The organism is Streptomyces sp. TSRI0107 (assembly GCF_001905845.1).
GTDB lineage: Bacteria > Actinomycetota > Actinomycetes > Streptomycetales > Streptomycetaceae > Streptomyces.
Map to the genome: position 1 here is coordinate 542,476 of NZ_LIVZ01000007.1, position 188,232 is coordinate 730,707.

A 188,232-nucleotide genomic window follows, 5' to 3' on the forward strand; every position below is an offset into this window, starting at 1 on the left:
AAAGCGGCATACGTCCCGAGGTCATCTTCGCCGCGCTGGTCGGCGCGATCCTGTGGAACCTGCTGACCTGGCTCGTGGGACTGCCGTCCTCCTCCTCGCACGCCCTCATGGGCGGCCTGGTCGGCGCCACCATCGCCTCGGCGGGCGTCGGCGCCGTCCACGGCGACGTGCTGGTCACCAAGGTGCTCATCCCCGCGATCGCGGCCCCGCTGGTGGCGGGCATCGCCGCGATGATCGCGAGCCGGCTGACGTACACGATGGGCAAGAAGGCCGACGGCAAGGCGGCCGCCAAGGGCTACCGTGCCGGGCAGATCGCCTCCGCGGGCCTCGTCTCCCTCGCCCACGGCACCAACGACGCCCAGAAGACGATGGGCATCATCACCCTCGCCCTGGTCGCCGGCGGCTCGCTCGCCCCCGACTCCGACCCGCCCATGTGGGTCATCCTCTCCGCGGGCGTCGCCATCGCCCTCGGCACCTACCTCGGCGGCTGGCGCATCATCCGCACCATGGGCAAGGGCCTCACCGACCTCCAGCCGCAGCAGGGCTTCGCCGCCCAGACCAGCGCCGCGACGGTCATCCTGGCCTCCTCCCACCTCGGCTTCTCCCTCTCCACCACGCACTCGGTCTCCGGTGCGGTGATGGGCGCGGGCCTCGGCCGCAAGGGCGGTGTGGTCCGCTGGTCCACCGCCACCCGCATGTTCGTCGCCTGGGGTCTGACCCTGCCGGCCGCCGCGCTGGTCGCCGCGCTCGCCGAGTGGGTCTGCGGCTTCGGCGACTGGGGCACGGCGCTCGTCGCGGTCTTCCTGGTGGGCTCCAGCTTCGCCATCTGGAAGATCTCCCGCCGCGAGGTCGTCGACCACACCAACGTCAACGACAGCGACGACGCCGAGTCGCCCGGCGTGGTGACCACGGCCATGGCCGCCGTGACCCCGCCGCCGACCGCTGCCGCCGCCGAGGAGCTGGCGGCCACCATCCCGGCCCCGGCCAAGCCCGCCAGCACGGACCCGGCGCCCTCGCAGGCCGCGGTCTGAGCCCCGCGCACCCAGGTACGTAAGGAATCAACAGCATGAAGATCGACTGGGCGGCCCTCGGCTCCGTCTTCGGCGTCAGCCTCGTGGTCACCGTGGCCCTCGTGGCCCTCTTCACCCTCGGCATCGCCGGCCTGTCCCGCCGCGAGCGCGCGGCGGAGCAGGGCGACTCGGCGGCCCTCGCGGTCACCGGCGCGTACGCGTGCTTCGCGGCGTGCGCGGCGGCGGTGGCGTACGGGATCTACCTGATCGTCGCCTGACCCACCGGGTTCCTCGATCCGCCCTGTCGGGGCCGTCTCAGCGGCGGCCCGGGCAGGGCGGACTCATGTCCGGGGCCGGTCCCCGCCGAGGCTCCGGACGTCGTCGTCATCGCGAGCCGTCACCGTCACGCTGCCCCGGTACACCCGACGTGACGGGGTTCGTCCAGTGCATGGTCACGCTGAAGTGGGCCTCGCTCGATCCCTGGGCCACCACGACCCCCGCCTCGGCGCTGAGGGTGATGCCGAACTCCACGGTGACCGAGTCCGGTGGTCTGGGCAGTGCGCGGGCCCCGTCCACGACGGCGCCGAGTGCGGGCCGGACCCGGGCGAGTGCCTGCTGGAGCGTCTCGGCGGCCCCGGCGATCCGGCCGCCGCGCGCCACCCGCTGCACTCCGGCCGGGCCTTCCCCGGCCACCGCCAGCAGCACGACCTGCCCGTCGTCCAGCGGCATCTCGCCCACGTACGCCACGTGCGTCCCCTCCCGCCTGTGTCTCACGCCCTATGAGACACAGGGGAATTGCAGGCGTTCACCCTGCGTGATCACAAGCGGGTCCGGTGAATGCCGCCCGCAGGAGGGGATTTCGGGCGAGCCGGTTACGGCGGGCCGGGCGCCGTGCTAGCCATGTGGGCTTCTGCACACTCCCCCCTCGCAGGTCAACGGCAAGTTGACGGCCGTTCCGGCCCCGTGGTGGACTGCCCGAGCCATGTACGGCGGCAGGAGAGGAAGCCCGGTGTGAATCCGGCGCGGTCCCGCCACTGTGACCGGGGAAGAACAGCCCCGGGAGCCAGGAACTCTCACCGCCGGTCTCGTCGAACCAGGGCGTGGACACCCTGAGTGAGGACATAACGCGATGCTCGGCTGCCGCCGTTCGAGGTTGAGGTTCGGTACCAGGGCCCTGCCCGCCCCCACGGCCGGCTGAGCCCGATGCGTGCCGATCGCGTCTTCGCGTACGGCGCCGCCGCCGGCCTTCTCGGTGACCTGCTGTTCGGCGATCCGCGCCGTGGGCATCCGGTCGCCGCGTTCGGGCGGGCCGCGTCCGCCGTCGAACGCGTCCTGTACCGGGATCACCGGGGGCGGGGCGTGCTGCACACCGTCGTGTGCGCCGGTGGCGCCGTCGCGCTGGGAGCCGTGGCCTCGCGGGCCGTACGGTCCTCCCCCGCCGCTTCCGTCGCGCTGACCGGCGCCGCCACCTGGGCGGTGGTCGGCGGGACTTCGCTCGCGCGCGAGGCCGCGGCCATCGGGCGGGCTCTGGAAGCAGGCGACGTGGAAGCCGCACGGGCGCGGCTGCCGCATCTGTGCGGGCGTGATCCGCAGGCGCTCGACGCCGACGGCATCGCCCGGGCCGTGGTCGAGTCCGTCGCCGAGAACACCTCTGACGCCGTCGTGGGCGCCCTGGTCTGGGGGGCCGTCGGCGGGGTGCCGGGACTGCTCGGGTTCCGTGCCGTGAACACGCTGGACGCCATGGTCGGGCACAAGTCGCCCCGCTACCGGCGCTACGGGTGGGCCTCCGCGCGGCTGGACGACGTCGCCGGGTGGCCGGGGGCGCGGCTGACCGCCGTGCTCGCGGTCGTGGCGGGCGGGGATCCGCGGGGCGCGGTGCGGGCCTGGCGTGCCGACGCGCACCGGCATCCGAGCCCCAACGCCGGGCCCGTGGAGGCCTCGTTCGCGGGGGCGCTCGGGGTGCGGCTGGGCGGCACGCTCTCCTACGGCGGGCGGGTCGAGCACCGGCCCGTGCTCAACGGGGACGCCGGACGCGCCGTCCGGGTCACCGACATCCAACGGGCCGTACGGCTCTCGCGCCGCGTCGGGCTGCTCGCGCTCGGCGTGTGCGCGGCCGGCCGGCTCCTCGGGAAGGGGCGTACCTCATGAGTGGCGGTCTGCTGGTCGCCGGCACCACCTCCGACGCCGGGAAGAGCGTCGTCACCGCCGGGATCTGCCGCTGGCTGGTGCGGCAGGGCGTGAAGGTGGCGCCGTTCAAGGCGCAGAACATGTCCCTCAACTCGTTCGTGACGCGCGAGGGCGCGGAGATCGGGCGGGCGCAGGCCATGCAGGCGCAGGCCTGCCGCATCGAGCCGACCGCGCTGATGAACCCGGTGCTGCTCAAGCCCGGCGGTGAGCAGAGCAGCCAGGTGGTGCTGCTGGGCAAGCCGGTGGGCGAGATGAGCGCGCGCGGCTACCACGGCGGGCGGCAGCAGCGGCTGCTCGGCACGGTGCTGGACTGTCTCGCCGAACTGCGGGGCACGTATGACGCGGTGATCTGTGAGGGGGCGGGCAGTCCGGCCGAGATCAATCTGCGCCGGACGGACATCGTGAACATGGGCATCGCGCGGGGCGCCGGTCTGCCCGTGCTCGTCGTCGGCGACATCGACCGCGGGGGCGTCTTCGCCTCCTTCTTCGGCACGGTCGCGCTGCTGTCGCCGGAGGACCAGGCGCTGGTCGCCGGGTTCCTCGTCAACAAGTTCCGGGGGGACGTCGGCCTCCTCGAACCCGGCCTCGACATGCTCCGCGACCTCACCGGGCGGCCCGCCTACGGCGTCCTGCCGTTCCGGCACGGCCTCGGCATCGACGAGGAGGACGGGATGGGGGTCCCCCCGCGCGAGCGAAGCCGAGCGTGGGGGAGGGTGTCGCTGCGCGGCACGGTACGGGAGTCGGCGGTCGCCCCGCCGGTCGGCGAGGACGTGCTGCGGGTCGCCGTGTGCGCGGTGCCGCTGATGTCCAACTTCACCGACGTGGACGCGCTGGCCGCCGAACCCGGCGTCGTGGTGCGGTTCGTGGACCGGCCGGAGGAACTGGCCGACGCCGACCTCGTGGTGGTGCCGGGTACGCGCGGCACCGTGCGGGCGCTGGAGTGGCTGCGGGAGCGGGGGCTGGCGGACGCCATCGTCCGAAGGGCCGCCGAGCACAGGCCCGTTCTCGGCATCTGCGGCGGCTTCCAGATCCTCGGCGAGCACATCGAGGACGACGTCGAGAGCCGCCGGGGCCACGTCGACGGGCTCGGCGTGCTGCCCGTGCGGGTGCGGTTCGCCCGCGAGAAGACCCTCACCCGGCCGGTCGGGGAAGCCCTCGGCGAGCCGGTCGAGGGGTACGAGATCCACCACGGCGTCGCCGAAGTCCTCGGCGGGGAACCCTTCCTGGACGGCTGCCGGGTCGGACAGACCTGGGGCACCCACTGGCACGGCTCGCTGGAGTCCGACGGCTTCCGGCGCGCGTTCCTGCGCGAGGTGGCCGCCGCCGCGGGCCGCCGCTTCGTGCCGGCGCCGGACACCTCGTTCGCCGCGCTGCGCGAGGAGCAGCTCGACCGGCTCGGCGACCTGATCGAACAGCACGCGGACACGGACGCGCTGTGGCGGCTCATCGAGTCGGGCGCGCCGCAAGGACTGCCTTTCATTCCACCGGGAGCGCCCGCATGAGCACAGTGTTGTTGTTGTCGACCGCCGACACGGATCTGCTGGCGGCCCGCGCCTCCGGGGCCGCCTACCGGATCGGCAACCCGACCCGGGTGGACGTCCGGGAGGAGCTGCCGGGCCTGATCGAGGGCGCCGACATCGCCGTCGTACGGCTGCTGGGCGGCAAGCGCGCCTGGGAGGACGGGCTCGCCGCGCTGAAGGCGGCCGGGGTCCCGACCGTGCTGCTCGGCGGGGAGGCCGTGCCGGACGCGGAGCTGATGGCCGAGTCGTCGGTTCCCGCCGGCGTGGTGGCGGAGGCGCTGAAGTACCTCGTGGAGGGCGGGCCCGCCAACCTCACCGAACTCGCCCGGTTCCTGTCGGACACCGTGCTGCTCACCGGTGAGGGCTTCGAGGAGCCGCGGAAGATGCCGGAGTACGGCGTCCACGGGGACCGGACGCTCCGGCCGGGCCGCCCGACCGTCGGCGTGCTCTTCTACCGGGCCCACGAGCTGAGCGGCAACACCGCCTTCGTGGACACGCTGTGCGACGCGATCGAGGCGCACGGCGCCAACGCCCTGCCCGTGTACTGCGGTTCGCTGCGGGGCGCCGACGCCGGGCTGTACGAGCTGCTGGGGTCGGCCGACGCGCTGGTCGCCACCGTCCTCGCCGCGGGCGGCACCCACGCCTCGCAGGCCTCCGCCGGCGGCGACGAGGAGGCCTGGGACATCGGCGCGCTCGCCGACCTGAACGTCCCCGTGCTGCAGGGCCTGTGCCTCACCTCCTCGCGCGCCGCCTGGGACGAGTCGGACGCCGCCCTGTCCCCCATGGACGCGGCCATGCAGGTCGCGATCCCCGAGTTCGACGGCCGCCTGATCACCGTGCCGTTCTCCTTCAAGGAGCAGGGCCCGGACGACGTCCCCGTGTACGTGGCCGACCCGGAGCGGTCGGCGCGGGTCGCCGGGATCGCCGTACGGCACGCGCGGCTCAGGCACAAGCCCAACGCGGACAAGCGGATCGCGCTGGTCTTCACCGCCTACCCGACCAAGCACTCCCGCGTCGGCAACGCCGTCGGCCTGGACACGCCCGCGTCGGCGGTGCGGGTGCTGGACGCGCTGCGCGACGCCGGGTACGGACTCACCGAGTACCCCGCGGGCGGCGACGAGCTGATCCACCGGCTCATCGAGGCCGGCGGACACGACGTGGAGTGGCTGACCGAGGAGCAGCTGGCCGCCGCGCCCGCGCGGGTGCCGCTCGCCGACTACCGGGCCTGGTTCGAAAAGCTCGACCCCGAGCTGCGTGAGGCCATGCGGGAGGCCTGGGGCGAACCGCCGGGCAGCCTGTACGTCGACGGCGACGACATCGTCCTCGCCTCCCTGCGGTTCGGGAACGTCGTGGTGATGATCCAGCCGCCGCGCGGCTTCGGCGAGAACCCGATCGCGATCTACCACGACCCGGACATGCCGCCGTCCCACCACTACATGGCGGCCTACCGCTGGCTGGAGAACAGCTTCGGCGCCGACGCGATCGTCCACATGGGCAAGCACGGCACGATGGAGTGGCTGCCCGGCAAGGGCCTCGGGCTGTCCGGCGGGTGCGCGCCGGACGCCGTGCTCGGCGACCTCCCGTTGATCTACCCGTTCATCGTCAACGACCCCGGCGAGGGCACGCAGGCCAAGCGGCGCGGCCACGCCACCGTCGTCGACCACCTGGTGCCGCCGATGGCCCGCGCCGACACCTACGGCGACCTGGCCAAGCTGGAGCAGCTGCTCGACGAGTACGCGCTCGTCTCCGACCTGGACCCGGCGAAGGCGCCGGCCGTGCGGGCGCAGATCTGGACGCTGGTCAAGGCGGCCGAACTGCACCACGACCTGCATGTCGACGAGCAGCCGGACGACGACGAGTTCGACGAGTTCGTCATGCACATCGACGGCTACCTGTGCGAGATCAAGGACGTGCAGATCCGCGACGGGCTGCACGTCCTGGGCGGCGGGCCGGTCGGCGAACCGCGCGTCAACCTGGTGCTCGCCGTGCTGCGCGCCTCGCAGGTGTGGGGCGGGCAGGCGAACGCGCTGCCGGGTCTGCGGTCCGCGCTGGCCGCGCACTTCGGGCTGGCCGAGAAGGAACTGCTGGCCGAGCCGGGCGCGCCGGTGAAGGTGCCGGCGGAGCTGACGGACCTGGTGGACGGCCCGGCGCGGACCGCCTCCGACGCGATCGACCTGCTGGAGCAGCTGTGCCGGCGGATCGCGGAGGGCATGGAGGAGCGGGACTGGGAGGTCTCCGCGGTGCCCGGGCTGGTGCGGGAGGTCCTCGGCACGCGGCTGCCCGACGCCCTCGCCGTGCTGGAGTTCGCCTGCACCGAGGTCGTGCCGCGGCTGGCCCGGACGACGGACGAGATCGGTCACATCCTGAAGGCGCTGGACGGCGGTTACGTCCCGGCGGGCCCCTCGGGCTCCCCGACCCGCGGCCTGGTCAACGTCCTCCCCACCGGCCGGAACTTCTACTCGGTCGACCCCAAGGCGATCCCGTCCCGGCTGAGCTGGGAGGTCGGGCAGTCGCTCGCGGACTCCCTGGTGCAGCGGTACCTCGCCGACAACGGGGAGTACCCGAAGTCGGTCGGCCTCACCGTCTGGGGCACCTCGGCGATGCGCACCCAGGGTGACGACATCGCCGAGATCCTGGCGTTGCTGGGGTGTCGGCCCGTGTGGGACGAGGCGTCCCGGCGGGTCACCGGGTTCGAGGTCATCGGCCTGGAAGAGCTGGGCCGGCCCCGCATCGACGTCACCGTCCGCATCTCCGGCTTCTTCCGGGACGCGTTCCCGCATGTGGTCGGTCTGATCGACGACGCGGTGCGGGCGGTGGCCGAGCTGGACGAGCCGGCCGAGTCCAACTACGTGCGGGCGCACGTGGACGAGGACACCGCCGAGCACGGCGACCGCCGCCGGGCCACGGCCCGGGTCTTCGGTTCCAAGCCGGGGGCGTACGGCGCGGGCCTGCTGCCGCTGATCGACGCCCGCAACTGGCGCTCCGACGCGGACCTCGCCGAGGTGTACGCGGTGTGGGGCGGTTACGCCTACGGCCGCGGGCTCGACGGGCGGGCGGCACGCGGCGACATGGAGACGGCGTTCAGGCGGATCGCGGTCGCCGCGAAGAACGTGGACACGCGCGAGCACGACCTCGTCGACGCGGACGACTACTTCCAGTACCACGGCGGCATGGTCGCCATGGTCCGCCACCTCACCGGCGCCAACCCCGAGGCGTACGTGGGCGACTCGGCGACGCCCGACCAGGTGAAGACCCGCACCCTGGGCGAGGAGACCCACCGCGTCTTCCGCGCCCGCGTGGTCAACCCGCGCTGGATGGCGGCGATGCGGCGCCACGGCTACAAGGGCGCCTTCGAGATGGCGGCGACCGTCGACTACCTGTTCGGCTACGACGCCACCGCCGGCGTCGTCGACGACTGGATGTACGAGAAGCTCAGCGCCGAGTACGTCTTCGACCCGGAGAACCGGGACTTCATGAAGAAGTCCAACCCGTGGGCGCTGAGGGGCATCACCGAGCGGCTGCTGGAGGCGGCGGACCGGGGGCTGTGGGCCGAGCCGGACGCGGACACGCTGGAGCGGCTGCGTGCCACCTACCTGGAGCTGGAAGGCGACTTGGAGGACGACCAGTGAGCACCCCGTTCCCTTTCACGGCCGTCGTCGGCCAGGACGATCTGCGGCTCGCGCTGCTGCTGAACGCGGTCTCCCCGGCGGTCGGCGGTGTGCTGGTGCGCGGCGAGAAGGGGACCGCGAAGAGCACCGCGGTCCGTGCGCTCTCCGCGCTGCTGCCGGAGGTCGACGTCGTCCCCGGGTGCCGGTTCTCCTGTGACCCGGCCGCCCCGGACGCCGGCTGCCCGGACGGGCCGCACGAGCCGGGCGCGGGGGCCCTGCGGCCCGCGCGCATGGTGGAGCTGCCCGTCGGTGCGTCCGAGGACCGGCTGGTCGGCTCGCTGGACATCGAGCGGGCGCTCGCGGAGGGCGTGAAGGCGTTCGAGCCGGGCCTGCTCGCCGACGCGCACCGCGGAATCCTGTACGTCGACGAGGTCAACCTCCTCCACGACCACCTGGTCGACCTGCTCCTCGACGCCGCCGCGATGGGCGCCTCGTACGTCGAGCGGGAGGGCGTCTCCGTGCGGCACGCGGCCCGCTTCCTGCTCGTCGGGACCATGAACCCCGAGGAGGGCGAGCTGCGCCCGCAGCTGCTCGACCGGTTCGGGCTGACCGTGGAGGTCGCGGCCTCGCGGGAGCCGGAGCAGCGGGTGGAGGTCGTACGCCGGCGGCTCGCCCACGACGACGACCCCGCCGGGTTCGCGGCCCGCTGGGCCGAGGAGGAGGCCGCCGTACGGCAGCGGATCGTGGCGGCGCGGGAGCTGCTGCCGTCCGTACGGCTCGGGGACGGCGCGCTGCGGCAGATCGCGGCGACCTGTGCCGCCTTCGAGGTGGACGGGATGCGCGCCGACATCGTGATGGCGCGCACCGCGACCGCGCTGGCCGCGTGGGCGGGCCGGACCGACGTGCTCGCCGAGGACGTACGGCAGGCGGCGCTGCTGGCACTGCCGCACCGGCGGCGCCGTAACCCGTTCGACGCCCCCGGGCTCGACGAGGACAAGCTGGACCAGACCCTGGAGGAGTTCTCCGGGGAGAACGACGACCCGGACCCGGATTCGGACCCCGACGGTCCTGGCGGCGGGGGCGGCGGGCAGCCCTCCCCGGACGCGGGCCCGCAGGGCGGTGACACCGCCGCGCGTCCCGAGGCCGGCGAGGGCGGCGAGCCGCAGGCGTCCGGCGCCGGTGAGCAGTCGCCCGTACGGGCGGCCGAGCCGTTCCGTACGAAGGTGCTGAGCGTGCCGGGGATCGGTGAGGGTGCCGCCGGGCGGCGCTCGCGGGCGCGGACCGAGCACGGCCGGACGACCGGCGCCCGGCGGCCGCGGGGCACGCTGACCAAGCTGCACCTGGCGGCGACCGTGCAGGCGGCGGCGCCGCATCAGCGGGCGCGGGGGCGGTCGGGGCCCGGGCTGGTGGTCCGCCGGGACGATCTGCGGCAGGCGACCCGTGAGGGCCGCGAGGGAAACCTCGTGCTGTTCGTCGTCGACGCCTCCGGCTCCATGGCCGCCCGGCAGCGGATGACCGCGGTGAAGGGTGCCGTGCTGTCGCTGCTGCTCGACGCCTATCAGCGGCGGGACAAGGTGGGGCTGGTGACCTTCCGCGGATCGGCGGCCGATGTGGCGCTGCCGCCGACCTCGTCCGTCGACGCCGCCGCCGCGCGGCTGGAGTCGCTGCCGACCGGTGGCCGTACGCCGCTGGCGGCGGGGCTGCTGAAGGCGCACGACGTGCTGCGGGTGGAGCGGCTGCGGGACGCGGCGCGGCGTCCGCTGGTCGTGGTGGTGACGGACGGGCGGGCGACGGGCGGTCCGGAGCCGGTGGCGCTGGCCGCGCGGGCGGCCGGGCTGTTCGCGGCGGACGGGGTCGCGTCGGTGGTCGTGGACTGCGAGTCGGGGCCGGTGCGGCTGGGGCTCGCGGGGAAGCTCGCGGGTGAGCTGGGCGGTACCGCGGTGACGCTGGACGAGCTGCGGGCCGACAGCATCGCCGGGCTGGTGAAGGACGTACAGAGGAGGGCCGCGTAATGCCGCAGGGACAGCCGAGCGTCATCCCGGACGACGGGCTGACGACGCGTCAGCGCAGGAACCGTCCGCTGGTCGTGGTGCACACGGGGATCGGCAAGGGCAAGTCGACGGCCGCGTTCGGGCTGGCGCTGCGCGCCTGGAACCAGGGGTGGCCGATCGGGGTGTTCCAGTTCGTCAAGTCGGCGAAGTGGAAGGTCGGCGAGGAGAACGCGCTGCGGGTGCTGGGCGCCTCCGGCGAGGGCGGCACCGTCGACTGGCACAAGATGGGCGAGGGCTGGTCGTGGGTCCAGCGGGACGCCCAGATGGACAACGAGGAGAAGGCCCGCGAGGGCTGGGAGCAGGTCAAGCGGGACCTGGCGAACGAGACGTACCGGCTGTACGTGCTCGACGAGTTCGCGTACCCCATGCACTGGGGGTGGGTGGACACCGACGAGGTGGTGGCGGTGCTCCGTGACCGTCCCGGCACCCAGCACGTGGTGATCACCGGGCGGAACGCGCCGGGGAAGCTCGTCGACTTCGCCGACCTGGTGACCGACATGTCCAAGGTCAAGCACCCGATGGACGCCGGTCAGAAGGGCCAGAAGGGCATCGAGTGGTGACGTCCGTTCCCCGGCTGGTCGTCGCCGCCCCCGCGTCGGGGAGCGGCAAGACCACCGTCGCCACGGGGCTGATGGCCGCGTTCGCCGCGCGGGGGCTCGCCGTGTCCCCGCACAAGGTCGGGCCGGACTACATCGACCCGGGCTACCACGCGCTCGCGACCGGGCGCGCGGGGCGCAACCTCGACGCGTACCTGTGCGGTCCGGAGCTGATCGGTCCGCTGTTCGCGCACGGCGCGTCCGGCTGTGACATCGCCGTGGTCGAGGGCGTGATGGGGCTGTACGACGGGGCCGCCGGGGAGGGTGAGCTGGCGTCCACCGCGCAGGTGGCGAAGCTGCTGCGGGCGCCGGTGGTGCTCGTGGTGGACGCCTCCTCGCAGTCGCGGTCGGTGGCCGCGCTGGTGCACGGCTTCGCGTCCTGGGATCCGGAGGTGCGGATCGGGGGCGTGATCCTCAACAAGGTCGGTTCGGACCGGCACGAGGCGCTGCTGCGGGAGGCGCTGGACGCGTCCGGGGTGCCCGTGCTCGGGGTGCTGCGGCGGGTGAAGCAGGTGGACACGCCGTCGCGGCATCTGGGTCTGGTGCCGGTCGCCGAGCGGCGGGCGGCGGCGGTGGAGGCCGTGGCGGCGATGGCGGCGCAGGTCGAGGCGGGCTGCGATCTGGACGCGCTGGCGGGGCTGGCGCGGGGCGCGGGCGCGCTGTCGTGCGAGCCGTGGGAGCCGCCGGTGGTGCCCGTCGGCGAGCGGGCGGTGGTGGCCGTGGCCGGTGGTCCCGCGTTCACGTTCTCCTACGCCGAGCACGCCGAGCTGCTGACGGCGGCCGGTGCCGAGGTGGTGCCGTTCGATCCGCTGCGGGACGAGCGGCTGCCCGAGGGCACGGCGGGGCTGGTGATCGGTGGCGGCTTCCCCGAGGTGTACGCCGGTGAGCTGTCCGCCAACGAGCCGCTGCGCGCGGCGGTCGGCGCACTGGTGCGCTCCGGGGCCCCCGTGGCCGCCGAGTGCGCGGGGCTGCTGTATCTGTGCCGGGAGCTGGACGGGCAGCCGATGTGCGGGGTGCTGGACGCCTCGGCGCGGATGAGCGAGCGGCTGACGCTGGGCTACCGGGACGCGGTGGCCGTGGGCGACAGTGTGCTGGCGGCGGCCGGGACGCGGATGCGGGGGCACGAGTTCCACCGCACGGTCGTCGAGCCGGGCGCTGGGGCCGCCCCGGCGTGGGGGGTACGGGCGCCCGAGCGGCGCGTCGAAGGTTTCGTACAGCGTGGTGTGCACGCGAGTTATCTGCACACGCACTGGGCGTCCGAGCCCGGTGTCGCCCGTCGGTTCGTGGAGAGGTGCCGGACGTCATGAGCAGCAGGCTGATCGGGGTCGGGGTGGGTCCGGGTGACCCGGAACTGGTGACCGTGAAGGGCGTGAACGCGCTGCGGGCCGCCGATGTCGTCGTGGTGCCGGTGATGGCTGCGCCTGATGGGACGGATGGCGGTGAGCGGGGGCGGGCCGAGGCGACCGTGCTGCACTACGTGCCCGAGGAGAAGGTCGTCCGGGTGGTGTTCGCGCTGAACGAGCGGACGGACCGGGCGCGTCGGGAGGCCACCTGGGACGCGGCCGGGGAGCGGGTCGCCGGGCTGCTGCGGGCGCATGGCGCGGTGGCGTTCGCGACCATCGGGGACCCGAACGTGTACTCGACGTTCACGTATCTCGCGCAGACCGTCGCCGAGCTGGTGCCGGGCACGGTCGTGGAGACCGTGCCGGGGATCACCGCGATGCAGGATCTGGCGGCGCGTTCGGGTGCCGTGCTGACGGAGGGCACGGAGCCGCTGACGCTGGTGCCGGTGACGGCGGGCGCGGCCGTGCTGAAGGACGCGCTGAACGGGCCGGGGACGGTCGTGGCGTACAAGTTCGGGCGGCAGGCCGCCGAGGTCGCGGAGGCGCTGCGGGACAGCGGGCGGATCGACGGGGCCGTGTGGGGGTCGGCGCTGGGGCTGCCGGAGGAGTCGATCCGGCCGGCCGCCGAGCTGGACGGGGCGGCGCTGCCGTATCTGTCGACGCTGATCGCGCCCGCGCGGCGGGACGGCGGGCGGGGCGGCAAGCTGTGACCTGCCCCGAGGCTCGGTCACTCGGCGATGCCGACCACCAGCCAGATGAAGCCCGCGCCCGCGACCGTGCACAGCAGGGTCGAGCGGGCCGGGTGTTCGTGGTGGGCCTCGGGCAGGATCTCGGCGGCCGCCAGGTAGAGCAGCGCGCCGCCGAAGAAGGCGAGGTAGCCGCCGAGCACCGGTTCGGGGACGGTGAACAGCAGCGTGGACGCCGCGCCGACGACGGGGGCGACCGCGTCGGCGACGAGCATGGCGATCGCGCGGCGGCGGGCGTTGCCGTAGACGGTCGTGAGGGTGAAGGTGTTGAAGCCGTCCGCGAAGTCGTGGGCGATGACGGCCAGCGCGACGGCGAGGCCCATGCCGTGGCCGACCTGGAAGGCGGCGCCGATGGCGATGCCGTCCATGGCGCTGTGGCCGACCATCGCGGCGGCCGCGGTGAGGCCCACTTCGGGGGTCCGGCCGTCGCGCTCCGCTCCCCCGTGCGCGGCCATGGGGGTCCCCCCTGCTCGAGCGGAGTCGAGAGCTCGGGGGAGGGCCGCCAGCAGACGTTCCACCAGATGGGCCACGAGGAAACCGGCCACGAACAGCAGCAGGGCCGCCGGTACGCCGTGCACCTCGGTGCTCGCGGCCTCCAGCGCCTCCGGCAGCAGGTCGAGGCCGACGACGCCCAGCATCAGGCCGCCGGCCAGGCCCAGCACCAGATGGCGGCGGTCCGTCACGCGCTGCGCCGTCCAGCCGCCGGCCAGCGTCATCAGGAACGCGCCGAGCGCGACGAAGACCGCCATGTGCCCTTGCTATCCGATGCGCACCCGGTCGCGCACATCCGACGCCGCGCGCGTTGACCCGCGCCGCCCCCTGTGAACTTCCGTACGAGAGGAACCGATCCATGGCCGACACCCCCGCCGGCAAGGTGACCTTCGTCGGTGCCGGCCCCGGCGCCGCCGACCTGCTGACCTTCCGTGCCGCGCGCGCGATCGCCGAGGCCGACGTCGTGATCTGGGCCGCGAGCCTGGTCCAGGCGGAGGTCCTGGAGCACGCCCGGGAGGGCGCGCAAATCCTGGACTCGGCGACGATGTCGCTGGAGGACGTGGTCGCCGTCTACGAGCGGGCGCACGCCGAGGGGCTGAAGGTGGCCCGGATCCACTCCGGCGACCCGGCCCTGTGGGGCGGCACCCAGGAGCAGCTGGACCGCTGTCACGCGATCGGCATCGCCACCGAGGTGGTGCCCGGTGTGTCGTCGTTCTCGGCGGTCGCGGCGCTCGCGCAGCGGGAGCTGACGATCCCCGAGGTCGCGCAGTCCGTGGTGCTCACCCGGCTGGGCGGCGGCAAGACGCCGATGCCGCCGGGTGAGGAGGTGCGCGAGTTCGCCAGGCACGGCACCACCATGGCCGTCTTCCTGTCGGCGGCGCGCAGTGGGCAGCTGGTGCGGGAGCTGCTGGAGGGCGGCTACCCGACGACCACGCCGGTCGTCGTCGCCCATCAGGCGACCTGGCCCGAGGAGCTGGTCGTGAAGTGCACGATCGGCACGCTGGAGGAGACGGTCAAGGAGCACAAGCTGTGGAAGCACACGCTGTTCCTGGTCGGCCCGGCCCTCGACGCGCACGGCACCCGCTCGCACCTGTACCACCCGGGGCACTTCCACGGGTACCGCAAGGCCGACCCGGAGGCCCGCAGGGCGCTGCGCGCGCGGGGTGCCCAGACGTGATCACGGTGGTCGGCACTGGCACCGGGGCGCCCGTGCCGCGGGACGTGCTGTCGGCGGCCGAGCTGGTCGTCGGCGGGCAGCGGCACCTGGACGCCGTACGGCTGCCGGAGGGCGCCGAGCGGATCGTGCTCGGCCCGCTGGCGCCCGCGCTGGACGCGATCGAGGAGTACGCGGGGAAGGACCGGTCCGTGGTCGTGCTGGCCTCGGGCGACCCCGGGTTCCTCGGGATCGTGCGGGTGCTGGCCGAGCGGTTCGGGCCGGAGCGGCTGGACGTGCGGGCCGGGGTGTCCTCGGTGGCCGCCGCGTTCGCGCGGGCCGGGCTGCCCTGGGACGACGCGGTGGTGGTGAGCGCGCACGGGCGTGATCCGCGGACCGCGGTGAACGTGTGCCGGGCGCACCCCAAGGTGGCGGTGCTGACCGGGCCGGGCGCGGGACCGGCGGAGCTGGGTGCGGCGCTGCGGGACACCGGGCGGGTCCTGGTCGTGGCGTCGGCTCTCGGCGATCCGGAGCGGGAGCGCGTGGTGCGGGTGACGCCCGCGGAGGCGGCGGCCCGCGACTGGGGCACGGCGGTCAGCGTCGTGCTGTGCCTGGACCCGGAGCGGGCGCTGGGCGCGGTGCGCACGGTGGCCGGCCCGGCGCCGGGGCCCGCCGGCTGGGCCCTGGACGAGGCGGACTTCGCGCACCGCGACTCGATGATCACCAAGTTCGAGGTGCGGGCGCTGGCCCTGGCCCGGCTGGGCCCCCGGCTCGGCGACCTGGTGTGGGACGTCGGCGCGGGCTCCGGCTCGGTGGCCGTGGAGTGCGCGCGGCTCGGCGCTGCGGCCGTCGCCGTGGAGAAGGCGGCGGACGGTGTGGAGCGGATCCGCGCCAACGCCGCCGCGCACGGCGTGGACGTGCGGGTGGTGCACGGGGCGGCGCCGGACGCGCTGGCGGGCCTCGACGGCGACCCGGACGCGGTGTTCGTCGGCGGGGGCGGGCGGGAGCTGCCCGAGATCGTCACCGCCTGCGCGCGGCGCGCCCGGCGCACGGTGGTCGTCGCCATGGCCGCGCTCGACCGGGTGCCGGCCGCCCGCGAGGCCCTGACGGACGCCGGGTTCACCTGCGACGGGGTGCTGTTGCAGTCGTCCCGGCTCGCGCCGCTGCCGGGGGACGTGACCCGGCTCGCGGCGACCAATCCCGTTTTCCTGCTGTGGGGCGTGCGGCCTCACGCCTGTACTGAAGGAGTTGCCCAGTGATCGGCCTCATTTCCGCCACCGCGGCGGGCGCGGCTGCGCGGGACCGGCTGGCCGCGGCGTGGCCGGACCGCACGCGCGTGTACGACGGACCCGTGGGGGACGCCGTACGGCGGGCGTTCTCCGAGTGCGAGCGGCTGGTGTGCTTCCTGGCGACGGGGGCCGTCGTCCGGCTGGTCGCGCCGCTGCTGGACGGCAAGACGGCCGACCCGGGCGTGGTCTGCGTCGACGAGGGCGGGCGGTACGCCGTGTCGCTGCTCGGCGGGCACGCCGGCGGCGCCAACGACCTCGCGCGCGAGGTGGGCGCGGTGCTGGGCGCCGAGCCGGTGGTGACGACCGCGACGGACGCCGTCGGCATCGCCGGGCTGGACACGCTCGGGCTGCCGGTGGAGGGCGCGGTCGCCGCCGTGTCGCGGGCGCTGCTGGACGGGGAGCCGGTGGCGCTGCGGGCGGAGGTGGCGTGGCCGCTGCCGCCGCTGCCGGTCGCCGAGGACGGGCCGTACGCGATCCGGGTGACGGACCGCGCGGTCGAGCCCGCCGAGCGGGAGGTGCTGCTGCGTCCCCCGACGCTCGTCGTCGGTGTCGGCGCCTCGAAGGGCGCCCCCGCCGAGGAGGTGCTGGGGCTGATCGAGGAGGCGCTGCGGGAGGCGGGGCTGTCGCCCCGCAGCGTCGCCGAGCTGGCCACCGTGGACGCCAAGGCGGAGGAGCCCGGCATCGTCGGGGCGGCCGCCCGGCTGGGGGTGCCGCTGGTGACGTACGGCGCCGAGGAGCTGGCCCGGGTCGAGGTCCCCAACCCGTCCGACGCGCCGCTCGCCGCGGTCGGCACGCCGTCGGTCGCGGAGGCCGCGGCGCTGCTGGGCGGCGGTGAACTCCTCGTGCCGAAGCGCAAGTCCTCGGCCCGGCCGGCCATGGCGACCTGCGCGGTCGTACGGCGGCCCGGGCGCGGGCGGCTGGCGGTGGTCGGGCTCGGGCCGGGCGCCCGCGACCTGCTCACCCCGCGGGCCCGGGCGGAGCTGGAGCGGGCGTCGGTGCTGGTCGGGCTCGACCAGTACGTCGACCAGATCCGCGACCTGCTGCGGCCCGGCACCCGGATCCTGGAGTCCGGGCTGGGCGCCGAGGAGGAGCGGGCGCGGACGGCGGTCGCCGAGGCCCGCGAGGGCCGGGCGGTCGCGCTGATCGGCAGCGGGGACGCGGGCGTGTACGCGATGGCCTCCCCCGCGCTCGCCGAGGCGTCCGACGACATCGACGTCGTCGGCGTGCCGGGCGTCACGGCGGCGCTGGCGGCCGGGGCGATCCTCGGCGCGCCGCTCGGCCACGACCACGTCTCGATCAGCCTGTCCGACCTGCACACGCCGTGGGAGGTCATCGAACGGCGGGTGCGGGCCGCGGCCGAGGCGGACATCGTCGTGACCTTCTACAACCCGCGCAGCCGGGGCCGCGACTGGCAGCTGCCGAAGGCACTCGCGATCCTCGCCGGGCACCGGGATCCGGCGACGCCGGTCGGTGTCGTACGGAACGCCTCCCGGCCGGACGAGTCCAGCCGGCTGACCACGCTGGGCGCGCTGGATCCGGCGACCGTCGACATGATGACGGTGGTGACCGTGGGCAACACCGCGACCCGTGAGATCGCGGGCCGCATGGTGACGCCCCGCGGCTACCGCTGGCAGGAGGAACCCCGGTGAGCCGCGCGGCCCGCCGCACCGCCGCCACGCCCGCCACGCCCGCCGCACCGCTGTACCACCCCGTTTCGCACTCCGAGGAGAAACCGTGACCACCCCGCCGCCCGCCCTGCTCATCGCCGGCCATGGCACCCGCGACGACGCCGGAGCCGAGGCGTTCCGCGACTTCGTCCGGGAGCTGGGGCGCCGCCACCCCGAACTGCCCGTCGCGGGCGGCTTCATCGAGCTGTCCCCGCCGCCGCTCGGCGAGGCGGTGACCGAGCTGGTCGAGCGGGGCGTACGCCGGTTCGCGGCCGTCCCGCTGATGCTGGTGTCCGCCGGGCACGCCAAGGGGGACATCCCGGCGGCGCTGGCCCGCGAGAAGGAACGGCACCCCGGCATCTCGTACACCTACGGCCGTCCGCTCGGCCCGCACCCCTCGCTGCTGGCGGTGCTGGAGCGGCGGCTGGACGAGGCGCTGGGCGGCGCCGGGCGCACCCCCGAGGAGCGGGCGGACGTGACCGTGCTGCTGGTGGGGCGCGGGTCCACCGACCCCGACGCCAACGCCGAGGTGCACAAGGCGGCGCGGCTGCTGTGGGAGGGGCGCGGATACGCCGGGGTGGAGACGGCGTTCGTGTCGCTGGCGGCACCGGACGTGCCGGGCGGGCTGGACCGCTGCGCCCGGCTGGGCGCGAAGCGGATCGTCGTGCTCCCGTACTTCCTGTTCACCGGCATCCTGCCGGACCGGGTGCGGCAGCAGACCGAGAGCTGGGCGGCCGCGCACCCCGAGGTCGAGGTGCGGTCGGCGGACGTCATCGGGCCGGAGCCGGAGCTGCTGGACCTGGTAATGGAACGGTACGAGGAGGCCCTGAAGGGCGATCTGCGGATGAACTGCGACTCGTGCGTGTACCGCATCGCGCTGCCCGGCTTCGAGGACAAGGTGGGGATGCCGCAGCAGCCGCACTTCCACCCCGACGACGACGGTCACCACCACGGCCATGGCCACGGCCACGGTCACCACCACGGGGGACACACCCACAGCCATGCGCACTGACGACGGGCACGATCTGCGGCATCACGGGGACGCGGAGGTCCGCGACGACGGCTCCGCGCTGGTCGACCTGGCCGTGAACGTACGCGCCGGCACACCCCCGGCGTGGCTGCGGGAGACGATCGCCGGGTCGCTGGACGGGCTGGCCGCCTACCCCGACGGGCGGGCCGCGCGGGCGGCCGTGGCCGCGCGGCACGGGCTGCCGGCGTCGCGGGTGCTGCTGACGGCCGGGGCGGCGGAGGCGTTCGTGCTGCTGGCGCGGGCGCTGAAGGTGCGGCGGCCGGTCGTGGTGCACCCCCAGTTCACCGAGCCGGAGGCCGCGCTGCGGGACGCCGGGCACAGCGTCGACCGCGTGGTGCTGCGGGAGCAGGACGGGTTCCGGCTGGACCCCGCCGCGGTCCCGGAGGACGCCGACCTGGTGGTGATCGGCAATCCGACGAACCCGACGTCGGTCCTGCACACCGCCGGCACGATCGCCTCACTCGCCCGTTCCGGGCGGACGCTGGTCGTGGACGAGGCGTTCATGGACGCGGTGCCCGGTGAGCGGGAGGCGCTGGCCGGGCGGACGGATGTGCCGGGCCTGGTGGTGCTGCGGAGTCTGACGAAGACGTGGGGGCTGGCCGGGCTGCGGATCGGCTACGTCCTCGCCGCGCCGGAGACGATCGAGGAGCTGGAGCGGGCCCAGCCGCTGTGGCCGGTGTCCACGCCGGCGCTGGTGGCGGCTCAGGCGTGCGTCTCGCCGCGGGCCCTGGCGGAGGCCGCCCACGCGGCACATCGCGTCGCCGCGGACCGGGCCCACCTCGTGGCCGGGCTCGGGGAGTTCGCCTCGGCGGGACTGCGCGTGGTGACCCCCGCGGACGGCCCCTTCGTCCTCGTACGGCTGCCCCGCGCCGCCGCCGTGCGGCACCGCCTGCGCGACCTGGGCTTCGCCGTGCGGCGCGGGGACACGTTCCCCGGCCTGGGCGAGGAGTGGCTGCGCCTGGCGGTGCGCGACCGGGCGACGGTGGACCGCTTCCTCGCAGCCCTGGCACAGGCGTTGCCGGCCGGCTGAGGCCGGGGCTCCCCCGCCCCCGGCCTCAGCGCGGCTCAGCGCCCCGGGATCACCCCCGCCGGCGCGCCCGCGCCACCACCGCCCCGCCCGCCGCGAGGAGGGCGATCGCGCCTGCCGCGAGGTAGGGAGTCAGGGAGCTGCCGCCGGTTTCCGCCAGGTCGGCCCGGGTGGCGGGGGCGCCCTGGGGTTCGATGCCGGCGGCCGGGGCGGGAGTGGCGGACGCCGGGGATTCGGCGGCTGCGGGGGCCGGAGGCGTTTCGCAGGTGGCCGCGGCGAGGGTCACCGTGCCCTGCACCTCGGCCACGTTCAGCTTCAACGGGTTGACCGAGACCGTGAGTTCGAGGGCGGTCGCGGCGGCCGTTCGGGCGGTGGTCTCGCGCTTCGACAGGTCGAGCCGGACCTCGCCGACGCCCGGGACCCGCACGTCGGTCGGGCCGCCCGTGGTGAGGCTGACGCGCTTGCCGAGCACCGTGACGGAGCCCAGCAGGTCGGACTCGGCCACCGGCGTCCTCCCGGCCTCGCAGGTCGCCGTGGAGGTGACCTGTTCGACCTCGATGAGGGACAGCAGCGGCAGGCCGGGGACGTGCACCTTGGCGTGCGCGAGGCGCGTGCTGCCCTCCGCCTTCCCGTCCGCCACCGTCGCCTTCGCCTGGGCCACGTCCGCCTGCAGCACGCTGAACGGCTCGCCCCCGTCGACGCCGTCCAGCCGTGCGGTCAGCGCGGTCTTCTCCGCGCTCCGCGGCGCCTGGACGTCGTTGAGGGAGACCGCGAGGGGGACGTTCACGGTCTTGTTCAGGAGCGAGACGTCCAGCCCGGTGCGCAGGACCACCGCGGTGGCGCGGCCCTCGCCGCCGGTGGCGGGGGTGGCGTGGGCGAGGGCCGCGGGACCGGCGGCGAGGGCGGTGGCGGTCGCCACGGTGACGAGTCTGCGCGCGGGCATGCGGAATCGGGTGCCGTTCAAGGTCGGGACTCCCCTGAGGAAAAGTGCTGAGGACCCCGAAAGGATGAAACGCCTCAGGAGTGAACGGTCAGCACTCTCACCTCACTTCACCCCATCGAGCGGTTTGCGGCCGGACGTTCGATTGGCGCTCGTTCCTGACTCTCGGCGGCCGGTTCTCAAGCAGGGCAGGTATCCGGACCTGGCGGCCACCGCACTCGGCGCGCCGCTCATCTGCAGCAATCCGACCGCCGAGCGGTTGCGGGCCATCGCTGAGCGTCACGAGATGGATGTAATTCACTCCGCCCGGCGCGGGCCGGAGCGTGAACGGCCGCGCGCTTTCGACGCCTGAGGTGGCACATGCATCCGTTTCGGACAAGAGGCAGGCGGGGATCGAAACCTGCGGCGACAGGGCTGCTCGCGCTGCTGACCACTCTGGTGGCGCTGCTGGCAGCCGTACCCGCGTCAGCGAACGCCGGCCGTACCGGGGACGGGGCGAGGAGCTGCCGGTCAGGCATCGACCGGACATCGGCCGAACCCGCCGCCACGCCGGGTGCCAGGGTCCTGCACAACTACCGGATGTCGTTCGCGACCGAGATGGCCAACGCCGTTCGCGTCGACAAGGCCAAGCTGGTTCCGCTCCTTCCGGAGGGATACGAACCCGTGCCCGCCTCGGCTCTCGGACTGGGGAGCGAAAATGACGGTGTGTTCGTGTTCGTCAACGTCTGCAACGAGAACTTCGCCATCGACGGCAAGGTGTCACAGCGAACCTCTCTGGTGAACATCCCGAGCATCCTGGTGCGGGAACCGGCTGACGCCGCCGCGGCCGGTCTGGACATTCCAGGCGCGTTCCACATCTACCCGCTGGACATCTACATCGACGACCGCGCGTACGTCGACAGTCTCCGGTCAGCGGACATGCCGGTCCATTTCATCCCGGACATCACCCACGATCGTCGCATCGACGACGCAGGAGTGGGCGACCTGACGGTTCGGGTGCCCGCCAGGAAGAATCCCTTCTCCTCACTCAACGAAGGGCTCGGGTTCACCTCCACCGGAAGGGTCGACGTCATCGTGTGGTACGAAGGCGACAAAGGCACTGCGGCGCTCACCTTCCGGTTCGACGTCGCGCAGCAAGGCCCAGCACGGAGCCAGGTGTTCACCAAACCGGGGACCGAGCTGAATCGCATCCTCGGCGGAGGCGGACTCGGACCAGGCCCCACAGACCCCAAGACCGGGTTCGAAAGCATCAGGACTCCCTCGCTCAGCTTCCAGTACCCGCAGGGCGGCAGCGGGAGCCTCATCCTGATCAAGAAGCCGTGCGGCTACGGGTCAGGGTGTGCGGAGCAGTGAGGTAAATCCATGATCCCTGACGCGCCGTGAGACCGGATCTAGCCGACGACCCGCCCGTTCAGCACGACGCGGCGCGGTGCCGTCAGTACCCGTACGTCCGTGCGCGGGTCCGTCTCGTAGACCACCAGGTCGGCGGGGGCGCCCTCGTCGAGGCCGGGGCGGCCGAGCCAGGCGCGGGCCGCCCAGGTCCCGGCGGAGACGGCGTCCACCGCCGGGATGCCGGCCGTCACCAGTTCGGCGACCTCGGCGCCCGCCAGGCCGTGCGGGAGGGAACCCCCGGCATCGGTGCCGACGAACACCGGGATGCCGGCGTCGTAGGCCGCGCGCACGGTGTCGTAGCGGCGGGCGTGCAGGCGGCGCATGTGGTCGGCCCAGCGCGGGAACCTGGCCGCGCCGCCGTCGGCGAGCCGCGGGAAGGTGGCGATGTTCACGAGGGTGGGGACGATGGCGACGCCCCGCTCCGCGAACAGCGGGATCAGGTCCTCGGTCAGGCCCGTGGCGTGCTCGACGCAGTCGATGCCCGCCTCGACCAGGTCGCGCAGGGAGTCCTCCGCGAAGCAGTGCGCCGTGACCCGCGCGCCCAGCCGGTGCGCCTCGGCGATCGCCGCCTCGGCCGCCTCGCGCGGCCAGCAGGCGGACAGGTCGCCGAGCTCGCGGTCGATCCAGTCGCCGACGAGCTTCACCCAGCCGTCGCCGCGCCGGGCCTCCTGGGCGACGTACGCGACGAGTTCGTCGGGCTCGATCTCCCAGGCGTAGTTGCGGATGTAGCGGCGGGTGCGGGCGATGTGCCGGCCCGCCCGGATGATCTTCGGGAGGTCGTCGCGGTCGTCGACCCAGCGGGTGTCGGAGGGCGAGCCCGCGTCCCGGATCAGCAGGGTGCCCGCGTCCCGGTCGGTGAGGGCCTGCTTCTCGGCGACGTCCCGCGGGACCGCGCCGTGCGCGTCGAGGCCCACATGGCAGTGGGCGTCGACCAGTCCCGGCAGCGCCCAGCCGGAGACCGTGCGCACGTCACGGGCGCCGACGGGACGGTCGTAGGTGATCCGCCCGTCGACGACCCACAGTTCGTCCCGGATGTCGTCGGGGGAGACGAGCACCCGTCCCTTCACGTGCAGCACCGCGCGTTCGCTCATGCACCGCACCCTAGTAAGCCGCTACCCGGACTTGCCCACCTGGTCCGAGGTCTCCTCCTCGACCTGGGCCATCGCGGGGTCGAGGAGGCGGGAGAGGAAGTGGCGGGTGCGTTCGTGGGCGGGGCGGGTGATGACCTGCTCGGGCTCGCCGTCCTCGACGATCACTCCGCCGTCCATGAAGACGACCCGGTCGGCGACCTCGCGGGCGAAGGTCATCTCGTGGGTGACGACCATCATCGTCATGCCGTCCTGGGCGAGCATGCGCATCACCGCGAGGACGTCGCCGACCAGCTCCGGGTCGAGCGCGGAGGTCGGCTCGTCGAAGAGCATCACCTCGGGACCCATGGCGAGGGCCCGGGCGATGGCGACGCGCTGCTGCTGGCCGCCGGAGAGGGACGACGGGTAGGCGTCCGCCTTCTCCGACAGGCCGACCCGGGCGAGGTTCTCGGCGGCGACCCGGGCGGCCTCCGCCTTGCCGCGCCCCAGCACCCGGCGCTGCGGCAGCGTCAGGTTCTCGGTCACCGTGAGGTGCGGGAAGAGGTTGAACTGCTGGAAGACCATGCCGATCCGGCGGCGTACGGCGTCGATGTCGACGTCCGGGTCGGTGATCTCCGCGCCGCCGACGAACACCTGGCCCTTGGTCGGTTCCTCGAGCAGGTTCACGCACCGCAGCAAGGTGGACTTGCCGGAGCCGGACGGGCCGATGACGCAGACCACCTCGCCCTGCCGGATCTCCAGGTCGATGCCGCGCAGCACCTCGTTGCCGCCGAAGGACTTGTGCAGGTCGCGGATCTCGATCTCGGGTCGGCTCATTTCACGGCCTCCTGGGCCTTCGCCTCCATACGGCGTACGACGAAGCCGAGCGGGATCGTGACCAGCAGGTAGCACAGGCCTGCGACGAGGATCGGCGTGGAGTTGGCGGTCTGGCTGGCCAGGTCGCGGCCGAACTTGGACAGCTCCCGCTCCTCCAGGGTGACACCGAGGAACAGCACCAGCGAGGAGTCCTTGAACAGCAGGACCAGTTCGTTGGTGAGCGGGGGGAGGATGACCCGGAAGGACTGCGGGAGGATGATCGAGACCATCGCCCGCGCGTGGGAGAAGCCCAGCGAACGGGCGGCCTCCATCTGTCCCTTGGGGATGGCCTGGATGCCCGCGCGGAACGTCTCCGCCATGTAGGCGGCGGCGACCAGGCCGAGCGCGAGGGCGACCTTGCCGTAGGTGCCGCCGACGATCTCCGTGCCGGGGAAGGCCAGCGGGACGGCCACCCCGATGAAGATGAAGATCAGCAGGGCGGGCAGGCCGCGGAAGATCTCGATGTAGACGCCGGCGAGCCAGCGGTACGGACCCACGGACGACAGCCGCATCAGCGCGATGACCATGCCGAGCACCAGGCCGACGGCGAAGCCGGACACGGTGTAGAGCACGGTGTTCTTCAGCGCCAGCGTGATGACCTCGGGGAACATCTGCTCCGCGATGTCCCGCTGGGCGAACTGGTTGGCCAGCCGGCCCCAGTCGGCCGCGACCGCGAAGGCGATCACGGCCGCGACGAAGACGACGTACTGGACGCCGCGCGAGATGCTGCGCTTCTGGCGCCGGCTCAGGCCCTTCCGCTTCGGCAGGACCGCTGTGTCCGGGCTCGTCATGAGGCGGACGGGGAGGCCGCGGACTCGTCGTACGGGCCGATCCACTGCTCGTACAGCTTCTTGTACGTGCCGTCCGCCTTGGCGTCCGCGATCGCCTTGTTGATGGCCTCGCGCAGCTTGTCGTTGCCCTTCTTGACCGTGAAGCCGTACTGCTCGCCGGTGTTGATCTGCTCGGCGACCTCGAAGGCGTCGGCGTTGGCCTTGTCCTTCAGCCAGCCCTGGACGACCGGGTAGTCGATGACGACCGCGTCGACCTGGCCGGTGCGCAGGCCGTTGAGGACGGCGTCGGAGGACTCGAAGGAGACCGGGTCGAGGCCCTGGCTCTTGGCGTAGTCCTCACCCGTGGTCTGCGCCTGGGCGCCGACCTTCTCGCCCTTGAGGTCGGCGACGGAGGAGATGCCGCTGTCCTTGTCGGCGAGGACGGCCTGGGTGGCGTCGAAGTACGGGTCCGAGAAGTCGACGTTCTTCTTGCGCTCCTCGGTGATGGTCATGCCGGCGGCGGCGAGGTCGCACTCGCCGGAGTTGAGGAACGCGCCGGTCTTGAAGTTCTCGAACGGGGTGTCGACGATGTCCTGCTTCACGCCGAGGTCGTCGGCGACCAGGTCGATCAGGGCGACGTCGAAGCCCTGCACCTTGCCGTCGATCTCCGACTGGAACGGCGGGTACGGCAGGTGGGTGCAGGTGGTGAGCTGCCCGGCCTTGACGAGCTCGACGCCGCCGGCGGCCGTCTTGGTGCCGCCTTCGCCGTTGTCGCTGGACGTGCAGCCGGCCAGGAGGACGAGTCCGGCCGTCGCGGTGGTGGCGGCCAGGGCGCGGGCCCGGCGCCCGAGGACGGTGTTCACGGGGACCTCCTGTTAAGGGAACTGAGAGTTCCGATTATAAGGAAATGTTTGGGCCACTCAAATCAAACCGATGGTTGTGAGCGGGTTCGACCTAAGAAGTCGGCACCGGGGTGGGTCAGGGGCCGGGACAGGGGGCTGCCGGAGGGCGTGTCAGGGCTACCCTCGACTGCGTCCGCCCGTGGGCGAAGTCCGCGTCCACCCCGTGAGCGAAGAGAGCACCGCCGTGACCCACCCGTTCCTCGACCTGCCCCCGCTGACCGCCGCGCGGTTCGCCGCCATCGAGGACCGGGTCGCCCGGCTGCTCGGCACCCGGCAGGACGTCGTGATCATGCAGGGTGAGGCACTGCTGCCGCTGGAGGGGGCCATCCGGGCCACCGCGGGACCGGGCACCACCGCGCTGAACGTGATCACGGGCCCCTACGGGCAGACCTTCGGCGACTGGCTGCGGGACTGCGGGGCGACGGTCCACGACCTCTCCGTGCCGTTCCACACGGCGGTCAGCGCCGAGCAGATCCGCAAGGCGTTCGCCGAGCACCCCGGCATCGACTTCGTGTCGCTGGTGCACGCCGAGGCCGCGACCGGCAACACCAACCCGGTCGCCGAGATCGGCGAGGTCGTCCGGGAGCACGGCGCGCTGTTCTACCTGGACGCGGTCGCCTCCGTCGGCGCCGAGCCGGTGCTGCCGGACGCGTGGGGCGTGGACCTGTGCGTGATCGGGGCGCAGAAGGCGATGGGCGGCCCGGCGGGCGTGTCCGCGGTGTCGGTGAGCGAGCGGGCGTGGGCCCGGATGGCGGCGAACCCGCAGGCGCCGCGCCGGTCCTACCTCTCCCTCCTCGACTGGAAGGAGCGCTGGGTCGACGGCGGCCGCAAGGCGCTGCTGCACGCGCCGGCGCAGCTGGAGATGCTGGCGCTGGAGGCGTGCGTCGAGCGGATCGAGGCGGAGGGCCTGGAGACGGTGATGGCCCGGCACCGGTCCGCCGCGTCGGCGACCCGCGCGGGCGCGCTGGCCCTCGGCGGGGGCCTGGAGCCGTACGTCCACGACGCGGCGGAGGCGGCCCCGGTGGCGACGACGCTGCGCGCCCCGTCCGGCGTGGCGGCCTCCGACCTGGTCGCCCGTGCCCTGGCGACCGACCCCGCGCTGCCGCTGGCCGCGGGCGGCGGCGCGCTGGCCCGGGAGATGATCCGCGTCAACCACTACGGCCCCGACGCCGCCCCGGGCACCATCCAGGCGGCCCTCGCGGCCCTGGGCGCGGCACTGGCCGAACAGGGCCTCCCGGTGGACCCGGACGCGGCCCGCCGCGCGGCGGAACAGGCCTGGCACTGAGCGACCAGGGGTCCGGGAGCCCGCCCCCGGACCCCGGGCCATTTCATCGAGGAACGTATTGACGGGCTTATCGGGGCTTGAATTCATTCTCTTTTCGAAATCAAATCCGGGGTAGCTTCCCGTATTCTTCTGCCCCGTTTCCCCAACCCTAAACGCGAAGATTCTGCGAACACCGAACGGGTCGTTCCGGGCAGATCTCGCGAGGGTTACACGGGTGTGACGCGTTACACACCGCGCCCGTTTTGCGAAGTGAATCCCGCACAAATTCGGGCATCTCCCAGCGGTCTCGCGCGATCACCCGCGCCCGCGTGATAACACACGACCGCGCCACACCCAAGCCCTTTCCCCCATGCAATTTTGAATTTCGCTCGCTAAATTCAATCCGCATGACTGCCGCACAAGCAGACCTACACATCGACCGCCCGTCGGTGGCGGACGGAGCCGCTTTCTGGCGGCTCGCCAAGGAATCCGGAACCCTCGACCTGAACTCCTCCTACAGCTATCTGCTGTGGTGCCGGGACTTCGCCGCGACCTCCGCGGTGGCCCGTGACGGCGACGGAGAACCCATCGGGTTCGTCACCGGGTATCTGCGGCCGGACCGTCCGCGGACCCTGCTCGTCTGGCAGGTGGCCGTCGACGCCGCGCACCGCGGCCGCGGGATCGCGGCCCGGCTGCTCGACGGGCTGGCCGCCCGGGTGGCGGCCGAGCGCGAGGTCATCTGCGTGGAGACCACCATCACCCCGGGCAACACCGCCTCGCAGCGGCTGTTCACCTCCTTCGCGGAGCGCCACGGCGCCCGCGTGGAGCGCGAGGTCGTCTTCGACACGCCGCTGTTCCCGGACGGCCCGCACGACCCCGAAGTCCTGTACCGCATCGGCCCGTTGACCCCCCACCTCTCGCACTGAGGAGCGATTCGTCGTGACCATCACCCAGCCCGACCTGAGCGTCTTCGAGACCCTGGAGTCCGAGGTGCGCAGCTACTGCCGCGGCTGGCCCACCGTCTTCGACCGGGCGCACGGCAGCCGTATGTACGACGAGGACGGCCACGAGTACCTGGACTTCTTCGCCGGAGCCGGGTCGCTCAACTACGGCCACAACAACCCGGTCCTGAAACGGGCGCTGCTCGACTACCTGGAGCGGGACGGCGTCACCCACGGCCTGGACATGTCGACCACCGCCAAGCGGTCGTTCCTGCAGACCTTCCAGGACCTGGTGCTGCGCCCGCGGGACCTGCCGTACAAGGTGATGTTCCCGGGCCCGACCGGCACCAACGCGGTGGAGTCCGCGCTGAAGCTGGCCCGGAAGGTGAAGGGGCGCGAGGCGATCGTGTCCTTCACCAACGCCTTCCACGGGATGTCCCTGGGCTCCCTCGCCGTCACCGGCAACGCCTTCAAGCGGGCCGGCGCCGGCATCCCGCTGGTGCACGGCACGCCGATGCCGTTCGACAACTACTTCGACGGCCGGGTGCCGGACTTCCTGTGGTTCGAGCGGCTGCTGGAGGACCAGGGCTCCGGGCTGAACAAACCCGCCGCCGTGATCGTGGAGACCGTGCAGGGCGAGGGCGGCATCAACGTGGCCCGCCCGGAGTGGCTGCGCGCGCTCGCCGAGCTGTGCGAGCGGCAGGACATGCTGCTCATCGTCGACGACATCCAGATGGGGTGCGGCCGTACCGGCGCCTTCTTCTCCTTCGAGGAGGCCGGCATCACCCCGGACATCGTCACCGTCTCCAAGTCCATCAGCGGCTACGGCCTGCCGATGTCGCTGTGCCTGTTCAAGCCCGAGCTGGACGTGTGGGAGCCGGGCGAGCACAACGGCACCTTCCGCGGCAACAACCCGGCGTTCGTCACGGCCACCGCCGCCCTGGAGATGTACTGGACCGACGGCTCCGCCATGGAGAAGCAGACCCGGTCGCGCGGCGAGCAGGTCGAGCAGGCGCTGATCGCCGTCACCGAGGAGAACCTGGCCGACGTCAAGGAGTACCGCGGCCGGGGCCTGGTGTGGGGCCTGGAGTTCCACGACAAGGACCGGGCCGGCCGGGTGGCGCGCCGCGCCTTCGAGCTGGGGCTGCTGATCGAGACCTCCGGCCCGGAGAGCGAGGTCGTCAAGCTGCTGCCCGCGCTGACCATCACTCCCGACGAGCTGGACGAGGGGCTGACGACCCTCGCCCGTGCCGTCCGGGAAACCGCCTGACCACATCTCGAAACCCGCCGACCGCACTATCCAGGAGGCATCGCAACACCGTGATCGTCCGTTCGTTCAAGGACATCGAAGGCACCGACCGGCATGTGAAGGCCGCGTCCGGGACGTGGGAGAGCAAACGCATCGTCCTCGCCAAGGAGAGGGTCGGCTTCTCCCTGCACGAGACGATCCTCTACGCGGGCACGGAGACGTCCATGTGGTACGCCAACCACATCGAGGCCGTGGTCTGCGTCGAGGGCGAGGCCGAGCTGACCGACCACGAGACCGGGCGGACGTACACCATCACGCCCGGGACCATGTACCTCCTGGACGGCCACGAGCGGCACACGCTCAAGGTCAAGGAGGACTTCCGCTGCGTCTGCGTGTTCAACCCGCCCGTGACCGGCCGGGAGGACCACGACGAGAACGGCGTCTACCCGCTGCTCACCGAGCCCGAGGAGGTGTGACATCACCATGACCACGACCACGACCACGACCACCACCGCGACCGTCACCGATCTCTACCCGACCCGCGGCGCCAGTGAGGTGCTGGTCCCGCGCCAGGACCCGGTCGTCTGGGCTGCGCCGGACGCCCCCGGCCCGATCGGGCCGGACGGCCTGCAGGCCTTCGAGCGCGACGGCTTCCTCGCCATCGACCAGCTCATCACCGAGGACGAGGTCGCCGTCTACCGGCAGGAGCTGGAGCGGCTGGTCTCCGACCCGGCGATCCGCGCCGACGAGCGCTCCATCGTCGAGCCGAAGTCGCAGGAGATCCGCTCGGTCTTCGAGGTGCACCGGATCAGCGAGGTGTTCGCGAACCTGGTGCGGGACGAGCGGGTCGTCGGCCGGGCCCGGCAGATCCTCGGCTCGGACGTCTACGTCCACCAGTCGCGGATCAACGTCAAGCCCGGCTTCGGCGCCAGCGGCTTCTACTGGCACTCCGACTTCGAGACCTGGCACGCCGAGGACGGCCTGCCGAACATGCGGACGGTGTCCGTCTCGATCGCGCTGACCGAGAACTACGACACCAACGGCGGGCTCATGATCATGCCCGGCTCGCACAAGACATTCCTGGGCTGCGCGGGCGCCACGCCGAAGGACAACTACAAGAAGTCCCTGCAGATGCAGGACGCGGGCACGCCCTCCGACGAGGCGCTGACCAAGCTGGCCTCCGAGTACGGCATCCGGCTGTTCACCGGCAAGGCCGGCTCGGCGACCTGGTTCGACTGCAACGCCATGCACGGCTCCGGCGACAACATCACGCCGTTCCCGCGCAGCAACGTGTTCATCGTGTTCAACAGCGTGGAGAACACGGCGGTCGAGCCGTTCGCGGCCCCGGTACGCCGACCGGAGTTCATCGGGGCGCGGGACTTCACGCCGGTGCGGTGAACCCGGCCGGGGGTCCGGGGGTTGCCCCCGGGAGACACAGCATCGGGGCTCGGGACTTCACGCCGGTGCGGTGAACCCGGCGGCGCTGAGGTGACATACGGGAGCGGGCGGTGCCTTCACGGCACCGCCCGCTCCCGTGTGCGCGTTCAGTCCGACAGCACGTCCAGCAGGCGGTCCACGTCGGCGGCCGTGTTGTAGAGGTGGAAGGCGGCCCGCAGGTTGCCCGCGCGGTTCGACACCTCGATGCCCGCCTCGCTCAGTTCCGGCTGGCGGACGCCGAGGCCGGGCACCGAGACGATCGCCGATCCGGGGGCGGGCACGGGCTCGTGGCCGAGCATCGCGAGCCCGGCCCGGAACCGGTCGGCGAGCGCCACGTCATGGGCGTGCACCGCGGCCACGCCCAGCTCCTCGATCAGTTCGAGTGAGCGGCGCAGGCCGGCGAAGGTGAACAGCGCGTGGGTGAGGTCGAACCGCCGCGCGCTGCGGGCGTATTCGGCCACCGGCCCGTAGCAGCTGTCCCACGGCTTCTCCGCCGCGACCCAGCCGGCCAGCAGCGGGGTCAGCCCGCCGAAGTCCTCGGGAACGACGAGGAAGGCCGTGCCGTGCGGGCCGAGCAGCCACTTGAAGGAGACGGCCGCGGCGAAGTCGTAGGCGTCGGCGTCCATCGGCAGCCAGCCGGCGGCCTGGGAGAAGTCGACGTAGGTGCGCGCCCCGTGGGTGCGGGCCGCCTCGCGCAGGGCGGGCAGGTCGGCGATCCGTCCGTCGGCCGACTGGGCGGCGCTGACCGCGACCAGCGCGGTGCCGGGGCGGACGGACTCGGCGATCCGCTCCAGCGGGACCGTGCGGACCTTGAGGTCGCCGCGGACGTGGAACGCGTTCAGCACGGAGGTGAAGTCGTCCTCGGCGGTGAGGACCTCGGCGCCGGCGGGCAGGGAGGCGGCGATCACCCCGGTGTGCGCGGCGACCGACGCGCCGAGGGCGACCCGCGTCACCGGGACCCCGGCCAGCCGGGCGAAGGCGGCCCGGCAGACCTCGACGTCCTCGTACAGCGGGGTCAGCGGCCTGCCCTCGGCCCGCAGCAGGGCCGCCTCGTGCAGGGCGGTGACGCTGCGGGCGGGCAGCAGGCCGTTGCTCGCGGTGTTCAGGAAGGTGGACTTGGGGGTGAACTCGGCGCGGACCAGGCTGTCGAAGGTCTCCGTGGGCTCCATGGCTCCACTGTGCGGCCCGGTGACCTCGCCGTCCATTGCGAATTTCTGTTGACGACGTCCCAGTGTTGCTTATGCATCCGCGCCGACCTGCGGTTTTGCCGGCCCGGCTCAGTGCTGCGGCACCGCGCAGCCGTCCGGGCCGCACGCGTCGGCGTCCCCCTGGTCGATGAGGGTGAGCGGGGAGCGCTCGCCCCACGCCTGGGTGAGGGCCTGGGTGAAGACGTCGGCGGGCTGGGCGCCGGAGATGCCGTACTTCCGGTCGAGGACGAAGAACGGCACGCCGGTGGCGCCGAGCTGGGCGGCCTCCTGTTCGTCGGCGCGGACCTCGGCGGCGTAGGCGTCTGGGTCGGCGAGCACCGTGCGGGCCTCCGCGGCGTCCAGCCCGGCGGCGACGGCGATCTCCACGAGCCGTTCGGTGTCGTCGAAGACGGACTGCTCCTCGGCGAAGTTGGCCTCGTACAGCAGCTGGATCAGCTCGCCCTGCCGGCCGTACTGCTTGGCGTGGTGGAGCAGGCGGTGCATGTCGAAGGTGTTGCCGTGGTCGCGGCCGCGGGTGCGGTAGGCCAGGCCCTCGGCGGCGGCCTGCGCGCCCAGGTTGTCCTCGGCGGCCTGCGCCTGCTCCTCGGACATGCCGTACTTGCGCGCGAGCATCGGGATGACGGGGCCGGTGTCGCCCTTGGCGCGGCCCGGGTCCAGCTCGAAGGAGCGGTGCACCACCTCGACCTCGTCGCGGTGCGGGAAGGCCGCCAGCGCCTTCTCGAAGCGGGCCTTGCCCACGTAGCACCAGGGGCAGGCGATGTCGCTCCAGATCTCGACGCGCATGTTCTCCGCTCTCCAGCTCGGTTCACTGTGCGGAGACTCCCTCCGCGAAGGTATGTGAACCTTCAAACGGCTGGATTCATTCCCGCCGCGACTCACTTCCCGTCGACCGGGAAGCGCAGCCGGAGATGGTGACCGGGCTCCCCGTCCGGGTCGGGCTCCCAGCCCTGCCGGGCGTAGAAGGCCTGGGCACGGGTGTTGTCGGCATGCACGTCCAGGACGGCCGTGCGCCGCCGCTCGGCCCGCCACTGTTCGACGCAGGCGGCGTGCAGGGCCGTCCCGACCCCGGTGCGCCAGTGGCCGGGGTCGACGTGGAACTGGAACAGCTTGACCGTTTCCGCACCGGTGTCCTCCGGTGTCCGGAAGGAGGCGAGGCCGACCACCCGCCCGCCCTCGACGGCGCACAGCACATGGCCGTCCGGCCGCTCGACGGCGGCCCGCCAGGCGGCGGACCAGTCGGCGCCGTCGTCCGGGATCCCGTCGGGGTAGTAGGTCGCCCGGGCACGGGCGTGCAGCGCGACGAGGGTGCCGACCTCGGCGGGCACGGCGGTGCGGATCACCGGGCAGGCGCGGACACGATTGCTGACCATGCCACGGAAGACGGGATTCCGCCGGTCCCGGTTTCAGCTTCCGTCGCGCAGGTCCTCGGGCCAGTCCGGCCGGAACCCGATGTGGTCGTACGTCACCACACAGCCCTCCCCCATGGGCGACTGCGTCATGAAGCCGACGAGGGCCGCCCCGGTCTCCTTCTCCTCGCCGAGCGTGAACAGCCGGACGAAGGTCCACCGCTCGCCGTCCCGGGAGGCGTGGAAGGCGAAGGCGCGCCCGGTCCGGCTCACCCGCAGCCAGACCGAACTGCCTTCCACGGTGAAGGAGTTGGCGTCGTCGGAGTGTCCCCGGGTGACCACCGTGCAGACGGCGGGCACGTCCGGGGAGTACTCCAGGCAGAGCTTGGCCCACGCCCGTTCGCCGACGTGGACGTAGAGCACCCCGGCGTCGAAGGCCGCGCCGAACCCGACGGTGACCCGCGCGATCAGCTGGAAGTCCCCCTCGGGCGCCCCCAGCAGCCGCGGCGCGTCCCCGGCGGGCTCCAGCGCCTCCCCGGTGGGAGGCACGAACCGGTCCTGCCGGGGCCCGGCCCACCCGGTGAGCACGCCGTCCTCGTAGGACCAGTGCCCGTCGGGGCCGTATGTGCGAAGGGGGAAGGGGAGTTCGGGAAGCTCGACGTCCATGACTGCATTCTCCACGGGGCGGTGACCGTCCTCGGGGGAACCCCGCACCCCGGCGCTACCGCTCCAGCACCCCGTTGAACCGCCGGGGCAGCCCCAGCGGATTCTCGTCCCGCAGCTCCGCGGGGAGCAGCGCGGCCGGCGTCCCCTGGTACACGACCGGCCGCAGCCACCGCTCGATGGCGGTCCCGCCCACCGACGTGGAGGTCGAGGTCGTCGCGGGGTAGGGCCCGCCGTGATGCTGCGCCGGTGCCACGGCGACCCCCGTCGGCCACCCGTTGACCAGCACACGCCCGGCGAGCGGGGTCAGCTCGGCGAGGATCTCGGCGCCCCGCCCCTCACCGGCGGCCTCCCCGGAGGACAGGTGCACGGTCGCCGTGAGGTTCCCGGGCAGCCGCGACAGAACCGCCTTGGCCTCTCCCTCGTCCTGGTAGCGGGCGACGACGGTCACCGGCCCGAAGCACTCCTCGAGCAGCAGGTCGTGCTCGCCCTCCCGGGCCAGCTTCTCCGCCGGCACGGTCAGGAAGCCCGGGCTGACGGTGTGCTCCCCGCCCTCGCCCGGCGTCACCGGGGCCTCCACGTCCGGCAGTTCGGCCCGCTCGGCGACCCCGGCGACGAAGTTGTCCCGCATCCGGTGGTCGAGCAGCACCCCGGCGTCGACGGCGCTCACCGCGTCCGTGAGCGACTTGACGAGCTGGTCGCCCGCGTCACCGGCCGGGGCGAGGACCAGGCCCGGCTTCACACAGAACTGGCCGACGCCCAGGGTCATCGACCCGGCGAGCCCGGAGCCGATGGCGTCGGCGCGTTCGGCCGCCGCGGCCTCGGTGACGAGGACCGGGTTGAGGGAGCCCAGCTCGCCGTGGAACGGGATCGGCACCGGGCGTGCGGCCGCCGCGTCGAAGAGGGCGCGGCCGCCCCGTACGGATCCGGTGAAGCCGGCGGCGCTGACCAGCGGGTGCTCGATCAGCTCGATGCCCGCCTCGAAGCCGTGCACGAGGCCGAGCACGCCCGCCGGGATGCCGTGCTCGGCGGCGGCCTCCCGCAGCACCTCGGCGACCTGCTCGGACAGGCCCGGGTGGTCGGGGTGGGCCTTGACGACGACCGGGCAGCCCGCGGCGAGCGCGCTCGCGGTGTCGCCGCCGGGCACCGAGAAGGCGAAGGGGAAGTTGGAGGCGGAGTAGACGGCGACGACGCCCAGCGGCACCTTGTAGCGCCGCAGGTCCGGGACGGGCGGGGTGGCGGTGTCGTCGGGGTGGTTGATGACGACGTCGAGGAAGGCGCCCTCGTCGACGATGTCCGCGAAGGCGCGCAGCTGGTAACAGGTGCGGGCGAGTTCGCCGGTCAGCCGGACCGGGCCGAGCGCGGTCTCGGCGTCGGCGGTCTCGACGAGCCGGTCCTTGGCGGCGTCGAGCCGGTCGGCGGCGGTGCGCAGGAAGGCGGCGCGGACCGCGCGGTCGGTCAGGGCGCCGCGGGCGTCGTGCGCGGCGCGGACGGCGGCGTCCACGTCCTGGGCTGTGGCCTCCACCGCAACCTGTTCACGCTGCTTCCCGGTACGGGGATCGACACTCCAGACTGGTGCTGCTGCCACCGGGGGTCCCTCCACACATGTCTTGCCGCAGTTTTTGGGGCATCCACTGGGTCATTCACCAGGGTCGTTCGATATACTGAACGCTGTCTCTGATGATGAATACGCTGTCGGAGACTATTTCCCGTCGAACGAAGGGGTCAAGGGCGATGTCGGCAGGCGAGACGGGCGGCGGGGCGCAGGTCAAGTCGGCGGTGCGGACCGTCGAACTCCTCGAGTACTTCGCCGGGCGGCCCGGCATGCACTCCCTCGCGGCGGTCCAGGAGGCCGTCGGGTACCCCAAGTCCAGTCTGTACATGCTGCTGCGCACGCTCGTGGAACTGGGCTGGGTGGAGACCGACGCGACCGGCACCCGGTACGGGATAGGGGTGCGCGCCCTGCTGGTCGGCACCTCGTACATCGACGGCGACGAGGTCGTCGCGGTCGCCCGGCCGACGCTGGACCGGCTCTCCGACGACACCACCGAGACCATCCACCTGGCCCGCCTGGACGGCACCAACGTGGTATATCTGGCCACTCGTCAGTCCCAGCACTACCTGCGCCCGTTCACCCGGGTCGGCCGCCGCCTCCCCGCGCACTCGACCTCCCTCGGCAAGGCGCTGCTGAGCACCTACAGCGACGAACAGGTCCGCAAGATGCTCCCCGAGACGCTGCCCGCCCTCACCGAGAACACCATCACCGACCGGGAGAAGCTCATCGAGGAACTGCACCAGGTGCGTGAGCAGGGGTACGCCGTCGACCGCGAGGAGAACACGCTGGGGCTGCGCTGCTTCGGCGTGGCGATCCCCTACCGCACCCCGGCCCGCGACGCCATCAGCTGCTCCATCCCGGTGGCCCGGCTGACCCCCGCGCACGAGCAGATGGTGAAGGACGCCCTGTTCGACGCCCGGGACCGGCTGACCCTGGCGACACGGAGGCTCTGACGGTGCAGGTGGCGCTCCGCCCGGTCCACGACAGCGACCTGCCGGTGTTCTTCCGGCAGCTCAACGACCCCGAGTCCCTGCGGATGGCCGCGTTCACCCCGGTGGACCCGGCCGACCGGCAGTCCTTCGACGCCCACTGGCGCCGGCTGCGCGCCTCGGCCGACGTGCACGCCCGTACGGTGCTGCTCGACCCTGCACGCCCTGCTCTCCGAGGTTGCCGAACGCCCCCTGTACGCCCGCGCGGCGGCCGACAACGCGGGCTCGCTGCGCGTCCTGGACCACTGCGGCTTCCGGGAGACGGCACGGGTGAAGCAGTACGCGCCCGCGCGGGGCGAGGAGATCGAGGAAGTGGTGCTGCGACTGGAGGGGTGAGGGCCCTGGAGGGGTGAGGGGGGCCTCCCCCGCGCGGCGGAGCCGGATCGTCGCCGGGCAGGACGTACCCGCCCCCGGCCCCGCGGGAACGTGGACTCATGACGCAGCCACTCGTTCGTACGGCCCCGCCCGCCCCCGCCCATCCCGCCCGCCGCGCCCGCGCCCGCGCCCGCGCCCGCCGGCTGCTGCGCGGCGTCGCCGTCCTGTCCTGCGCCCCCTATCTGTGCCTCAAGGTCGCCTGGATCGCGGGGAGCCGGATCGGGATCCCGGAGGGCAGTTCGCTGCTGGAGCACCGGGGGACGGTCGCGGTGATGAACGCGGTGACCGTGCTGATGGACGCCGCGGTGATCGTGCTGGCGCTGCTGCTGACCCGTCCCTGGGGGCGCCGGGTGCCCGCCTGGCTGCTGGCCGTGCCCGTGTGGGTGGCTACCGGGCTGCTCGCGCCGATCGTGACCGGCTTCCCGATCCAGCTGCTCGTGGACGTGCTGGGCGGCGCCTCGACCGGGTCCGGGCCGGACGAGCCGTTCCTCGACGCCTGGGTGTTCGGGGTCGTGTACACGGGGTTCATCGTCCAAGGGCTGTCCCTGGGCGCGCTGTTCGTGCTCTACGCCCGGGACCGCTGGGGCGGGCTGTGGCGCGGCCTGGTGTGGGAGCTGCCCGTCGGGCTGGTCGGCGGCGCCCAGCGGCTCGCCGCGTGCGCGGCGGCCCTCGTCGCGGTGCCGCCCTTCGCCCTGCACCTGCTGTGGGCCTGCGGCGGCACGTCCTGGCTCAGCGCGGGGCTCGCCGACGACGCGAGCAGCGGGTTCCGGGTCGTCGAGGCCACGTCCACCGGTTTCCTCGCCGTGGCCGTGGCGGGCGGCGCGCTGCTCGCCTTCCGGCGCGGCCCGGTGCTGCCGGTCGCCGTGCCCCTCGCCCTCGCCTGGGTGGGCTCCGCCGCCACCGCCTGCTGGGGTGGCTGGATGACCCTGTCGTCGCTGACCGGGGTGGCGGACGCCGCCGACCGGCCCACGCCGGTGATGCACCTGACCTACTCTGCTCAGATGATCGTCGGCATCCTGGTGGCCTCCGTCTGCGCCTACTTCCTCGCCGAGCGTTCGGCGCTGCCCGCCAAGCGGCCCGCGTGAGCAGCCCGGGGGGTGTCCGCCTCGCCCGGTCGCTGTTCGGCCGGCGGGCGCGCCGCCGCTGGATCCATCTGATCCTCGGCGGCGCGCTCGCCATGCCGTACGTGTTCGTCGGGCAGCTCATCGTCGGACCCGCGACCGACTCCCGGTACGTCTTCCAGGACCTGTTCCTCCAGCTGGCCTCGTTCGCCGTGGGACTGCCGCTCGCCGCCGTCACCTCGCTGTTCCCGCTGACCCGGCCGCTGGAGTCCGGTGCGGTGCGCTCGCTGTGCGGTGTGGACCCGGACCGGCTGGCCCACGGCCCCGCCCGCACCCGCGCCGCGAAGGGCCGTACGGCGGCCTGGTTCACCCTGCATCTCGGGTTCGGCGGGATCATCTCCGGGATGTCGCTGGCGGTACCGCCGTTCGCCGCCTTCCTGATCCTGCTGCCCGCCCTCGCCAGGTTCCGCGCCGAACAGGTCGACCTCCCCGAATCCCTCGACCAGACCTGGGTGCTGGCGCTCGCGCCGGTCGCGGGCGTCGCGTCGCTGCTGGCGCTGGCGGCCTGCGCGGCCGGCAGCGGCGCGTTGCTGGCCCGCTGGGCGCCCGCGCTGCTCGGGCCGGACCCCGAGGACCGGCTGGCGGCGGCCGAGCGGCGCGCAGCCGACCTGGCGGTGCGCAACCGGCTCGCCCGCGAGCTGCACGACTCCGTCGGCCACGCGCTGAGCGCGGTCACCCTGCAGGCGAGCGCTGCCCGCCGGGTGCTGGACAGCGACCCGGAGTTCGTCCGTGAGGCGCTCGCCGCGATCGAGGACACCACCCGGCGCACGGTGGGAGAGCTGGACGCGGTGCTGGGCGTGCTGCGGGACGGCGACGCCCCCGGCACGGCCCCCGCGCCCACCCTGGACGCTGATCTCGACGGTCTGCTGCGCCGCACCCGCGCGGCCGGTCTGCGGGTGAGCTGCGACCTGGCCGTCGACCCCGCCGCGCTGCCGCCGGTGCTGTCCCGGGAGGCGTACCGGATCGTGCAGGAGGGGCTGAGCAACGCCCTGCGGCACGGCGGGGACGGCGGGCGGGTGGCGCTCGGGATGACGCGGGCGGAGGGCCGGCTGGAGATCAGCGTGGAGAACCCGCTGACCGGCCCCGCCCCCGGCCGGCCCGGCGGCGGTCACGGTCTGCGCGGGATAGCGGACCGGGCCCGGCTGCTGGGCGGCACCTCCGAGGCGGGCCCGGCCGGCGGGGTGTGGAGACTGCGCGTACGTCTGCCGATGAAGGGACCCGTATGACCGCCCCCACCCCCCTGCGTGTCGTCCTCGCCGACGACGAGCGGATGGTCCGTACCGCGCTGCGTGCCATCCTCTCCGCCGAACCGGATCTGGAGGTCGTCGGCGAGGCCGCGACCGGCGCCGAGGCGGTGTCGGTGGTCCGGGACCGCCGGCCCGACGTCGTCCTGATGGACGTGCGGATGCCGGAGATCGACGGCATACGGGCCACCGAGCAGATCCTCGCCACGGTGGACGTGCCGCCCCGGATCGTGGTGGTGACGACTTTCGAGAACGACTCGTACGTGTACGACGCCCTGCGCGCCGGTGCCGCCGGGTTCCTGCTGAAGCGGGCCGACGCGGAGGCGCTGGTGCAGGCGGTGCGGCTGGTGGCGCGTACCGACACCCTGCTGTTCCCGTCGGCCGTACGGTCGCTCGCGGTGCGGCACGCGCGGGCCCGCCCCGCTCCTCCGGCCTGGGTGGCGAGGCTCACGGGGCGGGAGCGCGAGGTGCTGCGGTTCATGGCGGAGGGGCTGACCAACGCGGAGATCGCCGTGCGGATGGCGGTCGGCGCGGCGACGGTGAAGACGCACGTGGCGGGCGTCCTGGCGAAGACCGGCGCCCGGGACCGCACGCAGGCGGTGATCGCGGCGTACGAGGCGGGGTTCCTGAGGGGCGAACCCTGAGCCGGCCCGGAGGGTGTCCCGGAGTTTTCTGAGGAGCCGATGAGAAAACGGACGGAAGGGAACGTTCCGGCCGGTCCCGCTCGTCTGTCCGAGCGGGATGAACAAGACGATCAGGCACGCGTCGGTCTTCGCGCTGCTCCTGGTGCTGGCCCTGCTGGTCAGGGCCACCTGGGTGCAGTTCTACCAAGGCCAGGCGCTCGCGGACGACAAGGACAACCGGCGGAACGCGATCGAGCTGTACAGCGAGCCGCTAGGCAACATCGTCGTGGCCGGGGAGTCGGTCACCGGCTCGGCGCGCACGAAGAGCGGCGACCTCAGATACAAGCGGACGTACAAGGACGGCGCGCTGTACGCGGCGGTGACCGGCTACAGCTCGCAGGTGTACGGCGCCACCCAGCTGGAGGGCGTCTACCAGGACCTGCTGGACGGCACGGACACCCGGCTGAAGACCGTGCTGGACACGGTCACCAACAAGCGAGCCGACCCGGGTGATGTGATCACGACGATCGACCCGGCCGTCCAGCGGGCGGCGTACGAGGCGCTGGGCGACAAGAAGGGCGCAGCCGTCGCGATCGACCCGGCGACCGGGAAGATCCTGGCCGTCGTCTCCACCCCGTCGTACGACCCGTCCAAGATCACCGCGGGCAACTCGGAGGTCTGGACGCAGCTCACCGAGGACGACGACAAGCCGATGACCAACCGGGCGCTGCGCCAGCCGCTGCCGCCGGGTTCCACCTTCAAGCTGGTGGTGGCGGCGGCCGCGCTGGAGGACGGGCTGGTCTCGTCGGTGGACGAGCGCACGGACAGCCCCGACCCGTACGACCTGCCGCTGTCCTCCGACGACCTCACCAACGAGAACCCGAACGCGCCCTGCGAGAACGCCTCGATCCGGGTGGCGCTCCAGTACTCCTGCAACAACGTCTTCGGCAAGATGGCCGTCGACCTCGGCCAGGACAAGGTCCGCGCGATGGCGGAGAAGTTCGGCTTCAACGACGACGAGCAGGACGTGCCGGTGCGCGCGTACGAGAGCGTGTACCCGAAGGACATGGACGAGCCGCAGACCGCGCTGTCCGGCATCGGCCAGTTCGACGTCACCGCGACCCCGCTCCAGATCGCCATGGTGTCGGCGGCCATCGCCAACGGCGGCAAGCTGGTCGAGCCGCACATGGTGTCGCAGATCACCGACCACGGCGGCGGTGTGCTGGAGGACTACGACGACAACGCCTCCGCCGAGGAGATCGTCAGCTCCGACACCGCCGAGCAGCTCCAGTCGGCGATGCAGACGGTGGTCGAGGAGGGCACGGGGTCGAACGCGCAGATCTCCGGCGCCACCGTCGGCGGCAAGACGGGCACGGCCCAGCACGGCGAGAACAACAGCAAGACGCCGTACGCCTGGTTCACCTCGTACGCCAAGTCCGACAGCTCGGACCGCGAGGTCGCCGTGGCGGTCGTGGTCGAGCAGTCGGACGCGGCGCGCTCCGAGGTCAGCGGCAACGGTCTGGCCGCGCCGGTGGCCAAGGCGGTGATGGAGGCGGCGCTGAAGGACTGAGGGACGACGGGCACCCCGGGGAGGCCCCGGGGCGCCCCGCGCCCTACTTCACGCCCAGCAGCTGCTCGATCGGATCGATCGCGAAGTACACCAGGAACAGCGCCGAGGTGCCCCACAGCAGCCAGTGGACCTCCTTCGCCCGGCCCAGCACCGCCTTGATCACGACGTAGGCGAGGAAGCCCGCGCCGATGCCGTTGGTGATGGAGTACGTGAACGGCATCACGGCGATGGTGAGGAACGCGGGGATCGCGATCTCGTACCTGTCCCAGTCGATCTGCTTGACCTGCGTCATCATCAGGAAGCCGACGGCGACCAGGGCCGGTGCCGCCGCCTGGAGCGGGACGATGGTGAGCAGCGGGGTGAAGAAGAGGGCGAGGGCGAACAGGCCGCCGGTGACGAGGTTGGCGAGGCCGGTGCGGGCGCCCTCGCCGACACCGGCGGCCGACTCGATGTAGGAGGTCGCCGAGGAGGCGGAGGCCGCGCCGCCCGCGACGGCCGCGGCGCCGTCGATGAGCAGCACCCGGCTGAGGCCGGGCACCTTGCCGTCCTCGTCGAGCAGTCCGGCCTCGGTGCTGATGCCGACGACGGTGCCCATGGTGTCGAAGAAGTCGGACAGGACCAGCGTGAAGATGAGCAGGATCACGGTGACGACACCGACCTCGGGCGCGCTGAACGCGCCGAACAGGCTGAAGTCGCCGACGAGTCCGAAGTCGGGGCTGTCCAGCACCTCTTCGGGCCACTCGGGCGTGGTCAGGCCCCAGCTCTCGACGTCGGCGAGCGCGTTGACGGCGATCGCGACGATCGTCATGGTGACGATGCTGATGAGTATCGCGCCCTTGACCTTGCGGGCGAGCAGTCCGATGGTCAGCAGCACACCGAGGCAGAAGACGAGGACCGGCCACCCGGCGAGGGTGCCGGTGCCGCCGAGCTGAACCGGCACGGTGGTGTTCGCGGCGTCGGGGATGCGGCTGACGAAGCCGGCGTCGACGAAGCCGATGAACGCGATGAACAGGCCGATGCCGACGCTGATGGCCTGCTTGAGCGGCTGCGGGATGGCGTGCATGACGGCCTCCCGCAGCCCGGTCAGCACCAGCACACAGATCAGCAGGCCTTCGAGGACGACCAGGCCCATCGCGTCGTCCCAGCTCATCAGCGGGGCGATCTGGAAGGCGACGACGGCGTTGAGGCCGAGTCCGGCGGCGAGCGCGAGCGGCAGGTTGCCGCCGATGCCCATGACGACGGTCATGACCGCGGCCACCAGGGCGGTGGCGGTGGTGAGTTGGACGGGGTCGAGCAGTTCGCCGTTCGCGTCCTTCGCCGTGCCCAGGATGATGGGGTTGAGGACGAGGATGTAGGCCATCGTGAAGAACGTGGCGAAGCCGCCGCGTATCTCCCGGCCGATGGTGGATCCCCTCTCGGAGACCCTGAAGAACCTTTCGAACATGGCGGACACTCCTCGACGGCTTCTTGATCGGGCGCGGATGCTGGCTGGATTGTTCCCGCGCTGAACCGTCTTCAGGTTTTCTCCGTGTTACGGAATCAAGTTCGGTCGGCCATACGGCATTCGAAACCTCGTACGTCTCGCTGGTACAGTTCCCGATCCCGTCCTGGCGTACGGCTGTTCGACGCTGGGGAATCGCTGCGAGGAGAGACCGCCCGTGGGCACAGTCGTCGACGACGCCGCCTCCGTGGAGTTCCATGCCTTCTTCGAGCGTCACTACGCCGAACTCTCGCGCCTCGCCCACCTGTTGACCGGCGAGTCGGACGCCGCCGACGACCTCGCGGCGGACGCGCTGCTGGCCCTGTGGCACCGCTGGGACCGGGTGCGCGCGGCCGACCATCCGGCGGCGTACGCGCGCGGCGTGGTCGCCAACCTGGCCCGCACCCGGATCCGGACCGCGGTGCGCGAGCGGCGCCGGATCTCCCTGTTCTGGTCGCAGCGCGAGGAGAAGACCGAGAACCCGGACGTGGCGGGCGTCGTCGACGTCCAGGAAGCGCTGCGCAGGCTGCCGTTCCGCAAACGGGCCTGTGTGGTGCTGCGGCACGCCTTCGACCTGTCGGAGAAGGACACCGCGCTCGCCCTCGGGGTGTCGGTGGGTACGGTGAAGAGCCAGACCTCCAAGGGAATGGCCGAGTTGCAAAGACTGCTCGGCACACAGCAGGCTCCGCAGAGGGTGCGTGCCGCGATGGCGCGCACCGGCCAGGCCGCGGGAAGGGACCGATGACGATGCAGCGGGACGTGCACGACGAGCTGCGCGCCCGGCTGCACGAGGCGGCCGAGGCGCACCGGCCGGACCGGGCCCGCATGCTGGCCCGGATCGAGCGCGGCATGGCCGAGGAGGCCCGGCCGTCCGGTCGTCGGGCCACGCTGCCGCCGGTGTTCGGCTGGCTGCGGGTGGCGGGGGCCACGGCCGCCGTCGCCGGGGTGCTCGCCGTCGGCGGGTACGCGGTGGCGTCCGCCGTGAAGTCGGACGACGCTCCCCCGCAGGGCACGGTCGCGGTCACCGCGACGCCCACGCCGTCGCCGGAGGCGACCGGCAGGCCGCCCGCCTTCCCGGTGGACCCGTCGCCGAGCGCCCCGCCCACCCGGCGGGAGTCGCCGAGCGCGCCGTCGTCGGCACCGCCCGCCACCCCGCCGGCCGCCACGCCCGCCCGGCCGCCCGCCGGCGCGGAGGTGGAGGACGGCCCGCTGTGGTCGGACGGCTCGGTCGACCCGCACAGCAACGAGTTCTGGGCGCAGAGCAACGTCACCCTGAAGACCACCGAGCAGCTGACGGCGCTCACCGTGGAGCTGACGGTGGCGCAGACCGGCGGGGTGTCCTCCACGGGTGCCTGGCGCTCGCTGCCCGAGGACGACTTCGAGCTGACCGTCGGCGAGCGGGACGGCTTCCTCGTCTACACCTGGCGGCTGAGGGAGGGCCGTACGGTCCCGGCGGGCACCTGGGTGTTCGCGGGGCAGTACGACCACGAGCGCGGCGGCCGCGACGCCAAGGACGACGGCTACGCGGCGACGGCCCGCACGGGGTCGGAGGACCTGGCGGTGGCGGGCGACTTCGCACCGCGCGACGAGGACTAGGCCCTGTCGTTTGGATCATCCCGGCGTCGCAGGGTCTGGCACGCACATCTGCCGCGTTGTCGTCAGTCGCCGACGCGCCGCGTCGACTCCCTCCTCCGCCTTGCAGCTGCACGCACCAGACCCCGCTCGACTCGGCCAGGACGCACCGTCCCTCACAGCCGGGCTGACCCAAACGACAGAGCCTAGGAGTCCGGCGACGGCGACTCCCGACGGGCGTCGGGAAAAAGATCCGAAGACGCGGCAACCCTTTCCTCACCGGTGGCGACCAGGAGACGCAAGGATCCCCTCCCACGCAAGGAATGGGCATGACAGCACGAGCCGAACAGCGCGTCCGCCACCGCCGCCGCGTCACCAGACGACGGGCGGTGATCGCCGGCGCCGCCGCTCTCGGCATCACCGGGACGGCGATCGTCACCACGACGATGCTGTCCTCCGCGGGCGCCGCCTCCTCCTGGCCGACGGCCAAGGGCACCAAGGCCGTCAGCAGCACGATCTCCGTCTCCGGCACCTACGACGGCGGCTACAAGCGCTTCCACGGCAGCGGTGAACTGGGCGGCACCGGCCAGGACGAGGGCCAGGACCCGATCTTCAAGCTCGCCGACGGCGCGGTCCTGAAGAACGTCATCCTGGGCTCCCCCGCCGCCGACGGCATCCACTGCCAGGGCAGCTGCACGCTGCAGAACGTCTGGTGGGAGGACGTCGGCGAGGACGCCGCCACGTTCAAGGGCAAGTCCTCCTCGGCCGTCTACACCGTGCACGGCGGCGGCGCGAGGAAGGCCGACGACAAGGTCTTCCAGTTCAACGGCGCGGGCAAGCTGGTCGTGACCAAGTTCCAGGTCTCGGACTTCGGCAAGCTGGTGCGCACCTGCGGCAACTGCTCGACGCAGTACAAGAACCGCCAGGTGATCATCAACGACGTCGACGTCACCGCGCCCGGCAAGTCGATCGTCGGGATCAACTCCAACTTCGGCGAGACGGCGGCCCTGCGCAACGTGCGCATCCACGGCGACAGCGGCAAGAAGATCAAGCCGTGCACCCGTTTCCAGGGCAACAGCACGGGCGCCGAGCCCAAGGAGCTGGGCACCGGCCCCGACGGCACCAACTGCCGTTACACGGCGTCCGACCTCACCTACGAGTAGGCCGCGCCCAGGCGCCCCCGAACGCCCCCGCCGGTGACGACCGGCGGGGGCGTTCCCGTCGCGTCCGAAACTTTCGCTCCCTACCCTCCCGTCCGCACCGATTGACCCGCTGTCCCCCACCGGTGACACTCCGAAGGCAACGCCTTCCAACAGAATCCCCCACACTCACACAGGGAGTGTCATGAGCCGCCCCCGCACGCTCCTGCTCCCCTTCCTGGCCCTCCTCCTCGCCCTGCTGACCGCCCCACCGGGCACCGCCCACTCAGGAGCACCCCCAGTGAAAGCCCCCAGGTACGCCGGCTACCTCTTCGCCTACTTCACCGGCGAGGGCACCGCCGACGGCGAGCAGATCCGCTACGCCCTCAGCCGCGGCAACGACCCCCTGCACTGGCGGGAGCTGAACGCCGGAAAACCGGTCCTGACCTCCACCATCGGCGAGAAGGGCCTGCGCGACCCGTTCGTGATCCGCTCCCCCGAGGGCGACCGGTTCTACATGATCGCCACCGACCTGCGGATGTACCGGGGTTCCAGCGGCAGCTGGGACCAGGTGCAGCGGCACGGCAGCAAGTCGATCGTGGTGTGGGAGTCGACGGACCTGGTCCACTGGACCGACCAGCGCCTGGTGAAGGTCTCCCCCGACACCGCGGGCAACACCTGGGCGCCGGAGGCCTACTGGGACGACACGCTCGGCGAGTACGTCGTCTTCTGGGCGTCGAAGCTGTACGCCGAGGACGACCCGGAGCACACCGGCTCTACGTACAACAAGATGCTGTACGCCACCACGAAGGACTTCCGCGCCTTCAGCGAGCCGAAGGTATGGAACGACCCCGGCTACTCGGTGATCGACTCCACGGTGGTCGAGCACGAGGGCACCTACCACCGCTTCACCAAGGACGAACGCGACCCGAGCAGTTCCAGTCCGTGCTCGAAGTTCATCACCGCGGAGAAGTCGACGAGCCTCACCGACACCTCGTACGACTTCGTGGCGGACTGCGTCGGCAGCGGTGCGATGGACCGCGGCGAGGGCCCGACCGTGTTCAAGTCGAACACCGAGGAGAAGTGGTACCTCTTCATCGACGAGTACGGCGGCCGCGGCTACCTCCCCTTCGAGACCACCGACCTCGACTCCGGCGAGTGGACCCCGTCGACCGGCTACCAGCTCCCGGCGAGCCCCCGGCACGGCACGGTCCTGCCGGTGACCCAGGAGGAGTACGACCGGCTGCTGGCCGCCTACCCGGTGGCCCCCGCCTCGGTCGTGGACGTGACGGCGAAGGGCCAGAAGGGGTACGCCGTCGTCACCGAGGCCGCCTCGAAGGTCGTCCTGCCGATGAAGCCGAACGCCGACCTGCGGCATCTCGCCCCGGAGTTCGCCGTCGGCGCGGGCGCCACGCTCACCCCGCCGTCCGGGACGCGCCGGGACTTCCGCACCCCGCGGACGTACACGGTGACGGCGGCCGACGGCACCACCCGCACCTGGACGGTCGAGGCGGTGCCCACCCGCAGCCCCGTCCTGCCCGGCCTGTACGCCGACCCCGACATCCGTCACATGGACGGCCGTTACTGGATCTACCCGACGACGGACGGCTTCCGCGGCTGGGGCGGCACGCGGTTCAAGGCGTTCTCCTCCGAGGACCTGGTCCACTGGGAGGACCACGGCGTGATCCTCGACCTGGGCCCGGACGTGAGCTGGGCCGACAAGAACGCCTGGGCACCGGCGACAGCCGAGAAGGACGGCAGGTACTACTTCTACTTCTGCGCCGAGCAGCAGATCGGCGTCGCCGTCGCCGACAACCCGGCGGGCCCCTTCAAGGACGCGCTCGGCAAGCCGCTGATCGGGAGGACCCAGTTCACCGGGCAGATGATCGACCCGGCCGTGTTCACGGACGACGACGGCACGTCGTATCTCTACTGGGGCAACGGCCGCGGCTATGCCGTCCCGCTGAACGACGACATGGTCTCCTTCGACGGCACGCGGGTGAAGGACATCACCCCCGCGGACTTCCGTGAGGGCTCGTTCGTGGTGAAACGGCAGGGCACGTACTACTTCATGTGGTCCGAGGACGACACCCGCAGCGAGAACTACCACGTGGCCTACGCGACCGGTCCGAGCCCGCTCGGCCCGTGGACGAAGCGGGGCACGATCCTCGCCAAGCGCCCGGAGTACGGCATCCTCGGCACCGGCCACCACTCGGTGGTGAACACGCCCGGCACGGACGACTGGTACGTCGTCTACCACCGCTTCGGCCTGAACGGCCCCGGCCGTCCGGGCGGGGACGGTACCCACCGGGAGACCACGATCGACCGTCTGGCCTTCGCGGCCGACGGGACGATCGAGCCGGTGGTGCCGACCCTGGAGTCGATCCGCCCGGTACGGCGGTAGGCCTCACACCCGGACACCCGCCTCACAGGACGGCGTCGAACCAGGCGAAGACCTCGTCCTGCATGCGGTCGACGAAGACATGGCCGAGGTCCGGCCATGTCCTCAGCACCAGCCGCTCCTCGGCGCGGCGCGAGCGCCAGACGGCGCGCAGCCTGTCCTGGGCCGCCCGTACGCCGTCGGCGGGGAAGAGGGTGTCCAGGGCGCCGTGGAAGAAGAGCATCGGCCTGGGCGCGGCGATGCTCGCCACGTCGGGGATGTCGAGGTGGCGGGCGAGCCCGGGGTGGAGCATGTAGTACGACGACTGCCCGCGCAGGGTGTTGTTGCCGGGGACCATCATCTCCCTCAGGCCGGTCATCCAGCACACGCTCGCCGCGGCGGCGACGTCGTCGCTGAGCGCGGCCGTCTGCCAGGCCCGGTAGGCGCCCATGGAGAAGCCGAGGGCGCCCACCCGGCGGGCGTCCACCCGGTCGAGCCCGGCGAGGAAGGCGGCGGCGCGGGCGTCCTCCCGGGCCGTCAGGCCGGCGAGGGAGGAGCCCAGGTTGTACAGGTTGGAGGCCAGGGCCTGCTGCTGTTCGTGGGCGAGCGGTCCGCGGTCGCCCCAGCCGAGCGCGTCCAGGCAGAGCACGACGTAGCCGCGCCGGGCCAGCTCGTCGCCGACGAACCGGCCGCTGAAGTACCGGTCCGCCCAGGCCTGCGCGGAGGCCGACCGGGTGTCGTCGTACCAGGGCCGGACCAGTTTCTCCTTGCCGATGTCGAACTTCGCCCCGTGGTCGTGCAGCAGCAGCACCGCCGGGAACGGGCCGGTGCCGTGCGGGATGAGCAGGGCGCCGCGCACGCGTTCGTAGCGGGTGAGGGAGAGGGTCACCGTCTCCCGGATGTAGCCGTCGGCCCGGACCCGCTCGCCGTACTCGGGGGCGTACGGCGTGCCTTCCTGCCGTCCGACGAGCAGGTGGTCCTCGACGACCGCGCGGGCCGCCCGCCGCCAGGTCCGGAAGTCGCGGACGGGTGACGTGCCCCAGGCGAGCGGGAAGGTCAGCTCGTCCTTGAGGGCCTGGTGGAAGTCGGGCAGGTTGCCGCCCACGAGGTCGGCGGCGCCGGCGGTGCCCGGGCCCCCCGCCGTGAGCGCCGCGGCGGCGGCTCCGGTGACGAAGGCCCGGCGGGCCGGCGGCTCAGGCATGGGGCCTCCCGGCGCCCGCGTGCCGCAGCACGTGGTGCTCGACGGCCGCCGGGGAGGTGAGGGACCGGTAGGGGTAGGCGCCGGCGGGGTGCCGGCCGACGCCGTCGGACAGGCCGAGGCCGCTCGCCACCTCGTCCAGGCGGGCCGGGCGGCCGTTGAACCAGGACCCGGTGTCGTGGAAGTGCGTGCCGCCGTAGGCCGCGACGGCAAGGCCGGTGAGGAGGGTGCGTCGCCGCATGCTCAGCACTCCGCCTCCTTTCAGGGCCGCCAGTCGCCGAGGTAGGCGGCGCGGGTCGCCGAACGGGCCTGCTCGGGGGTGAGCTGGGGCCGGTTCCCGGGGACGGTGACGCGGGAGCCGGGGCCCGTGTTGCGGTACTCGGCGAACCGCTGGTTCTGCCAGGGGAAGGCGTCCGACATGTTGGTGTACGGCGCGGCCGCGTCGATGCCGGGGCCGAGCCAGGTGTCCCGGACGACGAGGGAGGGCCGGGCGGTGGGGTCGGAGCTGGGCACCCAGGGGCGGGCCAGCTTGTAGTGGCCGTCCGGGGCCTCGCTGGTGATCCGGCTCCGGGTCACCAGGTAGCCGAGCGGGTTGGCGCCCGCCGTCGAGGGGGCGAGGACGAAGCCGTACGGGGCGGCGGCCAGGTCGGTGCGGTCGAGGGTGCGGAAGTGGCAGTGCTCGAAGACGGCGGTGGCCCGGCCGAAGACGAAGTCGACGTCGCCCTCGACGTAGCAGCGGTGGAAGTACTGGCGGGCGAAGACGGTGAGCGCGTTCGTGTCGGCGTACAGGGTGTCCTGGTGGCCGAGGAAGCGGCAGTGGTGGAAGGCGGAGCGGTCGCCCATCACCTTGATCGCGACGGCCTGGGTGCCGGTGATGTCCGGGTGGTCGGCACGCAGCCAGTCGTTGGCGAAGGTGATGCGGTGGGCGGTGAAGTCGTCGGCCCGTACGGTCGTGGTGGCCGATCCGGTGGTGCCGTACGTGCCTCCGCCGGGCTTGGGGGTGCCGGCCGCGTTGTCGAAGACGACGACCACGTCGCGCGGGTCGTCACCGGCGCCGATCCACGTCATCCCGGTGCGGGTGGCGTCGACGGAGACCGTCTCGCGGTAGGTGCCGGGCGCGAGGACGAGGGTGCGGCCGCTGCCGGTGGCGGCGGTCACGGCGGCCTGCACGGTGGTGAAGTCGCCCCGGCCCTGCGGGTCGACGTAGAGGGTGGCCGGGGTGAGCCGGGCGGCCGGGGAGCCGTACCGGCCGAACGGGCGGGGCCCGCCGGCGGCCCGCGCGGGCAGCGCGGTCAGGCCGAGCGCGGCGCCCGCGCCGGCGCCCGCCGTGAGGAATCCCCTTCTGGACAGGGGGGAGCGGAGGTGGGGCGAGGGCATGCGGGTGCTCCTTCGGGATACGGCCCGTTCGGGGGCCGGGGCGGCGGCGCGCCCCGGCCCCGTCGAGCGGGAGGTCGTCAGCGGAGGCGTCCGGCGCCCGCGCGGTGGTCGACGATGCCGGGGACGGCCCGGGGGTGGTCGACCCTGGTGCGCAGGGCCGGCGTCCAGCCGGCGCCGGACTGGAGGGTCTCGGCGGGGACCTCCGCGTTGTGCACGGCGATCAGGTCGGTGAGCCTGCCGTTGACGTAGTTGTTCTCGGCGGTGAGCGGCGCCTCGTTCCACTTCTTCAGCACCTTGCCGGTGCTGACGCCCTTGGCCAGGGTGAAGGCGTTGTGGGTGGCGTGCAGCCGGGAGCCCGCGCCGATGCCGAAGACGTAGCCGAACTTCTGGTCCTTGGTCACCACGAAGTGGTTGTTGTACGAGTCGACCTGGCCGAACCGGACGCGCGGCGCCCGCTCGACGATGCCCTCGAAGCGGTTGTGGTGCAGGGTGACCCGCAGCTTGCCGGTGTCGGTGGCGCCGGCCCCGTCGCTGTTGCCGATGAGCATGGTCTTGTCGTGGTCCTTGAAGGAGTTCCACGACACGGTGACGAGGTCGCCGCCGCGCACCACGTCGACCAGCCCGTCGTGCTGCTGGTAGACCTTGCCGAAGTAGGCCGGCAGGGAGCTGTCGGGGTGGCGGCCGTCGGTGAGCGTGTTGTGGTCGATCCACACATGGGTGGAGCCGTAGACCACGACGCCGTCGTACTCGGAGTTCCAGGCGCCGGTCTTGTTGTCGTCGGTCGGGTCCCACTGCGGGAAGCAGTCGACCGGGGCCTCGATGGTGAGGTTGCGGACGATGACGTTGTCGACGCCCTTGATCTGCAGGCTGCCGCCGAGGATCGCGGCGTCGCGGCCGACGCCGACGATGGTGGTGTTGGCGGGGATGTTCGCCTTGATGGCCTTGTCCTGCTCGGCGGCGGACGCGGCCCGCAGCTCCTCCTGCTCGCCGCTGACGGGGGTGTCGTGGCCCCAGACGGCGGGGTCGTAGTCGGCGAGGTACTGCTGGAAGTCGTAGCCGTCCGCCGCGAAGGCGTCGCAGCCCTCGGACACGGCGTCGATCGTTCCCACGACCTTGATGATCTTGGGCGCGCCGCCTCCGTCGGCGAGCGCCTGCTTGAACTCGGCCCAGGTGGTCACGGTGTAGACGTGCTCGGCGTCGGCGGCCGACCCGCCGGTCGTGCCCGCCCCCTCGGAGGCCCATCCGTCCCCGGCGGGCAGCACCTCGCGGCCGAGGTCCCGGGATCCGGCGTGGGCGGTGGCGGTCCCGGTGACACCGAGGACCAGGGCGGCACAGCCGGTCAGCGCGACCGCCTTCGCTGTGGCATGCCCATGCCATTTCTGTCCGTGCACTGTGCGGCTGTTCATCGTGCGGCTCTCTCTCCTGCGATCGGATGGATTACGCGGCGGCCGGCGGCCAGGTGATCCAGGACTCCGGGATCTCGTCCTCGACCCTGCGCACGTCCCGCGGGCCCAGCACCCGCGTCCGCAGCAGCTCCCGCACCACCAGCCGCGCCACGGCGATCGCGCCCGGCGGGTTGAAGTGCGTGTTGTCCTGCTCGGTCGCCGTCCAGTTGAAGTACTTCTTCGTCTCCTCGACGCCCAGCTCCTGCCACAGCGCGAGCGACAGCGCCTGCACGTCCAGCAGCGCCACGCCCTCCTCCCCGGCCAGGGCGCGCATCGCCGCCGGATAGTCGCCGTGGCTCGGCAGGGCGTTGCCCGCCGCGTCGAACCGCCGCCGCTCCACGGCGGTGGCCAGCACGGGCCGGGCACCCCGGGCCCGCGCCCCGTCGATGTACAGCCGCAGGTGGTCCTGGTACGTCGTCCAGGGCTCGGTGTACCTGGCGGGGTCGCCGCTCTTCTCGTCGTTGTGCGCGAACTGGACGATCAGGAAGTCGCCGGGCCGGATCTCCCCGAGGATCACGTCCAGCCGGCCCTCGTCGACGAAACTCTTCGAACTCCGCCCGTTCACCGCGTGATTGGCGACGGGCCGGTCCTTGTGCAGAAAGAAGGGAAGTGCCATCCCCCACCCGGTCTCCGGCGCCGCGTCCGCGTACTTCTGCGCGGCGGTGGAGTCCCCGGCGATGTAGATCGTGCGCTGACGCCGCCCGGCTGAGGCCTGAGCGGTACCGTTCGCCGCAAGGGCGAGGGGAACGGCGGCCAGCGCCGCCGATGCAACCTGTCTACGAGAAATCGACACGTCGGTGCCTTCCAGAACAGGGAGTTGGCAAATAGGGGCGCGGAGAACTGCGCGAACAACCACGGACGGCCCGCGGCCTGCGAACCACAGGCCGTCCCACGGCGAATCCCAGAACTATCCGTTCCGCTGCTTCCACTCGGCCTGCGCCTCGTTCAGCTGCTCGGCCAGCGTGTCCAGGAAGTCCTTCGCGGACATGTCCCCCAGCAGCACCTTCTGGAAGTTCGGCTCGTTGTCGGCCTTGGAGATCGTGTTCCAGTCCGGCAGGTAGTACGGCAGCTGGACGATGGTCGTGGACCCGTCACTCAGCGCGTCGGCGGCCAGCTTCGTCGGCTCCGCCTCGGAGATCCACGGGTCCTTCGCCGCGTCCAGGTTCGCCGGCACCTGCCCCGCCGACTCGTTGAACTTGGAGTTCTCCTCGTGGGAGAGCGCGAACTCGATGAACTTCCAGGCGGCTTCCTTGTTCTTGGAGCTCTTGAACAGACCCAGCCCGTCCACCGGGTTGGACACCTGCACCCGCTTGCCGCCGGGCCCGGTCGGCTGCGGGATGCCGCGGAACTTGTCGGCCCCGAGCGCCTTCACGTGGTCCTGGTACGAACCCAGGTTGTGGTTGAGCATTCCGATGGTGCCGGAATCCCACTGCGCGACCATCTTCGTGAAGTCGTTGTTGAGGTCGGCGGACGGCGTGACCTTCTTGTACAGGCCCGCGTACTTCTCCAGCGCCTCGACGTTCTTCGGGTCGTTGACGGTGGTCTTGTCGCCCTTCCAGAACGAGGTGATCCCGCTCTGCCCGTACATCGCGTCCAGGGCCTGCGCGATGGATCCGGCGCCGCCGCGGATGGTGTAGCCGAACTCGTTCTTCTTCGCGGCGGTCAGCTCGTCCGCCGCCTCGAAGAAGGCGTCCCAGGTGGTCGGGTCCTCCAGGCCCGCCTTCTTGAACAGGTCGGTGCGGTAGTACAGCACACCGTTGTTCGCGGAGGTCGGGATCGAGTACAGCGTGCCGTCGCCGCCGCCCGCGGCCTTCATGGACTCGACCATGTCCTCGTTGAGCTTGCCGTTCAGCTCGGACTTGGCGAGCCGGTCGTCCAGCGGCTCCAGGGCGTCCTGCGCGGAGAAGCCGGCGAGCATCGCCGCGCCGACACCGCCGACGTCCGGCAGGCCGCCGCCCTGGATGGCGGTGTCGACCTTGGACTGGTACTCGGTGGAGGAGATGCCGACGTACTCGACGTCGATGTCCGGGTTGGCCTTCTCGAAGTCGGCGATGACCTCCTTCCAGATGTCGGTGCGGACACCGCCGTTGTTGTCCCAGAAGACGATCTTGCCCTTGCCGCTGCCCTCGGAGCCCTGGCCGCCGCCCCCACCGCTGCCGTCGTCGCCGCAGGCGGTGGCGGTGAGCGCGAGAACGGAGCCCAGGGTGACGGCGATGGCGGCGCGCCGGCTTCTGCGGATGCTGATCTTCATTGGTCGGCTCTCTTCTTCGGATTGAGCGGAGATATGAAGTTGTGGGGGTCAGTGACGGGCGTACGGCGCCCAGCCGTCCGCGCCCTCGAGGTAGTCGGCGACGGTGTGCGTCCTCGCCTCCGCGTCGCTCATCTGCGGCCGGTCCGCGGTGACCGCGGCCCCCGGCCCGTGATTGCGGTACTCGGCGAACCGGGCGTCCTTCCACGAGAAGCCGCTCATGTCGGTCCACGGGGAGGCCTTGACCGCGGCGGGCAGCTCGGTGTCGCGGATCAGCACCTGGGCGACCGCGTCCGGCTCGCCGCCCGGGTGCCAGGGCCGGCCCAGGTGGTAGCTGCCGGCCGGCGCGTCGCTCACGATCCTCGACCCGGTGATCAGGAACCCGTACGGGTTGCCCTTCCAGGTCGAGGCGGCCGTGACGTACCCGTTGTTGGTCTCGGACCCACGGCTCAGCGCGCGGATCACCGACCGTTCGATCACCGTGGTCGCCCGCCCGTAGACGAAGTCGACGTCGCCCTCGATGTAGGAGTCGCGGATGTAGACCCGGCTGACGGTGGTCAGCTTGGGGCTGTCGGTCATCAGGGTGTCCTGGTTGCCCAGGAAGGCGGTGTCCTCGAAGACGATCCGGTCGCCGGTCGTCTTCACCGCCAGCGCCTGCTCGCCGTTCAGCTCGTGCGCGGCCTCGTCGAAGTCGTTGCTGAAGGTGAGGTTGCGCGCCGTGACGTCACTGGCCGCGATCCGTACGGTCGCGCTCCCGGTGGAGCCGCCGTACGCGGCGGGCGTGTCGTAGACGATGACGGTGTCGGAGCGGTCCTGTCCAGTCCCCTGCAGCACGATGTTCGGCTTGGTCGCGGGAATGTGGACCTTGGCACGGTAGGTGCCGGGCGCGACGGCGATCGTCACCGGGACGTCGTTGCCGTCCGGCACGGCGTCCACGGCGGCCTGCACGGTCGGATGGTCCGCGGGGACGTGCAGCACGGTGCCGATCTGCTTCTGCGGCCCGGAGAAACGCTTCACGAGGGCCGGCACGGCGGCCGCCGGATCCAGCCGGTAGGCGTAGAAGTCCCGCGGGTCGAAGGCCGTGCCCCATGTGTCGTGGCGCCCGGTGGTGTTCTTCAGGACGGACCCGCGCTGCACCAGTTCGGCCGTCGCGTCGGCCTGGTACGGGTGCTGGACGTCCTCGTAGTACGAGTTCTCGATGACCATTTTCGTCTTGCCGCGTGACCAGTTCCCGTACGTCCACACGGGATCGCCGGGGTCCGTCTGCGCCGTCAGGTAGTTGTTGTACAGGTGCGCGTAGGCGGCGTTGTCGACCGACGGGTTGCGCTGCTTGGTGTTCCGGAACCAGTTGTGGTCGATGGTGATCTGCGTCTTGACGTTGGTGGTCCAGCCCAGGCCGAACGTCTTGTTGTTGTTCTCGAACCGGTTGTAGGAGACGGTCACGTACTCGCTGTCCTTGCGGACGTCGAGCTGCCCGTCGCAGATGTTCGAGAAGCGGTTGTGGTCGACCCAGACGTGGTGGACGGTGTCCATCTGGATGCCGTCGAAGTCGGTGTCCTTGCAGTCCCAGTCGCCCTCGACGGCCGAGTCGCGGATCGTCAGATTGCGGATGATCACGTTGTGGGTGCCGGGGCCGAGATGGAACTCGCCCTGCACCAGCTCGCCGGTCGCCCCGACGCCGACGATGGTCTTGTCGGAGGCGACCTCGATGCTCGCGCCGAACGGCTGCGCGGTGATGCTGCCCTCGACCCGGATGACGTACGGCTCGGGTGCGGCGGCGTACTTCGCCAGCGCGGCCTGGTCGGTGACGGTGACGACCTTGCCCCCGGCGCCTCCGGAGGTGCCGCCGGCGAGGGAGGCGAACCCGTGCGGGCGGTCGGTCCAGCGGGACGGGGACGCGGTCCCCGCCTCAGTCGTGGGCGGGGCGGCGTGGGCCTCCCCGAGGGATCCGAGGCCCAGCGCGGTGACGAGGCCGACGACGGCGGCCACCACCTTGCCGTGCCCAGGTCTCGACAAGCGCTTGCCATGGGGGTACGTCATTGCGGCTCCCAACAGGCTTACGGATGAGGTGAGTCAGAGCGCTGAGATGCGGAACTGCGTGAACGTGGCCGCTCCGGCGTGCCCCTGCCGGTCACCGGGCGCCGCCGCGAACAGGCCGAGCAGGGCGCCGACCCAGCGCCACGGGGTGGCGGCGAAGACCTGGCCGGAGGGGCGGAAGCCGTCCCCGGTGTCGGCGAGGAAGCGGCAGCGCGCGCCCGCCCCGATCTCGATCCGCAGGGTGGCCCGCCCTTCGGGGGCGGGCCGGGCGTGCTCGGCGTCCCGTTCGTGTTCCGCGACCGCCTCGGCGAACCGGTGCACCAGGTGGACCGTCCCGTCGGTCCCCCGTTGCAGCCCGATCCAGCCGAAGGCGTCCCCGAGCACCGCGAGGCCCGCCCGCGCGCCCGTTTCCTCGCTGTCGAGGCGCAGCCCCACCTCGACGGCCGAGGGGATGCCGGGCAGCCGCTGGGTGAGGACGCTCGGCAGCTTGCGCAGGTCGTGCGCGTCGGCCGAGCGGACGCAGGTGAGCCGGAGCCCGTCGCCGGAGTGCTGGGTGGCCCAGCCGTCGCCCGGGTTGGCCGTCCACTGCCACTGCCGGCCGTGGCGTCCGCCGGGGAAGTCGTCGTCGGTGGCGGGCGCGGCGGGCGGCTGCGGCGGCAGGTCGGGCTTGCGGTGTACGGCCACCGGGGCGCCCTCGTCGCCGAGCACCGGCCAGCCGTCGGTGCCCCAGCGCATCGGCTGGAGGTGGACGACCCGGCCGTAGGCGCCGCGCTGCTGGAAGTGCAGGAACCAGTCCTCGCCGGACCGGGTGCGCACCCAGCCGCCCTGGTGGGGGCCGTTGACGTCGGTGTCCTTCTGTTCCAGGACGACCTTCTCCTCGTACGGCCCGAAGAACTCACGTGACCGGAAGGCGCCCTGCCAGCCGGTCTCCACTCCCCCGGCGGGGGCGAGGATCCAGAACCAGCCGTCGTGCTGGTAGAGCTTGGGGCCCTCCAGGGTGAACCAGCCGGGGATGCGGTCGGCGTCCACGATCAGCTTGCCCTCGTCGAGCAGGGAGGTGCCGTCGGGGTGCATGCGGTGGCCGGTGAGGCGGTTCTTGACGCCGGAGCGGGACTTGGCCCAGGCGTGCACCAGGTAGGCCTCGCCGGTCTCGTCGTCCCACAGGGGGCAGGCGTCGATCAGGCCCTTGCCCTCCTTCAGCAGGTGCGGCTTGGTCCAGGGGCCGCGGATCTCGGGGGCGTTGATCTGGAAGATGCCCTGGTCGGGGTCGCCCCAGAAGATCCAGAAGCGGTCGTCGTGGTGGCGCAGGGAGGGTGCCCAGACGCCGCAGTCGTGGCGGGGTTCGTCGAACACGGCCGCCGGTTCCAGGCGGTCCAGGGCGTGACCGACGAGCGTCCAGTTGACCAGGTCGCGGGAGTGCAGCAGCGGCAGTCCGGGGACGCGGCCGAAGCTGGAGGCGGTCAGGTAGTAGTCGTCGCCGACGCGGACGACGTCCGGGTCGGACCAGTCGGCGTTCAGGACCGGGTTGGTGTACGTCTCGGCCGTCTCGTGCGTCTCGTGTGTCACGCGGCGACCGCCTTCCGGATCAGGGCCGCGGCCTCGTCCCGGTCGAGGCGGCCGTCGGCGACGACGGTGACGATCCGCCGTACGACGGTCTCGCCGGGCGGCACCGGCAGTCGTTCACCGTGAGCCAGGGAGGAGCCGGCGCCCGGGTACTCGGCGGTGCGCACGAACCACGGGTCGCGGCGGGTGGCGTCGGTGGCGCCGGCGAAGACCAGCGTCCAGGAGGTGCCCGCGAGCGCCAGCCAGTCGGCGCGCTGTCCGTGCGCCGCCGCCTCGCCCTCGGTGCCGGCGGTGAAGACGTCCGGTGCGGTCGCCTCCTTGCGGGCCCGCCAGAAGAAGCCGCCGTAGGCCGCGCCGGGGCGTCCGTTGGTGGCGGGGCTGCCGATGGTGAGCGGTTCGGCGCCCGGGTTGGTGAGGGCGAAGGTGAAGTCCAGCGCCCAGGCGGTGCCGGTGAGTCCGGTGGCGGCGACGGTGCGGCGCTCGCGCAGCACCTCGGTGCCCCCGGCCACCCAGCGCAGTTCCTCGACGAAGCCGTCGGGGTCGCGCAGCTGGAAGCCCACGTGCCGCTGGGCGCCGTGGTTGTCCAGCTCGGTGGGGCCCTGGTCGCGGACGAAGGTGCGCCCGCCCCAGAAGTTGTGCCCCTCGACGTCGGGAACGGCGACACCGACGCCGAGGTGGTGCGGGTGGTCGGCAGGGCTCAGCTCGGTGACCGAGACGCCGGACAGGGTGGTGACGGGGTGCAGGTAGGGGCGCGGGGAGAGCCGGTCGGGCAGTGCGGGCCGGGTGACGTACCGGCCGACCGGTCTGCCCGCGACGCGCAGGACCGCGCTGTCTTCACTGGTCATCGGGTGCTCACCTCTCTCGGGGCGGCCCAGGGGGCCGCCAGCTCGGAGTACAGGGCGAGGGTGTCGGCGGCGGCCGCGACCAGGCCGTCGACGCCGGGCACGACCCGGCGCTCCTCCCCCGGCGGCCGGTGCCAGGCGGACTCCGGCAGCGGGGCGGGGTCGGGCGCCAGCCGGATCGCCTCCACGACCTTCATGAAGGCGCCGGTCTCCGCGGGCGGGACGAGCAGCGGGGCACCGTTCGCCAGGTGGTCGGCGAGGTTCTCCAGGAGGTCGGTGCGGCCGTACTCGATCTCCTCGGGGCCGTGGTCGGCGCGCTGGAGCAGCACGCGGTCCTGCTTGTACCAGAAGGTGATCCGGCCCCGGCTGCCGTGCACCAGGACGTACGGCTCGTCCGGGTGTTCGGCGCACAGGGTGGCGGCGACGGTGACCGGGCGGCCCTGGGCCGTGGTGACCCGGACGCAGGAGGTGTCGTCGGACTCGATGGCGTTGGCCCGCCACAGCTCGGTCTCGATCCCGGTGACGTCCTCGGCGCGGGTGCTGCCGCCGAGGGCGAGGGCGGTGGCGACGGCGTGCGCGAGCGGGTTGGTGAGCGCCCCGTCGATCACGTCGGCGCCGTTCAGCCGCCGCTTGCCCGCCCACGGGGCGCGGCGGAAGTACGCCTCGTCCCGGGCCCAGGCGCCGGCCCCGCCGATGCCGGTGACCGTGCCGATCGCGCCGTCGGCGATCAGCTCGCGGATCGCGGGCACGGCGTGCGAGCCCATCGACTGGAACCCGATCTGGCAGGCCACGCCCGCCTCGGCGATCCCGTCGGCCATCCGCCGGAACTCGGCGTAGGACGGTGCGGGCGGCTTCTCCAGCAGCAGGTGCACACCCCGGCTCGCGGCGGCCAGCGCCAGGTCGGTGTGGGTGGGGATCGGCGTGCAGATCACCGCGGCGCGGGCGCCGGTGCTGTCGAGCAGTCCGCCGAAGTCGGCGGACTGGGCGGGAAGTTCGCCGCCGAACTCGTCCTCGGTCAGCGGGGTCAGCTCGCAGATGCCCACCAGCCGTACGACGCCCAGCTCCTGGAGGCGGCGGATGTTCGCCACGTGCCAGCGGCCGTGGCCGCGGGCGCCGGCGAGGACCAGCGGCAGGGGTTCGGTCATGGGACCCTCCCCGCTCCCGCGCCGTGCGCGACCGCCCGGTCGGCCTTCGCGGCGCTGTCGATCGTGCCGTGCAGGGCGGGCGTCCAGCCGACGTCGGCGGTCAGGTCGCGCTCGCTGCCCGAGTTGTAGGCGTTGTAGATGGTGAGCAGGTCGACCGGGTAGCCGTTGAAAAGGCTGCCGCTGTCGTGCAGGGCGGTGCCGTTCCAGCTCTTGACCAGGTCGGCGGCCTCGATGTGGCTCGGCGTGTGGAAGGCGTTGTGCTCGGCGTACACCGCCGACTCGGTGCTGACGCCGATGGAGTAGCGGTAGTCGTGGGCGTCCTCCGGGACGACGTACCGGTTGTTGTAGACGTGCACCTGACCGAAGCGGACGCGCGGGGCGCGCTGGACGACCGACTCGAACTCGTTGTGGTGCAGGGTGACCCGCAGCTTGCCGCGGTCGCCGGTGGCGCTGTCGCCGTTGCCGATGAGCATCGCCTTGTCGTGGTCGGCGAACCGGCTCCAGGAGACGGTGACCAGGTCGGAGCCGTTCGTGATGTCCAGCAGGCCGTCGTGGCGCAGGTAGTTGCGGGCGAAGTAGGACGGCTCGTCCTCGTCGAGGTGGCCCTTGTCGCTCAGGGTGACGTGGTCGACCCAGACATGGCTCGCGCCGCGCAGCCAGATGGTGTCGTAGGCCGCCTTCCAGTCGCCGAGGCCGCCGGAGTTGGGCTGCCAGACGGGGAAGCAGTCGTAGGCATCGCGGACCTCCAGGTTGCGGACGATGACGTTGTCCGCGTCGCTGATCTGGAGGCTCGCGCCCTTGAGGACCGCGTCGTCGCCGAGGCCGACGATCGTGGTGTTGGAGCCGACGCGCAGCTCGACCCGCTCGGCCTGCTTCGCCGCGGACGCCTTGCGGGCCTCCTCCTGCGGGCCGCTCGGCTTGGCGGAGCCCCAGGTGCGGGGGTCGTAGGCGGCGAGGTACTTCTTCAGGCCGTAGCCGTCGGTGGCGTAGTCCTCGCAGTCGAGGCGGCGGCCCCGGTCGTCGGTGTTGGCGTCGATGGTCCCGGCGATCCGGATGATCTTCGGGGTGGCGCTGCCTCCGTCGAGGGCGCGGACCAGTCCGGCCCGGTCCGTGACGGTGAAGACGTGCGCGTCGTCGGCCGCCGCGCCGCCGGTGGTGCCGCCGTCGGCGGCGGCCCAGCCGTCGCCCGGGGCGAGGGTGTCGCGGCTGACGTCGCGGGCGTCGTCGGCGTGCGCGGGCACGCACAGCACACCCAGCAGGGCGGCCGCCAGGGTGGCGTGACGCAGTCTCATCCCTTCACCGCCCCCGCGCTGAAGCCGGTGATCAGCCACTTCTGGATGAAGGCGAAGACGACGACCACCGGGACGGCGGCGATGATGCCGCCCGCCGCGAGGGCGCCGAGGTCGACGCTGTCCGCGCTCATCAGGGTGTTCAGGCCGACCGGGATGGTCTGCTTGGCCTGGTTGTTGAGGAACATCAGGGCGAACAGGAAGTGGTTCCAGGAGTGCACGAAGGCGAAGGAACCGACCGCGATCAGCCCGGGGCGCAGCAGCGGCAGCACGATCACCCGGAAGGCGGTGAGCCGGTTGCAGCCGTCGACCCAGGCCGCCTCCTCCAGGGAGTACGGCACGTTCTTGATGAAGTTGCTGATCAGGATCATCGACAGCGGCAGCTGGAAGACCGTCTCGGCGATGATGACGCTGCCGAGCGAGTTGATCATCTGGAGCTCGGCGAAGATCTCGAACAGCGGGACCAGCAGCAGCGCGCCGGGCACGAACTGCGAGCACAGCAGGGCCAGCATGAAGCCCCGCTTGATCTTGAAGTCGAAACGGGCGAGGGCGTAGCCGCCGGCCAGGGCGACGACGGTGGTCAGCACCAGGGTGGCGAGACCGACGAGCACGCTGTTGCCGAAGTAGGTGCCGAACTGCCGCTCCGTCCACACCTTCTCGAAGTGGTCGAAGGTGATCGGCCAGGGCACCAGCGAGGTGGAGCCGGCCGGGCGCAGGGCGAAGAGCAGGATCCAGTAGAACGGGATCAGGGTGAAGACCAGGTAGATCGACAGCGGCAGGTAGATCTGCCAGCGGGGGACCTCGTCCCAGCCGCGGTGCTTCGTCTGCACCGGGCGCTCGGGCTCGGTCGGGGCCGGGCGCGGCGCGGGGACGACCGGGGCCTCCTTGATGGTGCTCACTTGGACTCGCCTCCGAACTTGCTCAGCCGCAGATAGACGATCGAGCAGAAGAGCAGGATCACGAACGCGACCGTGGTCAGGGCCGACGCGTAACCGAAGTCGTGGGCGTCGACGCTGGTGTTGGCGATGTACAGCGGCAGGGTCGTGGTCTCGCCGGCCGGTCCGCCGCCGGTCAGGGTGTAGAGCAGGTCGACGTTGTTGAACTCCCACACCGCGCGCAGCAGCGTGGACAGGACGATGGCGTCCTTCAGGTGGGGCAGGGTGATGTGCCAGAACTGCTTGATCCGGCTGGCGCCGTCGACCTCGGCGGCCTCGTACAGGTCCTTCGAGACGGACTGGAGGTCGGCGAGGATGAGGATGGCGAAGAAGGGCACGCCGCGCCACAGGTCGGCGACGACCACCGCCGGGAACACGGTGGAGGTGTCCGACAGCCAGCTGGTGCCGTAGGAGCCGATGCCCATGTCGGCGAGGTAGCGGGTGACGCCGGTCTGGGAGTTGTAGAGCAGCACCCAGATCGCCGAGGTCAGCACGCCTGAGACGGCCCACGGCGAGAAGACCAGGGCGCGTCCCAGTGCCCGGCCGACGAAGGTCTGGTTGACGATCAGGGCCAGCGCGAGACCGAACAGCAGCTGGAGTCCGACCTCGACGACGACCCACTTGGCGCTGAAGGTGAGGGTGTCCCAGAAGACCGGGTCCTCGGTGAAGGCGTGGACGAAGTTGTCGAAGCCCGCGAAACCGTTCCGCCACGGCTTGGTGGGGTTGTAGTCCTGCAGGCTGTAGTAGAAGACGCTGATCACCGGGTAGGCGATGAAGCCCAGCATCAGCAGGGCCGCCGGCGCGATCAGCAGGTACGGGAGCCTGCGCGGGGTGGCGGAGGCACGGCGCCGCCGGGGTGGCGCGGGCGGTTTCGCCACGGCTGCGGCTTGGGCCATGACTGTTCTCCGTTCTCGGTGAAGCGCTTTCCGAAGGATGTTCGACATTTCGGCCAAGAGAGACCCGGCCGAGTGCTGCTAGCCCGCGTACGGGTCCTGCACCTTGCCCGGCCGCGCGAGGAACTCGAAGTCGCAGCCGGTGTCCGCCTGGGTGATCTGCTCGTTGTAGAGCGCGCCGTAGCCACGCTCGTAGCGGGTGGGCGGCGGGGTCCACTCGGCGCGGCGCCGGTCCAGCTCCTCGTCGTCCACGTTCAGGTGCAGGGTGCGCGCCTCGACGTCCAGGGTGATCAGGTCGCCGGTGCGCACCAGCGCCAGCGGTCCGCCGACGTACGACTCCGGCGCCACGTGCAGCACGCACGCGCCGTAGCTCGTACCGCTCATCCGGGCGTCGGAGATCCGCACCATGTCCCGCACGCCCTGCTTCAGCAGGTGGTCGGGGATCGGCAGCATGCCGTACTCGGGCATGCCCGGACCGCCCTTGGGGCCGGCGTTGCGCAGCACCAGCACGCTGTCGGCGGTGATCCCCAGCGCCGGGTCGTTGATGGTGCGCTGCATGGTCCTGTAGTCGTCGAAGACGACCGCGGGACCGGTGTGCTTCAGCAGGTGCCGTTCGGCTGCGATGTGCTTGATGACCGCGCCGTCCGGGCAGAGGTTGCCGCGCAGCACCGCGACCCCGCCCTCCTTCGCCACCGGGTTCTCCCGGGGCCGGATGACGTCGTCGTCGTGGACCCGGGCGCTCTCGATCTGCTCCCGCATCGTGTCGTACGACACCGTCGGCCGGTCCAGGTGCAGCAGGTCCGGGATGCGGGAGAGGAAGCCGGGCAGGCCGCCGGCGAAGTGGAAGTCCTCCATGAGGTACTTCTGTCCGCCGGGCCGGACGTTGGCGAGGACCGGGACGGTGCGGGCGATGCGGTCGAAGTCGTCCAGGGTGAGCTTGACGCCCGCGCGGCCGGCCATGGCGATCAGGTGGATCACGGCGTTGGTGGAGCCGCCGAGACCGAGGACGGTGGTCACCGCGTCCTCGAAGGCGTCACGGGTGAGGATGCCGGAGAGCCTGCGGTCCCTGTGGACCAGTTCGACGATGCGCAGGCCCGCCGCGGCGGCCATCCGGTCGTGCCCGGAGTCGACGGCCGGGATGCTGGAGGCCCCCGGCACGGTCACGCCCAGCGCCTCGGCGGCGGCGGTCAGCGTGGACGCCGTGCCCATGGTCATGCAGTGGCCGGGCGAGCGGGCCAGGCCGCTCTCCAGTTCCTGCATCTCGCAGTCGCCGATGAGACCGGCGCGCTTGTCGTCCCAGTACTTCCACATGTCGGTGCCGGAGCCCAGCACCTCGTTGCGCCAGTGACCGGGCAGCATGGGACCGGCCGGGACGAAGACCGCCGGCAGGTCGACGCTCGCGGCACCCATCAGGAGGGCGGGCGTGGACTTGTCGCAGCCGCCCATCAGCACCGCGCCGTCGACCGGGTAGGAGCGCAGCAGCTCCTCGGTCTCCATGGCGAGCATGTTGCGGTAGAGCATGGGGGTCGGCTTCTGGAAGGTCTCGCTGAGGGTGGAGACCGGGAACTCCAGCGGGAAGCCGCCCGCCTGCCAGACGCCCCGCTTGACCGCCTGCGCGCGGTCGCGCAGGTGGACGTGGCAGGGGTTGATGTCCGACCAGGTGTTGAGGATCGCGATGACCGGCTTGCCCAGGTGCTCCTCGGGCAGATAGCCGAGCTGGCGGGTGCGGGCCCGGTGGCTGAACGAGCGCAGTCCGTCGGTGCCGTACCACTGGTGGCTGCGGAGTTCTTCGGGGCGACGGGTCATATGGACCACCCGGCGGCGATCACGGCGACCTCGGAGCGCTCCTGCTCCGGCAGCGGCTTGCTCGGCGGGCGCACCTCGCGACGGCACAGGCCGAGCGAGGCCAGGGCCTCCTTGACGACGGTGACGTTGTTGGCGGAGCCGTTGGCGGCGCGCAGCTCCTCGAAGCGGCGGATCTGCTCCCAGACCTTCATCGCGGCCGGGTAGTCGCCGGCCCGGAGGGCTTCGAGCATGTTCAGCGAGACGGCCGGGGCGACGTTCACCAGGCCCGAGGTGAAACCGGTGGCGCCCGCGGAGAAGTACGACGGGGCGTACGGCTCGGCGAGCCCGGCCACCCACACGAAGCGGTCCAGGCCCGCGTCCCGGGCGAAGGCGGCGAAGCGGGCGGCGTCCGGGACGGCGTACTTGACGCCGATCACGTTCGGGCAGGCGTCGGCCAGTTCGGCGAGCCGGTCGCCGTGCAGCTGCGGGTTGCGGATGTAGGGGACGACGCCCAGCTCGGGCACGGCCTCGGCGATCGCGCGGTGGTAGTCGACCCAGCCGCTCTGCGAGACGTACGGGTGGACGGGCTGGTGCACCATCACCATCTGCGCGCCGTGCTCGCGGGCGTGCCGGGCGCAGGCCACGGCGGTCGGCACGTCGTGGCCGACGCCGACCAGGATCACCGCGCGGTCGCCGGCCTCGTCGATGGTCAGCTCGGTGACGAGCTGCCGCTCCTGGGGCGTCAGGGCGTAGAACTCTCCGGTGTTGCCGTTGGGGGTGAGGGTCCCGACCCCACCGTCGAGCAGACGACGCAGCAGGGCCCGGTGGGTGTCCTGGTCGACGGAGCCGTCCTCGGCGAACGGTGTCACCGGGATCGCGACCACGTCGGCCAGGGCCGCCCGCTGGGTCTCGAACGTCGTTGTCATGCCTGACCGTCCTCTCCCTGGACCTCGCCCTGTACTTCGGGGAAGGCCCGCTCGACGAAGGACGCGATGTGGGCGTGGAGGGCGCGCGCCGCGCCGTCGGCGTCGCCGCCGAGGGCGAGCCGCAGGATCTCGCGGTGCTCACTGGCCTCCCGCTCCCACGAGGGGTCGGCGGCCCAGGCCACGGCCGAGACGAGGGCCGCCTGGTCGCGGACCTCGTCCAGCATCCGGCCGAGCAGCGGGTTGCCGCACGACACGTACAGGGCGCGGTGGAACTCCCGGTTGGCGAGCGACCGTTCGGCGGTGTCCGTGGCGTCGTCCGCCCTGGTCAGCGCGTCCCGGGCGGCGTCCAGGGAGGAGCCGCGGCGCACGGTGCGGCGCAGTGCCTCGGGCTCCAGGAGCAGCCGCACGTCGTAGACCTCGCGCGCCATGTCCGCGTCGACCATGCGCACGGTGACGCCCTTGTACTGGCTCATCACCACCAGCCCGGTCCCGGCCAGGGTCTTCAGCGCCTCGCGGACCGGGGTCTTGGAGACCCCGAACTGCGCGGCCAGCTCGGTCTCGACCAGGGCCTGGCCCGGCGTCAGCTGTCCGGTCAGGATGCGGTGTTTGATCCCTTCCAGCACGAACTGCGTGCGTGAGGGGATCGGCGTGGGCACAGAGGTCATGCGCGCCTCTCGGATATCGCGTATCGCGTCTCATATATGACGTACGAAGTACGACGCGTTGAAGGTAGGAGTGCCCCCGTGTTTCGTCAATGCTTCTGACAAAGGAAGTTGAGGTTGCCGGTTTCGCCGTCAGAGACGCTGGACCGCGCCCTCGCGTGCGGTGGCGGTGGTTCCGCCGAACGCGGCGGCGGCGCGGGCGGTCGCGGCCTCGGGGTGAGCGTGGGCCCGACATGGGTGACGAGCAGCCGTCGCGCGCCGGCCTCACCGGCGGCGGCGCCTGCGTCCTCCGGGGTGAGGTGCACCTGTTCGCCTTCGCGATGCGTGTCGATGTCCGCCTCGCACAGGAACAGGTCGGCGTCGCGGGCGAGTTCCGTGAGCGCGGCGCAGGGGCCGGTGTCCCCGGAGTAGGCGAGGGCGCGCCCGTCCGCCTCGGCGCGCAGCCCGTACGCGGGCACGTCGTGCACGACGGCGCGGGCGGTGAGGAACAGTTCGCCGTGGCGGGCGGTGTGGCCGTCGTACAGGGGGTGGAAGTCGAACACGCCGCTCAGCGAGGCGGGGTCGGGGCGCCCGAGGAACGCGGCGAGGCGGTGGGCACAGCCGGCGGGCGCGTACACCGGGATCGGTGCGGGCGGGGTGAGGCCGCCGTACGCGAGCGCGTAATAGGCGGCTGGGAGATCGGCGATGGGGGCACCGCCCGGTCGAGCGAAGCCGAGACTGGGGGAGGTCGGCGTGGAGGTGGGAGATCCAGATCGCGCTCAGCCGTGCCGGGTCCGTGTGCCGTTGCAACTCCGCGAAGCTGCCTGGGCCGGCGTCCACCCACACCCCGGCGCCCGGGGCGCTCAGCAGGTAGCCGGAGCAGGGGCGGCCGGGGCCGGGTGCGGGGAGGCGGTACCGAGGACGGTGAGCGTGAGAGACATGCGGGGAGGGTACGGTCCGGTGGCCGCAAGCGCTTGCGCTCAGGGGGGTGTTCCCTCGGTCTGTCCGGACCTTAAGGCGTCCAGCCCGGGTCCCGCCCGCTGAGGCCGATCGCCCGGTCGAGCAGCGGAGCCTCGTCCGGGACGGGCACCACCGGGCCGAAGATGCCGTCCCGGACTGGGTCCTCGGCGGCCTCCCCGAGGAAGGCGTGGCAGGCCCGGAGCGCGGCCGGGTCGGGGGTGTAGTCCTGGCCGGTGGCGCGGGCCAGGTCCCAGCCGTGGACGACCAGCTCGTCGACGGCGACCAGACCGGCGACCTCGCCGGGCAGGTCCACTCCCCCGGCGCGGGTCATGCCGGTCCAGGCGGACGGGTCGTCCCACGCGTCGGGCAGTTCGGCGAGCGCCGCGGCCAGCTCCTCGCGCCAGTCGGCTCCGATGTCCGGCAGGGCGCTGTCCGGGGGCGTGTCGGTGGTGGGCCCCAGCTTCTTGCGGCCGGCGTCGCGGAAGGCGACGGCGAGCCCGGTGATGTGGCCGAGCAGATGGCGGACCCGGTACTCGGGGCACGGGGTGGGGGCCGTCAGCAGATCGTCGGGGACGCCTGCGGCGAGGCGGGCCACGATCGCCGCCTGCGGTGCGAGGTCCAGGGTCGGGTTCATGCGCTGCTCCTCAGGGTTCGGTCTCTCGGAGTGTTGACCGGTCCCAGGCCCGGAACTCATCGCCCGGCCGCCCACCGGATACGGCGAATTCCCGATCCCCGCGCGGGGGCCTTAGCACCAGCCTGGCCTGCCATGACGACGAACTGGACAGTGAGCCGCGTCCTTCGTGACCGCGACGCGGCGCTCTCGCTCGCCGCGGTGGTGGTGTCCGGCTTCGGCACGTCGGCGCTGTGGCTGGCGTCCGGCGTGTGGGTGAAGGACCTCACCGGCTCGGACGGGCTGGCCGCGCTGTGCATGGCGGCCATGTGGGCGCCGACCCTGGCGGGGCCCCTGCTGGGCACGCTCGCCGACCGCGTGCCCCGCGCGCCGCTGCTGATCGGCGTCAGTGTGCTGATGGGCGCGCTGCTGCTCACCCTCCTCACCGTGGACGCGCCGGGCGATCTGTGGCTGCTGTTCGTGGTCCTGGCGGTGTACGGCGCGGCGGGCACCGTCCACGACGCGGCCGAGTCGGCGCTGGTCGCGGCCGCCGTCGACGGGCGGCTGCTCGGCGACTTCAACGGGCTGCGGACGACGGCCACGGAGGGCATGAAACTGCTGGCCCCGCCGGCGGGCGCGGGGCTGTACGCGGCGTACGGCGGCTCCGGCGTGGCCGTGCTTGACGCGGTGACGTTCGCCGTGGCGGCGGGGCTGTACGGGCTGCTGCGGGTGCGCGAGGAGCGGCCGGCGCCGCCCGTCGGTGGACGCCGGGCGCGGACGGCCGAGGGCGCGCGGTATCTGTGGTCGCACCCCGGGCTGCGCCCGCTGGTCCTGGCGGGCGGGGCGACGATGCTCGGCGCGGGCCTGAGCGGAGCGCTGCTCTACGCCGTCGTCGACGACCTCGGGCGCTCCCCCGAGTACGCGGGTGTGCTGTACGCCGCGCAGGGCGCGGGCTCGGTCGCCGTCGGGCTGCTCTCGGGGCCCGGGCTGCGCCGGCTGGGCGAGCGGCGTTTCGCGGCGTACGGCATCGCGCTGACGGCCGGGGCGGTGGCGCTGCGGGCGGTGCCGTCCGAGCCGGTGGCGCTGGTGAGCGGCGCGGCGGTCGGCGCGGGCCTGCCGGCGGTGCTGATCGCCACGCTGACCGCTGTGCAGCGCGGCACGCCGGGGCCGCTGCTGGGCCGGGTCACCGCCACCGCGAACACGCTGGTGTTCACACCGAACGTGCTGGGCCTGACGGCCGGAGCGGCCCTGGTCGAGCCCCTGGGACACCGGCCGCTGCTCATCACCGCGGGCGCGGCTCTGACTGCGACGGCGGCCGCACTGCTCCAGCGCGGGCCGGGCCCACTGCCCGCCGAACCGGAGTCACGGTCCGGGGCGGACCTGGCGTGACCGGAGCGGGGGCGGGGCCGCGGAAGACCCCTAGCGGGAATGCCACCGGCGAGCACCGCGCGAAGCGAGCCACCGTCCGAGGCGGACCCGGCGTGACCCGAGCGGGGTCGGCGCTGCGGAAGACCCGGAGCGGGAATGCCACCGGCGAGCACCGCGCGAAGCGAGCCACCGTCCGAGGCGGATCCGGCGTGACCCGAGCGGGGTCGGCGCTGCGGAAGACCCGGAGCGGGAATGCCACCGGCGAGCACCGCGCCGAAGCAAACCACCGTTCCAGGCGGACCCGGCGCGACAGGACCGCACCCCGTCCGCCCCAGCCCCCGAGCGGGCATGCCACCCGCGAGCACCGCGCCGAACCGAAACCCCCGCCGAAGCAGACCCGGCCTGACCCGACCGCAACCCCGTCCGCCGCAGCCCACGAGCAGGCATGCCACCCGCGAGCACCCCGCCGAACCGAAACCCCCGCCGAAGCAGACCCGGCCTGACCCCACCGCGATCGCCCCGGAAAACCCCGAGCAGGAACCCCAGCGGCGAGCACCCCGCCCAACCGAAACCACTACCCGAGACGGACCCGGCCTGACCCGACGCACCCCGTCCGCCCCAGGCCCCCGAGCCGAGAAGCCGCCGGTGCCGGACTGCCCGTGCCGGGACAGCACCGCACCCGGAGTCCTCAGAGCCCCGCCAGCGCCCCCCGCACAGCCTCCAGGTCGCCGTCCGACGCCAGCCCCGCGTGGTACAGGCGGAGTTCGGTCGCGCCGAGGTCGCGGGCGCGGGTGGCGTCCTCGGTGAGGGTGCCGGGGCTGCCGCCCATCCCCGAGACGACGGTGAGGTTCGCGGCGAGGACGGTTTCCTCGTGCGCGTGCTCCGCGAACGGGGCGAGAAGGCCCGCGCCGCCCGTGCAGGGGACGACCACGCCGTCGGCGACGGAGAGGACGTGCGCGGGGTCGACGCCCGCGTTGGCGCCGCAGTGGTAGGAGACCGGGTCGGCGTGCAGCAGGATCCGGAAGCCGGCGGGGGCCTCCGCGCGGACCGCCGCGACGGCCGCCTCCTGGAGGGTGCGGGCGGTACCGTCGCGCCACGCGCGCGTGGCGGCCGCGGTGGTGTCGCCGAGCATTTTCTCCACCGCCGCCCAGCCCCCGTCGGAGGGCGCCCCCCGCCACAGCGGCTCCAGCGCGGTGCGTACGGCGGCGGCCAGCTCGTCGGCGTCCAGGCCGTGCCCGGCGTATCCCGCGCGGCAGTCCGCGCAGAAGCACAGGGACATCAGGTACTGGCCGGCGTCGCCGAGGCCGACCCCGCCGGTCTTGTCGTGGGCGTGCAGATGGGCGAGGCCGTACCAGCCCAGGGACTCCAGCTCGGCGCCCCGCGCCCCGGGCCGTACCGCCGCCTCGGCGGCCAGGTCGACGAGGTACGCGCGCGTGGCGGGCTGCGCGATGCACGGCGCCCAGGGGTAGCGGTCGCCGTAGGCGTTGACGACGGAGGTGTCCGGGTGCTCGGCGCCGAGGCGGGAGTTGTGGGCGAGCACGACCCAGCTGTGCGTCTCCAGGCCGGCCTCGGCGAGCGCGGCGGCGGCCTCGCCGTACGCGTCGGCCTCGGGCGCCCAGGCGCCGGCCGGGTAGGGGCGCAGGGTGCGGTGCGCCCAGCGGGGGCCGAGCGGGTAGAGCACGGCGGCGTGTTCGGCGGTGACGATGCGGTGGCGGGGGTGGCGGGGGGTCAGCGCCCGCGTGGAGTGGTAGGCGGAGGCGAGCGTCACCTGGCGTATGCCGAGGCCCGCCAGCCGGGCCGGGGCCTGGGGGTCTCCGTTGACGTCCCAGGGGTAGACGAATGCCGACGCCTTCACTTGGTCTCCTCCAGCAGCGCGTACCCACGCTCGATCAGCTGAGCGAGCTGCTTGACATGATCGTCACTCGGCTCGTGCAGCGGGGGCCGGACCTCTCCCACGTCCAGCCCGCGCAGCCGTACGCCCGCCTTGACCAGGGCGACGGCGTACCCGCGGCCCTGGGCGCGCAGTTCGACGAAGGGCCGGTAGAAGCCGTCGAGCAGGCGGTGCGCGGTGGTGTCGTCGCCGGTGCGCAGCGCCCGGTGGAAGGCGAGGGCGATCTCGGGCACGAAGCAGAACACGGCGGAGGAGTACAGGGTGACGCCGATGGCCCGGTAGGCGAGCTGGGTCTGTTCGGCGGTCGGCAGGCCGTTGAAGTAGAGGAAGTCGCCGGGGGCCTCGGTGCGTACGGCGCTGACGATCCGCTGCATGAGGTCGAGGTCGCCGAGGCCGTCCTTGAGGCCGACGATGCCTTCGGTGCGGGCCAGGCCGACGACCGTCTCGGGGGTGAAGACCGCGTTGTCGCGCTGGTAGACGATGACGGGTAGCCCGGTCGCCGCCGCGATCTCCCGGTAGTGCCGCAGCAGTCCCTCCTGTCCGGCGACGACGAGGTAGGGCGGCATCGCGAGCAGCCCGTCGGCGCCGGCCTCCTCGGCGAGCCGCGCGTACCGCACGGCGAGCGCGGTGCCGTAGCCCGCTCCGGCGACGACGGGCACCCGCCCGGCGGTCTCCTCGACCGCCGCGCGTACGCACACCTCGAACTCCTCGGGGGTGAGCGCGTGGAACTCCCCGGTGCCGCAGCACGCGAAGACCGCCGCGGCGCCGGCCTCGACCCCGCGCCGCACATGGGCGCGGTAGGCGTCGAGGTCGACGGCGCCGTCCGGGCCGTAGGCGGTGACGGGGAAGAACAGCGGCCCGCTGGGGACGGTGAGGCGAGCGGCGAGAGGGGCTGTCGTCACGGGCTCTCCCGGGGATCCATGAGGTCCATATGCTTGATCTGCGTCTACATTTCTGAACTCGCCCACGCTAAGCCGCCCCCAGGAGGCGGGTCAAGCGTGCCAACCCCCGACACACCAGCGGATTTCACGGTTCCACGGGACACTTGACGGGCGGTGCGCACCCTCTTAGCGTGTCCACGAATATGAATGCCGTACGTGAATGTGCACGCAGCGCGTGGGTACGGCCGGCGATGCAAGGAGATCCGAGGATGCCCGCTCCCCGCACCGTTCTGCTCACCGGCGCCGCCGGCGGCCTCGGCACCCTGATGCGGGACCTGCTCCCGGACTACGGCTACCAGCTGCGCCTGCTCGACCTGCGCCCCGTCGAGGGCGCGCCGGACGCGATCGTCGCCGACCTCGCCGACAAGGACGCGGTCCGGGAGGCCGTACGGGGCGTCGACGCGATCATCCACCTCGCGGGCATCTCCCTGGAAGCCCCCTTCGAGAAGATCCTCAAGGCGAACATCGAGGGCACCTACAACCTGTACGAGGCCGCCCGCGAGGAGGGCGTCCGGCGGATCGTCTTCGCCTCCTCCAACCACGCGGTCGGCTACACCCCCCGCCCGCAGGGCGACGACCCGCTGATCCCGGTCGAGACCCCGCGCCGCCCGGACACCTTCTACGGCCTGTCCAAGTCCTTCGGCGAGGACCTCGCGCAGTTCTACTGGGACAAGCACGGCCTGGAGACCGTCTCGGTGCGCATCGGCTCCTGCTTCCCCGAGCCGACCAGCGTGCGGATGCTCTCGGTGTGGATGAGCCCGGCCGACGGCGCCCGCCTCCTGCACGCGGCACTGACCGCCGAGGAGGTCGGCCACACCGTCGTCTACGGCTCCTCCGCCAACACCCGGCTGTGGTGGGACCTGTCCACCGCGCGGGCCATCGGTTACGAGCCTCAGGACGACTCCGAGCCCTACGCCGAGAAGCTGATCGCCGAACAGGGCGAGCTGGACCCGGCCAACCCGGCGCACGCCTGCCTGGGCGGCCACTTCGTGACCGAGCCGCCGACCTGGCCGTACTGACCGGAAAACACCGGCGGAGCGGGCGGGCGGGCCGGAAACGGGCCCGCCCGCTCGGTCATTCGGGCACGGACCGGGCCCGGCCGGGCAACCCGCCCCAGAGCCCCGGGACCCGCGCGACCAGCCACGACGCTCCCGCACACAACTCTCACGGCGCCGCCCGGACCCAAGACCGAACGGGCACACACGGGCAGCATCACCCTCGTAACAGGCCTGGCCAGCGTCCCGCACCGGCTGTAGAACTTCCCCCATGGGCCACAGCGGGCCCGAACGGGCACTACGGCAGGAAGGGCGGGTGACGGCCATGCACAGAACCGCGGAGGAACGCCAGCGCGAGATCGTACGCGCGGCCCGCGCCGGCGGTTCCGTGGACGTCAACGCGCTCGCCGCCGAGCTGGGCGTGGCCAAGGAGACCGTCCGGCGGGACCTGCGGGTCCTGGAGGACCACGGCCTGGTGCGGCGCACGCACGGCGGGGCCTACCCCGTGGAGAGCGCCGGGTTCGAGACGACGCTCTCCTTCCGCGCCACCAGCCACGTCCCCGAGAAGCGCCGGATCGCGGCCGCCGCGGCCGAGCTGCTGGGGGACGCCGAGACGGTCTTCGTCGACGAGGGCTTCACCCCGCAGCTCATCGCCGAGGCGCTGCCCCGCGACCGGCCGCTGACCGTGGTCACCGCGTCCCTGCCGGTCGCGGGCGCGCTCGCCGGGGCGGACCACGTCTCGGTGCTGCTGCTCGGCGGCCGGGTCCGCCCGGGCACCCTCGCCACCGTCGACCACTGGACGACGAAGATGCTGGCCGGCTTCGTCGTCGACCTCGCCTACATCGGCGCCAACGGCATCTCGCGCGAGCACGGTCTGACCACCCCCGACCCCGCGGTCGGCGAGGTCAAGGCGCAGGCGGTGCGGGCCGCGCGGCGCACCGTCTTCGCCGGGGTGCACAGCAAGTTCGGCGCGGTGAGCTTCTGCCGGTTCGCCGAGGTCGGCTCGCTGGAGGCGATCGTGACGAGCACGCTGCTGCCGTCGGCGGAGGCCCACCGCTACTCGCTGCTGGGCCCCCAGGTCATCCGCGTCTGAAAATCCAACCCACTCCCCATACAGGGCACCCCCATGCCCAACAGCACCCCTTATCTCCCCATACGTCCAGGAGCGATCCATGCGAACCCAGAGCCGACGACGGCCTCCGCGAGCGACACTCGCCACGGCCGTCGCAGGGACGCTGCTCGCCCCGCTGCTCTCCGGCTGCTGGGTCGGAGCGGGCGGGGCCGGATCCGGCGGCGACGCCATCAACGTCCTGATGGTCAACAACCCGCAGATGGTGGAGCTGCAGAAGCTCACCGCCGCGCATTTCACCCGGGAGACCGGCATCGAGGTCAACTTCACCGTCCTGCCGGAGAACGACGTCCGCGACAAGATCAGCCAGGACTTCGCCAATCAGGCCGGCCAGTACGACGTCGCCACCCTCTCCAACTACGAGATACCGATCTACGCCCGCAACGGCTGGCTCAAGGAGATGGACTCCTACGTCGCGAAGGACCCCGCGTACGACGAGCAGGACGTCCTCAAGCCGATGCGCCAGTCCCTCACCGGCGACGACGGCAAGCTGTACGGCCAGCCCTTCTACGGCGAGTCGTCGTTCCTCATGTACCGCAAGGACGTGTTCGCCCGCGAGGGCCTGACCATGCCCGAGCGCCCCACCTGGCGGCAGGTGGCCGGCCTCGCCGCCCGCGTCGACGGCGCCGAGGACGGCATGAAGGGCATCTGCCTGCGCGGACTGCCCGGCTGGGGCGAGGTGATGGCCCCGCTGACGACGGTCGTCAACACCTTCGGCGGCACCTGGTTCGACCAGGACTGGAAGGCGCGCCTGGACTCTCCCGAGTTCGAGAAGGCGACGAAGTTCTATGTCGACCTGGTCCGTGAGCACGGCGAGTCCGGTGCGGCCCAGTCCGGCTTCGCCGAATGCCTGAACAACATGACCCAGGGCAACGTCGCCATGTGGTACGACGCCACCTCCGCGGCCGGCTTGCTGGAGGCGGCGGACTCCCCGGTCAAGGGCAAGGTCGGCTACGCCCCCGCCCCCGTCGAGAAGACGGACTCCTCCGGCTGGCTCTACACCTGGGCCTGGGGCATCCAGGACGCCTCCCGCAACCCCGACAAGGCGTGGAAGTTCGTCTCCTGGGCGTCGAGCAAGGAGTACGAGGAGCTGGTCGGCGAGGAGTCCGGCTGGTCGAACGTCCCGGCCGGCAAGCGGGCGTCGACGTACGACCACCCCGCCTACCGCGCGGAGGCCGCCGCCTTCCAGGAGATGACCCGCGCGGCCATCGAGGGCGCCCGCCCCGACGACCCCGGCGTCCAGCCGCGCCCCGCGCCCGGCATCCAGTTCGTCGGCATCCCCGAGTTCACCGATCTCGGCACGCAGGTCTCCCAGGAGATCAGCGCGGCCATCGCCGGACGCCAGTCCGTCGAGACGGCCCTGAGGAAGTCCCAGCAACTCGCCGAGCGCATCTCCGAGGAGTACGAGGGACGATGACCGCGACGACGACGGCCCCCGTGGCCACCAGCCCCGTACGCACCGCCGGCGCGCCGAAGGCCCGGCTGCGCGCCTGGGCGACCCGCGCCCCGCTGCTGCCCGCCCTGGTCTTCATGATCGTGGTGACCCAGCTGCCCTTCGTGGCGACGCTGGTCATCTCCTTCTTCGACTGGAACGCGCTCTATCCCGACGCCCGCCGCTTCACCGGCGTCGACAACTACCGCCAGGTGCTCACCGACGCCGACCTGCGCCACTCGGTGGGCACGACGATCCTGCTCACGGCCACGGTGGTGCTGGTCAGCCTGGTCCTGGGCCTGGTCCTCGCGCTGCTGCTCGACCGCCGCTTCAAGGGCCGGGGCGCGGTCCGCACCCTGCTGATCGCCCCGTTCCTCGTGGTCCCGGTCGCGGCCGCGCTGCTGTGGAAGCACGTCCTGTACAACCCCGAGTACGGCCTGCTGAACGGCCTGCTGAGCTACGTCGGCGGCCCCCAGCCGGACTGGGTCTCCAGCACCCCGCTGCTCGCCGTCGAGGCGTCCCTGGTCTGGCAGTGGACCCCGTTCATGATGCTCATCCTGCTGGCCGGGCTGCAGAGCCGCGACCCGCAGCAGATCGAGGCCGCGCGGGTGGACGGCGCGAGCGACTGGCAGATCTTCCGCCATCTGACCCTGCCCCATCTGCGCCGCTATCTGGAACTCGGCGCCCTGCTCGGCTCGATCTACATCGTCCAGAACTTCGACGCCGTCTTCACGATCACCTCCGGCGGCCTGGGCACCGCGAACCTGCCCTACACCGTCTACCAGAGCTTCTACCAGGCCCACGAGAACGGCCTCGCCTCGGCCGCGGGCGTGCTGGTGGTCATCGGTTCGATCGTCATCGCGACCTTCGCGCTGCGGGTCGTGTCGTCCCTCTTCCGCGAGGAGGTGTCCCGCGCGTGAACGCCGTGCGCCGCACCGGGCCCGGCCTGCTGGCCTGGCTCGCCGGGATCGTGTTCTTCCTGCCCATCGCCTGGATGGCGCTGACGTCCTTCCACTCGGAGGCGGACGCGGCGACCAACCCGCCCTCCTTCACCGCCGCCCTCACCCTGGACGGCTACCGCGAGTTCTTCGGCCTCTCCGGCGGGGCGAGCCCCTGGCCCGCGCTGATCAACTCGACGGTGGCCTCGGTGGCGTCCACCCTGCTCGTCCTGCTACTCGCCCTCCCGGCGGCGTACGCGCTGTCGGTCAACCGCGTCCGCAAGTGGACGGACGTCCTGTTCTTCTTCCTGTCCACCAAGATGCTGCCGGTGGTGGCGGGCCTGCTCCCGATCTACCTGTTCGCCAGGAACGCGGACCTGCTGGACAACATCTGGCTGCTGGTCGTCCTCTACACCTCGATGAACCTGCCGATCGCGGTCTGGATGATGCAGTCCTTCCTCGCCGAGGTACCGGTGGCCGTGATCGAGGCGGCCCGGGTGGACGGCGCGCGCCTGCCGGTGATCCTCGCGCGGGTGATCGGGCCGATCGCGCTGCCCGGCATCGCGGCGACCGCCCTGATCTGCTTCATCTTCAGCTGGAACGAGCTGCTGTTCGCCCGGGTGCTGACCGGCGTCGTCGCCGAGACCGCCCCCGTCTTCCTGACCGGCTTCATCACCAGCCAGGGCCTGTTCCTGGCGAAGGTGTGCGCCGCGTCGCTCGTCATCTCCCTGCCGGTGCTCGCCGCGGGGTTCGCCGCCCAGGACAAGCTGGTCCAGGGCCTGTCGTTGGGAGCCGTGAAATGAAGGCCGCCGTCATCGAGTCCGTGGGCCGGGCCGTCGTCACCGAGGTCCCGGACCCGACGCCGGGCCCGCGCGAGGTCGTCGTCGAGGTCGCCGCCTGCGGTCTGTGCGGCACCGACCTGCACATCCTGCAGGGCGAGTTCGCGCCCAAGCTGCCCATCGTGCCGGGCCACGAGTTCGCCGGCGAGGTGGTCGGGGTGGGCACCCAGGTCACCGAGGTGTCGGTCGGCGACCGGGTGGCGGTCGACCCGTCCCTGTACTGCCACGAGTGCCGCTACTGCCGTACCGGCCACAACAACCTGTGCGAACGCTGGGCGGCGATCGGCGTGACCACGGCGGGCGGGGCGGCGAAGTACGCCGTGGCCCCGGTGGCGAACTGCGTACGGCTCCCGGACCACATCCGCACCCAGGACGCCGCCCTGATCGAGCCCCTGTCCTGCGCGGTCCGCGGCTACGACGTGCTGCGCGCCCGCCTCGGCGCCCACGTCCTGATCTACGGCTCGGGCACGATGGGCCTGATGATGCTGGAGCTGGCCAAGCGGACCGGCGCGGCGAGCGTGGACATGGTGGACGTGAACCCGGCCCGGCTGGAGACGGCACGCCGGCTGGGCGTCTCGGCGTCCGCCGCGAACGCGGACGAACTGGACCGCCCGCAGGGCTGGGACGTGGTGGTGGACGCGACGGGCAACGCGGCCGCGATCCAGGACGGCCTGGACCGGGTGGCGAAGGCGGGCACGTTCCTGCAGTTCGGCGTGGCGGACTACGCGACCCGGGTCACGATCGACCCGTACCGCATCTACAACCAGGAGATCACCATCACCGGTTCGATGGCGGTCCTGCACAGCTTCGAGCGGGCGGCGGAACTGTTCGCGGGCGGCGTCCTGGACCCGGAGATCTTCATCAGCGACCGCGTCCCGCTGGACCGCTACCCGCAGGCGCTGGAGCAGTTCGCGTCGGGTGTGGGGCGCAAGATCGTGGTGGTGCCGTAGGACAGGCCGGACACCGGGGAACGCCGGGGCCGCGACCACCCCCGCAACCGGTGGTGACCCGATCGGCGGGCCGGTAAGGGAACGGTAAAACGGCCTCGGTCGTTCAACGAGGCATGACAGCTATGACCCCCGGCTCGAACATCGCTCTCTCCGCCGCCCGCGTGTCGGTGGAGGTCGCAGCCCCGGTGCGGCTCGACGTTTCGGGCCTGCTGCTCACCGCCGACGGCAAGGTGCGCTCCGACGACGACTTCATCTTCTACAACCAGCCCACGGGCCCGGGTGTGACCTACCGCTCCGGCGGCGGCACCGCCCCCGACTCGATCACGGTCGACACCGCGGCCGTCCCGCCCGGCATCGAGAAGATCGTCGTCACCGCCAGCCCGGACGCGGCCGGTCAGACCTTCCAGGGCATCGAGCCGACGGCGACCGTGCGCAACGCCGACGACGGCTCCGTCCTCGCCACGTTCACGCCCCCGCAGCTCGGCACCGAGACGGCCCTCGTGGTCGTGGAGGTCTACCTGCGCAACGGCCAGTGGAAGGCCCGCGCGGTCGGCCAGGGCTACGCCGACGGCCTGGCCGGCATCGCCACCGACTTCGGCGTCACGGTGGAGGAGCCCGCCCCGGCCCCCGCCGCCCCGGCCCAGCCGGTCACCCCGCCGCCGGCCCCCGCGCAGCCGCCGGTCGCCCCGCCGGCCCCGCAGGTGGACCCGCGTGTGGCCGCTCCCCCGGCGCCCGCCGCCCCGCCGGCCGCCCCCGCCCCGGGTGCCGGGAAGATCAATCTCGACAAGGGCCGCGTCAGCCTCCAGAAGAACCAGACGGTGTCCCTGGTCAAGGGCGGCCGCCCGCTGCTCTCCCAGGTCAAGATGGGCCTCGGCTGGGAGCCCGCCTACCGCGGCAGGGACATCGACCTGGACGCCTCGGTCATCGCCTACGGCCCCCAGCGCAACCACATCGACAGCTGCTACTTCGGCAAGCTCACCATCGTCGGCGGCTCGATCCGCCACTCCGGCGACAACCTCACCGGCGAGGGCGGCGGCGACGACGAGGTCATCACCGTCGACCTCGGCCGCCTCCCGCAGGACGTCACCGGCCTGGTCTTCACCGTCAACTCCTTCTCCGGCCAGAAGTTCACCGAGGTCGCCAAGGCGTACTGCCGCCTCATGGACGCCGCGACCGGCGAGGAGCTCGTCCGCTTCGACCTCACCAACGCCGAGGCACAGACCGGCGTGCTGATGGCGAAACTGATCCGGCAGTACTCCGGCGAGTGGGAGATGACCGCGCTGGGCGACTTCGTGAAGGCCCGCACGGTCCGCAACATGGTCAAGCCCGCGGCCCAGGCGCTGTAGCGGGGGCGGGAGCCCGGGGGCGCCCCCGTCCAGGGGCGCCCGGCGGCTCACACCACCCGCGGGCTCAGGCCGCCCAGGGCCAGTCCGCGTTCCGCCCCGCCTCCAGCAGCGGCACCATGCGGAACGCCGCGTCGGAGAGGCCGCCGAAGGTGTGCCGGTTCCCCGTCCCGGACGGGCCGTGGCCCGCGCGGTGACCCGCGAGGTTCCAGGTGTAGACCGGCACGTGGGCCGGGATCTGGTCGGTGGGGGCGCCGTGGCGGTTGTGGGTGTACTGCTCGTCGGTGACGATCAGGACCCGGTCGTGGCCGTCGTAGTGCCGGCGCACCGCCTCGGTGGTGTCGGTGCCGCCCAGGTCGCCGAAGCGTCCCAGGATCTTCAGCACCGACTCGCCCGCGCCGAACGGCACCGCGTTGCTGGACGTGCCGAACTCGACGAGGTCCGCGTGGGCCGCCCGCAGCGCGAGCGCCGTGCCGAAGACCGCCGCCGCGTCGGCCCGGTTCAGCTCGGAGCGGTCCGAGAGCCGGGACCAGAACATGGAGCCGGAGCGGTCGACGAGGACGAGCGTGCGGCCGGGCAGCGCGGGCACGTTGGCCAGCGAGTGACCGAGCGCCTGCTCCAGCGGGTACGCCCAGCGCAGCGACGGCGCGTGCTGGTACGCGGCCAGGTACCGGAAGGGGAACTGCCGCGAACGGCGCACCTCCTCCGGGTCGCCGATCCGCGCGGCGACCCGCGCCGCTACCTCGTCGGAGACACCGGCCTCGTCGAAGTTGCGCAGGTTGCGGACGAGCGCCATGGTGCCCATGGACGGGATCACGGCCTCCCAGGCCTCCTTGTCCATCGGCCCCTGGAGCCAGCCGGCCAGCGCCTCCCAGGTCATCCCGGCCGCCGCCAGCCGCTCGGCCCCGTCGGGCGCCGTCACGACCGCGCGCCGCTCCTCGACCGGCACCGCCATCAGCTCGCGGTGCGCGGTCAGCACGCTGTTCGACGCGGGCGGCACCGCAGTGTCCGGGTTGTGCCGCCGGTCGAGGGCGTACCGGAACAGCTCGCCCTGCCACGGCTTGTCCGGGTCGGGCGCGGCGTGCACCAGGTTGAGGATGTCGCCGAACCGGTAGCCCTTGGACGCGGTGTCGTACTTCAGCAGCGACTTGCCGGTGTAGAGGCGGCGTACCGCGTCGGCGACGCCGCGCTTGACCGGCTTGGGCACCGCGCGGCCGTACGCCGACATCCAGTACGCGAGCAGTTCGCCGGGCTCGTCGGGGCGCTGGAGTACGGAGTCCACCACCCGGCGGTTCGACGGGCCGTCGGTCGCGCCCGCGTCGAGCCGTGCCTTCACGTACTCGGCGGCGCCGACCAGGGCCGCCGTGCGGAGGTTGCCCTCGCCGCGCAGCCAGCCGAGCAGGCCGGCCGTCCAGGCGGGGTCGGTGACGGCGAGCTCGCGTACGAGCGCGGTGAAGCGGTCGTCGCGGGCGGCGCCGGACTCGTAGAAGGTCTGCTGCGAGACGAAGTTGGAGACGGCGAGCAGGAACAGCTCGGACCGCGCGTCGCGCTCATGGCCCCGGCCGCCCTGGTGGGTGTACAGCGTCCGCCCGGTCGACGTCACCGGCGAGGCCGGCTGCGCCTTCGCGCGCCGCACGTTGAATCGCGCCATGGCGAATTCCCCCGAATTCGTTGTCCTTCGGAGGGAGGCACAGCAACAGGAAGGGGCCCGAGATCGGAGTCGGCGACGGGCTTTTGTCAGATGCTCTATCCCTTAAGCTACGGCGCCTTGGAGGCGACGACGGGATTTGAACCCGCAACCTTCTGATCCGAATGAAGTATCCGCTGCCTGCGCACCGGGCACCCACCTGGAGCTGCGCCTCCCGAGATCAGATCGGCCGGCGGCATTGGATTCTGTTGCAAAGAAGTAGCCGCACTGCCAGCGCACCGGGAGGTGCGTGAGGATCACTCTAGAGGGGTGCTTTCGGCCGGGCGAGCGAATTAATCACCTCACCGGCGCGGGCGCTTCCCGGGCCTGGTGATGGCGAGCAGGTGACACCGGTGAACCCGCGTCCGCCGGACGGCGTCAGCCTCCGTGCTGCGAGCGGGCCTTGAACGCCGCCTTACGGGCCTCCTTGGCGATCTTCTTGTCCGGGTGGATGCGTCCCATCGCCTCCAGGACGTCCGCGGTGGCGGGATGGTCGACGCGCCAGACGGCGGCGAAGAAGCCGCTGTGCTGCTCGGCCAGGCCCTCGACCAGGGCGCGCAGTTCCTCGGAGTTGCCCTCGGCGGCGAGCTGCGCGGCGACCGTGTCGATGGTCAGCCAGAACACCATCGCCTCGGACGGCGGCGGCACGTCGGCGGCGCCGCGTTCGCTGAGCCAGACCCGGGCGAGCCCGCCCAGTTCCGCGTCGTCCAGCACCTCCCGCAGCGCGGGTTCGGCCTCGGCGCCGACCAGGGACAGCGCCTGCTGACAGCGCAGCCGGCGCAGCGGTGCCCCGGGGTCGGCGCCGCGGGCGGCGGCCAGCAGTTCCCGTGCCGCGGCGAGGGATTCACGCCGGGCGAGCCACTGCTCGGTCTCGGCCTGCGCGGCCCGCGGCCCGAACGCGGAGGTGCCGTCGAGGAGGGCGTCGGCGCCCTTGTCGGCGAGTTCGCCGACGGCGGGCACGGCGAATCCGGCCTCCAGCAGGCGGGCACGCAGCCCGTGCCGTCCGAGCGGGGTGAGCCGGACCATGCCGTACCGGGCGACGTCGGTCTCGTCGACGGGCCCGCCCGGCTCGTCGTCGGTGTCGGCCATGAGCGCCTCGTCGACCGGCCGGTACTCGACGAGCCCGATCGGCTCCAGCAGCCGGAACTGGTCGTCGAGCCGCATCATCGCGTCGGAGACCTGCTCCAGGACGTCGTTGGTGGGCTCGCCCATGTCGTCGGGGACGATGACGGAGGCGGCGAGCGCGGGCAGCGGCACGGGGCTGTCGCCGGGGCCGTCCTCGCTGACGGTGAGCAGGTAGAGGTTGGCGAGCACGCTGTCGAGGAACTCGGCCTCGCTCTCCGGGTCCCAGTCGAGGGCGGAGAAGTCGATCCGCCCGCCTTCGTCGAGGGCGTCGACGAGGTCGTCGAGGTCGGGCACGCTCGCGTCGGCGAGCACGGTCTCCAGTGCGGTCTGCCAGACGCCGAGGACGTCCTGCGGGGAGCCGCCGGTGAGCAGGGCGAGGTCCGCGCCGGCGGCCACCGTGCCCGTCTCCTCGTCGACGATCTCGACGAGCCCGGTGTCGACGGCCACCCGCCAGGCCTCGCTCGCGTACGCGGCGGCGTCCTCGCCGCTCAGCCCCAGCGCGCCGGCCGCGGCGGGCAGCTGTTCCTCGACCAGTCCGCCCCCGGCGTCGACCCGGGTGCCGGGTCCGGCCCAGCGGGCGAGCCGGGCGGCACGGGACAGCAGCGGGGTGGACAGCGCGTCACGCGCCAGCTCCGCTTCGGAGGTCAGCCGTACCGGCGGCAAGGGGGAGCTGTCTGACATCGGCTGGTTCTCCTAGGGCCGCCAGGGGCGGCGTACGACCAATGGTTCAGCCGCTCAGCCTAGACGGGTTTCGACCCATGCCGCCCGGTTCATCTCCTCGTCGACGGCCGTACATGGCCGAAACCTTGACAACTGGCCGGGACAGGCAGGAGATTGACGCGCGTAGAAGTCGGCGGACATCTGTTCACCGAGCGGGGGACCCGACCCTCCCCCACCTCGGGCACACGGCTCCCCGTTTTCTACGCGCGTCGCCACCGCCCCACCGGTCGCGGCTCCAGACCTCTCACGTTCCACCCTCGTCCCGGCGCCCACGTACGTCCCCGGAGGGATCCCGTTGCCGAGCAAGTCTTCCGCGCGCCTCGCCGCGCTCACCGTCGCCGCCGTCTGTTCCGCGGCGTCCACCGTCGTCCTCACCTCCCCGGCGCACGCGGACAGCGTGCGCGTCCGTGACATCCAGGGCACAACCCGGACCTCGCCGTACGCGGGCAAGCAGGTCACTGACGTGGCCGGAATCGTCACCGGGGTGCGGACCTACGGCCAGTCGAAGGGCTTCTGGATCCAGGACCCGGACCCGGACGCCGACCCGGCCACCAGCGAGGGCGTGTTCGTCTTCACCAGCTCCACGCCCAAGGGCGTGGCCGTCGGCGACGCGGTGACGGTGTCGGGCACGGTCTCCGAGTACGTCCCGGGCGGCACCTCCTCCGGCAACCAGGCCATCACCGAGATCACCCGGCCCACGGTGACGGTCGTCTCCAGCGGGAACGCCGTGCCCGCGCCGGTCGTCGTCGACGGCGACTCGGTGCCGGACGCGTACACCCCGCAGGGCGACCCGGCGGCCAACGGCTCGGTCAACGGCCTGCCGCTCCGGCCGTCCGAGTACGCCCTGGACTACTACGAGTCCCTGGAAGGCATGAACGTCCGGGTCTCCGACGTCCGCGTGGTCGGCGCCACCGACCCGTACACCGAGCTGTGGGTCACGGTGAAGGACGACGAGCGCGACAACCGGCGCGGCGGCACCGTCTACGGCTCCTACACCGCCCAGAACACCGGCCGGCTCCAGATCCAGTCCCTCGGCAAGCCGGCCGACTTCCCGGACGCGAACGTCGGCGACACCCTCACCGGCGCCACCGAAGGCCCGCTGGACTACAACCAGTTCGGCGGCTACACCCTCGTCGCCAACGAGATCGGCGCCCTTGAGAGCGGCGGTCTGGAGCGCGAGACCACCCGCAAGCAGCGGAACGGCGAGCTGGCGGTCGCGACGTACAACGTCGAGAACCTGGACCCGTCCGACGACACCTTCGCCGCGCACGCCGCCGCGATCGTGAACAACCTGCGCTCGCCCGACATCGTGTCGCTGGAGGAGATCCAGGACAACAACGGCGCGACGAACGACGGCACGGTCGCGGCCGACCGGACGGTGACCGAGCTGATCGACGCGATCGTCGCGGCGGGCGGCCCCCGCTACGACTGGCGCGGCATCGACCCGGCGAACAACACCGACGGCGGCGAGCCCGGCGGCAACATCCGCCAGGTGTTCCTGTTCAACCCCGAGCGGGTCTCCTTCACCGACCGCGCGGGCGGCGACGCGACCACCGCCGTCGGCGTGCAGCGGGAGCGCGGCAAGGCGGCGCTGACGGTCTCCCCGGGCCGGATCGACCCGGCGAACGAGGCCTGGAAGAGCAGCCGCAAGCCGCTGGCCGGCGAGTTCGTCTTCCGCGGCCGCACGGTGTTCGTGATCGCCAACCACTTCAACTCCAAGGGCGGCGACCAGGGCCTGACCGCGCAGTACCAGCCGCCGGCCCGCAGCTCGGAGACCCAGCGCCACCTCCAGGCGACCGCGGTGAACACGTTCGTCAAGGAGATCCTGGCCACCCAGAAGAACGCGGACGTCATCGCCCTCGGCGACATCAACGACTTCGAGTTCTCCGGCACCGCGGAAGCCCTCGAGGGCGACGGCGAGCTGTGGTCGGCCGTCAAGTCGCTGCCGCGCGGCGAGCGGTACTCGTACGTCTACCAGGGCAACAGCCAGGTGCTGGACCAGATCCTGGTCAGCCCGTCGATCCGGCGCGGCTGCGACTTCGAGTACGACAGCGTGCACATCAACGCCGAGTTCCACGACCAGATCAGCGACCACGACCCGCAGGTACTGCGGTTCCGCCCGTAGCCGGTCTGTTCGGACGGCCAGTCGGGCAGTCGGTCGGCCGGTCGGTCAGTCGGGCAGCAGGCCCACGGCGTGCCGGTACCGGGTGCCGGTGAACCCCTTCACCGCGGGGTGCGTCCGCACCCGGTCCCACTGCTCGGTGGGGGCGCCGATGCCCTCGCCGGGCGCGGCGAGGACGGCGTCGTAGGCCTGCTCGCTCTCCCACTCGGCGTAGTTGAGGACGTGGGTGCCGTCCGTGCTGAGGTGGAAGTGGGCGGCGATCAGACCGCGGTGGCCGACCGGGTCGTCGGCGAGGGCCTGGATCACCTGGTCGACCCAGCCGGCCCGCTGCCCGCTCGCGTCCGGGGCGAAGTCGATCCGCACGGTCACGATCAGCCCGGGCACCCGGGTGTCGCCGGCGGCCCGCTCACGGCTGCGGTGGCGCCGGTAGCGGTCGAGCCCGACGCGTTCGATGCCGGGAACGGCGGTGTCGATCTCGTCGACGCGCTCCTGCCGGTGGGTCTTCACGAACGCCTCGTACGCCGCCTCGCCCGCCCACTGCGAATGGTGCATCAGGGTGGAGCCGTCCAGGCCCGTGTAGACGTGGTAGCCGAGCAGTCCGCCGGCCGGCCACGGGCGGCGCTCCCAGGCCGTGGCGATCGCCTCGACGGTGGCCCGCTGCCGTTCCGGGGTGCCCACCCGCCAGGTGCTGAAGAACGGCGCCCCGGTCTCCGGGCGGGTGAGGTCGGGATGGGCGAGGGTACGGCTGGTCATGTCTGCCTCCGCGAAAGGCTGGTCGGTGCCTGTGCCGACCAGCCTCCAACCTCAACCAAGCTTCACGTCAAGCGCGTTGCGGAGTGCCGGGGAAGGTCCTCACCGCCCGCCGCCGCGCCGGCGCAGCATCCCGGCCGCGACCACCGCGGCGCCCGCCGCCCCGGCGACGAGCGCCGGACGCGGATGCCGCAGCGCGGCCTGGGCGATCAGGCGCACCGGCTGCGGCGCCCGGTGCTCCACGGCATGACCCGCCCGGGCGGCACCGCCCTGGACGGCCTGCCCCGCCTGGGCCGCGCTGCTGCGCAGCTGGACGGTCATCGCGCCCGCCTTGTCCATCAGGTCGGCGGCACGGACACGGGCGAGGTCTCGTATCTCCGCCGCGTCCTTGGCCCTGTGTGTCATCGGTCAGCCCTTTCCTGCGGTCTGCGGACCTTCCGGGTACCCTGACCGGCCGCCACTACCCCGCCCCCGGCACCTCGTTCGCCGCCGTCCTTACCGGTATCTCGTAGCAGAACTAAGTGGAGCTTCACCGCGGGCCTGCCGAGACTGCTCCCATGACGCACACCGCTGCCACCGCCCCGCCCTTCGGCCGTGCCCTCTGCGCGATGGTCACCCCCTTCACCGCCTCCGGCGCGCTGGACCTCGACGGTGCCCGGCGGCTGGCGGACCGGCTGGTGACCGACGGCTGCGACGGCCTGGTGCTGAACGGCACGACCGGCGAGTCGCCGACCACGAGCGACGAGGAGAAGGCGGCGCTGGTGCGGGCCGTCCGGGAGGCGGTCGGCGAGCGGGCCGCGATCGTCGCGGGCGTCGGCACCTCCGACACCCGGCACACGATCGAGCTGACCCGGCAGGCCGAGAAGGCGGGCGCCGACGGCGTGCTGGTGGTCACGCCGTACTACAGCAAGCCCCCGCAGGACGCCGTCGAGGCCCACTTCCGCGAGGTCGCGGACGCCTCCGGCCTGCCGGTCGCGCTGTACGACATCCCCGGCCGCACCGGCACCCGGATCGCCCCGGAGACCATGCTGCGGCTCGCGGACCACCCGAGGATCGTGGCGGTCAAGGACTGCTCGTACGACTTCCTGGGCGCCCAGAAGGTCATCGCCCGCACCGGCCTCGCCTACTACGCGGGCTGCGACGAGCACAACCTCGCCCTGTACGCGGTCGGCGGCACGGGCTGGGTCAGCACCGTCGCCAACGTGATCCCCCGTCAGGTGCGCGCGGTGCTGGACGCGTTCGACGCGGGCGAGACGGCTCGCGCGGCGCGCCTCCAGCAGCGGATCACGCCCCTCGTCGAGGCGATGATGGCGGCGGACCTGCCCGGCACGGTCACCGCCAAGGCCCTGCTCGGCCGGCTGGGCCTGCCCGGCGGCCCGGTCCGCGCACCGCTGCGGCCCGCCGGCCGGGAGGCGGTCGACGGGCTGCTGGCGGCGTACCGGGAGGCGGTCGCCGAGGCGTGAGCGGGGAGGGGCCGGCGGTCGGGCTCAGCGCTCGGCGAAGACCGGTTCCCACTCGGTGCGGGCCAGCGTCTCGTTCGGCTCGCGGACTCCGGTCAGCGGCACGACCTTCTCGCTGCCGATCGTGACCAGGACGATCCGGGGCCGGTAGGTGTCCGTGCCCGAACCGGGCAGGCGCTCCCAGGTGATCAGCCGCCGGTCGTCGGCCCAGGCCATCGCCCCGTTGCCGCGCACCTCGCCGACCTCCTTCCCGGTGCGCGGGTCGAGGAGCGACGTGTACGTCCTCTCGCCCTTCTCCCGGCCCAGTCCTCCCGCGGCGAGCCGGCCGTCGGGCGACAGCCCCGCCAACGCGTCCCAGACCAGGTGCCGTTCGGCGGCGGGCGCGGCGATCTTCTCGCCCCGGAGGTCGTGGTACTGCCGCACGGAGTTGCCCCGGACCACCCGTGACCACACGGTCGTGCCGTCGGCACCGAAGGCGAAGTCCTCCCGGAAGTTGAGGTGGTCACCGGGCTCGGTCGCGCTCCAGGTGGCCTTCCCCGAGGCCAGCTCCACGATGTGGAAGCCGGTGCGATTGTCCGTCCCGAACTCCGGCATCCAGTCCTTGAGCCCGCCGAACGTCTGGACCCGCAGGTCGGGGTTCTCCGCGTACCCGGTGGCGACCAGCCGGCTGCCGTCCGGCGAGAAGGCGAGCCCGCCGACGCCGTGGTCGACGGTGATCCAGGCCTCCACCTGCCGGGTGCGCAGATCGAGCAGCCCGATCCGCTTCGTCGGCAGCTGCCGCTCCAGCACGGCCGCCCTCTTCATCCCGGGCGCGACGGCGACGTACGACCACCGGTCGTCCTCCTCGTACCGGCCGGTGCCCGGGTTCAGCAGGTGGTACGTGCGTTCCGCGACGCCCTGCGTCTCCGACCGGGCGGCGACCTCCGTCGTGTAGTACGCGGCAAGCGCCATGTCCCCCGCGGCGATCATGTCCCGCGGCGGCGACTGGTCGGGATGGGCGTGGACGTCCTTCTGCTCGATCACCCCGGCGGGCCGCACGTCGTCCTTGCCGCCGGAGTCGAGCAGCGGCACCCCCACCGAGACGGTGACCACGGCGGCGGTGGCCATGGCGACGGCCGCGAGCCTCCGGACCCGCCGGCGCCGACGGGCGCCCAGCACCCGGTCGGCGAACCCCGGCTCGGCCGACGGCTGTTCGGCGGCCTGCTCACGCAGCGTGTCGCGCACCAGTTCCTCGACGTTCACGGACGTACCTCCACGGTCTCGACGGGCGCGAAGTCACGGGACGGCAGGGGCTCGGCGTCGCTCGGCCCGAGCGCGGCCAGTTCGGGGGCGAGTGCGCGCAGCCGGGCCAGGGAGCGGTGCGTGGTGGACCGCACGGTGCCCACGGAGCAGCCCAGGAGCCGGGCCACGTCGGCCTCGGGCAGGTCCTCGAAGTAGCGCAGCACCAGCACGGTGCGCTGCCGGGCGGTGAGCCGGGACAGCGCGTCCCGCATCACCAGCCGCAGCTCGGCGGCGGCCGAGGTGTCGCTCGCGGACACCGCCGGGTCGGGCGGCTCGGCGACGCTCAGCTCCCGCCGCGGCCACTTCAGCCGCCAGCGGCTCACCTGCTGCCGGTACAGCACCTGCCGGACGTACGCCTCCGGCTCGTCGATCCGGTGCCAGCGCCCGGCCGCCTTGACGAGCGCGTTCTGCAGCAGGTCCTCGGCGGCGTGCCGGTCGCCGCCGCTGAGCAGGACCGCCGTCCTCAGCAGCGCGGACGACCGGTTGGCCACGAAGTCCCGGAAGTCCTCCTGCGCCTCGGCATCCATCGTCACCTTCTCTTCCCCCGGAACGGACCCGGTGTCCGCCCCTCGCCCCCTTGGGACGCGCGCGGAGCCCGGCCACTATGCCTGCCGGCGGAGAGAAATCCGTACGGCGGCCGGAACGGCTCGGGGCCCGCACCGCGAGGGGAAGCGGTACGGGCCCCGAGGGGGGAGGGCGGGCGGTGCCCGCTACTCCGCGGCGGGTGCGCCGGCGGACTCGGCGGGCTCGGCGGGCTCGGCGGCGGCCCCGCCGCCCAGCCCGAGGAAGTGCTGGAGCACGTCCTCCATCGGATCGTCGATCTGGCCGGCGTTGACGAGGCCGACCCGGGGGCCGTTGTGCGACGCCGTGTTGGTCTCGTCGGCGTACGCGGCCCCGGCCGGAGCCCCGCACACCACCGCCGCCAGAACGCCCGCCCCGGCCAGCCGGCGCACCGCGCCCCTCGCCCGCTCGTTCCTCATCACTCAGCCCTCGTCTCACCATTCGGCATCTGATCGGACGGACCATGCGTCCACCCGTTCATCGGCCGCAACGGCCCCGAGGTCACGGCAGGTAACCCGTTCAAGTGATCATCACCGGCCCGACCACCCGTGAGGTGACGCCGGTGATCAGTTGTGGCTGTGCAGGATCTCGTTCAGGCCGCCCCACTCCGCGTTGTTCGGGCGGGCCTCGACCGTGCCCGTGACCGAGTTGCGGCGGAAGAGGATGTTGGAGGCGCCGGAGAGTTCGCGGGCCTTGACGACCTGGCCGTCGGGGAGGGTGACGCGGGTGCCGGCGGTGAGGTAGAGGCCCGCCTCGACGACGCAGTCGTCGCCGAGGGCGATGCCGATGCCGGCCTCGGCGCCGATGAGGGAGCGCTCGCCGATCGCGACGCGCTCCTTGCCGCCGCCGGACAGGGTGCCCATGGTGGAGGCGCCGCCGCCGATGTCCGAGCCGTCGCCGACGACGACGCCCTGGGAGATGCGGCCCTCGACCATGGAGGTGCCGAGGGTGCCGGCGTTGAAGTTGACGAAGCCCTCGTGCATGACGGTGGTGCCGGAGGCGAGGTGCGCGCCGAGGCGGACGCGGTCGGCGTCGGCGATGCGGACGCCCGCGGGGGCGACGTAGTCGGTCATGCGCGGGAACTTGTCCACGCCGAAGACGCTCAGGTGCAGGCCGCGGGCGCGGGCCGCGAGGCGGACCGTCTCCAGGGTGTCCACGGCGACCGGGCCGAGCGAGGTCCAGGCGACGTTGGCGAGCAGACCGAAGATGCCGTCGAGGCTCTGCTCGTTCGGCTTGACCAGGCGGTGCGAGAGCAGGTGCAGCCGCAGGTAGGCGTCGTGGGTGTCGAGCGGCTTGTCGTCCAGGGACGAGATGACCGTACGGACCGCGACGATCTCCACACCGCGTACGTCGTCCTTGCCGAGGGCGGCCACGCCGTGCTCACCGAGCAGTTCGGCGGTGCGGTCGGCGTCCAGGCGCTCGGTGCCGGCCGGGCCGGGCTCGGCGGTCAGCTCGGGCGCGGGGAACCAGGTGTCGAGGACGGTGCCGTCGGCGGCGATCGTGGCGAGGCCGGCGGCCACGGCGCCGGTGGTGCGGGGAGCAGTCGTGTCGGTCATGAGGGAAACCTAACGTGACGGGGGCCGCCCGGGCGAACCGGTCCGGCCCCCGTCTCACGTGCCGGGCGAGCCCCTTACGGGCGGCTAGGCCCTGTCGTTTGGATCATCCCGGCGTCGCAGGATCTGGCACGCACATCTGCCGCGTTGTCGTCAGTCGCCGACGCGCCGCGTCGACTCCCTCCTCCGCCTTGCAGCTGCACGCACCAGACCCCGCTCGACTCGGCCAGGACGCACCGTCCTCACAGCCGGGCTGACCCAAACGACAGAGCCTAGGGACGGTCGTCCTCGCCGTCCACGACCCGGGTGGTGAGGCGGGCGCCGCTGATCTCCACCTCGCCGTCCCGGCTGACACTGCGGAACCCTCGGTACAGGCGGGTGTCCGGGTCGAGGAGCGTTTCGTCCCGGAACCCGGCGCCTTCCCGGTACACGGCGATCGCGTCCCGTCCGGCCGCGTCCACGACGTCGGCGATCCGCACGCCGGGGACGGTGGCGAGGGCCCGGTAGACCTTGGCGAGGTCTTCGGGGTCGTAGACGTAGGACCGGCTGATGACGGCGGTCAGGGCCCGGTACTCGTGCTCCGTGCGGCTCTCCTGCGGGTCGGTGGCGTAGAAGAAGGCGCGGGCCTTCGCCCGGACCTGAGCCGGGTCGTCGGGGAGGCTCTTGAGGAAGGCGTAGTGCTCCCTCGGCGAGTGGTCGTCGCCCGCCTTGCCGTTCTCCATGGCCGGGTCGGCGTACCGGATCAGCCGCTCGTCGGTCTGCGGGTCGGGCGCGTCGTCCGTCGTGTTCGTCTCCACGGTCTCGGTGTGGATCCACTGGCCGTCGCGCGCGGTGACCGCGGGACCGGCGGCGACGATGTCCGCCGCGTCGTTCAGCCAGCCCTTGGCGCTGCCCAGCTCGACGGTGTAGCCGGGGCCGGCGCCCGGCAGGGCCCTCTCGCCGCGGCCGTCCGTCACCTGGGGCACGATCACCGCGGCCGCCGTGATCGCCGCCGCCGCGCCGATCGCCGCGAGCCGCCAGTCGGAGCGAAGCCGGCGGGTGCGCCCGCCGCGGGCGGCCCGCAGCAGCCGCTCCCGTCCGCCGACGAGCCGGTCCCGCCCCGGCCGGGGCACCTCGGCCCGCAGCTCCCGCACCCTCGTCATCTCGTCCATCGTCAGACCACCTCCGTGGCGTCGAGCGTGAATGCGGGATCGGCCCCGAGCGCGGTACGGACCTTGCGGCGGGCCCGGTTGAGCCGGGAACGGACGGTGCCGACGGGGATGCCGAGGGCCTCGGCGACCTCCGGGTACGTCAGGTCGGCCCAGGCCACCAGCAGCAGGACGTGCCGGTCGCCGGCGGACAGTGCGGCGAGGGCGCCGGCGAGCGGGGCGTGGGCGGTCTGCGCGGTCATCCGGTCGTCGGCGCGCTCGGACCAGGACTCGGCGACCGGGTCGTGCCCGGTGCGGGCCAGCGCGCGCAAGGCGCGCACCTCGGCGCGGCGCTGCTTGCCGATGAGGTTGGCGGCGATGCCGTAGAGCCAGGGGCGGGCGTGGGACCGGCCGGTGTCGTAGCGCGAGCGGGTCCGGAAGGCGATGAGGAACGTCTCGGCGGTGATGTCGTCCGCGGCGCCGGCGCCCAGCCGGCGCTGTACGTAGCGGTGGATGTCGGCCGCGTACCGGTCGTACAGCAGGGCGAACAGCTCCGGCTCCGCCAGGGACCGGCCGACGATCTCGGCGTCCTGGGGCAGCAATGGCGGTCCGGTCACGGGGCCTCCGTGGGCGTGGTCGGGGTGAGCATGTCACCCCGCTGTTCCCCGATGCCCCCCGAGGGGTTCACGCCGTCAGTGCGCCCCGCCCGTGTTGAGCACCACCACCCCGACGATGATCAGCGCGATCCCCGCCGCCTTGGCGGCCGTCATCCCCTCGCCCATGAACAGCACACCGATGGTGGCGATCGCCGCGGTGCCCACCCCGGACCAGACCGCGTACGCCGTGCCGACGGAGACCGTCTTCAGCGTCTGCGCCAGCAGTGAGAAGGAGACGACGTATCCGAGGACCGTCAGCAGGGAAGGCCACAGCCTGCTGAACCCGTCGCTGTACTTCATGGCGGTCGTGGCCGCCACCTCGGCGGCGATGGCGAGGCCGAGCAGCAGGAAACCCATGGGGGCGAGCCTAGTCAGGGCCCTGAACAGCACGGTGGCCCCCCGGCGCCGAGCACCGGGGGGCCACTGTCACAGCCGTACGGGTGACCTCAGACGTTGAACCCGAGCGCCCGAAGCTGCTCGCGGCCGTCGTCCGTGATCTTGTCCGGGCCCCACGGCGGCATCCAGACCCAGTTGATGCGCAGCTCGCTGACGAGGCCGTCCGTGGCGGACTTGGCCTGGTCCTCGATGACGTCGGTCAGCGGGCAGGCCGCCGAGGTCAGCGTCATGTCGACGGTCGCCACGTTGGAGTCGTCGATGTGGATGCCGTAGATGAGGCCGAGGTTGACGACGTCGATGCCCAGCTCGGGGTCGACGACGTCCATCAGGGCCTCGCGGAGTTCCTCCTCCGAGGCCGGCTTCATCTCCACGGTCTCGCTCATGCCGTCTTCCTTTCGGCGTCGGCGTCGGCGCCCAGCGCCTGGGCCGTCGCGTCCTTCCACGCCATCCAGCTCAGGAGGGCGCACTTGACCCGCGCGGGGTACTTGGAGACGCCGGCGAACGCGACCGCGTCCTCCAGCACCTCCTCCATCGCGTCGTCGGGCTCGATCCTGCCCTTGGACTGCATCAGCTCCAGGAAGGTCTCCTGGATCTTCTGCGCCTCGGCGAGATCCTTGCCGACCAGCAGTTCGTTCAGCACCGACGCGCTCGCCTGGCTGATGGAGCAGCCCTGGCCCTCGTACGAGACGTCGCTGATGGTCGTGCCGTCGTACTTCACGCGCAGCGTGATCTCGTCGCCGCACGTGGGGTTCACGTGGTGCACCTCGGCGTCGCCATCCCGCAAGCCCCGCCCGTGCGGGTTCTTGTAGTGGTCCAGGATGACGTCCTGGTACATGGAGTCCAGCTTCACCTTTTCAGCACGCCCCTCAGCCGAAGAAGTTCCGTACGTGCTCCAGGCCGTCGACCAGTGCGTCGATCTCGGCCGGCGTGGAGTACAGATAGAACGACGCTCGCGTGGTCGCAGGAATTCCGTAGCGGAGGCAGACCGGGCGCGCGCAGTGGTGGCCCACGCGGACCGCGATGCCCTGCTCGTCGAGGACCTGGCCCACGTCGTGCGGGTGGATGTCGCCGAGCGTGAAGGAGATCGCCGCGCCGCGGTCCTCGGCCGTGGTCGGGCCGATGATCCGCAGGTCGGGTACCTCCGCCAGGCGCTTCACCGCGTACTCGGTGAGCGCGTGCTCATGGGCGAGGATCTTGTCCATGCCGATCGAGTTCAGGTAGTCGATCGCCGCGCCCAGCCCGACCGCCTGCGCGATCGGCGGGGTGCCCGCCTCGAACTTGTGCGGGGCGGGAGCGTACGTCGACGAGTGCATCGACACCGTCTCGATCATCTCGCCGCCGCCGAGGAACGGAGGCAGGTCCTCCAGCAGCTCCTGGCGGCCCCACAGCACGCCGATGCCGGTCGGGCCGCACATCTTGTGGCCGGTGAAGGCCACGAAGTCGGCCTGGAGCGCCTGCACGTCGACCGGCATGTGCGGCGCGGCCTGCGAGGCGTCGACGCAGACCAGCGCGCCGACCTCCTGGGCGCGGCGGACTATCGCCTCGACCGGGTTGACCGTGCCGAGGATGTTCGACACCAGCACGAAGGAGACGATCTTCGTCTTCTCGGTGATGATCTCGTCGATGTTCGACAGGTCGAGACGGCCGTCGTCGGTCAGGCCGAACCACTTCAGCTTCGCGCCCGTGCGCTGCGCCAGCAGCTGCCACGGCACGATGTTGGAGTGGTGCTCCATCTCGGTGATGACGATCTCGGTCTCGGAGTCCACCCGGTAGGGCTCGTCGGCCCAGCCCAGCATGTTCGCCACGAGGTTCAGCGACTCCGAGGCGTTCTTGGTGAAGATCACCTCGTCGCGGCTGGGCGCGTTGATGAACTCCGCGACCTTGTCACGCGCGCCCTCGTACAGCGCCGTGGCCTCCTCGGCGAGCACATGCACACCGCGGTGGACATTGGCGTTGTAGCGCTCGTAGTACTCGCTGAGGGCGTCCAGCACCTGGCGCGGCTTCTGCGAGGTCGCCGCGTTGTCCAGGTACACGAGCTTCCTGCCGTCGTGGATCACTCGGTCCAGGACGGGGAAGTCCTTGCGGATCGCCTCGGTGTCGAGGAGGCCCGGCAGCTGTGTCACGCGGATGCGCCACCCTTCGTGTCGACTTCGTCGAGCTTCGCGTATGCCTCGTAGCCCTCGTTCTCCAGCTTGTCGGCGAGCTCGGCGCCGCCGGACTCGACGATGCGGCCGCCGGAGAACACGTGGACGAAGTCGGGCTTGATGTAGCGCAGGATGCGCGTGTAGTGCGTGATCAGCAGGGTGCCGACCTCGCCGGTCTCACGGACGCGGTTGACGCCCTCGGAGACGATGCGGAGCGCGTCGACGTCCAGACCCGAGTCGGTCTCGTCGAGGATCGCGACCTTCGGCTTCAGCAGCTCCAGCTGGAGGATCTCGTGGCGCTTCTTCTCACCGCCGGAGAAGCCCTCGTTGACGTTGCGCTCGGCGAAGGACGGGTCCATGTTGAGGCGCTCCATGGCCTCCTTGACCTCCTTCACCCAGGTGCGCAGCTTAGGGGCCTCGCCGCGGACGGCGGTGGCGGAGGTGCGCAGGAAGTTGGAGACCGAGACGCCGGGGACCTCGACCGGGTACTGCATCGCCAGGAACAGGCCCGCGCGGGCACGCTCGTCGACGGACATCTCCAGGACGTCCTCGCCGTCGAGCAGCACGGTGCCGCCGGTGATCGTGTACTTCGGGTGGCCCGCGAGGGAGTAGGCGAGGGTCGACTTGCCGGAGCCGTTGGGGCCCATGATGGCGTGCGTCTCGCCCTGCTTCACGGTGAGGTCGACGCCCTTGAGGATCTCCTTCGTGGCGTTGTCGGCCTCGACGGTGACGTGCAGGTCTCGGATTTCAAGCGTTGCCATGGGTGCCTCAGGACTCCTGGGTGAGGGAGACGAGAACGTCGTCCCCTTCGATCTTTACGGGGTAAACGGGGACGGGGCGCGTCGCGGGGAGGCCGGACGGCTTGCCGGTGCGCAGGTCGAACGCGGAGCCGTGCAGCCAGCACTCGATCTGGCAGTCCTCCACCTCGCCCTCGGAGAGCGAGACGTTCGCGTGGGAGCAGATGTCGTGGATCGCGAACACCTCCCCCTCGGTCTGCACGATGGACACGGGCGTGCCGTCGAGTTCCACCCGCTTCGGGGTGTCCTCCTCCAGCTCGCTCAGTCCACAGGCGCGTACGAAGGTGGTCATGCGACCGCCGCCTCCAGCTCCTCTTCGATCTTGGCGATCAGGCGCTCCTCGATGTCCGGGACACCGATCTGCTGGACCAGCTCGGCGAAGAAGCCCCGGACGACGAGGCGGCGCGCCTCGTGCTCCGGGATGCCGCGGGCCATCAGGTAGAACAGCTGCTCGTCGTCGAAGCGGCCGGTGGCGCTCGCGTGCCCGGCGCCGACGATCTCGCCGGTCTCGATCTCCAGGTTCGGCACCGAGTCGACCCGCGCGCCGTCCGTCAGGACGAGGTTGCGGTTCATCTCGTAGGTGTCGGTGCCCTCGGCGGCGGCCTCGATCAGCACGTCGCCGATCCACACCGCGTGCGCCGCGTCGCCCTGGAGGGCGCCCTTGTACACGACGTTGGACTTGCAGTGCGGCACGTTGTGCGTGACCAGCAGGCGGTGCTCCTGGTGCTGGCCGGCGTCGGTGAAGTACAGGCCGAACAGCTCGGCCTCGCCGCCGGGGCCGGCGTAGGTGACGCGCGGGTGGAGGCGGACGACGTCACCGCCGAAGGTGACGACGACCGACTTGAGGGAGGCGTCCCGGCCGATCAGCGCGTTGTGCTGGGCCACGTGCACGGCCTTGTCGTCCCAGTCCTGGACGGAGACGACGGTCAGCTTGGCGCCGTCGCCCAGGAGGTAGTCGACGTTGGCGGCGAGCACCGCGTCACCGGTGTGGTCGATGACGACGACGGCCTCGGCGAAGGCGCCCAGCTCGATCACCTGCTGGCCGAAGGCGGTGCCGCCCTCGCCGTGCACGGCGATCCGGATCGGCTCGGTGAGGACGGTCTCCTTGGGGACGCTCACGACCGAGGCCTTCTCGAAGGCGGAGTACGCCTGCGCGGCGACGCGGTCCACCGGGGTGCCCGCCTTGCCGAGCCGCGCGTCGTCCCGGCCGACGGTCTCGACGACGACGCCCTCGGGGGCCTCGACGGTGACCTTCACGCCCTCGCCGTCGGCGACGGCGGTGCCGTCGTGCAGCCCGCGCAGCCGCTCCAGCGGGGTGAACCGCCACTCCTCCTCACGGCCGTGCGGGACCGGGAAGTCCGCCACGTCGAAGGACGGGGGCGCGCTCATGCGCGAGACGACGGTCGACTCGGCGGCGACCGCGATCGAGCCGGCGGTGGTGGATCCCAGCGGTGGGGGTCCCCCCGCTCGAGCGGAGCCGAGAGTGGGGGAGTTCTGAGCCTCAGCCATGGCTGTCGTAATGCTCGCTTTCCGTTACGTAAGGGGCCTGACGGGGTTCGCGTGCCGGTGATTAACCGACCGCGCCCTCCATCTGCAGCTCGATCAGCCGGTTGAGCTCCAGCGCGTACTCCATGGGCAGCTCCTTGGCGATCGGCTCGACGAAGCCGCGCACGATCATCGCCATCGCCTCGTCCTCGGAGAGACCGCGGCTCATCAGGTAGAAGAGCTGGTCCTCGGAGACCTTGGAGACGGTCGCCTCGTGGCCCATGGACACGTCGTCCTCGCGGACGTCCACGTAGGGGTAGGTGTCCGAGCGGGAGATCGTGTCGACGAGCAGCGCGTCGCACAGCACGTTCGACTTGGCGCCCGGGGCGCCCTCGCCGATCTCGATGAGACCGCGGTAGGACGTACGGCCGCCGCCGCGCGCCACGGACTTCGAGACGATGTTGGACGACGTGTTCGGCGCCATGTGGACCATCTTGGCGCCCGCGTCCTGGTGCTGGCCCTCGCCGGCGAAGGCGATGGACAGGGTCTCGCCCTTGGCGTGCTCGCCCATCAGGTAGACGGCCGGGTACTTCATCGTCACCTTGGAGCCGATGTTGCCGTCGATCCACTCCATGGTCGCGCCCTCGTAGGCGACGGCACGCTTGGTGACCAGGTTGTAGACGTTGTTCGACCAGTTCTGGATGGTCGTGTAGCGGCAGCGGGCGTTCTTCTTGACGATGATCTCGACGACCGCGGAGTGCAGCGAGTCCGACTTGTAGATCGGGGCGGTGCAGCCCTCGACGTAGTGCACGTAGGCACCCTCGTCGACGATGATCAGGGTCCGCTCGAACTGGCCCATGTTCTCCGTGTTGATACGGAAGTAGGCCTGGAGCGGGATCTCCACGTGCACGCCCTTCGGCACGTAGATGAAGGAGCCGCCCGACCACACGGCGGTGTTCAGGGCCGCGAACTTGTTGTCACCGGCGGGGATGACCGTGCCGAAGTACTCCTTGAAGAGCTCCGGGTGCTCCTTGAGCGCGGTGTCGGTGTCGAGGAAGATGACGCCCTGCTCCTCCAGGTCCTCGCGGATCTGGTGGTAGACGACCTCCGACTCGTACTGGGCGGCGACACCGGCGACGAGGCGCTGCTTCTCGGCCTCCGGGATGCCCAGCTTGTCGTAGGTGTTCTTGATGTCCTCGGGCAGGTCCTCCCAGGACTCCGCCTGCTTCTCCGTGGAGCGCACGAAGTACTTGATGTTGTCGAAGTCGATGCCCGACAGGTCCGAGCCCCAGTTCGGCATGGGCTTCTTCTCGAAGAGCTTCAGGCCCTTGAGGCGCAGCTTGGTCATCCACTCCGGCTCGGACTTCTTGTCCGAGATGTCGCGGACGACGTCCTCGTTCAGGCCGCGCTTCGCAGCGGCACCGGCCTCGTCGGAGTCGGCCCAGCCGTATTCGTACTTGCCCAGACCCTCGAGCTCAGGGTGGGCAGTCTCCGTGGGGAGAGTCATGCGGGGTTCCTCCCGGCCGTGCTTGCAGATGCGTTCTGAGTGGTTTTGGAAGTCTTCGGGATAAACGTCGTGCAGATGCCGTCGCCGTGGGCGATGGTGGCCAGCCGCTGTACGTGAGTACCGAGCAGCTCGGCGAAAAATTCCGTCTCGGCCTCGCACAGCTGCGGGAACTGCTCGGCGACGTGGGCGACCGGGCAGTGGTGCTGGCACAGCTGCTCGCCGGTGGGCGCGCTGCGCGCGGTAGCAGCGTACCCGTCGACGCTCAGGGCCTTGGCCAGTGCTTCGGCGCGCTCCTCGGGGGCGGCCTGGTCGACCGCCTTCCGGTAGGCGGCGGCCTGTGCGGCGATCCGGGCCCGGGCGAAGGCGGCGACCGCCTCGCCGCCGCCCTCACGCTCGGCGATCCAGCGCAGCGCGTCCATGGCCAGCTTGTCGTACGACTGGTCGAAGGCGTCCCGGCCGCAGTCCGTCAGCGCGAAGACCTTGGCGGGGCGGCCGCGGGTGCGGGCGCCGTACACCCGCCGCTCGCGCGCCTCAACGACGCCGTCGGCGACGAGGGCGTCGAGGTGCCGGCGGACGGCCGCCTGGGTGAGGCCCAGCCGCTCGGCGAGTTCGGCGACGGTCGACTGGCCGTGGTCCAGGATGGACCGCGCGACCCGGTTGCGCGTCGAGCGCTCCCCGGTCGCGAGCTCCTCCTGGGGGGTCCCCGTGGGGGTCTCCCGAGCCTCGCCGACGTTTTTCACAACGCCATTGTTGCGTAATTCCTCAGAGCGTGACAAGCGGCGTCCGAATCGGCGGACGGTGCCCTGCGTCACTTAGGTGAACCTAAGGTGACCTGCGGAAACGATCTTTGATCGATCAAAGCAGATCACAAATCGATGGCGTCCACGGCCCCCTTCCGGGACACTCCCGGATCATGTCCACACCCCCTCCGACCGGCCCACTCGTCACCCGCGGCACCCTCGCCGGCGACCTCGCCGGGCTGGGCGTCCGCCCCGGTGAGACCCTCCTCGCGCACACCTCGCTCAGCTCCCTCGGCTGGGTGTGCGGCGGCGCCGTCGCCGTCGTGCAGGCGCTCCTCGACGTCCTCGGCCCGGACGGCACCCTGGTCGTCCCCACCCAGACCGCCGACCTGTCCGACCCGGCCGTCTGGGGGAACCCGCCGGTCCCCGAGGAGTGGTGGGACACCATCCGGGCCGCCATGCCGGCCTACGACCCCCTGATCACGCCCACCCGCGGCGTCGGCGTCGTCCCCGAGACCGTCCGCACCTGGCCCGGCGCCCGGCGCTCCGCCCACCCCCAGACCTCCTTCGCCGCGCTCGGCCCCCGGGCGGCGGAGATCACCGACGGTCACGCCACCGACTGCCGGCTCGGCGAGCGCAGCCCGCTCGCGGCGCTGGAACGGCTCGGCGCCCGGGTGCTGCTGCTCGGCGCCGGCTACGACGCCTGCACCGGCTTCCATCTCGCCGAGTACCGGATACCGGCGCCGCTGGTCGAGGTGGGCCGTCCCGGGCCGGACGGCTGGGAAGTGGTGACCGAGGTGTCCGTCTCGTCCGAGCGGTTCGACGAGCTCGGCCACGACTACGAGCGGGACCGCCCCGTCGTCCGCGGCAAGGTCGGCGCCGCCGGGGCACGGCTGTTCCCCATGGCCGACGCGGTGGCCTACGCGGAGCGCTGGCTGGCACAGCACCGGCCCCGGGCGCTCGAAACGGAGTGAGTGATCCGGCCGTCCTCGGGTGCACTTCCGCACCCGGCCGCCTGAGGCCCCCCGCGCCTACCTAGACTCTGGAGCCATGCGAAACGAGCCCGTGCTCCAGGTCCAGGCCCTGGTGAAGCGGTACGGCGACAAGACCGCGGTGGACGGCCTCGACCTGGTGGCCCGGGCGGGCGTGACCGCCGTCCTCGGCCCCAACGGGGCGGGCAAGACGACCACGGTCGAGACCTGCGAGGGGTACCGGAGGCCGGACTCCGGCACGGTGCGCGTCCTGGGCCTCGACCCGGTCCGCCAGTCCGGCGAGCTGCGCCCGCGGATCGGGGTGATGCTCCAGTCCGGCGGCGTCTACTCCGGCGCGCGGGCCGACGAGATGCTTCGCCACGTGGCGAAGCTGCACGCCCACCCGCTGGACGTGGACGCGCTGATCGAACGGCTCGGGCTCGGCTCGTGCGGCCGTACTGGCTACCGGCGGCTGTCCGGCGGGCAGCAGCAGCGGCTCGCGCTGGCGATGGCCGTCGTGGGCCGCCCCGAGCTGGTCTTCCTCGACGAGCCGACCGCCGGCCTCGACCCGCAGGCCCGCCGCGCCACCTGGGACCTGGTCCGCGACCTGCGCGCCGACGGGGTCTCCGTGATCCTCACGACCCACTACATGGACGAGGCCGAGCAGCTCGCCGACGACGTCGCGATCATCGACGCGGGCAAGGTCATCGCCCAGGGCTCCCCCGAGGAGCTGTGCCGCGGCGGCGCCGAGAACACCCTGCGCTTCAGCGGCCGCCCCGGCCTCGACGTGGGCTCCCTGCTGAAGGCGCTGCCCGCGGACTGCGCGGCGGCCGAGCTGACGCCGGGCTCCTACCGGGTGGTCGGCAAGGTCGACCCGCAACTGCTGGCGACGGTCACCTCCTGGTGCGCCCAGCACGGGGTGATGCCGGACCGGATCTCCGTCGAACGGCACACCCTCGAGGACGTCTTCTTGGAGCTGACGGGCAAGGAGTTGCGCTCGTGACCACCCCCACCGGCGTCTACACGCCCAAGCCCGGCGCGGCCCCGCTGCCCCGGATGATCGCCGCGCAGGCCGCGCTCGAGACGAGGATGCTGCTGCGCAACGGCGAGCAGCTGCTGCTGACGGTGATCATCCCGACGCTGCTGCTGGTCCTGTTCAGCACCGTGGACATCGTCGACACCGGCGAGGGCGAGGCCGTCGACTTCCTCGCCCCCGGCATCCTGGCGCTCGCCGTGATGTCGACCGCGTTCACCGGCCAGGCCATCGCCACCGGCTTCGAACGCCGCTACGGCGTGCTGAAGCGGCTGGCCGCCTCCCCGCTGCCCCGCTGGGGCCTGATGACCGCCAAGACCGCGTCCGTGCTGGTCACCGAGATCCTCCAGGTGATCCTGGTGACGGTGATCGCGTTCGCGCTCGGCTGGTCGCCGCACGGCAACCCGTTCGCCGTGCTGCTGCTCCTGGTCCTCGGCACGGCGGCCTTCTCCGGGCTCGGTCTGCTGATGGCGGGCACCCTCAAGGCGGAGGCGACGCTGGCCGCCGCCAACCTGGTCTTCCTGCTGCTGCTCGTCGGCGGCGGGGTGATCGTGCCGCTGGAGAAGTTCCCGCCCGCCGCCCAGGACGTCCTCGGGCTGCTGCCGATCTCCGCCCTGTCGGACGGGCTGCGGGACGTCCTCCAGCACGGCGCCGGCCTGCCGTGGGGCAACCTGGCGATCCTCGCGGTGTGGGCGGTCGCGGGGCTCGCGGCAGCGGGGCGGTTCTTCCGCTGGGAGTAGGCCGCGAGGTCTGTTCCGCACCCCTCGTGAACGCGTGCACAAGCAGCCCCCTACGATGGTGGGCGTGCCAAAGTTGACCCGCGCCGACGCCGAAGCGGCGTTGCGCAACCCGCTCGCCTTCATCGCCGCACGCTGGACCCCCGATCCCCGGACGGTCCAGCGGGCCGCGCTCGCCGCGCTCGTCATGTCGGTGGTCATCGTGGTCACCGGCGGCGCGGTCCGGCTCACCGGTTCCGGCCTCGGCTGCCCCACCTGGCCCAAGTGCACCGACGACTCGCTGACCGCGACGTCGGCGATGGGCCTGCACGGGGCCATCGAGTTCGGCAACCGCATGCTGACGTACGTGCTGTGCGCCGCCGTCGGCTGGGCGATCATCGCGGCGCGCTCGCAGAAGCCGGTGCGCCGCGGCCTCACCCGGCTGGGCTGGGCGCAGTTCTGGGTCGTCATGAGCAACGCGGTGCTCGGCGGCATCGTCGTGCTGGTCGGACTGAACCCGTACACGGTCGCGGCCCACTTCGTCGCCACGTCCGCGCTCATCGCGATCGCCGTGGTGATGTGGCAGCGCGCCCGCGAGGGCGACGCCGCGCCGCGGCCGCTGGTCGGCAAGTCGGTGCGGCAGCTGGTGTGGTGCATGGTCGCCGTCACCGTCCTGCTGATCCTGGTCGGCACGGTCGTCACCGGCGCGGGCCCGCACGCGGGCGACTCCAGTGACGTGCCGCGCATGCCGGTGGACTGGGAGATGATCAGCAAGCTGCACGCCGTGCTGGCGTGGATCGTGGTGACGCTGACCTTCGCCCTGTGGTTCGTGCTGAAGGCGGTCGACGCCCCGCGCGGGCCGCTGAACCGGACCCGGGAGCTGTTCGTGATCCTGCTTCTGCAGGGCGCCATCGGCTACGTCCAGTACTTCACGGACCTCCCCGAGATCCTGGTCGGCCTGCACATGCTCGGCTCGTCCGTGATGTGGATCTGGACCGTACGGGTGGTGCTGTCGCTGCGCGAACGGCCCGGCACCGACCCGGCGGACCTGCCGGGACAGCCGGAGCGGGCGGCGCTCACCAACGTCTGAGCGGCCCTGTCCGGGCCCTCAGTCCAGCCCGTACACCCGCCGCGCGTTCCCCGCGGCGATCAGGCCCGCCACCCGCTGGGCGTCGGTGAGGGACCACGCTCCCTCGGCGACCCAGCCGCCCAGCACCCGTGCCAGGGCCTCGCGGAACAGCCGGGCGCCGACGACGTGCAGCTCGGGCAGGCCCTGTGCCCCGCTGGAGAAGAGGATCTTGCCGAACGGGGCGAGTTCCAGGATCTCGGCGAGGACGGTGGCCGCCCGGGCGCCGGTGCGCACCAGGGCGGCGCCGGAGTCGGCGTAGACATGCGGGAAGACTCCGGCCAGGTGGGCCGCGTGCCGGTGGTAGGGGTAGCCGTGCAGCAGGACGAGGTCCGTGCCCAGGCCCGCCGTCGCCCGTACGAAGTCGGTGAGCAGCACCGGGTCCGTGCGGTCGATCCGCAGCCCCGGCTCGCCTAGCCCGGCGTGCAGCTGGAGGGGCCGCCCGGTGGCGACGGCGCTCCACAGCAGGTGCCGCAGCAGCACCGGGTCGCTCAGTTCCCCGCCGACGGGACGCGCCGCCAGCCAGCGTCCCGCCGCGCCCCGCACCTCCCCCGGGCCGGGCGGATCGGGGGCGAGCGCGAGACCGTGCCGTACGCCCGCCACGGAGGTGAAGGCCACCGCGCTCGCGCCGGCGCCGTGGACCGACTCGGCGAGGTTGGCGAGGAAGGACTCGACGGTGCCGGAGGTGTCGGCGACCTGTTCGGCCAGCAGCTCCAGGCGGACGATCTCCCGGGCCTCGGCCGCCGAGGCGGCGGCCAGCTCGCCGGGGCCGGTCAGGTCGCCGGGCAGGCCGGTGTCGACCAGGTACGTGGTGATGCCGCTGCCGCGCAGCAGCCGCCGGCCGGCCTCCAGGACGCCCAGTTCCCGGCGCCGGGCGAGATAGCGGGCGGGCGGGCAGTGGGGTTCCAGGCCGAGCAGGGGCGGGCACCAGCGCCGTACGGCGAACCCGGTCTGGGTGTCGAAGAGGGTGGTGCCCGGGGCGGGCGGTCCCTCGGTGCGGGCCAGCTGAGCCTCGAAGGTGCCGAGGCCCAGCTCCGTTCTGAGCACGCCGTGGCAGTACTGGTCCACGAGGGACGGCGTTTCGATCATCCGGGGCTCCCGTGACTGGACCGCGTACTCCTACGAGGCCTAACGGGTGAACCGGGTGTCAGGTACTGCGGTCGCGCACCCCGTGCGAACCGGCGGCCGGTGTCAGGGGTTGGCGGGGCCGCCGACCTGGATGCCCGCCATCCGGGACCACTCGTACGGGCCGGTCTTCACCTTGGCGGCGAACTCGCCGTCGAAGTCCTCGTGGACGGTGATGCCGGCCTTCGCCACGGCCTGCTCGGCCAGCTCGTAGGAGGGGGCCACCAGGTCGCCCCAGCCGCCGTCCTCGCCGACGAGGACGATCCGGGCGCCGCGCTGCCCGATGTACGCCACCTGGCCCTCGGCCCCGCCGTGTGCCTTGGAGAAGGCGCTGATGCGCTTGGCGAGCCGGGCGACCGTGCGCTCGGCCTTCGCGTCAACCTGCTGCGTGTCTGCCATGGCCAGGATGCTACCGACGGGTAGATCAAACGGCGACCGGCGGGGTGCGTGGCCTTGGCCACGCACCCCGCCGGTCGGCCGGTACGGATGTCCGTCAGCGCAGGAAGGGGTCCACCGCCACCGCGACGAACAGCAGTGACACATAGGTGATGGACCAGTGGAAGAGCCGCATCTCCTTCAGCTTCCCGCCCGTGACCTCGGCCTTCGCCCGGTTCTGCAGGGCGTGCGCCTCCCACAGCCACCAGCCGCCCGCGGCCAGCGCGACGGCCGTGTAGAACCAGCCGGTGTAGCCGAGCGGGGTCAGCAGCAGGGAGACGGCGACCATCACCCAGCTGTAGATCACGATCTGCTTGGCGACGACCTTGTTGGAGGCGATCACCGGCAGCATCGGGACGCCCACGCGCGCGTAGTCCTCCTTGACCTTCATGGACAGCGGCCAGTAGTGCGGCGGCGTCCAGAAGAAGATCACCATGAAGAGGACGACCGGGGCCCAGGAGAGCGAGTTGGTGACCGCGGTCCAGCCGATCAGCACCGGCATGCAGCCGGCGATGCCGCCCCAGACGATGTTCTGCGAGGTGCGGCGCTTGAGGATCATCGTGTAGACGACGACGTAGAAGAGGAGCGCGGCGAGGGAGAGCCAGGCCGACAGCCAGTTGACGGTGAGGCCGAACAGCAGGGTCGAGACCACCGCCAGGGTGATGCCGAAGGCCAGGCACTCGCGTGGGCTGACCATGCCGGTGACCAGCGGGCGCTGCGAGGTGCGGTCCATCAGCGCGTCGATGTCCCGGTCGATGTACATGTTCAGCGCGTTCGCGCCACCCGCGGAGAGGTACCCGCCGACGCAGGTGAGCAGCACCAGACCGAGGTCGGGCACGCCCTGCTCGGCGAGGAACATCACCGGCACCGTCGTGATGAGCAGCAGCTCGATGATCCGCGGCTTGGTCAGCGCCACGAACGCCTTCACACGGGCCCCGAACGGCCGGTGACTCGGGCTCTGGCTCGTCCCGATAACCCCCGCAGGACGGGATTCAACGGCCGTCACGCACACCCCTGACAGAGACATCCCAGCAAGCCTCCCCGTGTGAAGTGCGGGTAAAGGCTCGCGCGTACCACGCCACTGTAGACGTTGCCCATACCCCGATCTTCGCGGGGGTGGGGTCGTGTTGGGCGGCGCGGTCCGGCGCGCGTGCGGGGGTGCGCGGGAGGGTGCGTCGGGGGGTGCGTGGGAGGGCGCGTCCGGGAGCCCGGAACGATCATTCGGTCGAGCGATCGGGCGGCCGCTCGAATGGGCGCCGGATGACCCTTGTGTGACCGTCACATGTGCGGCCGATGCGCGTCGATTGAGCGGTCAGATGAGCACCTTCGTATTCACTTGGCGAAGCCGGTCCGGCCCGGTCAGGAGGCGGATCCCCGCGAGTCCCGGCAGTCTGTAATGACTCGAAAAAATGCGCGTTCTCGCGGGGGTAGGCTCGACAGCGGCCGGTGGGCGTGAAGTGCACCGGCGGTCGGTGTACGCCCACACCGGCATCCGACATGTGGAGAGGAGCCCTGACTCAGGGTGAGCACCAAGCCGACCACCACAGACCTCGAGTGGACCGAGCTGGACCAGCGGGCCGTGGACACCGCCCGAGTCCTCGCCGCCGATGCCGTACAGAAGGTTGGCAACGGCCATCCGGGTACGGCGATGAGCCTGGCGCCGGCCGCCTACACCCTCTTCCAGAAGGTGATGCGGCATGACCCGGCGGATGCCGACTGGGTCGGACGCGACCGGTTCGTGCTGTCCGCGGGCCACTCGTCCCTGACCCTCTACACCCAGCTGTACCTGGCCGGCTTCGGCCTCGAACTGGACGACCTGAAGGCCTTCCGCACCTGGGGCTCCAAGACCCCGGGCCACCCCGAGTACGGCCACACGGTGGGCGTGGAGACGACGACCGGCCCGCTCGGCCAGGGTGTCGCCAACGCCGTCGGCATGGCCATGGCCGCCCGCTACGAGCGCGGCCTGTTCGACCCGGAGGCCCCCGCCGGGGAGTCCCCCTTCGACCACTACGTCTACTGCATCGCCGGTGACGGCTGCCTCCAGGAGGGCATCTCCGCCGAGGCGTCCTCCCTCGCGGGCCACCAGAAGCTCGGCAACCTGATCCTGCTGTGGGACGACAACCACATCTCGATCGAGGGCGACACCGAGACGGCCGTCTCCGAGGACACCGTCAAGCGCTACGAGGCCTACGGCTGGCACGTCCAGCGCGTGGCGGCCCAGGCCAACGGCGACCTGGACCCGCAGGCCGTCTTCGACGCGATCCAGAAGGCCAAGGCCGTCACCGACCGGCCGTCCTTCATCGCCATGCGCTCGATCATCGCCTGGCCGGCCCCGAACGCGCAGAACACCGAGGCCGCCCACGGCTCGGCGCTGGGCGACGAGGAGGTCGCGGCCACCAAGCGCGTCCTCGGCTTCGACCCGGAGCAGACCTTCGAGGTCGCCGACGAGGTCATCGAGCACACCCGCAAGGCGCTCGAGCGCGGCCGTGAGGCCAGGGCCGAGTGGGAGAAGTCCTTCCAGGAGTGGCGCGACAGCAACCCGGAGCGCGCGGCCGAGTTCGACCGCGTCGCCAAGGGCGAGCTGCCGGCCGGCTGGGAGGAGAAGCTCCCGGTCTTCGAGCCCGGCAAGGCGGTCGCCACCCGTGCCGCGTCCGGCAAGGTGCTGCAGGCCCTCGGCGAGGTCATCCCGGAGCTGTGGGGCGGCTCGGCCGACCTGGCCGGCTCGAACAACACGACGATCGACAAGACGTCGTCGTTCCTCCCCGAGGGCAACCCGCTCCCGGAGGCGAACCCGTACGGCCGCACGATCCACTTCGGTATCCGCGAGCACGCGATGGCCGCGGAGATGAACGGCATCGCGCTGCACGGCAACACCCGTATCTACGGCGGCACCTTCCTGGTGTTCTCCGACTACATGCGCAACGCCGTGCGTCTGTCGGCCCTGATGCACCTGCCGGTGACGTACGTGTGGACGCACGACTCCATCGGCCTCGGCGAGGACGGCCCGACCCACCAGCCGGTCGAGCACCTGGCCTCGCTGCGCGCCATCCCGGGCCTGAACGTGGTCCGCCCGGCCGACGCCAACGAGACCGCGATCGCCTGGCGCGAGATCCTCAAGCGCCACACCAAGGAGTACGGCAAGGGCCGGCCGCACGGTCTGGCGCTGACCCGGCAGGGCGTGCCGACGTACGAGCCCAATGACGACGCGGCCAAGGGCGGCTACGTGCTGTTCGACGCCGACGGCGGCGAGGCCCAGGTGATCCTGATCGCCACCGGTTCCGAGGTGCACGTCGCCGTCGAGGCCCGCGAGCGGCTGCAGGCCGACGGCGTGCCGACCCGCGTGGTGTCCATGCCGTCCGTGGAGTGGTTCGAGGAGCAGGACCAGGGGTACCGGGACAGCGTCCTGCCGCCGCACGTGAAGGCGCGTGTCGCGGTCGAGGCCGGTATCGGTCTCACCTGGCACAAGTACGTCGGGGACGCGGGCCGGATCGTCTCCCTGGAGCACTTCGGTGCCTCCGCCGACGGCAAGGTCCTGTTCCGCGAGTACGGCTTCACCGCGGAGAACGTGGCCGCCGTGGCCCGGGAATCGCTCGCCGCCGCCCAGCGCTGACGCTCATATACGACACGTAGGAGATGCATTTTCCATGACAGACGCACTCAAGCGCCTCTCCGAGGAAGGCGTCGCGATCTGGCTGGACGACCTGTCGCGCAAGCGGATCACCTCCGGCAACCTCGCCGAGCTGATCGACCAGCAGCACGTCGTGGGCGTCACCACCAACCCGACCATCTTCCAGAAGGCGATCAGCAGCGGCGACGGCTACGACCAGCAGCTGTCGGACCTCGCCGCCCGCAAGGTGACGGTCGAAGAGGCCATCCGCATGATCACCACGGCGGACGTCCGGGACGCCGCCGACATCCTGCGCCCGGTCTTCGACGCCACCGACGGCCAGGACGGCCGGGTGTCGATCGAGGTCGACCCGCGCCTCGCGCACAACACCAGGGCGACCGTCGCCGAGGCCAAGCAGCTGGCCTGGCTGGTGGACCGCCCCAACACGCTGATCAAGATCCCGGCGACCAAGGCGGGCCTGCCCGCGATCACCGAGGTCATCGGCAACGGCATCAGCGTCAACGTCACGCTGATCTTCTCGCTGGAGCGCTACCGCGAGGTCATGGACGCCTACCTCTCCGGCCTGGAGAAGGCGAAGGAGAAGGGCCTGGACCTCTCCCTGATCCACTCGGTGGCGTCCTTCTTCGTGTCCCGCGTGGACACCGAGATCGACAAGCGGCTCGACGCGCTCGGCACCGACGAGGCCAAGGCGCTGCGCGGCAAGGCCGCCATCGCCAACGCCCGGCTCGCCTACCAGGCGTACGAGGAGGTCTTCTCCTCGGACCGCTGGAGCGCGCTGGAGCGGGCGGGCGCCAACAAGCAGCGTCCGCTGTGGGCGTCGACCGGTGTGAAGGACCCGGCGTACAAGGACACCATGTACGTGGACGAGCTGGTCGCGCCGAACACCGTGAACACGATGCCGGAGGCCACCCTGCAGGCCGCCGACGACCACGGCGAGATCACCGGCAACACCATCGCCGGCACGTACGAGCAGGCGCGGGCCGACCTGGACGCGGTCGAGAAGCTCGGCATCTCGTACGACGACGTGGTGCAGCTGCTGGAGGACGAGGGCGTCGACAAGTTCGAGGCGTCCTGGAACGACCTGCTGAAGTCGACCGAGGCCGAGCTGAAGCGCCTCGCCCCTTCGGAGGGCTGAGACCTTGAGCCCCGTCACCGGAGCGAACCCGCTTCGTGACCCCGCAGACCGACGGCTCCCGCGTATCGCGGGGCCGTCGGGCCTGGTGATCTTCGGCGTCACGGGCGATCTGTCGCGCAAGAAGCTGATGCCCGCCGTGTACGACCTCGCGAACCGTGGTCTGCTTCCGCCGGGCTTCTCCCTGGTGGGCTTCGCCCGCCGTGAGTGGCAGCACGAGGACTTCGCGCAGGAGGTCCACGACGCCGTCAAGGAGCACGCCCGCACCCCCTTCCGCGAGGAGGTCTGGCAGCAGCTCATCCAGGGCATGCGTTTCGTCCAGGGCACCTTCGACGACGACGAGGCCTTCGAGAAGCTGCGCGCCACCATCGAGGAACTCGACAAGGCGCAGGGCACCGGCGGCAACTTCGCCTTCTACCTGTCCGTGCCGCCGCGCTCCTTCCCCGTGGTCATCCAGCAGCTGAAGAAGCACGGGCTGGCCGACCAGACCGGCGGGTCCTGGCGGCGCGCGGTGATCGAGAAGCCCTTCGGCCACGACCTGAAGTCGGCCGAGGAGCTGAACGCGATCGTCCACGAGGTCTTCGCGCCCGACCAGGTCTTCCGGATCGACCACTACCTGGGCAAGGAGACCGTCCAGAACATCCTGGCGCTGCGGTTCGCCAACACGATGTTCGAGCCGATCTGGAACCGGTCCTTCGTGGACCACGTGCAGATCACCATGGCCGAGGACATCGGCATCGGCGGCCGGGCCGGCTACTACGACGGCATCGGCGCAGCCCGCGACGTCATCCAGAACCACCTGCTCCAGCTGCTCGCGCTGACCGCGATGGAGGAGCCCGCCTCCTTCGACGCCGACGCGCTCGCCGCGGAGAAGACCAAGGTGCTCGGCGCCGTGCGGCTGCCGAAGGACCTGGGCCGCGACACCGTGCGCGCCCAGTACACGGCCGGCTGGCAGGGCGGCGCGAAGGCCGTCGGCTATCTGGAGGAGGAGGGCACCGACCCCGACTCCAAGACCGACACCTACGCCGCGATCAAGCTGGGCATCGACAACCGCCGCTGGGCGGGCGTCCCCTTCTATCTGCGCACCGGCAAGCGCCTCGGCCGCCGGGTGACGGAGATCGCGGTGGTCTTCCAGCGGGCCCCGCACTCCCCCTTCGACACCACGGCGACGGAGGAGCTGGGCTCGAACGCGATCGTCATCCGAGTCCAGCCCGACGAGGGCGTCACCGTCCGCTTCGGCTCCAAGGTGCCGGGCACGTCGATGGAGATCCGGGACGTGTCGATGGACTTCGCGTACGGCGAGTCCTTCACCGAGTCCAGCCCGGAGGCGTACGAGCGGCTCATCCTGGACGTGCTGCTCGGCGACTCGAACCTCTTCCCGCGCACCGAGGAGGTCGAGCTGTCCTGGAAGATCCTCGACCCGATCGAGGAGTACTGGGACACGAACGGCAAGCCGGCCCAGTACCCGGCCGGTACCTGGGGTCCCGTCGAGGCGGACGAAATGCTCGAGCGAGACGGACGGAGCTGGCGCCGGCCATGAAGATAGACCTCACGGACACCACGGCCAGCAAGATCAACAAGGCGCTGGTGCAGGGCCGCCGAGCCATCGGCACCCCGGCCGTCGGCATGGTGCTCACGCTGGTCATCGTCACGGACGAGGAGAACGCGTACGACGCCCTGAAGGCCGCGAACGACGCCTCGCGCGAGCACCCCTCGCGCACCCTCGTGGTCGTCAAGCGCGTCTCGCGCACCCCGCGCGACCGCACGCAGTCCCGGCTGGACGCCGAGGTGCGGGTCGGCGCGGACGCCGGCACCGGTGAGACGGTGGTGCTGCGGCTGTACGGCGACGTGGTCGACCACGCCCAGTCGGTGGTGCTGCCGCTGCTGCTGCCCGACGCCCCCGTGGTGGTCTGGTGGCCGGTCAACGCGCCGCTGGACCCGGCGAACGACCCGCTGGGCGCGCTGGCCCAGCGCCGGGTGACCGACACCTACGCCGCCGAGCAGCCGGTGCGGGAGCTGGCCGCCCGCGCGGGCACCTACACCCCCGGCGACACGGACCTGTCGTGGACCCGCATCACGCCCTGGCGTTCGATGCTGGCCGCGGCCCTGGACCAGGTCGTCTGCGAGGTGCGGGGCGTCGAGGTCGAGGGCGAGGAGTTCAACCCGAGCTGCGAGCTGCTGGCGATGTGGCTCGCGGACCGGCTGGACGTGCCGGTCCGGCGCTCGGTGTCGGCCGGGCCCGGGCTGACGGCGGTCCGCATGGACACCGACTGCGGCCCGATCGTGCTCGACCGCGCCGACGGCTCGCTGGCGACCCTGTCCATCCAGGGGCAGCCGAACCGGGCGGTCGCGCTCAAGCGGCGCGACACCGCCGAGCTGATCGCGGAGGAGCTGCGCCGGCTGGACCCGGACGACACGTACGCCTCGGCGCTGCGGTTCGGGGTGGAGCGGCTGAACGCGAAGCCCGAGGAGCCCGAGGAGCCTGTGGTTCCCGAGGGGTCCGAGGCCGGTGACCCGGTCGCCTCCGAGGAGCCCGTCGCCGTCCCGGAGCCGGTCGAGGAGGCCGCGAAGGCACCGGCGAAGAAGGCCACCAAGAAGGCTCCGGCGAAGAAGGCGGCGGCGAAGTGAGTACTCCGCAGCTCGTCGTGCACCGCGACAAGGACCTGATGGCTCAGGCCGCGGCGGCCCGGCTGATCACGAAGATCGTGGACGCGCAGGCCTCGCGCGGCTCCGCGTCCGTCGTGCTCACCGGCGGCCGCAACGGCAACGGCCTGCTCGCCGCGCTGGCCGCCGCGCCCGCGCGGGACGCCGTCGACTGGGGCCGGCTGGACCTGTGGTGGGGTGACGAGCGGTTCCTGCCCGAGGGCGACCCGGAGCGCAACGTCACCCAGGCGCGCCAGGCGCTGCTCGACTCGGTGCCGCTGGACCCGAAGCGGGTGCACGCCATGCCCGCCTCGGACGGCCCGTACGGCTCCGACGTGGACGCGGCCGCCGCCGCCTACGCCGAGGAGCTGGCCCGCGCGGCCGGTCCCGAGAACCACGGCGCGGTGCCGACCTTCGACGTGCTGATGCTGGGCGTCGGCCCGGACACCCATGTGGCGTCGCTCTTCCCGGAGCTGCCTGCCGTACGGGAGACCGAGCGCACGGTGGTCGGCGTCCACGGCGCCCCCAAGCCCCCGCCGACGCGGGTCACCCTCACCCTCCCGGCGATCCGGGCGGCCCGTGAGGTGTGGCTGCTGGCGGCGGGCGAGGACAAGGCGAACGCCGCCGCGATGGCCCTGTCGGGCGCGGGCGAGATCCAGGCCCCGGCGGCCGGGGCGTACGGCCGCTCCCGCACCCTGTGGCTGCTGGACGCGCCGGCGGCCGCACAGCTGCCGCGGTCGCTGTATCCGCCGGCGTCGCCGTGAGCGCGTGAGCGGACGGACGAAAAAGGGCGGCGGAGGTACGAAACCTCCGCCGCCCCTTTTTTCGTTCCTCACTTCACCGAACCGGCCATCACACCCTGCACGAAGTGCCGCTGGAAGGCGAAGAACACCACCACCGGCACCACCAGGGACAGGAACGCGCCGGGGGCCAGGACGTCGATGTTGCTGCCGAACTGGCGGATCTGGGACTGGAGTTCCACCGTCAGCGGCTGTGCCGAGCTGTCCGCGAAGAGGAGGGCGACCAGCATGTCGTTCCAGACCCACAGGAACTGGAAGATGGCGAGGCTGGCGATGGCGGGCCGGCCCACCGGCAGGACCAGGCGGGTGAAGATCCGCCATTCGCTGCCGCCGTCCATGCGGGCCGCCTCCAGCATCTCCTTCGGCATCTCGGCGAAGTAGTTGCGCAGCAGGAACACGGCGAAGGGCAGGCCGTAGGCCACGTGGAAGAGCACCACGCCGGGGATCGTGCCGAACAGGCCCAGCTGGCCGAAGAGTTTGGCGACGGGCAGCAGGCCGATCTGCACGGGCACCACCAGCAGCGCCACCACGCCGAGGAAGATCGGTTCGCGTCCGGGGAAGTCCAGCCAGGCGAACGCGTATCCGGCGAGCGCGGCGACGACGACGACCAGGACGGTGGTCGGCACCGAGATGAGGACGGTGTTCCAGAAGGCCTGGGTGATGCCCGAGTTGTCCAGCAGCGCCGAGTAGTTGTCGAAGGACAGCTGACCGGGGCTGGTGAACACCGTCCACCAGCCGCCCTTCGCGGTGTCCTCGGCGGAGCGCAGCGACGACAGGAACAGCCCGGCCAGCGGTGTCATCCACACCAGTCCGACCACCACCAGGAAGGCCTGGACCAGGCCGTTGCCCAGCCCGCGCCGGATCGCGTTCATCGCTGACTCCTTCGGAAACGGCGGACGTTGAAGACCATCGCCGGGATCACCAGCAGCAGGAGCAGCACACCGAGCGCGCTGCCCAGCCCCTGGTTGTTGCCGCCCCCGAACGACACCAGCCACATCTGCGTCGCGAGCACGGTCGCGTCCTCCTGCACGGGGCCGGGCGCGATGATGTAGACGAGGTCGAAGACCTTCATCACGTTGATCACGAGGGTCACGAAGACGACCGTCAGCACCGGCGCCAGCAGGGGCACGGTGATCCGGCGGAAGATCTGCCACTCGTTCGCGCCGTCCATCCGGGCCGCCTCCAGGGCGTCGCGTGGCAGCGTCGACAGTCCCGCGCCGATGAGCACCATCGCGAACCCGGTCCAGATCCACAGGTACGCGCCGATGATCGCGGGGGTGACGAGTGCCGGGCCGAGCCAGGAGATCCCCTCGTAGGGCGGGGCGAAGTTGCCGGCGGGCAGACGCACGGTGTACGAGCCGTCGGCCAGGTCAGGGAAGCGGAAGGAACCGTCGGACGCGGTGGTCGTGGAGGCGACCGTACGGCCGTCCCGGACCGCCTCGACCGTCATCTCCGGCAGCCCGCTCTCCCGCCGGTCCACCTTGCCCTGCTCACCGCCCCCGCCGGGGGTGAAGTCCAGGTAGACGACCCCGCGCAGCTCGCCGGGGGCGGCGTCCAGGCCGGCCGCCCGGAAGGCGGGCCGGGCGTCGGCGGGCAGGTCGTCGGGGCGCACCCCGACCAGGCCGAGCGCCACCGTGTCCCCCGGTGCCGCGCTCCGGGTCGTGCCGTACGAGCCGTCCGCCGCCTTGTCCAGGCCCTGGCCGTCGCGGGCCCGGGCCGTCGGATAGGACGAGGTGCCCGTGAAGGCGTCGTGGACGGAGACCACGGCCGCGTTGAGCACGCCCTTGTCGGGGTCCTCGTCGTAGGCGAGCCGGAAGATGATCCCGGCCGCGAGGAAGGACACCGCCATCGGCATGAACAGCAGCAGCTTGAACGCGGTCGCCCAGCGGACCTTCTCCACCAGCACGGCCAGGATGAGGCCGAGTCCGGTGAGCAGCGCCGGGGCGACGACGACCCAGATCGCCGTGTTGCGGACGGCCTTGAGCGTGGCCGGGTCGCGGAACATCTCGGTGTAGTTCTCGCCGCCGACGAACCGGGTTCCGGAGGCGTCGAAGAAGCTGCGGCCGATGGAGAACAGCACCGGGTAGACGACGAGCGCGCCGAGCAGGAGCAGCGCGGGGAAGACGAACAGCAGGGCGATGGTCCGGCCCCGCCGCCGCGGGCGCCGGGGAGTCCCGGCGCCCACGGTGGTGGGCGGGCTCGCCTCTTTCACGAGCGTCGCAGTCATGTCAGCCCCGGTACGCCTTGGCCGCTGCGGCCTCGAGGTCGGCGGCGGTGGCCTTCGGGTCCGACGGGTCGCGCAGGAAGTCCTGGAGGATCTTCCACTCGCCGGTGCCCTTGGTGCCGCCGAAGGCCGCCGGGGCCTGGTCGGACATGTCGAAGCGGACCGAGTCGCCGGCCGCGACGAGGGACTTGGCGGTGGCGCGGGTGACGTCGTCGCCGTACGCGGCGAGGTCGAGCTTCTTGTTCGGGGAGAGGAAGCCGCCCGCCTCCGCCCACACGGCCGCGGCCTCCGGCGTCGCCAGGTACTCCAGGAGCGCCTGGGCGGCCTTCTGGTTCTTGCCGTCCTTCAGGACGACGGCCGCGTCGCCGCCGCTGACCACCGGCGCCTTGCCGTCGCCGACCGCGGGGAACGGGAAGAAGTCGGCGTCCTCGCCGATCGCCTTGCCGAACTGGTCCTTGGCGACACCGGCGACGAAGTCGCCCTCGTAGACCATGCCGGCCTCGGGCTCGGGGCCGAACACCTTCTCCACGGAGCCCGGGAAGTCGGTGTTCAGGGCGCCCTTCTGGCCGCCGGCGATCAGCTGCTTGTCCTTGAACAGCTTGCCGAGCGTGGTGAGCGCCTCGACGACCGAGGCGTCGGTCCACTTCAGTTCGTGGGCGGCGAGGGCGTCGTACTTCTCGGGTCCGGCCTGGGAGAGGTAGATGTTCTCGAACCAGTCGGTGAGGGTCCAGCCGTCCTGCCCGGCGACGGAGAAGGCGGCGAGCCCGGAGTCGGAGACGGTCCGGCCGGCCTTCAGCATCGCGTCGTACGTCTTCGGCGGCTCGACCCCGGCCTGGGAGAGGGCGTCGGGGCTGTACCAGACGGTCGACTTGTGGGCGGCCTTGAAGTAGAGGCCGTAGAGGGTGCCGTCGACGCTGCCGTAGTCCTTCCAGACGGGCGCGTAGTTGGCGGCGACGGACTCCTGGGTCTTCTTCGACAGCGGCTTGAGCCAGCCCTGCTCGGCGAACTGGTTGAGCACGCCGACCTGCGGGACCATCACGACGTCGGGGGCGTTGCCGCCCTCGATCTTGCTGCCGACGACGGTGGAGACGTTGTCCCCGGTGGAGACGAACTGCGTCTTGGCGCCGGTCTTCTCGGTGAAGGCGTCCAGCACCTTCTGGAAGTTCCTCTGCTCGGTGCCGGACCAGACACCGGCCACGGTGACGGTCTGGCCGCTCAGGGCCTGGTCGCCGCCGCCGGCCGAGACGGGGTCGCCTCCGCCGCAGGCGGTCGCGCCCAGGGCGAGGGCGGTGCAGCTCATGAGCAGGGTGGTACGTCGTCGCATCATCGTTGATGTCCCTTCGCAGGATGTCTCAGGAGGAGAGCGGGAGGTCGTTGATCCACCAGGCCGCCGTCGAGCCGGGCAGCACTCCGGCCGGGCAGGGGCCGCTGGACAGCAGCGGGGTGCCGGAGACCGGCGCGGGCACGGGCGTGGTACCGAAGTTGACGGCGCAGACGAGGTCGTCGCCGCGGGTGAAGGCCAGCACGCCGGGCGGGGTGTCGAGCCAGCGCAGGGTGCCCTCGCCGAGCTGGGGCAGGGCGGCGCGCAGTTGGAGTCCGTCGCGGTACAGGTGCCAGAAGGAGCGGGTGTCGGCGAGGGCGCGGTCGGTGGCGTACTCGGCGAAGTAGTCCGGCTGCGGCAGCCACGGCTTGGCGCCCTCGGCGCCGGAGGTGAAGCCGAAGGGCGAGGCCGTGCCGGACCACGGCAGGGGCACCCGGCAGCCGTCGCGGATGCGGGCGCGGCTGCCGGTGCGGTGGAAGATCGGGTCGGTGAGCACGTCGTCGGGGAGGTCGACGACCTCGGGCAGGCCCAGTTCCTCGCCCTGGTAGATGTACGCCGCTCCGGGCAGCGCCAGCATCAGCAGCGCGGCGGCGCGGGCGCGGGCGGCGCCGAGGCCGCTGCCCTCGGTGGCGGGTTCGCCGTAGCGGGTGACGGTGCGGACCTGGTCGTGGTTGTTGAGCACCCAGGTGACCGTGGAGCCGGTGCCGGCGATGTCCTGCATGGCCTCGGCGACGACCTTGCGGAAGGCGTCGGCGTCCCAGGGGGCGCTGAGCAGGTCGAAGAAGAAGGCCTGGTGGAGTTCGTCGGGGCGGACGTACAGGGCGTGTTCGCGGGCGGTGGGCACGGACACCTCGCCGACCAGGAGGCGTTCACGGCCGTCGCGGGCGGCGTATTCGTCGCATATCGCGCGCCACCGCCGCCATACGTCGTGCACCTCGGGCTGGTTCCAGGCGAGCGGGTTGACGGAGTCGCGGGTGCGGGCGTCGGCCTCGGGGTCGTCGCTGTCGGGCAGGTCCGGGTGCTTGAAGAGGCCGGCGGCGACGTCGATGCGGAAGCCGTCGACGCCGCGGTCGAGCCAGAAGCGCAGGATCCGCTCGAACTCGGCGGGGATCTCGGGCTCGCGCCAGTTCCAGTCGGGCTGTTCGGGCGTGAACATGTGCAGGTACCACTGGCCGGGCCGGCCGTCCGGCTCGGTGACGCGGGACCAGGCCGGGCCGCCGAACATGGCGTGCCAGTTGTTGGGCGGCTCGGAGCCGTCCGGGCCGCGGCCCTCGGCGAAGTGGAAGCGGGCCCGGGCCGGGCTGCCGGGCTCGGCGGCCAGCGCCTCGCGGAACCACGGGTGCTCGCTGGAGCAGTGGTTCGGGACGATGTCCAGCAGCACCTTGATGCCGAGCCGCCGGGCGGTGGCGACCAGCTGGTCGAACTCGGCGAGGTCGCCGAAGAGCGGGTCGACGTCGCAGTAGTCGGCCACGTCGTACCCGTGGTCGTGCTGCGGCGAGGGATAGAAGGGGCTCAGCCAGATCCCGTCGACGCCGAGCTTCTTCAGGTACGGCAGCCCCGCGCGGACGCCGGCGAGGTCGCCGATGCCGTCGCCGGTGCTGTCCAGGAAGCTGCGGACGTAGACCTGGTAGATCACCGCGTCCCGCCACCAGTGGTGCGTGTTCAACCCATTGACCTGTCTCTCAAAAGCCAACCGTTATGCATGCATGTTAAGTAGGCGTGTCGAGAGGGTGTCAATGAACGGAGCGCAGCCGCCTGACAGTTGACCAGAAAAATCAGGACTTATCCGGTCACAAAACGGCAAGCGATACGTCGGCGTTACCTAACATGTAACTAGGAGAGGGGAACCTCTGCCGATCGGCGAGGTCAGCGGCCCGAGATCGCGGCCAGCTCACGCGCCAGCCTGCGCACCGCGGAGCCGGGCGTCTCCTGCCCGGTCATCGCGTCGTGCACGACCGCCTGCACCACCAGGCTGACCTGGTCGTAGTGCGGGCTCTTGGGGCGCGGCGCGGCGGCGAGCACGCTCTCGCGCAGGGTCGGCAGATAGGGGAACGCCCGGATCAGCTCCGGGTCGTCGTAGAGGTCGGCGCGTACGGGCGGCAGCGCGCCGCGCGTGAGGACCTGGCGCTGCACGCGCTCGCCGGTGAGGTAGGCGATCAGCCGCGCGGCCGTGTCGGGATGCCGGGCGTGGGCGCTGACGGCCAGGTTGGAGCCGCCGAGCACGCTGGTGCCGGGGCCGTCCGGCCCGGGCAGCGGTACGGCGCCGATCTTCCCGGCGACCTCGGAGTCCTCGGCGGACGCGGCGACGTACGCGTACGGCCAGTTGCGCAGGAAGAGCAGCCGGCCGTCCTGGAAGGCCCGCTTGGACTCCTCCTCCTTGTAGGTCAGCGCCTCCTCGGGGATCCACCCCTCGCGGACCCCGCGGGCGAGGAACCCGATGCCCTCGCGGGCGGCCGCCGAGTCCACGGTGACCCGTTCGCCCTCGTCGCCGAGGATGGTGCCGCCCGCCGAGTAGACCGCCTCCGCCGCGTTCACCGTCAGACCCTCGTACGGCAGGAACTGGCCGGCGTAGCCGTCGAGCCCGTACTTCGGGGCGATGGTCTCCGCGTGCCGCTCCAGCTCGGCCCAGGTGCGCGGCGGCGGCACGCCCTCCTTGGCGAGGATGTCCTTGCGGTACAGGAGAAGTCCGGCGTTGGTGACATACGGGACGGCGTACAGCCGTCCGTCGTAGGTCGCGGTCGCGACGACCGGCGGCAGGAAGGTCTTCAGGGCGAAGCGGTCGCGGGGCAGCGGACGTATCCAGCCCGCGGCGGCGAACTCCGACGTCCAGTCGACGTCGATGTTGAGCACGTCGAACCGGCTGCGGTCGCCGCCGCGCAGGTCCGTGGCCATCTGCGCGTGCGCCTCGTCGGCCGAGTCCGGCAGTTCGACGAGGGTGACCCGCTCACCGGGATGAGCACGGTTCCAGCGCTCCAGCAGGGGCCCGAGATAGCCGGTGAGGTCCCCCGCGGTGGCCAGGGTGAGCGGACCGCGTCCGCCCCCGCTCTCCCCCGGCTGCGCCTGCGCGCCGGAGGCGATGTATCCGGTCAACAGCACGACCAGGACGAGGAGGCCCCTACCGGCGGCCCGTATCCACCGCATAGGTTCCTCCCTGTACACCGGCCACGGGCACCCTCGCCCGGGTCAGAGGCCATGTATACCCGTTAGGTATGGGCGATACTAGGGCCTGGAGCACATTACGCAGCACATTACGCACATGGCGAGGACAGGAGGATTGCACGAGTGCGCCTGCCTCTCCTGGCACTCCTCGCACGCGGCCCGGCCCACGGCTACGAGCTCAAACAGGACCTTGAGCAACTGCTGGGCTCCGCGTACCCTCAGCCGAACGTCGGCCAGATCTACGTCACCCTCGGCCGCCTCGAGAAGTCGGGACTGATCGAGGGCGAGGACATCGAGCAGTCCAGCCGGCCCAACAAGAAGGTCTACCACCTCACCGACGCCGGGCGGGAGGCGCTGCACGCCTGGTTCGAGGAGACCGAGGACGAGCCGCGCGTGCGGGACGAGTTCTTCATGAAGCTCGCCCTCGCCCCGCAGACCGGTCTCGCCGACCAGATCGCCCTCATCAACCGACAGCGGCGCCAGTACCTGAACACCATGCGAAACCTGTCGAAGCTGGCCACCGCCGAGAACCGCGACAACCGCATCGCCCAGCTGCTGATCGAGGGCGCGATGCTGCACCTCCAGGCCGACCTCGACTGGCTGGAGCGGTGTCAGGAAGAACTGGAGGAGCTGGAATGAGCGACGCTTCCGCTCCCGTGCTGCGCGCCGAGGGCCTGGTGAAGACGCACCACGGCGAGGGCGCGCCCGCCCATGCCGTGCGCGGCGTCGACCTGTCCGTGCGGCGCGGGGAGTTCGTGGCGATCACCGGGCCGTCCGGCGCCGGCAAGTCGACGCTGCTGCACCTGCTCGGCGGGCTCCAGCGGCCCGACGCCGGCAGCATCTGGCTGGACGGCGAGTGCACGGACGGGTACAGCGAGGCCCGCTGGGCCGTGGAGCGCCGGACCCGCATCGGGATCGTCTTCCAGTTCTTCAACCTGGTGTCCAACCTGTCCGTCGCCGACAACGTGGAACTGCCCGCCCTGCTCGCCGGGGTCCCGCCGAAGCGGGCGCGCGCCGAGCGGGAGCGGCTGCTGGCCGACCTGGGGCTCACCGGCAAGGAACGCAGCATGCCCGGTGAGCTGTCCGGTGGCGAACAGCAGCGGGTGGCGCTCGCCCGCGCCCTCGTCAACCAGCCGCCTCTGCTGCTGGCCGACGAACCCGCGGGCAGCCTCGACAGCAAGGGCACCCGCGAGGTGGTGCGGCTGCTGTCCGGCTTCCACCAGCGCGGCCAGACGATCGTGCTGGTCACCCACGACGCCCGGATGGCGAGCGCGGCGGACCGGGTGATCAGTTTCTTCGACGGACGGATCGCCGACGACGCGGAACTCGACGGCGGCCGGCCGCCGCGCCGGGCCGGGATATCCGGTGTGCTGGAGCTCAAGGACTGACATGCGGCTGTACGACCACTGCGCCGACCGCGCACGCGCGGCGACCGGAAGCAGGGCTCGCCACGAGCACGCGGTGACCGGAACGGGGCCCCGCCGCGGGCCCGCGGCGGCCGGGTCGAAGGGCTGAGGCCGTGCGAGCCACCCTGCGCTGGGCGCACTCCGATCTGCGCACGCACCGCGGCGAGGCGCTGTTCCTCGTCCTCGCCACCGCGGGCATCGTCCTCTCCCTGCTGCTGGCCGCAGCCCTGTTCGGTTACGCCACCAACCCCTGGCAGCGGGTCTTCACCCAGGCGCGCGGCGCGCACGTCTGGCTGCACACCGCCCCCACCGCAGACGCGCGGGACCTGGCCGGGCTGGACGGCGTCGAGTCCGTCGCCGGGCCCTACCCCACCGCGTCCACCACCGTCGTCGCGGGCGGCAGCCGCGCCTCCGTGGAACTGCGCGGCAGCTCCGCGCGGACGCCCTCCGTCGGCCGCCCGCTGCTCGCCTCCGGCCACTGGCTGGACCCGGCCACCCCCGACGGCGTGGTCCTGGAGAGCCGCCTCGCCCTCGCCCTGCTCGCCGAGCCGGGCGACACCCTCACCCTGCCCGGCACCGCACGCCGGCTCACCGTCGTCGGCGTCGCCGACAGCGCCGAGCCGCGCTACCGGCCGGGCGAGCAGCCGGGCCTCGTCTGGGCGCTGCCGTCCGCGGTGCCCGACCCGGACGCGCAGGTGATCGGGCTGCGGCTCAAGGACCCCGGCGACACCGGGTACGCCGTGCAGCGGGCCGTGACCGTGCTCGGCGCGGGCGCGATCGGCGAGGTCTCCACCTGGCAGCAGGCCAGGGCCGAGGCACAGGGCGACAACCGGCTCCTCGGACAGGTGCTGGGCCTGTTCGGGCTCGGCGCGCTGGCCGCCGCCGGGCTCGCCGTGCACGGGGCGATCGGCACCCGGATCCGTGGCCATCTGCGGGACATCTCCGTGCTGAAGGCGATCGGCTTCACCCCGGGCCAGGTGGTCCGCGTCTTCCTGCTCCAGCACCTGGCGTACGCCCTGCTGGGCGCCGTGGCCGCCGCCGCGCTCACCGAGGTGCTGGGCAGCCGGATCCCGGGCCGGCTCGGCGACGCGATCGGTGTGTGGCAGGGACTGCCGGGGCATACGGCCGCCCTGTTCGCCGTGCCGGTGGCGGCGGTGCTGCTCATCGGCGCGACCACCGGGCTCGCCGCGTGGCGGGCGGGACGGGTGCCGCCGGTGCCGGTGGCGCGGTCCGGGGCTCCCTCCGGAGGACGGCTGTCGGGGCCGGCGCGCCGGGCGCTCGGGGCGCGGGTGCTCGGGCTGGGCGTGCCGCCCGCGCTGGTGCTGGGCTGGCACAAGGCGTTCACCCGTCGCCCGCGGTCGTGGGGGGCCGTGGCGCGGCTCGCGCTGCCGCTGCTGCTGATCGTGGTCGCGCTGAGCGCGTGGACCACCATCGACCGGTTCCAGCACAGCCCCGAGCGGATCGGCCTGCCGGCCGCGCTGACCGTGCGGGCGGACGCGCGCCTCGACGACCGGGACGCCCGCGAGCTGCTGGAGCGCGATCCGCAGGTGGCCGCCGCCTACCCGGGTGTGGAGGTGGCCGCGCTGGTGCCGGGCCAGACGGCGACGATCGCGCTGCGCGGCCTCGGCACCCGTGCGGAGCCGTACCCGTACACGCTGGCCGAGGGCCGCGCCGCGCGCGGGCCCGACGAGGCGGTGGCCGGGCAGGGGCTGCTCGATCTGCTGGACGCGCGGGTCGGCGACTGGGTGCGGATGACCGTGGGCTCCCAGCCGCAGGTCCTGCACATCGTGGGCCGCAGCATCGAGCCGGAGAACGCCGGCCGGGTCGTCTCCACCTCGCTCGACACCCTCCGCGAGAACGACCCCCGGCTGAGTCCGAGCCTCTACCATCTGCGCCTGCCCCCCGACGCCGAACCCGGGGAGGTCGCCGAGCGCCTCGCCGAGGCCGGGCAGGGACATCTGGACGTGCACACCGTGACGAACCCGGCCGACGGTCTGTACCCCCTGCGCGGAGTCGTCCTCGGGCTGATCGCCGTGCTCGCCCTCATCGGGCTCATCGAACTGCTCACCGCGATCGGCGGCACCGTCCGCGAGGGCGAGCGGGATCTGCCGGCGCTGCGGGCGATCGGCCTGTCCCCGCGCCAGATCACCGCGATCACCGTCACGGCCACGGGCTGCACCGCCCTCGCGGCCGTCCTCCTCGGTACCGCCCTCGGGGTGCCGCTCGCGCGCTGGCTGATCGACGCCCAGGGCAGCTCCAGCGGCATCGGCGCGGGGATCGCCCAGGGCCCCTCCCCCGCGCTGCTGGTGCTGCTGGGGGCGGCCGCCGTGCTGGGCGCGGCGGGGCTGGCCGCGCTGCCGGCGGCCCGCTCGACGCGCCGCCGCTTCGCGGACACGCTCAGCTCGGTCGCCTGACCTACGCCGATGCCGGGGCGGGGGCCCGGGCTGGACCCTTTCTGTCAGCCGCCGTTGGGGCCGGGGGTGTAGGGGTTGCCGTACGGGTTGCCCTGCGGGGGCGTGTACGGGTTGCCGTACGGATTCCCCTGCGGCGGCGCGTACGGGTTGCCGTACGGGTTGCCCTGCTGCGGGACGTACGGCGGTGCCGTCGGCGGCATGGCGGGCGGCATCGGCGGAGGCGGGCCAGGGACGCGGGGCAGGGTGGCCGGGTGGGCGGCCAGCCGGATGCCGTAGCGCTGCCTGAGGCGGCCCATCTCCAGCAGGGCGATGCCGGTGACCGTCAGCGGCGCGCCCAGGATGAACAGGAAGCCCATGGTGAGGCTCAGACCGTGCAGGTCCCCGGTGACCAGGTCTGGGATGGCCATCAGCCAGGTCGTCACCGTGGCCAGCAGCGGCGGCAGACAGCGGTGGACGCCGGCCGTGCCGAAGAAGTTCCCGGAGACGTGCACCGCTCCGCGGATCACGATGGCGGTCAGCCAGAGCGCCACCGGGGCGAGCAGCAGTACGAAGAATCCCGCGCCGCCCGCGAACCGCCACACCAGGACGGTCAGCACGATCGTGCCGACGAAGGCGAGCAGCAGCTTCAGCGAGTTGAGCAGCGGTTCCCGCATCGCCCGGACCGTGCCGCCGCGCCGCCAGACGTAGAGCATCACACCGACCGTCAGCGGGGTGATGAACAGCAGCACGGCGGAGGCGGTGAGCATGTTCTCCAGCACCTCCTCGAAGGCGAAGCCGCCCTCGACGAAGGTGTAGACGCCGACCGCCGCGACCGTGCCAGCGATCAGCCGTACCCGCTTGAGCTGTTCCACCGCCGGGTCCAGCGAGTCCGGGATCCAGGCCGGGTGGAACAGCGCGCGGGCCAGTTCCTTCGGCCGCAGCAGCGACCGGGGCGTCAGGGTGCCGCCCGTCCAACTCCCCTGTGTTCTTGTCACGTTGAGCTCCCCCGAGCGATCGTGTCCATGATCATCGGGGAGTGTACGGGAAGCGGGGGCCCAGGCGCCTCCCGCTTCCCGGGGGCACCTCCGCCCCCACTGGCACCGTCCGTCAGCGCCGGCCGCGCAGCTCCCGGTACCGGGCGACCAGCGCCTCGGTGGACGTGTCCAGGCCGGGCACGTCGGCGCCTTCGGTGAGCGCGGGCTCGACGCGCTTGGCGAGGACCTTGCCGAGCTCCACGCCCCACTGGTCGAAGGAGTCGATGTTCCAGACTGCGCCCTGGACGAACACCTTGTGCTCGTAGAGGGCGACGAGCTGGCCGAGCACCGACGGGGTCAGCTCCCGGGCAAGGATCGTCGTCGTCGGATGGTTGCCCTTGAACGTCTTGTGCGCCACCAGCTCCTCCGGCACGCCCTCGGCCCGCACCTCCTCGGGCGTCTTGCCGAACGCCAGCGCCTGGGTCTGGGCGAAGAAGTTGGCCATGAGCAGGTCGTGCTGCGCCTTGAGTTCGTCGCTCAGCTCGGCGACCGGCTCGGCGAAGCCGATGAAGTCGGCGGGGATGAGCTTGGTGCCCTGGTGGATGAGCTGGTAGTAGGCGTGCTGGCCGTTGGTGCCGGGGGTGCCCCAGACGACCGGGCCGGTCTGCCAGTCGACCTCCTGCCCGTCCCGGTCCACGTACTTGCCGTTGGACTCCATGTCCAGCTGCTGGAGGTAGGCGGTGAACTTGGACAGGTAGTGGCTGTACGGCAGGACGGCGTGGGACTGGGCGTCGTGGAAGTTGTTGTACCAGATGCCCAGCAGGCCCAGCAGCAGCGGCGCGTTGGCCTCGGGGGGCGCGGTGCGGAAGTGCTCGTCGACCAGGTGGAAGCCGTCCAGCATCTCCCGGAAGCGGTCCGGTCCGATGGCGATCATCAGGGACAGGCCGATCGCGGAGTCGTAGGAGTAGCGGCCGCCGACCCAGTCCCAGAACTCGAACATGTTCGCCGTGTCGATGCCGAAGTCCGCCACCTTCCCGGCGTTGGTGGACAGCGCCACGAAGTGCTTGGCGACGGCCTCCTGACCTACGTTCAGTCCGCGCAGCAGCCAGTTGCGGGCGGAGGTGGCGTTGGTGACCGTCTCGATGGTGGTGAACGTCTTGGACGCGACGATGAACAGGGTCTCCGCCGGGTCCAGGTCGCGGACCGCCTCGTGCAGGTCGGCGCCGTCCACGTTGGAGACGAAACGGACCGTCAGATCGCGGTCGGTGTAGCTGCGCAGCACCTCGTAGGCCATCGCGGGGCCGAGGTCGGAGCCGCCGATGCCGATGTTGACGACGTTCCGGATGCGCTTGCCGGTGTGGCCGGTCCACTCGCCGGAGCGGACCCGCCCGGCGAAGTCGGCCATCTTGTCGAGGACGGCGTGGACGGCGGGCACCACGTTCTCGCCGTCGACCTCGATCACCGCCTCGCGCGGGGCCCGCAGCGCGGTGTGCAGCACGGCCCGGCCCTCGGTGTTGTTGATCTTCTCACCGCGGAACATCGCGTCCCGCAGCCCGAACACGTCCGTCGCGGCGGCCAGCTCGCGCAGCAGCCGCAGGGTCTCGTCGGTGACGAGGTGCTTGGAGTAGTCGATGTGCAGGTCACCGACCTGGAGCGTGTACCCGCTGCCGCGCTCGGGGCCGGCGGCGAACAGGTCGCGCAGCCGCACCTCGCCGAGCTCCTCGCGGTGCTTGGCCAGAGCGGTCCACTCGGGGGTCTGGTTGAGCCTCGTACGGCCGTCTGCGTTCATCTGGGACTTCAGCCTTCTTCCTTGTCCTGCCTGTACCGGCGACTGCCCCGCTGCCGGTCCCAACCTAGTTGATCAGCGGTTGCCGGGAGCTGTCGTGACGCCGTCCCTCGGCGCAACAACAGGTACGTCGGGTCGGCGGCCGGGTATCAGGGCGGCGACGGACAGGGCGAAGAAGGCGGCCGCGAGCAGCGCGGGCGTGTTGGCTCCCCAGGCGCCGGCGACCGCGCCGCCCAGCAGGGCGCCGAGCGGTGCCCCGGCGACCGCCAGGGTCCGGTAGGCGGAGCTGACCCGGCCCAGCATCCCGGCGGGGCTGCGCTGCTGCATCAGCGTGGTCGTGTTGACGTTCCACACCATGCCCATGAACCCGAACACGGCCAGGGCGCACACCAGGGCGACCGGGCTGCGCACCGTGCCCATGACGACGAGCGCGCCGATCTGCACGCTCCCGGCGGCGAGCACCGCCCGGACCCGCCCGAGGCGGTCGGCGATCCGGCGGACCGCCGCTCCCCCGGTCAGGCTGCCCACGGTGTACGCGGTCAGGGCCGCCGCGTATCCCCCGGTGCCCGCGTCCAGCCAGTCGGTCACCAGGACGACCAGGGTGGCGATGAGGGCGCCCATGCCGATGTTGCACAGGGCGGTGGCGGCGCACAGCGCCCGCAGCGCCCGGTCCCGGACCAGCGTGCACAGTCCCTCGGCGATCTCCCGGCGCAGGGTGCTGCCCGCCGGTCTCGGCTCGCGCCGGGGCGGCGCGGTCCGCAGGGAGGCCACCAGCGCGGCGGCCAGCAGGAAGGTGACGGCGTCGGCCGCGAAGGGGACGGCGGCCCCGGCGGCGAGCAGCAGCGGCACGACGGGGCCGCCGACGAGACCGCCCGCGAGCTGCTGGCCGGTCATCAGGCGGGCGTTGGCGCCGCCGAGCGCGTCCTTCGCGACGAGGCCGGGCAGCAGGGCGGTGGCGGCGTTGTCGAAAAGGGTCTGCAGGGTGGTGAGGGTGAAGGCCAGTGCGGTCAGCAGGGCGATCGACGCGTGCCCGAGCGCCACGGCGACCGCGAAGCCCGCGACCAGCAGTCCCCGTACGGCGTCCACGGTCCACATGGCGCGGCGCTGGTCCACGCGGTCCGCGACGGCTCCGCCGAGCAGTCCGAAGAGCAGCCAGGGCAGCTGGCCGCAGGCGGTGACGGCGGCGATGAGCAGCGGCTCGTCGGTGAGTGTGACGGCGAGCAGGGGCAGGGCGGCCGTGCGCAGCGCGTCGCCGAAGCTGGACAGCACGGCGGCACTCCACAACCGCCCGAAGCCCCCACGCCACGCGGGGGCGCTCACGCCCGCCGTCTCGACCGTCGCCACGACTCCCCCTCACGATGCGCCCGATGCACACACCGTAGAGGGCACCACTGACAACGGGTCCGCGAGCGGTGGCCGGCCGCGGGGGCCGGGACGGCTCCGGCCGGGCACCTGTCGGTACCCGGCCGGTCGTCAAGTCCTAGATCTCGCCCCGCAGTTTGGCCAGCGCCTCCGCGAGGATCGCCTCGCCGTCCGCGTCGCTGCGCCGCTCCCGGACGTACGCGAGGTGCGTCTTGTAGGGCTCGGTGCGCGGCGGTGCCGGCGGGTTGTCCCGGTCCTGTCCGGCCGGGAAGCCACAACGCGGGCAGTCCCAGGTGTCGGGAACCTGCGCGTCACTGGCGAAGCTCGGCTGCGTCTCGTGTCCGTTGGAGCACCAGAAGGAGATGCGCAGACGCGGCGCGGACTCGCCCCGCTCGGCCTCACCCATCGGCCCCGCCCCGACCCGGCTTCCTCGGATCGCGTTGCCACTTGCCACGGTCGTAACTCCCTGCGTGATGGTGCCGCGAAGCGCGTCGGCGTTTCGCTTCGCTGCGAGCGCCCCAGTCTACGTAAGGCCCAACGCGCGTCCAGTGATTGGAGTTACAAGGCCCCACACCCTAGACGCAAGCCCCATGATAGGCCGCGCTCCGGGGCGCGTACCGAACATGGGGCGTTACGTGCGGAATCGTGCTGACGTGCGGAGTGTCAGCGGTCGCGTGTCGGCGGTTGCCGGAGCTCAGCCGACCTTCATCAGGATGCCGAGCACGACGATGCTCGCGAACCACAGCAGACCGACCACGACGGTGATGCGGTCGAGGTTGCGCTCGGCGACCGAGGAGCCGCCGACGGAGGACTGCATGCCGCCACCGAACATGTCGGAGAGGCCGCCGCCCTTCCCCTTGTGCATCAGCACCAGCAGCATCAGCAGCAGGCTGAAGACGATCAGGGCGATCGAGAACCCCATAACCACGGCTGGACCAACTTCCTCGGCTTCGGATGGACGACGGGGGCATGGTGGTCGACCACCATGCCCCCGCAAGGGTACGACGGAACGCCGCTACCGCATACTCACTGATCGGCTCACTGGTCGCGGAAGCGCACGATCTTGACGAACTCGTCGGCGTCCAGGGACGCGCCGCCGACCAGGGCGCCGTCGATGTCGGCCTGCGCCATGATCTCGGCGACGTTGCCGGACTTCACGGAGCCGCCGTACTGGATGCGGACCTTGTCGGCCACGTCCTGCGAGTACAGCTCGGCGACCTTGCCGCGGATGGCCGCGCAGACCTCCTGGGCGTCCTCGGCGCCGCAGACCTTGCCGGTGCCGATGGCCCAGACGGGCTCGTAGGCGATCACGATGGTCTCGGCCTGCTCGGCCGGGAGGTCCTTCAGACCGCCCTCGACCTGGGCCAGGGTGTGCGGGACGGCGTTGCCGGCCTCACGGACGTCCAGCTCCTCGCCGACGCACATGATCGGGGTCAGGCCGTGCTTGTAGGCGGCCTTGACCTTGGCGTTGACGATCTCGTCGGTCTCGTTGTGGTACTGGCGGCGCTCGGAGTGGCCGATCGCCACGTACGTGCACTTCAGCTTGGCCAGCATCGGGCCGGAGATCTCGCCGGTGTAGGCGCCGGAGTCGTGCGCCGAGATGTCCTGGGCGCCGTACTTGATCTTCAGCTTGTCGCCGTCGACCAGGGTCTGCACGGAGCGCAGGTCGGTGAAGGGCGGCAGGACGGCGACCTCGACGGCGTCGTAGTCCTTGTCGGCGAGGGCGAAGGCGAGCTTCTGGACGTGGGCGATGGCCTCCAGGTGGTTGAGGTTCATCTTCCAGTTGCCCGCCATCAGCGGCGTGCGGGTGCTCATTGAGGTCAGTCCTCCAGTGCGGCGAGGCCGGGGAGCGTCTTGCCCTCGAGGTATTCGAGGGAGGCGCCGCCACCGGTCGAGATGTGGCCGAATGCGTTCTCGTCGAAGCCCAGGGTGCGGACGGCCGCGGCGGAGTCGCCGCCGCCGACCACGGTGAAGCCCTGGGAGTCGACGAGGGCCTGGGCGACCGCCTTGGTGCCCTCGGCGTAGTCGGGGTGCTCGAAGACGCCCATCGGGCCGTTCCAGAAGACGGTGGCCGCGTCGGCGAGCTTCGAGGCGTACAGCTTGCGGGTCTCCGGACCGATGTCCAGCCCCTCCTGGTCGGCGGGGATGGCGTCCGCGGCGACGGTGGTGGGGTTGGCCGGGGCCTTGGTCTTCAGGTCCGGGAACTCGGCGGAGACCAGCACGTCCACCGGCAGGACCAGCTCGACGCCGTTCTTCTCGGCGCGCTCCATGTACTCGGTGACGGCCGGGACCTGGTCCTCCTGGAGGAGGGAGATGCCGACCTCGTAGCCCTTGGCCTTGAGGAAGGTGTAGGCCATGCCGCCGCCGATGAGCAGGCGGTCGGCCTTGCCGAGGAGCTGGTCGATCACGGCGAGCTTGTCGGAGACCTTGGCGCCGCCGAGGGCGACGACGTACGGGCGCTTGACGTCCTCGGTGAGCTTCTTCAGGACGCCGACCTCGGTGGCGATGAGGTGGCCGGCGTAGTGCGGCAGCCTCTTCGGGAGGTCGAACACCGAGGCGTGCTTGCGGTGCACGGCGCCGAAGCCGTCACCGACGTAGACGTCGGCGAGGGCGGCCAGCCGGTCGGCGAAGCCGGCGCGCTCGGCGTCGTCCTTGCTGGTCTCACCGGCGTTGAAGCGCAGGTTCTCGATGACGGCGACCTGGCCGTCGGCGAGGCCCGCGACGGTGGACGTGGCGGAGTCGCCGACCGTGTCGGTCGCGAAGGCCACGTCGGCGCCGAGGAGTTCGCCGAGCCGGGCCGCGGCGGGGGCGAGCGAGAAGGCGGGGTCCGGGGCGCCCTTGGGGCGGCCGAGGTGCGAGGCGACGACCACGCGGGCGCCCGCCTCGGCGAGCGCCTTGACGGTGGGCAGGACCGCGCGGATGCGGCCGTCGTCGGTGATGGTGGTGCCGTCCAGCGGCACGTTGAGGTCGGCGCGGACGAAGACCCGCTTGCCCGCGACCCCGTCGGCGAGGAGTTCGTCGATCGTCTTCATGTTCAGGGGACTCCTACAGGAGGCTCGTTCTGCTCGTGACCGGATGGCTCGTGACCGGATGGCTCGTGACCGATGACCGGGCCTGATCCTAGAGAGGAGGGCCGGTCGTGACGCGCGTCAGGGCCCGGGCCGCGCGTCCCTGCGCCTGGCCCGAGCCCTGCTCTCACATCAAAGTTGCTGCTTCAGCCGATCAGAGCTGGTTGCCCACGAAGACCGTGAGGTCGACGAGGCGGTTGGAGTAGCCCCACTCGTTGTCGTACCAGCCGATGACCTTCACGTTCTTGCCCTCCTGGACCATGGTCAGGGAGGAGTCGAAGGTGCAGGACGCCGGGGCGTTGACGATGTCGGAGGAGACGATCTGGTCCTCGGTGTAGTCGAGGAGACCCTTCAGCTCGCCCTCGGCGGCCTTCTGGAAGGCGGCGTTGACCTCTTCCTTGGTGACCTCGCGGGAGAGCTCGACGACCAGGTCGGTGACCGAGCCGGTCGGGACCGGGACGCGCATGGCGATGCCGTCCAGCTTGCCCTTGAGCTGCGGCAGGACCAGCGCGGTGGCCTTGGCGGCACCCGTGGTGGTCGGGATGATGTTCTCGGCGGCGGCACGGGCGCGGCGCAGGTCCTTGTGCGGGAAGTCCAGGATGCGCTGGTCGTTCGTGTACGCGTGCACCGTGGTCATCAGACCCTTGACGATGCCGAAGTTCTCGTCGAGCACCTTCGCCATCGGGGCCACACAGTTGGTGGTGCAGGAGGCGTTGGAGATGACGTGGTGGTTCGCCGGGTCGTACTTGTCGTGGTTGACACCCATGACGATGGTGATGTCCTCGTCCTTGGCCGGAGCCGAGATGAGGACCTTCTTCGCACCGCCCGCGATGTGCTTCGCGGCGTCTTCCTTCTTGGTGAAGATGCCGGTGGACTCGATGACGATGTCGACACCCAGCTCGCCCCACGGGATGTCGGCGGGGTTGCGCTCGGAGAGCACCTTGATGGTGTGGCCGTCGACGGTGATCGTGTCGGCGGTGTGCGTGACCTCCTGCTTGAGGCGGCCCAGGATGGTGTCGTACTTCAGCAGGTGAGCGGTGGTCGCGGTGTCACCCAGGTCGTTGACAGCCACGATCTCGATGTCTGCACCCTGCTCCAGCAGCGCGCGGAAGTAGTTACGACCGATGCGGCCGAAGCCGTTGATGCCTACGCGGATCGTCACGAACCGATCTCCTCGTTGGTACGCCGGCTCCGTTGTCGCCGGCGAGCTCTATTTGGGATGTCCCCGACCGCCTACGACCCTACCTCTCCGAAGCCCCCGAAGTGACATCGAGACGGCCCCTACAAGGCACGGCGGTCCGTACCCGCCAGTAGGGGTACGGACCGTCTCAAGTGTGGCGGGTGGCGCTCAAGTGCGCCCTGTTGTTTTCAGTCGTCGAGCACGGCGAGTGCCCGGCCGATCAGGGCCGTGCGGTCGGCCGCCGCGGCGACGTGCTCCAGGCCGAAACCCAGCAGCACGGTGTCGTCCGTGGTGACCGCGCCGTACGTCTTGAACAGTTCCCCGGAAAGGCCCCAGTCCTCCACCACGGCGGGACTTCCGGCGGGCGGGCCGGAGGTGGTCCAGACGCCGAGCGACGTCTCGAAGCCCTCCGTCTGCCCCGCCGTGCCGCCGATGACGACGGAGGCGTTGTCGGCGAGCACGCCGTGGCCGCCGGAGCCGGGGTCGGTGATGTAGCCGATCGACAGCTCCACCTTCTTCCCCGCGTACGCGGAGAGGTCGAAGGAGACGTCCTGCCAGCCCGCGGAGGCACCGGTGAAGCTGTTCCAGGCGCCGCTGGTCCCGGTGGGCGCGCACCCGTCGTCGCCGAGCGTCAGATACCGCTTCAGCGCGGGGTGCGCCTGGAGGAAGAACCCGGCCTCGCACTCGGCGGGTACGGCGGTGCTCGTGGCGCCGTTCCGCTCCGGGAGGGTGGTCCAGTCGTCGCCCCCGGCCGTACGGGCCTCCAGCACCGCGTGGTCGTAGCCCTCCTCGGTGTCCCACAGCAGGCGGGTGCGCAGGGCGGGCTGGTCGGCGGCGGTCACGCCGGTGAGGTCGACGGTGCGGGTGAGGCGGTTCCAGGCGTAGTCGGAGTGCGTGACGGCCGCCATGGAGGTGCCCTCGTACGGCCCGTAGGGGTTGACCGTGCCCGGGTACTGGCCCGCTCCCGCGCTCGTGAACTGCGGGAAGTCCGCCGCGGGCAGCGTGTCGGAGGTGACGCCGAAGGATCCGGCCGCATTCAGCGGGTTGCCGGGCGCGTCGCCGAGCGGTGCCTTGACGCCCGCGAGGGCGCCGGTGCCGTCGAAGCCGGTGACCTTGGGCAGGGTCGTACGGGTGTAGGCGCCCAGGTAGTACTGGCTGAAGTCGTTCGACAGGGTGCCGCCGCCGAGGTCGACGGAGCCGCCGGCCGTCTCGCCCGCCTCGATCAGCCTGCCGCCCTCGTTGAGGTAGGCGCGCAGTTCGAGCTGGGTGGCGTTGCCGGGCCGCACGGCGCCGGTGTAGTGGACGACCGTTGCGAAGTGGCCGAGGACGCCGAGCGCGTCGGGCGCGCCCTGGGTGGCGACGTCCCAGACGACGGCCTTCTCACCGTTGGCCCTCAGCGCGTCGACGTAGGTCTGGGCCTGCGTCGCGGCCTGGCCCTCCTCGGCGACGACGAGGACGTCCGCGCGGGGGCGTTCGGCGACGGTGTAGGTGAAGTGCTCGCTCTCGGTCCGCTTCCCGGAGCGGGTCTCGCCGGTGAACCAGACCTCGACCTTGTCACCACGATCGCCGTCGGCGACCTTCGCGCGGTACTCGTCGAAGTACAGGTTGTCCTCACCGCCGTAGGTCTCGCCGCCCTTCCAGGGCCGCAGCCGCATGTCGTGGACGCGGCCGCCGTTGACGCGGTACTTCAGCTCCTTGTCCCGCACCGACTTGCGGACGACGACGGAGACCTCCTGGTCGGCGCCGCGCGAGTACGAGGTGGTGAAGGGCGCCGGGGTGAAGTCGGGGGCGGGGGTGCCGACCGAGGACCTGGGCTGGTCGGGGCGGGCGGCGGACTCGGCGACGGAGAGCGCGAACGGGATGTTCTTCTCGAACTCCTGCTGGATCAGCTTCTCGTCGTCCGGGAAGGTGAAGACGGAGGCGCAGTCCGCGGCGTTCCAGGCGTCGTCCGGGTAGGCGTTCGACACGGTCTGGCAGGTCGACATCTCCGGTGTGAACATCGCGGTTCCGTTGACGTTGGCCGCGTGGCCGTCCGCCTCGCCGTTGGTGGTGTACAGCTCGGAGGAGACCTGCGGGTGGTAGCCGGGGATCGCCGAATTCCCGGGGGTGCCGGCGAGCGCCTTGTAGAGCACGTCGTCCGGGGTGTCGGTGGCGACCTGCCAGCCGACGCCGTAGAGGAGCAGTTCGGCCGCCGAGTGGTAGTTGATGCCGTACTCGAAGCCGACGCGCTTCTGGAAGGCGTCGACGGCCCGGGTCTCGGGCTCGGAGCCCGGGCCGCCGCCGCGGTAGGTCTGGCTGGTGGGGTACGGGGACGAACCCTCGTCGTCGTAGCCCCACTTGTAGGCGAAGTTGCGGTTGAGGTCGACGCCGTCGCCGATGGTGATGGCGCCGTCGCCGTTGACGTCGCGCATGTTCTTGCGCCACTGGCGGTCGCCGTCGGCGGCGTGCGTGTAGTCGTAACCGTCGGGGTTGGCGGAGATGACGAACCACAGTTCGGTGGTGTCGACGATCTTCTTGACGCGTTTGTCGGTGCGGTAGTTGTCCAGGTAGTGGTGCATCAGCCGGCGGGTCATCTCCGGGGTGATCCACTCACGGGCGTGCTGGTTGGACATGTACAGCACGGCCGGCTTGGCGCCGTCCTCGCTCTTCCTGGCGTTCTTGGTGAGTTTCAGGGCGAGGATGTCCTGCCCCTTGACGGTCTTGCCGATGGAGACCACTTTGGTCAGGTCCGGGTGCTCCTGCCCCGTCCGGAGGATCTCCTCCTTGAGGTTGCCCGGTCCGCTGTACGGGCGGTAGACGCCGTCCCCGGCGGCGGCCACGCGGGCGCGGGTCCTCGCGGAGAGCGTGTGCTCCTCGAGGTCGACGCCCTGCTTCTCCAACTGTGCGGCCTGCTTGTCGGTGAGGTACACCTCGACGGAGGCGGTGCCCTTGTCGGGGGCCTGCTCGCCGAGTTCATGGGCGTCCTGACCGGCCGCCAGCAGCAGCGGGATCTGCTGCTTGGTGACCTCGGCGCGGAACACCTTGACTTCCTCGGTGCCGGGTTCCGGGGATTTCGCGTTCTGCGCCTGGGCTACGGGTGCGATGCTCACTCCGCTGATCAGGAGCGTGCCGATAGCGAGGATCGATCTCGCTCTGCGTCTCATGAACCCCCCTGCTGGTGGTTCGCCACAGCGACGAATAGGTGCCAGGCTCATGACAGTTCATGATCGAGTCAAGGGTGCCCGAACGAAGGCAGGCGGACGCGAACACGCCGGTGCCGACGCCCGATCGGACGTCGGCACCGGCGTGTTGACGAGGTGTCAGCCCGCGAGGTTGTCGGCCAGCTCCTCGCTGAGGTTGGCCTCCGTGCCCGGGATGCCCAGGTCGGCGGCCCGCTTGTCGGCCATCGCCAGCAGCCGGCGGATCCGGCCGGCGACCGCGTCCTTGGTGAGCGGCGGGTCGGCGAGCGCGCCCAGCTCCTCCAGGGAGGCCTGCTTGTGCTCCATGCGCAGCCGGCCCGCGGCGGCCAGGTGCTCCGGGACGTCGTCGCCGAGGATCTCCAGGGCGCGCTGGACGCGGGCACCGGCGGCGACGGCGGCCCGCGCGGAGCGGCGCAGGTTGGCGTCGTCGAAGTTGGCCAGGCGGTTGGCGGTGGCGCGCACCTCGCGGCGCATCCGGCGCTCCTCCCAGGCCAGCACCGAATCGTGCGCGCCGAGGCGGGTGAGCAGGGCGCCGATCGCGTCGCCGTCCCGGACCACGACGCGGTCCACGCCGCGCACCTCACGGGCCTTGGCGGCGATGGACAGCCGGCGGGCGGCGCCGACCAGGGCGAGCGCGGCCTCGGGGCCGGGGCAGGTCACCTCCAGGGAGGACGAGCGGCCCGGCTCGGTGAGCGAGCCGTGCGCGAGGAACGCGCCGCGCCAGGCCGCCTCGGCGTCACAGGTGGCGCCGGAGACGACCTGCGGGGGCAGCCCGCGGATCGGGCGGCCGCGGCCGTCCACCAGGCCCGTCTGCCGGGCCAGCTGGTCGCCGCCCGCGACGACCCGCACCACGTACCGCGAGCCGCGGCGCAGCCCGCTGGGCGCCATCACGATCAGCTCCGAGCCGTGCCCGAAGATCTCGAGGATGTCCCGCTTGAGCCGGCGGGCCGCCATCGCGGTGTCCAGCTCCGCCTCGATCACGATGCGCCCGCTGACCAGGTGGAGGCCGCCGGCGAACCGCAGAATGGCGGAGACCTCCGCCTTCCTGCAGCAGGTCCGGGTGACGGGGAGCCGGGAGATCTCGTCCTTCACCGCTGCCGTCATCGCCATGGGCCGATCCTTCCATGCATCCGAAAAATACGGTCGTACGCGGCGGCCAGCAGCTCGGGGTCGTGCCGCGGAGTTCCGTCTCTCCGGGCCACCGGCGCCAGCTCGACCGCGGCCCCGAAACGCTTTGCGGCGTCGGTCAGCGAGTCGCGGTCGGGCACGGCGGCCTCGTCGGCCAGCACCACGTCCAGGGCGAGTTTAGGGGCGTGTCGTCCCAAAACCTCCAAATGACGCTGCGGGGAGAAGCCGTCGGTTTCTCCGGGCTGCGGCGCGAGGTTGAGGGAGAGCACGCGGCGCGCCTTCGTCTCCGTGAGCGCGTCCAGCAGCTGCGGCACGAGCAGGTGCGGGATGACCGAGGAGAACCAGGAGCCGGGACCGAGCACCACCCAGTCCGCGTCCAGGACGGCCGCGACGGCCTCCGGGACGGCCGGCGGGTCGTTCGGGACGAGGTGCACCGACTGCACCTCGCCCGGGGTGAGGGCGACGGTGGCCTGGCCGCGGACGGTCCCGACCTCGTCGGGCCGCTCCGGGTCGTGGCCCTTGACCAGGGCCTGCAGCTCCAGCGGCACGGCGGACATGGGCAGCACCCGGCCGTGCGCGCCGAGCAGTTTGCCGACCAGGTCCAGGGCCTGGACGTGGTCGCCCAGCTGTTCCCACAGGGCGACGATCAGCAGATTGCCGACCGCGTGGTCGTGCAGCTCGCCGTGCGACTGGAAGCGGTGCTGGATGACGCGGGCCCAGGTCTGGCCCCAGTCGTCGTCGCCGCACAGCGCGGCCAGCGCCTTGCGCAGGTCGCCGGGGGGCAGTACGCCCAGCTCGTCGCGCAGCCGCCCGCTGGAGCCGCCGTCGTCGGCCACGGTGACGACGGCGGTGAGGTCGCCGGTGATCCGGCGCAGCGCGGCGAGCGAGGCGGACAGGCCCATGCCGCCGCCGAGGGCCACCACCTTGGGCTGGGCGCCCCGCCGGCGCGCCCTGCCGCCACGGGGTTCGGCGGACCGGCCGCCGCGCCCCTCGGGGACGGCCCGGCGCAGCCTGCTCAGCCGCGGAGTACGTCCGGTCATTCGCGTCCCATGTCCCGGTGCACGACCACCGTCTCCACGCCCTCGGCCGCGAGGCGTGCGGCCAGCTTCTCCGACATGGCGACCGAGCGGTGCTTGCCGCCGGTGCAGCCGACCGCGATGGTCACATAGCGCTTGCCCTCGCGTCGGTAGCCGGTGGCGATCAGCTGGAGCAGCTCGGCGTACCGGTCCAGGAACTCCTTGGCGCCGGGCTGATTGAAGACGTACGCCGCGACCTCGTCGTTGAGGCCGGTGAACGGGCGCAGCTCGGGCACCCAGTGCGGGTTGGGCAGGAACCGGCAGTCGACGACCAGGTCGGCGTCGACGGGCAGGCCGTACTTGTACCCGAAGGACATCACGGTGGCCCGCAGCTCGGGCTCCTCCTCGCCGGCGAACTGGGCGTCCATCTTGGCCCGCAGCTCGTGCACGTTGAGGCTGGAGGTGTCGATCACCAGGTCGGCGTCGCCGCGCAGCTCGCGCAGCAGTTCGCGCTCGGCGACGATGCCGTCCACGATGCGGCCGTCGCCCTGGAGCGGGTGCGGGCGGCGCACCGACTCGAAGCGGCGCACCAAAGCGTCGTCGGAGGACTCCAGGAAGACGATCCGCCGGGTCACGCCCCGGGTGTCGAGGTCGGCCAGGGACTCGCGCAGATTGTCGAAGAAGCGACGGCCGCGCACGTCGACGACGACCGCGATCCGCGCCACGTTCCCCTGGGAGCGGGCACCCAGCTCCACCATGGTGGGGATGAGGGCGGGCGGGAGGTTGTCGACGACGAACCAGCCGAGGTCCTCCAGACACTTCGCGGCCGTGGAGCGGCCGGCGCCGGACATGCCGGAGATGATCACCAGCTCCGGGATCGCCGCCTCGGGCACCCCGGAGGCCTCTGCGCCCGTGTTCGTCTGGGCCCCGTTGCCCTGGGCCTCCTTGCGGTTCTGGTCCTCGCCGGTCTCCTTGTGTGGTTCCTGGGTGTGGGCCACCTCGGCGTCCGCGTTCCCGGCCGCGCGGTCCGGCCCCGTCGTGGGACGGTTCTCGTGTTCGGTCATGTCTCCTGCCCCCGTCGCTCGTCCGGGGCGCCCGTGGGCACGGGCTCCCCTGGGGCATCCGCCGTCGTCTCGGGTGCCCCGTCTTCCACGTCATCCATGATCTCTCCAGTCGCCGTGTTCACGGCGGGCGCGGCCGGAGCCGCCTGGGCGAGGGCCACGGCGATGGTTTCGGCCGTCTTGCGGCCTATGCCGGGTACCTCGCAGATCTGGTCGATTGTCGCGGATCGCAGCTTCTTCACCGAACCGAAGTGCTTGATGAGGGCCTGTTTGCGTGTCGCGCCGAGGCCGGGCACGTCGTCCAGCGGGCTGGTCCGGATGCGCTTGGCGCGCTTGCTGCGCTGGTAGGTGATCGCGAACCGGTGGGCCTCGTCCCGGACGCGTTGCAGCAGATAGAGGCCCTCGCTGGTGCGGGGCAGGATCACCGGGTCGTCCTCGCCGGGCAGCCAGACCTCCTCCAGCCGCTTGGCGAGGCCGCACACCGCGATGTCGTCGATGCCCAGCTCGTCCAGGGCCCGCTGGGCGGCCGCGACCTGGGGCCGGCCGCCGTCGACCACGACGAGCTGCGGCGGGTAGGCGAACCGCTTGGGGCGGCCGTCGTCCTCGGTGAGGCCGCCGGCCGGGGCCTCGTCGGTGCCGTCCGTGAGAGCGGGCTCGCCGTCGGCCCACTCCCCCGTCCTCTCCTTCTCGGCCAGGTAGCGCCGGAAGCGGCGGGTGATCACCTCGTGCATCGAGCGGACGTCGTCCTGCCCCTCGAAGCCCTTGATCTGGAAGCGGCGGTACTCGCCCTTGCGCTGCAGTCCGTCCTCGAAGACGACCATGGACGCCACCACGTCCTCGCCCTGGAGGTGGGAGATGTCGTAGCACTCGATCCGCAGCGGGGCGCTGTCCAGGCCGAGGGCGTCGGCAATCTCTTCCAAAGCGCGCGAGCGGGTCGTCAGGTCGGAGGCGCGCTTGGTCTTGTGCAGGACGAGCGCCTGCTGGGCGTTGCGCTGCACGGTCTCCATGAGGGCCTTCTTGTCGCCGCGCTGCGGGATGCGCAGCGAGACGCCGGAGCCGCGGCGGTCGGTGAGCCACTGCTGCACGGGACCGACCGGGTCGGGCAGCGCCGGGACCAGGACCTCCTTGGGGACGGCGTCGCCGGTCTCCTCGCCGTACAGCTGCTGGAGGGCGTGTTCGACCAGGGCGCCGGTGGTGATCTCCTCGACCTTGTCGGTGACCCAGCCGCGCTGGCCGCGCACCCGGCCGCCGCGGACGTGGAAGATCTGCACGGCGGCTTCCAGCTCGTCCTCGGCGACCGCGATCAGGTCGGCGTCGGTCGCGTCGGCGAGCACGACCGCGTTCTTCTCCATGGCCTTCCGCAAGGCCTCGATGTCGTCGCGCAGCCGGGCCGCCCGCTCGTACTCCATCTCCTCGGCGGCCTCCGTCATCTGCTTCTCCAGACGGCGGAGGTAGGTGCCCGTACGGCCGGTCATGAAGTCGCAGAACTCGTCCGCCAGCTCCCGGTGGTCGTCGGCGGTGATCCGGTCGACGCACGGGGCGGAGCACTTGCCGATGTAGCCGAGCAGGCAGGGGCGGCCGGTGCGGGCGGCGTTCTTGAAGACGCCGGCCGAGCAGGTGCGCACCGGGAAGACCCGCAGCAGCAGGTCGACCGTGTCGCGGATGGCCCACGCGTGCGCGTAGGGCCCGAAGTAGCGCACGCCCTTCTTCTTGTGGCCGCGCATCACCTGCACGCGCGGGAACCGCTCGTTCATCGTGACCGCGAGGTACGGGTAGCTCTTGTCGTCGCGGTACTTGACGTTGAACCGGGGGTCGTACTCCTTGATCCAGGAGTACTCCAGCTGCAGCGCCTCGACCTCCGTGGACACCACCGTCCACTCCACCGACGCGGCGGTGGTCACCATGGACCGGGTGCGCGGGTGGAGGTTCGCCAGGTCCTGGAAGTAGTTGGCCAGGCGCTGGCGCAGGCTCTTAGCCTTTCCGACGTAGATCACCCGGCGGTGCTCGTCGCGGAACCTGTACACCCCGGGAGAGTCCGGGATCTCACCCGGCCTGGGGCGGTAGCTGGAGGGGTCGGCCATGTCTCACACCCTACTGGCGAGCGCCGACACTCCGGCGGGCCTGTGGACGACGCCGCGGCCGCCGTGCGGTGACGTGGCGGACACCGGCCACGCCGGCATGGTCGAACCTCGGCCAGGAGTGCGCCACGGTTGGGTTTCAGGTGTTGTCGGGGCCTGGTCCACACGCTTCAATGCGGGGGAACTCGGGGCCCCTGAAACATGGCGTACGGATGCGGAGAACGCCGGCGCCGACGGGGGTGGCCCCGCTCAGCACCCGCGCGAACGGTCTGACCAGCCGTTGTGACCCGCAGAGAAAGGCCCCTGCATGCCGCACGCCACACAGCACGCGGACACCGCCGACATCGCCGCCGACGCGGACCTCGCCGACGCCGACCTGGACACGGCCCTGCGGGGCGGCCCCTTCCACGTCGCGCTGCGCGCCGCGATCGCCGCCCGCGGACTGCCGCTCCAGCGCGTGCAGCACCATCTGTCGCGGTACGGCGTGAAGGTGGGCGTCACGAGCCTGAGCTACTGGCAGCAGGGCGCCCGTCGGCCGCAGCGGCCCGAGTCGCTGCGCGCCGTCCGCGCGCTGGAGGAGATACTCCACCTGCCCGACGAGTCGCTGATCCGGCTGCTCGCCGAGAGCGGAGAGCGCTCCGCGCGGCGCCCGGCGGCCCGCTCGTACCGGTCCCTCCTGGAGGCCTCCGACGTGCTGGCCCGGCTCCTCGCCGAGCTGGGCGCCCAGCTCGACTGCGGACTGCACATGCTCGGCCACCACGAGCGGGTGCGGATCGGGACGCGCCGCGAGCTGGTGGCGCGCGAGTCGCACCACATCGTCCGCGCGTACCAGGACGGCGTCGACCGCTTCGTCGCCGTCCACCACGGCGACCCGGGATGCGCGCCGGAGCGGATGACGGTGCACGCCCTGGACAACTGCCGCACCGGGCGCGTGCGCTGGCACCGGGAGACCGGGGTGCTCGTCGCGGAGCTGCTGTTCGACACCCGGCTGCGGGCCGGGGACACCTTCCTCTTCCGGTACGGCGTCGAGGACGGCACCGCGGGGACATCGCGTGAGTACGTCCGCGGGTTCGGGCCCGCGGGCGGCCAGTACGCGCTCCAGGTGCGGTTCGACGAGGGCGCCCTGCCGGTGCGCTGCCACCGCTTCACCCAGCACTCGGCGGCGGCCCCCCGCAGCGGCCGCCAGGAACTGGCCCTGACCGGCCTGCACCACTCGGTGCACCTCGTCGAGCCCCGGGTGCGGTCGGGGATCGTGGGGATCGGGTGGGAATGGGAGTGAGCGCTGCCGTCAGGCCTCAGGGCCTGCCACGATCCTGCCGTTGTCGCTCCTGACCTCGAGTTCCGTCAGCGGCACGGTGGCCGGGGGCGCAAGCACCTCACCGGTCGTGGCGTCGAACTCGCTGCCGTGGCAGAAGCACGTCAGCCTGGTGCCCTCCAGCTTGCTGATGGGGCACGACGCGTGCGTGCAGATCGTGCTGTAGGCCTTCAGGGTGCCCTTCTCGTCCCGGCTGACGACCACGTTGTGCTCGCGGTACAGCCGGGCGCCGCCCTTCGCGACCTCGCTCTCCGCGCCGAGTTCCACCGGGGCGGTGGGGGCGGCCGGCTTCGCGGAGTTCCCCTCCGGGGAGCAGGCGGCCAGGCCGAGCCCGGCGACGGGCGCGGCCGCGACTCCGCGCAGGACGGTGCGGCGGCTCGCGGAGGGGCGGGCGGGCATGCGGGATCTCCATGGGTCGGGGCGTGAGGGGGCGGGCGCACGGCGGTGCGCATGCCGACCATAACGGGGCGTGGGGAAGCGAGGGTCCAGCGGGGTGCAGTGGAGAGATGCCCGCGCCTCTCTGCGCACGAGGAGACGTAAACGTTTGCGCAAGCGTTTACGCACGCCTTCCGATGGGATACCTTCCGGCGTGGAAGGGGCGTGGAGGGAAGGAAACGCGATGCCGACCATGGCCGATGTCGCACGGACCGCCGGGGTGTCCGTGGCGACCGTCTCCCACGTCCTGAACGGCACCCGGCCCGTGCTGCCCCACACCCGGCAGGCCGTCCTCGACGCGATCGACGAGCTGGACTACACCCCGAACACCCTCGCCCGCTCCCTGGTGACCTCCCGGACCCGCTCCATCGGTCTGGCGGTGTCCGCGATCAGCAACCCGTACTTCACGGAGATCCTCCAGGGCGTCGAGGCGAGTGCCCTGGAGCACGGTTACAGCCTGCTCATCGCCGATCCGCACGACGACCCCGAGCACGAGCGCAAGGTCGTCCAGCTGCTGCACGAGCGCCGGGTGGACGGCATGATCGTCGCCCCGTCCGCCGATCCGCGGGAACTCGTCTCCTACCTGCGCCGCCACGACGTACCGGCCGTCTTCCTGGACCGCGTCGTCGACGACCGCGCGGAGGGCGCCCAGCGGTTCGACCAGGTCTGCGCCGAGAGCGCCGAGCCCATGACGCGGCTGGTCACCCATCTCGCCGGGCTCGGCCATCGCCGGATCGGCCTGGTCGCGGGCCGGCCCGGACTCAGCACCACCGGCGAGCGGATCACCGGCTACCGGCACGGCCTCGCGGCCGCCGGGCTGCCGTTCGAGGAGCGGCTGCTGGTGCACGGCGACTCGGAGCAGGCGGGCGGTGAGCGGGCCACCCAGGCCCTGCTGTCGCTGGCCGCGCCGCCCACCGCGCTCGTCACCGCCAACAACGCCATGACCATCGGCGCCCTGCGCGCGCTGCGCGAGCGCAACCTGACCGTGCCCGACGACCTCGCGCTGTGCTGCTTCGACGACTTCGCCTGGGCCGACCTGTTCTCGCCCCGGCTCACCGCGATCGCCCAGCCCAGCAAGGAGCTGGGCGCGGAGGCGGTACGGGTGCTCCTGGAGCGCCTTGCCGCGCCGGACCGGCCCGCCCGGACCGTGCGGCTGCCCTGTGTGTTCGTCCACCGCAGTTCCTGCGGTTGTCCCGACCGGCCCGCGCGGCCGGATACATCCGAAGGGCTCCAGCGGCCCGAGAGAGGAGCCGACTCGTGATCGTCGTCGCCGGTGAGGCCCTGATCGACCTGGTACCGCACGACCCGGGCGCCCTGGCGAGCCTGCGGCCGGCGCTCGGCGGCGGCCCGTACAACACGGCCGTCGCGCTCGGCCGGCTCGGCTCTCCCACCGCCTTCTGCTCCCGCGTCTCCTCGGACGCCTTCGGCGAGGCGCTGCTGGACGGTCTGCGGGCGGCCGGGGTGGACGTGTCGGGCGTGGAACGCGGCGCCGAGCCGACGACGCTCGCCGTCGCCACGATCGACGAGCAGGGCTCGGCGGCCTACTCGTTCTACGTGGACGGCACCGCCGACCGGCTGTTCACCGCCCCGGCCGCGCTCCCGGCGGGGACCCGCGCGGTGTCGTTCGGCACGTGCTCGCTGGTGCTGGAGCCGGGGGCGAGCGCCTACGAGGAGCTGATGCGGACCGCGGCCGGGCAGGGCGTGTTCACGGCACTCGATCCGAACATCCGGGCGGGTCTGATCCCGGACGCGGACGCCTATCGGGCGCGGTTCCTGAAGTGGCTGCCGTCGGTGACGCTGCTGAAGCTGTCCGAGGAGGACGCGCGGTGGCTGGGCGGCACACCGCACGAGTGGCTGGCGGCCGGGCCCTCGGCCGTCGTCATCACCCGGGGCGGCGACGGGCTGACCGTCTTCACGCGGGAGGGCGCGGAGTACTCGGTGCCGGGCGAGAAGGTCACGGTGGTGGACACGATCGGCGCCGGGGACACCGTCAACGCGGCCCTGCTGCACGGTCTGGCCGCCCACGACGCCCTCACCGCCGAGGCGCTCGCCGGCCTGGGCACCGACGGCTGGACACGACTCCTGCGGTTCGCGTCCCGCGCGGCGGCGATCACCTGCTCCCGGGCCGGCGCGGAGCCGCCGTACGCGCGGGAACTGGAGGGCTGACGCCGGGTCTCCCTCCGGGGGCGGATGGCAGTCGGGGGCCGGTGGAGCGGCCGGCGTCGCGCCGCGAACGGGCGGCGCCCGGTCGGTCGGGACGCTGGTCGAACGGTGGGCGTCGCGCCGGTCGAGCTGATGGCGTCCGGCGCCTGGAGACGCCGTGGCGGGGGGACGCCGTGGCGGGGGGACGCCGTGGCCGGGGCGGGGACGCCGGTCGAACGGGCGGCGTCCTGAGACCCTGCGGCGGCCGGAGGCCCCGTGGTGATCGGAACGCCAGCGAATTGGTCGGCGTCGCGCCGGACGAAGCCGGCGTCCGGTGTGCGGAGGCCCTGCGGCAGTCAGAGGCCGACGGAACGGTCAGCGTGGCGCCAGGCGAGCGGACAACGTCCGGGCCCGGAGGCCCGGCGTGGCCAGGACACCGGTCACCCGGTCGGCGTCGCGCCGGGCGAACGGAGGGCGTCCGGAGCCCCCCGCCGCGCCCGGCGTCCGGAGCCCCCGCCGCGCCCACGCCCGACACCCCAGCACTCCAGAACCCGGCACCCCGCGGAGCGGTCAGCCCGCTGCTCGGCTCACCGCACGCAGGGCGCCCGGGCGGCGGCCGGTCAGGCGGTCCAGGGCGGCTGCCGTGGCTTCGTCGGCCGGGAGGTGGATGACGACTCGCTGGCCGTCCTCCGGCAGGGCGAGCGTCTCGTGCAGCAGCCGCAGCGGACCGACCTCGGGGTGTTCGACGCGCTGTGAGCCCACCCGGCGCGGGGCCGTCGCCAGGTCGGCGAACCGGTCGGCGAACTCCGCTCCCGCCGTCACCGTCAGCTCCTCGGCCAGCTCGGCGGCGTACGGGTCCCGGAGGGGGACGTCGTGCCGGAGCTGGGCGACCAGGTTGTCCGCCTCGCGCTCCCAGTCGGGGTAGGCGTCGCGCGCCCGGGCGTCGGTGAACAGATGGCGGAGCAGGTTGGGCTGCTCGGCGTCGAGCACCCCGATCGGGCCGAACAGCCCCGCGTACCCGCTGGTGTGGGCGAGGACGTCGCCGATCCAGTTGAGGACCACGGCGGGGGCGGGCTCCAGGTGCTCCAGGACGGCGCGCACGGTGGGGCGCGGAGTGCGGCTGAGCGGCGGGGCCGCCCCGCAGACGAGCGGGTCGCCGCCGTCCGCCTCCTTGGTCAGGCGGCGCAGCACCACCCGGTCCTGGAGGGTCAGGTTCAGCGCGTCGGCGAGGGCTCCGAGGACCTGGGCGGACGGGTTGCGGTCCCGTCCCTGTTCCAGGCGCGTGAGGTATTCGACGCTGATCCCGGCCAGAGTGGCCAGTTCGGCGCGGCGCAGTCCGGGGGTGCGGCGGCGCAGGCCCGGGGGCAGTCCGACCTCCTCCGGAGTCACCGCCTCGCGCCAGGTCCGCAGGTACGTGCCCAACTCGTTGTCGCTCACCCTGCGAACGTACCAACGCCCGCGCGCCGAAGGGTGGCCCTGCGACTACCAGGCTCGTCCCGGTCTCCCTGCCGCGCTTTTCGGCCCTCAGGGTGGGGGCATGACGCGAAACGACTTCTCGGACACGCTGACCACCACCGCCCTGCCCCTGTCCCCCGGCGACTGGGAGCTGGACCACCTGCACTCGGCCGTCAACTTCACCATCCGCCACCTGGGCATCGCCAAGGTGCGCGGCCGCTTCACCGAGGTGAAGGCCGCTCTCCACGTCGGCGAGGCGTTGGAGGACGTACGGGTGACGGCGGAGATCGCGCTCGCCTCGATCGACACCGGCAACCCGGACCGGGACGCGCATGTCCGCGCCTCCGACCTGCTGGACGTGGAGAAGCGCCCCACGATGGCCTTCCGCTCGACCCGGGTGTCGGGCGAGGGCGAGGACTGGACCATGGAGGGTGAGCTGACGATCGGCGAGGTGATCCGTCCGGTGACGCTCGCCGTGGAGTTCGGCGGACTGGTCGACGTGCCGATGGACGGCAGCCGGCACGCCGGGTTCGAGGCGACGGGCGAGATCCGCCGCACCGACTACGGCCTCGACTTCGCGCCCGGGCTGCTCGGTGACGTGGTGAAGATCCAGCTCGACATGCAGTTCGTGGAGCCGAAGGCCGCCTGAGGGGGCGAGACGCGCGGTGCCCCGGCGAACGGTCCGAACGGTCCGTCCCACGGGGCACCGCGCGTCGCTGCGCGTGATCAGGCCTTGCGGGCCCGCGTCGTCTTCTTCGCGGGCGCCGCCTTCTTCGTGGCCGCGGCCGCCTTCTTGGTCGCCGTGTTGTTGGCGCTCTTGGCGGTGACGGTCTTCTTCGCCGTGGACCTGGCGGCGACGGTCTTCCGGGCCGTGCTCCGCGCGGGGGCCCGGACCGGCTCGGCGTCGCTGATCCGGTCGGCGCCGAGGATCTCCCGCAGGAACTTGCCGGTGTGGCTGGCCGGGACCGCGGCGACCTCCTCGGGCGTGCCCTCGGCGACCACGACACCGCCGCCCGCGCCGCCCTCGGGACCCATGTCGACGATCCAGTCGGCGGTCTTGATCACGTCGAGGTTGTGCTCGATGACGATGACCGTGTTGCCCTTGTCGACCAGGCCGGACAGGACCTTCAGCAGCTTGCTGATGTCCTCGAAGTGCAGACCGGTGGTCGGCTCGTCCAGGACGTAGACCGTACGGCCGGTGGAGCGCTTCTGCAGCTCGCTGGCGAGCTTGACGCGCTGCGCCTCACCGCCGGACAGGGTGGTCGCGGACTGGCCGAGGCGGACGTAGCCGAGGCCGACGTCGTTCAGCGTCTTCAGGTGGCGGGAGATCGCCGGGACGGCCTCGAAGAAGTGCATCGCCTCCTCGATCGGCATGTTCAGGACCTCGGCGATGGACTTGCCCTTGTAGTGGACCTCCAGGGTCTCCCGGTTGTACCGGGCGCCGTGGCAAACCTCGCACGGGACGTAGACGTCCGGGAGGAAGTTCATCTCGATCTTGATGGTGCCGTCGCCCGCGCAGTTCTCGCAGCGGCCGCCCTTGACGTTGAAGGAGAAGCGGCCGGGCATGTAGCCACGGACCTTCGCCTCGGTGGTCTCGGCGAACAGCTTGCGGATGTGGTCGAAGACGCCGGTGTAGGTCGCCGGGTTCGACCGCGGGGTGCGGCCGATGGGCGACTGGTCCACGTGCACCACCTTGTCGACGAGGTCGTCGCCGTCCACGCGCGTGTGCCGCCCGGGGACGGTCCGCGCGCCGTTCAGCTCGCGGGCCAGGTGCGTGTACAGGATGTCGTTGACCAGGGTCGACTTGCCGGAGCCGGAGACGCCGGTGACGGCCGTGAACACGCCGAGCGGGAACGAGACGTCGATGTCCCTGAGGTTGTTCTCGCGGGCGCCGTGCACGGTGAGCTGCCGGGACGGGTCGAGCGGGCGCCGGATGTCCGGCACCGGGATGGACTTCTTGCCCGACAGGTACTGGCCGGTCTGCGACTCGGCGTTGGCGAGCAGTTCCTTCAGGGAGCCGCTGTGCACCACCTTGCCGCCGTGCTCACCGGCGCCGGGGCCGATGTCGACGATCCAGTCGGCGACCTTGATGGTGTCCTCGTCGTGCTCGACGACGATGAGCGTGTTGCCCATGTCGCGCAGCCTGACCAGGGTCTCGATCAGCCGGTGGTTGTCGCGCTGGTGCAGCCCGATGGACGGCTCGTCGAGGACGTAGAGGACGCCGACGAGACCGGAGCCGATCTGGGTGGCGAGCCGGATGCGCTGGGCCTCGCCGCCGGAGAGCGTGCCGGCCGCGCGGTTCAGCGAGAGGTAGTCCAGGCCGACGTCGACCAGGAACCGCAGCCGCTCGTTGACCTCCTTCAGCACCCGCTCGGCGATCTTCTTGTCGCGGGCGTTGAGCTTCAGCTCGCCCAGGAACTCCGCGCAGTCGCTGATGGACATCGCGGAGACCTCGGCGATCGACTTCTCCATGATCGTGACCGCGAGGACGATCGGCTTCAGGCGCGTGCCCTCACAGGTGGGGCAGGGCACCTCGCGCATGTAGCCCTCGAAGCGCTCGCGGCTGGCGTCGCTCTCGGCCTCGCTGTGCCGGCGCTTGACGAAGGGCACGGCGCCCTCGAACGGCGTGGTGTACACGCGCTCGCGGCCGTACCGGTTGCGGTAGCGGACCTCGATCTGCGTCTTGTGGCCGTACAGCAGGGCCTTCCTGGCGCGCTGCGGCAGGCCCGCGAACGGGATGTCGGTGCGGAAGCCCAGCGCGTCCGCGAGGGCGCCGATCAGACGGCCGAAGTAGTCCTTGGTGTGACCGTGCGACCAGGGGTGGATGGCGCCCTCGTCGAGGGACTTGTCCGGGTCCGGGACGATCAGCTCGGGGTCGACCTCCATGCGCGTGCCGATGCCGGTGCACTCGGGGCAGGCGCCGAAGGGCGAGTTGAAGGAGAAGGAGCGCGGCTCCAGCTCCTCGAAGGACAGGTCGTCGTACGGGCAGTACAGGTGCTCCGAGTACATCCGCTCGCGCTCGGGGTCGTCGTCGGGGAGGTCGACGAAGTCGAGCACGACCATGCCGCCGGACAGGCCGAGGGCGGTCTCCACGGAGTCGGTGAGGCGGCGCTTGGCGGAGTCCTTGACCGTGAGGCGGTCGACGACCACCTCGATGGTGTGCTTCTCCTGCTTCTTCAGGGTCGGCGGGTCGGAGAGCTGGATCGTCTCGCCGTCCACGCGCGCGCGGGAGTAGCCCTTGGTCTGGAGGTCGGCGAAGAGGTCGACGAACTCGCCCTTGCGCTCGCGCACCAGCGGCGAGAGCACCTGGAAGCGGCTCCCCTCCGGCAGCTCCAGGACCTTGTCCACGATGGCCTGCGGCGACTGCCGGGAGATCGGGCGGCCGCACTCGGGACAGTGCGGCTTGCCGATGCGGGCGAAGAGCAGCCGGAGGTAGTCGTAGACCTCGGTGATGGTGCCGACCGTCGAGCGCGGGTTGCGCGAGGTCGACTTCTGGTCGATGGAGACCGCCGGGGAGAGGCCCTCGATGAAGTCGACGTCCGGCTTGTCCATCTGGCCGAGGAACTGGCGGGCGTACGAGGAGAGCGACTCCACGTAGCGCCGCTGGCCCTCGGCGAAGATGGTGTCGAAGGCCAGGGAGGACTTGCCCGACCCGGACAGGCCCGTGAAGACGATGAGCGAGTCACGTGGCAGGTCGAGCGAGACGTTCTTCAGGTTGTGCTCACGCGCGCCACGGACGATGAGACGGTCGGCCACGCCGGTCCGCACCTTTCTTGAGAGAAGTGACAGGGGCGGGGCCCCCGTCTTTCTCAGACTAGGGGGAGCCACTGACAACGCCGGTCGGATTTCCCGGTCGCATAACAATCCCCGACCATCCAGCATGCCCGACGCCGCCTTCGACCATATAGCACGCGCATTCGATTTATGGCCCCGGTCCGCCTCCTTCACCCGAAGGAGTGGCGGGGCTAGGGTCAGGCCCATGATTGATCACGCTCGTGACCTGGTGTCTGTACGCGAGGCGACGGAGCGGCTGCTCACCGCAGCCGCCAAGTTGGACAACGCGACCGTGACGGAACCGTCACGGCTGCCCGGCTGGACCCGCGGCCACGTCCTCGCCCACCTGGCCCGCAACGCGGACGCCCTCGTGAACGTCCTGGAGGGCCGGCCCATGTACGTCTCCGGCGAGGCCCGGAACGCCGACATCGAGCGGGACGCCCCCCGCGCCCTGGACGTCCAGCTCGCCGACGTCCGCGCGAGCGCCGAGCGCTTCCAGGAGACGGGGGCGGCGCCCGCCGACTGGTCGCGGACCGTGGAGCTGCGCAACGGCGTCACCGACTCGGCGTCCCGGGTGCCCTTCCGGCGGTGGGTCGAGGTCGAGCTGCACCACGTGGACCTCGGCATCGGCTACGAGCTGGAGGACCTGCCGGCGGAGTTCACGGAGCGGGAGATCGACTTCCTCGCCGACCGCTTCACGGGCAGCCCCGAGGTGCCGCCGACCCGTCTGACGGACGGCACGCGCGCGTGGAGCACCGGCCGGGAGGCCGACGCCCCCGAGGTCACCGTTCGGGGCACCCGCGCGGAGCTGCTCGGCTGGCTCGCCGGCCGGCGCGACGGGTCGGGGCTGACCGTGGCGGGCGGGGCGCTGCCGCCCCTGCCTCCGCTGTGACCGCGACCTAGACTGGCGGCCATGACGTACAGCGGACAGGTGACGGTCGGCGGCCCGGCGGACGTGCACGAGCTCAAGGACCTGATGATCACCAAGATCGCGGTCGGCCCGATGGACAACAACGCCTATCTGCTGCGCTGCCGGGCCACGGACGAGCAGTTGCTGATCGACGCGGCGAACGAGGCGCGGACGCTGCTCGGCATGATCGGTGACGACGGCATCGCCTCCGTCGTCACCACCCACCGCCACGGAGACCACTGGCAGGCGCTCGCCGAGGTCGTCGCGGCCACCGGCGCCCGTACGTACGCGGGCCGCGACGACGCCGAGGGCATCCCCGTGCCGACCGACGTCCTGGTCGACGACGGCGACGTCATCCGGGTGGGGCGCGTGGAGCTCACCGCGCGCCACCTCGTCGGCCACACGCCCGGGTCGATCGCCCTCGTCTACGACGACCCGCACGGGCACCCGCACGTCTTCACGGGCGACTGCCTCTTCCCCGGCGGCGTCGGCAACACCCACAAGAACCCCAAGGCGTTCGCCAGCCTGATCCGCGATGTCGAGACCAAGATCTTCGACGTCCTCCCGGACGAGACGTGGGTCTACCCGGGACACGGCAACGACACCACGCTGGGCACGGAGCGCCCGCAGCTGCCGGAGTGGCGGGCGCGGGGGTGGTGACCGGGTGACTTCGGGGCGCGCGGCATCGCACGCGCGCCCCGTGTGAACGACGTGCACGCACCGAGGCCCCGCGCACGCTCCCCGCGAACCGCACCGCGCGGTCAACTGATGGCAGCCCCGCGCGGGATGACGTTCCCGATGGCGTCTCCGCGTGGCACGGGCCGCCGGTCTTCGAACCCCGCCCTCGGCCGGCGGCCCGGGGCGGGACACGCCCCAGGGATCACGCCTTCGCCCGCGTCTCCCCGAGCAGCGCGGCGACGCGTTCCACGCCGAACACGTATCCCTGGATGCCGCAGCCGGCGATGATGCCGTCGGCGCGCAGGGAGACGTAGGAGATGTGCCGGAACGACTCCCGCTTGTGGATGTTGGAGATGTGGACCTCCACCACCGGCATGCCGTCACAGGTGTTCAGCGCGTCGAACAGCGCGACGGAAGTGTGCGTGTAGGCACCGGGGTTGATGACGATCGCGCAGTGGTTCTCCCGCGCCTCGTGGATCCAGTCGACCAACTGGCCCTCGTGGTTGGTCTGCCGCAGGTCGATGGTGCCGCCGTGCGCGGCCGCCGCCTTGGCGCACAGGGCCTCGACGTCGGCGAGGGTGTCGGAGCCGTAGATCTCCGGCTGGCGCTGCCCGAGGAGGTTCAGGTTGGGGCCGTTGAGAATCATGATCGGGGCGTTGGCCAGGGTGCGGGGCACTGTTCCTCCGGTCGTTCGAGGTGGGGCGGTCCTGCCGGGACCGCTGCTCGACCCGGTTTATCACGGTGCGTCGGCGGCTCGACCGGCCGTACCCTCCCGGCATGATCACACCGCAGTACCCTCCCAAGCCCTCCCCCGGTGACCGCATAGCCGTCATCTCGCCGGCCAGCGGCCTGCCCGGCCTCTTCCCGCGCCCCCACGAGCTGGGCCTGTCGCGGCTGCGCGACGACTTCGGCCTCGAACCGGTCGAGTACCCGGCGACCCGGAAGATGGGAGCGACACCGCGCGAGCGGGCCGACGACATCCACGCCGCCTTCGCCGACCCGGACATCAAGGCGGTGATCGCCTCGATCGGCGGCGACGACCAGATCACCGTGCTGCCGCTGCTCGACCGGGAGCTGATCCGGGCGAACCCCAAGCCGTTCGTCGGGATGAGCGACAACACCAACCTGCTGGTCTACCTGCGCAACACCGGCATCGTCGGCTACCACGGCGCGAGCGTGATGGTCGAACTGGGCCGCCCCGGCGCCATGAACCCGCGGACGGCGGACTCGCTGCGGGCGGCGCTGTTCACCTCCGGCCCGTACGAGCTGCGTCCCGCCGAGCGGTGGAACGATGTGGACCGCGACTGGGCCGACCCCGCGACGTTCGAAGCGGAGCCGCCGAGCCGGCCCAACGACGGCTGGACCTGGGTGAACGCCGACCGCGTGGTGGAGGGCCGCAGCTGGGGCGGCAATCTGGAGATCCTCGGCTGGATGCTGATGGCCGACCGTGAGATCGCCCGCGACCCGGCGGAGTACCGGGGCGACGTGCTGTTCCTGGAGACCTCGGAGGAACTGCCGAGCGCCGCGGAGGTCTACCGCACCCTGCGCAACATGGGCGAGCGCGGGCTGCTGCGGCAGTTCTCCGCGCTGCTGATGGCGCGCGCCAAGACCTGGTCGTTCGATCGTCCCAACAGCCCGGAAGAGGGCGCCCGTTACGCCGCCGACCAGCGCGAGGCCGTACTGCGCGCCATGCGCGTGTACGCCCCCGGCACCCCGATCGTCTTCGACGTCGACTTCGGTCACACGGACCCGCAACTCGTGATCCCGTACGGCGGCACCGTACGGGTCGACGGCCCGGCCCGGCGCATTACGGTCACATACTGAAGCGGACCGGCCACCTCCACGCGCCCCCGTAACCCGCGATCACTGTGGGTAGTTGACGCGGCATGCACGACGTACGCACCGTGAAGGCACCGTCCATGCTGCGGCTCGCGAGCGCCGCCCTGGCCGGTACCGCCATCGAGTTCTACGACTTCTTCGTCTACGGGACCGCTGCCGCGCTGGTCCTCGGGCCGCTGTTCTTCCCGACCGTCTCCCCGCTGGCGGGCACGCTGGCCGCGTTCGCGACCTTCGGCGTGGGATTCGTGGCGCGGCCGCTGGGATCGGTGCTGTTCGGGCACATCGGGGACCGGCGCGGACGCCGGCCGGTCCTGGTCGTCTCGCTGCTGCTGACGGGGGCCTCCACGGTCGCGGTCGGCTGTCTGCCGACGTACGGCTCGATCGGTATGGCCGCTCCCCTGCTGCTCGTCACCCTGCGCTTCCTCCAGGGGCTGGGGCTCGGCGGGGAGTGGGGCGGGGCGGTGCTGCTGACCGCCGAGCACGCGCCCGCCGAGCGGCGCGCGCTGTGGTCGAGTTTTCCGCAGGTCGGGCCCGCGGTGGGCTTCCTGCTCGCCAACGGCTCGATGCTGGTGCTGTCGGCCACCTTGTCGGAGGCGGAGTTCGCCGCGTGGGGCTGGCGGGTGCCGTTCTGGGCGGCGGGGGTGCTGGCCGCCGTGGGGCTGTGGCTGCGCTCGTCGCTCGCCGAGAGCCCCCGTTTCCTCGAGATCGAGGAGCCCGCGCGCGTGCCGCTCGCCGAGGTCGTGCGCCACCACTGGCGACTGGTCCTGCTGACCGCCGGGGCCCTGGCCGTCGGCTACGCGGTCTTCTACGCCGTCACCACCTGGTCCCTCGCCTACGGCACGGAGCGGCTGGAGGTGAGCCGCAGCGTGATGCTGACCTGCATCATGGCCGCGGTGGTGGTGAAGGGCGCGCTCACCCCGGTGGCGGCGGTGCTCGGCGACCGGTACGGGCGGCGGCCGATGTGCCTGGCCGGCTGCGCGGCCACCGCCCTGTGGATGTTCCCGATGGTGGCGCTGCTCTCGACCGGCGCGCCGCTGCTGATGTTCCTCGGGTTCCTCGGCGCGATGCTGGCGTTCATCACGATGTTCGCGGTGATCGCCGCCTATCTGCCCGAGCTGTACGAGCCGCGGGTGCGCTGCACGGGCGCGGCCGTCGGCTACAACCTCGGCGGGGTGCTCGGCGGCGCTCTCACCCCGATCGCGGCGACCGCTCTGGCCGAGCAGGGCGGCCGGGTGCCGTGGGGCGTGGGCGCCTATCTGACCGGGATCGCCCTGCTCAGCCTGGCGTGCTTCGCGCTGCTGCCGGAGACCCGTCCGGTGCCGGTCGCCGTGGCGAAGCCGGTCATGGATTGATCGCCAGCTCCAGGTAGGCCGCGAACAGCACCAGGTGCACGCCGCCCTGGAGGGGGGTGGCGCGGCCCGGTACGACCGTCAGCGACGCCACGACCACGGTCAGCGCGAGCAGCACCATGTGGGTGGCGCCCAGGCCGAGGACGAGTGGTCCGGACAGCCAGATGGAGGCGAGGGCCACGGCGGGAATGGTCAGGCCGATGCTGGCCATCGCGGAGCCGAGCGCCAGATTGAGGCTGGTCTGGACCCGGTCGCGGCGGGCGGAGCGCAGTGCGGCGATGGTCTCGGGGAGCAGCACGAGCAAGGCGATGACGACGCCGACCACGGCGTGCGGCAGCCCGGCGGCCGCCACGCCTGACTCGATGGTCGGCGACACGCCCTTGGCCAGCCCGACCACGCCGACCAGGGCGAGGCCGAGCAGCCCGAGGCTGAGCCAGGCGGTGCGGGCGGACGGCGCGTCGGCATGGGCGTCCTCGCTCATCACCTCTCCCTGCCGGGTGACGGGCAGGAAGTAGTCGCGGTGTCTGACCGTCTGGGTCGCCACGAACAGGCCGTACAGGGCCAGCGACGAGATCGCGGCGAAGGTGAGCTGCACCCCGGAGAACTCGGGGCCCGGCTTGCTGGTGGTGAACGTCGGCAGCACCAGGCTGAGCGTGGCCAGGGTGGCGACCGTGGCGAGGGCGGCGCCGGTGCCCTCGGGGTTGAAGAGCGCCGTGCCGTGCCGCAGTGAGGCGACCAGGAGGCAGAGGCCGACGATGCCGTTGCACGTGATCATCACGGCCGCGAAGACGGTGTCCCGCGCCAGGGTCGCACTCTTGTCGCCGCCGTCGGCCATCAAGGTGACGATCAGAGCGACTTCGATGATCGTGACGGCGACGGCGAGGACGAGGGAGCCGAAGGGCTCCCCGACCCGGTGGGCGACGACCTCGGCGTGGTGCACGGCGGAGAGCACCGAGCCGGCCAGCACCAGGGTCACGACCGCGACGACCGCGCCGGGAAGATCGCGTCCCCAGGTGAAGACCAGCAGGATCACGGCGAGCACCGGCACGAGGAACGTCCACTGGTGGGTGAGCGACCTGAGCCGAACGATCATGTGGCGATCGTCGCAGACGGGCTGTGGCTTCGCATTCCGGTCCGCGGGCCGTTCGACGGTCCCGCTCCCGCTGGTCAGGTGCTCCTTCTGGCCTGCTCCCACATCTCCTCCTCGCGTTCGCTGCTCGTCGCCCGGTCTCGTCCTCGCTCGTGTCGGTGGCCCTCCTCGGTGGTCGGTGTGTCATCGCGTGCGTCGGTGCACGGTGCCGGAAACGCGGCACCGGGAGCGGCGATCGGCGATGCGCCGCTGCCGCTCCCGGTGCTGGGTGCGCTGTCGGTACGACGCGATCAGGCGTCGACGCTGTCCTTCGGGTTCTGCTCACCCTCCGTCCGCGCCGCCTCGGCCGCGGTCTGCTTCCTGGTGGCCATCAGGCTGGTGATCGTGGTGACGACCAGGACGGCGCAGATCACGCCGAGGGAGACCGGGATGCTGATCTCGGGGACGTGGACCCCGGACTCGTGCAGGGCGTGCAGCACCAGCTTGACGCCGATGAAGCCCAGGATGACGGACAGGCCGTACGACAGGTGGACCAGCTTCTTCAGCAGGCCGCCGATGAGGAAGTACAGCTGCCGCAGACCCATGAGGGCGAAGGCGTTGGCGGTGAAGACGATGTACGGGTCCTGCGTGAGGCCGAAGATCGCCGGGATGGAGTCGAGGGCGAACAGGACGTCGGTGGTGCCGATGGCGAGCATCACGACCAGCATCGGCGTCATGACGCGCTTGCCGTTCTGCTCGATCCACAGCTTGGTGCCGTGGTATCGGTCGGCCACTCCGAAGCGGCGCTCGGCGGCCTTGAGGAGCTTGTTCTCCTCCCACTCCTCGTCCTCCTCGTCGGCCCGGGCCTCCTGGATGAGCTTCCAGGCGGTCCAGATCAGGAAGGCACCGAAGATGTAGAACACCCACGCGAAGCTGGCGAGGATGGCGGCGCCGGCGGCGATGAAGATCGCTCGCAGCACCAGGGCTATGAGGACGCCGATGAGCAGCACCCGCTGCTGGTACTGCGACGGAACCGCGAACTTCGCCATGATCAGGACGAAGACGAAGAGGTTGTCGACGCTCAGCGACTTCTCGGTGATGAAGCCCGCGAAGAACTCGCCGGCGGGCTGGCCGCCGCCGAAGAAGAGCAGGCCGAGTCCGAAGAGACCGGCGAGGACGATCCAGACGACGGTCCAGATCCCGGCTTCCTTGATGGATACGTCGTGGGGCTTGCGGCCGATGAAGAAATCGACCGCGATCAGGGCGGCGAGGCCCACGACCGTCAGGACCCACAGGGTCACGGAAACTTCCACTGCGCCTCCGGCAGTACGTAGCGGCGAACAGAACAGTCAGCGTCGTCGCGCTGCCGGAGGTCTCTTCCACCCACGATGGGCCGACGCCCCGGGATCTGGCCAGATCCGTATTGACGGGTACGCCGCAGCAGACAGGGAGTACTCCCCTCCGTGCGGAAAAGAGTACCCCAATCACCAAGGAAAGGTAAAGCGATTGGTAAAGGAAAAGGTAAATGGCCAGGTCAGGCCGCTTTACTAAGGCTTGGCCCAGGAGTGGGTGCGGGTCATGGGCGCCAGGCTCGGCGGGCCGTCGCGACCTGGGTGAGCACCTGCTGGAGCACCTGGCTGCCGGGCGGCACGAGCGGCGGCTCGTACGTCCAGGCGTGCCCGACCCACGGGTCGGCGAGGTGGTCGTCCGGCACCGGCGTCAGCCGCAGCAGCGAACGCCACAGCGGATCGAGCAGCGGGCCATATCCCGCGGCGTCCTCGCGGTCCGCGACCATCATCAGGTGGACGCCGACGTCGGGGCCCTCGTCCGCGAGGTACCGCAGCTGGGTGACGGCCCGGTCGTCGAAGCCGTGCGGGAAGTCGTTGACCACCAGCAGGTGGCGGGAGGTGTCGAAGCCCGGCGGGAGCGAGTCGGCGGCACCGCCGCGGACCGCCATCTGCACCAGGTCGACCCGCTGGGTCAGCCGGGACAGCACGTCCGCCACCCCCGCGGCGCCCAGCGCGGGCGGGGCCGCGAGGACGCCGGTCTGCACCAGCGGTGCCAGCGCCTGCGCGCCGGACCCGGCCGGGTCGATGACGTAGACGGTGAACTCGCCCGCCGGGTGGACGGCGAGCAGCCGGGCCGTGTGCGCCACCGCCGACTCCAGCGCCAGGCGGCGCGCCTCGTGCGTGTCGGCGAACGAGCCGTCGAGCGATCCCGCGCGCCCGCTGTCGATCCACAGACCGCGCTCCAGCGGCAGCCGGACCAGCATCGGGATGCGCAGCCGGGCGCACTCCGGCAGGTGCAGGTCGCCGAGGCGCACGGCCATCGGCAGTTCCATCGGCACCTGGTAGCCGTGCCAGACGGGGTTGTCCCAGCCCGCGTACGCCGGCGGCAGCGCGGGTTCGACGACGTCCGCCTCCGCGGTGAGCTGGGCGAGGTCCCGGTCGAGGGCCTGGCGGGCCTGGTCGACGAGCTGGGAGTGCTTGGCGCGGGCCGCCTCCCGGGCGGCGTCGGCCTGTCCGCCGATGCGGCTGCGCGGGTCGGAGAGGACCTGTTCGAGCTCCTTCTCCATGCGCGAGTCGGCGAAGTCGACGGCGCTGCGGTAGGCCGCCGTGGTGCGGGCCAGGTCCTCGAACATGCCCCAGACCTGGTTGTAGAGCCGCTCGTCCATCGACCAGCCGGTCGCGTCGCCCGCGACGGGGTGCGCGGGCTGACCGGGCGCCGCCGGGGGCGCGGTCGGCGGGGGCGGGGGCGGGGCGGCGTTCTGCCGACGCGGGTGGTGGTAGTTGATCGGGCCGCCCGCGGTGGGCACGGACGGCTGGGTGACGGCGGCCGGGTCCGCCGGGGCGGGGCCCGATCCGTAAACGGACGGGTCCGCCGGGGCCGGGTCCGTGCCGTAGCCCGGCAGGGAGCCGGTGGCGCTCTGAGTGCCCGGTGCGCCGTAGGGCGATCCGCCGGCTTCCGGGCCGAGGGTGGGGGCGGCGGGCTGCCGGGTGCGGTCGCCGTCCGCCGTACGCGGCGGGGGCGCCGCCACCGAGCGGGCCATGCCCTGGGCCACCGCGTCGTTGATGGCGGCGGCGAGCCGGTGGGCCTCGGGGAGGCTCTGGTCGGCGAGGAGGTCGGCGAGGCCGCCCGCGTAGCCCTGGCCGACCGCGCGCACCTTCCAGGCGCCCTGCCGGCGGTAGAGCTCCAGGGCGACGACGGCCGTCTCGGCCTCCAGGCCGGTGAGGGTGAAGGTGGCTATCTCGGCGCCGTCGAGGCCGGTGACCGCGACGAAGGGTGCGGCGACGGCACCGAAGCGGCCGGGGCCGCCCGCGGTGCCGACGGGCAGGGAGAGCAGCACGTGCACCCGGTGCACGGCGTCCGGCATGGCGTCCAGGTCCACGGCGAGGCGGTGGTCGGCCGCCGCCTGGCGGGAGACCTCCAGGCCGGGCAGGGTGGGTGCGCCCGGGTGGGCCACCCCTTCCACGCCGTGGACCTTGCCGTTCTCGTCGCCGAGAGTGGCCGCGGCCACGATCGGCGTGCCGGCCGAGACCCTGATCTCCAGACGGGCCTGGGAGAGCGGGTGGTTCTGCCCCCGCACCAGCTCGGCCGTCATCGCCTTGTCCCCCTGTTGTCGCTGTGTAGGTGTGGTCTGCCGGACGCCGGCCGGATCAGAGCAGCGGCAGGATGGCCGGCATCAGGTCCTGGAAGGTGCGGCCGTTGGCCGGGTTGCCGAGGGCGGTCATCGACCAGCCGGCACCCGCGCGGTGCACCTTCGCCATGATCTGGGCCGTGTAGGCGCCGCCGCCCGCGAGGGTGTAGCGGGCCAGCTCCTGGCCGTTGGTCTCGTCGACCAGGCGGCAGAACGCGTTCTGCACCTCCTGGAAGGTCTGGCCCGTGAAGGAGTTCACGGTGAAGACGATCTGGTCGATGTGGACCGGGAGGCGCTGCAGGTCGACGAGGATCGCCTCGTCGTCGCCGCCCTGGCCGACACCGCCGACGAGGTTGTCACCGGTGTGGCGGACCGAGCCGTCGTCGCTCACCAGGTGGCGGAAGAAGACGACGTCGACCGGCTGCTTGTCCGCGAACAGGACGGCGGAGGCGTCGAGGTCGATCTCGCGGGTGCGCGAGCCGAACAGGCCGCGTCGCGGGGCCGCCTGCCAGCCGAGACCCATGCGCACCGCGGTCAGGCTGCCGCCGTCGTTCTTCTGCAGACTGATGGCCTGACCCTTGGTCATGTTGACGGTCACGCGCTGATTCCCCTCTCGAACAGTCCCCTGTTGCCGCGGTGTCCGCGGTTGACCTGAACACTACGCAGGGGCACTGACAGTGCCGTACCCCGGCCCGGACTTTGTGTCGGTCTTGCAACACAGCGCAGCCGGTGGCGGGGCCTGCGGGGTTGCCGGGGCGCCGGTCCAGTAGCGGAGCGGAGGGCCGGCGCCCGCGCGGGGCCGTCAGGACAGGCCCGCCTCCTTCATCTGGCGCAATTCCTTCTTCATCTCGGAGACCTCGTCGCGCAGTCGGGCCGCGATCTCGAACTGGAGGTCCGCGGCAGCGGCCCGCATGCGGGCGGTCAGCTCCTCGATCTGCTCGGCGAGTTCGGCCGCCGGACGGTCGGTCGGCACCGTCTCCTTGGCCTTGCCCTTGGCCGGCTTGGCGGCCTTGGTGGCCTTCGCGCCCTTGACCCCGTGCTCGGCGAGCGAGGGGACCGGGGCCTTGGTGCCGCGGCCGTCCTTCTTGGCCCGGTAGCCGGTGCCGAGCAGCTGCTCGGTGTCGACCTCCTCGCGGGCGATCTGCGCGACGATGTCGTTGATCTTCTTGCGCAGCGGCTGCGGGTCGATGCCGTTCGCCTTGTTGTAGGCGATCTGCTTCTCCCGGCGGCGGTTGGTCTCGTCGATGGCCTTCTCCATCGCCGGGGTGATCTTGTCCGCGTACATGTGGACCTGGCCGGAGACGTTTCGTGCCGCGCGGCCGATGGTCTGGATCAGGGAGGTGCCGGAGCGCAGGAAGCCCTCCTTGTCGGCGTCGAGGATCGCCACCAGGGACACCTCGGGCAGGTCGAGGCCCTCGCGCAGCAGGTTGATGCCGACCAGGACGTCGAACTCGCCGGCCCGCAGCTCTCGGAGCAGTTCGACGCGGCGCAGGGTGTCGACGTCGCTGTGCAGATAGCGGACGTGGATGCCCATTTCCAGGAAGTAGTCGGTCAGGTCCTCGGCCATCTTCTTGGTGAGGGTGGTGACCAGGACGCGTTCGTCGCGCTCGACGCGGGTGCGGATCTCGTGCACCAGGTCGTCGATCTGGCCCTCGGTCGGCTTGACGACGACCTCGGGGTCGACGAGGCCGGTCGGGCGGATGATCTGCTCGACGACGCCGTCCGCGCGGGACAGCTCGTAGGTGCCCGGGGTGGCGGAGAGATAGACGGTCTGGCCGATGCGCTCCTGGAACTCCTCCCACTTCAGGGGGCGGTTGTCCAGCGCGGAGGGCAGCCGGAAGCCGTGGTCGACGAGGGTGCGCTTGCGGGAGGCGTCGCCCTCGTACATGGCGCCGATCTGCGGCACGGTGACGTGCGACTCGTCGATGACGAGGAGGAAGTCCTCCGGGAAGTAGTCCAGCAGCGTGTTGGGCGGGGAGCCGGGCGAGCGGCCGTCGAAGTGCATCGAGTAGTTCTCGACGCCGGAGCAGGTGCCGATCTGGCGGAGCATCTCCAGGTCGTAGGTGGTGCGCATGCGCAGCCGCTGGGCCTCCAGGAGCTTGCCCTGCTTCTCCAGGTCGGTCAGCCGCTCGGCGAGCTCCTTCTCGATGTCGTTGACCGCGCGCTCCATGCGCTCGGGGCCCGCGACGTAGTGGGAGGCCGGGAAGACGTAGAGCTGCCGGTCGTCGCTGACGATCTCGCCGGTGATCGGGTGGAGCGTGGACAGGGCCTCGATCTCGTCGCCGAACATCTCGATGCGGACGGCCAGCTCCTCGTAGACCGGGAAGATCTCGATGGTGTCGCCGCGGACCCGGAAGGTGCCTCGGGTGAAGGCCATGTCGTTGCGCGTGTACTGGATGTCGACGAAGCGGCGCAGCAGCTGGTCGCGGTCGATCTCGTCGCCCACCCGGAGGGGCACCATGCGGTCCACGTACTCCTGGGGCGTGCCGAGGCCGTAGATGCAGGAGACCGAGGCGACCACGATGACGTCACGCCGGGTGAGCAGCGAGTTGGTCGCGGAGTGGCGCAGGCGCTCGACCTCCTCGTTGATCGAGGAGTCCTTCTCGATGTAGGTGTCCGACTGCGGGACGTAGGCCTCGGGCTGGTAGTAGTCGTAGTACGAGACGAAGTACTCGACGGCGTTGTTCGGCAGGAGCTCGCGGAACTCGTTCGCCAGCTGGGCGGCCAGGGTCTTGTTCGGCGCCATGACCAGCGTGGGGCGCTGGAGCTTCTCGATCATCCACGCGGTGGTGGCGGACTTGCCGGTGCCGGTCGCGCCGAGCAGCACGACGTCCTTCTCACCGGCTTCGACACGCCGGGCGAGGTCGGCGATGGCCGCCGGCTGGTCGCCGTTCGGCTGGTAGGGGCTGACGACCTCGAAGGGCGCCACCGTACGTTCGATCTGGGAAACGGGCCGCATGCCATCCACCGTACGACCCGCCACTGACAACGGGCTCGGGATCAGTGGTTCTGCGGCGTGCGGGCCCGGCGGCCGGCCGGCCGGCGGCGGGCGCGGAGCGGGAAGCGGGTGCCCTGGTGGCGGCCGGGGACGTGGGCCGGGACGCCCGGCTTGTTCTCCGGCCGGGGCCAGTCGGGCTTGCCCATGACCATCAGCGGGTCGAACAGGACGACGACGCCCGCGAGCCCGAGGAAGGCCAGCGGGCCGATCAGCATGGGGGCGAGCAGAGCGGCGGGCGAGTCGCCGGCGGTGGGGGCGGCGGTGCCGTGGACGTGGACGCTGAGCGCGGCCATGCCGGTGTAGTGCATGCCGCTGACCGCGAGGCCCATGACGAGGCTGGCGCCGATGCTCCACAGGAACCCTCTGACCTGCCCGGCGGCCCAGAGGGCGGCGGTGGCGGCGGCCATGGCTATGACGACCGAGGCGGAGACGGTGAGGGTGTTGTACTCCAGCTGCCCGTTCAGCCGCATCCCGGCCATGCCCAGGTAGTGCATCGAGGCGACGCCCAGACCGGTGATCGTGCCGCCGGTGAACAACGCGGCCCCGCGGGCGCCCCGGTAGCCGACGATGAAGATTCCGACGCCCACCATGACGATGGCGACGGCCAGGCTGGCGTAGGTGGTGGGCTTGTCGTAGTGGATCGGCGCCTCCTCGACCGTGAACCCCATCATCGCGATGAAGTGCATGGTCCAGATGCCGGAGCCGATGGCCGCGGACCCGAGGGCGAGCCAGCCGGGGCGCCAGGACCCGGCCACCAGCATGGATCTGGTGGTGCAGCGCAGGCCGAGGGCACCGCCGAGGCAGGCCATGACATAGGCCGCCAGCGGGGTGACGAGGCCGTAGCTGAATCCGTCGACCGTGCCTTGCATGCGCGGTAGCCCTTCGCCCTCTTCCGTCCCGGAATTCCCTGAAATGTCGCCTCTTCCCAGGACCGCCCGAGCGGTCAGGGTTGAGGCAGAGAGTATGACTCCCACCGGAATGGTCGAACGACTTTCCGGCAAAGAAACACGCCCCCGCCGCAGATGTGCGGCCCCGGTGAGCGGCTTCCGGTAAACCCGTTCCATCTGTGGTCATCGTGTACCCACCTCGCGTTGACCCTCTGCTGTCAGAGTTGAGCTGTCCGTGATCGCTCTACGCGAGGAGTACGCATGCACCCGCGCGCAGCCGCCGCCACGACCACCGCGCTCCTGGGCGCCGCAGCCCTGCTGGTGCCGGCCCCGCACCACCGCGCGGAGGCCGCGGCGGTCGAGCGGCCCGCCGTCATCGCCCATCGGGGGGCCTCGGCGTACGCCCCGGAGAACACCCTGTCCGCCGTCGACAAGGCCGCCGAGCTGGGCGTCGAGTGGGTCGAGAACGACGTCCAGCGCACCAAGGACGGCGAACTCGTGGTGATCCACGACGACAGCCTGCAGCGCACCACCGACGCCGAGGCGGTCTTCCCCGGCCGGGCTCCCTGGAAGGTGAAGGACTTCACCGCCGCCGAGATCGCGCGCCTGGACGCCGGAAGCTGGTTCGACCCCGCGTACGCGGGCGCGCGCGTGCCGACGCTGAAGGAGTATCTGCACCGCGTGGAGTCCCATCACCAGAAGCTGCTCCTGGAGATCAAGAAGCCGGAGCTGTACCCGGGCATCGAGCAGGACACGCTCAAGGTCCTCGCCAACGAGGGCTGGCTCGACCAGCGGCACGAGACGGACCGGCTCGTCGTGCAGAGCTTCAGCGTGGACAGCCTGCGGACCGTCCACGAGCTGCGCCCCGGCGTCCGGACGGGCTTCCTCGGGACACCGCCGGTGGCGATGCTCCCGCGATACGCACGGTTCCTTGACCAGATCAACCCCCCGTACACCAGTCTCCACACCGGTTACGTCCTCACCGTGCACGCCTTCACCGGGGCGCACGGCCGGCAGCTCCGGGTGTCCGCCTGGACCGTCGACTCCGCGGACACCGCCCGGACCGTCGCCTCGTACGGAGTGGACGGCATCATCACCAACAGGCCCGACCTGGTTCGGGATGCGCTGGACGGCGGGTGACTTCCGGGCCGGCGTCCGGGCGTTGTCAGTGGCGGGCCGTACGGTGGGTCGCATGAGCAGCGATGGGCAGTACGAGCAGCAGGTGGTGTGGACCGTCGTCGGTACGGACATCGGTCCCCTGCTGCTGGCCGCGACCCGTGACGGCCTGGTCAACGTCGTCTTCCATGCCGCGGACGCCGTGCGCGACAGGGCCCTGGACCGGCTGGCCGCCCGGCTGGGCACCGAGCCCGTCGAGGCTCCCGGCTCCCCGCTGCTCGCCGAGGCGATACGCCAGGTCGAGGACTACCTCACCGGCGCGCGGCACGACTTCGACCTGCCGCTGGACTGGTCGCTGATCTCGGGCTTCAACCGGCAGGTGCTCCGCGAGCTGGCCCTAGGCGTGCCGTACGGCACGGTCGTGGGCTACGGCGATCTGGCCGACCGGGTCGGGCAGCCCGGCGCGGCGCAGGCGGTGGGCGCGGCGATGGGCGCCAATCCGCTGCCCGTCGTCGTGCCGTGCCACCGGGTCGTCGAGCGCGACGGCGGGATCGGTGGGTTCGGTGGCGGCCTGGAGACCAAGCGGAAGCTGCTGGCCCTGGAGGGTGTGCTGCCGGAGCCGCTGTTCTGAGGCTCACTGTTCTGAGGCTCGCTGTTCTGAGGCTGGTTGTTCTGAGGCTCGCTTCGAACCGGTGGCGTCTGCCACGGGCCGCGCGCGTTTGAGCGGGGCCACCGCCCGCCAGGGATGAGGGAGGACCGACGGACAGGAGGCAGTCGTATGACGCTGGTGGTGTCGGAAGAGGTGCGGGAGGCGGTCGACGCGCGCCGACCGGTGGTGGCCCTGGAGTCCACGATCATCGCTCATGGACTGCCTCGCCCGCGCAATCTGCAGGTGGCGCTGGAGCTTGAGGAGGCGGTACGCCGGGAAGGGGCCGTCCCCGCGACGATCGCCGTCCTGGACGGGCGGCCGCACGTCGGCCTCGACAAGGAGCAGGTGGAGCGGATAGCCAACGAGGAGGGGATCCGCAAGCTGGGACACCGGGACCTGCCGCTCGCCGTGGCCCTCGGGGTGAGCGGGGCGACGACGGTGTCCGCGACGGCGCTGCTCGCGGCCCGGGCCGGTGTGCGGGTGTTCGCCACGGGCGGGCTCGGTGGCGTCCATCGGCAGTGGACGGTGACCCAGGACGAGTCGGCCGACCTGGGGCTGCTGGCCCGCACCCGGATCACGGTGGTGTGCGCGGGGGTCAAGTCGATCCTGGACGTACCGGCGACGCTGCAGCGGCTGGAGACCCTGGGCGTGGCGGTCGCCGGGTACGGCACGGACCGGTTCCCCGGCTTCTATCTCTCCGACTCCGGCCACCCGGTGGACTGGACGCTGGACAGCCCTGAGCAGGTGGCGCGGGTGATGCGGGCTCAGGACACGCTCGGCGCACCGGAGTCCGCGCTGATCGTGGCCAACCCGGTGCCGCGGGCGGAGCAGCTGGATCCCGAGCTGCACGCGCGCGTGCTGGCCGACGCGTTGCGCGCCTGCGAGGAGGAGGGCGTCAGCGGTCAGGCGGTCACGCCGTTCCTGCTGGACTACCTGGTGCGGCACACCGACGGCGCCTCCCTGAGCGCCAATCTCGCGGCGGTGCGGGGCAACGTACGCCTGGCGGGCCGGATCGCGGCGGCCTGGGCCAGGGCGTGAGCGGGGCGGGGGGAACGGCGGGGGCAGGGTCTCCCGGAGACGGCGCGCCGGACGACGCGCTGCCGGACGGCGCGCTGCTGGTCGTCGGCGATGTGATCACGGATGTCGTAGCCCGGCACAGCGGGCCGTTGGCGCCGGGCACGGACACGGCCGCAGCGGTCCGTACCGTGCCCGGCGGCGCGGGCGCCAATGTGGCCTGCTGGGCCGCGCGTTCCGGGAAGGCTCAGGTGCGGCTGCTCGGGCGGGTCGGGGCGGAGTCGGCCGCCTGGCACGAGCGGGAGCTGGCGGCCTGCGGGGTGCGTGCGCGGCTCGTCGTCGATCCCGAGGCGCCGACCGGCACGGTGATCTGCCTGGTCGACACGGGTGCGGCGGCCGAGCGGACGTTCCTCACCGACAGCGGGGCGTCACTGCGGCTCGACCCCGGCGACTGGTCGGACACGCTGCTCGACGGCGTCGTACGGCTGCATCTGTCGGGCTATCTGCTGTTCTCCGAAGCGAGCCGGGCACTGGTGGCGGTGGCCATGGCGGCGGCACGCGCGCGTGGCGTGCCGGTGAGCCTGGATCCGGCGTCGGCCGGCTTCCTGAAGGACCTGGGCGTGGACCGGTTCCTCACGCTCGTCGACGGGGTGGACGTCCTGCTGCCCAGCCGTGACGAGGCCTGCCTGCTCACCGGCCTGAGCGACGCGGCGGCCGCCGCGGCCGAGCTGAGCCGGCGCATCCCGCTGGTGGTGGTCAAGCAGGGTGCCGACGGCGCGCTGCTGGCCCGGTCCGGCGCCGTGACCGCTCATGTTCCCGCCGTACCGGTGACGCCCCGGGACACCACGGGCGCGGGGGACGCCTTCACGGGAGCGTTCCTCGCGGCCCTGCTGGCGGGCGCCCACCCCGAGGCGGCAGCGGAAGCGGGCTGCGCGGCGGGGGCTCGGGCGGTCGAGGGGGTGGGAGGCAGACCGCCGGGGGTGGACGTGCGGACTGTTCTGCAGGGGGCTGATCCCGATCCATAAGGGGCTGATCCCGGCGCCTCACACCTCACGCCTCACAACACCTCACGCCTCACTCCTTGCGCCGCCCCCACGCAGAGATCATCGGCGGGGCCGCCAGGTCCATCGCGCCGGCGGCGACGTTTCTGAGGTGGCGGTCGATGTCGTAGGCGCCGGCGAGGCCCTCGCGGATCAGCTCGTCGCGGATCTGATGGATCGTCGACGCCTCCAGCGAGGCGCACGCCGGTGAGGTGACGGGGAAGTACGCGTCGGCCTCGACGCGACGCAGACCGGCCGCGCGGAGCAGGCGCGGCAGGCCGCGGCCGTAGGCGAGGTCGGCGCCGCGATCGGCGAGGAGCTGGCGCAGCGCCTCCCGCATCCGGTTCGCCAGCTGCTGCTCGGGGCCGTACTCGTCGGGGCAGACCAGGGGCTGGAGGGCGAGGTCGACGTCCTCGACGAGCAGCCGGCCACCGGGGCGCAGGGCCTCGACCATCGCGCGCAGCGCCTTCGCGCAGTCGGGCACCTGGGCGAGCACCAGCCGGGCGTGGACGAGGTCGAACCCGTCCCCCGGCGGCCCGTCGACGCTCACGTCGTGGACGCGCACCTCGACCGGCGGGCGGGAGGGCGACGCGGCCCAGGAGGGGTCGGGGTCGGTCGCGAGTACCTTGCCGGTCGGACCGACGCGCTTGGCCAGCCAGGAGACGATGGTGGTACCGCCCGCGCCGACCTCCCAGCAGCGCCAGCCGGGCCCGACGCCGAGCGCCTCGAAGTGCCGGAACGTCGTGGGGTCGAACAGGGCGGCGAGGGCGGCGGAGCGCTCGGCCGACCCGGACTGCCGTTGATCGCGGAGATTCCCGTCGGTTAGCGTCATGCCGCGATCATCCCAGTTGCCCGACTTGCCGGGAGTGGTCGACGCTCCGACGGCACCGAAGTCCGGTTGTCCACAGGCGGGAACAAATCGGAACCCCCGCCGCCCACAGCCTTTCCCGCTGTTCTCGCCGTCCTGGCACACTGGCGCGACAGGCGCGGGAACGCGACGTGAGGATCCACGCGAGGAGATCCAGATGTCCATGGCAGGGAATCTGCGGAAGGTGACGAGCCTCGGCCGGGTCGGCGGCCTCCGCAAGGTGGCGGGGCTGGCGCGGCGACGCCGGCGTGTCGACCTGAGCCACCCGGCCCGCTCCCCGCTGGGCTCCTCCGTCGTGAATTGCGTGGCGTACGAGGAGGGTGCCCGGCTCCCGGTCGGCGGCGACCTGGTCGACGCGGTGGAGCGGGTCCGCAAGAGCGGTGACGGATTCGTCTGGCTCGGGCTGCACGAGCCGACGGTCCAGGAGTTCGCGGGTGTCGCCGAACTGTTCGACCTGCATCCGCTGGCCGTGGAGGACGCCATCGAGGCGCACCAGCGCCCGAAGGTGGAGCGGTACGGCGAGACGCTGTTCGCCGTGTTCAAGACGGTCTGCTACGTCGATCACGAGGAGCTGACGGCCACCAGCGAGGTGGTGGACACCGGCGAGATCATGGTGTTCGTCGGCCGGGACTTCGCGATCACGGTGCGGCACGGCCGGCACGGCTCGCTGGGCCCGCTGCGCGAGGAGCTGGAGTCCCGGCCGGGTCAGCTGGCCAAGGGCCCGTCGGCGGTGCTGCACGCGATCGCGGACAACGTCGTCGACGACTACCTCAACGTCATCGAAGCGGTCCAGGCGGACATCGACCAGGTCGAGACGGACGTCTTCGCGGAGAACGGCGCCCGTGCCGACCCGGGCCGTATCTACCAGCTCAAACGGGAGTTGCTGGAACTGAAGCGGGCGGTGGTCCCGCTCGGACGGCCGCTGCTCGATCTCGCCGCCCGGCCGATACGGGTGGTCGACCCGGAGATACAGGCGTACTTCCGTGACGTCTCCGACCACCAGCTGCGCGCCGCCGAGCAGATCGCCGCCTTCGACGAACTGCTGAACTCGATCCTCCAGGCCCACCTCGCCCAGGTCACGGTCGCCCAGAACGAGGACATGCGGAAGATCACGGCGTGGGCGGCGATCGTCGCCGTGCCGACGATGGTGTGCGGGGTCTACGGCATGAACTTCGACCACATGCCGGAGCTGCACTGGCGATACGGCTACGGCATGGTCATCGGGGTCATATCGGTGGCCTGTCTGGTGCTGTACCGGGGCTTCCGGCGCAACGGCTGGCTCTGAGGCGTGCCGCGGCGCACCGGCGCCGACGGGACGGATCGCGCGCCGGCGCCGGACGCGGCGGAGTCACCGGGACGGGTCGTCAGCCCCTGGCGTAGACCTGCTCGGCCCACTCCGCGATCTGGTTCTCCGGCAGGTTCCGGACCAGGTCGGCCTCGCTGATCATGCCGACGAGGCGCTTGTTCTCTATGACGGGCAGCCGGCGGATCCGGTGGTCCTCCATCTCCTGAAGCGCGTCCCTGATGTCGGCGTTCGCGTCGATCCAGCGCGGCGTGCCCTGGGCCATCTCGCCCGCGGTGACCTTGGACGGGTCGTGGCCCATCGCCACACAGCCGACGACGATGTCGCGGTCGGTGAGGATGCCGCACATCCGTTCGTTCTCGTCGCTGATGGGCAGGGCTCCGACGCCCAGTTCGCGCATCAGCTGGGCGGCGCGGTCCAGGGTCTCGTGCGCGGGGATCCACTGTGCGCCGCGGTGCATGATGTCTCCGGCAGTGGTCATGAAGTACCTCCCGATGCCGGACGGCCGGCGCGGCGCGGGGGGCACCGCTAGTCCCGGCGCCCTTAATTCTCGCCGTGCCCCACGGCACCCGCACCCGGAGTCAGGCCCTGGCCAGCGCCTGCCCGGCGGGGTGGCTGCGGGTGCGGGCGCTCAGCCCCGCCAAGCCGGTCGCCGGGGGTCGTCCGCGCGCACCAGGACGTCGGCGGTGCCGGCGGGGTCGGTCTCCTCGTCGTAGCGCTGGAAGGCGGGCAGCGTCCAGTGGTCGGCCTCGGGGGTACGGCGGCGCAGGGCACCCGGCGAGAGCAGGAGGTGAACGGTCAGGTCGAAGGGGAACCAGTGCCGCAGCAGAAGGGGGCCGTGCAGCAACAGCAGACCGTCGGGCGGGAGTTGGACGTAGGGGCTGCGGGTGGCGCGGTCGGTGACCGGGTCCCAGAGGTCGGGCAGGACGCGGCCGTCACCGCCGGGTTCGAGAGGGCCGAAGACCTCCCGCCACAGCGCTCCGGTGTCGAACCAGCCGTCGTAGTAGGCGTCCACGTCGCGGTGGCCGTGTTCGAGCCGGAGCGAGGCGGGGCGCAGGAAGCCTTCCGCGCCCACGACCAGGGAGGGTCTGCCGCGCAGGCGCAGCGCCTCGTGGACCCGCGCGGCGAGGTCTCCAGGCCGGGCCGCCGGGGCGCCGTCGAAGGCGATGCGCGGCCAGGGGCTGCCGTCGCCGGGCTTCAGGTCGAGCAGCCGCTCGGCCAGGAGATCGCCGAGCCGGTCCCAGGTGATCGCTTCGAGTCGCACATCGCCCATGATGCGTCAGCGGGCGGTCGGGACGAGTCCCGTTGGACGGCTCGGCGGGCGGCGGACGTCGGCGGCTGCTCGCCCGGGCCGTCCGTGGCCCGGGCGGGGCGGGCGGCGCGGCGGCGTAGCTCCCCGGACTCCGCGGGCATGAACTGGGTATGGCCGCTTCCCTGAGTCCCCTGAGTCCCCAGACCTTCCGGACGCCTGAGGGCCTTCTCGCCGTACAGCCGCTGAAGCGCAAGCGCTGTGCCGCGTGCCGCCGCGGGCCGCTGCCGCTGCTCGTCCTGGAGGAGGGGGTGCCGCGCTGTCTCGACTGTGCCGACCTCGGGCATCTGGTGTTCCTGCCGCGCGGCGACACGGCCCTGACCCGCCGGGCACGCGAGGAGAGCGGGCTGTCGGTGGTGGTCATACGGTTCAACCGGCGCAGGGGGCGCTACGAGCGGCAGGGCGTGCTGGTGGAGGCGGCGGGGCTGGCCCGGGCCGAGCAGCGGTGTCTGGCGGACGCGGAGGTGCGGCGCCGGCGGCGGATGCGGGACGCGCAGCGGCGGGCGGAGCAGGACGTGCGGTTCGCGGAGGCGTTCGCCGCGGAGATACGGCGGCTGTTCCCGGGCTGCCCGGCCGGGCGGGGGCGGGAGATTGCCGCGCACGCCTCGGTGCGGGGCAGCGGCCGGGTCGGCAGGAGTGCGGCGGGGCGGGCGTTGTCCGAGAGAGCGGTGATCTCGGCGGTCGTGGCCTCCGTACGGCACGTGGACACGCCGTACGACGACCTCCTGATGAGCGGGGTGCCCCGGCACGAGGCGCGGAGGCGGATCTCGGCGGCCGTGGAGAGCGTGCTGCGGAGCTGGCAGGACGCTGGGGCGGAGGCGGTCGGCTGAGGGGGAGCGCGGAAGCGGCCGGCTAGGGGGTGTCTTGCCGATCAGGCCGGATCAGGGAGCGGCGTCTGGTGCCGTGCATCGCAAGGCGGAGGAGGGAGCCGATGCGGCGCATCGGGGACCGACGACAACGCGGCGAGGCGCGGTGCCAGGCGCCGCGAGCCCGGCATGATCGGCGCGACGCCCCCTAGGGCAGGGGCGGAAGCGGTCGGCTGAGGGCAGGGGGCGGGTCCGGCGTCCGCGGCGGATCGGTGGGCGCGCTTGCCAGTGTGCGGAATCGCTGGACGCTCGCTTATGGGTGTGCGGCGCTCGGGCATGGCTCGGTGGCGCGGACGCGGCTTGACTGGGGGTGACGGCAGGGCGGGGCACGACAGCGGGTCGGGGCGCCGGCCGGACGGGGAGACGAGGGCGACATGATCGAGGGTCCGTATTTCGTGCTGACGGTGCTGGGGGTGCTCGGCACCGGCCTGGTGGCCGGGGTCTTCTGCGCCTTCTCCACCTTTGTGATGCGCGGTCTCGCCGCTCTGCCGCCCGCGCAGGGCGTCGCCGCGATGCAGGCGGTGAACGTGGCGGCGGTGCGGCCGGCCTTCATGAGCGTCTTCCTCGGGTCGGCGGTGCTGTGCGCGGTGATCGCGGTGGTGACGTTCGTGCTGTGGCCGGACGCGGGCACGGTGGAGCTGCTGGCCGGCAGCGCGCTGTACCTCATAGGTTCCTTCGGCGTCACGGTGGTCGCCAACGTGCCGCGCAACGAGGTACTGCGGCGGCTGGATCCGGGCACTCCGGAGGCCGCCGCGTACTGGGCGTCGTACGTGCGCCGGTGGACGGCGTGTAACCACGTCCGCACGGTCGCCTCGGCCGCCGCCGCCCTCGCGTACGTGCTCGCGCTGACCTGACGGCCCCGGCGGCCTGGAAGCACTCTCCGACCCCGCTCTCCCACCCCGCTCTCCGACCCCTCTGCGGACAGGGCGAACGGGACGTATCGTGGCCGGAAGAGTGCCGCCGAGGACGCACGGCCGTCGAGGGCACGCGCGAGGAACACACGAGGAACACGCGAGACCCGCGCCTGCCACATGGAACGTGGAACGCACGCCAGCAAGCGTAGGGAGACGGCCATGGCCGATCCCAAGGGATTCATGACCACGCCTCGCCGGGACTGGCCCCGCCGGCCCGTGGACGAGCGCGTGCGGGACTGGAACGAGGTGTACGTCCCGGGGGCGCTGCTGCCGATCATCAGCGAGCAGGCCGACCGCTGCATGGACTGCGGCGTCCCGTTCTGCCACCACGCCTGCCCGCTGGGCAATCTCATCCCCGAGTGGAACGACCTGGTCTCCCGGGAGGACTGGCGGGCGGCGGCGGACCGCCTGCACGCCACGAACAACTTCCCCGAGTTCACGGGCCGGTTGTGCCCGGCGCCGTGCGAGGCGGGCTGCGTGCTGGCCATCAACCAGCCGGCCGTGACGATCAAGAACGTGGAGTGCGCGATCGCCGACCGCGCCTGGGAGGAGGGGTGCGCCGCGCCCCGGCCCCCGGACCGGCTGTCCGGGCACACGGTCGCGGTGATCGGCTCGGGGCCCACCGGGCTCGCCGCGGCCCAGCAGCTGACCCGCGCGGGGCACACGGTCGCCGTCTACGAGCGGGACGACCGGCTCGGCGGGCTGATGCGGTACGGCATCCCCGAGTTCAAGATGGAGAAGCACCACCTTGAGCGGCGGCTGGAGCAGATGCGGGCCGAGGGGACGAAGTTCCGCACCTCGACGGAGGCCGGCCGGGACATCGACGCGGCGGAGCTGCGGTCGCGCCACGACGCCGTGGTGATCGCCACCGGCGCCACGGCGTGGCGGGAACTCCCGGTGCCGGGGCGCGAGTTGACCGGGGTGCACCAGGCCATGGAGTACCTGCCGCTGGCCAACCGGGTGTGCGAGGGGGACATCGCGGTGTCCCCGCTGTCCGCCGCAGGGAAGCACGTGGTGATCGTGGGCGGCGGGGACACCGGCGCGGACTGCCTGGGCACCGCGGTACGGGAAGGCGCCGCGTCCGTGACCCAGCTCGACATCTACGCCCAGCCGGGCACCGAGCGCGACGACGACACCGAGCCCTGGCCGACATACCCGCGGATCTACCGGCTGTCGGCCGCCCACGAGGAGGCGGGCGAGCTGCGTACGGCACCGGCGGCGGACGCGGACGCCCGGCTGTTCGCGGCGTCGACGCTGCGGTTCACCGGCGACGCGGCCGGGCATGTGCGCACGCTCCACCTCGTCGAGGTGGACGCGGAGCGCCGGCCGCTGCCCGGGTCCGGCCGCTCGCTCCCCGCCGACCTGGTGCTGCTCGCCCTCGGCTTCTCCGGGCCGGACCGCGCGGACGGGCTCATCGACCAGCTGGGCGTGGAACTCGAGCCGCGCGGCACGATCGCCCGGGACGGCGGCTTCGCGACCAACGTGCCCGGCGTGTTCGCCGCCGGGGACGCCGCGCGGGGCCAGTCGCTGATCGTGTGGGCCATCGCGGAGGGGCGGGCGGTGGCCGCGGCCGTCGACCGCTGTCTGACCGGCAGCTCCCGGCTGCCTGCGCCGATCGGGCCGTACGACCGGCCGATGAGTGTGTAGCCGGCCCGGCCGATGCGTGGGGGCGCCGGGGCGGGCCGGCCGATGAGCGGGGGGCCGCCCCGCTGCGGCTTCAGCGGCGGCGCTCGTCCGTGCCCGCGCGCTTGGCCGTGGCCAGGGCCACCCGGTTCCAGGTGTTGATCGCGAGGATGAGGGCCAGGACCTGGCCCAGTTCCTCCCCGTCGAAGTGGGCCGCGGCTTCGGCGTAGACGTCGTCCGGGACACCCTGGCCCGCCACCAGCGTCACGGCCTCCGTCAGGGCGAGAGCGGCCTGTTCCCGCTCGGTGAAGAAGTGCCGGGCCTCGCGCCACACGGCGACCATGTGCAGCCGTTCCTCGCTCTCGCCGGCCCGGCGGGCGTCGCTCGTGTGCATGTGGAGGCAGTACGCGCAGTGGTTGAGGTGCGAGGCGCGGATCTGGACGAGTTCGACGAGGGCCGGATCGAGCCCCGCGCGGGCGGCGGCGTCGAAGCCGACGAGCGCGCGGAAGGCCTTCGGGGCGGACCGCGCGAAGTCGAGGCGCGGCGTGTTCGTCGTCGTCGCGTTCCGAGCGTTGGTCGTCATCTCGTGCGGGCTCGTCATCTCGTGCGTGCTCGTCGTCATCTGCTGCGTGTTCGTCGTCATGTGCTTCAACCTACGAGCCATAAAGACCCTCTGTAGGGTGCACTTTCATGACGGATTCATGGGTCAATTCGGCGGAGCGGATCGGCGCCGACCTGCATCTGGAGCTGTCGGGGCCGGGCGGGCGGCGGGCCTCGCTGATCAGGGCGCTGCGCGAGGCGGTGCGCAGTGGGCGGCTGGCCCCCGGCACCCGGCTGCCGCCCTACCGTTCGCTCGCCGCCGACCTCGGGGTCGCCCGCAACACGGTCGCCGACGCGTACGCCGAGCTGGTCGCCGAGGGCTGGCTGACCGCACGGCAGGGCTCGGGCACCCGGGTGGCCGACCGCGCCGAACCCCTCAGGAGCACCGCGCGGGTCCCCAAAAAGGCACCACCGCGCGCGCGTGGCCCCCGGCACGACCTGCGCCAGGGCACCCCGGACGCGTCGGCGTTCCCGCGCGCGGCGTGGCTCGCGTCCTACCGCCGGGCCCTCCAGCAGGCGCCCAACGAGGTGTTCGGGCCGGGCGATCCCGCCGGACGCCGGGAACTGCGCGAGGCGCTGACCGAGTACCTGGCACGCGCGCGGGGGGTGCGCACCGAGCCGGACCGCATCGTCATCTGCTCGGGCTTCGCGCACGCGCTGCGCCTGCTGTTCCAGCAGAGCGGCCCCGGCGGCGCGCCCGTGCTGCGCGGCCCGCTGGCCGTCGAGGCGTACGGACTCGGCTTCCACCGCGACCTGCTGGCCTCCGCCGGCGTCCGCACGGTGCCGCTCCCCCTGGACGAGGACGGCGCCCGGGTCGACCGGCTGGGGCGCGAGCGGGGCGTGCTGCTCACCCCGGCGCACCAGTTCCCCACCGGCGGTCCCCTGCATCCCGCCCGGCGTGCCGCCGTCATCGACTGGGCACGCGCGCGTGGAGGGGTGGTTCTGGAGGACGACTACGACGGGGAGTTCCGCTACGACCGCAAGCCCGTCGGCGCCGTCCAGGGCCTCGACCCGGAGCGGGTGATCTACATCGGCTCGGTCAGCAAGAGCCTGTCGCCGGCGCTGCGGCTGGGCTGGATGGTCCTGCCGGAGCGGTACGTCGACGGCGTGCTCGCGGCCAAGGGCGAGCGGGAGGCGTGGGCGAGCGTGCTGGACCAGCTGAGCCTCGCCGACTTCGTCGCCGGGGGGTCGTACGACCGTCATGTACGGCGCATGCGGCAGCGGTACCGGAGCCGCCGGGACCGGCTCGTCGCGGCCCTCGCCGAGCAGGCGCCGCACATCGGGGTCACCGGGGTCGCGGCGGGCCTGCACGCCGTGCTGCGGCTGCCGCCCGGCACCGAACCGTCCGTCGTCAAGGCGGCCGCGTGGCAGGGCATCGCCCTGGACGGCCTGGCCGGGTTCCGGCACCCGTCGGCCGAGGCCGACGGGACGACGACGGACGGACTGGTGGTGGGGTACGCGACGCCCTCGGAGCACGCGTACGGGGCGGCGTTGGAGGCCCTGTGCGGCGTGCTCCCGCCGCCGTGACGACGGCAGGAGCGAACGACCGGACCACCGAAGAAGAGTCAGTTGGACGGAAAGCCGGAACGACAACCAAGGAAGGACGGGCGGAGAAGCATAGAGGTAAGCGACAGAAAGGGAATTAACAGATAATCAGCATCAAAATGGAGTGGTTCACGACAGCAGGAAGTCCGCCACCCCCGCCTTTGCTCCCTCGATGAACGCCGTCATCTCGTCGGTGGTGTAGATCAGCGCCGGCCCATCGGGGTCGGTCGACTGGCGGACGGCGATCCGGCCGTCGTCGAGCTTCATCGCCTCCAGGCAGTTGCCCCCGTTGCCGCCGCTCCACGGCTTGTGCCAGCCCTCGCTGCCCAACTCCCGCGCGGGCATGCCGTTGTAGATCCGCTCCGCGCGGACCCCCGGCTGGTGCTGGGACGTGATGCGATCCATTCACAGCTCCTTGCGGAGATCCCGCAGGATCTCCTTCGTGCGTTGTGCCGTGGCGGCCTGCGCCGCCATGCGGTCCATGACCTCCAGGTGGGTGGCCACCTCGGCGCGCGCGTCCAGGTAGACGGCGCCGGTCAGGTACTCGCTGTAGACCATGTCCGGCAGTTCGGGCATGGTGAATCGGAACAGCACGAAGGGCCCGTACGTGCCGGGGTGCGGTCCCGTGGAGAACGGGACGACCTGCAGCGTCACATGGGGCAGCTTCGTGGCCTCGAGCAGCTTGTCGATCTGCGCGCGCATCACCTCCGGACCGCCGACGGGGCGGCGCAGGGCGGTCTCGTCCATCACCATCCACAGCCGTGGCGCGTCCGGACGCGTGAGCAGTTCCTGACGCTGCATGCGCAGCGCGACGTGGCGCTCGATGTCCTCGGGCCGGGTCTGGCCGACGGCCCCGGAGGTCAGGACCCCGCGCGCGTACTCCTCGGTCTGCAGCAGTCCGGGCACGAAGTGGGGCTCGTAGCTGCGGATGAGGCCGGCCGCGCCCTCCAGGCTGACGTACATCGAGAACCAGCCGGGAAGGATGTCGTGGAAGCGCTGCCACCAGCCCGGCTTGTTGGCCTCCTCGGCCAGTTGCACGAACGCTTCGGCCTCGTCGTCGGGGACGCCGTAGGCCTTCAGGAGGAGTTGGAGGTACGGGATCTTGAGTGCGACCTCGGCGGTCTCCATGCGGCGTACGGTGGCGGGGGCGACGTGGAGGACGCGGGCGGCCTCCTCGCGCTTGAGACCCGCCCGTTCCCGCAGGTCCAGCAGGCGCCGGCCGAGGACGACCTGGCCGACCGTCGGCGCGGACCGCGGCTCGCTCACGCTCCACCTCCAGTCAAGGGTTTCCGTACAGCCCGGCGGCGCCATTCGAAGATCCATTCGAAGGCCCGATCCGGTCGATGTCGATCCTGAACGGGCTGAAATCAGCCACATCCGGACGGCTCAGGCCTTCGGCGATCCCAAGTGGCGCCGCGCGACGTGCTGTTGCGAGCAGTGTGCCATGGCCGTTCAGAGAGTCACACCGCACTCTGCAATTTTCATAGTGACCCTTGCCAAGTGTTCGCGCCGGGGAGATAGTGGCAAGCGTGATTCCGTCCGCGCCCTTAGGAACAGACGCGGCAGCCGGCCGCCCGTTCGGCCCCGGCGCCGCCACGGGAGCCGCCCCCACCGGGGTCGCTGCCGAGCGCCGGTTCCGCTTCGAGCTGGCCGCACACCCGGGCTCTCCCGCGCAGGCCAGACGCCTGACACGGGCCCGGCTGACCGGCTGGTCGGTGTGCGAGGACACCTGCGACTCGGCCGCCCTCGTGGTGTCCGAGCTGGTCACCAACGCCATCGTGCACACCGCGAGCGACGTCGTCGTCTGCGAGCTGCACGACGGCGCCGAACTGGTGCGCATAGCCGTGCGCGACCAGGGGTGCGCGCCGGGCGAGCTGTCCCCGTCCCCGCAGCGGCCGGACGAGGAGCACGGGAGGGGGTTGCTCCTCGTCGACGCCCTGAGCCACGCGTGGGGCGCCCAGGAGCACGGTCCCGGCCTGCTGGTGTGGGCCGAGCTGCCCCGCCAGGCCGAGGCGCCGCGCTCCGACCTCGGCTGGGGCGCCCGCCCCAAGCCGGGGCCGCAGGACGACGCCCCCGGCGAGGAGGACGAGGCGGAGGCGCGGGACCTGCCGGCGGGCGGCGGAGACGCACACGCCTTGGGCCTGGGACTCGACTGGGGAAGCGTGTGACCGCCCTGTCCAGCGGCAGGCAGGTGCGCAGCCTGGACACGCTGGTCCGGCTGGGGCGCGAGCCGCGTACGCGCGGCACGCCCCGTCGGCTGACCGTCCCCGACGGGATGACGGTCCCGCTCGGCTGCGACGCGGTCGCGGTGCCGGCGCGGTTCGGTCCCCAGGTGCTGACCCGGCTGCCGCGTGTGGGATGCGTGTACGCGGACGACACGCACTGGTGGTGGCTGGTCCCGTCCGACTCCGACTACGCCCTGGAGTGGCCCGCCCCCGCGCGGTACGCCACAGGCGCGGTCGCCCTTGACGCGCCACGCCTCATCCACCGCCCGGACGGCGAGGTTCCGTACACCCCGCCGATCCCGCTGTACCTCACCCTCTGCCGGCTCACGGACACGACCCCGACCTGGTCGCGCCCGGTCAGCGCCTGAAGGCCGGCTCCCGGCGCACGCCGATGCCGCGGGCCCCGGCCTCCGCCCGCTGCGAGCTCCCCGCCCGGTGCAAGTCCCCGGACCCCGGCGCACGTCCGCAGACCCTCGTCCAGCGCACGCCCGCGCACCCCCGCCCCGCCCCGCTGCGCCCTGCCTCACGGCATTCCGCGCCGGAATAGTGACCCTTCGTAGGGCGTCGGGGGAGGCGAACGGTGGGCGGAAAGCGTGACGAGGCGGCCGGGCAGGCGGAGCCGTCCGAATCGGAGCGGCTGCTGTTCGGCGGACCGTTGCGCTACGACATGGGCTGGAACCAGCACGCCGACGCCTTCCTGGAACTGTCCTTCCGCGCGATGGTCGTACGGCTGCCCGGCCTGCTGGCCTCCAGTCTGCGGCTGGCCCGGCGGGCCGACGGCCGGGCCGCGCGGACCGTGCTGAGCGCCGAGACCGGCCGGGGCGCGGCCCAGGCGGTGAGCCTGCTGGCGATGAACAGCGTGCTCGGCGACCTGATGGGCGGCGGCCCCATCGAGGACCGTCTGCGGAGCGCGGTCCCGGCACTGGTCACCATGGCCGTCGTACTCCTGGTCGCCGCCCTGCTGCGCGCCGCCTCGACGTACGCCACCGGCCGGCTGGAGCCCAAGGTCGAGCGGGTGGCGACCGAGCTGTATCTGGAGCGGGCCGCGTCCGTGGAACTGGCCGCGATCGAGGACCACGCCTTCCACAAGCTGCTGGACACCGCGCAGTACGGCGCCGACTCCGCCCGCCGGATGATCACGTACGGCACCCGCGTGGTGAACGCCATGATCTCCCTGATCGCGGCGGCCGGCGTGCTGACCGTCCTGCACCCCCTGCTGCTGCCCCTCCTCGTCACCATGACGCTGCCCAGCGCCTGGAGCGCGCTGACGAACGCCCGCCGCCGCTACGAGTCGTTCCACATCTGGGTGCAGCACGCCCGCGCGGGGCACCTGATCAGCGGTCTGCTCACGGAACCGGCCGCGGCCCCGGAGATCCGCGTGCACGGTGTCGGCCCCTTCCTGCTGCGCCACTTCCGGTCGATGTCGGAGGCGGCGGAGGCCGAGCAGGCCCGCCTCGCCCGGCTCGCCGCCCGGACCGGCCTGTTCGCGGCGGCCTGGACGGGCCTCGCCGCGGTCGCGACCTACGCGACGCTCGGCGGTCTGCTGCTGGTCGGCGCGATGTCGCTGTCGGTGGCCGGTACGGCCGTGATCGCGATCCGCACCGGCTCAGCGAGCCTGGACTCCCTGGTCCTGGAGGTGAACCTGCTGCACGAGGAGGCCCTGTTCGTGGGCGACCTGGAACGGCTGTACACGGAGGCCGCCGAACGGGCGATCCCGGTCGGCGGCGCGGCCCTGCCCGAGAACCCGCGCGAGATCCGCTTCGAGAACGTCACGTTCAGCTATCCGGGCGACTCCGCCCGCCCCGCCCTCGACGACGTCACCCTCACCCTGCCGCTCGGCCGGATCATCGCCCTGGTCGGCGAGAACGGCTCCGGCAAGACGACCCTGGTGAAGCTGCTCGCCGGGCTGTACACCCCGGACCGGGGCCGGATCCTGTGGGACGGGGTGGACGCGGCGACCGCGGACCGGCACCGGCTGGCGGAGCGGATCGCGATGGTCGCCCAGGACTTCAAGCGCTGGCCGTTCACCGCGCGGGTGAACGTCGCGCTGGGCCGTCCGTCCGCACCGGTGACGGACGAGCGGCTCACGGCCGCGATCGGCGAGGCCGGCGCCGAGGAGGTGGTCGCGGATCTGCCGCGCGGTCTGGACACCCTGCTGGCCCGTGAGTTCAGCGGCGGGCACGAACTGTCGGGCGGTCAGTGGCAGCGGCTGGGCATCGCCCGCGCCGCGTACCGGCGCGGCGGCATCCTGATCGTGGACGAACCGACGGCGGCCCTGGACGCCCGAGCCGAACTGGAGGTCTTCGAAAAGATCCGCGCGCTGGCCGGGACCGGGCAGACGGTCGTCCTCATCACGCACCGGCTGGCGTCCGTCCGCCACGCGGACCTGGTGCACGTCCTGGAACAGGGCCGGCTGGTGGAGTCCGGCGCACCGGACGAGCTGCTGGCCGGCGGCGGTGTCTACGCGGAGCTGTACGGGCTCCAGGCCGAGCAGTTCTCCGCGCGCGTGCCCGCCCCGAAGGCGGGCTGATCCCGCCGGTCACAGGAGGACCGCACAGGTCCGCTCGGGTCAGGCGGCCGCCTCGGTGACCGCTTCGCGGACGATCACCAGGAACGTGTCCGTCGCGAGGTCCATGACGACCTCCGCCGGCTGGCCCTCCAGACGCCGCGCGTGCGCGAACTCCTCGGCCGGCCACGATCCGCGCGGACCGCCGGCGGGAAAGCGCTCGAGCACTGTTCGCCCGTTCACCCTGCACCTCCAGAAAGCGACGTACGTGTACGAGTTAACGCCTCCAGGAGGTCAAACGCCTCGCTCGGTGACGGGACTGAGACGTAGTTGGCACCCGTTCACCCCAAAGTGTGAGCCGCGTCTCGGTGAACTCCCGGTTTCGATTACCTGACGTATCACTCGGCGTCGTACCGCTGGACGCGCCGCCCGTGCCCCCGGTCGAGGAGGGCCGGCAGGCGCTTCCCCAACTCCCGGACGGTGGACGCCACGTCGAGGGTGAGCAGCTCGCGGTCGCGCATCAGGACACGGCCGTCGACGATCGTGGTGCGGACGTCGGAGGCGCGGGCACTGTGCACCAGGGTCGCGGCGAGGTCGTGGACGGGCTGGGTGTGCGGGCCGGTCAGGTCGACGAGGACGATGTCCGCGCGGTGCCCCGCTGCCAGGGAGCCGACGACCCCGTCGAGGCCCACCGCGCGGGCGCTCTGCAGTGTGGCGTGGTGGAGCGCCTGACGGGAGGTCATCCAGCGGGGGTCGCCCTCGGCCGACTTCTGGACCAGGGCGGTGAGCGCCATCGACTCCCAGACGTCGAGGGAGTTGTTGGAGGCCGCGCCGTCCGTGGCGAGCCCGACGGGGACGCCGGCCGCGCGCAGGGCCCGTACCGGCGTGGTGGTGGGCCAGGCGAATTTCAGGTACCCGCGCGGTGCGCTCGCCACCGCGACCCGCCCGCCGGCCCGCTCCAGGACGGGCAGGTCGCGTTCGACGACACCGGTGCCGTGCGCGATCAGCACATCGGTGCCGAGGATGCCGGTGCGCTCCAGGACCTCGATCGGGGTGACGCCGTGCCGGGCGAGGCCGGCGGCGGTCTGGTCGCGGTTCTCGGCGGCGTGCAGGTGCACCGGCAGGCCGTGCTCACGGGCCAGCTCGGCGGTGGCAGCGAGGTCGGCGTCGTCGACCGTGTACGGGGCGTGCGGGGCGAGGGCGGTGGTGATACGGCCGCCGGCGCCGCCCCGGTGCCGCAGTGCGAACTCCAGTGAGCGCTCGCGCCCTTCGGGCCCCTGGGACGAGAAGAACGCCTGGCCCAGATGGGCGCGGATGCCGCATTCCTCGACGACCGCGGCGACCGCGTCCATGGCGAAGTAGTGGTCGGCGAAGCAGGTGACGCCGCCCCGGATCATCTCGGCGCACGCCAGCCGCGCACCCCACTCGACGTCCCGCGCGGTGAGGTTGCTCTCGACGGGCCAGATCACGTCGTCGAACCAGGCCTCGGTGGGCAGGTCCTCGGCGATCCCGCGCAGCGCGACCATCGGGGCGTGTGTGTGGCAGTTGATCAGGCCGGGCAGGGCGGCCTGTCCGCGCGCGTCGATCCGCTCGGCGGCGGGCAGCCCCACGACGTCGGCGGCCGCGGTGACGGACTCGATCAGCCCGTCGCGTACGACGATCGCGGCGTCGTCCCGGAAGGCGACCTGATCGTGGTCGTCCCGGCCTTCGACATGCACGAGAGCGGTGCATCCCGTGATGATGAGGTCGGCGGGAGAAGTCGTCATCACGCCAACGTACGGCGGGGCGGTACCGCGATGTGAGCGGAACCGCGCATCCGGCCCCCGGCCCTGTCGCGAAGCGGCCGGGGACCGCACCCTGGCCTCACCACGCCCCGCCACCAGGCTCTGCGAAAGGGGCCCGGAATGCTTGTAGGCACCTGGAATCTGGAGAACCTCTACCGGCCCGGCGGGCTGTTCGGCCCGAAGGACCAGGCCGGGTACGAGACCAAGCTGGCCTCCCTCGCCGCCGTGATCACCGAGCTGGATCCGGACCTGCTGGGACTGCAGGAGATCGGCGAGCCGGTGGCGCTGACCGACCTGGTCGGCATGCTGGACGGCGACTGGCACACCGCGGTCTCCACGCATCCCGACGCCCGGGGCATCCGCGTCGGGTTCCTCAGCCGTACGCCACTGCGCGTCCTGGCCGACACGACGGCGTTCCCGGACCCGGTGCGGTCGGTGCAGACCGACGACGCGGGGCACACCACGACCCAGGCGGGGCGGGGCGTGCTGGCCGTGGAGACGGCCGGCATGAGTGTCGCGGTCGCGCATCTGAAGTCGAAGCTGCTGACCTACCCGGGCAATCGTTTCAGCCCGAACGACGAGGGCGAACGCGCCCGCTACGGCGCCTACGCCCTCTACCGCCGGGCCGCCGAGGCGACGGCGCTGCGCGCGCTGGCCGATGTGCTGCTGGCCGGTGACGGCCGGGAGCGGGACGTGGCGGTGCTGGGCGACCTGAACGACGAGGTGCAGGCGGCGACCACGCAGATCGTGCTCGGCCCGCCCGGATCGGAGATCGGCACGGGCGGGTTCTCCCGGGAGGACAAGGGCGACGCGTTCCGGCTGTGGAACATCGCCCCGCGCATACCGGACGAGCAGCGCTACTCGCGTGTGCACTCCGGGCGCCGCGAGCTGATCGACCACATACTGCTCAGCCATCGCCTGGTGCACCGGATCTCCGCCGCGGGCACCGGGCTGCCCGGCGAGGAGGCGCCACGGCTGCCCTCGGTCGGCGCGGACCCGGTCGAGCGGCGGGACGCCCCGGGCTCGGACCACGCGCCGGTGTGGGTGCGGATCGGCTAGCGCGGGCGGCCGTCCGCTCCCCGCAGGCCCCCCGGTCCGGACGAAGGGTCTCCACGGCGTCGTGCTGCGCCCCTGGAACGCCACTGGGCGGCAAAGCGGCTAGGCCCTGTCGTTTGGATCATCCCGGCGTCGCAGGGTCTGGCACGCACATCTGCCGCGTTGTCGTCAGTCGCCGACGCGCCGCGTCGACTCCCTCCTCCGCCTTGCAGCTGCACGCACCAGACCCCGCTCGACTCGGCCAGGACGCACCGTCCCTCACAGCCGGGCTGATCCAAACGACAGAGCCTAGACGGCCAACGGGAGACGTGCCGCCCGTAGCCCGCCGCGCTCCGCGGCGAGGACGCCCAGCACCCCGAGCGCGTCGGTCTCCGCGGCCTCGGCGAGGAGGCGGTCGAGCCGGCCGATGTGCCGGGGCGTGAGCCGCCCGGTGTCGTCGAGGTGCACGGCACACGCGGTGGTCGTGTCCACGAGCCGTTCGAGGACGGCTACGACCTTGTCCGCGCCTCGCGTGTGCCGGGCCAGCGCGGGCAGTTCCGCCGCGGCCACGGCGATGGCCGTACGGGCCTCGGCGAGCGCGCGGTAGGCCTCTCGGCGCAGCACCCACCGCGCGGGGCGGTCGTCGGACCCGCCGAGCACGTGCGCGAGATAGGCGTGCGCGGCCCCGCCCGCCACCGCCAGCCGGGCCCGCACCGTGCCGCCCCGCTCCCCCGGCATCGGCAGATGCCCGACGATCAGTACGATCGCGCAGGCCAGCAGCGTCTCACCGATCCGGCTCGCGGAGGCCTGCGGCTCCCCGCCGACCATCACCAGGGCGAGCACCAGCACCGTCACTACGGCGGTCTGCGCGGCGAAGTGCCGGGTGGCGACCGGGATCAAAGCCCCGCTGACCGCGACGACCGCCACGAGCCCCGCCGGCTGCGGCAGCACGGCGGCGAGCCCGGCGAACACCAGCGCCCCCAGGACGGTGCCCACGGCCCGGCACAGCACCCGCGACACGAGCGGCCCCAGGTCGGGCTTGACGAGGAAGACCGCGGTGGCGGGCAGCCAGTACCAGTGGGTGTGGTGCAGCGCCTGGGCGATGGCGCCGGCGGCGCCGAAGGACAGGGCCACCCGCACCCCGTACTCCCGCCCGCCGGCCCCGAACGCGGCGCGCAGCAGCTGCCGCGCGGTCCGCCGCCGGGTGTGCAGCGCGCCGCCCTCGCCCCGGTCGAAGGCCTCCGCCGCGCGCAGCAGCGCGTCGTCCAGGGCCCGCAGGGCGGGCGCGGAGCGCGAGGGCGCGGGCAGCGGCCCGGTGTGCGTGTTGCGGCGCACGGCCGCGGCGAGCCGCCGGGGCGCCTGCGCGGCCCGCGCGGAGACCGGCTCCCCCGCCCAGGCGAGCGCCGTGGCGGCCTCGGCGAGGGGCAGCGCGGCGGCGTACTGCGCGTGCAGCCGCCGCTCGGCCGCGGACCCCGCGTAGCGGCGCAGCCGGGGCCCGGTCAGGGCGTCCTGTGCGTGATCGAGAGCGGCGGTGAGCGCGGCCCGGCGGGTCGTGGCGTGCGGGCCGCCGACGGCGTCGAGCAGGTCGGCGACGGCGTCGTACACGCCCGCCACGGCGGCCCGCTCCCCGTCGAACCGGAAGTCCCCGGCCAGCGCGCCGGGCGTCGGCACGGCCAGCCGCAGTGCCAGCAGCCATCCGGCGCCGCACAGGAACGCGAGTCCGCGCAGCCACCCCGGCTCGGGGAGCGGCATGCCCGCCCCCACGACGCAGGCGACCAGCACCTGTGTCCCTGCCGCCGAGGCGACCGGGCCCACCGCGCTCACGCACCCGGCGAGCAGCCCCAGTGCCGTGAGCAGCACCGTCAGCGCGACGGGCCCGCCGTGCTCCCCCGCGTACGCCCCCACGACCAGCCCGGCCGCGCCTGCCGCCGCCGGAACGCCCAGCCGCCGCACCGCCGCGCGGCGGCTTCCCGGCCGGTCGTTGATCCCCGCGAGCATCGCCGCGATCGCCGCCACGACGCCGACCGAGGCCCGCCCCGCCGCCACGGACACCGCCAGCAGCGGCCCCGCGGCCGACACGCCGCGGACCACCGCGGCCCACGGCACGGGACCCCGCTGCGCCCGCAGCGCATGGGTGAACCAGAGGGGCAGTGCGGGTACGACACGTCGCGACACGGGGCTCCTGTCGACACGAGGGCGGGGTGTGCCTGCGGGCGACGGCGGCCGGGCGGTGTGTACCACCCACGGTAAGTGGGGTTGTCGGCGGATATGGGACGGGCGTGTTTCGGCCGTGTGACGGTTGGCCGGGGGTGTCAGCCGGTCCGCGCGTCAGCCGGCCCGCCCGTCAGCCGGTCCGCTCGGCCCCCTCCGGAGCGACCCGCGCGAACAGCCGCTCGACGCGGGCGATCGCCTGGCCGAGGGCGTGCGCGTCGCGTGCCGCGAACAGTGACGCGATGATCTCGTCCATCTCCCGCAGCCCCGCCCGTTCCAGCAGCCGCTTCTCGTTGGTCACCCACTCTCCCCTGGCCGCCAGTACGGCGTGGCTCGCCTGGGTCGCGGCGACGGCCAGGGCGCCGGCGAGTTCGGTACGGCGGTCGGCGGGAACGTGGTTGGCCTTGGCGTAGCCGAGGGTCGCGCGCGCGGTGTCGTACCAGCGGTCGGCGGCGGAGCGGCGGAGCTCGTCCGGGTAGCGCTCGGGACGCGGCAGCGTGCCGCGCAGGGTCCGGTTGACGGCCAGTTCGGCGACGACCAGGTAGCTGGGGATGCCGGCGAGGTGGAAGAGCAGCGGCTCCACGCGGAACCTGCCCGCCTCCGCCTCCGCCAGCTCGTGCTCGATCACGTCGAGATCGCGGTAGTGCACGTCCACGCGCCGGCCGTCGATCGTCAGCCACGCGCCCCCGTTGAACACGCCGCCGCCCCAGCCGCCGATCTCCGACACCTCGCCCTCCCAGCCGAGCGCGCGCAGGTCGGCGGGGTCGAAGGAGCCTCGGTAGTAGATGCCGAGGTCCCAGTCGCTGTCCGCGCGGTGGGTGTCCTGGGCGCGGGAGCCGCCCAGGGAGACGGCTTCGACCGTGGGGAGGGCGGCGAGAGCGTCGGCGACGGTGTCGAGGAAGGCCGAGTCGGTGAGGGCGGGCATCGGCGGCTCCGGACGGTCGTACGGCCAGTGGGACGGGGCGGCGAGCGCATCGGGCGGCCACACGAGAAAGCCCGTGTCCGCGCGGGTCGCAGATTATGCGGGCCCGGGCCGTCCCGCACCGGTTTTTCCCCCACGTCAGCCTTCCGCCGTCACTCCGCGTCTGCGGTTGTCAGTGGCGCGCGCTATCAATGAATCGTCACGGGGTGTGATGATTACGGGGGAACGGCGATGATGACGCAGGGCAGGGCCGGCAACAGCCGCCGGCAAGAACCGCAGCCGGTACTGACGCACTGGTCCACGGCTCGGCTGAGGGCGCGCGGCTGGACCGCCACCATGGTGCGCCAACTCCTCGGCGAACCAGACCTGCTGCGCCCGCATCCGCTCTTCCGCACCGCCCGGCAGATCCGCCTCTATCGTGTGGAGCGGGTCCTGGAGGCCGAGCGCGGCGCCGAGTTCCGGGCCCTCGCGGCCGCCGCCGCGCGACGCGGTGCCGCGGCACGGACCGCCGCGCTGCGCAGGCGGCGGGTAAATCCGGGTGCGGGCCCGCCCTCCGGCCCAGATGATCGACTGAACCGGCCCGATTGACCCACTGATCGTCGGCCGGATGCCCGTCATCGACAGCTCAGGAGCGCTCATGATCCGGCGCGTCACCGTGCCCACCCTGTTCCCGCCCCCGACCTACTCCCACGCCTCCGTGGTCGAGGCCGGCACGAAACTGGCGTTTCTCGCCGGGGCCGTTCCGCTCGACGCCGAGGGGAAACTGGTCGGGGAGGGCGATCCGGTCCGGCAGGCACGGCAGGTGATCGCCAATCTGGAAGAGCAACTACGCGCGGTCGGCAGCGACTTGGCACACGTCGTGGCGACCGACGTGTACGTGGTGAGCGGTGAGACCGCGGCGCTCTCCGCGGTGTGGGATGTGGTCGAGGCGTCCGGGCTCAGCACCGGCCCGCATTCGTCGACCCTGATCGGCGTGGCCTGCCTCGGCTACACGGGACAGCTCGTGGAGATAACGGCCACCGCCGTCGTCCCCGAGGAAAGCCACCCGTGACGGCGGCACCCGCGCTGCGCCGGGCGGCTCCTTCCGACGCCCGCCCCGCCGCCGACGTGTGGCTGCGGTCCTTCGCCGCCGCGCTGCCGGGCGTCGTACGCGCGCACTCGGACGACGAGGTCCGCGACTGGTTCCGGCATGTCGTCGTGCCGCGCCACGAGACCTGGGTCGCCGAGGCGGCGGACGGGACGGGGCTGGCCGGGGTCATGGTGCTGGACGAGGCGGAGCTGTCGCAGCTGTACCTCGCTCCCGACTGGCGGGGACGAGGACTCGGCGACCGGTTCGTCGCACTGGCCAAGAAGCGCCGGCCCGACGGCCTCGGCCTGTGGACCTTCCAGGTCAACACGCCCGCCCACCGGTTCTACGAGCGTCATGGCTTCGTCGCCGTCGAGTGGACGGACGGCAGCGCGAACGAGGAACGGGAACCGGACGTGCGCTACGTCTGGCGGCCGGACCAGCCGCCCGGCGGCGCCGCCCACAGCCGAACTGATCCGAACGACACGCCCTAGCTGTATTGATCACGAGCGTTGTTGACACTCGTCAGTGCTTGATCATGGCGAAGACCT

Annotated in this window: 167 protein-coding genes, 2 pseudogenes and 1 riboswitch (1 of these 170 only partly in view); of the genes and pseudogenes, 76 read left to right on the forward strand and 93 right to left on the reverse strand. The window is 72.2% G+C overall.

The genetic code is table 11. From position 1 onward, the window contains the following. Positions 1 to 1,031 carry the 3' portion of an inorganic phosphate transporter gene (locus AMK31_RS21765; RefSeq protein WP_073942252.1) on the forward strand. The gene continues 220 nt to the left of window position 1, outside the view, so the window shows 1,031 of its 1,251 coding nt (coding positions 221–1,251); its start codon lies off the left edge, out of view; its stop codon occupies positions 1,029 to 1,031. A 35-nt stretch (positions 1,032 to 1,066) separates the two neighbouring features. Then, positions 1,067 to 1,288, forward strand: coding sequence for a hypothetical protein (locus AMK31_RS21770; RefSeq protein WP_073942253.1), 222 nt, complete (start codon positions 1,067 to 1,069; stop codon positions 1,286 to 1,288). Between the two features lie 106 nt (positions 1,289 to 1,394). Here AMK31_RS21770 and AMK31_RS40710 read toward each other — a convergent pair whose 3' ends face one another. Then, positions 1,395 to 1,757, reverse strand: a complete 363-nt coding sequence (locus AMK31_RS40710) for a CU044_2847 family protein (protein ID WP_073942254.1) — start codon at positions 1,755 to 1,757, stop codon at positions 1,395 to 1,397. A gap of 203 nt (positions 1,758 to 1,960) precedes the next feature. Continuing rightward, positions 1,961 to 2,102: riboswitch (cobalamin riboswitch) on the forward strand. 111 nt (positions 2,103 to 2,213) lie between these two features. On the opposite strand from AMK31_RS40710, the gene AMK31_RS21780 reads away from it, so the two are divergent. Genes AMK31_RS21780 through cobI form a run of 7 tightly spaced genes read left to right on the forward strand, consistent with a single transcriptional unit; the run spans position 2,214 to position 13,025 of the window. Continuing rightward, entirely contained in the window at positions 2,214 to 3,158 is a 945-nt protein-coding gene (locus tag AMK31_RS21780; protein ID WP_073942255.1) for a cobalamin biosynthesis protein, read from the forward strand. Continuing rightward, complete coding sequence (locus AMK31_RS21785) at positions 3,155 to 4,699, forward strand: cobyric acid synthase (RefSeq protein WP_073942256.1); 1,545 nt, start codon at positions 3,155 to 3,157, stop codon at positions 4,697 to 4,699. The genes AMK31_RS21780 and AMK31_RS21785 overlap by 4 nt, the downstream gene beginning before the upstream one ends. Continuing rightward, positions 4,696 to 8,346 (forward strand): cobaltochelatase subunit CobN, encoded by a 3,651-nt coding sequence (gene cobN / locus AMK31_RS21790; RefSeq protein WP_073942257.1) that lies wholly within the window; start codon positions 4,696 to 4,698, stop codon positions 8,344 to 8,346. The genes AMK31_RS21785 and cobN overlap by 4 nt, the downstream gene beginning before the upstream one ends. Next, positions 8,343 to 10,337, forward strand: coding sequence for a putative cobaltochelatase (locus AMK31_RS21795; protein ID WP_073942258.1), 1,995 nt, complete (start codon positions 8,343 to 8,345; stop codon positions 10,335 to 10,337). The genes cobN and AMK31_RS21795 overlap by 4 nt, the downstream gene beginning before the upstream one ends. Then, positions 10,337 to 10,936, forward strand: coding sequence for a cob(I)yrinic acid a,c-diamide adenosyltransferase (gene cobO, locus AMK31_RS21800; RefSeq protein ID WP_073942259.1), 600 nt, complete (start codon positions 10,337 to 10,339; stop codon positions 10,934 to 10,936). The genes AMK31_RS21795 and cobO overlap by 1 nt, the downstream gene beginning before the upstream one ends. Next, the gene (locus AMK31_RS21805) at positions 10,930 to 12,279 is read left to right on the forward strand and encodes a cobyrinate a,c-diamide synthase (protein ID WP_073942260.1); all 1,350 of its coding nucleotides are present in this window, start codon (positions 10,930 to 10,932) and stop codon (positions 12,277 to 12,279) included. The genes cobO and AMK31_RS21805 overlap by 7 nt, the downstream gene beginning before the upstream one ends. Beyond that, positions 12,276 to 13,025 (forward strand): precorrin-2 C(20)-methyltransferase, encoded by a 750-nt coding sequence (gene cobI, locus AMK31_RS21810; RefSeq protein WP_073942435.1) that lies wholly within the window; start codon positions 12,276 to 12,278, stop codon positions 13,023 to 13,025. The genes AMK31_RS21805 and cobI overlap by 4 nt, the downstream gene beginning before the upstream one ends. Positions 13,026 to 13,042: 17 nt before the next feature. On the opposite strand, the gene AMK31_RS21815 is transcribed toward cobI, so the two are convergent. Further along, on the reverse strand, positions 13,043 to 13,810 hold the full coding sequence (locus AMK31_RS21815; protein WP_073942261.1) for a ZIP family metal transporter: 768 nt from the start codon (positions 13,808 to 13,810) through the stop codon (positions 13,043 to 13,045). A 101-nt stretch (positions 13,811 to 13,911) separates the two neighbouring features. On the opposite strand from AMK31_RS21815, the gene cobM reads away from it, so the two are divergent. The 5 genes from cobM to cobC all read left to right on the forward strand — a co-directional run bounded on the left by cobM (position 13,912) and on the right by cobC (position 19,722). Then, positions 13,912 to 14,730 (forward strand): precorrin-4 C(11)-methyltransferase, encoded by an 819-nt coding sequence (cobM, locus tag AMK31_RS21820; protein WP_073942262.1) that lies wholly within the window; start codon positions 13,912 to 13,914, stop codon positions 14,728 to 14,730. After that, the gene (locus AMK31_RS21825; protein WP_073942263.1) at positions 14,727 to 15,965 is read left to right on the forward strand and encodes a bifunctional cobalt-precorrin-7 (C(5))-methyltransferase/cobalt-precorrin-6B (C(15))-methyltransferase; all 1,239 of its coding nucleotides are present in this window, start codon (positions 14,727 to 14,729) and stop codon (positions 15,963 to 15,965) included. The genes cobM and AMK31_RS21825 overlap by 4 nt, the downstream gene beginning before the upstream one ends. Further along, positions 15,962 to 17,644: a precorrin-3B C(17)-methyltransferase gene (gene cobJ, locus AMK31_RS21830; protein WP_073942264.1), complete on the forward strand. Its 1,683-nt coding sequence runs from the start codon at positions 15,962 to 15,964 to the stop codon at positions 17,642 to 17,644. Before AMK31_RS21825 ends, cobJ begins: the two co-directional genes overlap by 4 nt. Before the next feature lie 85 nt (positions 17,645 to 17,729). Beyond that, positions 17,730 to 18,674, forward strand: coding sequence for a sirohydrochlorin chelatase (locus AMK31_RS21835; protein ID WP_073942265.1), 945 nt, complete (start codon positions 17,730 to 17,732; stop codon positions 18,672 to 18,674). Then, positions 18,664 to 19,722 (forward strand): Rv2231c family pyridoxal phosphate-dependent protein CobC, encoded by a 1,059-nt coding sequence (gene cobC / locus AMK31_RS21840; protein WP_241842690.1) that lies wholly within the window; start codon positions 18,664 to 18,666, stop codon positions 19,720 to 19,722. Before AMK31_RS21835 ends, cobC begins: the two co-directional genes overlap by 11 nt. A 49-nt stretch (positions 19,723 to 19,771) precedes the next feature. Here the strand turns inward: cobC and AMK31_RS21845 are convergent, their stop codons facing one another. Beyond that, positions 19,772 to 20,683, reverse strand: coding sequence for an SCO1860 family LAETG-anchored protein (locus tag AMK31_RS21845; RefSeq protein WP_073942267.1), 912 nt, complete (start codon positions 20,681 to 20,683; stop codon positions 19,772 to 19,774). Between the two features lie 336 nt (positions 20,684 to 21,019). Between AMK31_RS21845 and AMK31_RS21850 the strand changes: the two genes are divergently transcribed. Beyond that, positions 21,020 to 22,012: a hypothetical protein gene (locus AMK31_RS21850; protein ID WP_158074545.1), complete on the forward strand. Its 993-nt coding sequence runs from the start codon at positions 21,020 to 21,022 to the stop codon at positions 22,010 to 22,012. Positions 22,013 to 22,050: 38 nt separating this feature from the next. On the opposite strand, the gene AMK31_RS21855 is transcribed toward AMK31_RS21850, so the two are convergent. Genes AMK31_RS21855 through AMK31_RS21870 form a run of 4 tightly spaced genes read right to left on the reverse strand, consistent with a single transcriptional unit; the run spans position 22,051 to position 25,627 of the window. After that, positions 22,051 to 23,142, reverse strand: a complete 1,092-nt coding sequence (locus tag AMK31_RS21855; protein WP_073942269.1) for an amidohydrolase family protein — start codon at positions 23,140 to 23,142, stop codon at positions 22,051 to 22,053. A 21-nt stretch (positions 23,143 to 23,163) separates the two neighbouring features. Then, the gene (locus tag AMK31_RS21860; protein WP_073942270.1) at positions 23,164 to 23,955 is read right to left on the reverse strand and encodes an amino acid ABC transporter ATP-binding protein; all 792 of its coding nucleotides are present in this window, start codon (positions 23,953 to 23,955) and stop codon (positions 23,164 to 23,166) included. Next, positions 23,952 to 24,785, reverse strand: a complete 834-nt coding sequence (locus AMK31_RS21865) for an amino acid ABC transporter permease (protein WP_073942271.1) — start codon at positions 24,783 to 24,785, stop codon at positions 23,952 to 23,954. Before AMK31_RS21865 ends, AMK31_RS21860 begins: the two co-directional genes overlap by 4 nt. Then, positions 24,782 to 25,627 carry an ABC transporter substrate-binding protein gene (locus AMK31_RS21870; RefSeq protein ID WP_073942272.1) on the reverse strand — a complete coding sequence of 282 codons (846 nt, stop codon included), beginning with the start codon at positions 25,625 to 25,627 and terminating at the stop codon, positions 24,782 to 24,784. Before AMK31_RS21870 ends, AMK31_RS21865 begins: the two co-directional genes overlap by 4 nt. A 223-nt stretch (positions 25,628 to 25,850) precedes the next feature. Here AMK31_RS21870 and AMK31_RS21875 point away from each other — a divergent pair, with 223 nt between their 5' ends. From AMK31_RS21875 to thpD, 5 genes are all read left to right on the forward strand, one after another. Continuing rightward, positions 25,851 to 26,951 (forward strand): pyridoxal-phosphate-dependent aminotransferase family protein, encoded by a 1,101-nt coding sequence (locus AMK31_RS21875; protein WP_073942436.1) that lies wholly within the window; start codon positions 25,851 to 25,853, stop codon positions 26,949 to 26,951. Between the two features lie 386 nt (positions 26,952 to 27,337). Continuing rightward, a complete protein-coding gene (gene ectA, locus AMK31_RS21880; RefSeq protein WP_073942273.1) occupies positions 27,338 to 27,856 on the forward strand; it encodes a diaminobutyrate acetyltransferase in 519 nt (172 codons plus the stop codon). 13 nt (positions 27,857 to 27,869) lie between these two features. After that, complete coding sequence (gene ectB, locus AMK31_RS21885; RefSeq protein ID WP_073942274.1) at positions 27,870 to 29,141, forward strand: diaminobutyrate--2-oxoglutarate transaminase; 1,272 nt, start codon at positions 27,870 to 27,872, stop codon at positions 29,139 to 29,141. A 50-nt stretch (positions 29,142 to 29,191) separates the two neighbouring features. After that, entirely contained in the window at positions 29,192 to 29,596 is a 405-nt protein-coding gene (locus AMK31_RS21890) for an ectoine synthase (RefSeq protein ID WP_073942275.1), read from the forward strand. Positions 29,597 to 29,603: 7 nt separating this feature from the next. Further along, positions 29,604 to 30,518, forward strand: a complete 915-nt coding sequence (gene thpD, locus AMK31_RS21895) for an ectoine hydroxylase (protein ID WP_073942276.1) — start codon at positions 29,604 to 29,606, stop codon at positions 30,516 to 30,518. A 146-nt stretch (positions 30,519 to 30,664) separates the two neighbouring features. Here the strand turns inward: thpD and AMK31_RS21900 are convergent, their stop codons facing one another. From AMK31_RS21900 to AMK31_RS21920, 5 genes are all read right to left on the reverse strand, one after another. Continuing rightward, positions 30,665 to 31,726, reverse strand: a complete 1,062-nt coding sequence (locus AMK31_RS21900; protein ID WP_073942437.1) for an aminotransferase class V-fold PLP-dependent enzyme — start codon at positions 31,724 to 31,726, stop codon at positions 30,665 to 30,667. A 108-nt stretch (positions 31,727 to 31,834) separates the two neighbouring features. Continuing rightward, positions 31,835 to 32,548: a DsbA family oxidoreductase gene (locus AMK31_RS21905; protein WP_073942277.1), complete on the reverse strand. Its 714-nt coding sequence runs from the start codon at positions 32,546 to 32,548 to the stop codon at positions 31,835 to 31,837. 92 nt (positions 32,549 to 32,640) lie between these two features. After that, positions 32,641 to 33,135, reverse strand: coding sequence for a GNAT family N-acetyltransferase (locus tag AMK31_RS21910; protein WP_198948534.1), 495 nt, complete (start codon positions 33,133 to 33,135; stop codon positions 32,641 to 32,643). 33 nt (positions 33,136 to 33,168) lie between these two features. Further along, positions 33,169 to 33,777, reverse strand: coding sequence for a DUF1349 domain-containing protein (locus tag AMK31_RS21915; RefSeq protein ID WP_073942278.1), 609 nt, complete (start codon positions 33,775 to 33,777; stop codon positions 33,169 to 33,171). A gap of 55 nt (positions 33,778 to 33,832) precedes the next feature. Beyond that, entirely contained in the window at positions 33,833 to 35,362 is a 1,530-nt protein-coding gene (locus AMK31_RS21920) for an aldehyde dehydrogenase (NADP(+)) (protein ID WP_073942279.1), read from the reverse strand. Positions 35,363 to 35,508: 146 nt separating this feature from the next. Between AMK31_RS21920 and AMK31_RS21925 the strand changes: the two genes are divergently transcribed. The 6 genes and pseudogenes from AMK31_RS21925 (at position 35,509) to AMK31_RS21950 (ending at position 41,251) form a co-directional block, all read left to right on the forward strand. Beyond that, on the forward strand, positions 35,509 to 36,282 hold the full coding sequence (locus AMK31_RS21925) for an IclR family transcriptional regulator (protein ID WP_073942280.1): 774 nt from the start codon (positions 35,509 to 35,511) through the stop codon (positions 36,280 to 36,282). A gap of 2 nt (positions 36,283 to 36,284) precedes the next feature. Continuing rightward, positions 36,285 to 36,654, forward strand: a pseudogene (locus AMK31_RS41620) (GNAT family N-acetyltransferase). A gap of 98 nt (positions 36,655 to 36,752) precedes the next feature. Continuing rightward, positions 36,753 to 37,778: a hypothetical protein gene (locus AMK31_RS21935; protein ID WP_073942281.1), complete on the forward strand. Its 1,026-nt coding sequence runs from the start codon at positions 36,753 to 36,755 to the stop codon at positions 37,776 to 37,778. After that, entirely contained in the window at positions 37,775 to 39,040 is a 1,266-nt protein-coding gene (locus tag AMK31_RS21940) for a sensor histidine kinase (protein ID WP_073942282.1), read from the forward strand. The genes AMK31_RS21935 and AMK31_RS21940 overlap by 4 nt, the downstream gene beginning before the upstream one ends. Continuing rightward, the gene (locus tag AMK31_RS21945) at positions 39,037 to 39,702 is read left to right on the forward strand and encodes a response regulator transcription factor (RefSeq protein ID WP_073942283.1); all 666 of its coding nucleotides are present in this window, start codon (positions 39,037 to 39,039) and stop codon (positions 39,700 to 39,702) included. The genes AMK31_RS21940 and AMK31_RS21945 overlap by 4 nt, the downstream gene beginning before the upstream one ends. Before the next feature lie 97 nt (positions 39,703 to 39,799). Next, entirely contained in the window at positions 39,800 to 41,251 is a 1,452-nt protein-coding gene (locus AMK31_RS21950; protein ID WP_073942284.1) for a peptidoglycan D,D-transpeptidase FtsI family protein, read from the forward strand. Between the two features lie 43 nt (positions 41,252 to 41,294). Here AMK31_RS21950 and AMK31_RS21955 read toward each other — a convergent pair whose 3' ends face one another. Beyond that, positions 41,295 to 42,695: an NCS2 family permease gene (locus AMK31_RS21955; protein WP_073942285.1), complete on the reverse strand. Its 1,401-nt coding sequence runs from the start codon at positions 42,693 to 42,695 to the stop codon at positions 41,295 to 41,297. Positions 42,696 to 42,909: 214 nt separating this feature from the next. Here AMK31_RS21955 and AMK31_RS21960 point away from each other — a divergent pair, with 214 nt between their 5' ends. The 4 genes from AMK31_RS21960 (at position 42,910) to AMK31_RS21980 (ending at position 47,846) form a co-directional block, all read left to right on the forward strand. Further along, a complete protein-coding gene (locus tag AMK31_RS21960) occupies positions 42,910 to 43,476 on the forward strand; it encodes a SigE family RNA polymerase sigma factor (RefSeq protein ID WP_073942286.1) in 567 nt (188 codons plus the stop codon). After that, positions 43,473 to 44,327, forward strand: coding sequence for a hypothetical protein (locus AMK31_RS21965; protein WP_073942287.1), 855 nt, complete (start codon positions 43,473 to 43,475; stop codon positions 44,325 to 44,327). The genes AMK31_RS21960 and AMK31_RS21965 overlap by 4 nt, the downstream gene beginning before the upstream one ends. A 305-nt stretch (positions 44,328 to 44,632) precedes the next feature. After that, the gene (locus tag AMK31_RS21975; protein WP_073942288.1) at positions 44,633 to 45,466 is read left to right on the forward strand and encodes a pectate lyase; all 834 of its coding nucleotides are present in this window, start codon (positions 44,633 to 44,635) and stop codon (positions 45,464 to 45,466) included. A gap of 181 nt (positions 45,467 to 45,647) precedes the next feature. Beyond that, positions 45,648 to 47,846, forward strand: coding sequence for a family 43 glycosylhydrolase (locus tag AMK31_RS21980; RefSeq protein WP_073942289.1), 2,199 nt, complete (start codon positions 45,648 to 45,650; stop codon positions 47,844 to 47,846). A gap of 22 nt (positions 47,847 to 47,868) precedes the next feature. On the opposite strand, the gene AMK31_RS21985 is transcribed toward AMK31_RS21980, so the two are convergent. The 18 genes and pseudogenes from AMK31_RS21985 to AMK31_RS22070 all read right to left on the reverse strand — a co-directional run bounded on the left by AMK31_RS21985 (position 47,869) and on the right by AMK31_RS22070 (position 67,740). Beyond that, positions 47,869 to 49,023, reverse strand: a complete 1,155-nt coding sequence (locus tag AMK31_RS21985; RefSeq protein WP_073942290.1) for a dienelactone hydrolase family protein — start codon at positions 49,021 to 49,023, stop codon at positions 47,869 to 47,871. After that, positions 49,016 to 49,261: a hypothetical protein gene (locus tag AMK31_RS21990; RefSeq protein ID WP_241842691.1), complete on the reverse strand. Its 246-nt coding sequence runs from the start codon at positions 49,259 to 49,261 to the stop codon at positions 49,016 to 49,018. The genes AMK31_RS21985 and AMK31_RS21990 overlap by 8 nt, the downstream gene beginning before the upstream one ends. Before the next feature lie 20 nt (positions 49,262 to 49,281). Next, positions 49,282 to 50,397 carry a pectinesterase family protein gene (locus tag AMK31_RS21995; protein WP_073942291.1) on the reverse strand — a complete coding sequence of 372 codons (1,116 nt, stop codon included), beginning with the start codon at positions 50,395 to 50,397 and terminating at the stop codon, positions 49,282 to 49,284. Positions 50,398 to 50,474: 77 nt separating this feature from the next. Then, complete coding sequence (locus tag AMK31_RS22000; RefSeq protein ID WP_073942292.1) at positions 50,475 to 51,803, reverse strand: pectate lyase family protein; 1,329 nt, start codon at positions 51,801 to 51,803, stop codon at positions 50,475 to 50,477. Between the two features lie 31 nt (positions 51,804 to 51,834). Then, entirely contained in the window at positions 51,835 to 52,635 is an 801-nt protein-coding gene (locus tag AMK31_RS22005; protein WP_073942293.1) for a rhamnogalacturonan acetylesterase, read from the reverse strand. 114 nt (positions 52,636 to 52,749) lie between these two features. After that, on the reverse strand, positions 52,750 to 54,093 hold the full coding sequence (locus AMK31_RS22010; RefSeq protein ID WP_073942294.1) for an ABC transporter substrate-binding protein: 1,344 nt from the start codon (positions 54,091 to 54,093) through the stop codon (positions 52,750 to 52,752). A gap of 48 nt (positions 54,094 to 54,141) precedes the next feature. After that, entirely contained in the window at positions 54,142 to 56,130 is a 1,989-nt protein-coding gene (locus AMK31_RS22015; protein ID WP_073942295.1) for a pectinesterase family protein, read from the reverse strand. Between the two features lie 33 nt (positions 56,131 to 56,163). Next, positions 56,164 to 57,693 (reverse strand): glycoside hydrolase family 43 protein, encoded by a 1,530-nt coding sequence (locus tag AMK31_RS22020; RefSeq protein WP_073942296.1) that lies wholly within the window; start codon positions 57,691 to 57,693, stop codon positions 56,164 to 56,166. After that, complete coding sequence (locus AMK31_RS22025) at positions 57,690 to 58,535, reverse strand: PmoA family protein (RefSeq protein WP_073942297.1); 846 nt, start codon at positions 58,533 to 58,535, stop codon at positions 57,690 to 57,692. The genes AMK31_RS22020 and AMK31_RS22025 overlap by 4 nt, the downstream gene beginning before the upstream one ends. After that, complete coding sequence (locus tag AMK31_RS22030; protein ID WP_073942298.1) at positions 58,532 to 59,677, reverse strand: Gfo/Idh/MocA family protein; 1,146 nt, start codon at positions 59,675 to 59,677, stop codon at positions 58,532 to 58,534. The genes AMK31_RS22025 and AMK31_RS22030 overlap by 4 nt, the downstream gene beginning before the upstream one ends. After that, a complete protein-coding gene (locus tag AMK31_RS22035) occupies positions 59,674 to 60,969 on the reverse strand; it encodes a pectate lyase family protein (RefSeq protein ID WP_073942299.1) in 1,296 nt (431 codons plus the stop codon). The genes AMK31_RS22030 and AMK31_RS22035 overlap by 4 nt, the downstream gene beginning before the upstream one ends. Then, a complete protein-coding gene (locus AMK31_RS22040) occupies positions 60,966 to 61,865 on the reverse strand; it encodes a carbohydrate ABC transporter permease (protein WP_073942300.1) in 900 nt (299 codons plus the stop codon). Before AMK31_RS22040 ends, AMK31_RS22035 begins: the two co-directional genes overlap by 4 nt. After that, positions 61,862 to 62,797 carry a carbohydrate ABC transporter permease gene (locus AMK31_RS22045; RefSeq protein WP_073942301.1) on the reverse strand — a complete coding sequence of 312 codons (936 nt, stop codon included), beginning with the start codon at positions 62,795 to 62,797 and terminating at the stop codon, positions 61,862 to 61,864. The genes AMK31_RS22040 and AMK31_RS22045 overlap by 4 nt, the downstream gene beginning before the upstream one ends. A gap of 78 nt (positions 62,798 to 62,875) precedes the next feature. Further along, positions 62,876 to 64,600 (reverse strand): L-arabinonate dehydratase, encoded by a 1,725-nt coding sequence (gene araD / locus AMK31_RS22050; RefSeq protein WP_073942302.1) that lies wholly within the window; start codon positions 64,598 to 64,600, stop codon positions 62,876 to 62,878. Next, entirely contained in the window at positions 64,597 to 65,505 is a 909-nt protein-coding gene (locus AMK31_RS22055; RefSeq protein WP_073942303.1) for a dihydrodipicolinate synthase family protein, read from the reverse strand. Before AMK31_RS22055 ends, araD begins: the two co-directional genes overlap by 4 nt. Further along, positions 65,502 to 66,170 (reverse strand): GntR family transcriptional regulator, encoded by a 669-nt coding sequence (locus tag AMK31_RS22060; RefSeq protein ID WP_073942304.1) that lies wholly within the window; start codon positions 66,168 to 66,170, stop codon positions 65,502 to 65,504. Before AMK31_RS22060 ends, AMK31_RS22055 begins: the two co-directional genes overlap by 4 nt. 129 nt (positions 66,171 to 66,299) lie before the next feature. Beyond that, positions 66,300 to 67,087: pseudogene (locus tag AMK31_RS22065) on the reverse strand (MBL fold metallo-hydrolase). Positions 67,088 to 67,158: 71 nt separating this feature from the next. Beyond that, positions 67,159 to 67,740: a TIGR03086 family metal-binding protein gene (locus AMK31_RS22070; RefSeq protein WP_073942305.1), complete on the reverse strand. Its 582-nt coding sequence runs from the start codon at positions 67,738 to 67,740 to the stop codon at positions 67,159 to 67,161. Between the two features lie 132 nt (positions 67,741 to 67,872). On the opposite strand from AMK31_RS22070, the gene AMK31_RS22075 reads away from it, so the two are divergent. Further along, a complete protein-coding gene (locus tag AMK31_RS22075; protein WP_073942306.1) occupies positions 67,873 to 69,105 on the forward strand; it encodes an MFS transporter in 1,233 nt (410 codons plus the stop codon). A gap of 667 nt (positions 69,106 to 69,772) precedes the next feature. On the opposite strand, the gene AMK31_RS22080 is transcribed toward AMK31_RS22075, so the two are convergent. Both AMK31_RS22080 and AMK31_RS22085 read right to left on the reverse strand, forming a co-directional pair. Continuing rightward, positions 69,773 to 70,939 carry a hypothetical protein gene (locus tag AMK31_RS22080; RefSeq protein WP_073942307.1) on the reverse strand — a complete coding sequence of 389 codons (1,167 nt, stop codon included), beginning with the start codon at positions 70,937 to 70,939 and terminating at the stop codon, positions 69,773 to 69,775. Then, positions 70,936 to 71,877: a 5-dehydro-4-deoxyglucarate dehydratase gene (locus AMK31_RS22085; protein ID WP_073942308.1), complete on the reverse strand. Its 942-nt coding sequence runs from the start codon at positions 71,875 to 71,877 to the stop codon at positions 70,936 to 70,938. Before AMK31_RS22085 ends, AMK31_RS22080 begins: the two co-directional genes overlap by 4 nt. Before the next feature lie 248 nt (positions 71,878 to 72,125). Between AMK31_RS22085 and AMK31_RS22090 the strand changes: the two genes are divergently transcribed. The 7 genes from AMK31_RS22090 (at position 72,126) to AMK31_RS22120 (ending at position 79,545) form a co-directional block, all read left to right on the forward strand. Next, positions 72,126 to 72,935: an NAD-dependent epimerase/dehydratase family protein gene (locus tag AMK31_RS22090; protein WP_073942309.1), complete on the forward strand. Its 810-nt coding sequence runs from the start codon at positions 72,126 to 72,128 to the stop codon at positions 72,933 to 72,935. A gap of 301 nt (positions 72,936 to 73,236) precedes the next feature. Then, a complete protein-coding gene (locus AMK31_RS22095) occupies positions 73,237 to 74,004 on the forward strand; it encodes a DeoR/GlpR family DNA-binding transcription regulator (protein WP_073942439.1) in 768 nt (255 codons plus the stop codon). Between the two features lie 79 nt (positions 74,005 to 74,083). Continuing rightward, complete coding sequence (locus AMK31_RS22100; protein WP_073942310.1) at positions 74,084 to 75,457, forward strand: ABC transporter substrate-binding protein; 1,374 nt, start codon at positions 74,084 to 74,086, stop codon at positions 75,455 to 75,457. Further along, the gene (locus AMK31_RS22105; RefSeq protein ID WP_073942311.1) at positions 75,454 to 76,392 is read left to right on the forward strand and encodes a carbohydrate ABC transporter permease; all 939 of its coding nucleotides are present in this window, start codon (positions 75,454 to 75,456) and stop codon (positions 76,390 to 76,392) included. The genes AMK31_RS22100 and AMK31_RS22105 overlap by 4 nt, the downstream gene beginning before the upstream one ends. Next, positions 76,389 to 77,213 (forward strand): carbohydrate ABC transporter permease, encoded by an 825-nt coding sequence (locus tag AMK31_RS22110; RefSeq protein WP_073942312.1) that lies wholly within the window; start codon positions 76,389 to 76,391, stop codon positions 77,211 to 77,213. Before AMK31_RS22105 ends, AMK31_RS22110 begins: the two co-directional genes overlap by 4 nt. Continuing rightward, positions 77,210 to 78,199 (forward strand): zinc-dependent alcohol dehydrogenase family protein, encoded by a 990-nt coding sequence (locus AMK31_RS22115; RefSeq protein WP_073942313.1) that lies wholly within the window; start codon positions 77,210 to 77,212, stop codon positions 78,197 to 78,199. Before AMK31_RS22110 ends, AMK31_RS22115 begins: the two co-directional genes overlap by 4 nt. 122 nt (positions 78,200 to 78,321) lie before the next feature. Beyond that, positions 78,322 to 79,545, forward strand: coding sequence for a TerD family protein (locus AMK31_RS22120; protein ID WP_073942314.1), 1,224 nt, complete (start codon positions 78,322 to 78,324; stop codon positions 79,543 to 79,545). Between the two features lie 64 nt (positions 79,546 to 79,609). Here AMK31_RS22120 and AMK31_RS22125 read toward each other — a convergent pair whose 3' ends face one another. Both AMK31_RS22125 and AMK31_RS22130 read right to left on the reverse strand, forming a co-directional pair. Further along, positions 79,610 to 81,193, reverse strand: coding sequence for a TROVE domain-containing protein (locus AMK31_RS22125; RefSeq protein ID WP_073942315.1), 1,584 nt, complete (start codon positions 81,191 to 81,193; stop codon positions 79,610 to 79,612). A gap of 414 nt (positions 81,194 to 81,607) precedes the next feature. Next, positions 81,608 to 83,035: a hypothetical protein gene (locus tag AMK31_RS22130; RefSeq protein ID WP_073942316.1), complete on the reverse strand. Its 1,428-nt coding sequence runs from the start codon at positions 83,033 to 83,035 to the stop codon at positions 81,608 to 81,610. A gap of 334 nt (positions 83,036 to 83,369) precedes the next feature. Between AMK31_RS22130 and AMK31_RS22135 the strand changes: the two genes are divergently transcribed. Continuing rightward, positions 83,370 to 85,199 (forward strand): endonuclease/exonuclease/phosphatase family protein, encoded by a 1,830-nt coding sequence (locus AMK31_RS22135; protein WP_073942317.1) that lies wholly within the window; start codon positions 83,370 to 83,372, stop codon positions 85,197 to 85,199. A 45-nt stretch (positions 85,200 to 85,244) separates the two neighbouring features. On the opposite strand, the gene AMK31_RS22140 is transcribed toward AMK31_RS22135, so the two are convergent. Continuing rightward, on the reverse strand, positions 85,245 to 85,949 hold the full coding sequence (locus AMK31_RS22140; RefSeq protein ID WP_073942318.1) for an antibiotic biosynthesis monooxygenase: 705 nt from the start codon (positions 85,947 to 85,949) through the stop codon (positions 85,245 to 85,247). 99 nt (positions 85,950 to 86,048) lie between these two features. After that, entirely contained in the window at positions 86,049 to 86,351 is a 303-nt protein-coding gene (locus AMK31_RS22145) for a hypothetical protein (RefSeq protein ID WP_073942319.1), read from the reverse strand. A gap of 152 nt (positions 86,352 to 86,503) precedes the next feature. Between AMK31_RS22145 and dapA the strand changes: the two genes are divergently transcribed. Continuing rightward, on the forward strand, positions 86,504 to 87,409 hold the full coding sequence (gene dapA / locus AMK31_RS22150) for a 4-hydroxy-tetrahydrodipicolinate synthase (RefSeq protein WP_073942320.1): 906 nt from the start codon (positions 86,504 to 86,506) through the stop codon (positions 87,407 to 87,409). Between the two features lie 24 nt (positions 87,410 to 87,433). Here dapA and AMK31_RS22155 read toward each other — a convergent pair whose 3' ends face one another. The 15 genes from AMK31_RS22155 to AMK31_RS22225 all read right to left on the reverse strand — a co-directional run bounded on the left by AMK31_RS22155 (position 87,434) and on the right by AMK31_RS22225 (position 99,653). Beyond that, positions 87,434 to 88,648: a hypothetical protein gene (locus AMK31_RS22155; protein ID WP_073942321.1), complete on the reverse strand. Its 1,215-nt coding sequence runs from the start codon at positions 88,646 to 88,648 to the stop codon at positions 87,434 to 87,436. Beyond that, positions 88,645 to 89,214 (reverse strand): SigE family RNA polymerase sigma factor, encoded by a 570-nt coding sequence (locus AMK31_RS22160; protein WP_073942322.1) that lies wholly within the window; start codon positions 89,212 to 89,214, stop codon positions 88,645 to 88,647. The genes AMK31_RS22155 and AMK31_RS22160 overlap by 4 nt, the downstream gene beginning before the upstream one ends. Before the next feature lie 183 nt (positions 89,215 to 89,397). Further along, positions 89,398 to 89,667, reverse strand: a complete 270-nt coding sequence (locus tag AMK31_RS22165; protein WP_073942323.1) for a hypothetical protein — start codon at positions 89,665 to 89,667, stop codon at positions 89,398 to 89,400. 147 nt (positions 89,668 to 89,814) lie between these two features. After that, on the reverse strand, positions 89,815 to 90,804 hold the full coding sequence (gene dapD / locus AMK31_RS22170) for a 2,3,4,5-tetrahydropyridine-2,6-dicarboxylate N-succinyltransferase (RefSeq protein ID WP_073942324.1): 990 nt from the start codon (positions 90,802 to 90,804) through the stop codon (positions 89,815 to 89,817). A 269-nt stretch (positions 90,805 to 91,073) separates the two neighbouring features. Continuing rightward, positions 91,074 to 91,952 (reverse strand): CU044_5270 family protein, encoded by an 879-nt coding sequence (locus AMK31_RS22175; protein ID WP_073942325.1) that lies wholly within the window; start codon positions 91,950 to 91,952, stop codon positions 91,074 to 91,076. Positions 91,953 to 91,954: 2 nt separating this feature from the next. After that, positions 91,955 to 92,545: an RNA polymerase sigma factor gene (locus AMK31_RS22180; protein WP_073942326.1), complete on the reverse strand. Its 591-nt coding sequence runs from the start codon at positions 92,543 to 92,545 to the stop codon at positions 91,955 to 91,957. 75 nt (positions 92,546 to 92,620) lie between these two features. Continuing rightward, complete coding sequence (locus AMK31_RS22185) at positions 92,621 to 92,941, reverse strand: DMT family transporter (RefSeq protein ID WP_073942327.1); 321 nt, start codon at positions 92,939 to 92,941, stop codon at positions 92,621 to 92,623. Positions 92,942 to 93,030: 89 nt separating this feature from the next. Further along, positions 93,031 to 93,363 (reverse strand): metal-sulfur cluster assembly factor, encoded by a 333-nt coding sequence (locus tag AMK31_RS22190; RefSeq protein ID WP_073942328.1) that lies wholly within the window; start codon positions 93,361 to 93,363, stop codon positions 93,031 to 93,033. Next, on the reverse strand, positions 93,360 to 93,830 hold the full coding sequence (gene sufU, locus AMK31_RS22195) for a Fe-S cluster assembly sulfur transfer protein SufU (RefSeq protein WP_073942329.1): 471 nt from the start codon (positions 93,828 to 93,830) through the stop codon (positions 93,360 to 93,362). The genes AMK31_RS22190 and sufU overlap by 4 nt, the downstream gene beginning before the upstream one ends. 16 nt (positions 93,831 to 93,846) lie before the next feature. Beyond that, entirely contained in the window at positions 93,847 to 95,103 is a 1,257-nt protein-coding gene (locus tag AMK31_RS22200; RefSeq protein WP_073942330.1) for a cysteine desulfurase, read from the reverse strand. Next, positions 95,100 to 95,885: a Fe-S cluster assembly ATPase SufC gene (gene sufC, locus AMK31_RS22205; protein ID WP_073942331.1), complete on the reverse strand. Its 786-nt coding sequence runs from the start codon at positions 95,883 to 95,885 to the stop codon at positions 95,100 to 95,102. The genes AMK31_RS22200 and sufC overlap by 4 nt, the downstream gene beginning before the upstream one ends. Before the next feature lie 7 nt (positions 95,886 to 95,892). Beyond that, complete coding sequence (locus tag AMK31_RS22210; RefSeq protein WP_073942332.1) at positions 95,893 to 96,213, reverse strand: non-heme iron oxygenase ferredoxin subunit; 321 nt, start codon at positions 96,211 to 96,213, stop codon at positions 95,893 to 95,895. Then, positions 96,210 to 97,430 carry a Fe-S cluster assembly protein SufD gene (gene sufD, locus AMK31_RS22215; protein WP_073942333.1) on the reverse strand — a complete coding sequence of 407 codons (1,221 nt, stop codon included), beginning with the start codon at positions 97,428 to 97,430 and terminating at the stop codon, positions 96,210 to 96,212. Before sufD ends, AMK31_RS22210 begins: the two co-directional genes overlap by 4 nt. 61 nt (positions 97,431 to 97,491) lie before the next feature. After that, entirely contained in the window at positions 97,492 to 98,913 is a 1,422-nt protein-coding gene (gene sufB, locus AMK31_RS22220; protein WP_073942334.1) for a Fe-S cluster assembly protein SufB, read from the reverse strand. Beyond that, entirely contained in the window at positions 98,910 to 99,653 is a 744-nt protein-coding gene (locus tag AMK31_RS22225; RefSeq protein WP_073942335.1) for a helix-turn-helix transcriptional regulator, read from the reverse strand. Before AMK31_RS22225 ends, sufB begins: the two co-directional genes overlap by 4 nt. Before the next feature lie 173 nt (positions 99,654 to 99,826). On the opposite strand from AMK31_RS22225, the gene AMK31_RS22230 reads away from it, so the two are divergent. The 4 genes from AMK31_RS22230 to AMK31_RS22245 all read left to right on the forward strand — a co-directional run bounded on the left by AMK31_RS22230 (position 99,827) and on the right by AMK31_RS22245 (position 103,463). Further along, entirely contained in the window at positions 99,827 to 100,627 is an 801-nt protein-coding gene (locus AMK31_RS22230; protein ID WP_073942336.1) for an aminoglycoside N(3)-acetyltransferase, read from the forward strand. A 76-nt stretch (positions 100,628 to 100,703) separates the two neighbouring features. After that, positions 100,704 to 101,627 (forward strand): ABC transporter ATP-binding protein, encoded by a 924-nt coding sequence (locus tag AMK31_RS22235; RefSeq protein ID WP_073942337.1) that lies wholly within the window; start codon positions 100,704 to 100,706, stop codon positions 101,625 to 101,627. 53 nt (positions 101,628 to 101,680) lie between these two features. Further along, positions 101,681 to 102,397, forward strand: a complete 717-nt coding sequence (locus AMK31_RS22240; RefSeq protein ID WP_241842699.1) for an ABC transporter permease — start codon at positions 101,681 to 101,683, stop codon at positions 102,395 to 102,397. A 55-nt stretch (positions 102,398 to 102,452) separates the two neighbouring features. Further along, positions 102,453 to 103,463, forward strand: coding sequence for a COX15/CtaA family protein (locus tag AMK31_RS22245; RefSeq protein ID WP_198948535.1), 1,011 nt, complete (start codon positions 102,453 to 102,455; stop codon positions 103,461 to 103,463). 18 nt (positions 103,464 to 103,481) lie between these two features. Here AMK31_RS22245 and AMK31_RS22250 read toward each other — a convergent pair whose 3' ends face one another. From AMK31_RS22250 to AMK31_RS22260, 3 genes are all read right to left on the reverse strand, one after another. After that, positions 103,482 to 104,588 carry an amidohydrolase family protein gene (locus tag AMK31_RS22250; RefSeq protein ID WP_073942340.1) on the reverse strand — a complete coding sequence of 369 codons (1,107 nt, stop codon included), beginning with the start codon at positions 104,586 to 104,588 and terminating at the stop codon, positions 103,482 to 103,484. Positions 104,589 to 104,690: 102 nt separating this feature from the next. Further along, a complete protein-coding gene (locus tag AMK31_RS22255) occupies positions 104,691 to 105,023 on the reverse strand; it encodes a hypothetical protein (RefSeq protein ID WP_073942341.1) in 333 nt (110 codons plus the stop codon). A 94-nt stretch (positions 105,024 to 105,117) separates the two neighbouring features. Further along, positions 105,118 to 106,071, reverse strand: coding sequence for a heme o synthase (locus AMK31_RS22260; RefSeq protein WP_073942342.1), 954 nt, complete (start codon positions 106,069 to 106,071; stop codon positions 105,118 to 105,120). Between the two features lie 510 nt (positions 106,072 to 106,581). Here AMK31_RS22260 and tkt point away from each other — a divergent pair. From tkt to pgl, 5 genes are read left to right on the forward strand one after another with little or no spacing between them, the layout of a single operon-like run. Continuing rightward, positions 106,582 to 108,669, forward strand: a complete 2,088-nt coding sequence (gene tkt / locus AMK31_RS22265; protein ID WP_073942343.1) for a transketolase — start codon at positions 106,582 to 106,584, stop codon at positions 108,667 to 108,669. 34 nt (positions 108,670 to 108,703) lie between these two features. Beyond that, complete coding sequence (tal, locus tag AMK31_RS22270) at positions 108,704 to 109,822, forward strand: transaldolase (protein WP_073942344.1); 1,119 nt, start codon at positions 108,704 to 108,706, stop codon at positions 109,820 to 109,822. 4 nt (positions 109,823 to 109,826) lie between these two features. After that, complete coding sequence (gene zwf / locus AMK31_RS22275) at positions 109,827 to 111,359, forward strand: glucose-6-phosphate dehydrogenase (RefSeq protein WP_073942345.1); 1,533 nt, start codon at positions 109,827 to 109,829, stop codon at positions 111,357 to 111,359. Next, the gene (opcA, locus tag AMK31_RS22280) at positions 111,356 to 112,447 is read left to right on the forward strand and encodes a glucose-6-phosphate dehydrogenase assembly protein OpcA (protein WP_073942346.1); all 1,092 of its coding nucleotides are present in this window, start codon (positions 111,356 to 111,358) and stop codon (positions 112,445 to 112,447) included. The genes zwf and opcA overlap by 4 nt, the downstream gene beginning before the upstream one ends. Continuing rightward, the gene (gene pgl / locus AMK31_RS22285) at positions 112,444 to 113,226 is read left to right on the forward strand and encodes a 6-phosphogluconolactonase (protein ID WP_073942347.1); all 783 of its coding nucleotides are present in this window, start codon (positions 112,444 to 112,446) and stop codon (positions 113,224 to 113,226) included. The genes opcA and pgl overlap by 4 nt, the downstream gene beginning before the upstream one ends. A gap of 68 nt (positions 113,227 to 113,294) precedes the next feature. On the opposite strand, the gene AMK31_RS22290 is transcribed toward pgl, so the two are convergent. The 5 genes from AMK31_RS22290 to AMK31_RS22310 all read right to left on the reverse strand — a co-directional run bounded on the left by AMK31_RS22290 (position 113,295) and on the right by AMK31_RS22310 (position 119,948). Continuing rightward, the gene (locus AMK31_RS22290) at positions 113,295 to 114,134 is read right to left on the reverse strand and encodes a carbohydrate ABC transporter permease (protein ID WP_073942348.1); all 840 of its coding nucleotides are present in this window, start codon (positions 114,132 to 114,134) and stop codon (positions 113,295 to 113,297) included. After that, complete coding sequence (locus AMK31_RS22295; RefSeq protein WP_073942349.1) at positions 114,131 to 115,489, reverse strand: ABC transporter permease; 1,359 nt, start codon at positions 115,487 to 115,489, stop codon at positions 114,131 to 114,133. Before AMK31_RS22295 ends, AMK31_RS22290 begins: the two co-directional genes overlap by 4 nt. Position 115,490: 1 nt before the next feature. Beyond that, complete coding sequence (locus AMK31_RS22300; RefSeq protein WP_073942350.1) at positions 115,491 to 116,813, reverse strand: ABC transporter substrate-binding protein; 1,323 nt, start codon at positions 116,811 to 116,813, stop codon at positions 115,491 to 115,493. Between the two features lie 25 nt (positions 116,814 to 116,838). After that, a complete protein-coding gene (locus AMK31_RS22305) occupies positions 116,839 to 118,473 on the reverse strand; it encodes a glycoside hydrolase family 13 protein (RefSeq protein ID WP_073942351.1) in 1,635 nt (544 codons plus the stop codon). Positions 118,474 to 118,673: 200 nt separating this feature from the next. Beyond that, the gene (locus AMK31_RS22310) at positions 118,674 to 119,948 is read right to left on the reverse strand and encodes an ABC transporter substrate-binding protein (RefSeq protein WP_073942352.1); all 1,275 of its coding nucleotides are present in this window, start codon (positions 119,946 to 119,948) and stop codon (positions 118,674 to 118,676) included. A gap of 141 nt (positions 119,949 to 120,089) precedes the next feature. Here AMK31_RS22310 and AMK31_RS22315 point away from each other — a divergent pair, with 141 nt between their 5' ends. From AMK31_RS22315 to AMK31_RS22325, 3 genes are all read left to right on the forward strand, one after another. Then, on the forward strand, positions 120,090 to 120,605 hold the full coding sequence (locus AMK31_RS22315; RefSeq protein ID WP_073942353.1) for a PadR family transcriptional regulator: 516 nt from the start codon (positions 120,090 to 120,092) through the stop codon (positions 120,603 to 120,605). Next, positions 120,602 to 121,354 (forward strand): ABC transporter ATP-binding protein, encoded by a 753-nt coding sequence (locus tag AMK31_RS22320; protein ID WP_073942354.1) that lies wholly within the window; start codon positions 120,602 to 120,604, stop codon positions 121,352 to 121,354. Before AMK31_RS22315 ends, AMK31_RS22320 begins: the two co-directional genes overlap by 4 nt. A gap of 131 nt (positions 121,355 to 121,485) precedes the next feature. Beyond that, positions 121,486 to 123,786, forward strand: coding sequence for an ABC transporter permease (locus AMK31_RS22325; protein WP_073942355.1), 2,301 nt, complete (start codon positions 121,486 to 121,488; stop codon positions 123,784 to 123,786). 44 nt (positions 123,787 to 123,830) lie between these two features. Here AMK31_RS22325 and AMK31_RS22330 read toward each other — a convergent pair whose 3' ends face one another. The 13 genes from AMK31_RS22330 to uvrC form a co-directional block, all read right to left on the reverse strand. Beyond that, positions 123,831 to 124,760 carry a hypothetical protein gene (locus AMK31_RS22330; protein WP_073942356.1) on the reverse strand — a complete coding sequence of 310 codons (930 nt, stop codon included), beginning with the start codon at positions 124,758 to 124,760 and terminating at the stop codon, positions 123,831 to 123,833. Positions 124,761 to 124,872: 112 nt separating this feature from the next. After that, complete coding sequence (pgi, locus tag AMK31_RS22335; protein WP_073942357.1) at positions 124,873 to 126,528, reverse strand: glucose-6-phosphate isomerase; 1,656 nt, start codon at positions 126,526 to 126,528, stop codon at positions 124,873 to 124,875. A 72-nt stretch (positions 126,529 to 126,600) separates the two neighbouring features. Continuing rightward, the gene (locus tag AMK31_RS22340; protein ID WP_073942358.1) at positions 126,601 to 127,869 is read right to left on the reverse strand and encodes an MFS transporter; all 1,269 of its coding nucleotides are present in this window, start codon (positions 127,867 to 127,869) and stop codon (positions 126,601 to 126,603) included. A gap of 136 nt (positions 127,870 to 128,005) precedes the next feature. Then, positions 128,006 to 128,341: an RNA polymerase-binding protein RbpA gene (locus AMK31_RS22345; protein ID WP_010352468.1), complete on the reverse strand. Its 336-nt coding sequence runs from the start codon at positions 128,339 to 128,341 to the stop codon at positions 128,006 to 128,008. 240 nt (positions 128,342 to 128,581) lie between these two features. Then, positions 128,582 to 128,809: a preprotein translocase subunit SecG gene (gene secG, locus AMK31_RS22350; RefSeq protein WP_198948543.1), complete on the reverse strand. Its 228-nt coding sequence runs from the start codon at positions 128,807 to 128,809 to the stop codon at positions 128,582 to 128,584. Between the two features lie 116 nt (positions 128,810 to 128,925). After that, positions 128,926 to 129,702 (reverse strand): triose-phosphate isomerase, encoded by a 777-nt coding sequence (gene tpiA, locus AMK31_RS22355; RefSeq protein WP_073942360.1) that lies wholly within the window; start codon positions 129,700 to 129,702, stop codon positions 128,926 to 128,928. A gap of 5 nt (positions 129,703 to 129,707) precedes the next feature. Next, on the reverse strand, positions 129,708 to 130,919 hold the full coding sequence (locus tag AMK31_RS22360) for a phosphoglycerate kinase (RefSeq protein WP_073942361.1): 1,212 nt from the start codon (positions 130,917 to 130,919) through the stop codon (positions 129,708 to 129,710). A gap of 190 nt (positions 130,920 to 131,109) precedes the next feature. Continuing rightward, the gene (gap, locus tag AMK31_RS22365) at positions 131,110 to 132,117 is read right to left on the reverse strand and encodes a type I glyceraldehyde-3-phosphate dehydrogenase (RefSeq protein ID WP_073942362.1); all 1,008 of its coding nucleotides are present in this window, start codon (positions 132,115 to 132,117) and stop codon (positions 131,110 to 131,112) included. Positions 132,118 to 132,323: 206 nt separating this feature from the next. Beyond that, complete coding sequence (locus tag AMK31_RS22370; RefSeq protein WP_073942363.1) at positions 132,324 to 135,278, reverse strand: M14 family metallopeptidase; 2,955 nt, start codon at positions 135,276 to 135,278, stop codon at positions 132,324 to 132,326. A gap of 156 nt (positions 135,279 to 135,434) precedes the next feature. After that, the gene (gene whiA / locus AMK31_RS22375) at positions 135,435 to 136,424 is read right to left on the reverse strand and encodes a DNA-binding protein WhiA (protein ID WP_073942364.1); all 990 of its coding nucleotides are present in this window, start codon (positions 136,422 to 136,424) and stop codon (positions 135,435 to 135,437) included. Further along, positions 136,415 to 137,482 (reverse strand): gluconeogenesis factor YvcK family protein, encoded by a 1,068-nt coding sequence (locus AMK31_RS22380; protein ID WP_073942365.1) that lies wholly within the window; start codon positions 137,480 to 137,482, stop codon positions 136,415 to 136,417. The genes whiA and AMK31_RS22380 overlap by 10 nt, the downstream gene beginning before the upstream one ends. Next, on the reverse strand, positions 137,479 to 138,522 hold the full coding sequence (rapZ, locus tag AMK31_RS22385) for an RNase adapter RapZ (protein ID WP_073942366.1): 1,044 nt from the start codon (positions 138,520 to 138,522) through the stop codon (positions 137,479 to 137,481). The genes AMK31_RS22380 and rapZ overlap by 4 nt, the downstream gene beginning before the upstream one ends. Then, on the reverse strand, positions 138,519 to 140,600 hold the full coding sequence (gene uvrC / locus AMK31_RS22390) for an excinuclease ABC subunit UvrC (RefSeq protein WP_073942367.1): 2,082 nt from the start codon (positions 140,598 to 140,600) through the stop codon (positions 138,519 to 138,521). Before uvrC ends, rapZ begins: the two co-directional genes overlap by 4 nt. A 304-nt stretch (positions 140,601 to 140,904) precedes the next feature. Here uvrC and AMK31_RS22395 point away from each other — a divergent pair, with 304 nt between their 5' ends. Beyond that, positions 140,905 to 141,876, forward strand: a complete 972-nt coding sequence (locus tag AMK31_RS22395) for a hypothetical protein (protein WP_073942368.1) — start codon at positions 140,905 to 140,907, stop codon at positions 141,874 to 141,876. A gap of 9 nt (positions 141,877 to 141,885) precedes the next feature. On the opposite strand, the gene AMK31_RS22400 is transcribed toward AMK31_RS22395, so the two are convergent. Continuing rightward, positions 141,886 to 142,311 (reverse strand): Rieske (2Fe-2S) protein, encoded by a 426-nt coding sequence (locus tag AMK31_RS22400; RefSeq protein WP_073942369.1) that lies wholly within the window; start codon positions 142,309 to 142,311, stop codon positions 141,886 to 141,888. Positions 142,312 to 142,531: 220 nt separating this feature from the next. Here AMK31_RS22400 and AMK31_RS22405 point away from each other — a divergent pair, with 220 nt between their 5' ends. Then, positions 142,532 to 143,608 carry a LacI family DNA-binding transcriptional regulator gene (locus tag AMK31_RS22405; RefSeq protein WP_073942370.1) on the forward strand — a complete coding sequence of 359 codons (1,077 nt, stop codon included), beginning with the start codon at positions 142,532 to 142,534 and terminating at the stop codon, positions 143,606 to 143,608. Then, positions 143,605 to 144,513, forward strand: a complete 909-nt coding sequence (locus tag AMK31_RS22410; RefSeq protein WP_073942371.1) for a carbohydrate kinase family protein — start codon at positions 143,605 to 143,607, stop codon at positions 144,511 to 144,513. Before AMK31_RS22405 ends, AMK31_RS22410 begins: the two co-directional genes overlap by 4 nt. 546 nt (positions 144,514 to 145,059) lie before the next feature. Here AMK31_RS22410 and AMK31_RS22415 read toward each other — a convergent pair. Beyond that, positions 145,060 to 145,926 carry a helix-turn-helix domain-containing protein gene (locus AMK31_RS22415; protein ID WP_073942372.1) on the reverse strand — a complete coding sequence of 289 codons (867 nt, stop codon included), beginning with the start codon at positions 145,924 to 145,926 and terminating at the stop codon, positions 145,060 to 145,062. A gap of 100 nt (positions 145,927 to 146,026) precedes the next feature. On the opposite strand from AMK31_RS22415, the gene AMK31_RS22420 reads away from it, so the two are divergent. Then, positions 146,027 to 146,593, forward strand: coding sequence for a YceI family protein (locus AMK31_RS22420; RefSeq protein WP_073942373.1), 567 nt, complete (start codon positions 146,027 to 146,029; stop codon positions 146,591 to 146,593). Between the two features lie 77 nt (positions 146,594 to 146,670). Here AMK31_RS22420 and uvrA read toward each other — a convergent pair whose 3' ends face one another. Then, the gene (gene uvrA / locus AMK31_RS22425) at positions 146,671 to 149,700 is read right to left on the reverse strand and encodes an excinuclease ABC subunit UvrA (protein WP_073942374.1); all 3,030 of its coding nucleotides are present in this window, start codon (positions 149,698 to 149,700) and stop codon (positions 146,671 to 146,673) included. 223 nt (positions 149,701 to 149,923) lie between these two features. Here uvrA and AMK31_RS22430 point away from each other — a divergent pair, with 223 nt between their 5' ends. Together AMK31_RS22430 and AMK31_RS22435 are read left to right on the forward strand one after the other, a co-directional pair. Next, a complete protein-coding gene (locus AMK31_RS22430; protein WP_073942375.1) occupies positions 149,924 to 150,610 on the forward strand; it encodes a maleylpyruvate isomerase family mycothiol-dependent enzyme in 687 nt (228 codons plus the stop codon). A 21-nt stretch (positions 150,611 to 150,631) separates the two neighbouring features. Further along, a complete protein-coding gene (locus AMK31_RS22435) occupies positions 150,632 to 151,288 on the forward strand; it encodes an MBL fold metallo-hydrolase (RefSeq protein ID WP_073942376.1) in 657 nt (218 codons plus the stop codon). A 220-nt stretch (positions 151,289 to 151,508) separates the two neighbouring features. Here the strand turns inward: AMK31_RS22435 and aroQ are convergent, their stop codons facing one another. Continuing rightward, the gene (gene aroQ / locus AMK31_RS22440; protein ID WP_073942377.1) at positions 151,509 to 151,982 is read right to left on the reverse strand and encodes a type II 3-dehydroquinate dehydratase; all 474 of its coding nucleotides are present in this window, start codon (positions 151,980 to 151,982) and stop codon (positions 151,509 to 151,511) included. 101 nt (positions 151,983 to 152,083) lie between these two features. Here aroQ and AMK31_RS22445 point away from each other — a divergent pair, with 101 nt between their 5' ends. Together AMK31_RS22445 and AMK31_RS22450 are read left to right on the forward strand one after the other, a co-directional pair. Next, the gene (locus AMK31_RS22445; protein WP_073942378.1) at positions 152,084 to 153,130 is read left to right on the forward strand and encodes a S66 family peptidase; all 1,047 of its coding nucleotides are present in this window, start codon (positions 152,084 to 152,086) and stop codon (positions 153,128 to 153,130) included. Positions 153,131 to 153,192: 62 nt separating this feature from the next. Continuing rightward, positions 153,193 to 154,497: an MFS transporter gene (locus AMK31_RS22450; RefSeq protein ID WP_198948536.1), complete on the forward strand. Its 1,305-nt coding sequence runs from the start codon at positions 153,193 to 153,195 to the stop codon at positions 154,495 to 154,497. Here AMK31_RS22450 and AMK31_RS22455 read toward each other — a convergent pair. The 6 genes from AMK31_RS22455 to AMK31_RS22480 all read right to left on the reverse strand — a co-directional run bounded on the left by AMK31_RS22455 (position 154,487) and on the right by AMK31_RS22480 (position 163,067). Continuing rightward, on the reverse strand, positions 154,487 to 155,587 hold the full coding sequence (locus AMK31_RS22455) for a calcium:proton antiporter (RefSeq protein WP_073942379.1): 1,101 nt from the start codon (positions 155,585 to 155,587) through the stop codon (positions 154,487 to 154,489). The two genes, AMK31_RS22450 and AMK31_RS22455, sit on opposite strands and share 11 nt — an antisense overlap. 287 nt (positions 155,588 to 155,874) lie before the next feature. Next, a complete protein-coding gene (locus tag AMK31_RS22460) occupies positions 155,875 to 156,876 on the reverse strand; it encodes a TerC/Alx family metal homeostasis membrane protein (RefSeq protein WP_107468683.1) in 1,002 nt (333 codons plus the stop codon). A gap of 263 nt (positions 156,877 to 157,139) precedes the next feature. Then, entirely contained in the window at positions 157,140 to 159,164 is a 2,025-nt protein-coding gene (locus AMK31_RS22465) for a TerD family protein (RefSeq protein WP_073942381.1), read from the reverse strand. Between the two features lie 55 nt (positions 159,165 to 159,219). Next, positions 159,220 to 159,798, reverse strand: a complete 579-nt coding sequence (locus AMK31_RS22470; protein WP_073942382.1) for a TerD family protein — start codon at positions 159,796 to 159,798, stop codon at positions 159,220 to 159,222. A gap of 204 nt (positions 159,799 to 160,002) precedes the next feature. Beyond that, positions 160,003 to 162,159 carry an excinuclease ABC subunit UvrB gene (gene uvrB / locus AMK31_RS22475; protein WP_073942383.1) on the reverse strand — a complete coding sequence of 719 codons (2,157 nt, stop codon included), beginning with the start codon at positions 162,157 to 162,159 and terminating at the stop codon, positions 160,003 to 160,005. Positions 162,160 to 162,200: 41 nt separating this feature from the next. After that, positions 162,201 to 163,067, reverse strand: coding sequence for an MHYT domain-containing protein (locus AMK31_RS22480; protein ID WP_073942384.1), 867 nt, complete (start codon positions 163,065 to 163,067; stop codon positions 162,201 to 162,203). Positions 163,068 to 163,346: 279 nt separating this feature from the next. Here AMK31_RS22480 and AMK31_RS22485 point away from each other — a divergent pair, with 279 nt between their 5' ends. The 4 genes from AMK31_RS22485 to AMK31_RS22500 all read left to right on the forward strand — a co-directional run bounded on the left by AMK31_RS22485 (position 163,347) and on the right by AMK31_RS22500 (position 166,889). Continuing rightward, positions 163,347 to 164,225, forward strand: a complete 879-nt coding sequence (locus tag AMK31_RS22485; RefSeq protein WP_073942385.1) for a glycerophosphodiester phosphodiesterase — start codon at positions 163,347 to 163,349, stop codon at positions 164,223 to 164,225. 52 nt (positions 164,226 to 164,277) lie between these two features. After that, positions 164,278 to 164,832: a methylated-DNA--[protein]-cysteine S-methyltransferase gene (locus AMK31_RS22490; RefSeq protein WP_073942386.1), complete on the forward strand. Its 555-nt coding sequence runs from the start codon at positions 164,278 to 164,280 to the stop codon at positions 164,830 to 164,832. A gap of 147 nt (positions 164,833 to 164,979) precedes the next feature. Then, positions 164,980 to 165,888 (forward strand): pseudouridine-5'-phosphate glycosidase, encoded by a 909-nt coding sequence (locus AMK31_RS22495; RefSeq protein WP_073942387.1) that lies wholly within the window; start codon positions 164,980 to 164,982, stop codon positions 165,886 to 165,888. Continuing rightward, entirely contained in the window at positions 165,885 to 166,889 is a 1,005-nt protein-coding gene (locus tag AMK31_RS22500; RefSeq protein ID WP_073942388.1) for a carbohydrate kinase family protein, read from the forward strand. The genes AMK31_RS22495 and AMK31_RS22500 overlap by 4 nt, the downstream gene beginning before the upstream one ends. A 49-nt stretch (positions 166,890 to 166,938) precedes the next feature. Here AMK31_RS22500 and AMK31_RS22505 read toward each other — a convergent pair whose 3' ends face one another. Next, complete coding sequence (locus AMK31_RS22505; protein ID WP_073942389.1) at positions 166,939 to 167,736, reverse strand: methyltransferase domain-containing protein; 798 nt, start codon at positions 167,734 to 167,736, stop codon at positions 166,939 to 166,941. A gap of 193 nt (positions 167,737 to 167,929) precedes the next feature. Here AMK31_RS22505 and AMK31_RS22510 point away from each other — a divergent pair, with 193 nt between their 5' ends. Then, positions 167,930 to 169,057, forward strand: a complete 1,128-nt coding sequence (locus tag AMK31_RS22510) for a magnesium and cobalt transport protein CorA (RefSeq protein WP_073942390.1) — start codon at positions 167,930 to 167,932, stop codon at positions 169,055 to 169,057. Positions 169,058 to 169,136: 79 nt separating this feature from the next. Here the strand turns inward: AMK31_RS22510 and AMK31_RS22515 are convergent, their stop codons facing one another. Beyond that, positions 169,137 to 169,556: a CBS domain-containing protein gene (locus AMK31_RS22515; RefSeq protein ID WP_073942391.1), complete on the reverse strand. Its 420-nt coding sequence runs from the start codon at positions 169,554 to 169,556 to the stop codon at positions 169,137 to 169,139. A 150-nt stretch (positions 169,557 to 169,706) separates the two neighbouring features. Further along, entirely contained in the window at positions 169,707 to 170,348 is a 642-nt protein-coding gene (locus AMK31_RS22520; RefSeq protein WP_073942392.1) for a uridine kinase, read from the reverse strand. Between the two features lie 149 nt (positions 170,349 to 170,497). Between AMK31_RS22520 and AMK31_RS22525 the strand changes: the two genes are divergently transcribed. The 3 genes from AMK31_RS22525 (at position 170,498) to AMK31_RS22535 (ending at position 173,811) form a co-directional block, all read left to right on the forward strand. Then, a complete protein-coding gene (locus tag AMK31_RS22525; RefSeq protein ID WP_073942393.1) occupies positions 170,498 to 171,214 on the forward strand; it encodes a DUF2293 domain-containing protein in 717 nt (238 codons plus the stop codon). Between the two features lie 410 nt (positions 171,215 to 171,624). Next, positions 171,625 to 172,104 carry an anthrone oxygenase family protein gene (locus tag AMK31_RS22530; protein WP_073942394.1) on the forward strand — a complete coding sequence of 160 codons (480 nt, stop codon included), beginning with the start codon at positions 171,625 to 171,627 and terminating at the stop codon, positions 172,102 to 172,104. Between the two features lie 219 nt (positions 172,105 to 172,323). Continuing rightward, positions 172,324 to 173,811 carry a glutamate synthase subunit beta gene (locus AMK31_RS22535; protein WP_073942395.1) on the forward strand — a complete coding sequence of 496 codons (1,488 nt, stop codon included), beginning with the start codon at positions 172,324 to 172,326 and terminating at the stop codon, positions 173,809 to 173,811. Positions 173,812 to 173,881: 70 nt separating this feature from the next. On the opposite strand, the gene AMK31_RS22540 is transcribed toward AMK31_RS22535, so the two are convergent. Beyond that, positions 173,882 to 174,370, reverse strand: coding sequence for a carboxymuconolactone decarboxylase family protein (locus AMK31_RS22540; protein ID WP_198948544.1), 489 nt, complete (start codon positions 174,368 to 174,370; stop codon positions 173,882 to 173,884). 107 nt (positions 174,371 to 174,477) lie between these two features. Between AMK31_RS22540 and pdxR the strand changes: the two genes are divergently transcribed. Further along, a complete protein-coding gene (gene pdxR / locus AMK31_RS22545; RefSeq protein ID WP_073942396.1) occupies positions 174,478 to 175,914 on the forward strand; it encodes a MocR-like pyridoxine biosynthesis transcription factor PdxR in 1,437 nt (478 codons plus the stop codon). A 147-nt stretch (positions 175,915 to 176,061) separates the two neighbouring features. On the opposite strand, the gene AMK31_RS22550 is transcribed toward pdxR, so the two are convergent. Continuing rightward, the gene (locus AMK31_RS22550; protein ID WP_073942397.1) at positions 176,062 to 176,337 is read right to left on the reverse strand and encodes a DUF397 domain-containing protein; all 276 of its coding nucleotides are present in this window, start codon (positions 176,335 to 176,337) and stop codon (positions 176,062 to 176,064) included. Continuing rightward, entirely contained in the window at positions 176,338 to 177,198 is an 861-nt protein-coding gene (locus AMK31_RS22555; RefSeq protein ID WP_073942398.1) for a helix-turn-helix domain-containing protein, read from the reverse strand. It lies immediately after the preceding gene. Between the two features lie 254 nt (positions 177,199 to 177,452). Here AMK31_RS22555 and AMK31_RS22560 point away from each other — a divergent pair, with 254 nt between their 5' ends. The 3 genes from AMK31_RS22560 to AMK31_RS22570 all read left to right on the forward strand — a co-directional run bounded on the left by AMK31_RS22560 (position 177,453) and on the right by AMK31_RS22570 (position 180,687). After that, the gene (locus tag AMK31_RS22560; RefSeq protein WP_079186891.1) at positions 177,453 to 178,100 is read left to right on the forward strand and encodes an ATP-binding protein; all 648 of its coding nucleotides are present in this window, start codon (positions 177,453 to 177,455) and stop codon (positions 178,098 to 178,100) included. Further along, complete coding sequence (locus tag AMK31_RS22565) at positions 178,097 to 178,525, forward strand: hypothetical protein (protein WP_241842692.1); 429 nt, start codon at positions 178,097 to 178,099, stop codon at positions 178,523 to 178,525. The genes AMK31_RS22560 and AMK31_RS22565 overlap by 4 nt, the downstream gene beginning before the upstream one ends. A 299-nt stretch (positions 178,526 to 178,824) precedes the next feature. After that, entirely contained in the window at positions 178,825 to 180,687 is a 1,863-nt protein-coding gene (locus AMK31_RS22570; protein WP_073942444.1) for an ABC transporter ATP-binding protein, read from the forward strand. Between the two features lie 39 nt (positions 180,688 to 180,726). Here the strand turns inward: AMK31_RS22570 and AMK31_RS22575 are convergent, their stop codons facing one another. Together AMK31_RS22575 and AMK31_RS22580 are read right to left on the reverse strand one after the other, a co-directional pair. Then, positions 180,727 to 180,906: a hypothetical protein gene (locus tag AMK31_RS22575; RefSeq protein ID WP_073942399.1), complete on the reverse strand. Its 180-nt coding sequence runs from the start codon at positions 180,904 to 180,906 to the stop codon at positions 180,727 to 180,729. A gap of 155 nt (positions 180,907 to 181,061) precedes the next feature. After that, the gene (locus AMK31_RS22580) at positions 181,062 to 182,429 is read right to left on the reverse strand and encodes an amidohydrolase (protein WP_073942400.1); all 1,368 of its coding nucleotides are present in this window, start codon (positions 182,427 to 182,429) and stop codon (positions 181,062 to 181,064) included. A gap of 138 nt (positions 182,430 to 182,567) precedes the next feature. On the opposite strand from AMK31_RS22580, the gene AMK31_RS22585 reads away from it, so the two are divergent. Beyond that, positions 182,568 to 183,506: an endonuclease/exonuclease/phosphatase family protein gene (locus tag AMK31_RS22585; RefSeq protein ID WP_073942401.1), complete on the forward strand. Its 939-nt coding sequence runs from the start codon at positions 182,568 to 182,570 to the stop codon at positions 183,504 to 183,506. Between the two features lie 285 nt (positions 183,507 to 183,791). On the opposite strand, the gene AMK31_RS22595 is transcribed toward AMK31_RS22585, so the two are convergent. Further along, positions 183,792 to 185,657, reverse strand: coding sequence for an FUSC family protein (locus AMK31_RS22595; protein ID WP_073942402.1), 1,866 nt, complete (start codon positions 185,655 to 185,657; stop codon positions 183,792 to 183,794). Between the two features lie 169 nt (positions 185,658 to 185,826). Further along, the gene (locus AMK31_RS22600) at positions 185,827 to 186,618 is read right to left on the reverse strand and encodes a nucleotidyltransferase domain-containing protein (RefSeq protein ID WP_073942445.1); all 792 of its coding nucleotides are present in this window, start codon (positions 186,616 to 186,618) and stop codon (positions 185,827 to 185,829) included. 231 nt (positions 186,619 to 186,849) lie between these two features. Here AMK31_RS22600 and AMK31_RS41060 point away from each other — a divergent pair, with 231 nt between their 5' ends. The 3 genes from AMK31_RS41060 to AMK31_RS22615 are packed head-to-tail and all read left to right on the forward strand — an operon-like array spanning position 186,850 to position 188,175. Further along, on the forward strand, positions 186,850 to 187,203 hold the full coding sequence (locus tag AMK31_RS41060; RefSeq protein ID WP_198948537.1) for a hypothetical protein: 354 nt from the start codon (positions 186,850 to 186,852) through the stop codon (positions 187,201 to 187,203). A 49-nt stretch (positions 187,204 to 187,252) separates the two neighbouring features. Then, positions 187,253 to 187,666 carry a RidA family protein gene (locus AMK31_RS22610; protein WP_073942403.1) on the forward strand — a complete coding sequence of 138 codons (414 nt, stop codon included), beginning with the start codon at positions 187,253 to 187,255 and terminating at the stop codon, positions 187,664 to 187,666. After that, entirely contained in the window at positions 187,663 to 188,175 is a 513-nt protein-coding gene (locus tag AMK31_RS22615; RefSeq protein WP_073942404.1) for a GNAT family N-acetyltransferase, read from the forward strand. The genes AMK31_RS22610 and AMK31_RS22615 overlap by 4 nt, the downstream gene beginning before the upstream one ends. Positions 188,176 to 188,232: the final 57 nt, after the last annotated feature.

Bases quoted from the DNA above. Each gene is read 5' to 3' on its own strand.
- AMK31_RS21770 (WP_073942253.1), top strand. From the start codon at position 1,067: ATGAAGATCGACTGGGCGGCCCTCGGCTCCGTCTTCGGCGTCAGCCTC.
- AMK31_RS21780 (WP_073942255.1), top strand. From the start codon at position 2,214: ATGCGTGCCGATCGCGTCTTCGCGTACGGCGCCGCCGCCGGCCTTCTC.
- AMK31_RS21785 (WP_073942256.1), top strand. From the start codon at position 3,155: ATGAGTGGCGGTCTGCTGGTCGCCGGCACCACCTCCGACGCCGGGAAG.
- cobN (WP_073942257.1), top strand. From the start codon at position 4,696: ATGAGCACAGTGTTGTTGTTGTCGACCGCCGACACGGATCTGCTGGCG.
- cobO (WP_073942259.1), top strand. From the start codon at position 10,337: ATGCCGCAGGGACAGCCGAGCGTCATCCCGGACGACGGGCTGACGACG.
- cobI (WP_073942435.1), top strand. From the start codon at position 12,276: ATGAGCAGCAGGCTGATCGGGGTCGGGGTGGGTCCGGGTGACCCGGAA.
- AMK31_RS21815 (WP_073942261.1), bottom strand. From the start codon at position 13,810: ATGGCGGTCTTCGTCGCGCTCGGCGCGTTCCTGATGACGCTGGCCGGC.
- cobM (WP_073942262.1), top strand. From the start codon at position 13,912: ATGGCCGACACCCCCGCCGGCAAGGTGACCTTCGTCGGTGCCGGCCCC.
- cobC (WP_241842690.1), top strand. From the start codon at position 18,664: ATGCGCACTGACGACGGGCACGATCTGCGGCATCACGGGGACGCGGAG.
- AMK31_RS21850 (WP_158074545.1), top strand. From the start codon at position 21,020: ATGCATCCGTTTCGGACAAGAGGCAGGCGGGGATCGAAACCTGCGGCG.
- AMK31_RS21855 (WP_073942269.1), bottom strand. From the start codon at position 23,142: ATGAGCGAACGCGCGGTGCTGCACGTGAAGGGACGGGTGCTCGTCTCC.
- AMK31_RS21860 (WP_073942270.1), bottom strand. From the start codon at position 23,955: ATGAGCCGACCCGAGATCGAGATCCGCGACCTGCACAAGTCCTTCGGC.
- AMK31_RS21865 (WP_073942271.1), bottom strand. From the start codon at position 24,785: ATGACGAGCCCGGACACAGCGGTCCTGCCGAAGCGGAAGGGCCTGAGC.
- ectA (WP_073942273.1), top strand. From the start codon at position 27,338: ATGACTGCCGCACAAGCAGACCTACACATCGACCGCCCGTCGGTGGCG.
- thpD (WP_073942276.1), top strand. From the start codon at position 29,604: ATGACCACGACCACGACCACGACCACCACCGCGACCGTCACCGATCTC.
- AMK31_RS21900 (WP_073942437.1), bottom strand. From the start codon at position 31,726: ATGGAGCCCACGGAGACCTTCGACAGCCTGGTCCGCGCCGAGTTCACC.
- AMK31_RS21905 (WP_073942277.1), bottom strand. From the start codon at position 32,548: ATGCGCGTCGAGATCTGGAGCGACATCGCCTGCCCCTGGTGCTACGTG.
- AMK31_RS21910 (WP_198948534.1), bottom strand. From the start codon at position 33,135: ATGGTCAGCAATCGTGTCCGCGCCTGCCCGGTGATCCGCACCGCCGTG.
- AMK31_RS21915 (WP_073942278.1), bottom strand. From the start codon at position 33,777: ATGGACGTCGAGCTTCCCGAACTCCCCTTCCCCCTTCGCACATACGGC.
- AMK31_RS21925 (WP_073942280.1), top strand. From the start codon at position 35,509: ATGTCGGCAGGCGAGACGGGCGGCGGGGCGCAGGTCAAGTCGGCGGTG.
- AMK31_RS21935 (WP_073942281.1), top strand. From the start codon at position 36,753: ATGACGCAGCCACTCGTTCGTACGGCCCCGCCCGCCCCCGCCCATCCC.
- AMK31_RS21945 (WP_073942283.1), top strand. From the start codon at position 39,037: ATGACCGCCCCCACCCCCCTGCGTGTCGTCCTCGCCGACGACGAGCGG.
- AMK31_RS21950 (WP_073942284.1), top strand. From the start codon at position 39,800: ATGAACAAGACGATCAGGCACGCGTCGGTCTTCGCGCTGCTCCTGGTG.
- AMK31_RS21955 (WP_073942285.1), bottom strand. From the start codon at position 42,695: ATGTTCGAAAGGTTCTTCAGGGTCTCCGAGAGGGGATCCACCATCGGC.
- AMK31_RS21965 (WP_073942287.1), top strand. From the start codon at position 43,473: ATGACGATGCAGCGGGACGTGCACGACGAGCTGCGCGCCCGGCTGCAC.
- AMK31_RS21975 (WP_073942288.1), top strand. From the start codon at position 44,633: ATGACAGCACGAGCCGAACAGCGCGTCCGCCACCGCCGCCGCGTCACC.
- AMK31_RS21980 (WP_073942289.1), top strand. From the start codon at position 45,648: ATGAGCCGCCCCCGCACGCTCCTGCTCCCCTTCCTGGCCCTCCTCCTC.
- AMK31_RS21985 (WP_073942290.1), bottom strand. From the start codon at position 49,023: ATGCCTGAGCCGCCGGCCCGCCGGGCCTTCGTCACCGGAGCCGCCGCC.
- AMK31_RS21990 (WP_241842691.1), bottom strand. From the start codon at position 49,261: ATGCGGCGACGCACCCTCCTCACCGGCCTTGCCGTCGCGGCCTACGGC.
- AMK31_RS21995 (WP_073942291.1), bottom strand. From the start codon at position 50,397: ATGCCCTCGCCCCACCTCCGCTCCCCCCTGTCCAGAAGGGGATTCCTC.
- AMK31_RS22000 (WP_073942292.1), bottom strand. From the start codon at position 51,803: ATGAACAGCCGCACAGTGCACGGACAGAAATGGCATGGGCATGCCACA.
- AMK31_RS22010 (WP_073942294.1), bottom strand. From the start codon at position 54,093: ATGAAGATCAGCATCCGCAGAAGCCGGCGCGCCGCCATCGCCGTCACC.
- AMK31_RS22015 (WP_073942295.1), bottom strand. From the start codon at position 56,130: ATGACGTACCCCCATGGCAAGCGCTTGTCGAGACCTGGGCACGGCAAG.
- AMK31_RS22025 (WP_073942297.1), bottom strand. From the start codon at position 58,535: ATGACCAGTGAAGACAGCGCGGTCCTGCGCGTCGCGGGCAGACCGGTC.
- AMK31_RS22030 (WP_073942298.1), bottom strand. From the start codon at position 59,677: ATGACCGAACCCCTGCCGCTGGTCCTCGCCGGCGCCCGCGGCCACGGC.
- AMK31_RS22035 (WP_073942299.1), bottom strand. From the start codon at position 60,969: ATGAGACTGCGTCACGCCACCCTGGCGGCCGCCCTGCTGGGTGTGCTG.
- AMK31_RS22045 (WP_073942301.1), bottom strand. From the start codon at position 62,797: ATGGCCCAAGCCGCAGCCGTGGCGAAACCGCCCGCGCCACCCCGGCGG.
- araD (WP_073942302.1), bottom strand. From the start codon at position 64,600: ATGACCCGTCGCCCCGAAGAACTCCGCAGCCACCAGTGGTACGGCACC.
- AMK31_RS22055 (WP_073942303.1), bottom strand. From the start codon at position 65,505: ATGACAACGACGTTCGAGACCCAGCGGGCGGCCCTGGCCGACGTGGTC.
- AMK31_RS22060 (WP_073942304.1), bottom strand. From the start codon at position 66,170: ATGACCTCTGTGCCCACGCCGATCCCCTCACGCACGCAGTTCGTGCTG.
- AMK31_RS22070 (WP_073942305.1), bottom strand. From the start codon at position 67,740: ATGAACCCGACCCTGGACCTCGCACCGCAGGCGGCGATCGTGGCCCGC.
- AMK31_RS22075 (WP_073942306.1), top strand. From the start codon at position 67,873: ATGACGACGAACTGGACAGTGAGCCGCGTCCTTCGTGACCGCGACGCG.
- AMK31_RS22090 (WP_073942309.1), top strand. From the start codon at position 72,126: ATGCCCGCTCCCCGCACCGTTCTGCTCACCGGCGCCGCCGGCGGCCTC.
- AMK31_RS22095 (WP_073942439.1), top strand. From the start codon at position 73,237: ATGCACAGAACCGCGGAGGAACGCCAGCGCGAGATCGTACGCGCGGCC.
- AMK31_RS22100 (WP_073942310.1), top strand. From the start codon at position 74,084: ATGCGAACCCAGAGCCGACGACGGCCTCCGCGAGCGACACTCGCCACG.
- AMK31_RS22105 (WP_073942311.1), top strand. From the start codon at position 75,454: ATGACCGCGACGACGACGGCCCCCGTGGCCACCAGCCCCGTACGCACC.
- AMK31_RS22115 (WP_073942313.1), top strand. From the start codon at position 77,210: ATGAAGGCCGCCGTCATCGAGTCCGTGGGCCGGGCCGTCGTCACCGAG.
- AMK31_RS22120 (WP_073942314.1), top strand. From the start codon at position 78,322: ATGACCCCCGGCTCGAACATCGCTCTCTCCGCCGCCCGCGTGTCGGTG.
- AMK31_RS22125 (WP_073942315.1), bottom strand. From the start codon at position 81,193: ATGGCGCGATTCAACGTGCGGCGCGCGAAGGCGCAGCCGGCCTCGCCG.
- AMK31_RS22130 (WP_073942316.1), bottom strand. From the start codon at position 83,035: ATGTCAGACAGCTCCCCCTTGCCGCCGGTACGGCTGACCTCCGAAGCG.
- AMK31_RS22140 (WP_073942318.1), bottom strand. From the start codon at position 85,949: ATGACCAGCCGTACCCTCGCCCATCCCGACCTCACCCGCCCGGAGACC.
- AMK31_RS22145 (WP_073942319.1), bottom strand. From the start codon at position 86,351: ATGACACACAGGGCCAAGGACGCGGCGGAGATACGAGACCTCGCCCGT.
- dapA (WP_073942320.1), top strand. From the start codon at position 86,504: ATGACGCACACCGCTGCCACCGCCCCGCCCTTCGGCCGTGCCCTCTGC.
- AMK31_RS22160 (WP_073942322.1), bottom strand. From the start codon at position 89,214: ATGGATGCCGAGGCGCAGGAGGACTTCCGGGACTTCGTGGCCAACCGG.
- AMK31_RS22165 (WP_073942323.1), bottom strand. From the start codon at position 89,667: ATGAGGAACGAGCGGGCGAGGGGCGCGGTGCGCCGGCTGGCCGGGGCG.
- dapD (WP_073942324.1), bottom strand. From the start codon at position 90,804: ATGACCGACACGACTGCTCCCCGCACCACCGGCGCCGTGGCCGCCGGC.
- AMK31_RS22175 (WP_073942325.1), bottom strand. From the start codon at position 91,952: ATGGACGAGATGACGAGGGTGCGGGAGCTGCGGGCCGAGGTGCCCCGG.
- AMK31_RS22185 (WP_073942327.1), bottom strand. From the start codon at position 92,941: ATGGGTTTCCTGCTGCTCGGCCTCGCCATCGCCGCCGAGGTGGCGGCC.
- AMK31_RS22190 (WP_073942328.1), bottom strand. From the start codon at position 93,363: ATGAGCGAGACCGTGGAGATGAAGCCGGCCTCGGAGGAGGAACTCCGC.
- sufC (WP_073942331.1), bottom strand. From the start codon at position 95,885: ATGGCAACGCTTGAAATCCGAGACCTGCACGTCACCGTCGAGGCCGAC.
- AMK31_RS22210 (WP_073942332.1), bottom strand. From the start codon at position 96,213: ATGACCACCTTCGTACGCGCCTGTGGACTGAGCGAGCTGGAGGAGGAC.
- sufD (WP_073942333.1), bottom strand. From the start codon at position 97,430: ATGGCTGAGGCTCAGAACTCCCCCACTCTCGGCTCCGCTCGAGCGGGG.
- sufB (WP_073942334.1), bottom strand. From the start codon at position 98,913: ATGACTCTCCCCACGGAGACTGCCCACCCTGAGCTCGAGGGTCTGGGC.
- AMK31_RS22230 (WP_073942336.1), top strand. From the start codon at position 99,827: ATGTCCACACCCCCTCCGACCGGCCCACTCGTCACCCGCGGCACCCTC.
- AMK31_RS22235 (WP_073942337.1), top strand. From the start codon at position 100,704: ATGCGAAACGAGCCCGTGCTCCAGGTCCAGGCCCTGGTGAAGCGGTAC.
- AMK31_RS22240 (WP_241842699.1), top strand. From the start codon at position 101,681: ATGATCGCCGCGCAGGCCGCGCTCGAGACGAGGATGCTGCTGCGCAAC.
- AMK31_RS22245 (WP_198948535.1), top strand. From the start codon at position 102,453: ATGGTGGGCGTGCCAAAGTTGACCCGCGCCGACGCCGAAGCGGCGTTG.
- AMK31_RS22250 (WP_073942340.1), bottom strand. From the start codon at position 104,588: ATGATCGAAACGCCGTCCCTCGTGGACCAGTACTGCCACGGCGTGCTC.
- AMK31_RS22255 (WP_073942341.1), bottom strand. From the start codon at position 105,023: ATGGCAGACACGCAGCAGGTTGACGCGAAGGCCGAGCGCACGGTCGCC.
- tal (WP_073942344.1), top strand. From the start codon at position 108,704: ATGACAGACGCACTCAAGCGCCTCTCCGAGGAAGGCGTCGCGATCTGG.
- opcA (WP_073942346.1), top strand. From the start codon at position 111,356: ATGAAGATAGACCTCACGGACACCACGGCCAGCAAGATCAACAAGGCG.
- AMK31_RS22290 (WP_073942348.1), bottom strand. From the start codon at position 114,134: ATGAACGCGATCCGGCGCGGGCTGGGCAACGGCCTGGTCCAGGCCTTC.
- AMK31_RS22295 (WP_073942349.1), bottom strand. From the start codon at position 115,489: ATGACTGCGACGCTCGTGAAAGAGGCGAGCCCGCCCACCACCGTGGGC.
- AMK31_RS22300 (WP_073942350.1), bottom strand. From the start codon at position 116,813: ATGATGCGACGACGTACCACCCTGCTCATGAGCTGCACCGCCCTCGCC.
- AMK31_RS22310 (WP_073942352.1), bottom strand. From the start codon at position 119,948: ATGCGGTGGATACGGGCCGCCGGTAGGGGCCTCCTCGTCCTGGTCGTG.
- AMK31_RS22320 (WP_073942354.1), top strand. From the start codon at position 120,602: ATGAGCGACGCTTCCGCTCCCGTGCTGCGCGCCGAGGGCCTGGTGAAG.
- pgi (WP_073942357.1), bottom strand. From the start codon at position 126,528: ATGAACGCAGACGGCCGTACGAGGCTCAACCAGACCCCCGAGTGGACC.
- secG (WP_198948543.1), bottom strand. From the start codon at position 128,809: ATGGGGTTCTCGATCGCCCTGATCGTCTTCAGCCTGCTGCTGATGCTG.
- tpiA (WP_073942360.1), bottom strand. From the start codon at position 129,702: ATGAGCACCCGCACGCCGCTGATGGCGGGCAACTGGAAGATGAACCTC.
- AMK31_RS22360 (WP_073942361.1), bottom strand. From the start codon at position 130,919: ATGAAGACGATCGACGAACTCCTCGCCGACGGGGTCGCGGGCAAGCGG.
- AMK31_RS22370 (WP_073942363.1), bottom strand. From the start codon at position 135,278: ATGAGACGCAGAGCGAGATCGATCCTCGCTATCGGCACGCTCCTGATC.
- whiA (WP_073942364.1), bottom strand. From the start codon at position 136,424: ATGGCGATGACGGCAGCGGTGAAGGACGAGATCTCCCGGCTCCCCGTC.
- AMK31_RS22380 (WP_073942365.1), bottom strand. From the start codon at position 137,482: ATGACCGGACGTACTCCGCGGCTGAGCAGGCTGCGCCGGGCCGTCCCC.
- rapZ (WP_073942366.1), bottom strand. From the start codon at position 138,522: ATGACCGAACACGAGAACCGTCCCACGACGGGGCCGGACCGCGCGGCC.
- uvrC (WP_073942367.1), bottom strand. From the start codon at position 140,600: ATGGCCGACCCCTCCAGCTACCGCCCCAGGCCGGGTGAGATCCCGGAC.
- AMK31_RS22395 (WP_073942368.1), top strand. From the start codon at position 140,905: ATGCCGCACGCCACACAGCACGCGGACACCGCCGACATCGCCGCCGAC.
- AMK31_RS22400 (WP_073942369.1), bottom strand. From the start codon at position 142,311: ATGCCCGCCCGCCCCTCCGCGAGCCGCCGCACCGTCCTGCGCGGAGTC.
- AMK31_RS22405 (WP_073942370.1), top strand. From the start codon at position 142,532: ATGCCGACCATGGCCGATGTCGCACGGACCGCCGGGGTGTCCGTGGCG.
- AMK31_RS22420 (WP_073942373.1), top strand. From the start codon at position 146,027: ATGACGCGAAACGACTTCTCGGACACGCTGACCACCACCGCCCTGCCC.
- AMK31_RS22430 (WP_073942375.1), top strand. From the start codon at position 149,924: ATGATTGATCACGCTCGTGACCTGGTGTCTGTACGCGAGGCGACGGAG.
- AMK31_RS22435 (WP_073942376.1), top strand. From the start codon at position 150,632: ATGACGTACAGCGGACAGGTGACGGTCGGCGGCCCGGCGGACGTGCAC.
- AMK31_RS22445 (WP_073942378.1), top strand. From the start codon at position 152,084: ATGATCACACCGCAGTACCCTCCCAAGCCCTCCCCCGGTGACCGCATA.
- AMK31_RS22450 (WP_198948536.1), top strand. From the start codon at position 153,193: ATGCACGACGTACGCACCGTGAAGGCACCGTCCATGCTGCGGCTCGCG.
- AMK31_RS22455 (WP_073942379.1), bottom strand. From the start codon at position 155,587: ATGATCGTTCGGCTCAGGTCGCTCACCCACCAGTGGACGTTCCTCGTG.
- AMK31_RS22465 (WP_073942381.1), bottom strand. From the start codon at position 159,164: ATGACGGCCGAGCTGGTGCGGGGGCAGAACCACCCGCTCTCCCAGGCC.
- uvrB (WP_073942383.1), bottom strand. From the start codon at position 162,159: ATGCGGCCCGTTTCCCAGATCGAACGTACGGTGGCGCCCTTCGAGGTC.
- AMK31_RS22480 (WP_073942384.1), bottom strand. From the start codon at position 163,067: ATGCAAGGCACGGTCGACGGATTCAGCTACGGCCTCGTCACCCCGCTG.
- AMK31_RS22485 (WP_073942385.1), top strand. From the start codon at position 163,347: ATGCACCCGCGCGCAGCCGCCGCCACGACCACCGCGCTCCTGGGCGCC.
- AMK31_RS22490 (WP_073942386.1), top strand. From the start codon at position 164,278: ATGAGCAGCGATGGGCAGTACGAGCAGCAGGTGGTGTGGACCGTCGTC.
- AMK31_RS22495 (WP_073942387.1), top strand. From the start codon at position 164,980: ATGACGCTGGTGGTGTCGGAAGAGGTGCGGGAGGCGGTCGACGCGCGC.
- AMK31_RS22505 (WP_073942389.1), bottom strand. From the start codon at position 167,736: ATGACGCTAACCGACGGGAATCTCCGCGATCAACGGCAGTCCGGGTCG.
- AMK31_RS22510 (WP_073942390.1), top strand. From the start codon at position 167,930: ATGTCCATGGCAGGGAATCTGCGGAAGGTGACGAGCCTCGGCCGGGTC.
- AMK31_RS22515 (WP_073942391.1), bottom strand. From the start codon at position 169,556: ATGACCACTGCCGGAGACATCATGCACCGCGGCGCACAGTGGATCCCC.
- AMK31_RS22520 (WP_073942392.1), bottom strand. From the start codon at position 170,348: ATGGGCGATGTGCGACTCGAAGCGATCACCTGGGACCGGCTCGGCGAT.
- AMK31_RS22525 (WP_073942393.1), top strand. From the start codon at position 170,498: ATGGCCGCTTCCCTGAGTCCCCTGAGTCCCCAGACCTTCCGGACGCCT.
- AMK31_RS22530 (WP_073942394.1), top strand. From the start codon at position 171,625: ATGATCGAGGGTCCGTATTTCGTGCTGACGGTGCTGGGGGTGCTCGGC.
- AMK31_RS22535 (WP_073942395.1), top strand. From the start codon at position 172,324: ATGGCCGATCCCAAGGGATTCATGACCACGCCTCGCCGGGACTGGCCC.
- AMK31_RS22540 (WP_198948544.1), bottom strand. From the start codon at position 174,370: ATGACGACCAACGCTCGGAACGCGACGACGACGAACACGCCGCGCCTC.
- pdxR (WP_073942396.1), top strand. From the start codon at position 174,478: ATGACGGATTCATGGGTCAATTCGGCGGAGCGGATCGGCGCCGACCTG.
- AMK31_RS22550 (WP_073942397.1), bottom strand. From the start codon at position 176,337: ATGGATCGCATCACGTCCCAGCACCAGCCGGGGGTCCGCGCGGAGCGG.
- AMK31_RS22570 (WP_073942444.1), top strand. From the start codon at position 178,825: ATGGGCTGGAACCAGCACGCCGACGCCTTCCTGGAACTGTCCTTCCGC.
- AMK31_RS22580 (WP_073942400.1), bottom strand. From the start codon at position 182,429: ATGACGACTTCTCCCGCCGACCTCATCATCACGGGATGCACCGCTCTC.
- AMK31_RS22585 (WP_073942401.1), top strand. From the start codon at position 182,568: ATGCTTGTAGGCACCTGGAATCTGGAGAACCTCTACCGGCCCGGCGGG.
- AMK31_RS22600 (WP_073942445.1), bottom strand. From the start codon at position 186,618: ATGCCCGCCCTCACCGACTCGGCCTTCCTCGACACCGTCGCCGACGCT.
- AMK31_RS41060 (WP_198948537.1), top strand. From the start codon at position 186,850: ATGACGCAGGGCAGGGCCGGCAACAGCCGCCGGCAAGAACCGCAGCCG.
- AMK31_RS22610 (WP_073942403.1), top strand. From the start codon at position 187,253: ATGATCCGGCGCGTCACCGTGCCCACCCTGTTCCCGCCCCCGACCTAC.